The sequence below is a fragment of the Undibacterium sp. TJN19 genome (assembly GCF_049339485.1).
GTDB lineage: Bacteria > Pseudomonadota > Gammaproteobacteria > Burkholderiales > Burkholderiaceae_D > Undibacterium.
Window position 1 is genome coordinate 1 of the sequence record NZ_JBMPPL010000011.1, and the last position, 185,843, is coordinate 185,843.

At 49.4% G+C, this 185,843-nt stretch carries 176 protein-coding genes, 4 tRNA genes, 1 pseudogene and 1 riboswitch; of the genes and pseudogenes, 103 read left to right on the top strand and 78 right to left on the bottom strand.

The features are described 5' to 3' along the window. The 6 genes and pseudogenes from ACO0LH_RS23000 to ACO0LH_RS23025 form a co-directional block, all read left to right on the top strand. Positions 1-188 (top strand): annotated as a pseudogene (locus ACO0LH_RS23000) (DDE-type integrase/transposase/recombinase); the annotation flags it as partial. Positions 189-251: 63 nt separating this feature from the next. Further along, a complete protein-coding gene (locus tag ACO0LH_RS23005) occupies positions 252-713 on the top strand; it encodes a hypothetical protein (protein WP_422943479.1) in 462 nt (153 codons plus the stop codon). Between the two features lie 181 nt (positions 714-894). After that, positions 895-1,122 carry a hypothetical protein gene (locus ACO0LH_RS23010; RefSeq protein ID WP_422943480.1) on the top strand — a complete coding sequence of 76 codons (228 nt, stop codon included), beginning with the start codon at positions 895-897 and terminating at the stop codon, positions 1,120-1,122. 92 nt (positions 1,123-1,214) lie between these two features. Further along, complete coding sequence (locus tag ACO0LH_RS23015; protein ID WP_422943481.1) at positions 1,215-1,682, top strand: hypothetical protein; 468 nt, start codon at positions 1,215-1,217, stop codon at positions 1,680-1,682. A gap of 46 nt (positions 1,683-1,728) precedes the next feature. Beyond that, entirely contained in the window at positions 1,729-2,085 is a 357-nt protein-coding gene (locus ACO0LH_RS23020; RefSeq protein WP_422943482.1) for a hypothetical protein, read from the top strand. Between the two features lie 246 nt (positions 2,086-2,331). After that, positions 2,332-2,772 (top strand): hypothetical protein, encoded by a 441-nt coding sequence (locus ACO0LH_RS23025; RefSeq protein ID WP_422943483.1) that lies wholly within the window; start codon positions 2,332-2,334, stop codon positions 2,770-2,772. A 204-nt stretch (positions 2,773-2,976) separates the two neighbouring features. Here the strand turns inward: ACO0LH_RS23025 and ACO0LH_RS23030 are convergent, their stop codons facing one another. The 4 genes from ACO0LH_RS23030 to ACO0LH_RS23045 form a co-directional block, all read right to left on the bottom strand. Then, positions 2,977-3,594 carry a DUF1801 domain-containing protein gene (locus tag ACO0LH_RS23030; RefSeq protein ID WP_422943484.1) on the bottom strand — a complete coding sequence of 206 codons (618 nt, stop codon included), beginning with the start codon at positions 3,592-3,594 and terminating at the stop codon, positions 2,977-2,979. 18 nt (positions 3,595-3,612) lie between these two features. Then, the gene (locus ACO0LH_RS23035) at positions 3,613-4,113 is read right to left on the bottom strand and encodes an SRPBCC family protein (RefSeq protein WP_422943485.1); all 501 of its coding nucleotides are present in this window, start codon (positions 4,111-4,113) and stop codon (positions 3,613-3,615) included. Beyond that, complete coding sequence (locus ACO0LH_RS23040; RefSeq protein WP_422943486.1) at positions 4,103-4,447, bottom strand: ArsR/SmtB family transcription factor; 345 nt, start codon at positions 4,445-4,447, stop codon at positions 4,103-4,105. The genes ACO0LH_RS23035 and ACO0LH_RS23040 overlap by 11 nt, the downstream gene beginning before the upstream one ends. Before the next feature lie 266 nt (positions 4,448-4,713). Beyond that, the gene (locus tag ACO0LH_RS23045) at positions 4,714-5,859 is read right to left on the bottom strand and encodes an acyltransferase family protein (RefSeq protein WP_422943487.1); all 1,146 of its coding nucleotides are present in this window, start codon (positions 5,857-5,859) and stop codon (positions 4,714-4,716) included. A 459-nt stretch (positions 5,860-6,318) separates the two neighbouring features. Here ACO0LH_RS23045 and ACO0LH_RS23050 point away from each other — a divergent pair, with 459 nt between their 5' ends. From ACO0LH_RS23050 to ACO0LH_RS23075, 6 genes are all read left to right on the top strand, one after another. Continuing rightward, positions 6,319-6,660, top strand: a complete 342-nt coding sequence (locus ACO0LH_RS23050; protein ID WP_422943488.1) for a PadR family transcriptional regulator — start codon at positions 6,319-6,321, stop codon at positions 6,658-6,660. Further along, entirely contained in the window at positions 6,657-7,226 is a 570-nt protein-coding gene (locus tag ACO0LH_RS23055) for a DUF2812 domain-containing protein (RefSeq protein ID WP_422943489.1), read from the top strand. Before ACO0LH_RS23050 ends, ACO0LH_RS23055 begins: the two co-directional genes overlap by 4 nt. Before the next feature lie 174 nt (positions 7,227-7,400). Beyond that, positions 7,401-8,261 carry an SGNH/GDSL hydrolase family protein gene (locus ACO0LH_RS23060; RefSeq protein WP_422943490.1) on the top strand — a complete coding sequence of 287 codons (861 nt, stop codon included), beginning with the start codon at positions 7,401-7,403 and terminating at the stop codon, positions 8,259-8,261. 224 nt (positions 8,262-8,485) lie between these two features. Further along, positions 8,486-10,399, top strand: a complete 1,914-nt coding sequence (locus ACO0LH_RS23065; protein WP_422943491.1) for a CHASE2 domain-containing protein — start codon at positions 8,486-8,488, stop codon at positions 10,397-10,399. Further along, positions 10,396-10,899, top strand: a complete 504-nt coding sequence (locus ACO0LH_RS23070; RefSeq protein WP_422943492.1) for an SH3 domain-containing protein — start codon at positions 10,396-10,398, stop codon at positions 10,897-10,899. The genes ACO0LH_RS23065 and ACO0LH_RS23070 overlap by 4 nt, the downstream gene beginning before the upstream one ends. A 1-nt stretch (position 10,900) precedes the next feature. After that, positions 10,901-11,755, top strand: coding sequence for a M48 family metallopeptidase (locus ACO0LH_RS23075; RefSeq protein ID WP_422943493.1), 855 nt, complete (start codon positions 10,901-10,903; stop codon positions 11,753-11,755). A gap of 98 nt (positions 11,756-11,853) precedes the next feature. On the opposite strand, the gene ACO0LH_RS23080 is transcribed toward ACO0LH_RS23075, so the two are convergent. The 5 genes from ACO0LH_RS23080 to ACO0LH_RS23100 all read right to left on the bottom strand — a co-directional run bounded on the left by ACO0LH_RS23080 (position 11,854) and on the right by ACO0LH_RS23100 (position 16,054). Next, the gene (locus tag ACO0LH_RS23080; protein WP_422943494.1) at positions 11,854-12,669 is read right to left on the bottom strand and encodes a substrate-binding periplasmic protein; all 816 of its coding nucleotides are present in this window, start codon (positions 12,667-12,669) and stop codon (positions 11,854-11,856) included. Positions 12,670-13,024: 355 nt separating this feature from the next. After that, the gene (locus ACO0LH_RS23085) at positions 13,025-13,738 is read right to left on the bottom strand and encodes an MIP/aquaporin family protein (RefSeq protein WP_422943495.1); all 714 of its coding nucleotides are present in this window, start codon (positions 13,736-13,738) and stop codon (positions 13,025-13,027) included. Beyond that, the gene (locus tag ACO0LH_RS23090; protein ID WP_422943496.1) at positions 13,735-14,214 is read right to left on the bottom strand and encodes an arsenate reductase ArsC; all 480 of its coding nucleotides are present in this window, start codon (positions 14,212-14,214) and stop codon (positions 13,735-13,737) included. The genes ACO0LH_RS23085 and ACO0LH_RS23090 overlap by 4 nt, the downstream gene beginning before the upstream one ends. 40 nt (positions 14,215-14,254) lie before the next feature. Continuing rightward, entirely contained in the window at positions 14,255-14,584 is a 330-nt protein-coding gene (locus ACO0LH_RS23095; protein WP_422943497.1) for an ArsR/SmtB family transcription factor, read from the bottom strand. Between the two features lie 159 nt (positions 14,585-14,743). Continuing rightward, positions 14,744-16,054, bottom strand: a complete 1,311-nt coding sequence (locus ACO0LH_RS23100) for a voltage-gated chloride channel family protein (protein WP_422943649.1) — start codon at positions 16,052-16,054, stop codon at positions 14,744-14,746. A 79-nt stretch (positions 16,055-16,133) separates the two neighbouring features. Continuing rightward, a riboswitch (Fluoride riboswitch) is annotated at positions 16,134-16,219 on the bottom strand. A gap of 259 nt (positions 16,220-16,478) precedes the next feature. Between ACO0LH_RS23100 and ACO0LH_RS23105 the strand changes: the two genes are divergently transcribed. From ACO0LH_RS23105 to ACO0LH_RS23125, 5 genes are all read left to right on the top strand, one after another. Then, positions 16,479-16,793, top strand: coding sequence for an ArsR/SmtB family transcription factor (locus ACO0LH_RS23105; protein ID WP_422943498.1), 315 nt, complete (start codon positions 16,479-16,481; stop codon positions 16,791-16,793). A gap of 72 nt (positions 16,794-16,865) precedes the next feature. After that, positions 16,866-18,335 carry an FAD-dependent oxidoreductase gene (locus ACO0LH_RS23110; RefSeq protein ID WP_422943499.1) on the top strand — a complete coding sequence of 490 codons (1,470 nt, stop codon included), beginning with the start codon at positions 16,866-16,868 and terminating at the stop codon, positions 18,333-18,335. Between the two features lie 21 nt (positions 18,336-18,356). After that, entirely contained in the window at positions 18,357-19,571 is a 1,215-nt protein-coding gene (locus tag ACO0LH_RS23115) for an MFS transporter (RefSeq protein WP_422943500.1), read from the top strand. 25 nt (positions 19,572-19,596) lie between these two features. Beyond that, a complete protein-coding gene (locus tag ACO0LH_RS23120) occupies positions 19,597-20,082 on the top strand; it encodes an arsinothricin resistance N-acetyltransferase ArsN1 family B (protein ID WP_422943501.1) in 486 nt (161 codons plus the stop codon). A gap of 4 nt (positions 20,083-20,086) precedes the next feature. Next, positions 20,087-20,545: a GNAT family N-acetyltransferase gene (locus ACO0LH_RS23125; RefSeq protein ID WP_422943502.1), complete on the top strand. Its 459-nt coding sequence runs from the start codon at positions 20,087-20,089 to the stop codon at positions 20,543-20,545. Between the two features lie 156 nt (positions 20,546-20,701). On the opposite strand, the gene ACO0LH_RS23130 is transcribed toward ACO0LH_RS23125, so the two are convergent. Next, on the bottom strand, positions 20,702-29,407 hold the full coding sequence (locus ACO0LH_RS23130; protein ID WP_422943503.1) for a GH36-type glycosyl hydrolase domain-containing protein: 8,706 nt from the start codon (positions 29,405-29,407) through the stop codon (positions 20,702-20,704). Positions 29,408-29,558: 151 nt separating this feature from the next. Here ACO0LH_RS23130 and ACO0LH_RS23135 point away from each other — a divergent pair, with 151 nt between their 5' ends. The 4 genes from ACO0LH_RS23135 (at position 29,559) to ACO0LH_RS23150 (ending at position 32,158) form a co-directional block, all read left to right on the top strand. Continuing rightward, positions 29,559-30,200 (top strand): DUF4398 domain-containing protein, encoded by a 642-nt coding sequence (locus ACO0LH_RS23135; RefSeq protein WP_422943504.1) that lies wholly within the window; start codon positions 29,559-29,561, stop codon positions 30,198-30,200. Between the two features lie 91 nt (positions 30,201-30,291). Then, positions 30,292-31,224: an OmpA family protein gene (locus tag ACO0LH_RS23140; protein WP_422943505.1), complete on the top strand. Its 933-nt coding sequence runs from the start codon at positions 30,292-30,294 to the stop codon at positions 31,222-31,224. A gap of 47 nt (positions 31,225-31,271) precedes the next feature. Further along, positions 31,272-31,847, top strand: a complete 576-nt coding sequence (locus ACO0LH_RS23145) for a BON domain-containing protein (RefSeq protein ID WP_422943506.1) — start codon at positions 31,272-31,274, stop codon at positions 31,845-31,847. 146 nt (positions 31,848-31,993) lie between these two features. Then, positions 31,994-32,158, top strand: a complete 165-nt coding sequence (locus ACO0LH_RS23150) for a hypothetical protein (protein WP_422943507.1) — start codon at positions 31,994-31,996, stop codon at positions 32,156-32,158. 51 nt (positions 32,159-32,209) lie between these two features. Here the strand turns inward: ACO0LH_RS23150 and ACO0LH_RS23155 are convergent, their stop codons facing one another. From ACO0LH_RS23155 to ACO0LH_RS23175, 5 genes are all read right to left on the bottom strand, one after another. Continuing rightward, a complete protein-coding gene (locus ACO0LH_RS23155) occupies positions 32,210-32,587 on the bottom strand; it encodes a hypothetical protein (protein ID WP_422943508.1) in 378 nt (125 codons plus the stop codon). A gap of 24 nt (positions 32,588-32,611) precedes the next feature. Further along, a complete protein-coding gene (cls, locus tag ACO0LH_RS23160; protein ID WP_422943509.1) occupies positions 32,612-34,006 on the bottom strand; it encodes a cardiolipin synthase in 1,395 nt (464 codons plus the stop codon). A gap of 150 nt (positions 34,007-34,156) precedes the next feature. Then, positions 34,157-35,212 carry an NAD(P)-dependent alcohol dehydrogenase gene (locus tag ACO0LH_RS23165; protein ID WP_422943510.1) on the bottom strand — a complete coding sequence of 352 codons (1,056 nt, stop codon included), beginning with the start codon at positions 35,210-35,212 and terminating at the stop codon, positions 34,157-34,159. A 190-nt stretch (positions 35,213-35,402) separates the two neighbouring features. After that, complete coding sequence (locus tag ACO0LH_RS23170; protein ID WP_422943511.1) at positions 35,403-35,939, bottom strand: hypothetical protein; 537 nt, start codon at positions 35,937-35,939, stop codon at positions 35,403-35,405. Positions 35,940-36,002: 63 nt separating this feature from the next. Next, on the bottom strand, positions 36,003-36,188 hold the full coding sequence (locus ACO0LH_RS23175) for a CsbD family protein (RefSeq protein ID WP_422943512.1): 186 nt from the start codon (positions 36,186-36,188) through the stop codon (positions 36,003-36,005). 382 nt (positions 36,189-36,570) lie between these two features. Here ACO0LH_RS23175 and ACO0LH_RS23180 point away from each other — a divergent pair, with 382 nt between their 5' ends. Together ACO0LH_RS23180 and ACO0LH_RS23185 are read left to right on the top strand one after the other, a co-directional pair. Beyond that, a complete protein-coding gene (locus ACO0LH_RS23180) occupies positions 36,571-37,173 on the top strand; it encodes a hypothetical protein (protein WP_422943513.1) in 603 nt (200 codons plus the stop codon). A gap of 101 nt (positions 37,174-37,274) precedes the next feature. Further along, complete coding sequence (locus ACO0LH_RS23185) at positions 37,275-37,586, top strand: BON domain-containing protein (RefSeq protein ID WP_422943514.1); 312 nt, start codon at positions 37,275-37,277, stop codon at positions 37,584-37,586. A 674-nt stretch (positions 37,587-38,260) separates the two neighbouring features. Here ACO0LH_RS23185 and ACO0LH_RS23190 read toward each other — a convergent pair. Continuing rightward, on the bottom strand, positions 38,261-39,298 hold the full coding sequence (locus tag ACO0LH_RS23190; RefSeq protein WP_422943515.1) for an OmpA family protein: 1,038 nt from the start codon (positions 39,296-39,298) through the stop codon (positions 38,261-38,263). 511 nt (positions 39,299-39,809) lie between these two features. Between ACO0LH_RS23190 and ACO0LH_RS23195 the strand changes: the two genes are divergently transcribed. From ACO0LH_RS23195 to ACO0LH_RS23205, 3 genes are all read left to right on the top strand, one after another. Then, positions 39,810-40,544 carry a Crp/Fnr family transcriptional regulator gene (locus tag ACO0LH_RS23195; protein ID WP_422943516.1) on the top strand — a complete coding sequence of 245 codons (735 nt, stop codon included), beginning with the start codon at positions 39,810-39,812 and terminating at the stop codon, positions 40,542-40,544. 58 nt (positions 40,545-40,602) lie between these two features. Then, a complete protein-coding gene (locus tag ACO0LH_RS23200) occupies positions 40,603-41,151 on the top strand; it encodes a hypothetical protein (protein ID WP_422943517.1) in 549 nt (182 codons plus the stop codon). Between the two features lie 110 nt (positions 41,152-41,261). After that, positions 41,262-41,801 (top strand): BON domain-containing protein, encoded by a 540-nt coding sequence (locus ACO0LH_RS23205; RefSeq protein ID WP_422943518.1) that lies wholly within the window; start codon positions 41,262-41,264, stop codon positions 41,799-41,801. 139 nt (positions 41,802-41,940) lie between these two features. Here ACO0LH_RS23205 and ACO0LH_RS23210 read toward each other — a convergent pair whose 3' ends face one another. From ACO0LH_RS23210 to ACO0LH_RS23220, 3 genes are all read right to left on the bottom strand, one after another. Then, positions 41,941-42,270 (bottom strand): hypothetical protein, encoded by a 330-nt coding sequence (locus ACO0LH_RS23210; protein WP_422943519.1) that lies wholly within the window; start codon positions 42,268-42,270, stop codon positions 41,941-41,943. Between the two features lie 32 nt (positions 42,271-42,302). Next, a complete protein-coding gene (locus ACO0LH_RS23215) occupies positions 42,303-42,455 on the bottom strand; it encodes a DUF3309 domain-containing protein (protein WP_422943520.1) in 153 nt (50 codons plus the stop codon). A 152-nt stretch (positions 42,456-42,607) separates the two neighbouring features. Continuing rightward, complete coding sequence (locus tag ACO0LH_RS23220) at positions 42,608-42,904, bottom strand: hypothetical protein (protein ID WP_422943521.1); 297 nt, start codon at positions 42,902-42,904, stop codon at positions 42,608-42,610. Between the two features lie 327 nt (positions 42,905-43,231). Between ACO0LH_RS23220 and ACO0LH_RS23225 the strand changes: the two genes are divergently transcribed. The 8 genes from ACO0LH_RS23225 to motD all read left to right on the top strand — a co-directional run bounded on the left by ACO0LH_RS23225 (position 43,232) and on the right by motD (position 51,597). Beyond that, a complete protein-coding gene (locus ACO0LH_RS23225) occupies positions 43,232-43,543 on the top strand; it encodes a BON domain-containing protein (protein ID WP_422943522.1) in 312 nt (103 codons plus the stop codon). Between the two features lie 402 nt (positions 43,544-43,945). Next, on the top strand, positions 43,946-45,097 hold the full coding sequence (gene flhB, locus ACO0LH_RS23230) for a flagellar biosynthesis protein FlhB (RefSeq protein WP_422943523.1): 1,152 nt from the start codon (positions 43,946-43,948) through the stop codon (positions 45,095-45,097). After that, complete coding sequence (gene flhA / locus ACO0LH_RS23235; protein WP_422943524.1) at positions 45,094-47,184, top strand: flagellar biosynthesis protein FlhA; 2,091 nt, start codon at positions 45,094-45,096, stop codon at positions 47,182-47,184. Before flhB ends, flhA begins: the two co-directional genes overlap by 4 nt. Then, the gene (gene flhF, locus ACO0LH_RS23240) at positions 47,181-48,461 is read left to right on the top strand and encodes a flagellar biosynthesis protein FlhF (RefSeq protein ID WP_422943525.1); all 1,281 of its coding nucleotides are present in this window, start codon (positions 47,181-47,183) and stop codon (positions 48,459-48,461) included. The genes flhA and flhF overlap by 4 nt, the downstream gene beginning before the upstream one ends. Further along, on the top strand, positions 48,454-49,296 hold the full coding sequence (locus ACO0LH_RS23245) for a MinD/ParA family ATP-binding protein (RefSeq protein WP_422943526.1): 843 nt from the start codon (positions 48,454-48,456) through the stop codon (positions 49,294-49,296). The genes flhF and ACO0LH_RS23245 overlap by 8 nt, the downstream gene beginning before the upstream one ends. A gap of 7 nt (positions 49,297-49,303) precedes the next feature. Further along, on the top strand, positions 49,304-50,035 hold the full coding sequence (locus ACO0LH_RS23250) for an RNA polymerase sigma factor FliA (protein ID WP_422943527.1): 732 nt from the start codon (positions 49,304-49,306) through the stop codon (positions 50,033-50,035). Further along, positions 50,017-50,757, top strand: a complete 741-nt coding sequence (locus ACO0LH_RS23255; protein ID WP_422943528.1) for a flagellar motor protein — start codon at positions 50,017-50,019, stop codon at positions 50,755-50,757. The genes ACO0LH_RS23250 and ACO0LH_RS23255 overlap by 19 nt, the downstream gene beginning before the upstream one ends. Positions 50,758-50,781: 24 nt before the next feature. Further along, entirely contained in the window at positions 50,782-51,597 is an 816-nt protein-coding gene (gene motD, locus ACO0LH_RS23260) for a flagellar motor protein MotD (protein WP_422943529.1), read from the top strand. 36 nt (positions 51,598-51,633) lie between these two features. On the opposite strand, the gene ACO0LH_RS23265 is transcribed toward motD, so the two are convergent. The 4 genes from ACO0LH_RS23265 to ACO0LH_RS23280 all read right to left on the bottom strand — a co-directional run bounded on the left by ACO0LH_RS23265 (position 51,634) and on the right by ACO0LH_RS23280 (position 55,107). Next, complete coding sequence (locus ACO0LH_RS23265; RefSeq protein WP_422943530.1) at positions 51,634-52,122, bottom strand: flagella synthesis protein FlgN; 489 nt, start codon at positions 52,120-52,122, stop codon at positions 51,634-51,636. A 2-nt stretch (positions 52,123-52,124) separates the two neighbouring features. Further along, positions 52,125-52,436, bottom strand: a complete 312-nt coding sequence (flgM, locus tag ACO0LH_RS23270) for a flagellar biosynthesis anti-sigma factor FlgM (RefSeq protein WP_422943531.1) — start codon at positions 52,434-52,436, stop codon at positions 52,125-52,127. Positions 52,437-52,588: 152 nt separating this feature from the next. Next, on the bottom strand, positions 52,589-53,323 hold the full coding sequence (gene flgA, locus ACO0LH_RS23275; protein WP_422943532.1) for a flagellar basal body P-ring formation chaperone FlgA: 735 nt from the start codon (positions 53,321-53,323) through the stop codon (positions 52,589-52,591). Positions 53,324-53,625: 302 nt separating this feature from the next. Then, positions 53,626-55,107, bottom strand: coding sequence for an RCC1 domain-containing protein (locus tag ACO0LH_RS23280; RefSeq protein WP_422943533.1), 1,482 nt, complete (start codon positions 55,105-55,107; stop codon positions 53,626-53,628). Between the two features lie 333 nt (positions 55,108-55,440). Here ACO0LH_RS23280 and flgB point away from each other — a divergent pair, with 333 nt between their 5' ends. From flgB to flgL, 11 genes are all read left to right on the top strand, one after another. After that, a complete protein-coding gene (flgB, locus tag ACO0LH_RS23285) occupies positions 55,441-55,845 on the top strand; it encodes a flagellar basal body rod protein FlgB (protein ID WP_422943534.1) in 405 nt (134 codons plus the stop codon). Between the two features lie 5 nt (positions 55,846-55,850). Next, the gene (gene flgC / locus ACO0LH_RS23290) at positions 55,851-56,255 is read left to right on the top strand and encodes a flagellar basal body rod protein FlgC (protein WP_422943535.1); all 405 of its coding nucleotides are present in this window, start codon (positions 55,851-55,853) and stop codon (positions 56,253-56,255) included. 29 nt (positions 56,256-56,284) lie between these two features. Further along, the gene (locus tag ACO0LH_RS23295; RefSeq protein ID WP_422943536.1) at positions 56,285-56,953 is read left to right on the top strand and encodes a flagellar hook assembly protein FlgD; all 669 of its coding nucleotides are present in this window, start codon (positions 56,285-56,287) and stop codon (positions 56,951-56,953) included. Between the two features lie 61 nt (positions 56,954-57,014). Further along, positions 57,015-58,352, top strand: coding sequence for a flagellar hook protein FlgE (gene flgE / locus ACO0LH_RS23300; protein ID WP_422943537.1), 1,338 nt, complete (start codon positions 57,015-57,017; stop codon positions 58,350-58,352). Between the two features lie 61 nt (positions 58,353-58,413). Then, the gene (flgF, locus tag ACO0LH_RS23305; protein ID WP_422943538.1) at positions 58,414-59,154 is read left to right on the top strand and encodes a flagellar basal-body rod protein FlgF; all 741 of its coding nucleotides are present in this window, start codon (positions 58,414-58,416) and stop codon (positions 59,152-59,154) included. 86 nt (positions 59,155-59,240) lie between these two features. After that, on the top strand, positions 59,241-60,023 hold the full coding sequence (gene flgG / locus ACO0LH_RS23310; protein WP_422943539.1) for a flagellar basal-body rod protein FlgG: 783 nt from the start codon (positions 59,241-59,243) through the stop codon (positions 60,021-60,023). A 34-nt stretch (positions 60,024-60,057) separates the two neighbouring features. Next, entirely contained in the window at positions 60,058-60,732 is a 675-nt protein-coding gene (locus ACO0LH_RS23315; RefSeq protein ID WP_422943540.1) for a flagellar basal body L-ring protein FlgH, read from the top strand. An 86-nt stretch (positions 60,733-60,818) separates the two neighbouring features. Next, complete coding sequence (locus tag ACO0LH_RS23320; RefSeq protein ID WP_422943650.1) at positions 60,819-61,889, top strand: flagellar basal body P-ring protein FlgI; 1,071 nt, start codon at positions 60,819-60,821, stop codon at positions 61,887-61,889. A gap of 9 nt (positions 61,890-61,898) precedes the next feature. Then, positions 61,899-62,798, top strand: coding sequence for a flagellar assembly peptidoglycan hydrolase FlgJ (flgJ, locus tag ACO0LH_RS23325; RefSeq protein ID WP_422943541.1), 900 nt, complete (start codon positions 61,899-61,901; stop codon positions 62,796-62,798). A 104-nt stretch (positions 62,799-62,902) separates the two neighbouring features. Next, a complete protein-coding gene (gene flgK / locus ACO0LH_RS23330) occupies positions 62,903-65,158 on the top strand; it encodes a flagellar hook-associated protein FlgK (RefSeq protein ID WP_422943542.1) in 2,256 nt (751 codons plus the stop codon). Positions 65,159-65,166: 8 nt separating this feature from the next. Continuing rightward, positions 65,167-66,381 carry a flagellar hook-associated protein FlgL gene (gene flgL / locus ACO0LH_RS23335; protein ID WP_422943543.1) on the top strand — a complete coding sequence of 405 codons (1,215 nt, stop codon included), beginning with the start codon at positions 65,167-65,169 and terminating at the stop codon, positions 66,379-66,381. 53 nt (positions 66,382-66,434) lie between these two features. Here the strand turns inward: flgL and ACO0LH_RS23340 are convergent, their stop codons facing one another. The 3 genes from ACO0LH_RS23340 to ACO0LH_RS23350 all read right to left on the bottom strand — a co-directional run bounded on the left by ACO0LH_RS23340 (position 66,435) and on the right by ACO0LH_RS23350 (position 70,576). After that, the gene (locus ACO0LH_RS23340) at positions 66,435-66,704 is read right to left on the bottom strand and encodes a hypothetical protein (RefSeq protein ID WP_422943544.1); all 270 of its coding nucleotides are present in this window, start codon (positions 66,702-66,704) and stop codon (positions 66,435-66,437) included. Between the two features lie 160 nt (positions 66,705-66,864). Further along, complete coding sequence (locus tag ACO0LH_RS23345) at positions 66,865-69,129, bottom strand: OPT family oligopeptide transporter (protein WP_422943545.1); 2,265 nt, start codon at positions 69,127-69,129, stop codon at positions 66,865-66,867. 157 nt (positions 69,130-69,286) lie between these two features. After that, positions 69,287-70,576 carry an MFS transporter gene (locus ACO0LH_RS23350; RefSeq protein WP_422943546.1) on the bottom strand — a complete coding sequence of 430 codons (1,290 nt, stop codon included), beginning with the start codon at positions 70,574-70,576 and terminating at the stop codon, positions 69,287-69,289. A gap of 465 nt (positions 70,577-71,041) precedes the next feature. Between ACO0LH_RS23350 and ACO0LH_RS23355 the strand changes: the two genes are divergently transcribed. Then, positions 71,042-71,899: a DUF1653 domain-containing protein gene (locus ACO0LH_RS23355; protein ID WP_422943547.1), complete on the top strand. Its 858-nt coding sequence runs from the start codon at positions 71,042-71,044 to the stop codon at positions 71,897-71,899. Between the two features lie 62 nt (positions 71,900-71,961). Here ACO0LH_RS23355 and ACO0LH_RS23360 read toward each other — a convergent pair whose 3' ends face one another. Beyond that, a complete protein-coding gene (locus ACO0LH_RS23360) occupies positions 71,962-73,440 on the bottom strand; it encodes a peptide MFS transporter (RefSeq protein WP_422943548.1) in 1,479 nt (492 codons plus the stop codon). A 226-nt stretch (positions 73,441-73,666) separates the two neighbouring features. Here ACO0LH_RS23360 and ACO0LH_RS23365 point away from each other — a divergent pair, with 226 nt between their 5' ends. The 6 genes from ACO0LH_RS23365 (at position 73,667) to ACO0LH_RS23390 (ending at position 79,204) form a co-directional block, all read left to right on the top strand. Further along, the gene (locus tag ACO0LH_RS23365; protein ID WP_422943549.1) at positions 73,667-74,656 is read left to right on the top strand and encodes an XdhC family protein; all 990 of its coding nucleotides are present in this window, start codon (positions 73,667-73,669) and stop codon (positions 74,654-74,656) included. Further along, entirely contained in the window at positions 74,653-75,540 is an 888-nt protein-coding gene (locus ACO0LH_RS23370) for a PhzF family phenazine biosynthesis protein (protein WP_422943550.1), read from the top strand. Before ACO0LH_RS23365 ends, ACO0LH_RS23370 begins: the two co-directional genes overlap by 4 nt. Positions 75,541-75,710: 170 nt before the next feature. Further along, complete coding sequence (ribBA, locus tag ACO0LH_RS23375; RefSeq protein WP_422943551.1) at positions 75,711-76,832, top strand: bifunctional 3,4-dihydroxy-2-butanone-4-phosphate synthase/GTP cyclohydrolase II; 1,122 nt, start codon at positions 75,711-75,713, stop codon at positions 76,830-76,832. An 87-nt stretch (positions 76,833-76,919) separates the two neighbouring features. Continuing rightward, complete coding sequence (ribH, locus tag ACO0LH_RS23380; protein WP_422943552.1) at positions 76,920-77,417, top strand: 6,7-dimethyl-8-ribityllumazine synthase; 498 nt, start codon at positions 76,920-76,922, stop codon at positions 77,415-77,417. A 73-nt stretch (positions 77,418-77,490) separates the two neighbouring features. Next, positions 77,491-77,955: a transcription antitermination factor NusB gene (gene nusB, locus ACO0LH_RS23385; protein WP_422943553.1), complete on the top strand. Its 465-nt coding sequence runs from the start codon at positions 77,491-77,493 to the stop codon at positions 77,953-77,955. Positions 77,956-78,037: 82 nt separating this feature from the next. Then, positions 78,038-79,204 carry a pyridoxal phosphate-dependent aminotransferase gene (locus ACO0LH_RS23390; protein WP_422943554.1) on the top strand — a complete coding sequence of 389 codons (1,167 nt, stop codon included), beginning with the start codon at positions 78,038-78,040 and terminating at the stop codon, positions 79,202-79,204. Between the two features lie 64 nt (positions 79,205-79,268). Here the strand turns inward: ACO0LH_RS23390 and ACO0LH_RS23395 are convergent, their stop codons facing one another. Then, positions 79,269-80,189, bottom strand: coding sequence for a transglycosylase SLT domain-containing protein (locus ACO0LH_RS23395; protein WP_422943555.1), 921 nt, complete (start codon positions 80,187-80,189; stop codon positions 79,269-79,271). Between the two features lie 486 nt (positions 80,190-80,675). Here ACO0LH_RS23395 and ubiD point away from each other — a divergent pair, with 486 nt between their 5' ends. Continuing rightward, positions 80,676-82,160, top strand: a complete 1,485-nt coding sequence (gene ubiD / locus ACO0LH_RS23400) for a 4-hydroxy-3-polyprenylbenzoate decarboxylase (RefSeq protein WP_422943556.1) — start codon at positions 80,676-80,678, stop codon at positions 82,158-82,160. 61 nt (positions 82,161-82,221) lie between these two features. Further along, entirely contained in the window at positions 82,222-82,695 is a 474-nt protein-coding gene (locus tag ACO0LH_RS23405) for an acyl-CoA thioesterase (protein ID WP_422943557.1), read from the top strand. Here the strand turns inward: ACO0LH_RS23405 and ACO0LH_RS23410 are convergent. Then, positions 82,692-83,138: a GNAT family N-acetyltransferase gene (locus tag ACO0LH_RS23410; protein WP_422943558.1), complete on the bottom strand. Its 447-nt coding sequence runs from the start codon at positions 83,136-83,138 to the stop codon at positions 82,692-82,694. The genes ACO0LH_RS23405 and ACO0LH_RS23410 overlap by 4 nt on opposite strands. Before the next feature lie 236 nt (positions 83,139-83,374). On the opposite strand from ACO0LH_RS23410, the gene ACO0LH_RS23415 reads away from it, so the two are divergent. Next, complete coding sequence (locus ACO0LH_RS23415; protein ID WP_422943559.1) at positions 83,375-84,334, top strand: bile acid:sodium symporter family protein; 960 nt, start codon at positions 83,375-83,377, stop codon at positions 84,332-84,334. 10 nt (positions 84,335-84,344) lie between these two features. Then, positions 84,345-85,133: a 2-oxo-tetronate isomerase gene (gene otnI / locus ACO0LH_RS23420; protein WP_422943560.1), complete on the top strand. Its 789-nt coding sequence runs from the start codon at positions 84,345-84,347 to the stop codon at positions 85,131-85,133. Between the two features lie 80 nt (positions 85,134-85,213). On the opposite strand, the gene ACO0LH_RS23425 is transcribed toward otnI, so the two are convergent. Next, complete coding sequence (locus ACO0LH_RS23425) at positions 85,214-86,239, bottom strand: NADP-dependent oxidoreductase (protein WP_422943561.1); 1,026 nt, start codon at positions 86,237-86,239, stop codon at positions 85,214-85,216. Between the two features lie 254 nt (positions 86,240-86,493). Between ACO0LH_RS23425 and purU the strand changes: the two genes are divergently transcribed. From purU to ACO0LH_RS23440, 3 genes are read left to right on the top strand one after another with little or no spacing between them, the layout of a single operon-like run. After that, entirely contained in the window at positions 86,494-87,366 is an 873-nt protein-coding gene (gene purU / locus ACO0LH_RS23430; RefSeq protein WP_422943562.1) for a formyltetrahydrofolate deformylase, read from the top strand. Then, entirely contained in the window at positions 87,366-87,908 is a 543-nt protein-coding gene (locus ACO0LH_RS23435; RefSeq protein WP_422943563.1) for a YaeQ family protein, read from the top strand. The genes purU and ACO0LH_RS23435 overlap by 1 nt, the downstream gene beginning before the upstream one ends. Beyond that, the gene (locus tag ACO0LH_RS23440; protein ID WP_422943564.1) at positions 87,909-89,000 is read left to right on the top strand and encodes an acyltransferase family protein; all 1,092 of its coding nucleotides are present in this window, start codon (positions 87,909-87,911) and stop codon (positions 88,998-89,000) included. A gap of 8 nt (positions 89,001-89,008) precedes the next feature. Here the strand turns inward: ACO0LH_RS23440 and ACO0LH_RS23445 are convergent, their stop codons facing one another. Genes ACO0LH_RS23445 through yjgA form a run of 5 tightly spaced genes read right to left on the bottom strand, consistent with a single transcriptional unit; the run spans position 89,009 to position 92,258 of the window. After that, on the bottom strand, positions 89,009-89,719 hold the full coding sequence (locus ACO0LH_RS23445) for a phytanoyl-CoA dioxygenase family protein (RefSeq protein ID WP_422943565.1): 711 nt from the start codon (positions 89,717-89,719) through the stop codon (positions 89,009-89,011). A gap of 13 nt (positions 89,720-89,732) precedes the next feature. After that, on the bottom strand, positions 89,733-90,407 hold the full coding sequence (locus ACO0LH_RS23450) for an alpha/beta hydrolase (protein ID WP_422943566.1): 675 nt from the start codon (positions 90,405-90,407) through the stop codon (positions 89,733-89,735). Continuing rightward, positions 90,404-90,946: a metal-dependent hydrolase gene (locus tag ACO0LH_RS23455; RefSeq protein ID WP_422943567.1), complete on the bottom strand. Its 543-nt coding sequence runs from the start codon at positions 90,944-90,946 to the stop codon at positions 90,404-90,406. Before ACO0LH_RS23455 ends, ACO0LH_RS23450 begins: the two co-directional genes overlap by 4 nt. Positions 90,947-91,000: 54 nt before the next feature. Further along, entirely contained in the window at positions 91,001-91,615 is a 615-nt protein-coding gene (gene mog / locus ACO0LH_RS23460) for a molybdopterin adenylyltransferase (RefSeq protein ID WP_422943651.1), read from the bottom strand. A gap of 13 nt (positions 91,616-91,628) precedes the next feature. Next, complete coding sequence (gene yjgA / locus ACO0LH_RS23465) at positions 91,629-92,258, bottom strand: ribosome biogenesis factor YjgA (RefSeq protein ID WP_422943568.1); 630 nt, start codon at positions 92,256-92,258, stop codon at positions 91,629-91,631. Between the two features lie 179 nt (positions 92,259-92,437). On the opposite strand from yjgA, the gene pmbA reads away from it, so the two are divergent. After that, positions 92,438-93,790: a metalloprotease PmbA gene (pmbA, locus tag ACO0LH_RS23470; protein WP_422943569.1), complete on the top strand. Its 1,353-nt coding sequence runs from the start codon at positions 92,438-92,440 to the stop codon at positions 93,788-93,790. Between the two features lie 88 nt (positions 93,791-93,878). On the opposite strand, the gene ACO0LH_RS23475 is transcribed toward pmbA, so the two are convergent. From ACO0LH_RS23475 to argH, 6 genes are all read right to left on the bottom strand, one after another. Then, on the bottom strand, positions 93,879-94,592 hold the full coding sequence (locus ACO0LH_RS23475; protein WP_422943570.1) for an ABC transporter ATP-binding protein: 714 nt from the start codon (positions 94,590-94,592) through the stop codon (positions 93,879-93,881). Next, positions 94,589-95,350: an ABC transporter ATP-binding protein gene (locus ACO0LH_RS23480; protein WP_422943571.1), complete on the bottom strand. Its 762-nt coding sequence runs from the start codon at positions 95,348-95,350 to the stop codon at positions 94,589-94,591. The genes ACO0LH_RS23475 and ACO0LH_RS23480 overlap by 4 nt, the downstream gene beginning before the upstream one ends. Further along, positions 95,350-96,228, bottom strand: a complete 879-nt coding sequence (locus ACO0LH_RS23485) for a branched-chain amino acid ABC transporter permease (protein WP_422943572.1) — start codon at positions 96,226-96,228, stop codon at positions 95,350-95,352. The genes ACO0LH_RS23480 and ACO0LH_RS23485 overlap by 1 nt, the downstream gene beginning before the upstream one ends. A gap of 4 nt (positions 96,229-96,232) precedes the next feature. Beyond that, a complete protein-coding gene (locus ACO0LH_RS23490) occupies positions 96,233-97,114 on the bottom strand; it encodes a branched-chain amino acid ABC transporter permease (protein ID WP_422943573.1) in 882 nt (293 codons plus the stop codon). Positions 97,115-97,252: 138 nt separating this feature from the next. Next, positions 97,253-98,401 (bottom strand): ABC transporter substrate-binding protein, encoded by a 1,149-nt coding sequence (locus tag ACO0LH_RS23495; protein ID WP_422943574.1) that lies wholly within the window; start codon positions 98,399-98,401, stop codon positions 97,253-97,255. Between the two features lie 270 nt (positions 98,402-98,671). After that, the gene (gene argH / locus ACO0LH_RS23500; protein WP_422943575.1) at positions 98,672-100,066 is read right to left on the bottom strand and encodes an argininosuccinate lyase; all 1,395 of its coding nucleotides are present in this window, start codon (positions 100,064-100,066) and stop codon (positions 98,672-98,674) included. A 169-nt stretch (positions 100,067-100,235) separates the two neighbouring features. On the opposite strand from argH, the gene ACO0LH_RS23505 reads away from it, so the two are divergent. Next, positions 100,236-101,273 carry a sensor histidine kinase gene (locus ACO0LH_RS23505; protein WP_422943576.1) on the top strand — a complete coding sequence of 346 codons (1,038 nt, stop codon included), beginning with the start codon at positions 100,236-100,238 and terminating at the stop codon, positions 101,271-101,273. Further along, the gene (locus ACO0LH_RS23510; protein WP_422943577.1) at positions 101,270-102,070 is read left to right on the top strand and encodes a LytR/AlgR family response regulator transcription factor; all 801 of its coding nucleotides are present in this window, start codon (positions 101,270-101,272) and stop codon (positions 102,068-102,070) included. The genes ACO0LH_RS23505 and ACO0LH_RS23510 overlap by 4 nt, the downstream gene beginning before the upstream one ends. Positions 102,071-102,099: 29 nt before the next feature. Here ACO0LH_RS23510 and ACO0LH_RS23515 read toward each other — a convergent pair whose 3' ends face one another. Together ACO0LH_RS23515 and ACO0LH_RS23520 are read right to left on the bottom strand one after the other, a co-directional pair. Beyond that, positions 102,100-102,327: a hypothetical protein gene (locus ACO0LH_RS23515; protein WP_422943578.1), complete on the bottom strand. Its 228-nt coding sequence runs from the start codon at positions 102,325-102,327 to the stop codon at positions 102,100-102,102. A gap of 122 nt (positions 102,328-102,449) precedes the next feature. Then, positions 102,450-102,526: transfer RNA gene (locus ACO0LH_RS23520), tRNA-Met, on the bottom strand. A gap of 198 nt (positions 102,527-102,724) precedes the next feature. Between ACO0LH_RS23520 and ppnN the strand changes: the two genes are divergently transcribed. Beyond that, positions 102,725-104,095 carry a nucleotide 5'-monophosphate nucleosidase PpnN gene (gene ppnN / locus ACO0LH_RS23525; RefSeq protein WP_422943579.1) on the top strand — a complete coding sequence of 457 codons (1,371 nt, stop codon included), beginning with the start codon at positions 102,725-102,727 and terminating at the stop codon, positions 104,093-104,095. A gap of 63 nt (positions 104,096-104,158) precedes the next feature. After that, positions 104,159-105,112, top strand: coding sequence for a chemotaxis protein (locus ACO0LH_RS23530; protein WP_422943580.1), 954 nt, complete (start codon positions 104,159-104,161; stop codon positions 105,110-105,112). Positions 105,113-105,284: 172 nt separating this feature from the next. Here ACO0LH_RS23530 and ACO0LH_RS23535 read toward each other — a convergent pair whose 3' ends face one another. Next, entirely contained in the window at positions 105,285-105,743 is a 459-nt protein-coding gene (locus tag ACO0LH_RS23535) for a hypothetical protein (protein WP_422943581.1), read from the bottom strand. Positions 105,744-105,913: 170 nt separating this feature from the next. Between ACO0LH_RS23535 and ACO0LH_RS23540 the strand changes: the two genes are divergently transcribed. The 5 genes from ACO0LH_RS23540 to ACO0LH_RS23560 all read left to right on the top strand — a co-directional run bounded on the left by ACO0LH_RS23540 (position 105,914) and on the right by ACO0LH_RS23560 (position 112,558). Continuing rightward, a complete protein-coding gene (locus ACO0LH_RS23540) occupies positions 105,914-107,875 on the top strand; it encodes a CocE/NonD family hydrolase (RefSeq protein ID WP_422943582.1) in 1,962 nt (653 codons plus the stop codon). 48 nt (positions 107,876-107,923) lie between these two features. Continuing rightward, the gene (locus ACO0LH_RS23545; RefSeq protein ID WP_422943583.1) at positions 107,924-109,975 is read left to right on the top strand and encodes a M13 family metallopeptidase; all 2,052 of its coding nucleotides are present in this window, start codon (positions 107,924-107,926) and stop codon (positions 109,973-109,975) included. Positions 109,976-110,109: 134 nt separating this feature from the next. Continuing rightward, positions 110,110-111,240: a quinolinate synthase NadA gene (gene nadA, locus ACO0LH_RS23550; RefSeq protein ID WP_422943584.1), complete on the top strand. Its 1,131-nt coding sequence runs from the start codon at positions 110,110-110,112 to the stop codon at positions 111,238-111,240. 27 nt (positions 111,241-111,267) lie between these two features. Beyond that, positions 111,268-112,134: a carboxylating nicotinate-nucleotide diphosphorylase gene (gene nadC, locus ACO0LH_RS23555; protein WP_422943585.1), complete on the top strand. Its 867-nt coding sequence runs from the start codon at positions 111,268-111,270 to the stop codon at positions 112,132-112,134. 22 nt (positions 112,135-112,156) lie between these two features. Further along, the gene (locus tag ACO0LH_RS23560) at positions 112,157-112,558 is read left to right on the top strand and encodes a pentapeptide repeat-containing protein (protein WP_422943586.1); all 402 of its coding nucleotides are present in this window, start codon (positions 112,157-112,159) and stop codon (positions 112,556-112,558) included. A 19-nt stretch (positions 112,559-112,577) separates the two neighbouring features. Here ACO0LH_RS23560 and ACO0LH_RS23565 read toward each other — a convergent pair whose 3' ends face one another. The 5 genes from ACO0LH_RS23565 to nadB all read right to left on the bottom strand — a co-directional run bounded on the left by ACO0LH_RS23565 (position 112,578) and on the right by nadB (position 119,502). Continuing rightward, positions 112,578-113,813 (bottom strand): ABC transporter permease, encoded by a 1,236-nt coding sequence (locus tag ACO0LH_RS23565; protein ID WP_422943587.1) that lies wholly within the window; start codon positions 113,811-113,813, stop codon positions 112,578-112,580. Beyond that, on the bottom strand, positions 113,810-115,015 hold the full coding sequence (locus ACO0LH_RS23570; RefSeq protein ID WP_422943588.1) for an efflux RND transporter periplasmic adaptor subunit: 1,206 nt from the start codon (positions 115,013-115,015) through the stop codon (positions 113,810-113,812). The genes ACO0LH_RS23565 and ACO0LH_RS23570 overlap by 4 nt, the downstream gene beginning before the upstream one ends. Further along, positions 115,012-117,003, bottom strand: a complete 1,992-nt coding sequence (locus ACO0LH_RS23575; RefSeq protein WP_422943589.1) for an HlyD family secretion protein — start codon at positions 117,001-117,003, stop codon at positions 115,012-115,014. Before ACO0LH_RS23575 ends, ACO0LH_RS23570 begins: the two co-directional genes overlap by 4 nt. Then, positions 117,000-117,671, bottom strand: coding sequence for an ABC transporter ATP-binding protein (locus ACO0LH_RS23580; protein ID WP_422943590.1), 672 nt, complete (start codon positions 117,669-117,671; stop codon positions 117,000-117,002). Before ACO0LH_RS23580 ends, ACO0LH_RS23575 begins: the two co-directional genes overlap by 4 nt. Before the next feature lie 223 nt (positions 117,672-117,894). Then, positions 117,895-119,502 (bottom strand): L-aspartate oxidase, encoded by a 1,608-nt coding sequence (nadB, locus tag ACO0LH_RS23585; RefSeq protein ID WP_422943591.1) that lies wholly within the window; start codon positions 119,500-119,502, stop codon positions 117,895-117,897. Positions 119,503-120,008: 506 nt separating this feature from the next. Between nadB and ACO0LH_RS23590 the strand changes: the two genes are divergently transcribed. The 13 genes from ACO0LH_RS23590 to ACO0LH_RS23650 all read left to right on the top strand — a co-directional run bounded on the left by ACO0LH_RS23590 (position 120,009) and on the right by ACO0LH_RS23650 (position 130,492). Then, the gene (locus ACO0LH_RS23590; protein WP_162040973.1) at positions 120,009-120,281 is read left to right on the top strand and encodes an HU family DNA-binding protein; all 273 of its coding nucleotides are present in this window, start codon (positions 120,009-120,011) and stop codon (positions 120,279-120,281) included. Positions 120,282-120,331: 50 nt separating this feature from the next. Next, positions 120,332-120,407, top strand: a tRNA-Val gene (locus tag ACO0LH_RS23595). A gap of 26 nt (positions 120,408-120,433) precedes the next feature. After that, positions 120,434-120,510, top strand: a tRNA-Asp gene (locus ACO0LH_RS23600). Between the two features lie 86 nt (positions 120,511-120,596). After that, positions 120,597-122,516 carry a SurA N-terminal domain-containing protein gene (locus ACO0LH_RS23605; RefSeq protein WP_422943592.1) on the top strand — a complete coding sequence of 640 codons (1,920 nt, stop codon included), beginning with the start codon at positions 120,597-120,599 and terminating at the stop codon, positions 122,514-122,516. 160 nt (positions 122,517-122,676) lie between these two features. After that, entirely contained in the window at positions 122,677-124,116 is a 1,440-nt protein-coding gene (gene ccoN / locus ACO0LH_RS23610) for a cytochrome-c oxidase, cbb3-type subunit I (RefSeq protein ID WP_422943593.1), read from the top strand. Positions 124,117-124,145: 29 nt separating this feature from the next. Further along, positions 124,146-124,763 (top strand): cytochrome-c oxidase, cbb3-type subunit II, encoded by a 618-nt coding sequence (gene ccoO, locus ACO0LH_RS23615; RefSeq protein WP_422943594.1) that lies wholly within the window; start codon positions 124,146-124,148, stop codon positions 124,761-124,763. A gap of 67 nt (positions 124,764-124,830) precedes the next feature. Beyond that, on the top strand, positions 124,831-124,977 hold the full coding sequence (locus ACO0LH_RS23620) for a cbb3-type cytochrome oxidase subunit 3 (protein WP_422943595.1): 147 nt from the start codon (positions 124,831-124,833) through the stop codon (positions 124,975-124,977). A gap of 2 nt (positions 124,978-124,979) precedes the next feature. Then, positions 124,980-125,990 (top strand): cytochrome-c oxidase, cbb3-type subunit III, encoded by a 1,011-nt coding sequence (gene ccoP, locus ACO0LH_RS23625; RefSeq protein WP_422943596.1) that lies wholly within the window; start codon positions 124,980-124,982, stop codon positions 125,988-125,990. A 25-nt stretch (positions 125,991-126,015) separates the two neighbouring features. Beyond that, positions 126,016-127,428 (top strand): cytochrome c oxidase accessory protein CcoG, encoded by a 1,413-nt coding sequence (gene ccoG, locus ACO0LH_RS23630; RefSeq protein WP_422943597.1) that lies wholly within the window; start codon positions 126,016-126,018, stop codon positions 127,426-127,428. A 9-nt stretch (positions 127,429-127,437) separates the two neighbouring features. Continuing rightward, entirely contained in the window at positions 127,438-127,983 is a 546-nt protein-coding gene (locus tag ACO0LH_RS23635; protein WP_422943598.1) for a FixH family protein, read from the top strand. A gap of 107 nt (positions 127,984-128,090) precedes the next feature. Continuing rightward, positions 128,091-128,303 carry a hypothetical protein gene (locus ACO0LH_RS23640; protein ID WP_422943599.1) on the top strand — a complete coding sequence of 71 codons (213 nt, stop codon included), beginning with the start codon at positions 128,091-128,093 and terminating at the stop codon, positions 128,301-128,303. A 10-nt stretch (positions 128,304-128,313) separates the two neighbouring features. Then, positions 128,314-129,708, top strand: coding sequence for an oxygen-independent coproporphyrinogen III oxidase (gene hemN, locus ACO0LH_RS23645; RefSeq protein ID WP_422943600.1), 1,395 nt, complete (start codon positions 128,314-128,316; stop codon positions 129,706-129,708). A 1-nt stretch (position 129,709) separates the two neighbouring features. Beyond that, complete coding sequence (locus ACO0LH_RS23650; RefSeq protein ID WP_422943601.1) at positions 129,710-130,492, top strand: sulfite exporter TauE/SafE family protein; 783 nt, start codon at positions 129,710-129,712, stop codon at positions 130,490-130,492. Between the two features lie 17 nt (positions 130,493-130,509). Here ACO0LH_RS23650 and ACO0LH_RS23655 read toward each other — a convergent pair whose 3' ends face one another. From ACO0LH_RS23655 to trpS, 9 genes are all read right to left on the bottom strand, one after another. Then, positions 130,510-130,833: a flagellar basal body rod C-terminal domain-containing protein gene (locus ACO0LH_RS23655; protein ID WP_422943602.1), complete on the bottom strand. Its 324-nt coding sequence runs from the start codon at positions 130,831-130,833 to the stop codon at positions 130,510-130,512. A 76-nt stretch (positions 130,834-130,909) separates the two neighbouring features. Next, on the bottom strand, positions 130,910-132,844 hold the full coding sequence (locus ACO0LH_RS23660; protein ID WP_422943603.1) for an MASE3 domain-containing protein: 1,935 nt from the start codon (positions 132,842-132,844) through the stop codon (positions 130,910-130,912). Between the two features lie 181 nt (positions 132,845-133,025). After that, positions 133,026-133,865 carry a universal stress protein gene (locus ACO0LH_RS23665; protein ID WP_422943604.1) on the bottom strand — a complete coding sequence of 280 codons (840 nt, stop codon included), beginning with the start codon at positions 133,863-133,865 and terminating at the stop codon, positions 133,026-133,028. 120 nt (positions 133,866-133,985) lie between these two features. Next, positions 133,986-134,873, bottom strand: a complete 888-nt coding sequence (locus ACO0LH_RS23670) for a helix-turn-helix domain-containing protein (RefSeq protein ID WP_422943605.1) — start codon at positions 134,871-134,873, stop codon at positions 133,986-133,988. A 24-nt stretch (positions 134,874-134,897) separates the two neighbouring features. Continuing rightward, a complete protein-coding gene (locus ACO0LH_RS23675) occupies positions 134,898-135,281 on the bottom strand; it encodes a response regulator (RefSeq protein ID WP_422943606.1) in 384 nt (127 codons plus the stop codon). Between the two features lie 257 nt (positions 135,282-135,538). Beyond that, the gene (locus tag ACO0LH_RS23680; RefSeq protein ID WP_422943607.1) at positions 135,539-136,180 is read right to left on the bottom strand and encodes a response regulator; all 642 of its coding nucleotides are present in this window, start codon (positions 136,178-136,180) and stop codon (positions 135,539-135,541) included. Positions 136,181-136,354: 174 nt separating this feature from the next. Further along, positions 136,355-136,810, bottom strand: coding sequence for a universal stress protein (locus tag ACO0LH_RS23685; protein WP_422943608.1), 456 nt, complete (start codon positions 136,808-136,810; stop codon positions 136,355-136,357). A gap of 173 nt (positions 136,811-136,983) precedes the next feature. After that, a complete protein-coding gene (locus ACO0LH_RS23690) occupies positions 136,984-138,210 on the bottom strand; it encodes a winged helix-turn-helix domain-containing protein (RefSeq protein WP_422943609.1) in 1,227 nt (408 codons plus the stop codon). Positions 138,211-138,285: 75 nt separating this feature from the next. Next, entirely contained in the window at positions 138,286-139,308 is a 1,023-nt protein-coding gene (trpS, locus tag ACO0LH_RS23695; RefSeq protein WP_422943610.1) for a tryptophan--tRNA ligase, read from the bottom strand. 293 nt (positions 139,309-139,601) lie between these two features. Between trpS and hemC the strand changes: the two genes are divergently transcribed. The 5 genes from hemC to ppa all read left to right on the top strand — a co-directional run bounded on the left by hemC (position 139,602) and on the right by ppa (position 144,371). After that, positions 139,602-140,549, top strand: coding sequence for a hydroxymethylbilane synthase (hemC, locus tag ACO0LH_RS23700; protein WP_422943611.1), 948 nt, complete (start codon positions 139,602-139,604; stop codon positions 140,547-140,549). Between the two features lie 12 nt (positions 140,550-140,561). Further along, complete coding sequence (locus tag ACO0LH_RS23705; RefSeq protein WP_422943612.1) at positions 140,562-141,335, top strand: uroporphyrinogen-III synthase; 774 nt, start codon at positions 140,562-140,564, stop codon at positions 141,333-141,335. Next, positions 141,332-142,504 (top strand): uroporphyrinogen-III C-methyltransferase, encoded by a 1,173-nt coding sequence (locus ACO0LH_RS23710; protein ID WP_422943613.1) that lies wholly within the window; start codon positions 141,332-141,334, stop codon positions 142,502-142,504. The genes ACO0LH_RS23705 and ACO0LH_RS23710 overlap by 4 nt, the downstream gene beginning before the upstream one ends. 4 nt (positions 142,505-142,508) lie before the next feature. Continuing rightward, positions 142,509-143,705, top strand: coding sequence for a heme biosynthesis HemY N-terminal domain-containing protein (locus ACO0LH_RS23715; protein WP_422943614.1), 1,197 nt, complete (start codon positions 142,509-142,511; stop codon positions 143,703-143,705). Positions 143,706-143,834: 129 nt separating this feature from the next. Further along, complete coding sequence (gene ppa, locus ACO0LH_RS23720; RefSeq protein WP_422943615.1) at positions 143,835-144,371, top strand: inorganic diphosphatase; 537 nt, start codon at positions 143,835-143,837, stop codon at positions 144,369-144,371. Between the two features lie 83 nt (positions 144,372-144,454). Here ppa and ACO0LH_RS23725 read toward each other — a convergent pair whose 3' ends face one another. Continuing rightward, the gene (locus tag ACO0LH_RS23725) at positions 144,455-145,504 is read right to left on the bottom strand and encodes a serine/threonine protein kinase (protein ID WP_422943616.1); all 1,050 of its coding nucleotides are present in this window, start codon (positions 145,502-145,504) and stop codon (positions 144,455-144,457) included. Positions 145,505-145,566: 62 nt separating this feature from the next. Further along, complete coding sequence (locus tag ACO0LH_RS23730) at positions 145,567-146,718, bottom strand: GNAT family N-acetyltransferase (RefSeq protein WP_422943617.1); 1,152 nt, start codon at positions 146,716-146,718, stop codon at positions 145,567-145,569. 26 nt (positions 146,719-146,744) lie between these two features. Between ACO0LH_RS23730 and ACO0LH_RS23735 the strand changes: the two genes are divergently transcribed. Next, a complete protein-coding gene (locus ACO0LH_RS23735) occupies positions 146,745-148,358 on the top strand; it encodes an NAD+ synthase (protein WP_422943618.1) in 1,614 nt (537 codons plus the stop codon). Positions 148,359-148,386: 28 nt separating this feature from the next. Further along, positions 148,387-148,725 carry a P-II family nitrogen regulator gene (locus ACO0LH_RS23740; RefSeq protein ID WP_110253085.1) on the top strand — a complete coding sequence of 113 codons (339 nt, stop codon included), beginning with the start codon at positions 148,387-148,389 and terminating at the stop codon, positions 148,723-148,725. Positions 148,726-148,860: 135 nt separating this feature from the next. On the opposite strand, the gene ACO0LH_RS23745 is transcribed toward ACO0LH_RS23740, so the two are convergent. Next, entirely contained in the window at positions 148,861-149,496 is a 636-nt protein-coding gene (locus ACO0LH_RS23745; protein ID WP_422943619.1) for a Smr/MutS family protein, read from the bottom strand. 36 nt (positions 149,497-149,532) lie between these two features. Further along, the gene (gene trxB / locus ACO0LH_RS23750) at positions 149,533-150,477 is read right to left on the bottom strand and encodes a thioredoxin-disulfide reductase (protein WP_422943620.1); all 945 of its coding nucleotides are present in this window, start codon (positions 150,475-150,477) and stop codon (positions 149,533-149,535) included. Between the two features lie 272 nt (positions 150,478-150,749). Between trxB and ACO0LH_RS23755 the strand changes: the two genes are divergently transcribed. The 5 genes from ACO0LH_RS23755 (at position 150,750) to serS (ending at position 158,017) form a co-directional block, all read left to right on the top strand. After that, entirely contained in the window at positions 150,750-153,089 is a 2,340-nt protein-coding gene (locus tag ACO0LH_RS23755; RefSeq protein ID WP_422943621.1) for a DNA translocase FtsK, read from the top strand. Between the two features lie 40 nt (positions 153,090-153,129). After that, positions 153,130-153,777 (top strand): outer membrane lipoprotein chaperone LolA, encoded by a 648-nt coding sequence (lolA, locus tag ACO0LH_RS23760; protein ID WP_422943622.1) that lies wholly within the window; start codon positions 153,130-153,132, stop codon positions 153,775-153,777. A 5-nt stretch (positions 153,778-153,782) separates the two neighbouring features. Beyond that, positions 153,783-155,081, top strand: coding sequence for a replication-associated recombination protein A (locus tag ACO0LH_RS23765; protein WP_422943623.1), 1,299 nt, complete (start codon positions 153,783-153,785; stop codon positions 155,079-155,081). A 92-nt stretch (positions 155,082-155,173) separates the two neighbouring features. Beyond that, positions 155,174-156,616, top strand: a complete 1,443-nt coding sequence (locus tag ACO0LH_RS23770) for a DUF4139 domain-containing protein (RefSeq protein WP_422943624.1) — start codon at positions 155,174-155,176, stop codon at positions 156,614-156,616. Positions 156,617-156,721: 105 nt separating this feature from the next. Then, positions 156,722-158,017, top strand: a complete 1,296-nt coding sequence (gene serS / locus ACO0LH_RS23775) for a serine--tRNA ligase (RefSeq protein ID WP_422943625.1) — start codon at positions 156,722-156,724, stop codon at positions 158,015-158,017. 123 nt (positions 158,018-158,140) lie between these two features. Here serS and ACO0LH_RS23780 read toward each other — a convergent pair whose 3' ends face one another. Further along, positions 158,141-159,922 carry a GGDEF domain-containing protein gene (locus tag ACO0LH_RS23780; RefSeq protein WP_422943652.1) on the bottom strand — a complete coding sequence of 594 codons (1,782 nt, stop codon included), beginning with the start codon at positions 159,920-159,922 and terminating at the stop codon, positions 158,141-158,143. Positions 159,923-160,254: 332 nt separating this feature from the next. Here ACO0LH_RS23780 and ACO0LH_RS23785 point away from each other — a divergent pair. After that, a tRNA-Ser gene (locus ACO0LH_RS23785) sits at positions 160,255-160,344 on the top strand. A gap of 143 nt (positions 160,345-160,487) precedes the next feature. Here the strand turns inward: ACO0LH_RS23785 and ACO0LH_RS23790 are convergent. From ACO0LH_RS23790 to ACO0LH_RS23805, 4 genes are all read right to left on the bottom strand, one after another. Further along, the gene (locus ACO0LH_RS23790; protein WP_422943626.1) at positions 160,488-161,366 is read right to left on the bottom strand and encodes an ABC transporter permease subunit; all 879 of its coding nucleotides are present in this window, start codon (positions 161,364-161,366) and stop codon (positions 160,488-160,490) included. 11 nt (positions 161,367-161,377) lie between these two features. Beyond that, positions 161,378-162,202 (bottom strand): taurine ABC transporter ATP-binding protein, encoded by an 825-nt coding sequence (locus tag ACO0LH_RS23795; protein WP_422943627.1) that lies wholly within the window; start codon positions 162,200-162,202, stop codon positions 161,378-161,380. Next, positions 162,175-163,173 carry a taurine ABC transporter substrate-binding protein gene (gene tauA / locus ACO0LH_RS23800; RefSeq protein WP_422943628.1) on the bottom strand — a complete coding sequence of 333 codons (999 nt, stop codon included), beginning with the start codon at positions 163,171-163,173 and terminating at the stop codon, positions 162,175-162,177. The genes ACO0LH_RS23795 and tauA overlap by 28 nt, the downstream gene beginning before the upstream one ends. Positions 163,174-163,589: 416 nt before the next feature. After that, positions 163,590-164,531, bottom strand: coding sequence for an aspartyl protease family protein (locus ACO0LH_RS23805; RefSeq protein ID WP_422943629.1), 942 nt, complete (start codon positions 164,529-164,531; stop codon positions 163,590-163,592). Positions 164,532-164,980: 449 nt separating this feature from the next. On the opposite strand from ACO0LH_RS23805, the gene ACO0LH_RS23810 reads away from it, so the two are divergent. Further along, positions 164,981-166,267, top strand: a complete 1,287-nt coding sequence (locus ACO0LH_RS23810) for an MFS transporter (RefSeq protein ID WP_422943630.1) — start codon at positions 164,981-164,983, stop codon at positions 166,265-166,267. A 56-nt stretch (positions 166,268-166,323) separates the two neighbouring features. Further along, entirely contained in the window at positions 166,324-167,073 is a 750-nt protein-coding gene (locus ACO0LH_RS23815) for a siderophore-interacting protein (protein WP_422943631.1), read from the top strand. A 113-nt stretch (positions 167,074-167,186) separates the two neighbouring features. On the opposite strand, the gene ACO0LH_RS23820 is transcribed toward ACO0LH_RS23815, so the two are convergent. The 7 genes from ACO0LH_RS23820 to ACO0LH_RS23850 all read right to left on the bottom strand — a co-directional run bounded on the left by ACO0LH_RS23820 (position 167,187) and on the right by ACO0LH_RS23850 (position 174,707). Then, positions 167,187-168,413 carry an MFS transporter gene (locus tag ACO0LH_RS23820; protein ID WP_422943632.1) on the bottom strand — a complete coding sequence of 409 codons (1,227 nt, stop codon included), beginning with the start codon at positions 168,411-168,413 and terminating at the stop codon, positions 167,187-167,189. A gap of 151 nt (positions 168,414-168,564) precedes the next feature. Beyond that, a complete protein-coding gene (locus ACO0LH_RS23825) occupies positions 168,565-169,602 on the bottom strand; it encodes an acyltransferase family protein (protein WP_422943633.1) in 1,038 nt (345 codons plus the stop codon). A 360-nt stretch (positions 169,603-169,962) separates the two neighbouring features. Then, on the bottom strand, positions 169,963-170,460 hold the full coding sequence (locus ACO0LH_RS23830) for a Csu type fimbrial protein (RefSeq protein WP_422943634.1): 498 nt from the start codon (positions 170,458-170,460) through the stop codon (positions 169,963-169,965). Between the two features lie 231 nt (positions 170,461-170,691). Further along, the gene (locus ACO0LH_RS23835; RefSeq protein WP_422943635.1) at positions 170,692-171,162 is read right to left on the bottom strand and encodes a Csu type fimbrial protein; all 471 of its coding nucleotides are present in this window, start codon (positions 171,160-171,162) and stop codon (positions 170,692-170,694) included. A 3-nt stretch (positions 171,163-171,165) separates the two neighbouring features. Continuing rightward, entirely contained in the window at positions 171,166-173,466 is a 2,301-nt protein-coding gene (locus tag ACO0LH_RS23840; protein ID WP_422943636.1) for a fimbria/pilus outer membrane usher protein, read from the bottom strand. Then, on the bottom strand, positions 173,463-174,191 hold the full coding sequence (locus tag ACO0LH_RS23845; protein ID WP_422943637.1) for a fimbrial biogenesis chaperone: 729 nt from the start codon (positions 174,189-174,191) through the stop codon (positions 173,463-173,465). The genes ACO0LH_RS23840 and ACO0LH_RS23845 overlap by 4 nt, the downstream gene beginning before the upstream one ends. Before the next feature lie 27 nt (positions 174,192-174,218). After that, positions 174,219-174,707 (bottom strand): Csu type fimbrial protein, encoded by a 489-nt coding sequence (locus ACO0LH_RS23850; RefSeq protein WP_422943638.1) that lies wholly within the window; start codon positions 174,705-174,707, stop codon positions 174,219-174,221. Between the two features lie 281 nt (positions 174,708-174,988). Between ACO0LH_RS23850 and ACO0LH_RS23855 the strand changes: the two genes are divergently transcribed. After that, positions 174,989-176,458: a response regulator gene (locus ACO0LH_RS23855; protein WP_422943639.1), complete on the top strand. Its 1,470-nt coding sequence runs from the start codon at positions 174,989-174,991 to the stop codon at positions 176,456-176,458. Beyond that, positions 176,455-177,108, top strand: a complete 654-nt coding sequence (locus ACO0LH_RS23860) for a response regulator (RefSeq protein WP_422943640.1) — start codon at positions 176,455-176,457, stop codon at positions 177,106-177,108. The genes ACO0LH_RS23855 and ACO0LH_RS23860 overlap by 4 nt, the downstream gene beginning before the upstream one ends. 51 nt (positions 177,109-177,159) lie before the next feature. Here the strand turns inward: ACO0LH_RS23860 and ACO0LH_RS23865 are convergent, their stop codons facing one another. Together ACO0LH_RS23865 and ACO0LH_RS23870 are read right to left on the bottom strand one after the other, a co-directional pair. Then, on the bottom strand, positions 177,160-177,600 hold the full coding sequence (locus ACO0LH_RS23865) for a response regulator (protein WP_422943641.1): 441 nt from the start codon (positions 177,598-177,600) through the stop codon (positions 177,160-177,162). After that, positions 177,593-179,434: a sensor histidine kinase gene (locus ACO0LH_RS23870; RefSeq protein ID WP_422943642.1), complete on the bottom strand. Its 1,842-nt coding sequence runs from the start codon at positions 179,432-179,434 to the stop codon at positions 177,593-177,595. Before ACO0LH_RS23870 ends, ACO0LH_RS23865 begins: the two co-directional genes overlap by 8 nt. Before the next feature lie 822 nt (positions 179,435-180,256). Here ACO0LH_RS23870 and ACO0LH_RS23875 point away from each other — a divergent pair. Further along, on the top strand, positions 180,257-181,063 hold the full coding sequence (locus ACO0LH_RS23875) for a beta/gamma crystallin-related protein (RefSeq protein WP_422943643.1): 807 nt from the start codon (positions 180,257-180,259) through the stop codon (positions 181,061-181,063). 111 nt (positions 181,064-181,174) lie between these two features. Here the strand turns inward: ACO0LH_RS23875 and ACO0LH_RS23880 are convergent, their stop codons facing one another. Further along, positions 181,175-182,059: a LysR family transcriptional regulator gene (locus ACO0LH_RS23880; RefSeq protein ID WP_422943644.1), complete on the bottom strand. Its 885-nt coding sequence runs from the start codon at positions 182,057-182,059 to the stop codon at positions 181,175-181,177. 77 nt (positions 182,060-182,136) lie between these two features. Between ACO0LH_RS23880 and ACO0LH_RS23885 the strand changes: the two genes are divergently transcribed. From ACO0LH_RS23885 to ACO0LH_RS23895, 3 genes are all read left to right on the top strand, one after another. Further along, the gene (locus tag ACO0LH_RS23885; RefSeq protein WP_422943645.1) at positions 182,137-182,559 is read left to right on the top strand and encodes a DoxX family protein; all 423 of its coding nucleotides are present in this window, start codon (positions 182,137-182,139) and stop codon (positions 182,557-182,559) included. Further along, positions 182,552-183,241 carry a glutathione S-transferase family protein gene (locus ACO0LH_RS23890; protein ID WP_422943646.1) on the top strand — a complete coding sequence of 230 codons (690 nt, stop codon included), beginning with the start codon at positions 182,552-182,554 and terminating at the stop codon, positions 183,239-183,241. Before ACO0LH_RS23885 ends, ACO0LH_RS23890 begins: the two co-directional genes overlap by 8 nt. A gap of 119 nt (positions 183,242-183,360) precedes the next feature. Further along, positions 183,361-183,891, top strand: coding sequence for a glycine zipper 2TM domain-containing protein (locus ACO0LH_RS23895; protein ID WP_422943647.1), 531 nt, complete (start codon positions 183,361-183,363; stop codon positions 183,889-183,891). Between the two features lie 225 nt (positions 183,892-184,116). Here the strand turns inward: ACO0LH_RS23895 and ACO0LH_RS23900 are convergent. After that, positions 184,117-185,843 (bottom strand): beta strand repeat-containing protein (locus tag ACO0LH_RS23900; protein ID WP_422943648.1); only part of this gene is annotated, 1,727 nt, incomplete at its 5' end.

Below are 185,843 nucleotides of genomic sequence, written 5' to 3' on the forward strand. Positions count from 1 at the left end.
AAGCAATGAACCAGGCCTGGTCCATGGACTTTATGCATGACCAACTGGCTGATGGTCGTAGTATCCGTTTATTCAATGTGATAGACGACTACAACCGTGAAGGCTTGGGCATTGAGGTCGACTTCTCCCTACCGACGGTGCGTGTTATACGTGCTTTGGACAACATCATAGAATGGCGCGGAAAACCGATTAAACTCTATCTGTAGCGTTTGAACTGGTGTATTTGCTGGTGCGCTGCAAAGGGGTAAAAAATGGCAAATGGTGCGCTGGCTTTTTTAGCTGGACTTGGCTCGGGTTACTTAAACGAAAGTCGTCGTCAAGAAGACAAAGAACGTCAAGACAAGTTTGATCAAATCCGATTGGATGAAGCAGAACGCAATAAATCCGATTGGGACTTTAAAGAAAAGCCTCGCAGAGATATTGCCAAAGCGGCGCAGGATGGTGGCCCTGTCGTTGATGACGCTCAAGTGGTGTCCGGCTTAGCGACAAACCCCTCCAAGTATCAAGACAAAGATCTGGCGGCATCGGATGTGCGTGGGGGTAACCGCATTTACGTCAAGCGCCAATCCCAATGGCCGCAGCGCTGGGTGCTTCCGTATCGATGGGAGGCGTTGCGCCTTAATGCCCTGCTCGAATTTGTTCTGGATGGTAAGCGGCTGGGCGACATCAAGCTGGTAGATATGTCGTCTGATCTGATTGGCCGCTGGCAGTGACCTGCTTATTAAAGGCACGGATGAAACAAAGGGTGTTTTTGGATCGACAATTAATAGAATTCTAAATTTATGACCCCACGTCTTTAGCACAGCTGCAACTGAATGGAAGTGGATATCGCATAGCCCGACCAAGGACGTGCGTAGGCCAAAAGAGTCCCCGCATCGCGACAGTAGGCCAACATTGGACGAAATAGAAAGGATCAAGCTTTATTGTGGATTTAATGATGAGCCTATCGAAACCAAAACTCAAGCAGCTGCAGTTGCGTATCTGTTTGCAATCGAGACAGCCATGCGCCAAGGGGAAATCTACGGCCTGCTTGAATCGCACATCACTGGCAACGTAGCCCAATTGCCTAAAACTAAAAATGGAATGGAGCGTGATGTGCTTCTGTCAAAGCAAGCATTGTAATTGCAGAATTTATAGGGCAACATTCGTAAATCCAATTATGTATTAAGAGCCAAAGGAGAGCCTCGATGTCCTGCACGAATAGATTACTTTTTATGCTTGCCACCCTATCTCTAAGCGCTGTCGTCATGGCTCAGCAGTCACTTCCACCTCCATCACCTGATTTTGTGCGTGGACTTCAGGTAATGCGAGAAGATGGTAATCGAACTCAGACCATCGAATCCTTCGCGTTAAAGGCTAAGACGGGGGACGTAGATGCGGTATTAGCAATGTTTGTGCCAGAGGCTAGAGCTAGCGAAGGCGACGACGAAATACGAAAATACATTTCGAAAAACATCATTCCTTTTTTTAGTGCATACGAAAAACTCCATAATTACAGTTATATCGAACCAAGAACCATGCCTGATGGAAGGACGGGTTACCGGTATTACACCTATTTTGTAAACAGCCAATCAGGGAAAACGCCATTCGATATTATCATCATGGAAGTGAATGGAATGTACCTTATAGCCAACTTCAATGCTAGAGGTTGCATCAAAGGAAAACACCCAATATGTGATTAACTAATTTAGCTCGAGAACAAGTTAGGAATGATTGGAGTGGACATCAATGTTTAACGTCTCGATAAAGTCCAATTTTGAGCAAATCGTTTTAAAGATGTCGGGCTTCTCACGCAATCAATTACTTTATGTACTCGCAACAGCACTGACCAAAACCGCACAGGAGATTGCCAGGGCCGAGCGCAAAGAACTCCAGTATGTGTTTGATAGCCCGACACCCTATACGCTAGACTGCTTATACGTTAAGTCAGCATGCAAGGCTCAACTATCTGTCTATGTGCGCATCAAGGATTTCTCAGCCAAAGGCACGCCTGCTATTAAATTTCTGTCTGCTCAGATCAATGGCGGCAAAAGACATCAGAAGCGATTCGAACGGACATTGCAGGCAGTTGGCGCATTACCATAGGGCTATTATGTTGTGCCAGGGTCTGCGGCAAAGCTCGACTCATATGGCCAGATCGATAGGGGGCTGATCGGATGGTAAATGCAGGTATTTATACACTGATGTGTGTTGCTGTAATTGTTTTGGATTTACTAAGAATTTTTGTTGATTTCTAAGTGACCTGTTGGACGTTCGATTGGCTGAATATATTGCATATTTTGAGTACTAATTAGGTTTTTGAGTGATTGAATTTTAGGGGGGAATTTTCAAATGTTCGTCATTTCTCCAAAAATTTCAAAGTTAATGATTTCTGGTTTGACTAAAGAAATTGCACGACTGAATGCGATTAACGCAAACTGTGGTGATGATTGGCCCGACGATTACGACCCGAATGACGTAGCTGTATATGATAGTTTTCGTTGCTACCTGGAGGGGAATCTTGGAAAAAATACCATCGTACAATGGGAAACTTACTCAAAGGGAACGGCATTTTCGATGGCGCTACTTCCAAATTTTGTCCGCGAAAATTTGAATTGCCTGTCGCCTGAGGACATTGAGTCGGCCTGCCGGATTTTTGCACAATATGTGGCGCATCGGTGTACTGAAATGCTAGAAAATCAGGAAGAAAATACTTCTAAGCGCAAACAAGTCACCTACTTATTGTCTCAAGTGATTGAATTTCCAGGTATGTCCTGTCCAGTGTTCGATTGAGTGATTTAGCTATCTCACAGGTAGCAAAAGATGGAAGAGGCCGATTCAATATTAGCGATTGGCAGTGAATCGATTTATTATTGAATTTGGTGAGCGCATTCAAAAACGCGCCCACTGATTTTCCTTGGCATTTACACAGAAATTATGCCGGGGCTTCGAAAACTTCAATCCCGGACACCGCTAACACCTTGAAGCGTATAGTCTCTACTTCGCATACTTCCAAAACCGCCCCTTACTTTCCGCAATCCAGGCCATCGCCTCCTCAATACGCTTGTCTCTTGTTGCCTCGGTCTTTGCTTCGCCTATCCAGACCTTGTATTCCTTCTGGAATGAAGGCGGTTTGCTCTCAAAAATCTTTGCGATTTCGGGGGCGGCTTTCAGCTTGTCGGCGAATGTCGCAGGCATGTCGACTTCTTTTGGTGTCTTTGCTACGCGTTCCGGGAGTTTGATGCCTTGTTCATTGAGTGCCATGGCTTCTTTGATCCACGATGTCAATTCCCGGTCTGGTGGCAGGTCGGCAAGGCTGGTCAGCTTGCCCATAAAGCGCTTCGCGGCTGGAAGGCTATCATTGGCCTTAAGGCGTGCATCACCCATCAATGCGTCTTTATAGAAGGTGAAAGAGCAGTGCTTTTTGTAGGCGGCGAAAATACACATCATGTCGCCTTTGTAGTCGAAATGCGGGTTCCCCCATTTGACCTCCTCGACAACTTCCGGGCAGGCTGCGTGGATGAGGGCGCGCAGATGAGCGAAGATGGGTTTCGCAAAGTCTTCTGCCTTTTCGGCATAGGCATCAAGCCTGGGATTGTGTTTTGGCGTGGTCATGGATGGGGGCTGCAATTTTTAGTTGAGCGTTAAAAGAAGCTCGTCCAGGCGTTCCAGGGTCGAGGCCAGTCCTTCTTTCAGCCCCATGTTGATGACTTGCTGAAGCGCTTCTGCTGACGTATAGGAAACGACTGTCTCTACCAGCGTATGCCTGGCAACATCCGTGAAGCTGACATGCCATGTGGATCTGGGTAAAGCAGGGTTCAGTGCGCCGGTGTTATCGCAAAAGCCGTCAAGCGCGGTGTAATTATCGATGGCTTGTATGGTTTGATAATCTGTGCGACCCCAGTGCTCTTGCCCATTGGGTTCAACCATTGCGTAGAGCCAATGCCCGCCTTCACTGAAATCCATGAAGCTGGTTTTCGTGGTCAAGGGCTTGGGTGCAAACCACTGATCAAGCAGCTCACTTTTTGTATAGCAATCCCAAACCAGCTGTCGCTTGGCGGCAAACTCTCTTTTGACGGTGATGGTGTTTTTATCCTTGTCAACAAGGAAATCAAATTGCAGGTCAGCTTTCATCTTCTTCGCCTTTCAGGGTGGTTAATAAATTATCGAGATTTTTGTAGCGGCTTTCCCATGCCTTGCGTTGTTCGTCGAACCATTTTTGAGCCGTGGAGAGGTTTCCACGCTTTAGTTTGCAGGTGCGGACCCGGCCTACTTTTTCTGATGCAATAAGGCCGCTGCTTTCGAGCACCTTGATGTGCTTCAAGAACGTGGGCAAGCCCAAGCCAAATGGTTCAGCAAGCTCCTTGATTGATGCAGAGCCACGCCCAAGTTTTGCAATCACTGCTCGCCTGGTAGGGTCGGCCAATGCGTGGAATACGTTGTCGAGTGATGTTGAATAGTTTTTCATGTGGCGAACTATATCATGATAGTTTTCTATTTGGCGAACTATTTGTGAGAAACTATTTTAGAGGTGTGGTGGGATGTAATTTGCCGATAATGGCGCACGGAATGCCCACTGCGGGCAGGTAGTTCTGGCTGCCGATAAGCCTATAGTTGGGCATTTACCAGTCGTTGATAAATCATCTAACAATGGCAGCATGCGATAGGTTGATGCCGAGCCAACAGTTTCAGCATTCGCTAATGTTTAAACCCTGTCCTGCACTCTTGAAATTTTTAAACCCCAGTTTTAGCGTAAACCGGATTATTTTCTTCTATTGCATGCGCAGTGGTTTGCTGTCCTTCAATTGGAAACCACCGTGCCCGCATCTTCATAAATGGTGTCTCCACCAGGCGATATAGTAACCAGCCACCAGATACACCCGCTGCACCGATAGCACTAATGCTCAAAGGTGCGTTGAAATCAATCTGGGTGTTTACCAATTCGGCCCGCAGCACCATGAACACGGGCTTATGCACGAGGTAGATTGCATATGACCACAGCGCCAGCTGGGTGGCGCCTGGCAGGCGTATGCGGTTCAGCGGGCTATTGGGGCTAAGCGCTGACAGGGTCAAGATGGCAAAGCTGATGGCGAGTAGCGAAAAGCCAAATGTGGTGACGATGAAGGGATAGCTGTCTGGATTTTGCAGGCTGTATAAAACACCTGTCGTCGCCAGCAGGCCGGTTGCGAACAGGGTTTTGCCATGTTGCAGGAGTCTGGCATAAACGGCTGGATGAAAATTCTTCAGCATGGCAATCGCTACACCGGGCAGCAATTCATCGAAGCGGCCAAAGCTGGAATAATAAACCTGTGCCGAGAAGGAATCATAATTGTTGTGTAGCCATGCCCAGCCACGAAACGTCATCCCGGCGGCAATGCCTGCAACCAGCAGCAGCCATAATAATCTGCCTGGGTTTTTGTATTTGATTGCAAGCACAGTCAAGAGGGGCAAGATCAGGTAGAACTGTTCTTCTATGCATAAAGACCAGGAATGCGTAAACGTCTGGCCATATTCAAGACCGATATTTTGCGTAAATGTCAAAAAGCGCCACAGTGGCGCAACGGCACTGCCAGACAATGCCGCCGGAAAAATAAAGTAGGCTGCCAGCACCACGTAATAATTGGGCAGGGTGCGCAATAGCCGTCTGGCGAAAAAATTTCTGATAGACAAAGGCTGTCCCTTTGCCACGGCTGACATGGTCTGGTTACCGATCAGGTAACCGCTCAACACGAAGAACAAATCCACCCCAGCCCTGCCGATATTGCCGATGAAGCCAAAGGTTTCCTGCTTGCTGACGAAGGCACTGTAGTGAGACATCAGCACCAGCAAGATGGCAATGGCGCGCAGGGTGTCTAGCCCGTAAATACGTTTTTGGGTCATGAAGTGGGTAATTTATTTTTTTGAGATGCCGATTTTGCGATGCTTTTTTTTTCTTGTTTTTTTTACCAGCACTTCGCATCAAAATCGCTTCATCAAAATCACTTATTAATAGCTGAGAGGGTATTTGTGTGGCTTCAGACCATATCAGAAAAATCTGTTGCATCAGGATTATATAAGACCTTTAACTTGTTGCCAGTCATGCATTTAAAATTGTTCATAAATTATTTCAATACAGACCCAAATCTTTCCGCAATCTATTCAAAAATATTCTTAGCTGCTTGCTTAAATGCCGGTTGGTTTTTTTTGCATCTGATCACAGTAGTTTTCAGTGGAAAAGCACTGTTTGTTGTTTCACAAATTCATTGACACACCAATCTGTTCGTATATTATATCGAGTATCGATATATCATTTATCGATACAGCGAAAGCTGATATAGCTATTGCAAGATAAAGGCAGTCATGGATGACATCAATTATTCGAAATATCTACCCCTGTCAGAGGCGACTTTCTATGTCCTGATCGTGCTGAACGAGCCCATGCATGGGTACGCCATCATGCAAAAGGTGGAAACCATTAGCGAGGGCAATGTCATCATCGGGCCGGGCACGCTGTATGGCGCTTTTGCGACTTTGGAAAAACAGGGCCTGATCAACAAGGTGAAGGAAGAGGAAAGGCGCAAATACTACGCGCTGACCGATAAGGGCCGGTTAGTGCTGGTCGAGCATATCCGGCGGATGGAAATAATGTTCCGTCACGCTCAGTTCGTATTGCCGTCATTGCAGACAGGAGGGAAAAAGTGAGCGACATATTGATCAAAAAATTCAAATGGCATTGGGCCTGGCAAGATGAAGACGAGGAACAATGGTTGCAGCAAATGGCTGCCCAGGGCCTGCATCTGAAAGCCGCGAATGTGTTCGGTATCTACACCTTTATCAAAGGCGCACCTGCGGACATGGTTTACCGACTTGATTATGTGTCTGGGCTGTCGTTTGCCTATCTCAAGAGCTTTGCCCGTGACCCGCATTACCAACAGTTGATGAACGATGCCAGTTGGGAACACGTCATCGAAGTCAATGGCTGGCAATTCTGGCGAAAAGCGATTGTCAAAGGGCAAATACCGGAAATCTTTACCGATGCCGAGTCAAAAATCGCCAAATACAAACGTGTCATGGGCATCGCCCTGGTTTCGTCGCTGGGCTTGCTGCCGCTGGCCTTTCACCCGGAAACAGCCATACGGATGTGGGAAGAGGGCACGGTCAGTGGCCGGTTCTTCAGTGTCTTGCCGGTAGTGCTGGTGATGTTATTTGTATACGCCGTCATCAAGCTGGGCCTGCGCATACGTGCTTTGCGTAACAAGCCGCAATGAGGCTGGAAAACATGGTTGTTAATTGTTGATTTATTATTAAAAATAAGATAATTTTTATGGGCAGACATTCTCTTTTTGTATGCCCGTTTCAACCGGAAATTATCCAGGTGTTTGGGGTCAGATGATGTCTTGCACTTATCGATCCATGCATCTGAATCATTACGGGAGCTTAAAGTGGAACTTACTGAAAACGGTATCGTTATTTCGACTGGCAATATTGACAAGGGGGCGAATAAGGACAAATATCCGGGCGGCGTAGACGACAATACCTTCGCCAAACGCATTTTGTGTGAGGGTGATTCCTGGTTTTCTATCGGTGCCTTACCATCAAGTAACCTGTTGTTTCCTCTGCGGTTTGCGCAGACGACCTTGCTGTATAACCTGGCAACGCCAGGCGACACCATACGCAATATGTCTGACATCAGCAGTAACCCTGAACTGTCGAAGCTGATTAATAATCAGACTTTCTCAACCAAGTGGGATGCCATTTTCATCAGCGGTGGCGGCAATGACCTGATCGATAAAGTCAGCCAGATATTATGCCGGCCATCGGCAGGGGCGGGTGGTCATTTGCTTGACTATGTGAATGGCTTTGAGTTGGCCAAACTTAAAGTGGACCTGCAAAAAAACTATAAGAAAATTGCTGATCTGCGGGCCAACAGCAAAAACAGGGATACCCCTATCGTGACCCATGTTTACGATTACCCGACACCACGCGACGCCAAGGCTAAATTCCTGGGTTTTGGCTTCGTGGGGCCATGGCTCTACAATGCAATGAAAAGTGCTGATATACCTGAGCAAAACTGGATATCCCTGGCCGATTACATTTTTGAATGGCTGGGTTCTGTGCTGATTGATCTTTCCTCCAAGATCGATAATTTCCATGTGATTTCAAATACGCGCGAGACCCTGACCAGGGCACGTCTGGGCACGACAGGTGATGATGGCGACTGGCTCAATGAAATTCATCCGAATGCAACAGGATATAAAAAACTGGCAGACGTGATTTCTCCAGAATTGCAAGCCTTGCTGTAAGCAAGATGGTTTTTCAGCGTATTGGGCGACAACACAATTTCTCTATATTTGTGTTGTCGCTCATTTTTGCTACCTTTCAGCAAATTTGTGATTGAACTGTCCTTTCGACGCAACCACCTGATCGCCATGCCTTCGCAATCTTGTGCCAGGCAGGTTACACTCTTCCTGCATAAAAAACACTCAGCCAGGCTGAGATTTCATTCTGACCTGCCTGGGCGTGAAACTTGAAATCCCTGTTCAAATTCATCAATAGTTCAGTTACCCGCTGGTATATCGCATCGACCATGTTTTTTGTGGTGGTGCTGGCGATAGAATTGTTTGGCGTCAGGCTGCTGGCAACGACCGAGTACCGCCTGGGCGATATTTATCTGCGTCACCATGCACCTGACTATCAGGCTGACCCCGGCATCGTGGTGGTGGATATTGATGACCCCAGCATGGTGGCGATGGAAAAAATTGCTGGCCTGTTCCCATGGAAGCGGGAAATTCATGCAGACCTGGTGCAGGCCCTGGGTCAATTTGCTCCCAGGGCTATCGTATTCGATATGGGGTTTCATGAGCGTGATTTGCTCAAGCCTGCCAGCGATGCGCGCCTGTCTGAAGAGATCAAGGCCTTTCCCAAAGCCTATGTGCAGACTTTGCGCCTGGACAAAAACCTCGATAAAAGCAGTGGCACGCCCCTGAAAGAATTAGTGCAGGCCTATGGCATACGCAAAACAGGCAGGCCAGATGCTGCCGCTGCCATACAGTTGCCCTATGCGATTGAGCAGGGCGCATGGCGACTTGGCCTTGCCAATATCCCGGACGATGCCGATGGCGTGGTGAGACGCTGGCCTTTATACATGGATGTCAATGGCTGGCATTTGCCCTCCATGCCTGCGCGCGTCATGCATGACCTGGGCGTGCCTTTGCCACCAGGCCATGATTTCCAGATACTGTGGCCAGAACAAGGTCATCTGCGCTTAAGTTATAGCGAACTGTATAAAAAACTGACAGAAGAATTTCATACTCTCAGCCCCGCAGCGTTGACGCAGCTTGATGCTTTGTTCCGCAACAAAATCGTCGTTGTCGGTTCATCGGCCGGGTTTGCTTTTGATCACCATTTGACGCCTTTGGCCGCTGGCTACCCGGGGGTGGATATTTTGGCAGTCGGGCTGGATAACTTAAAAAATGGCCGCAGCCTGCTGATCACCACACCGGTCTGGTCTTTTGCCTATGGCGCGGCATTGATCGTGCTGTTATCACTGATGTTCAAGCAGCGGCTTAATCCCTTGCTGATAGGGAGTGGTCTGGGTTTGCTGAGCTTTGCCAGTATCTATTTTGCTGATGCCATGATCTTGCAGCAAATTATGCTGCCGCTGGCAACACCTTTGATTTTTGCCTGGGCCTGGTTTTTCTCTGCTGCTTTTGCCGGTTATCTGCGGGAAAAGCGGGCGCGTGACAAGACGGTATCCTTGTTTGGCCGCTTCCTGAACCCCGAGGTTGTGCGCAAGATGATCGATCATGGCGAGACGGTAGAAAGTCTGTCAGGGCAAACGCGCACGATTACGGTTCTGTTTTCTGATATACGCGGCTTTACCAGTCTGTCTGAAACCCGCTCCCCTGGTGAGATAGTGAAATTGCTGAACCGTTATTTTGAGCATCAGGTGGAAGTCGTCTGGCGTCATGGTGGCACGCTGGATAAATTTATTGGTGATTGCATCATGGCATTCTGGGGGGCGCCTGTGGATGACCCTGACCAGGCCAGGCATGCAGTGGCCGCCGCCATGGAAATGCAGGAAAACCTGCTGGCATTCAGAAAAGAACTGGAAGCCGACAGTTCTGACGTGCTGGACTTCGATGTGGGCATCGGTGTACACACAGGTTCTGCTGTGGTAGGCTTTATTGGTGCCAAACGCAAGCTTGACTACACGGCCATTGGCGACACCGTCAATCTGGCGAGCCGGGTAGAAGGGCTGACGAAAGGTGTAGCGCGCGTATTGGTCACGCACGAAACCATGCTTGCCTGTGGGCAATCTGAATCAAGTGTTGAATCTGAGTTTGAATCAAAATTTAAATTTGAGTCACGCGGCGCTTTTGCAGTCAAAGGGCGTAACGCTGAAGTTGAACTATATGAGCCCATGAGGAAGAGTGAATGAAAATCCCCTGTCTGATCTTTTGTTTATTGCTGAGCAGCGGCATTGCCTGTGCTGAGTCAGCATCCACCTCGCGCTCGACAGAGTTGCGTACGCAGGCCGGGTCGGATGCGCCCACGCTGACGATGCTGTCAAACCAGACCCGTGTTGAAGTGCTGCAACGCAGCGGTGCCTGGGTGCAGGTCAAGACATCTACCGGCCAGACAGGCTGGGTGCATATGTCAAGCTTGCGCCTGGATGCGACCGCAAGCAATACTGCCACGCCTTCATCTGGCGGCAATTTGCTGGGTTCACTGACAAGCTCGGGTCGTACTTCCAATACAGGTACGGTGGGTGCTGGCGTCAAGGGGCTGGACAAAGAAGACTTGCGCCGTGCATCACCGAATTATGCGGAGTACCAAAAAATGCAAAGAAATTCAGTAGATAAAAATAATGCCCAGACATTTGCGCAACGCTCTAACCTGGCAACAAAAAATGTCGCCTATCTTGGGGAGGGGAACTAAGATGCGCACTTATAAAAAAGTTCTGATTGCCAGCCTTGCCCTGGCACTTTGTGGCCCTGCTGCGGCACAGTTTGGTGGCTTCAAGTTACCTATAGACCCTGGCAAGGTACTTGATACCGCAAAAAACTTTACAGAAAAAACCAAGGAGATTGATGAATCCAAGGAAATCACCATCGGCCAGGAATTTGCCGCTTCTTTATTGGGTGCTAAGCCCCTGTTGAACGATCCCACTTTACAGCGTTACATTAATACGCTGGGACGCTGGCTGGCATCGCAATCTGAGCGCCCGGATTTGCCATGGTTATTTGGTGTGCTCGATGACGAAGGTTTCAATGCTTTCGCCACACCTGGCGGCAATATTTTTGTGACCAAGGGGCTGTTGGCACGCATGCATAACGAAGCCGAACTGGCTGGTGTCTTGTCACATGAAATTGGTCATGTACTGCGCAAGCATTACGTCAAGGCGATACAGAAAAATGCCGTTGCCGGATTCGGTGCCGATTTTGCTGCAAGCTACATCAATAAAGGTCCTGCAGAACTGAAAACATTTGCAGCAGGCATATTTAAGGATATCTATGCCAAGGGCCTTGATAAGGATGATGAATTTGAAGCAGACCGTGTTGGTGTAGTCATTGCCGCCAGGGCTGGTTTTGATGCTTATGGTTTGCCGGCAGTGTTGCAAACCTTGCAGGCGCAAAATTCCAGTGATCGTGGTTTTACCTTGCTGTTTGAGACTCACCCATCACCAACAGATCGCCTGGAAAAATTAGATAAACTCATGCGTTCGCGTTTTGAATCCAGCCCCGGTTCGCAAGGCCGCTCGTTTGAAGAGCGCTTTAAAGAATTCAGTCGCTGATTGATCGGATGTGCACAAAAAATGCTGCATTACTGAGAAAGTTATGCAGCATTTTTATTTTGCCAGTACACCCGCTGACCAACGGGTCATAACCCATCTTAGTAAAACCGCGCCAGCACTTTTGGCAATTTTCCGCTGGCGGTACCCTTGCGTATGGTTTTGTTCAGTGTTTCTATTTCTTCTTCATACTTGCCAATGGCCGCAGCGAAATGGATGGTGTCATAGAACACCGGTTTTTTAGAAACATAGAAAGTCTTGCCCGTTAATTCCGGGTCATTGAAGCTGGGGATGAGCTGATCGCGCAAATAGGCTTCGACTTGCTCAGAACGTTGTAACTGGCGTATGGGCCATAGCATGATATCGCTGCGCCTGCCCATGAGTTTTTTGAAGCGGGCAGCAGACGAGGCTGAATCTTCCTGGACTTTGAAGACCACATTTTTCGCTTTTTCGAAATCCATGCCATGACTGAAACCCCTGCCTATGCTGACAGTTTTTCCGCGCAGATCTTCCATCGATTGAAAGTCTGGCCGTGGGTCACCGTAAGTAATGGCCCAGATTTTTTCGCTGACGATGGGAATGGAAAAGTAAAAATTTTGCAAACGTTCTGGGGATTTTGAAAAACCGAAAATGATCCCTTCACCATTTTGCGCCATTAACTGGGCGCGGTTCCATGGCAATACCTGCTTGTCGAAATGGATGCCGGATTCGTGTTCGAAATATTGCAAAATACTGTCAAGGTCGCGCTCTATCGGCAATTGCCTGCCATGAATATCAAGACTTTCTTGCAAGAACAGGGTGACTTTGGGTTTGGCCAGATTTGATTTCTTGATACTGTTTGCGGTCACAGCAAAACCGGGAAGATGGATGAATGCCAAAAAGAAAATACTGGCAAACAAGGGGATACGGTGCAACATAAGTGTTCTCTACGACGAAAAGTAAAACCTTCAGAGTGAAACGTTTTAAAAACTGATTTTCAGGCGTAGTGATAAGACATTACGATTTGATAATCTGGATTTCTAAAGCATGCAAACCAGAGATTGAAAGGTGCATATGATGCCTTGATGCTGATCTGGGCAATGTCGAAAGCAGCACAGACAGTTGTCTTACTCTGTAGCTTGCGCATGTCGTCGGGTCTTGTACTTTATCTCAAGCAGAAATAAATGTTCGATATGAAAACCCTTTTTTATAACAAAATCGGAAGTGGCACCTCAATCAAATGGGGGGCTGAGATTAGTGCCCAATGGTAAAGGTTTTATATGCCTGTCGAACCTAATGATTTGCCTGCGCAGTCGCCCTGGCAACCTCTCCAGCCGCTGTGACATCTTTGAGTGGTGTCGGATAAAGCCAGCAAAACACCAGTGTGGCCGCAGCTGCTCCCAGCAATTGCGCAACGATAAAACCAGGCGCATCTGCCGGACGTATGCCAGCAAAGGTATTGGTTGCTGCCCTGGCCAGCGTTACAGCCGGATTCGCAAAAGATGTTGACGAAGTGAACCAGTAAGCGGCAGTGATATAGGCAGCTACAGCAAACGGTGTCACCGATGGGCGGCTGCGCGAACAAGCTATGATCACAGCAATCAGACCAAAGCTCGCAACAAACTCGCTCCACCACTGCGCCAAGCCAGTACGGATGTGTTCCGATGCAAAAAACACCGGATCTTCAAACATGCCATGCGCGGCTGCGACACCGGCAAAAGCCCCCAGCAATTGCACCAGGATATAGGGCAGTACTTCCTTAACCGGCATATTTTTCTGGAAAGCTTCTGACAACGTCACGACAGGGTTGAAATGCGCACCCGATATTGCGCCAAACATCAAAATCAGGGCGATCAGGCCAGTGCCAGTGGCAATCGCATTTGCCAGCAAAGCGATAGCGACATTGCCGCCAGCCAGGCGTTCAGCCATGATACCGGAGCCCACCACTACCGCTAGCAGAAATGCCGTGCCCAAGGCTTCAGAAACCAGGCGTCGTCCCATGCTCATACTTTGGTCGCTCCTATCTGGTCGAGTTCCGCCTTTAAGCTTTGCGGGTCTTGCGCCAAAACGTCCAGCGGTAGTGCCAGGAATGCCTCGATACGATCACGCAAGATGCGGTACGCTGTCATGAAAGCGGCATCGATTTCTTTATCCGTGCCTGTTGCATGTGCCGGGTCTTCCACACCCCAGTGCGTACGCAAGACGGGGCCCAGATAGGCTGGGCAGGTTTCGCCCGCAGCACTGGCGCAGACGGTGATGACGATATCCGGTGTTGCTGGCAGATTGTCCCAGGACTTGCTGACATAGCCTTCTGTCGAGATACCTTCGCGGGCCAGTAGAGCCAGTGAACGTGGATGAATCTGACCAGTCGGCCTGCTGCCTGCACTCATGGCTTTCCAGCCAGCCGGTGCCAGGTGATTGAAGGTCGCTTCGCCAAGAATGGAGCGGCAAGAGTTGCCGGTGCACAGAAATAAAACATTCATAAGTCGTCTCAAGAAAAAAAGTAAATGCAGAGCGTCTTGCTTATCCAGCAGTGGCACATTGCTGGACCTGTACGGGGGTGCATGGATTGCCGCCGCAGCAGTTCTCAGTCAAAAAGCCCAGCATCTGGTTCATCGTCGTGATATTCGCCGAGTAAATGACAAAGCGCCCGGCCTGACGTGACTCCACTAAGTCGGCATGCAACAGTTCTTTCAGATGAAAAGACAAAGATGATGGCGGTATCCCCAACTGTTCACCTATCTTTGTGGCGGCTACGCCTTCCGGGCCAGCTTGCACCAGCAAGCGAAATATGGCCAGACGAGATTCCTGCGCCAGGGCTGCCAATGCCAATAAGACTCTTTTTGTTTCCATGATTTCGTAATGTCAAAAGCTACTAATTAATTCTATATTTCGATAATAATGAAAATATGGAATTAATGCAAAATCGAATTAAAAAACTCCACATGCTGTCTCTAACTGATTCAATCCAGATATTCGCCAGCTTTTCCACCAGCGCATTGATTAACCAACTTATTCTCCGGGCTTTTGCCTGGTGTCTTTCAGCTTTTGCTTGCGATAGGATGTAAATTTACCAAGCTTTAGACTTTCCGGAACGTGACGGTACTTTGAATAAGCTGTACGTTGCGCCCAGTAAATTCCAGTGTGACCAGAAAACAGATAACTGATCACGCAGGCAAGCGCTGCATATGGCCCAATTTGTGGTCCAAATAATTCCAGCGCCATGACAGTCGATGCGATGGGCGTGTTTGCTGCTCCCGCAAATACCGCTACAAAACCCAGCGCCGCCAGCGTCGCGAATGGCATTTGCAGCAGTGGTGCCAGGGCATTGCCCAGAGTGGCACCTATATAAAACAAGGGAGTGACTTCACCACCTTTGAATCCAGTCCCGAGGGATGTCACGGTGAATAAGAGTTTTCCAACGGAATCAGTCCAGGCCAATGGATGCTGGAATGATTCTACAATCACAGGTATGCCAAGACCGGTGTAACGCTGCGTGCCAGCAAGCCAGATTGCCACAGCCACGACAATACCGCCCAGAAAGGGGCGCAAGGGGGCATAGGTGACGCGTTTTTTCATGAAGGCAGACAAGCCATGCGTGGCATGGGCAAACAGCATGCCGACCAGCCCGAACAGGATACCGGCGATCAGGGTGGCCAATAACGTCCATGCTGTTATCGCCGGAACCAGCCCGGCACTGTAATGCGTATGGTGTACGCCCCACAATAAACCGATTTGGTCAGCAACAACTGCCGCCACAAAGCAGGGCAGAATCGCCTCATAGCGCATGCGTCCAATCGCCAGCACTTCCAGTCCGAAAATCGCACCTGCCAAGGGGGTGCCAAACACCGAAGAAAAACCGGCGCTGATCCCCGCCATAATCAGCAGCCCGCGCTTGTGCGCGGGCATGCGAAAAATAGGGGTTAACTGATCTGCCAGGCCGCCGCCCATTTGCACCGCAGTACCCTCGCGCCCGACAGATGCACCAAACAGATGGGATATGACCGTACTGATCAGTACCAGTGGGGCCATGCGAAGCGGAATAACCTGTTTAGGACTGTGTATTTCGTCGATGAGAAGATTGTTCCCGGCTTCGACTTGCTTGCCAAAGTGCAGATATACCCAGCCAACAGCAAAGCCAGCCACCGGCAACAGGCAGATGATCCATGCATGGGATACTCGCCAGGAAGTGGCATAGTCGAGTGAAAACAAAAAGCAAGCCGAAGCAGTGCCAGAAAGAATGGCAACGATGACGGCAATCAATAACCACTTCCCCATATAGGGCAGCAGGTTTATCTGTTCAGGTTTGTTTGAATGTTTCATGGAACCAGGATTAAGTTGAAATACAACCTGGTCATTTTTTTGCCCTTGACGAACACCTACAGCTTCCCAATGACCAGGAATGTCTGTAGGCATCATCAGCTACCCCATATCTGCGGGCGGCGGTTTGTATGGAAGACCCGGAGGAATGCCATCTCCGTCTTGAGGTCAAATATTAACAAGTTTTTTACGTGAGAACAAATACCTTGGGCTTAGTAGAGATTTTGTACTTTTAACACTTGACGGGTGTACGCAGCCGCTCACAAAAATTTGGCCACTCGTGATTAAGACTTTATATTTGCTGTAGCTTTTCTTCGGTTTAGTTTTGCCGAGTCCTTTAAGATACGTTCGGTGAACGAAAATTTAATTGTTTGACAGTCCGTTTTCTTGTGTTATTCTTTATTCGTAATTTAACGAATAAGGCCTTATGTCGAATAATTGCTGCACCACTGAACCCAATGCTCTGGATACTGAATTTAAACCGGACGAAATTGCTTTGCTATGTAAGGCATTGGGGCATCCTGCCAGAGTAAAGCTGCTCAAGCATCTGTCGAACTATGGAGAATGTTTTTTTGGAAGTCTGACAGATATTCTGCCTTTGGCGGCATCCACGATATCGCAACACGTCACGATCCTGAAAGAAGCTGGCTTGATACTTGGCTCGTCCGATGAGCAGCGTGTTTGTTACTGTGTCAATGAAGTCCGGCTGGCGCAATTCAAGAAGTTAATCGCAGGTTTATAAACAGATATTTTTTGGCTTTATATTCGTTATTCGACGAATAACAAATTAATGCAATCATTATTGGAGGTCATGATGAATCTACTGACAAATGCATTACCAGTCGCCGTGATCGGCGCAGGTCCAGTTGGGCTGGCTGCCGCTGCACATTTACTTTTGCGCGGACGAAAGCCGCTGATATTGGAAAGTGGTTCATCTGTTGCCGCAAACCTGGCCAGCTATCGTCAGGTGCGCTTATTCTCGCCGTGGCGCTACAACCTTGATCATGCATCTGCTGCATTACTGGAGCCGACTGGCTGGATCAAGCCAGATCTGGAAGGATTACCGACTGCCGGAGAGATGATCGATTATTACTTGCAGCCGCTGGCTCAACTGCCGGCGATTGCTGAAGCCATTCACTTTAAACACCAGGTCATCGCGATTACCCGCCAGGGTTACGATAAGGTCAAAACCAAAGGGAGGGATGAAGCGCCATTTATTGTACGGGTGCAGACGCCTGATGGTGAGAAAGAATACCAGGCCAGCGCCGTCATCGATGCCAGCGGCACCTGGTCGCAAGCAAATCCACTGGGTGCCAATGGCGTCCCCGCACTTGGAGAGCAAAATAACGCTGCCCACATCACGTATGGCATGCCAGACATACTTGGTGCTGAACGCCAGCGCTTTGCTGGCAAGCGTGTCCTGGTCGTTGGTACGGGGCACTCAGCCGCAGGCAACTTGCTGGCGCTGGCGCAATTGGCAGAGCAAGTGCCGGCAACGACACTGTTATGGGCAATCCGGGGAAACCATGTTGCCAAAGTGTTTGGCGGTGGCAGTGCAGATGGCCTGCCTGCGCGAGGGCAACTTGGTTCCCGCCTGAAGGCATTGAAAGAATCGGGCCAGTTGAGCTTGTACCGGAATTTCCAAATCCGGGAATTGCAACGCAAGGGGCAGGGGATTGACCTGAGCGGTGAGATGCATCAAGCTGAGATACCAGTTATTTCCGGTGTCGATGAAATCATAGGCGCTACTGGTGCCAGGCCCGACCTTAGTCTCAGTCGGGAATTGCGTGTACGTTATGACCCGTGGTTGGAGAGTACCGATACATTGGCTCCTTTGATTGACCCCAATGTCCATAGTTGTGGCACGGTGCGCCCGCATGGTCACCGCGAGCTGGCACATTCAGAAACTGGTTATTATGCAGTGGGGGCTAAAAGCTATGGCCGCGCACCGAATTTCCTGATGGCGACCGGCTATGAACAAGTACGTTCTGTTGTCGCTGCACTGACTGGCGACCTGGCCGCTGCGGATGATGTGCAGTTGATCTTGCCAGAAACCGGGGTGTGCAGCACGCAGCCAGTGTACGAACTGCCTGAGGAAGATGCAAATGCCCAGTGCTGTGGTGGTGCCGCGCCGGCAGGCTCGAACGCTTGCTGTGTCCTCGATACGGAAGAAAAAGCCAAGGGTAACGCTGGCTGCGGATGCAGCGCTCAAGGGGAGACAAAAGCATCAACACCTACGACCGCAACAGAACCGGCCAAGACTAAATCCAGTTGCTGTAATTAATTCTTTTTGATTACGCCCTGTATGACCCAGCACTTTCACGCCAGAAAAACCATCGCTATTCTGGCATTTACACAAATCGCCTCTTGGGGATCACTGTACTACGCCATCGCTATTCTGGCACCTGAAATTCTCAGGGAAATGGGGTGGTCAGCCGAAATCGTGTTTGGCGCTTTCTCCTGGAGTCTGCTGGTAGCGGGACTGGTATCAACACCAATAGGTATCATGCTGGACCGCCATGGCGGGCGGCTGGTGATGGGCAGTGGCTCTCTGGTTTGTGCCGCGGGCATGATCACTCTCAGCCTGAATCATTCAATGGCAATCTATTTCCTGGCCTGGTCATTATTAGGCCTGGGGATGTCACTGACTTTGTATGAAGCAGCATTCGCGACGATTAACCGGGAGTTTTTGGCGAACAGCCGCCAGGCGATTTCTACCTTGACACTGTTCGGTGGCTTTGCAAGCACTGTTTTCTGGCCACTGACGCTAAAACTGAATAGCCTGATAGGCTGGCGCAATACCTATTTGTTGTATGGCATGGTGCAACTTGGAATATGTTTTCCGCTACACATGCTGTTGAGCGCACCGAAGAGTCAGCGAACGCTCGGGGCAGAAGAAAATGGTCCTTCGCAATCGAGGCGCAGCCACACATTGGCTGAAGCCCTGCAACATCCTGCTTTCTGGAAACTGGCATTGGCGTTTTCAGCAAATAGTTTTGTGTTTTCGACGCTGTCTGTTCATCTGATTCCCTTGCTTGGAAAATTCGGGCATGCCGCCACCTGGGTGGTCATGATGGCAGCCTTTATCGGCCCCATGCAAGTAGCTGGTCGCCTGGGGGAAATGACATTTGCCAGACATGCCTTACCCCAGACGGTCGGAAAGTGTATTTTTTCAGCCTTGCCGGTGGCACTGTTGATGTTGATTTTATTTGGTACCCAACAATGGGCCGTAGCAGTATTTTGCATGCTTTACGGCCTCAGCAACGGTATTTTGACTATTGTGCGCGGGACGATTCCGCAAGCCATGTTTGGGCGAGAAAACTATGGTGCCATTTCAGGGGCGCTGGCTGGCCCGGCTTTGATATCCAAGGCAGCGGGCCCGCTTGCCATGGCGGTTGTGGCGCAACATTACACAACACCTTCCCCATTTCTGCTGATACTCTTGCTTTTTACCATAGCCTCTCTGGGATTCTATCTGCTTGCTGTCAGGCGGGAACCCATGAGCGTGGAAGCCATTTAGCCATCATCAAAATAAACTCATAGCCATGATAAGAACCGTCACACCTGCCGATGCAGCCGCCATCATCGCCATTTACAACCACTACATTGCCACGACCACAATTAGCTTTGAAGAGAATCCAGTTTCAGAAGAAGAGATGGCACAGCGTATAAAAGATGTTAGCGCCAATATGCCCTGGTACGTAGAAGAGCAGGATGGTGAGGTCGTGGGCTATGCCTATGCCACACCGTGGCGAGTGCGTAGTGCTTATCGGTTTTCTGTTGAAAGTACCGTCTATGTGTCACCAGAACATCCACGTAAGGGAATAGGTGTCAGGCTGTACCAGGTACTGATAAATGATTTGCGCGATAGTGGTATTCACGTCGTACTGGGCGGTATCGCACAGCCCAATGCTGCCAGCGTGGCGCTGCATGAGCGGTTTGGATTTGAGAAAGTGGCGCACTTCAAGCATGTCGGCCGCAAGTTTGAGCAATGGGTGGATGTGGGGTATTGGGAACTGCTGCTGAACTGAGCTTATGACTACATTCTGGAAAATACGTCCGGTAACGGCGGATGATCTCTTCATCATTACCCACCATCGCTATCATCTCGAAATTGAGCAGCAAGAAGACTTCAATGCTTATGCTCGCTGGCTTGAAGATGTGCTCGTCGCGGGCAAATATGTTGGGCTTTTAGCAGAAGCAGACGGTGAAGTTATCGCGGGTGCTGGTATGACCATTCTGGAATGGGGACCAACGCGCGGTGACACTCACTCCCATCGGGGACGAATTGTCAATGTCTATACAGCACCGGGCTGGCGTATGCAGGGAATTGCGAAGGCACTGGTGTCAGGTCTGATACAACTTGGTGAAGCACGTGGACTGAAAACATTCAGCTTGAGTGCTTCTGATAAAGGTAAGTCGCTATATCAAGACCTGGGATTTGTGTCTTATTCGACCGAGATGTTGCGCAAGGTGAGAATACCCGATACGTAAAATTTTCAGCGAAGTAAATTTTTCCTTACGCATTCCCAAATTGCTTTAACCATCAGTCATTCCAATAAACGTACCCAGAGCTTTTTTCGTCAGCGCTAACAGATTTTAGTAAATGAACTGGCACCATCGTTGCTGAAAGCGATGGTGCCTGTTACATCAGACGTTACGGGCGTAGTGCAATTCCACCTGATGTGTTTGCTTGTCATCAAGCAGCTTGATGGTCAGATTGTCGACGGCCATGCCATCTACCACCAACACCGTTTTTGCCCCGGGTGTCTCGTCGAAGTTGACGGTAATCTGGTAACTGCTGTCCAGATAGTGATATTGCATGGTGAAAGTTGTCCAGTCAGCGGGCAGGCATGGATTGATCGTCAGGGTGTTAGCTTGCCGTTTCAGGCCCAGCAATGACTCCATGATGAAGGTGTACATCCAGCCGGCAGAGCCGGTGTACCAGGTCCAGCCACCACGGCCTATATGTGGTGCAACGGCATACACATCCGCTGCAACTACATAAGGTTCCACCTTGTAGCAGGCGATGGCAGTTGCTGAGTTACCATGATTGATAGGATTGATGATCTGGAATGCCTCCCATGCACGTGCCGCATCACCGAGTTTTGCAAATGCCATCGCAGTCCAGATGGCGGCATGGGTATATTGTCCACCGTTTTCGCGCACACCTGGCACATAGCCACTGATATAGCCCGGGTTGGGCCCGGCGTGATTAAATGCCGGATTCAATAGCTGGATAATCTTGTCGTCGCGACGCACAAGACGCTTGTCTACCGATTGCATGGCGTGTTTTGCTCGTTCAGGGTCAGTTGCACCCGACAAAATGGCCCAGCTTTGTGAAATCGAATCGATTTGACATTCGACATTTTGAGCAGAACCCAGACTGCTGCCATCGTCGAAATAAGCGCGGCGATACCAGTCACCATCCCACGCATTTTTATCGATATTCATCGACAGTTGCTGTGCCTGATGGCGGCACTCATTGGCAAACTCAGTATCGTTCTGCGTCAATGCGATATCGGTGAAACGTGTCAGTACCTGATGCAGGAAGAAAGCCAGCCACACGCTTTCGCCTTTGCCCAGATGGCCGACCTTGTCCATGCCGTCATTCCAGTCACAAGAACCGATTAGCGGCAAGCCATGGCTGCCGAATCTCAAACCATGCTGTATCGCCCTGACACAATGCTGGTACAGGCTGGCGGACTGATGTGAACGTTCGGGCAGGTCGTAATAGGAATCTTCTTCCGGGTTCACCGCACGCGCCTGGATAAAGCCGATCTCTTCATCGAGGACAGCGTGATCACCGGTGCTGATCACGTAGCGGGCAACGGCCAGCGGCAACCACAAATAATCATCTGAACAATGGGTGCGCACACCACGGTCAGTTGGTGGGTGCCACCAATGCTGCACATCACCTTCAACAAACTGATGCGCAGCGCAACGCAATAACTGTTCGCGTGCCAGTCTTTGTTCGCTATGCACCAGGGCCATCGTGTCCTGTAACTGATCACGGAAGCCAAATGCGCCACCCGATTGGTAATAGCCACTGCGCGCCCACAAGCGGCAAGCAATAGTCTGATACAGCAGCCAGCCATTTGCCAGCATGTTCAAACCTGCATCAGGTGTCTGTACCTGGACTGCACCCAGGGTATTGCGCCAGTAGGCGTGTATGGCAAGCAAGGCTTTTTCTGCGGCGGCACTGCTGCGCTGCTGTTGCAGCACTTGTGACACATTGCCCTGTCGTCTGTCCGCCAGCCCCAGGATAAAGACAATTTCTTTTTCCTGGCCAGGGTTTAGTTCGAACTGCACCTGTAAGGCCGCGCACGGGTCAAGACCGGCACCGGTCTTGCCGGACAAGCGTACCCGTTCCAGTGCTGCCGGGTTTCGCAAAGAGCCATTACGGCCTATGAATTCATTACGGTCACCAGTGCAGGTGTAGTTGTTGGCATCAACACCAAAGAACGCCGTACGCCCTGGAAACTCGGTATTGTAGGGGTTGCGTGCCAGCAGACAGCCGCTGGCTGCATCAGCTTCCGTCACGATATGCATGGCAGATTTGGGACGCAGATCGCCCAGCACCCATTCAACATAGCCGGTGGCAGACATTTTTCTCTGCTGGTCGCCATCGTTGCGGATACGCAGCACTGAATACTTGATGGCCGAGTCCAACGCGACATAAACAGACAGTTCTGACCTGATACCGGATTCCGTATGCGTGAATACGCTATACCCAAAGCCATGTCGTGTCTGGTAGTCACCATTGCCGCGGCGGGGCAGCGCAGTGGGCGACCAGAATTCACCACTTTCTTCATCGCGCAAATAAAAGGCTTCACCACTGGTGTCGCTGACGGGATCATTGTGCCAGGGCGTCAAGCGGAATTCGTGCGCATTTTCTGCCCAGGTATAGGCTTGCCCGCTTTCAGAAATAACACTGCCAAACTGCGGATTTGCCAATATGTTCACCCAAGGCGCAGGTGTCACCTGGCCAGGGCTGCTGGTAATCACATATTCTCGCCCGTCGGCTGAAAAGCCGCCAATGCCGTTGAAAGAATGCAGGGGTTCGATTTCTGTCTGCTGGTCAACGCTGGTTGTTAATGTACCAGATGGTTTCGCCAGCCTGACCGGTATCAATTTTTGCATGCGCAGCTCTTGCAGGTCGCGCCGGTTTAATTGCTCTACCAATGTGCCGAGCTGATCGCTCAATATGACCCGTGCTACGGATTGAAACAGGATTCTGTCTTCATTCGAAATCTGTTCAACCAGACGCACGAAAATACCACCAGGCCGTTCTATGGCATGGGTACCGATCACCGACGAGATCAGGCCCATAATCTGCTCTTGCAGTTCCTGGCGGTAATTTGCATGGTCTTCATTCCAGATCACCAAGTCTACCGCCAGACCTTTTGAGCGCCAGTAGGCGTGGGCCTGTACCAGTTGTCTCACCAGTTCTATATTGTCCAGGTGGTTGATTTGCACCAGGACGATAGGTAAATCACCCGAGATGGCATAACTCCATAAGCCAGACTGGCCGCGATGATTGCGCGACAACACATTATGATCGGCACGCAGCAGGGGATTAACGTAGATGACAGAATTCGCCAGACGGCCATATAGCTGGGCGTCTGTTTCAGTGGCATTCAATTGTCGCAAAACCACCTGACTATGGGTCCAGGACAGGCCGATGACGCGTTCTGCCAAATGCTGGTCCTGGTATTTTTCTATGAGGCCCAGACAAAGCGAGCGGTTTTCAGCAATACCAGTAACAACGTCAATGGTGACGCTCTGTTCCGCTTCCAGCGTGATCTGGCAGCGTATCGCGACGATAGGGTCAAGTACCGAGCCTTCGCTGCCAGATAGCCTGCGCACGCGCATGGCATCGGGCGCTTCTAGCGTATTGCAACGACCGATGAATTTCATGCGGTCAGTTTCATAAGACACCTTGTCGGTTTCGGCACCATGCACTGCCATCAGATGGAACATGCTGGGCACTTTTTCATTGGTTGAACGTGGCCGGCGTGTACACAAAATCGCATGTTGCTGTTGCAGTATTTCGGTTTCGACAAACAGTTTATTGAACGCCGGATGCATGGCATCAGCAGCGGCAGATGTCAGTACTACTTCGGCATAAGTGGTAAAGTCAATAGTCCGGCGATGGCGCGAACGGTTAATGATCTTGGTACGGCGCAACTCAATATCATCTTCAGGCGACACAACGATTTCAGTGTGCATGTCTAGGTTATAGTCACTGCGACGGAACTCTGCGCGGCCTTCCGAGAAAATTACTTCATAGTTATCAGAATTTACGAGGCATGGCTGATAGGCAGTTGACCAGAAACGGCCGTTATCAACATCGCGTACATAGCAGAAAGTACCCCAGTGATCACGCGTGCTGTCTTCATTCCAGCGGGTTACTGCCAGGTCATTCCAGCGGCTGTAACTACCTCCGACATTGGTAATCATCACGTGATAACGTCCATTCGACAGTAGCTGTACTTCTGGCGTGCGGGTGTTCACATGGTGCAGTACGCGTAATGGTAATTCCTGATCTGCATCGCTGCTGCGGATATCTGCCAGCTCTGTCGTATTAGAATAATTGGCAGTTGCCTTGGGCACGCGTTCATGCAACAAGGACATGGTTGCCTGGAACAAAGGGTCAGACTCAAAGCGTTTTTGCAAAGGGCGATCAAGCAGCAGGTAGGCCAATGACAAAAATCCCATGCCCTGATGATGAACCATGAACGAACGGATAATGGCATGCGTCTGTCCACGTGGCAGGCGTGACGAGGTGTAGTCTATGGCTTCAAAGAAACCGTAATTGCCTTCAAAGCCCTGTGCAGACAATTGTTCAAGGTTACTGCATGCTTCTTCCGGCTTGACCATCAGCGCCATCATGGACGCATACGGGGCAATCACCAGGTCATCACCCAGACCGCGTTTAAAGCCTAATCCAGGCACACCAAATGCACGGTATTGGTAGTTCAGATGGGCATCGAAAGTGTTATAGCCAGATTCGGAAATGCCCCAGGGTACGCCGCGTTGCTGCGCATAATCGATTTGTCTTTGTACTGCCGAATGATAGGTTTGCTCAAGCAGGGTATTTTGATAGGTTGGCATGACCAGCAAGGGCATCAGGTATTCAAACATCGAGCCGCTCCAGGACAGCAATATCGGCTCGCCACCTGCAATGGTTAACTGGCGACCCAATGCAAACCAGCTCTCCTGTGGTAATTGCCCCTGAGCAATGGCAACAAATGTCGCCAGCCTGGCTTCTGACGCGAGTAAATCGTAGCAACTGGCATCGCGCCGCCTGTCGTTGACGTTGTAACCGATGACCAGCAAATGCGTGCTCGGATCATAAAGGAAATCATATTCCATGCTGGCGAAATCACCCGATTGCTGCACCAATTGTCCGATTTGCAGAATCCTGTCATTGGCACGGGCACTCGCATTTACGAGGTGTGTGGAGAGCTCGCTACTTGTGCCGACGGCATCGGGACCTTGTCCTGCCAGACCATCTTCTGGCAAAAGGGAAAGCTGATTGCCCAGTCTTGTCAATTCCTGCAATGTTGGTATGCGGTCCAGCTCAGGATGGCTTTGTATCCAGTTTGCTGCTCTAATGTCATTTATCCAGGGCAGCAGGTGGGTGATTTCATCAAGCTGATCATGGCATTGCTTGCGCAGGCTGGTCGCCCATAAGTGCGCAGGCGTCTCTAGCGAGGTTGACAGACTGGAGAAAAAGTCGTCGGCCTGGCGCGTCAGGCTGATCAGGCCTTCATTGATTGCAATCAGTGAAGTGCATGTTGACTGGCATAGCAGATTGAGATCCGTTCCGAACTTGCTTAACTGACCGGCCTGGCTGTCAGAAACGGTCTCACGCAGAATCTGGTAAGTATCGCGCAAGCCGCAAAACAGGCGAGGGTGGCAGACAGGTGCATCAATCAGTTCATTCAAGCCGGGGCGCAGGGTCAGCAGATGACCGGCAAGATTGCCGCTATCTACAGTAGACACGTACAAGGGATAGAGCGGTTTCAGCGTCGTGGTGTCATACCAGTTATAGAAGTGACCTTGATAACGTTCCAGCATTGCCATGCTGGTAAAAGTGTTTTGCGTACGCAGTAGAAGTTGACCAGCCGTGATATAACCAAAATCATGGGCCGCCAGATTGGCGAGCAGGGACAGGCCGATGTTGGTCGGTGAGGTACGATGGGCAATCACTGCAACCGGTTGTTGCTGCACATTGTCAGGTGGCAGCCAATTGTCTTCGGCACCGACATAGGTCTCAAAGAACAGCCAGGTTTTTCGTGAAAGTGCATGCAAAAAACCGGTTTGCTGAATCGACAGTTTGGTGTCGCGATGCGTTTTGGCGCGACTGATCCAGTAAGCGATGATTGGCGATACAGTCCACAGCAATAAAATTGGCAGTGCAGCGTAAAGAGCTGGCAAATTGTAGACACTTATATAAACTGCGGTAGCCAGTGCAAAAACAGGTGCAATCCACATGCTGCGCAGGGTTGTAAACAGTCCGTTTTTTGACTGGGTGTTGCTGATGCTGGAGGGGTTCCATTCCAGCAGATGACGGTTGGAAATCGTGATGCGCCATTGCGTACGGACGATGGCATCCAAGTTTATCCATGCTTCAAATGGCAGGAAAATAAGTGTGAGCGAAGCATGGATGAAATGCTGGGTAGTCGCACCAAACAAAGAAGAGATGTGCTGGCGCAACAGCATATCTTCAGGCGGTTTGAGAAGATTGACAGCAAAAGCACTTAATGTCGGCAGCAACAAGAGCAGTAACGCGGCCAGTGTCCAAAGCCAGGCCGTGCCCATTGTTGCCCACCCAATGACCAGAAAAGCAGTGAAAGCCAGTGGCACAAGGCTGCGGCGAAGATTATCCAGCAATTTCCAGCGTGACAATGAAGACAGGCAGTTTGGCGGGCTTTGTACCACACCAGTCGCTTTATCTTTCGGGCCAGGCACATGCGGGAGCAGCCACGACGCAATTTGCCAGTCGCCACGTATCCAGCGATGGCGGCGGCGTATGTCTGCCAGATACGTCGATGGATATTCTTCATACAATTGGACATCACTCAGTAAACCTGACCTTGCATAGCACCCTTCCAGCAAGTCATGACTGAGTACGCGGTTCTCAGGCATGCGGTCTTTGAGTGCGTGTTCAAAGGCATCAATATCGTAGATGCCTTTGCCGATGAAAGAGCCTTCGCCAAACACATCCTGGTAAACATCTGAGACACTGCGTGTATAAGGATCAATGCCGGCTTCACCACCGCATAACAGTTCGTAATACGATGCATTACTGCCTGGAAGGCTGACAGCAACACGCGGTTGCAGGATGCCATAGCCTTCGGTAACCCGCTGTAATTTTTCATCATAAACAGCACGGTTGAGTGGATGTGCCATGGTGGCGACAAACTTGCGGGCAGCATCGCGTGGTAATTCGGTGTCTGTGTCGAGGGTGATGACGTATTTGACTCTTTCCAGGCCATTGGTATTGCCAATGATTAAGTTAAAGGCGTCAGCTCTTTCTCCACGCAAGAAGCTGTTCAGAGCACTGAGCTTGCCACGTTTGCGTTCATAGGCCATCCAGACCTGTTCTTGTTGGTTCCAGACGCGTGGTCTGTGCAAGGCAATAAAGTGATCACCATTGGAACGTAAATATTTTTTATTCAGTTCTTCGATGTTGCGGCTGAGGTGTGCCAACAGCTCAGCGTCGCTTGCCAGATTTTCTTCGCTGGCATCTGAAAAATCAGTCAGCAGACAAAATCGCAGATTGGCATCATTATTTGCGAGGAAGCGTACTTCCATTGCCTCGGTCAGGCTGTCAATATTCTGTTGCGTAAATATGATGGTTGGTACAACCACCAGGGCGCTTGAGTCTGTTGGAATGCCATTGGAAAAATCCATGCGTGGCAGTGGACGGGGCAGGGCGATCAAGGTCGCTACCCAGTTCACCATGGATAGCGCCAACTGGCTGCTGATGAGTGCACTGACAAGGGCAAATATAGCCAGCAAATAATAGTCACTTTGATTTTGACGCGCCTGGTTCAATAGCAAGGCACAGCACACCAGAGTCAAAATGGCGATGCTGCCGGTATAGACGCTGAAGACCGAGTTGCGCCCGGCTTGCCTGATCGTCTCTCGTAACGTCAATTTGATCGCAGCCTTGCGCTCCAGTTCACTTTGCCCCTTACCGACTAAAAAATAGCCGACATGGGCACTGCGGTCTGCATTACCCTTTTGGGCTGCATTTTCATTGGCAAACGAAATCGCCTGGTCTGCGACCTGGACTTCTGTCAGTGTGCTTTGCTTGGCAATTTTCTCTATCGCATGCCGATATAAGTCACGGGTGGCGAAATCCATCTGACCATAGATGTTTGCCGGGTCGTTTCGCAGACTGCGGTCAACTGCGCTCATGTTTTCGACAAATTCACGCCAGTCCATCGCCGTTAAAAAACGCAAGCTGCCAATGCTGTTGCTGATGGAAATCTGGTCTGCGGCCTGCTGCTGCGATTCCAGGTGAACCAGTTGTTCTATGGTTTGCCCAGTTTCTCCCAGGCGCTGGGAAAGCCAGTTCAAGGGCAATGCCAGTGCGGGCCCCTGCCCTTGCAGACGGCGTACCAGTTCGGCTACAAAAGAGCTATCCATCGGTGGATTGGAACGCGACATATCAGCCACCAGCAAGATCAGGTTGCTGGGGTCTTTCTCAGCGGTTTCAGCCATTCTTTCTGCCCACAAGGTGGCCAGATTGCGATGATTGTGTGTGACTGCCAGGCGTGCCGCGACGCGTCGCAAGTTCTCTATGAGTGCCAACCTCAGCATGATGGGAATCGCCCACAGCTCACCCAGTTTAAGTATGGAAACCAGCTGATAGGCATTGATAAAGCGGCTCAGGTTTTCCGGGTCCACCCGGCCATCTCCATGAGAGATGGTTTCCAGCGCAATGTCGTACACGCGCGGGTGTCCTGCTGAGTTGCCATGTAAGAGTCGTGGCAGTTCCTTGCTGTAATTCTTAGGTAAATGACGTTTCGCGGTGCGTATCTGTTCTTCGATGAGATAGAAGTTATCCAGTAACCAGGCGGCCGCCGGCGTGACCTGATGCCCCTGTTTGATGGCTTCAGTCAGCAGGCTACACGAATCCATGATCAGGGTTTCGTTCTCTGCGAGGCGTTTGAGCAACTGATCTGGTACTGATACCAGACTTAATTTATGGTTGCTGGCTAATATTCGTCCATGCTGCTCCATCTGCAAGGCACTGAACAGTTCCGCTCTCAACGGTGCCTCTGGAATAGTATTGTCACCAGATGAACCTGATTGAAAGGGATCGCTTTTCCACATATTTTTTATATGATGGAGTCCATCGGAAAATAGAGTTTTTACTTGTTTCAAGTTGTTCACTTCTTTCTGTCTGCGATCGCAGCGTTACATTCATTTTCAACTGGATTTTTGCAGGCAAGCTATCGCATGTCAGGGGATAAGCATTTGCAAGATGCGCGAAATTTCTGGTATCGATTCGGCTAAATATTCATGCAGCATATGGCTTGACATACTAGTGCGTAGTGATAAAAAAGTACGTTCGTTACCGCACATTGTCATCTGCATCGCTGTCCTTAATAAAAACAGCGCAAGAACTGCGCTTGTTGAACGAAATGTACGCCAGCGCACAGACCATTGTGTTAGTCAGGTCTATAACGTTCTCCAGCAAGCTGGAAAATTATGGATATTTTATGGATGTTTATCGGAGAGAAAAATGAACAAGAATCTACAACACTGTATCTATGGAATTTGCGGAGCTGCGATCGTCACTATGCTGGGTTGCAGCAGTATGAAAACACCTGCCACGGCAGAGGTGGCTGTTTCTAATGCGGCAGTTGATAACGCCGCTGTCGCCGGTGGAAGCGAATTTGCCCCAGCAGAAATGAATTCTGCGCGTGAAAAAATGGCACTCGCCAATAAGGCCATGGAAGCCAAAGATTATAAATTGGCTTCAGACCTGGCAACCCAGGCACAGGCAGACGCGAAGCTGGCGCAGGCAAAAGCCAATTCCGCAAAGGCACAAAAAGCAGCAAATGCCCTTCAAGACGATATCAGGGTTTTGCGTGACGAACTGGAACGCGCAAATAATAAATAACAAAGCAACGAAGCCCAACGTCATAGATGCTGTTTGCTGACACCAATATACAGCATCATTTCATTTAATTAAGAAATTCTAAGGAATGATCATGAATAAAAAAATATTTACTCCTGCTGCATTACTACTGGCTATGGTACTAACTGCCTGCAGCACCATGCCAAAATCGACCAGTTTGCTGGATCAGACGCGTATGGATTATCAATCAGCACAAAATAACCCTAATACGCTCAGTATGGCACCTTTGGAAATGCAGCAAGCTACCGCCGCAATGAATGATGCCAATAATGCTGCAAAAAATAATGAGAGCAGCGAGACTATCGACAAATTGGCCTATCTTGCGAAACAGAAGATTGGTGTAGCGCAAGAGCTCACAAAGCAAAAAATGGCAGAAGCCAGCGTAGCTAACGCAGCTAAGATACGTGATCAAATGCGACTTGAGCAACGTACTAACGAAGCTGATCAAGCCAAAGCCCAGGCAGAACAGGCAAAATTAGCTGCTCAAATAGCTCAGGCAGAAGCCAGCGATGCACAAAAGCGGGCGATGGAAGAACAAAGGAAAGCACAGGAAGAACAAGCCAGAAATCAGGAAGCACAAAGCCGTAACGCGGCATTGGAAGCGCAATTGGCGGACCTGAAAGCCCAGACTACCGAGCGTGGAATTATCATTACCCTGGGTGATGTGTTGTTTGGTGTAGATCAGGCAAAACTGACGCCAAATGGAATGCGCACAACGCAAAAGCTTGCAGATATCCTTAACGGAAATATGCAGAGAACGGTGCTGGTTGAAGGTTATACAGATAACACGGGATCTGCCCCGCACAATCAGGATTTATCTGAACGACGTGCGTCTGCTGTACGTAGTGCCTTGCAATTGATGGGAATCGCTCCAGAGCGTATTTCAATACGGGGCTATGGTGAAAAATATCCTGTAGCGCCAAATGACAATGCACAAAACCGTCAGTTGAATCGTCGCGTTGAAATCGTATTGTCTGACGCGAACGGCAAGATTAATCAACGTTAAGCCGAATCATCAATTTTGATTTCCACTTGTCAAATAAAGGAAAAATGATGAATCATCGTACCTATATAAAACGCGTGCTACCTGCCGTTTCGACAGCTTTGCTATTGAGCTTGGGTGCATGTAATAAGGCACCAGATACAAGTGCACCCAATGCATCAACTACCATAGGGGTAGAAATTGACGACGCAGTCATTACAACGAAGGTAAAAACTGCCTTGATGAATGACGAAACCATCAAGAGTATGGATGTGAAAATCGAAACCCGTAAAGGCGAAGTCATGCTAAGTGGGTTTGCTGACAACCAGACCCAGATTGACCGTAGCGTCTCTGTTGCCCAAACCATAGAAGGGGTGAAAAAGATCGACAACAAACTGGCTCTGAAAGAAGGCAAGCAGACCGTCGGCAACAAGATTGATGATAGCGTTATTACAGCTGGTGTAAAGGCTGCCATGCTGGCAGACACACAGGTCAAAAGTATGGACATATCCGTCGTCACCAGAAAAGGTGAAGTGCAATTAAGCGGCTTTGTTGATAACGACGCGCAATCTGCACGGGCAATCGAGATTGCCAAAGGTATTTCCGGCGTTGTTAATGTTATCAATAACTTGAGTATCAAAAAATAGTGCACCCAGGCTGAACACTAGTTTTGCCGATATGGGTATCGGTGTGGGGGAGGGTATCGATTATTTGATGCGCTTCCCCCAGTCTTTTAATCCTCTATCTTTTCAATAAGCTCCACAATAAGCTCCATACCCTGCCAGGAAGATCAATGAGTACCCCAGAAAAAAATAGTCATACTCCGCCTGAATCCACAGACGAGAAAATACAAAAAAAGGAAGACGCTCTGGATGAGGCACTGGAAGAAGGTTTTCCTGCCAGCGACCCGGTCGCCATATCAATCACGCCGAAAATCAAAAAGCCAGCGACAAACTGATTTATTGATGTTAATCGCCAGTTGCTTATGTTTACGATAATACGATGGCTTTTACCATGCGCAATTTGCGCCTGCGCCATCAATCACTTCGATGACTATCATTAACTTCCCTGCGTCTGACATCAACGACCAGGCAGCTATATATGGGGCATAGTATTGATTGATATCAGCAAGGTCCCCAAGAAGTTTTGGCGAAAAAGCCTGACTTCTCATTGTAATCGTGGATACGCTATAGTCCAAAGGGTAAGTGGTCAGCGCACCAGATGATAGTGATGCCCAGGCTACTTCTATTGTTATCCGTACTTTCAGGGTAGAACGTATGGCATCAATGAATAGCTGGATCCAGCTGGCGTGTTCTGTGATGGTGCCTTCATTGCCTGGCTGGAAATGTAGATTATACAGATTTGAGAATGAAGTATGTACTATCATACCAAACGCCATTCTTGCTCTAGATTACAGCCAATATTCCAGCCGCCTCGCCATCCATTCCTTAAACTTGTTGGTGAAGGGTCTTTGCTGCCACTCATTGATATTTATTTTTGTGGAGAGACGCAAATCTTCTTTAAAGGCATTTTCCATAGCCTGGGCGAATTCCGGATCGATAATGACGACATTGATTTCCTTATTGTGCAGAAAGCTTCTAGTGTCAATATTGGTCGATCCCACAGTGGACCAGACCTCATCGATGACGGCGGTTTTCGCGTGAAGAACGGCCACTTGTAACTGGTAAATTTGTATGCCACCTTCCAGCATTTCGCTATAAAAAGACTGCGCAGCATGAAATACCAGGCCGCTATCGGTCACACCAGGCAAGACCAGCTTTACCTCGACGCCCCGTTTGGCAGCTGCAATTAAGGCTTGTAAAATTTGTGCATCTGGAACAAAGTAAGCTGATGTTATATGAATGGATTTTTTTGCCTCCTGTATCGCCAGCATATACGCTTTATAGATTGCGTGATTGCTCTCGGAATCACTGGCGAGTATGCGCACCAGTTTGTTGCCTTTTTCCTTAAGAGGAGGGAAATACAGTTTGTCAGCTAGTTCTATGCTGCTTTCAGAAGACCAGGTATCAAGAAAAACCCATTGCAGCGCAGCTACCGCAGGCCCTTCAATTTTGATATGGGTATCGCGCCAGCCCACTTTACTATCTTTTTTATTCTTGGAGCGGAACAGCGAACTATTGGCGTAACTGGCGCTGATATTGACACCACCTGTGAACGCAACTTCACCATCAACGATAAGAATTTTCCTATGGTCGCGCTTGTTAGGTTCCCATGGGCCATTCAATTTCAAAGGATTGACAGGGTTAAATGCCAGCATCTGAATGCCGGCATCTTTCATCTTGTCGAAAAATGTCTGAGGTGTGCCTATTGTGCCAATACTGTCGTAAATAATATTAACCTGTATTCCATCTCGTTGCCGCGCGATGAGAAGGTCAGCAAACTGATTTCCAAGTTCATCCTGATCAAAGATATAGGTTTCCAGGTGAATATGATCTTTTGCTTGTCTGATCGCATCCATCATTGCTGCCATCGTCTGTGGGCCGTCGAATAGCAAGGTGACTTGATTGCCTGCAATTAATGGGCGTCCCGTCACTTCTTCTTCCAGCGCCGCCAGCGCGGCCAGGTCCGTGCTCGACTTTTTCCATCTCTGACGTAGCAAGGCAGTCGTTTTTTTTGTACTTAACGCGCCCTGGGCGTTGCTTACCGTAGGAGCGCTTGTGCGATCACCTGACTGGACTTCGGATTTATCCAGATAGTTGATTTCCGGCAAACCAGCACAGGCGTTCAACATCAGTACGAACGCTGTTATTGTGGCGTAATGGATGAATTTAATGCTGAATCCCATACTGCCTCCTGATGTGGGTGTCTGACAAAGGTCGAAGTACCAAGTAATTCGATCTGATATGTAATTTTTATGAAAAGTGGGCCGTTAAGAAATCTCTGGTCAGGGATACTAAGCGACCTTGGTTTGGGTTAAACGTGTAGCCGTAGGACGCTACATTGTGATGGCAACCTTCAGTACCCCATCGCGCTGATTAGCGAATAAGTCGTACGCTTCTTCGATCTGATCAAGCTTGAATCTATGCGTTACCATTGATTCTAGATTGACTCGCCCCGAGGCAACCACGTTCATCAGGCGACGCATACGTTCTTTTCCACCCGGGCAAAGTGTGGTGATAATTTTGTGATTACCCAGACCTGCCGCAAATGCATCCAGCGGCAAGCTAATTTTCCCGGAATAAACACCGAGGCTGGACAATCTTCCACCTGGCTTCAGGGCGCGCAAGCAGCTTTCAAATGTCAATTGTGTTCCCAGCGCTTCAATAGCGACATCAACACCTTGTCCCTTGGTCAGACGCATGATTTCAGTGAGCGGGTCCGTTTTGTTATAATCTATTGTGATATCCGCACCCAGTTGCTTCGCCATTTCCAGGCGACCTGGTATGCCATCGACAGCGATAATCAAGCTGGCACCGCGTAGTTTTGCACCTGCCGTGGCACATAAACCGATGGGGCCTTGGGCAAAAATGACGACACTATCGCCTATCTTGATCTCTCCACTTTCAGCGCCACCAAAACCGGTACTCATGATGTCGGGGCACATCAGCACCTGTTCATCGCTTAAACCGTCAGGTATGACTTCCAGATTAGACATGGCGAAAGGAACCAGCAGATATTCTGCCTGGCAGCCATCTATGGTATTTCCAAAACGCCATCCACCCGCAGCTTTTCCGCCACATTGCGAATGCTGGCCATCAAGACAGGAATAGCATTGTCCACATGGCGAGATGGCACCTACAACCACACGTTGCCCTAGCGTATAGCCAGTAACACCTTCCCCCAGCGCGGCAATAATACCAACTGGCTCATGGCCTATCGTCAAACCAGGTTTGACAGGATATTCACCTTTCAGAATGTGAATATCAGTTCCACAGATCGTGGTTGTCGTAATTTTGATCAATGCTTCGCCGGGGCCTACGATTGGAATAGATTTTTCTTCTATCGCAATCTTTCCCGGGCGAATATAAACAGCGGCTTTCATCTTGGTCATCGAAATCTCCTGGTAGCGTTATCAAACAGCTTGAATTGAATTTTCTGCGCTGGAAGATTTCGACAATAAGTGAACTAACATGAACTCAGTTTGCGTTGGCGCAAAACCAGCGCTGTATTTTGAGACTTAAGTTTCTGAAGTTAAGCTGCTTCCCGGTAAAGAAGTAGTTTTAAATATGTTCAATCTGCATTTAAATATTGGCGTATTCGCCATGCTGTCTTTTCCAGACATCTTCACGGCTTTTGTCTACCGTCTCTATGTCGCGGATTGGATCCGTACAATCAGAATGCGCAGTCAGACTGGATTCAAAATTTTGCAAGTGTTGACCAGAAACACCCCAGGCCAGCAAAAGCCCGATTGTGCTGCCAATCAATGTGCCGAGTATGGTACCCGTCGTGGCTGCATTCAAAGGATGTGTTACCAGCAAATCGAGACCAGGAACACGAAATGGTGAGATTAACACCGCGAGAGTGGCAACAATAGCTCCTATAGCTCCGCCAACCACCGCTCCGATGGTAAAGCCGGCAATCATATTGGAGCGCGTTTCTGTTTCCTGGTATTGACCCGGCTCGAGCCAGAATGAGAGTGTTGAGGCGCCATCGCATGAATCACGTTCGTATCGAAAATCGCTGCGTCTCGTCATGGGACGTTTGCTAACCATCATCGGTTTACGAAATTCTGATGACGCTGTTCCTGTCACCAGGTTTTTTGTCGTTGTCGTGTCCATGCGAATTCCTTAAAAGAGTATGCTCTTTTAAAACAAGCCCGAGCCGAGCCCGATTAAATTAAATCAGATTTTATCTATAGCGTCTTTGACTGTTTCTTTTGCATCACCAATAGATTTTTCTACTTTTCCTTCAGCTTGCTTTTGCAAACCTTTTGCTTCCTGCTCTTTGCTACCTACGAGTTTGCCGGCATTTTCCTGCACTTTGCCTGCGATGTCTTTTGCTACGCCTTTGACTTGATCTTTGTTCATGATGTTTTCCTTTAAAAAAATAAAGAGTTGAATTTTCTCAAACAGAGAGAGATACATTGCAAAAATTTAAAATGAATCAAATTGAAATAGTGAAAAATAAGTCCAACTCATTGTCGGGAAATTTTTCTTTATTTCCATATTTGTTCATTATCGAAGGTAATTGTTTGAAGAGAGTAAGTCTGTGCGATAGCGTACAAATGATATACGGATCAAGTACGCAGAAAACTGGCAGTTTCAGTAAGTTCCAAAAAATGCTGATTTGAATATTTTTATGTATGTTAAAAAAAATAATCATCAATGTTCGATACCGTACAGATAAGCATAGTGTTTTATAACAAACTTAGTCATCGGATTTCTCCGACGCTGTATTTAAAACTATTTTTTGACAATCCATTTGACACTTGCTTACGTCCGCTGGATATCTACTTCTAAGAGGAAAAAAATGAAAAAAACATTTGCGATGCTGTTGATGTGTTCCGCCACAATCTCTAGCGCAGCCTGGGCTGCTTCGAATGATGCATCAGCTACTTACAAGGCTGCAAAAGAATCAGCGACTAGCGATTACAAAACCGCACGTGCCAAATGTGATAGTTTGGCTGGCAATCCTAAAGATGTATGTGTCGCTGAAGCCAAGGCTGCACGCGTGCATACGGATGCCAATGCCAAGGCTGAATACAAAAACACATTAGCAGCGCGTACCAGTGCAGCCAAAGACATTGCTGACGCTGACTATGACGTTGCAAAAGCCAAATGCGGCAATTTGGCTGGCAATGATAAAGATGTATGTGTAAAAGAAGCGAAAGCTAATAAAGTAGTGGCTGTAGAAAATGCCAAAGCTGACAAAAAAGTGATCGATGCGCGTGTTGATGCCAATGATGAAAAACGCACCGCAGAATATAAAGTCGCCATAGAAAAATGTGATGCATTGGCAGGTGCGGCTAAAGATAATTGTGTCGCTGCAGCAAAAACGAAGTTCGGTAAATAAACCTGTTTCAACCTGGCCCTGAATGCTGTTCTACGTCGAAATAAGATGAAACGTAGACATATTCAAGGAAGTACAACTCCACTCACTTAATAAGGCTCATTATGAAAATCGCTCAACGTATAATCGTATTGTTATTTTCCGCATCCCTGCTGGCAATTGCTGGTTGCGCGGCAACGCCAACCCGTGAAGGCACTGGCGAATATGTTGATGACACCGTCATCACTACAAAGGTTAAAGCAGAAATCCTCAATGAACCTACTTTGAAATCGGCCGAAATTAATGTCGAAACGTTTAAAGGTGTTGTTCAGTTGAGCGGTTTCGTTTCCTCTGCTGCAAACATTGAAAAAGCAGCGTCAATTGCACGCAATGTCAAAGGTGTGCGTTCTGTAAAGAATGATATGCGATTGAAGTAGTCGCATCACTGGCAGTGACCTGGATAATCTGAAAGCACTGACGGATCACACAGGAAAGTAGTTTGTTTTAAAACGCACGATCTATATTTTATAGATCGTGCGTTTTTCATTATGCAGGCAGTCAAAAAACCGCTAAGAAGTTTTTTCGTGAGCTAATACTGTCTCAAGCCCAGATATCAATACCCAGTTGGTGGATTTACCTGGCAACCTGGCCACCCATACGGCCAATGATAAAGGCACGGCCTGGTTCGATGGCATGACTGTTCATGTAGATGACAGCACTCAAATCTTTAATGCCAGAAGGACATACCTGCGTAGTGTGACGTATGCCAGCTTTGTCAACCTGCTACCATAATACGTTCATCATCAATGTGACGAAGACAGTGGCGTGCAGAGAGCGACGCCGCAGTGTTTTGCGAGCTACAACACTTTGTTCAACTTCAGTAACGTCAAGAAAATGTTATTGGGTATGGCCTTGAATGTCGGTATCCTGGAGAAGGGGAAGGGGATTGGCGGCAATGGAAGTGGTTAATAATTCAAACGATCATATTTACATTGCTAATAAACGCTCTCCAGGCTTTCGAATAGTTTTCGTCAATGAAGTCGTATTTTGAATTTGTACAATAAAAAAACAGGAGCAAAAAGCTCCTGTTTTTTGTTGTATCAGTCAGTTTTTACTTTACACGCTGATCAAAAGAGAATTGTTCAATTTCTACGCGGCGATTTGGTTCCAGGCAAGCGATCAGATCAACACGTTTTTTATTGTTGCATTCGACGACTGGGTTGCTTTCACCCTTACCGACTGCATTCAAGCGTTCACCAGCAACGCCTTTATTCAATAAATAATTTTTTACAGAGTTAGCACGTTTTTCGGACAACTTCAAATTGTATTGATTGGAGCCAATGCGATCAGCATAACCTGTGATCAAAACGCGATTGATTTGCAGGTTGGCATTGAGAGCCGAGGCAATATCATCCAGTTTTGGTTGTGGTGTGCTGAGGTTAGCGCTATTAAACGCAAACAATTCTGTTGCTGACAGGGTTATTTTTTGATACTGAGGTACCGGTGGCGGTGGTGGTGGCGTAGGCACTGGGGGAGTGGCTTGGGCCATAACAACTGGTTCTGGTGGTGGTGTATAGGCCGCGGCACGGGCTGGAGCAGCGGGTTTGTCGAAGGCATAGTTGAAACCTACCGATAAAATTGAGTTGCTTGCCTGGCTGAAGCCAAAGTCATTACCACGCAGATAGCCATGCACTTTGCGCCATTCGGCTTGCGCTGACCATTGGTCGTTCAACGCAAATTGCACGCCGACCCCGGCACTGGCTGATGGTGAAGTACTGTCAGCGCCGCCGATACGGGCATTGCTGCGATCTCGTTCAATTGCAACACCCATCACCAGGTAGGGACGCACTGCTTCGCGTGAAAACATATACAACGCGTCTGCACCGAGGGTATTTTGCTGATAGCGCTTTCCGTTATTTTCTGCACGTGTGTAGCGTGCATTAATTTGCATGTCCCACATTTCAGACAAAGGTTTACCAACACGCACATCCAGACCATAGCCACGGTTTCCAGCGCCGAAAGTTTCATCCGTTTCCGCTGCATGAATATTGGAGCCTATGTACCAGGATGGGTTGTAATCAGCAGCAATGGCGCTGCTGGCGCAAAACAGGCAGGCAATCGCCGCGGGCATCATTCGTAAATTATTCATTAATAAGCTTTCATAAAGAGGTAATGCAAAAACAGGGTGACCAAAAAGGCGAACATTGGACAAGACACATCAATCTGATTTTGAAAACAGCATTTGTACTTGCCTTACGCTGGTATGCACAGTAAGCGCATTGCTTTGAATTGACCGTACGCTAACGCACAAAATCATCAATAAATGAATGATTTTCTTTTTTAAACGACAGCGCAGGGAAAAAGAGGAAAATTGAATTCCTTAATTGAATTCCTTTAAGTCGCGCTGCCCGCAATCTAACTAGGTGGGGCAGCGCACATACGGAAGTTGTATGCAGTGCTATATTTTTTGAAGCTACGTTGGCTTATGTTTTTCTAATGAATAATGTTCGTCATGTACAGACGAGAAAGACATGACGCCGCTTTGGAAAAGATAAAAGAGAGAGAACCTAAATCATGCTTTACTTGATCTGTAAATTTAATCACAGGATATGGAAAGCACACCAAATATTGCTCACCCTGTCCAGTAACGAAGCATGCCCATGAGCGCTATTCTTAATAATGCGCCTGCCAGGGCAGTATTGTACAACCGCTTTTTGGCAAACATGCCATTGGCGGAGCGGCAGGCATTGGCGGCGCATATGTGGACTGAAGAATTCGCCGTGGGCACAGTGTTATATCGTCCGGGTGAAACAATGCATACCATTTATTTTCCCAACGATTGCCTGGTCTCTTTGATGAAAGAAGTAGAAGGCCAACATGCGCTGGAAATTGCCCTGGTAGGTGGTGAAGGCATGCTTGGCTATTCTGGTACTGTCGGACAGACGCAATCGCCGGTGCGGGCGGTACTTCAGCAGGCGGGCAGCATTAATTGCGTCAGCGCTGAGCATTTTTGCATGGTCTGTGATACGCATCATCTTGTGCAGAATATGTGCCTTCTCTACAGCGAAACTTTGTTTGCGGAAGCAGTGCAAATCGCCGTTTGCAGTCATTTCCATCTGCTGGAGGCACGTCTGGCCAGATCATTGCTGACCATACGTGAGCGTCTGCAATCAGATAATTTTCACATCACGCACGAATTTCTTGCACATGCGCTTGGTGTCAGGCGGGTAGGGGTGACCAAGGCAGCCAGCTCACTTCAAAAACAGGAACTGATCGCTTATAGTCGCGGAAAAGTGACCGTACTTGATCCGCCCGGCCTGGCTTTGGTGTCATGTGCCTGTTTTCAGCAAATCGTCGGGCATGTCCCGTCAGAATTTACTCCATCCTTGAAATGAGGGTTTCAACATACCGGTCTCCATCAATTGCATCCATATTAAAACTGATGGGAGTTACATGGCGTTGTTTTCTTTAGAGTATAGTAAGTCAGCCTGTCTGATTGATTTTATTTCATATGGACTGGTCATATCTGGGCTGATTATTTACTTGATTTTTTCTGCGCCGTTTATTCATCGGTTCGAAATGCTGGTCTTGTTTGTGCTTGGCTTTTTTGCTTCAACACTGATTGAATATGGCATGCACCGCTTTATCTTGCACGGCGTGCAGCCTTTTCAGTGCTGGTACGAAATACACCATGCCCGTCCAACCGCATTGCTAGGTACTCCAATAATTCTGAGTATGGCATTGATCGCTTTCTTTGCATTTCTACCCGCTCTTTTATTAGGTGATTTATTGCTTGCTATCGCCCTGACTTTGGGCCTGAGCTGTGCCTATCTGTTCTTCACGCTTACCCATTATGCCGCGCATCACTGGCGTGCCTACCTGGTTGTTAAGCCGGAAAAAATGGCATGCCAGCCATCATCATTTTCAGAAAAATCCCTTGTGTTTTGGTGTTATTACCGGGTTCTGGGATGTAATTTTTCGTACGGCGACGACAAGAGATAAGGGCATTGAATAGTCTGTCTTTGTGCACAATCCTTAAACCGAAAGCAGATTTGCTTTGTCTGTTTGATTCAAAGAAAGAATCAAAAATGAGATCTTATAAAGAAATACAAATGGATATATGGGCTGAACTTGCATGGGAACCATCTGTCAATGCCATCCATAATAGTGTTGGTATCTTGCGTCTCGAAGCCGGCGAATGTACTGACGTTATCATCGCACGCGAAGTGGAAAGCGTGATTGAATCCACCTGTTATTTACCGGAAAACAGCATCAGGGTAATTGTTGAGAATGCCTGGGTGACTTTGCGCGGTGAAGTGGAATGGGAATTCCAGCGTAATGCATTGACGCAAAGCGTTTCCAGCCTTACGGGAATACTTGGCTTTAGCAATCAAATCCTGATTCGCCCTGAAGTGCGCTGTAATATCGCCAAGCTTGATATCGAGTCGACGATAAAACAACGGGCATCTCATGATGCACAGGACATAGTAGTAGAAGTCTCTGGAGGAAGGGTGACCTTGTCTGGTCAGGTAAGTACCCGTGCTGAACAGGATCTGGCAAGACAATCTGCCTGGGCATCGCCAGGTGTAGAGCAGGTGATAGATAATTTGACCGTCGTGAATGCAAATGAGGGGCACTCGCTAGATATGTAAGCTTGAAAGCGCTTGCAATAAATAGCATAAAAAATAGTACATCAATTATCTGTAAAAGAAAAAATTGAATCTGTAAGCGCAAAATTACAATGCAAACGTAATTGTAGTTATGGGCTCACAGATTTACCGGACAGCCAGTTTAACGCCCCTGATAACCTGATTTTTGTCTTGCTGCAGCCATATCCTGCTGCAGGGTATTTTTGGCAGCGCGCAGGCATTCATTTCTGCGGGCGCTATCCATTCTTTTGCAGTCCATAGCTGATTCCTGATATACCGCTTCTGCTTCTTTTTTTAAGGTTTTGAAATAGGCAAGGGGTGTCATTTCTTCCTGGAACCAGCGTGCCGGTTCACCTGCTGAAGTAAGTTCCCTGTTTTCCTGAGCGTTTGCATAGCTGAGACAACTAGCCATACCGACGAAGCCAGATAAAATCACCGTACGGAGAATATTCTTCTTTGTAGAATTTTTCATTTTAACTCCTTTGATTGAGAAACATCGTGTGCTTAGAGTCGTCCAGTAAGCAACAAGACGATGAGGACAATGACAATGACGCCGGTAAGGCCACTCGGTCCATATCCCCAGTTGCGGCTATGCGGCCAGGCAGGAAATGCGCCGATCAGTGCGAGGATGAGAATGACAAGAATGATAGTACCCATGGCTTTACTCCAGATTATTCAGAATTAATATAAACAAATTAGATACTTTGTTTTTTCGATCATTTAAAGATTCGAATTTATATCGTTCTGATGGTTAAGATGCTTAATTTTCGGACCTGATTCTAGTGATCATTAATGATCTTTAATGATCCTTAATGATTTTTTAATTGCGATTTGAAATATTTGAAAGAATTCACCAGCGCGTCGTGAACTTTTTCGGTGCTGGCAATCATATTTTCCCAAGTGCTTTCGCTGGCAGATTTGATTTCTTCCAGCTTCTCACGCACTTGCCCGGCTTGTTCGTGCAGCTTGGCAATTTCCGCAACATATTTTGCTTGTGCGGCTTCTTTGGATTTTTCTGCCCGCGCTTCCGCGTCGGTCAAGGCTATATTCAAATCGTCGAGCTGTGCCTTGATTCTTTTGATATATGCTTCTCGTTTCGCCATCATGATTTTTCGCTTTCTGTCAATTACGACTGATATTAATGAGGAGATGTCTTGCTTGCTTTAACTTGATTGGTAGCGCCTTCAATCCGAGCGCTTTCAGGTCACTTTTTATATTCGCGTACAGCAACGGTAAATTTAATTCAGCGGCCGGTCTGTACGTTGGCGCACAAAATCGTATGAATACAGCATGTCACAAAAATAAGTAGTCCTTTGTTCGCTAGCGTACAGAGCAACGTTTTCTATTGAGTCAAACTTGATCCATCGTTTGTTTTTACTGCGCTGCAAGTATTAATCTCTTGCTTTTGCCTAATCAACTTAGAAAGTTAAAAAATGAAAATCGCTCAACGTATAATGACGCTTGTGTTCTCTGCTTCTTTGCTGGCTATCGCCGGTTGTGCTTCAACAGCGACCACCGAAGGCACAGGGGAGTATGTTGATGATGCTGTTATTACGACCAAGGTAAAAGCCGAAATTTTTAATGAGCCTAGCTTGAAATCTGCAGAAATTAATGTGGAAACATTCAAAGGCGCAGTCCAGTTAAGCGGTTTTGTTACTTCTCCAGAGAATATTGATAAAGCCGTTATCATTACGCGCAATGTTAAAGGTGTCCGTTCTGTGAAGAACGATATGCGTCTGAAGTAAAAACGCTGCTAACTTGTTGTCTCTTAAATGTAAAGAGCAATGGGATTGCGTTCTCAATGAGACCCGGGTGTGTAAACATATTTTTTAGGCTCTTTGCCTGCGATTTTGTCGACACCCTGGTTTTCGTTTAGTAAAAAAAATATCGACTTTCCCTCATTTTTCTTCGCTCTTGCTTGCCCCGCAGTTCAGGCAAGCATCAAAAGAAGTTTTTTCACATCATCCCCAATCCCTGAAGTGCTTCTCAGCGCTTATTTAACTCCTCCGACCGGCCTTTACCGAGAGGAAAGGGGTATTTCTTCCTTTATTCCCCGCATCTTGTGTTGCCTGCATGGCTAATAATCACATCTGTAAATTTGCGTAAACGAAGTGCTGGTTGCTTTGTGGAAATAACAGGAGTCGGCAATGGCCGAAGATAGCGATCTCGAAAGAACCGAACCGGCCTCGCCCAAGCGCCTTGAACAAGCGCGGGAAGAGGGCGATGTTCCACGTTCGCGTGAATTGTCTACTTGTACCATTTTGCTGGCCGCAGGCGGGTCCTTGTGGGCCATGGGCGATGGTCTGGTGCATCAGTTGAATCATGCACTGATCATAGGTTTATCGCTGGAACGCGAAGTCATCTATGATCCGGCGCTGCTGTTTTCCAAGATAGGTGGCAGCCTGTGGGACGTATTGGTAGCTTTCGCCCCCATCGCTGTGATATTGCTGATTGTTGCCCTGGGTTCGCCAATTTTAATTGGTGGATGGCTGTTCAGTTCCAAGGCTCTGCAACCCAATTTCTCGCGCATGAACCCGATTTCGGGCCTTGGAAATATGATTTCTACCCGCGCAGGTGTGGAATTGTTAAAGGCGATCGTGAAAACCATCCTGGTCGGCAGTGTCGCCTGGGTAGTGATCATGAACCAGAAAAGCGCCATATTTGGCTTGCCCCTGGAAGCGATCAAGAACGGCCCGGCGCATGTCGGCCATATGATGGGTGTGTGTTTTCTCGCCATTGTTGCTTCACTGGTCGTGATTGCAGCGATCGATGCGCCATACCAGATGTGGCAGTACGCGCAAAAACTGAAGATGACCCATCAGGAAGTGGTTCAGGAATCCAAGGAATCCAACGGTAATCCGCAAATCAAGGCAAAAATCCGTGCACAGCAACGTGAAATGGCGCGCCGCCGCATGATGGCTGAAATTCCTACTGCAGATGTCATCGTCACCAATCCGACTCACTTTGCGGTAGCACTCAAATATACCGAAGGCGGCTCAGGTGCGCCGAAAGTGGTGGCCAAAGGTGCTGATGCTGTCGCCGCAAAAATTCGTGAGCTGGGTGTGCAGCACAAAATCCCGTTGCTGGAAGCACCACCGCTGGCACGTGCTTTATACAAACATACGGAGCTGGGGGATGAAATCCCTGAAACCCTCTATGCAGCGGTGGCAGAGGTTCTGGCCTATGTCTATCAGTTGCGTACTTATCGTACCCATGGCGGCAATAAGCCGGTAAAACCTGATGAATTGCCCGTGCCACCAGAGCTGGACCCGAATAATCAAGCAGGAGCAATTGCATGAATGGCCTCACCTTACCTGCCTGGATGAATGGCATGAACACCCGGGCGCTGGCTGCGCCTTTCCTCATCATTCTGATGCTGGCGATGATGATTTTGCCTTTGCCAGCGTTTATTCTCGATGTGTTTTTCAGCTTTAATATCGCGATTGCGATTATCGTTCTGCTGACCAGCCTGTACACCATCAAGCCGCTCGATTTCATGGTGTTTCCGACGGTACTGCTGGTCAGTACCATGCTGCGCCTGTCATTGAATGTGGCGTCAACACGTGTCGTGCTGACTGAGGGGCATACCGGGCCAGACGCAGCCGGCAAAGTAATTGAAGCCTTTGGCCATTTTCTGATCGGTGGTAATTACACAGTGGGTATCGTGGTGTTCGTCATCCTGACCATCATCAACTTTACCGTGGTCACCAAGGGTGCTGGCCGTATTGCTGAAGTGGGTGCACGTTTTGCCCTGGATGCGATGCCAGGCAAGCAAATGGCGATTGACGCAGACTTGAACGCCGGCCTGATTGCTGAGCAGGAGGCGCGTCGCCGCCGTACTGAAGTGGCGCAAGAGGCCGAATTTTATGGCGCGATGGATGGTGCCAGTAAATATGTGCGTGGTGATGCTGTCGCAGGCATCATGGTGACGGTTATTAATATCGTCGGCGGCCTTATCGTTGGCATGGTGCAGCATGACCTGGATTTTGCCGCCGCGCTGAAAAATTATACCTTGCTGGCGATTGGTGACGGCCTGGTGGCACAGATTCCATCGCTGATCATCTCCACTGCTGCCGGCGTCGTGGTATCACGGGTTGCCAGTGACCAGGACATCAGTGGCCAGTTGATAGGACAGCTGTTTGCCAAGCCGCAGGTGATGATCATCACCGGGGCGATTATCGGTGGCATGGGCTTGATACCAGGCATGCCGCATGTGGCCTTTATCTTGTTGGCGGCTATTCTGGGTGGTGGCGGCTATCTGATGAACAAGCGCAATAACGCACCACCGCCAGAAGAAGCATCGGCAACAAGCGCTCCCACTGTACCGACCCAGGAAATGGAAGAAGCCACCTGGCAGGATATCTTGCCGGTTGATACATTGGGCCTGGAAGTCGGTTATCGCCTGATACCGCTGGTAGACAAGACCCAGGGCGGGGAATTGCTGCGCCGTATCAAGGGCATACGCAAAAAGTTTGCTCAGGAGGTTGGCTTCCTGTCACCCCCGGTACATATCCGTGACAATCTGGAATTGAAGCCTTCTGCCTACCGCATCACACTTAAAGGCGTAGAGGTTGGCGCGGGCGAGGCCCTTAGTGGTCAGTATCTGGCGATCAACCCTGGCATGGTGACTGGCAACTTGCCAGGTACCGTGACCAATGACCCGGCTTTTGGCTTGCCTGCCGTATGGATAGATGGTGGCATGCGCGAACAGGCGCAGGCCATGGGCTATACCGTGGTGGATTCCGGTACGGTCATAGCTACACATTTGAATCATCTGATCACCAGCCATGCGGCCGAGCTATTGGGACGTCAGGAAGTACAGCTGCTGATGGACCACCTGGCCAAGGAAATGCCGAAGATGGTGGAAGAGCTGGTACCGAAAATCCTGCCTTTGTCTGTCTTGCAGAAGGTCTTGCAAAACCTGTTGATTGAAGGCGTGCATATCCGTGACATGCGCACCATCATAGAAACCTTGTCCGAGCAAGCCATGCATACCCAGGACGCCAATGAGTTGACGGCCCAGGTCAGGGTTGCTTTGGGCCGTGCCATCGTTCAGCAGATCTTCCCGACGGGTAATGAATTGACTGTGATGACACTCGACAATCGGCTTGAGCGCTTGCTGATGCAGGCCCTGCAAACCAGTGGCAGTGATGGCGCAGGCATAGAGCCTGGGCTGGCCGATACCTTGTCCAGCCAGACCGAAGCTGCGGCCCAGCATCAGGAACAACTGGGTTTAACCCCGGTCTTGCTGGTGCCAGCCCCGTTGCGCGCCCTGTTATCACGCTTCTTGCGCCGCACGCTGCCGCAATTGAAGGTTTTATCGCATGCAGAATTACCTGAAACAAAAACAATTAGAGTCACCAGTCTGGTCGGAGGTCAATCATGAACGTCAGAAAATTTACCGCTAATACTTCTCGCGAAGCTTTGCGCCAGTTGCGGGATGCACTGGGTGCAGACGCGGTCATCCTGTCCAACCGCAATGTCGATGGCAAGGTGGAGATACTGGCAATGGCCGATGAGGCCATCAGCGCGATAGCGCCGGCGTCAGGTGATCAGGCCCCCGTACCGGATGAACCAAGGTTTGCGCCACGTTTTCAGGCGGAACCTGTAATTGCCACGCATCGGCCCCTGAAAGTGACGGTACCTACTGAGGTAGAGGTGCCACCGGTGAGTGTCAGCGAATTAAATAACGTGATGTCTGAAATACGCTCCATGCGCAGCATGCTGGAGTCGCAACTGGCTGAAATATCATGGACGCAAACCCAGAAGCGCCAACCGCAAAAAGCAGAAATCCTGCGTGAAATGCTGGCAACGGGGTTTAGCGCAAGCCTGTCGCGCTATCTGGTAGAAAAATTGCCAGAGGCTGAAAAGATCGATAATGGCTTGGACTGGATCAAGAATGTGTTGATACGTAACCTGTCCACCATAGACAATGAAAACGAAATGCTGGAGAAGGGTGGGGTATATGCCCTGGTCGGCCCTACCGGCGTAGGCAAAACGACGACCACGGCCAAATTGGCCGCACGGTGTGTAATGCGTCACGGCCCTTCCAAGCTGGCGCTGATTACGACCGATGGATACCGTATCGGTGGTTTTGAACAGCTGCGCATCTACGGAAAAATCCTGGGGGTGATGGTGCATGCGGTCAAGGACGAGGCAGATTTGCGTATTGCCCTGGCTGAATTAAAAAACAAACATACGGTATTGATTGATACTGTCGGCGTCAGCCAGCGCGACAAAATGGTGACCGAACAAGTTGCCATGTTGTCAGGAACAGACACCCCGGTGAAGCGTCTGCTATGCCTCAATGCAACATCAACTGGTGAAACCCTGAGTGAAGTGGTGCGTGCTTACCAGGGAAATGGTCTGGCCGGTTGCATTTTAACCAAGCTCGATGAAGCTGCCACGATAGGCGGCGCACTTGATATTGCCATTCGCCAGAAGCTGATGGTGTATTACGTCGCCAGCGGCCAGCGGGTACCGGAAGATCTGCATATCGCCAACAAGCAATACCTGATTGACCGCGCCTTTAAATTGAAGCGCGAAACCGCTGCTTTCCGCTTTCTCGACGAGGAACTGCCTCTGCTAATGGCGGGTACAGCCACAGGCGGCCGTATTTCAGGAAGTGCAACTACGGCAAACCGGGAGGTGTCTCTTGGCTAGATTTGATCAGGCAGAAGGTTTGCGCCGCATGCTGGCGGGGCCCAAGCCCCGGGTATTTACGTTTTTGTCGGCATTGAAAGAAGACGAGAAGAGTGGCATGCTCGTCAACCTGGGGGTTACCCTGGCACGTCAGGGTAACCAGGTCACGATGGTTGACGCCCGGGCTTCGGAAGACAGTATTGGTGCCTGGCTCAACGCAAGCAATGATCAGACCTTATTGGATGTAGCGCAACAACAGCGTACAATGAAGGAGGCGATTAAAATCGTCGCTGCCGGCTTGTCGGTCACCATGTTGACGCGCAATGCAGATTGCATGGCAAAATTACCGCCAGAAGGTGCGCGGCAATTGTCCAGGGTTTTTGATGTGGTCGCGCATCGCTCGGATCTGGTTATCGTTGACAGTGAAATCAACCTCGAAGCTGGTTTTCCGCTCGCCTCTCTGGATGATAGCGAATTGGTGATACAGGTTTCTGCCGACCCTGACATGATCAAGGCTGCATATGGCCTGATCAAGCGGGTCAGCAACAGGTTGGGTCGACGTGGCTATGGTATTTTGGTTTCTGGCGCTTCGGAAAAAGAGGCAAGATTGATTTATACGAATATGGCTCAGGCGGCAGGCCGTTATCTGGCGGTGCCTTTGCACTATGTCGGCAATGTGCCGGACGATGAACATTTGAGAAAGGCGGCACATTTGGGACGCTCAGTGATTGATGCTTTTCCGAAGGCGCGTGCTTCGCTGGCTTTTTCCAGGCTGGCTGAGCAATTGGCGATGAGTGCACGCACCACCTTGGGCATAGAGGGAGTCCCTGAGTTGGGTGTTGGTCTCGGAATTTAATTAAAAAATGTACACCGCTAGCGGAAAGTCAGATAAAAATTTCCTCCTGAGGGAGCACGCCCCACTGGTCAAGCGCCTTGCTTACCAGTTGAAGGCGCGTTTGCCCCCCAGCGTGGAGGTGGATGATCTTGTGCAGGCCGGCATGATAGGCTTGCTGGACGCCGTTAACCGCTATGAAGATACCCACGGCGCGCAGTTTGAAACCTATGCGGTGCAACGCATACGCGGTGCCATGCTCGATGAATTGCGCAGCAGTGACTGGTTGCCGCGTGGTGTGCGCCAGAATATGCGCAAAATCGAAAATGCCATGAATAGTCTGCAACAAAAGCTGGGGCGACCACCACTGGAAACCGAGGTGGCAAAATCGCTCAAGCTCAGTCTCGAAGAATACCAGGATTTGCTGACCGACAGCGGTGGCCATCAACTGGTGTATTACGAAGACTTTCATGACGCCGATACCAAAGAGCATTTTCTTGATCATTACTGTTCTGACCTGTCTGGCGACCCCTTGCAGGATTTGCTGAACGATGATTTCCGTGATGCCGTGATCGGTGCGATTGACAGCCTGCCTGAACGCGAAAAACTATTGATGGGCCTGTACTACGAACAGGAATTGAATCTCAAGGAAATTGGCGCCGTGATGGGGGTCTCAGAATCGCGGATATCACAATTACATAGTCAGGCCGTGGCCAGGCTCAGGGCATACTTAAGGGAGAAAGCGTGGACTGGGCTAGCGTAGTCGGACTGATTCTGGTTGTCGGCGGCATCGTATCTGGCCAATTGCTGGAGGGTGGACGCTTGTCTTCCTTGGTGCAGCCAGCGGCATTTGTGATCGTGGTGGTCGGTACACTGGGCGCGGTCTTGATGCAAAGTCGTTTGAATTCATTCAGGCAAGGGCTGCGCATGCTGCGCTGGATCGTTTCCGAGCCGCCTGACACCAGCAAGAAGAATGTTGAAGATGCCCTGGTCTGGAGCGTGGTTGCCAGGCGTGAAGGCTTTTTAAGCCTTGAACGCTATATGAATGCCTCTACCGATCCTTTCATTGGCAAGGGTTTGCGTCTGGTGATTGACGGTATAGATCCAATACGCCTGAAGGATATCCTTGACGTTGATATTTCGCTGTATGAAATGGAGCAACGCCAGGCCGCAAAAATCTGGGAAGCAGCTGGCGGTTATTCGCCCACTATCGGGATTTTGGGCGCAGTGCTGGGCCTGATTCATGTGATGGAAAACCTGAGTGACCCATCCAAACTGGGTGGCGGCATTGCAGTTGCTTTTGTCGCCACGATTTATGGTGTAGGCATGGCGAATTTGTTGTTTTTGCCAGTCAGTCATAAATTAAAAGAGATCATCATGCGTGAGGTGACGAGACGTGAAATGCTGTCAGATATCTTCTACAGTATTGCCCTGGGCGACAGCCCGCGTGTGGTTGAGGAAAGACTGACCAATCATAAAAACTAAGCATGCCTCATTAAATCAACTCATATGGCCAGAAAAAAATACCACGAAGAACCAGAAAACCATGAGCGATGGCTGGTTTCTTACGCGGATTTTATTACGTTGCTATTTGCTTTCTTTGTGGTGATGTATGCCATTTCTTCGGTCAACGAAGGTAAATACCGGGTTTTATCGAATTCACTGACCGGTGCTTTTGGCAAAGTCATGGTGCTCCAGCCAAAACCGGTGGAGAGTAGCAGCGACCCGGCAGTCAGGCTCGATCCGCTGCCGCTGATAAAAAATCGCGCCAGCGAAGCATTGCGTAAAGAACGTGCGCAGATGACTACCATGGCCAAAGACATCATGACTGTACTGGAACCACTGGTGCGCGAAGGCAAGGTCAGGGTCAGCCAGACCAGCCGGGGTATTACCATAGAAATCAATGCCAGCCTGTTGTTTGCCCCTGGCGATGCTCGCTTAAACGTGGATTCCATACAGGCTTTGAAAGCGATTGCCGGTGTGCTCAAGATTGATACGCATGCAATCCAGGTCGAAGGGCATACTGATAACGTACCTATCAAAAATCCGATTTACCCTTCCAACTGGGAATTATCTGCGGTCAGGGCCAGTACGGTAGCACGCTTGCTGACCGAAAACGGCGTGGATGAGGCGCGGGTGACTGCGGTGGGGCAGGGCGCAAAATTGCCAGTCAGCGAAAACGAAACGCCAGAAGGGCGTGCCAGAAACCGGCGGGTGTCGGTCACTATTCTGGCTGTATTGCCCGAAGCAGCGGTCGATGTGCCGATTGCGCCAGTGAAACCAGTCAGCAGTTCCTTGCCACAAATTAAAACAGACCCTAATTAGGATCTGTTTGCTTGATACCCGCTTCTTTTTTGAGGTTCAGGTAGCTATATAGCCTTTGCCAGGTGTGTTTTTAATTGTTGACTGGCCGTTCGGGCCATACATTGAGCCAGCAGGGTTATTTTGCTGCAACACATTCAAGGTGGCCTGGTTTATTGACAACCTGCGGTTGATCAATGTGCCATTGGTGCGGTTAACTTCTTTTGCCTGTTGAGATATTTGTAATAATTTTTCCCAATAGCCTGCCAGCGTACTGACGTTGCCTGCATGTTCCAAATAGGCGCGCATGCCTTCAATATCTGCTTTATAGCCTAATTCAACCAGGCAAGTATTGCGCTTTCTTTCCAGTTCGGACATCTTGCTGACCAGTTGCCCTTTGCTTTGGATATATTCATTGAGCAAACTGACATCGCTTTCAACAAGTGCGGACTGTTCTTTCTTCAGCAATTCAGCCAAGGAAGACATGGTATTCACTTCTTCCTGTATACACTGTTCAATGACAGCGTGTCCGGAACTTGTTGCGTTCATGATCAGCGTTTTCTGGCGTTAAGTAAATCTTTGACAGTTTCCAATAGCCCATCAGCGACTTTCTCTGAATTGACCTGAAAACGGCCTTCAGAAATTGCCAGTTTGATGGCTTCCACCTTCTTCGTTTCGAAGACAGCGTTGCTTGCCTGCGTGCTTTGCAATGCCTGCAATTGCGTGGACAGGGTTGAAATCTGTACATTATGGGAAGGCGTTGGAACTGCATCCGCCTTGCTATCCGCCGGTTTTTCCGTGCGTGCCTGCTGCGGGCTTACTGGAAGTCCGGAGGTCTTATTTAGTGCGTCATCAATTTTCACAGCGATACCCTCAGTATGGGAATTACAAACATCTACATCCAGTTTATCGGCTGTGTAATTTTAAACTTTAACCTTACTTCAAAAAAATATTGCATTAATTTAATTGTATTGATTAACGGAAACATACTCAAAATATTTTGAAATATTTTCTTTTAATAAACTATTTCTATAATGCCACCGCTTTTAGCCAGACCACTGACAGTCTGACCTGAACTGGTTTTGGCTTTGGCAACCTGTCCGTCGGACGCGTTATTGAGAGCGATGGCATCTGTCATTACCTGAAAACCTGGCCCTGAGCTGATGACACGCACCGATTGTCCCTGTTGTATGACCGATGGATTCTTCATCGCATCGACACGCAGCACGCTGCCTGAAGGGATGGATACCTGCATGGCCTTGCCCACCGCCTGATCTGGATTGGTAACCACACCTGCCGGTAGTTTGGAAATATCCCCTTTTACCTTGGTCAGATCTGCCAGTGTCAATACCTGTCCCTGCACAACCGGGTTGGTCGCTACGTAATACTCGGCGGTAACCTGCACATTCGCCTGCAAATAGATTTGCCAGGCTGTGGGAGCTACGCACTTGATAACAATCGTAATTTTGCCCCAGGGCTTGCTGCCGGGTGGTAAATAGGGGGTAGGGCTGTCACAGGCGGCCAGATTAAGACGTTTATCAACTTCACCAACCGTGACCTGGACTTGCCCAGGTTGTGCCGCCGCTTGTTGTGTCAAAAAGTCAAGAGCAAGCTGGCGCAGCAGGGCTTGATCCTGCAATCCTGCTGGATTGCCGCCATTGATTGCCGGGTTGGCTGCCAATGCCATGTCAGCCGCAGCGAGCAAGCTGGCAGCAGCGAACAGTTGTATTAATGTTTTTAAGGGTTTCATCAGATTACCCGCAGGTCTTGGTTCCGAATTCCATTTTAGAACAAGCACGCTGTATTGAATGCATAAGCAAGCAGGGAATTCAGTGTCTGCTTGGAGGATTAAAATGAAATTCTAAAATCGGCATATTGGATACTTATGATTATCGAGATCTGCACTTTAAAGACCCATATAATCAGTGGTTTGAATGAAATGAATTATTTGAAAAACCTAAAGCTATGATGCTATTGACGTGCAGTTTTCATTGCTGCCTCAATATAAAAACGGATGCACTTATGTGCATCCGTCATACTGATTTTTTCGCGTTAAATTGCAAAATATGTGTCTGAACTCCAGGAGCTATCGCCATACACGTTATAGCCCTGAACTGACCAAATGTATGAGCCAGAAGGAAGTGGTGTACTCGTAATTGTGCAAAGTCCAACCCCGGATTCACATCCTGCTGCGGCAGCTGTGTAGACTGTAATTACGCCATTTACTTTCAGCCTATATGAAGTTGAGCCGGGTGCTGGTTTCCATGTATAAATCGGAGTGTTTGAAGTTACAGGACTAATTGTTTTTGGAGCACCTTGTGGTGGTCCGCCTGATAAGCCAATCACATCGACTGGGACTATTGGGTTGGCAGTAGAGTTGTTACCCAGTTGACCATAGATATTGGACCCCCAGCATTGCACGCCAAACTGCAATATTGCGCAACTAGAATTTGTTCCTGCAGAAACTAACGTTGCAATACCGTTTCCTGCCGTTAAATTCATGACATTTGTTGGGATTGATTTATTTACTTGATCACCAGTGCTTAGCTGTCTTGATCCGTTTAATCCCCAGCCCATTGCAACACCTGATGTTGTGATGGCTAGTACGTCACCACCGTTTGCACTAGGAATAGAAATACTTGCAATGCTCGGAATTCCATTTATTTGGGTTGGCAGATAAGGGACGTTATTATTAATCACGCCATTTCCTAGTTGCCCATAGATATCCCAACCCCAGCATTTCACTGCTGCTGATGTCGTTCTGGCGCACGTGTATCCGTTGCCACTTGATATATCTACTGCATCGCTTATTCCTGTTGCAGTAATAATGCCTGAACCACTTTGTGTCGTGCCGTCACCTAATTGCCCAGTCGCATTCTGGTCCCAACATTTTACTGTGCTAATGTTTGTAACTACACAATTATGAAAGACACCACTCGATAATTTCGCCACCCCGGATAAACCTACAACGGTTGTTGGGATGTTTCTCGCTACTTGGGAGCCATCACCTATTTGAAAGTATTGGTTGTTCCCCCAGCACACAACCTGCCCGTTGGAAATAAGGGCGCATGTATGGTTATAACCTGCGGAGAGAGAAATTACTCCAGCTAGCCCGACAACATCTACTGGAGTTGTTTTGCTAACGAATGTTCCGTCACCAAGCTGACCGTCCGTTCCTAAGCCCCAACACTTTACTGTGCCACTCGTTGTAAGGGCGCATGTGTGATTATAGCCAGAGCTTATTGCTTGAATATTTGCAGTAAGTCCAATGACATTCACGGGGATTAGTTTGTCTACTTTGGTGCCATCTCCTACTTGTCCATTTAAATTCATTCCCCAGCACTTTACTGCTCCAGCGCTAGTTAGTGCGCAATGAGACCCAAATCCACTTGATAGCGATATCACAGGTTCTGCATTCACCTTGAGTGAGACAAATAATAAATTTATTAGAATAAGAAAGGAAATTAGCGTGGAGAATGCCCAATTAGGTATGAGCCTTGATTTTTCAGATGATTGATTGACCGTTGACGACATTGCAATACCTCCTATTAATTTGAAAATTGCTTTTACACCTTGATTTATGTCGAACTCGATTGGATCTTTATTGCGATGTCCTTTCTGTGTGCACGTGGATAGTCGATCTAAGCCGATGCTTGGCTATGATCAAAACCATAATAAATTAAAGAATGAGTATTGCCAATAAAGAAATTATTTTTTTGCATTTAATTTTTATATGGAAATTTTTAAAGCTTAAAACAGGCGGGATTATGTCTACTTAATTGATGGATTGAATGGTGTTGGGTAAAGATATGATTCAAGGTAGAGTAAACCGTTATGCGTTGATGTCTTGCGGCAGAGGAGAGGAAGATGACCGGCAAGTTAGATGATTTTTTTCGTTTTCATGAGGCAGCACTGTCTGTCAGGGGGCAGCGTCAGCAATTGCTGGCCTCAAATATCGCCAATGCAGATACGCCGAATTACAAAGCCAGGGATATCGATTTCTCAACTGCGTTAAGCAATGCCCTGCATCAAAACCTGAATCAGTCGCCTACGGCACTGAATAAAACGGCAGATCAGCATATTGATACACCAGGGTCAATTGCCGGCAGTGCACCGCAATACCGACCCACCGTGCAAGGAAGTGTGGACGGCAATACGGTTGATATGGATGTCGAACGCAACCAGTTTACTGACAATGCCCTGCGCTATGAAGCCAGCCTGACCATGATCAACATGCAGATCAAGGGCATGTTGGCAGCGATACAAGGATAAACATCATGTCACTCTTCAATGTATTTAATGTTGCCGGTTCTGCCATGAGTGCCCAGGCACAACGGCTCAATGTGGTGACCAGCAATTTGGCCAATGCCGATAGCGTCACCAGTTCTGACGGTCAACCCTATAAGGCCAAACAGGTTGTGTTCACTGCTGTGCCGCTGGCAGGTACCGCTTCTACTGCGGTAAAGGTGAATGAGGTTGTAGAAGACAGCAATCCGCCTAAACTGATGTATGACCCCAGGCATCCTTTGGCAGATGAAAAGGGTTATGTGGCAACACCGAATGTGAACGTGGTTGAAGAGATGGTCAATATGATTTCTGCCTCGCGTTCTTACCAGAATAACGTAGAAGTAATGAATGCTGCAAAAACCATGTTGCTCAAGACGCTTACTTTGGGTCAATAAGCAAAAGCTTCGTCAGAGGGAATAGATAAATGACTACCGTACAAACCAATACCGTTGATCCATCCTTGCTTGCGACCATGAATGGTGGCAGTACAGCAAAAACATCAACACAGGATGCCCAGGACCGTTTCATGACTTTGCTGGTAACCCAGTTGAAGAATCAGGATCCTTTAAATCCCATGGACAATGCCCAGGTCACCAGTCAGATGGCGCAGCTTTCCACTGTCAGCGGCATTGACAAATTAAATGCGACAGTAACAGCCTTGAATGCCAGTTTCCAGACAGGGCAGAACCTGCAGGCAGCCAGCATGATTGGTCATGGCGTGATTGCACCAGGCAGCGCAATGACGGTGACAGATGGCAAGGGTATCTACGGCGTTGATTTGCCGCAGGCAGCCGACAAGGTCGATGTGGTTGTACATGACAGCACAGGCGCAGTCGTCAGGAAAATGAGTATCGGCGCATTGCCGCAGGGGACCAATACCCTGACCTGGGACGGTAAAACCGATGCGGGTGCTACTGCCGCCAATGGCGTGTACAAGTTTGAGATTGCTGCGAGTTCAAGTGGCAAGAGCCTGGACGCGACCAGCCTGGCTTTTGGTGTGGTGTCCAGCATTACCTCCGGTACACAAGGTATGAAGTTAAGCGTTGCCAATCTCGGTGATATCAGCATGACCGATGTCAAACAAATCTATTGATCCATGGCGCGATCCTGAATCAAACAGTATCAGTGAATTATTCAATTAAGGGAGAAAGATCATGGGTTTTCAACAAGGCTTGAGCGGACTGAATGCCGCTTCCAAATCGCTGGATGTGATTGGTAATAATATTGCCAATGCCAATACGGTAGGTTTTAAACAGGGTCAGACGCAATTTGCTGACGTATATGCAAACTCCCTCAATGGCTCATCTGCTGGTACGGTCGGTATTGGTACCAAGGTGTCAGGCGTGGTCCAGCAATTCACGCAAGGCAATATTTCGACGACCAATAATCCGCTTGATATCGCCATCAATGGCGGCGGTTTTTTCCGGATGACGACCAATGGCGCGGTGACCTATACGCGCAACGGCCAGTTCCAGCTCGATAAGCAGGGCAATATTGTGAATGCACAGGGCGCGAAATTGACTGGTTATGTTGCCAATGCCGCTGGCGTGCTTTCAACCGGTGCAGCTTCACCCATCAATATCAATACGGCTGATATCGCTCCAGCCCAGACCACGCTGATTAACGCGGTCATGAACCTGGATTCACGCAAACTGGTGCCAGGTACGCAATTGCCAGTAACCACGCCGCCTGTGATTGTGCCTGTGGCTTTCAGTCCGACTGACCCAACAACTTATGACAGTTCCACCTCTCTGGCTGTTTTTGACAGCCTGGGTAATTCCCATGTGGTGCAATCTTTTTTTGTCAAGGTAGATAATCTTGCGCCACCCGGACCTACTGCACCAGCCACGATAGAGTGGGATGTGTTTGCGACGGTTGACGGTAACCTGATACTTGGCCCTGGTGCGACCACCAATTCCATTACCCGTATTGGTTTTAACAACCTGGGGCAGTTGACAGTGGCGACACCGCCTTTCTCTGCCACCGAAACCAAAGCGACAACTTTGGTCGTGCCAGTGACTACAGGTGCGGTTACGCCTATCAATACCACCATTGATATCAAATATGATTTCACGGGTACTACGCAGTTTGGTTCTGATTTCAGTGTCAGTAAAAATACGCAGGATGGCTTCGCATCAGGCAAGCTGTCAAAATTCAATACTGCCAAAGACGGCACGATAGTCGGTAGCTATACGAATGGTAAAACCGCAGTGCTGGCGCAAGTGGTGCTGGCTAATTTCACCAATCCGAATGGTTTGCAATCAACTGGTGATAATCAGTGGATAGAAACTGCTGATTCCGGCAATGCGCTGATCGGGCCGCCCAATTCTGGCAGTCTGGGTACGCTGACTGCCTCAGCAACAGAAGATTCGAATACAGATCTGACTGGTGAGCTGGTGAATATGATTACTGCGCAACGTATCTACCAGGCGAATGCGCAAACCATTAAAACCCAGGATCAGGTATTGCAGACGCTGGTCAACCTGCGTTAATGCTCAGGGCTTGCATTCTTATGGTTTTATACAATGACATTGAGCGGAGAGGGGGACGCGCATGGACAGGTTAGTCTACACCGCTATGACTGGTGCCAAGCATATTCTTGAGCAGCAGGCAACGACCTCGCATAATCTGGCGAACGTCTCTACCACCGGCTTTCGTGCACAGCTTGATTCATTTCGCGCGGTTCCTGTCCTGGGAGATGGCTTGCCCACCCGTGCCTTTGTCGTTGATGCGACAGTGGGTACTGATTTTTCAACTGGCAGCATGCAGGTTACCGGGCGTGAGCTTGATGTGGCGGTGCAGGGCAAGGGCTGGCTGGTGGCTGAAAAGGCAGATGGTACGGAAGCTTTTACCAGAAGCGGTAGTTTGAAAGTCAGTGAAAACGGGATTTTGCAAACACAAAGCGGCCTCAATCTGGTTGGTGAGGCAGGCCCCATCACCATCCCGCCTGATGTGGCCATTTCGATTGCCAAAGATGGCACGGTCTCCACCGTACCCAGCGGCACCAAACCAAATGCGGTTGAAACCATAGGGCGGCTTAAGCTGGTCAATCCACCGGAAGATACTCTGGTTCGTGGTGATGACGGTCTGTTTAAAACCAAGGATGGTGCCGTGGTCGATGCTGATCCCACTGTTGGTGTTGCCGGGGGCATGCTTGAAAACAGCAATGTCAGCGTGGTCGAATCAATGGTGACCATGATCAATCTGGCGCGCAATTTTGAGATGCAAATGAAGGTCTTGCAGAATGCCGAGAATAACGCTACTAAAGCCAGTCAGATTCTGACTTTGAGTTGATGCTGTGTGTAGCACAATAGGGTGGTATGAAGGTTGGCAAATGAGTTTGCCGAGAGTTTGCCAATGAGGCAAAAAGGGGAAAAGAAATGATACGTTCATTATGGATAGCCAAAACTGGCCTGGATGCGCAACAGACGCAGATGGACGTGGTGAGCAATAATCTGGCCAATGTCAGCACAAACGGTTTCAAGCGTTCACGCGCCGTTTTTGAAGATTTGCTGTACCAGAACATCCGTCAACCCGGTGCGCAAAGTTCGCAACAAACCCAATTGCCATCCGGTTTGCAATTAGGCACAGGCGTGCGGCCTGTTGCCACAGAAAAGCTGTTCACCCAGGGTAATCTGCAACAGACCGGCAATAGCAAGGACGTTGCAATTTCAGGTGCCGGTTTTTTTCAGATCCTGATGCCGGATGGTACGACAGGTTATACCCGGGACGGTTCATTTCAAACGGATAGCCAGGGGCAATTAGTGACATCCAGCGGTTTTGTCATCCAGCCTGCCATCACCATTCCTGCGAATGCATTGAGCATTACTGTTGGTCGTGACGGTACGGTTTCGGTGACACAGCCAGGTTCTACTGCACCTGTGCAAGTGGGGTCCCTGCAACTGGCAACCTTTATCAATCCGGCTGGCTTGATGGCCATGGGTGAAAACCTGTATGTTGAAACAGCGGCGTCAGGTAATCCCGGGACAAATACGCCTGGCACCAATGGTGCGGGTTTGCTGGTGCAAAGTTCTGTTGAAACTTCTAACGTCAACGTCGCTGAAGAACTGGTCAATATGATACAGACCCAGCGTGCTTATGAAATCAATAGCAAGGCGATCACGACTTCCGATCAGATGTTGCAGCGCCTGTCGCAATTATAGAAACAGAATTTCGAAACAGAGTAATGAGCACATCATGAAAAAGATCAATCTATTGCTTGCTGTCAGCCTTGTTGGTATCAATTGCCTTACTGGTTGTGCAGTGACGCCAGCAGCTATCGTGCATCAGCCCATGGCTGTTCCAGCGCAATCGGCCAAGCCGCATAAAGAAGCCAATGGCGCGATTTTCCAGCAGGCGACTTATCGGCCTTTATATGAAGATGCCAAAGCACGCATGGTCGGTGATGTGCTGACAATTACCATCAGCGAAAAAACTTCAGCAGGCAAGGCGGCAGCAACATCGGGCAGTAAGAGTGGCAGTGCAGCCTTTGCTGCACCTACTGTCTTTGGCATACCGGCGACAACGACTGCGCAGGCGGCATTGTCAACGACCTCATCTACCAAATTTGATGAAAAAGGTGCAGAAACAGCGAGTAACAGCTTTACCGGCACCATTGCCGTAACGGTCATCGATGTTTTGCCAAATGGTAATTTGCTGGTGAGTGGCGAGAAACAATTGGCATTCGATAAGGGCGCAGAATTTGTGCGTTTCTCGGGCATCGTCAATCCACAAACTGTGGCCGCCGGAAATATTGTTGCCTCGACCCAGGTAGCTGATGCACGCTTTGAATACCGTTCAACTTCACGTCTGGACAAAGCCGAAATGAACTCCATGCTGACCCGGTTTTTCCTCAGTTTTCTTCCTTTGTAGCAATTTCAGTCAATCGCAAGGATAGTTTCATGAACTTCATCTCATCTTCCAGGTACTTTAAAGCGCTCGTGCTGGTGCTGGGAGTCATGAGCGCCGTATTTGCGCAGGACTGCCGTGCCGAACGCATCAAGGATCTGGCTGGCATACAGGGCGTGCGGCAGAATCAGTTGCTCGGTTATGGCCTGGTGGTTGGGCTTGATGGTAGCGGTGATCAGACGACGCAGACGCCCTTTACCGTACAAAGTATCATCAGCATGTTGCAGCAACTGGGTGTCAGTATCCCGGTCGGCACCAGTCTGCAATTGAAAAACGTGGCAGCAGTCATGGTCACGACTTCATTACCCCCATTTGCACAGCCTGGGCAGACGCTGGACATTACGGTTTCATCAATGGGTAATGCCAAGAGCCTGCGTGGCGGTACTTTATTGATGACGCCGTTAAAAGGTGCTGATAACCAGATTTATGCCATGGCGCAAGGTAATGTGCTGGTTGGTGGCGCAGGTGCAGCTGCCAATGGCAGCAAGGCACAGGTCAATCATCTGGGCGTTGGCAAGATTTCATCTGGTGCTACGGTTGAACGTGCAGTGCCAAACTCGGTTGCACAGGGTGCAACCATACAGCTGGAACTGAATACCTCGGATTTTTCCACGGCCAGCCGTGTGGTCGATGCCATTAACCGCCGTTTTGGTCCGGATACGGCAGCAGCCATGGATGGCCGCGTGATACAGGTGAAAGCACCAACCGTGACTGACCAGCGCGTCGCCTTTTTGGGTAACCTGGAAAATATTGATGTCACGCCTGCGCAAATGTCTGCCAAGGTGATTTTGAACGCAAGAACTGGTTCAATCGTGATGAACCAGGCGGTGACACTGGAAACCTGCGCAGTTGCGCATGGCAATCTGTCAGTTGTCATCAATACTGATAATTCTGTCAGCCAGCCCAATGCGCTGGCGGCAGGCCAGACAGCGGCAAACGCCAATTCGAATGTCACGATCACCAAAGACCCGGGACAAGTGGTGTTGTTGAAGGCGGGTGTTTCTTTGGCTGAAGTTGTCAAGGCGCTCAACGCGATTGGTGCAACACCGCAGGATCTGTTATCCATTTTGCAGGCAATCAAGGCTTCCGGTGCGCTGCGTGCGGATCTGGAAATTATCTAAGGAATCGAGATGATAGGGCGCACCGATTTCACTGACAAGACCGCTTTTGACAGCAAAAGCCTGGACGAGCTCAAGCAATCGGCCAAGAACAATTCGCCTGAAGCCATCAAAGGTGCAGCCAAGCAATTCGAAGCGCTGTTTATGAACATCATGCTGAAATCCATGCGCCAGGCCGGTGGCCAGGATGGTCCTTTTGACAGTGAGCAAAGCCGCATGTACACATCCATGCTGGATCAGCAATTGTCCCAGACCATGGCCAATAAAGGGGTGGGTCTGGCCGATGTACTGGTCAGGCAGATGTCGGGCAATGCCATGAATCAGGCGCTGGAATCTGATCCGTCTACCAATGTGGGAAGTCCTGCCAATCTTCGTGGCCTCAATTCATATCTTGATAACCTCAAATTTGAGCAGCAGCCTGCGGCCGCGCCTAAAACTGCCTTCACTGGACCCAATCATGTACGGGAATTCCAGGAAAAACTGACCGCCCATGCCGAGCAGGCCAGCCTGGAAACGGGTATACCTGCCAAGTTCATGCTGGGTCAGGCGGCTCTTGAAAGTGGCTGGGGTCGTCGCGAAATCAAAACTGCTGACGGCTCTACCAGCCATAACATCTTCGGCATGAAAGCAACTCGTGGCTGGAAAGGCAAGACTGTTGATGCCGTGACCACGGAATATGTCAATGGTGTTGCTCAGCGCAAAGTAGAAAAATTCAAGGCGTATGATACGTATGCGGATGCATTCAAAGATTATGCTAAATTGATTACGAAAAATCCGCGTTATGAAAATGTAATCGCCAACTCCAAGGATGCAAGCAGCTTCGCACAAGGCTTGCAAAAGGCCGGTTATGCGACTGATCCTGAGTATGCCAACAAGTTAACGAAGATCATCAAACAATCCCTCTCAACCTAAGTTGCCTTGGTGAAATTGCAATCAAATTAAAGTTTTGACGAATCGCACCGAAAACATGATTGATGGCACTAGGTAGCTAACTTAGCAAAAAAGCAGGTTCAATTATGGGTTCTAATATTTTCGGCATTGGTCAGTCAGCACTGTCAGCGGCGCAGTTGGGCATCGCCACGACAGGGCATAATATCGCCAATGCATCTACACCCGGTTATAACCGCCAATTAATCATCCAGGCGGCCAATGAGCCGCAAAATCTCGGTGGTTCATTTGTTGGTCAGGGCGTTTCGGTTACACAGATCCAGCGCCAATACAATTCTTTTCTGGCCGGACAGGTTAATTCATCTCAATCGACAAAAAATCAGGCTGATGTTTATTACACCCAGATAAGTCAGATTAATAACCTGGTAGCTGATCCGACGGCAGGCGTTACACCTGCATTGCAGGATTTTTTCAAGGCATTTCAAAATCTGGCAGCCACACCGAATGGCACTGCCGGCGCTGCTGCACGCCAGGCGGCTTTATCTTCGAGCCAGTCATTAGCGGGGCGACTGAATAGCCTGCAAACCAGGCTGGACCAGATCGGTTCAGATGTTAATGGGCAAATTACCAATGTAGTCGGTTCCATCAACAGCTACGCAACCGAACTGGCCAACCTCAATGATGTCATTGAAAAGGCGCAAGGGGGTTCTACTGGCAGCGGCCCGAATGACTTGCTTGATCAGCGCGATCAACTGGTTACAGAATTAAGCAAGCTGACCAAGGTCAGTGTGGTGCCACAAGGTGAAAAATACAATGTTTTCATCGGCAATGGTCAGCCACTGGTGCTTGGCAGTTCAGTCAATAAATTGCAGGTCAGTCAGTCATTAACTGATCCTACACGTGTAGAAGTCGGTTATGTATCGAATGGGGCCAATGTATTGATCCCGGAAAATAGTCTCACTGGCGGTCAATTGGGCGGGCTTTTTGATTTCCGCTCAGGTACGCTGGATGTCTCTCAGAATTCGATAGGCCGGATAGCGATAGGTCTGGCTACGGCAATCAATTCCCAGCAAGATCTTGGACAGGATTTGAACGGGCAAATCGGCAGCAATGTTTTCAGCATTGCCGGGCCAGTGGTTACGCCCAGTTCATTGAATACCTCAACCGCGTCAATTAACGCGTCAATTACCGACGCCAGCGCATTGACCACCAGTGACTATCGCCTGCAATTTGTAGGCGGCAACTATAAAATTACCCGTCTTTCAGATGGTGCCGTACAAACCTCACCAACCTTGCCGCTGAATTTCGATGGTGTCAAATTCCAGCTGGCGCCTCCACCTGCTGCGGCGATACCAGCTGCGGGCGATGAATTTCTGATCAGGCCTACTGCGGCTGGTGCATCAAGTATTGCTGTAGCGATTCAGGACCCGGCAAAGCTGGCGGCCGCTGCACCTTTGGCGACATCTTTCCCGACCACTAACACCGGCACGGGCAAGCTCAGCGTGGGTGTGGTTAATTCTCCAGCTGCATCGGCCAGTAATTCACTGACTGCAACCATCGGCGGCGTGACTGTTGATAATAGTTTTACCAGTTCCAGCCTGGCGACACCGGTAACACTTACTTTTGCTACACCAGGAAATACAATTTCAGGTTTTCCGGCGACTGCGACCGTGTCAGTCAAAGTTGGTGCGGTCACCACCAACTATCCACCGCCTGCAACTGTGCCTTATACCAGTGGTGCCACGATCAGCTTTAATGGTGTAAGTTTTGCGATCAGTAATGGCGCTGCGCCACCCTCGAATGGTGAAACCTTTACCATTGCACCTTCTTTACCCGTTGCAGCAACCAAACTCACTTTTAATTCAGCGAGCAATACGCTGACGGGTTTTCCTGCAACAGCGAATGTGACGGTGACTAACGGCAATACTTCAACTACCTATCCGGCTGGTACTGCCGTCCCTTACACGGCTGGTGCGACCATCAGTTATAGTGGTATCAGTTTTTCCTTGAGCGGTAATCCCGCCAATGGCGATGTGTTTAATGTCGGCCCCAATACCAACGGCTCGGGCGACAATCGTAATGCCGTATTGTTGAGCGGATTGCAAACGCAAAATACGGTGGCAGGCAAGACCACTACTTTCCAGGGCGCTTACGCACAATTTGTGAGCCAGGTAGGCAATAAATCTCATGAGCTGGAGATTACCAGCGCGTCAGAAACTGCATTGTTACAACAATCAGTCGCTGCGCAGCAATCAGAATCGGGCGTTAATCTTGATGAAGAGGCGGCCAATCTATTGCGTTATCAGCAGGCATATCAAGCTGCAGGCAAATTGATGCAAATTGCCAGCACTTTGTTTGATGCCTTGTTAGCAATAGGTCAATAGGGGTAATCATGCGTATCAGTACAGCAAGCATTTATGAAACCGGTGGCACCAGGATCAGTGATCTGCAAGTCAGCGTGAACAAAGTCCAGCAACAAATTGCTGCCGGACGTCGTGTATTAACACCTTCTGACGACCCGATTGCTTCTGCACGCGCACTCGTTCTTTCGCAGTCAGATTCTCTCAATACCCAGTTTGCAACGAACCGGCAAAATGCCAAAAATAATTTAAGTGTTTCTGAAAGCACGTTGAGCAATGTTACAGACACCCTGCACAATATCAAAACACTGATTGTACAGGCGGGTAATGGTACCTTGTCGGATACCGATCGCGGTTTTATCGCCCAGGAATTACAGGGTAACCTTGATCAGTTACTGGGCCAGGCAAATGCCACCGATGGTACAGGCAATTATTTATTTTCAGGTTTTTCTACTACCACGGCACCTTATACAAAAACCCAGAATGGCGCGACTTATAATGGCGATCAGGGTCAAAGATATTTGCAGGTGGACACATCCAGGCAATTGCCTTTAAGTACCCCTGGCACGGGAATTTTTGAAAATATCCGTACGTCGGCAAACCAGTTCAATATTGTTCCCAATCCGTCAAATAGTGGTCAACTGGTTGCCACTGCGGCTATCAATGCACCTACTTCCGGCAACCTGACAGGCAATAATTACGAGGTGGCATTTGATAATCTGGGTACGTCGTTTACGATAACCAATAAAACCACTGGCGCAGTAGTACAGCCATTGACGGCCTATACCAGCCCACAGACGGTGACGGTTGACGGTATTGATATCACGCTGACCAATACACCTAACCCGCCAGCTCCAGGCGACAAATTTGCCATCCAGCCAGGTAATCAGAACATCTTTGAAACGGTCACTGACATTATCAATGCGCTCAATACACCAGCTTCAAGCGCGTCGGCAAAGAAAGTGTTAACGGCGACCCTGAACCAGGGTAATAGCAATATCGATCTGTCTTTAAATAATGTATTGACTGTGCGTGCGCAGTTGGGTACCAGTTTAAAAGAACTGGATGATCTTGATAGTGAGGGCGACGCAAAGGGTATTGCGTATAAACAGGACATCTCTCAACTGATCGATCTTGACTATGCCAAGGCAATCACTGAACTGAGCCAGCAAACCACGACTTTGCAGGCTGCGCAGCAATCTTTCATCAAGACTTCAGATTTATCGCTGTTTAATTATATCCGCTGATAATTTCAGGTTTTATTCAAACTTGATTGATCAATTTGGGCAGCCTGGGCTGCTCAAATTTTTTCCATATCTTCAGCATCCAGCGCGATCACATGCGTCTGCATGATGCCGTGTTCGTCATGCCATTCGCGTACAACGCAGGGTTGGCCTTCTTCATCCATCGCTATCACTTTAAAGAATTGACCTATCATTGATTCAATCAGGATGCGTTCATCTTCAGGAAAGCTTTTGATGAATTTCTTGTTGAGTGTGACGATGCGGACGATGTCACCGAGGACAACGACTTGATTTTTGCAGTCAACTGCGGGTTGTTGTGTAGACATGGCAGATTTCCATACGATTATTTTGCAGGTATTGTACTTCTATTGCGTATATCTGCATGGTTTAAACAATGAAAAGGGCTTGTTGCATTCGCAATCAAGCCCTTTTCATTTACGCCCCAACCCGCATTAATATAGGTTTGGACGACTTGTATTACCTTAATTAAGCTGTTTTCTTTTCACGTCCCACCCAGTACAGCGCAATGGCGATCAACACATAAGGGATAAGAGACAGCGCATCTGAATTTGCACCTTCAAAGAAAGGGTTATTGGCAGTCGCCCAGTCACCGATCTTCTTGTCGAAATCTGTCAGGATACCGGCTGTAAAGGCAATGACGATACCTGCCAGTGCACCGCCTGCAATATAGCCCGACGACAGCAAGACACCAGAACTGCGGTCACCTGCGGCCTGTTTTTCATCTTCGCTCAGGTTCTTGTTGTGTTCAAGCTTGTTGTTCCTTCTGTCTACCAGCCAGCGTATCATGCCGCCCACGAATAAAGGTGCAGACGAAGACAGCGGTAAATACACGCCCACTGCAAACGCCAGGGAGGGGATACCAGCCATTTCCAGCACCACGGCAATCATCACGCCAAACAACACCAGTGTCCATGGCAACTGCCTGTCCAGTATGCCTTTGATGATGTAAGACATCAGCACGGCTTTGGGCGCATCGTATTTTTTGACTTCCGAACCATCAGGGCGTTTGTTATAGGCACCATTGATACCCGGATCAACCAAATAAACCACCTTGCCTGCATTGTCGACCAGGTATTTACCAGCAGGGCCACCAACGGTGTCATTTTTATGCCAGACCTTGTAGGTGCCTTTATCTTGCTCAGCTTGCGGGCCTTGCAGTTGTGCAGTATCTGTCAGCTTGGACGCATCAGTAGTCAGAGTTGGGGCAACTTGCGCTGCAGGTACATAGACCGTGCCGGAATCATTTAACTTCAACAGGATCGGGCCAAGTATCAGTGCCGATGACAAAGCACCTGCCAGGATGGCATATTGCTGCAAGCGCGGGGTAGAACCGACGATATAACCAGTTTTCAAATCCTGTGAAGTCGTACCGGCATTACTGGAGGCAATACAGACTATCGCACCAACCGACAGGGCGGTGACATAATACTGGCCGCCAGTCCAGCCCATGAGCAGGAAGATCAGACAGGTGAACAACAGGGTTGCCACGGTCATGCCAGAGATGGGGTTGGAAGAAGAACCGATTTCACCAGTCAGGCGCGAAGACACGGTGGCAAACAGAAAGCCAAATACCAGTATCAACAAGGCACCGAGGAAATTCATGTGCAAAGGTGTTGCGAAAGTGATGATGGCGATAATTGCCAGGGCACCAATGACGACCCACTTCATCGGGATATCCTGATCAGTACGTGCCGGCATTGCAGCACTGGCAGCACCTTTACCCATGCCTGCCAGACCAGCGGTCAGGCTGCGCCAGATGGTGGGCATGGCACGTACCAGGCTGATCAGGCCACCGGCAGCGACTGCACCAGCACCAATATAGAGAACATAGGCGCCACGCACATCATGCGTACTCATGGCACTGATGAGTTTGGTTCCAGGCGCCAGCGGCACACTCAATGCATCACCGAAAAACTTGATCATCGGTATCAGCAACAGGTAAGACATGACGCCACCAGCTGCCATGACGGAAGCAATGCGTGGGCCGATGATGTAGCCGACACCCAGCAACTCCGGCGATACTTCTGCGCCTATCGACCCACCTTTCAAAGGCGCGCCAAAGATGACTTCCGGCGTGTCTTTCCAGCCCTTCAGGGCGACGTTGGCAATTTTATATAGCAAGCCAATCCCAAAGCCCCCAAAGATAATGGCCGCGCGTTTGCTGGCGTCATCCAGTGCATTTGGATTGTTTTTTTCGCCGGCAGCCTCACGTGAAGAATCGGTGGCAGCTGCTTTCAATACCTCGGCGCAGGCCGTGCCTTCCGGGTATTTGAGTTCGTCGTGCTTCTCGACGATCATGGTTCTGCGCATCGGTATCATCAGCAGAATACCCAGCAAGCCGCCAAGGCAGCCTACCAGCATGACGCGGGAAATTTCGAGATCAAAGCCCAAAATCAAAATGGCTGGCATGGTGACACCCAGGCCAAATGCCAGTGACTCACCGGCAGAGCCAGCGGTTTGCGTAATACTGTTTTCCAGAATGGTGGCGTCTTTTGCGCCCAGTTTGTTCGTCAGCCGGAACAGGGTGATGGCAATAACGGCCACCGGTATCGAGGCGCTGACGGTCAGGCCAACTTTAAGCACCAGATAAAGGGACGATGCGCCGAAGACCATGCCCAGCAAGACGCCCATGATGAGGGCGCGTGCGGTCATTTCGGGGAGTTGCGCTGAATCGGGTATATACGGTTTAAAGCCGGGCTTGGACCCGGAGGCTGACATTTCTTTTGGCATTGGTGTACCTATTCTGTTGTCAAAGGATGGCTGAAAAGCGTGAAGATCTTTCACGCCAGCGACTGATCGCCCTTTCCCGTCTCGCAGAACGGGCGATGAAAAAACATAAATAATCGGGCATTATCCCGCTTTTTTCAGCCATTTTGCAATGCCAGCATCAAGCTTGTTGCATCTCCTCCTGTTTGCTCAGGCGTGGTAACGCGGTAATCGAGCGTATTATCGGATTTCTGGAGGCGATAAGCGCCAGTAACAGTGCCCCACAGCCAGCAAAACCCAGGGCATAGCGCAAGCCTATATGTTCACCCAGCCAGCCACCGATCAGCGCGCCAGGGCCAGCAGGTATCAAGATCAGCCAGCGCATGGTGCTGGTCATGCGGCCTAGCATGGGTTCGGGCGTAACCGCCTGGCGCAAGCCCAGGAAGTTAATGAAAATGAGTACCCCGCCAATGGAAAAACACATCAGCATGAAGCCGAAGGCAGCAATGCCCCAGTTATTGGTGGGGGCCAATGCCAGTAAGCCCCAACCCAGACCGCAGATGGCGACACCGACTACCATGCAGGGCCCGGGCCCGATATCGCGGCTGACGCGATTGCCAAACACGCTGGCAATAATGGTACCTATCCCCATGCCCATGTAACTTAAGCCTACCGCCTGTTCGGACAGGCCCAGTTCGCGGGTAGCAAACAAAATCTGCACCACCAGCGCAGCGTTATAACAAAGCTGCCAGCCACCCACCGTCATTGCCAGCGCAATAAGCAGGGGTTTGTTGGCGACAAATGACAGCCCGGCCTTCAAGTCTCGCCAGAAATGCGCATCTTCACGTGGCTTTCTGACTTCATCTATATGTATGCCGCGCAGTATCAATGCCGAACTTAATAATAGTATGGCATCTGCTAGCAAGGCTATTGGTGCGCCGAGCAGTTTGATCAAGGCGCCTGCGGTGGCAGGCCCGGCAACTTCAGCACCTGAGGTTGCCAGGGCATTTTTTGCATGGGCTTCAACCAGACGTTCACGTGGGACGATCTGGGTCAGCACAATTTGTGAAGCCGACCCCGCCGTGGTATTGACCATACCTATCATGAAGCCGACCACGTACAGCCAGCCCATGTTCAGATAGCCCAGCCACCAGGCCAGCGGCACGCTGGCAACCGAGATGGAAATCATCACTTCGCCAATCACGTATACCGGCAGCTTGCGCACCCTGTCCAGGATAACGCCGGAAGGCAGGGAGAGCAGTACAAACGGCAATACTTCCATGAAAGTCAGCATGCCCATCTGGGTCGCACTGGCATGCAGCAAAATAGCTGCTGTCAGGGGCAGGGCCAGCATGGTGACCTGGGCACCGAAAGAGCTGATGAGGATGGATGTCCATAAACGCCGGTAGACAAGATCACGTAATAAATCACTGTCTGGCAGTGAAAACAGGTTTTGAATTCTTTTTTTCATAATAGCAAACACAAAAATGTGTCCATGCCGTGCATATACAGACAATGTCGCATGGACTGGCGTAAAGACGCTGACAGAAGAAGTGCAGAACTTATGGATGACGCTTGATTCTCTGCGCGAGACTGACAAAATTTGCTCAGGTTTTGCAGCGATACTGGCGATTGCAATGATTACAGCGACTAGGCAGATTACAATGCGGTCATCGAGATGTAATTCAATTAATCAGGGTTTCGGCAAAACCGGCGGCTGCGCAAAGACAACGGTCGTACGGGGGTACGTCCTTCGTCGCCATAATGTGCAGTATTGGTTTTGCATAAATCCAGTGAAAGAGTCATGTAATGGATGTGATGCCCTGTCAAATATGCCCATGCAGACAGCGTAAAAAGCTGAAAACAGGCATTAAATGAACAAATGCATTAAGTAGATTGTATTTCTCTTCATAAGTTCCCGCTAGTGAAAAATATGATGTTTGAAAAACCAGTAGTCATGATCGACTTTGAAACCTCGGGCATGTCGCCAGAACAGGGTGGTCGCGTTACCGAAGTCGCGGCCTTGCGCATCGTCGGTGGGGAGGTCGTAGACCGCTATGTATCTTTAATCAATTGCAAGGTACGTATACCGTATTTCATCACTGAACTGACCGGCATCACGCAGTCGATGGTGGATAGGGCGCCGCCGGCTTCAGAAGTGATCCCCGAATTGAACGCCTTCATTGGCACTGACACCCTGGCTGCCCACAATTCCAGCTTCGATGAAAAATTCTTGCTGGCAGAAAGTGATCGTCTGGGAATCTGGCCAAGCTATGATGGCGTGATTTGTTCTGTCAAACTGGCCAGGCGGATATTTCCGGGCCTGGATAGCTATTCGCTTGGGCTGCTGGCTACCTCTTTGGGCATCCGCTTCAAAGGCGCCGCGCACAGGGCAGAGGCGGACGCTGAAGTAGCTGCTGCTGTCATGTTGCAGGCTGCCGCTGAACTGGGTCAGCGTTATGGCTTTGCCACGATAGACCCACGCTTGCTGCAAGACATCAATAAGCTCAGTGCGGCTAAGGTACCGGCTTATTTGAAAAAACTGACTTCGCCACCTGTTGCCGAATCAAAACCGGTGGCTTTAAAGAAACAGCCTGCGGTACAACGTTTCCGTCATTACAAAGGTGGCATTTATGAACTGGTTTGCGAAGCTACGCAGGAATCTGATCTCAGTTCGGTGATTGTGTATCGTGCACATAATGGCAGTATCTGGACGCGACCAAAATCAGTCTTCTTTGAAACGTTGACGGTTGATGGTGTGGCAGTGCAACGTTTTACACCAATTGCTGACTAAGCTGGTTTGCCTGAACACTGGGTGTCAGTGTTCAGGCATTTTTCAGGGGGGGAAGGGCGGTATCAGGCTGGCTTGCTTGCGGGTGAAGGGCCATCGGTAATCAGCTTGCGCAATACCGGTATCAAAATAATCATGACGATGCCCACGCCCACGCTACCCCAGCCCAGGCTGGAAAATATATAGCTATAGGTAGGATTGGTCAGCGACGGCAGGCCGGCAGTTGCTTCGGGGATCAGGCCGGAGAATTTGCTTGCCAGGATGGAAGCTGTACCCGTCACCAGCATCCAGGTACCCATCATCACACCCTGATACTGGCGTGGTGCCAGTTTGCCTATCATTGCATAGCCTATCGGCGAAATCAGCAGCTCGGCGATACTTTGCAGCACATAACTGATAAATATCCATTTGAAGGCAACCAGGCCGTTACTGGCAGCAGTGGCAATACCCATCGGCAGGACGAGGAAACCCAGGCCTATCAACACCAGGGCGGCAGAAAACTGGCGGGGGATATCGATATTCCAGCCTTTGGCGCGCAATTTATCAAATACCAGCGCCATCAGCGGGCCACCAAACATGATGACAAAACTATTGATGTTTTGTATCCATTGCGGTGCCACTTCCACACCCCACACGATGCGGTCTACATTATTATCGGCAAACAACTGCAAACCCATGGGTGCCATCTGATACAAAGTCCAGAACACCAGTGAACCACTGGTCAGCAATACATAAGCCCACATATTGCGGCGTTCGCGCCGGTCTTTATGAATAAAAGCCAAAAATATGAAGATCAGGGCAATGAGGACACTGACAACAGTAATCAGGTAACCCGTGATTTCAGCCCTGTGCAGCATGAATTCCACCACCGGCACCAGGGTAGCCATGACTGCCAGACCCACCAGGAAACGCAGGCGAAATTGCTTGGGCGTGGCATCGAGCAGCGTCGTGTTAAGATCAGACAAGACCCGCCAGTTAACCGCTGCCAGCACGATGGCCATGAAGTTGCCAATGGTCGCAAAGATGAACAGGCTGGGGTAGTCTTCCTGCAACTGGTAATAGCCCGCAGCAGTAAAGCCGATAAAGAAACCCAGGTTCATACCTGCATAATTCCACAGGAAGGCGCTTTCGCGGCGATTGTCTTCAGGCTTGAAGCGCTGCGTCAGCATCAGGTTCAGGCAAGTCACATTCAGGCCGCTGCCCGTCAAAAAGAAGGCCAGCCCCCAATACAGCGTGGATGAGCTGCCGATAGAAATAGTGGCGCAACCGATGACTTGCAGAATCATGCCCCCGACGAATAAATTACGGTTACTGATAAAACGTCCTGCCAGATAACCACCAAACAGATGCAAGCCATAATTGAACGCACCAAACACACCCATGATGGCAGTGGCATCCTTGCCCGTGAAATTCAATTTCTTGGTCGCATACAAGACCAGTGTCGAGTACAGGACAGCAAAACCCAGAGTGGCAAAAATTTGTATAAAAAATAATGCGCCTGCACCATTTGGTATTGCCGCTATTCTTTGTTTTAATGTGGACAAGTTAGTCTCCGGGTATTTTGTTTGGCTGGCATTGTAAAGCAAAGCCTATAGTCAATTCAGTCTAATTTTCAGCACCGCATTGCAATTATCGATTTGTAGTTCGATTTGCAAGTAAAGCATGAAATCACATGAAACAGTGCATCCGTATAAAAACTGAAGTGCAAAGACATTCGATTCGTCAAAATGTGTTTGAATAGCTGATCTTAACTGTGGCGTGATAAATGTAATGGATAGTATTGATCTTGAGGTACTGAAGACCTGTGATGCGTGGATCAGGGCAGGGCAGGCCTGTGAGCTGGTGACGGTGGTCAAGACCTGGGGTTCCAGCCCGAGGCCTGAGGGTGCTACGCTGGCGATTTGCAACAATGGCCAGGTGGTAGGTTCGGTTTCTGGCGGGTGCATAGAAGATGATTTGATAGAGCGCGTGCAACGGGAGGGTATACGGCGCACTGTGCCTGAACTCGTTACCTACGGCATCAGCGCCGATGAAGCCCATCGCTTTGGGCTGCCTTGCGGCGGTACCATCCAATTGGTGATTGAACCGTTGTCTGCGCTTAGCAAGATCACGGAATTACTGGAAAAACTGCGGCAGCATGAGCTGGTTGCCCGTTCCCTGCATTTGCAAACCGGGGAAGTTGTGCTGGGGCGAGCCGACCCTGGTCAGCAATTGCACGTGTCAGATGATTTGCTGACTACGGTGCATGGCCCGCGCTGGCGTTTGCTCATCATCGGCGCGGGTCAGCTTTCGCGTTTTCTGGCAAGTATTGCGCTAGGTATGGATTATCAGGTGACGGTATGCGATCCGCGTGAAGAATACAGGAATGGCTGGCAGTTGGAAGGCGTGCAGTTGGTACATGCCATGCCCGACGACCTGGTCATTGAAATGCAGCTTGACAGCCGCAGTGCCGTGGTGGCCTTGACACATGACCCCAAGCTTGATGACCTGGCACTGATGGAGGCCCTGAAGTCAGATGCATTTTACGTTGGCGCCATCGGTTCACGTATCAACAACGCCAGGCGCAGGGAAAGATTGAAAGAATTTGACCTCACAGATGCACACCTGGCCAGACTGCATGGTCCGATCGGTCTGTACATAGGCAGCAAGACCCCGGCGGAAATTGCAATTTCCATTCTGGCCGAATTGACAGCAGTGAAAAATAATGTGTTGTTGCCGGCAGAAGTCAATGTTGCTCATGCCAAGGCGGCCATCGCATGAGAAATTATACTTTTCGCCTTGTGAATGTCTTTGCTGAAAGTCAGTTTGGTGGCAATCCGCTTTGCGTCTTTGAACAGGCAGACGGTCTGACCGATACCGAGATGCAGTTACTGGCAAGGCAATTCAATTTATCGGAAACCAGCTTTATCATGCCGCCAGAACAGATCGGTGCCAGCGCCAGGATGCGTATTTTTACGCCAGACATGGAAATGGCATTCGCTGGGCATCCAAGCCTGGGCACGGCCCATGTCGTCCGGCAGTTGCAGGGTGGTGACACGCAGTTTGACCTGGAGTGCAAGGCGGGTCTCATCCCCATGATGCTGGATCAGCAAGGGATCTGGACCCTGGTTGCACCTCACCGTGGCGCGGTACAAACCCGGCCTTGTGAGTTGTCGCCTGCACAAGTGGCAGGCATGCTGGGTTTGCAGGAAGTTGATTTGCTGTCTGAGCCTGTATGGGTAAATACTGGCAGCGAGCAATTGCTGGTGCCTGTGAAATCAGCCGCAGCCGTCGCCAGAGCACGGCCAGACAGTGCGCAATTGGCGATATGGCCGCCTAGCCGTGTGGGCCGCAGGATGGCCTACGTATTTGCCTTCGATGAGCCAGCAGAGCTTAACCCGGAAACCAGGCAGGTAACGGCACGGTATGTTTTTGCCCGACAAGATGGTGGTTTTGGTGAAGACCCCGGCACCGGCTCTGCTTGTGCCAATCTCGGTGGGTGGTGGATAAAACAAGAGCAAGGTGTACCTGTCCGCATGGTGGTTAACCAGGGCGTGCTGATGGGGCGGCCTTGCCGCTTATATCTTGAAGTGACAAAAGATCAAGCGATACGGGTAGGCGGCAGAGTCAGGGAAATAGCGCAGGGGCAAGTACAAATCGAGTAAGCACTGCCAAATCCACATATATCGGCAAGAAATCCTCTATAAATCAATATAAAGCACGGGAAGAACGGGCGTAAATCCTTTAAAATAGCGGCTTCATTCATTTGCACTAATTTGCGCTAATACGGGCCCTGCAAATATTGCAACCGCGGCCCGGTTCAGGAAATCCCCCTATGAGCATGTCTACTACCCAGGAAATCGTTGCAGAGTTACGCGCAGGTCGCATGGTGATACTGGTTGACGAAGAAGATCGTGAAAATGAAGGCGACCTGATCATGGCCGCAGAATTTGTCACTGCCGAAGCGATTAATTTCATGGCCAAGTTTGGCCGTGGTCTGATTTGCCTGACATTGACGGAAGAACGCTGTGACCAGCTAAACCTGGCCATGATGACCAGTCGTAACGGTACCTCATTCGGCACCAACTTCACCGTATCAATCGAAGCCGCCGAGGGCGTGACCACTGGCATTTCTGCCGCTGACCGTGCGCGCACCGTACAGGTGGCGGTTGATAAAAAATCTACTGCTGCCGATATTGTGCAGCCTGGCCATATCTTCCCGTTGAAAGCGCAAAAAGGCGGCGTCCTGATGCGTGCTGGGCATACTGAAGCCGGTTGTGACCTGGCCGAACTGGCTGGCTTGACGCCTGCATCCGTGATCTGCGAAATCATGAAGGACGATGGCACCATGGCGCGCCTGCCTGACCTGATCGAATTTGCCAAAGAGCATGGCTTGAAGATTGGTACGATTGCAGACCTGATCCACTACCGCAGCCAGACTGAGAGTATTGTCGACCGCGTTGCTGAACGTGAAATGCAAACCGTGCATGGCACCTTCAAAGCCCTGGTGTATCGTGACAAGCCCAGTGGTTCTGCCCATCTGGCACTGGTACATGGGGACATCAGCCGTGAAAAACAGGCTTTGGTGCGTGTGCATCAGCCGGTGTCCATCCTCGATTTGCTGGAAAGCAAGGCCACCACGCATTCATGGAATGTGGCAGCAGCCATGGCGGCCATTCAGGCATCTGACTCTGGCGTCATTGTATTGCTCAATTGTGAAGAAACGGCTGAACAGATGTTCGACCAGTTCAAGGCACTTGATACACCGGAAGCCAAGCCCGTCAGCCGTGCTGCCCGCATGGATTTGCGCAATTACGGGATAGGCGCACAGATTTTGAAAGATGTCGGTGTTGGCAAAATGAAATTACTGGCCAATCCGCGCAAGATGCCGTCCATGACAGGCTTTAATCTTGAAGTGGTTGGTTATCTCGATAAACCTTGCTCAGACAAGCAATGATGGCGTTTTAAGGGCGATCAGCCTGAAGTGCATTCATAGACGACTTATATACTCTTTATTAAGCGCACTCGCGCAAGAAAGAACATCATGACAGTAGGACATTACGAAGCAAATCTGGATGGCGCTGGTGTACGCGTTGGTATCGTGCAAGCCCGTTTCAATGAAAATGTAGGCAAGGGCCTGTTGGACGCCTGCCTGGCTGAACTGGCATTGCTGGGCGTGCTGAACGAAGATGTATTGCACGTCACTGTGCCCGGCGCGCTGGAAGTGCCGCTGGCTTTGCAGAAACTGGCTGAAACCAATCAGTTCGACGCCCTGATTGCTCTGGGCGCGGTGATCCGTGGCGAGACTTACCATTTTGAGCTGGTGTCGAATGAGTCAGGCGCAGGCATTACCCGTGTTGGCCTGGATGCTGGTATCCCGATTGCCAATGCCATCCTGACCACGGAAAATGATGAGCAGGCCGAAGCCCGCATGCATGAAAAAGGCCGTGATGCTGCCCGTGTTGCCGTAGAAATGGCAAACCTGACGCTGGCACTGGAAGAATTGGCTGAAGCAACAGAAGATGTGCATTACGATGCCTGATTTGGCCCCTGGCCTGTCGCCTGGCAAGCAATGCAGTTGAGATGCCTTAAGAAATAGAAATGTAAGAGAAGATATGAATAATAAAACCCAACACGCCAACCCCAGCAAAAGCCGTTCACCACGCCACCGTGCACGTGAATTTGCCTTGCAGGGCCTGTACCAGTGGCTGCTCAATAATGAAGATTCGGGCTCGATTGATGCCCATATCCGTGAAGCGCACGGTTTTGACAAGGCCGACCGCGAGCATTTTGACTCCCTGTTGCATGGTGCAATCAAGCAATCAATCTCCTTGCGTGAAGAAATTGCTCCTTTGATCGACCGCAGCATTGCAGAATTGTCGCCAATAGAGCATGCTGCCTTGCTGATCGGTGCGTATGAATTGAAAAACCATGTCGAGATACCTTATCGCGTCGTCATCAATGAAGCGGTTGAACTTACTAAGTCTTTCGGTGGGCTGGATGGACATAAATATGTCAATGGCGTGCTCGACAAAGTGGCTGCCAAGCTGCGTGCCGCTGAGGTCGCTGCCGGAAAATAGTCATTACGAACAATAATGCACCGCCTTATTTTCGAAGAAGAAATAAGGCGGTTTTTTTTAAGCTTTGGCTTTGGGACTACATATGCATAAGAATCTCGCATCAAGACTGGATAATATTGCGCCGTTTCACGTGATGGAACTCATGAAAATGGCGGCAGAACTGGAAGCGGAAGGGCGTCACCTCATCCATATGGGCATAGGCGAGCCTGATTTTACCGCACCGCCAGCAGTTATTGCCGCTGCCACAGCCGCAATGACAGATGGACGACTGCAATATACGTCAGCACTGGGTTTGCCAGCCTTGCGCCAGGCAATTTCGGATTATTATCAGCGTGCATATGGCTTGAATGTGCCAGCCCACCGCATTATTGTGACAGCCGGTGCTTCGGCGGCATTGTTGCTGGCTTGTGCCAGCTTGGTTGAACCAGGCAAAGAAGTCCTGATGCCAGATCCCTGCTATCCATGCAACCGGCATTTTGTTGCCGCCTTTGAAGGCAAGGCCAAACTGATTGCCAGCGGGCCGGAGCATCGTTTTCAATTGACTGAATCTATCGTACGCCAGCAATGGGATGCCGCTACCTGTGGAGTCTTGCTGGCTTCGCCATCCAATCCCACTGGCACATCAATCGAAAGCGCCGAGCTTCGCAAAATCGTGGCAGCGGTCAAGGAACTGGGCGGCTTTACTATTGTGGACGAAATTTATCAGGGGCTGTCTTATGATGCGACCCCATTTTCTGCCTTGTCCATCGATGACGATGTGGTAGTCATCAACAGTTTCAGCAAATATTTCAATATGACAGGCTGGCGCCTGGGATGGCTGGTCGTGCCGGAACGCATCGTGCCGCAACTGGAAAAACTCGCGCAAAACCTGTTCATCTGTCCTTCATCGGTCGCCCAGTATGCAGCGCTGGCCTGCTTTGAGCCAGCCACCATTGCCATTTATGAAGAGCGCAAGGCAGAATTCAAACGTCGTCGTGATTACATCGTGCCAGCCTTGCGTGAATTGGGCTTCGGCATCCCGGTCATGCCGGATGGCGCATTCTATGTGTATGCGGATTGTTCCAGGTTCACCGATGATGCCGACAGTTTTGCCAGGCAAATCTTGAATGAGGCCGGCGTGGTCATCGTGCCTGGTCTCGATTTTGGCCCGGCGACGGCAACGTCATATATCCGCCTGTCCTATGCCAATTCTTTGGAAAATTTGCAGGAAGCTGTGGCGCGATTGAAGAAATTCCTTACGACAAAATAGAAAATGCCACCTGAAATCTATATCAGGTGGCATTTGATTTTGTCCCGGTCAGACGAGTATTTTATTACAGCGCTGCGACCTGATCCTTTTTCACTTCAGCACTAGCTTTTGCTTCAGTTGCTTCAGGTTTGCGTACGGGGGCAGGTGCTGGTGCCGTGAAGAAGGTGGGCACATTCTTGCCGGCGGAAACATCTTTCAGGCGCTTGTATTCATTCAGGACACGCGCACCATAGCCAGAGTCATTTTCTGCATCTGCTGCGCCTACATACATTTTCAGGCCGGCTTCAACTGAACCAGCACGAGAAACATAGTCCTTCAATATCAAGGCGCCTACCTTGATGTTTGCTACCGGGTTCAAGGCCGCTTTCACGCCACCCATTTCCTGAAATTTGTCATGGTGAACCTTGGACATGACTTGCATCAGTCCTTGTGCACCAACCGGGCTTTCGGCAAAAGGGTTCAAGCCCGATTCAATTGCCATGACCGACAAGATCAACAAAGGATCGAGTTTGATCTCCTTGGCAGTCAAGTAAGCTGCTGACACCAGCATATTGGTGGCATCGCTGGCGACACGATAGCGCTTTGCCAGCCAGGTGGTCACCCATTGTTGCTGACGTTGGCTACCCAGCATTTTTGATTCTTCTTCAGACAGGCCGACTTTTTGCATCATGCCATCTGCATTTGCCTGACCCGGTGCCTGCATCAGGGCAGCAAGATTGGGTGGTGCTGGTGCAGGTTCTACTGGTGCTTCTTCAGCTTCAGCTTCAGCGTAAGGGGAAAGGTCTTTGAACTTGTCTGTCAGTTCTGGTTTGATATACATCATTGCCAGAACCGTCATGGCGATAACGCCAGACATCATGAACAATTGACGAACGATAGTGACGAAGCCACTGGTGGTATCACGTGCAACCATGGTCAGCGCATGACGCTTGTCCGTGGCAGATAAACTACTTTGTTGTAAAGCTAAAATAAAACGTTGAATCATGTTACCTCCTGAATCTTCGCGAAGCGTCATTCACTTTTTAAAAAAGCTAAACGCCAACATGCTACTTCCGCGAATCAGAAACATCGTCCCCATCACAAGTGTGATCGCAAGACGCCGGAGCTGTTTGTCAATTCAGATCAGTGGGACCTGGTACTGGCGTGTCCAGCGACAAACAACTTTTTTCGGGATAAGGCAGACGCCTTTTGAAAACAATCCTTACAATGTTATGTGGGGCCCGATCCCCTTGAATGATGTTACCGTTTGGCGAAACTTTCTTTGCATTGAAAGTGCGGAAGTCATTAACCTCTTCATCAAGTTGGGCGAATTGTAGGGGCGGTTTTATATCAAGTCAACACTATCAAATCGAGTTTTAATTACTTTTATGTCTTATGAATTGTGCTGCAACGCAGCAAAATTCAATAAAATCAAGTACTTGGCGAAATTTGCTAGTGCTCCTAGTGCAGAGTTACGAAAAAGCGAAAAATGATGAAATATTCTGATTTGAGAGATTTTATTTCTCAATTGCAAGAACTGAATGAACTTAAAATGGTGGAGGTGCCAGTTTCACCTTATCTGGAAATGACAGAAATTTGTGACCGCACTTTGCGTGCTGAAGGTCCCGCATTATTGTTTGCGAAACCAACTGGACATACCATTCCAGTATTAGGCAATCTGTTCGGCACAACCCGCCGCGTGGCTCTGGGCATGGGGGCAGACAGCCTCACAGAATTGCGCCAGATCGGCCATGTTCTATCCGCGCTGAAAGAACCTGAGCCGCCGAAAGGTTTTAAAGAAATTCTTGGTCTTGGATCACTGGTGAAAGCCGTATGGGATATGTCGCCCAAAGAGCTACGCGGCGCGAAATGCCAGGAAATTGTATGGGAAGGTAATGACGTTGATCTGGCGCGCCTGCCTATCCAGCATTGCTGGCCAGGTGATATCGCTCCCTTGATTACCTGGGGTCTGGTCATTACCAAAGGCCCCAATAAAAAACGCCAGAACCTGGGTATTTACCGTCAGCAGGTCTTGGGACGCAACAAGGTCATCATGCGCTGGCTTGCCCATCGTGGTGGTGCGCTGGATTTCCGTGAACATGGCATTGTCAATAAAGGCCAGCCTTATCCCGTGGCGGTCGCGCTGGGCGCTGACCCCGCTACTATTTTGGGGGCGGTAACACCGGTGCCTGACAGTTTGTCGGAATACCAGTTTGCCGGGTTATTGCGTGGCAGCCGTACTGAACTGACAAAGGCTATCGGCAGTGAATTGCGGGTTCCCGCATCGGCAGAAATTGTGCTGGAAGGGCATATCTATCCGGATGAATCCCATCCTAGTGGTTACGAACATGCACTGGAAGGGCCCTATGGCGATCACACCGGTTACTATAATGAGCAGGACTGGTTCCCTGTATTTACCATAGACCGCATTACCATGCGGCGTGACCCCATTTATCACTCTACATATACAGGCAAGCCGCCCGATGAACCGGCGGTATTGGGTGTGGCATTGAATGAAGTTTTTATCCCCTTGCTGCAAAAACAATTCAGCGAAATTACCGACTTTTACCTGCCGCCCGAAGGTTGCAGTTACCGCATGGCGGTAGTGCAAATGAAGAAGGCATATGCAGGCCATGCCAAGCGTGTGATGTTCGGTGTCTGGAGCTTCTTGCGCCAGTTCATGTATACAAAATTCATCGTCGTGGTAGATGAAGATGTCAATATCCGCGACTGGAAAGAAGTGATCTGGGCCATTACTACCCGTGTCGACCCCTTGCGGGATACGACCCTGGTCGATAACACACCGATTGATTATCTTGACTTTGCTTCCCCTGTCAGTGGCCTGGGTAGCAAGATGGGTATCGATGCGACCAATAAATGGCCGGGTGAAACCAGTCGCGAGTGGGGCACCACCATAGAAATGACGCCTGCCGTGAAGGCGAAGGTGGATCAGATCTGGCAAGAACTGGGCTTGTGATCGCCAACAAATAAATAATTAAATAATTAACTGATTAGCTATATATATTAAGAGCATATTCATGGTTTGGGATTATCCGCAGCCGTTCACACGGCCAGTTTCACCGCAAGAAAATGATATCGATGGTTTGAATCACACCAATAATGCCGTGTATGTAGGCTGGTGCGAGCAAGTGGCATGGGCACATTCCGAGACGCTTGGTTTAAACCTGGCAGATTATCATCGCCTGGACAGGGCCATGGCGATACGGCGCGGTGAATATGATTATGTCTTGCCGACCTTGCTGGGTGAGCCATTGACGCTGGCAACCTGGTTGTTTGCCAGTGACGGAAAATTGACCATGGACAGGCGTTTTCAGTTGATACGTGACAGTGATGGGGCAACCGTGCTCAGGGGGCGCTGGGATCTGGTATGCATAGAATTGAGCAGTGGTCGTGCACGCCGTATGCCTGCTGAATTTTGCGATATCTATTTGCCAGCAATAGCGCCTGTTGCCGCGTTAACTGAAACGAAGGCTGATAGCGCCAGTTCCTAGCTGCCCGGCTTGTTCAATGTATAGCTGACCTCAACGGCATTTTTCATCTCACCGCGTTTCCAGCCCTGTGCCGCATAAAACCTGTCGGCGCGGGTGTTGGCAGCCGTACCCAGCTTGATTTCTTGATTTCCTGATGCGAAAAGGTAGTCCACAGCCAGTTTCAGCAGGCCCTGGCCTGCACCCAGGCCTTCGTGGCCAGGTGCGACAAACAACGCCCAGATACTGCTGTCTTCTTTGGCAGCATACGAGAAACCGATGATTTCGTCGTTGTTTTCACACACCCAGCCGCGGCCATCGGCATCAAGATAATCCATATACATCTGATGTGTTACCAGAGCAGGGTTGGACAAAGTGTTTTCTTTGACTTCGAGGCGTATTCTCGCCATGGTCACTACGTCGGCTTCTGTGGCGCGTCGAAATTGCAGGGCAGGGCGTATTTGCATAACCGTATTTTTGTGTTGGCGAAATTAAAATACCGCTGATTGTATTAACATTTTGGCTTGATGCGAAGCGCTATCAATCAGATTTACATAAATCTGGCATTTGCATGAAGGCATGTATTCTTGATATGAATTATTTTTAGGGCCAAGGCGACTGCAAGGGTAAATTGCCAGTTGGCTGTCGGGTTTGCCAGGCTTATTCAAGTACAATCAGGCTAAGCCCACTTTCAGATCATTCCATGAAGCGACCCAGGTTTTTACCCGATAACATGACCTTGCTCTTGCTTTCTGTGGTGGCTTTGGCCAGTCTGTTTCCGGCAAGTGGCGTTGTTGCCGTTGGTTTTGATCATATAGCGACCGGCATGATTGCCTTGCTGTTTTTCATGCATGGCGCAAAATTGTCGCGACAGGCTGTACTTGCAGGCATTACCCATTGGCGCTTGCATTTATTGGTGATGGCATTCACCTTTGTGTTTTTCCCCTTGATGGGCATGGCGCTAAAGCCTCTGTTATTGCCTTTGCTGACACCGGAACTGTATGTCGGTATTCTTTTTTTGTGTGTCCTGCCTTCTACCGTGCAATCATCTATTGCTTTTACAGCGGTAGCGCGTGGCAATGTGCCGGCGGCCGTATGCAGTGCTTCTGCCAGCAATATGCTGGGCATATTCATTACCCCTTTGCTGGTCAGTCTGGTCGTTGTCGCGCATGGTGAAAGCCATTTTTCCATCGATGCGATGCTGAAAATTGTTTATCAGTTATTGCTGCCATTCATAGCCGGTCAACTGGTACGCCCGTGGTTGCAGGCCTGGATGGAAAAATATGCAGAAGTGCTGAGAACGGTTGACCAAAGTTCCATTTTACTGGTCGTCTATGTTGCTTTCAGCGAAGCCGTCGTACAGGGTTTGTGGAAGCAGTTACCACCAGTGATGCTGTTCAGTCTGCTTTTTGTGAGTGCCATCATGCTGACCATCATCATGGGAGTGACGACCCTTGTCAGTCGCCGTCTGGGCTTTAGCAAGGAAGACGAAATCACAATTGTTTTCTGTGGTTCGAAGAAAAGTCTTGCCAGTGGCGTGCCCATGGCAAAAGTTTTATTTGCCAGCCATGCGATAGGTATGGTCTTATTACCACTGATGCTGTTTCATCAGCTACAGTTAATGGTATGTGCCGTCATGGCGCAACGTTACGCCAAAAGATAAGGAGTCAAGCATGCCACGTTTTGCTGCCAATCTCAGCATGATGTATACCGAATACGCTTTCACAGAGCGATTTGCCGCTGCCGCAAAAGACGGCTTCAAGGCGGTTGAATACCTGTTTCCCTATGACTACCCAGCCCAGACTTTACGTGAACTGCTGGATGCAAATGGGCTGGAGCAGGTGTTGTTCAATGCCTCGCCTGGTGACTGGGCCGCAGGTGAGCGCGGTATTGCTTGCCTGCCAGGGCGGGAAGAAGAATTCAAGCTGGCTTTCAATAGCGCGCTGGAATATGCAAAAGTGCTGGGCAACCGCACTTTGCATGTAATGGCCGGCTTGATCCAGCCTGAGCAGGACAGGGAAAGACACCGTGCCGTGTATTTGCGCAATCTCGCCTATGCCGCCTTATTGGCTGCCAGGGAAGGCATTACTATCGTCATCGAACCGATCAACACACGCGATATGCCTGGTTATTTCCTCAACCGTCAGGACGAAGCGCAAGAAATTTGCCTGGAAATTGGTGTCGAGAACATACGTGTCCAGTTTGATATCTATCATTGCCAGATCGTTGAAGGGGATGTGGCAGTCAAGCTCAGGCGCGATATGCTGCGTACCCATGCAGGCATAGGCCATATACAAATTGCCGGCGTGCCAGACAGAAATGAGCCCCACCTTGGTGAAATCAATTATTCCTACCTGTTTAAATTGATTGATGAACTCGGTTATACAGGCTGGATAGGCTGTGAATACCGCCCACGTGCAAGCACGTCGGAAGGACTGGCCTGGTTAAAACCCTGGTTATAAATCTCCAGTACACGTCAAATATGCGTCAAATGAAAAAAGCAGCCGCTAAGACTGCTTTTTTCATTCAATAGCCGGACAGATTATTCTTCGCTGACTTGCAAAATCAGTTTGCCAAAGTTTTTGCCATCAAACAGCATCATCAAGGCGTCGGGGAAGGTTTCTATGCCTTTGACTATATCTTCACGTGTCTGGAATTTGCCTTCTGCCATCCATTTACCCATTTCAGCCACTGCTTCACCATAGCGCGCAGCATAATCAAATACCACGATGCCTTCCATGCGTGCACGGTTCACCAGCAGTGACAAGTAATTGGCTGGCCCTTTGACGGGTGTCGTATTATTGTATTGGGAAATCGCACCGCAAATGATGATGCGGGCCTTCATATTGATGCGGGTCAGCACGGTATCGAGAATTTCGCCGCCGACATTGTCAAAATAAATGTCGACGCCATTCGGGCAATGTTCTTTCAGGCCATCTTTGACTGAGCCGGATTTGTAATCGATGCAGGCATCAAAGCCCAGTTCATTGACGACAAAATCACATTTTTCCTTGCCGCCAGCAATGCCAACGACGCGGCAACCCTTTTGCTTCGCGACCTGGCCGACTGTCTGGCCGACGGCGCCCGCCGCGCCTGAAACCACGACAGTTTCACCGGCTTTAGGCTGGCCGACATCAAGCAGGCCAAAATAAGCCGTCATGCCAGGCATGCCCAGGGCATTCATGAATTTTGGCAGCGGTGCGAGTTTTGGGTTGACCTTGTAAAAACCAGCAGTCTTGTCATCGGCAGCGCCGACCCAGTACAGTTGCACACCAGTGCCGCCGGAAACATAGTCACCAACCGCAAATTTAGATGATTTCGATGCAATGACTTTGCCTATGCCGCCAGCACGCATGACTTCATTGATGGCAACAGGGCGGATATAGGATTTGCCTTCATTCATCCAGCCACGCATGGCCGGGTCGAGTGACAGGTAGATAGACTGTACGACGATTTCACCCTCTTCGATATCGCGCACGGCTTCTGTCGTGAAGTTCCAGTCGCCCGGTTTTGGCGAGCCGACCGGACGGGCAGCGAGGCGGTATTGCTGATTGCTGAGTGTGCTCATCTTTTGTCTCCTTTGGAATAATGGGAATGTATTTGTTTGAACGACGAAGTAAAAACCATCAGAACAAGGACTATACACCAATAAGAACGATCGTGCTTTTTATTATGATTATTTAATCAGACTAGCCTCAGGTGAATTATGCTTCTGTTCGTGCGACAATACGCGGTTAAATTTTAAGCTTCATCGCAAAACGGACGAATTAAATTTGTTTTCGGACTGATTTTCACAAGAATCCGTATCACAATCAGACAATTATGAGCATACGACCAGAATATATCCTGACTTTATCCTGCCCTGACCAGCGCGGCATCGTGCATAGTGTTTCAGGCTTTCTTGCCAATCATGGCTGCAATATCATTGATTCTGCCCAGTTTGGTGATGCGCAATCTGCAACATTCTTTATGCGCGTACATTTTGCGGTTGAAGACTCCAGTATCAGCGATCATACGCTGCGTGAAGAATTTGCAGTCCTGGGTTCTGGCATGCAAATGAGCTGGCAACTGCATGATGCCCATCACAAACCACGTGTGATGCTGATGGTATCGAAAATTGGTCATTGTCTTAATGATCTGCTGTTCCGCTATAAAAGCGGTTTGCTGCCGGTGGAAATCAAGGCCATTGTCTCGAACCACACGGATTTCTATCAACTGGCAGCGAGCTACAATATTCCCTTTCACCACCTGCCTCTCGCTGCCGGCGCACCGGCAGAACCCAAACGACTACAAGAACAAAAAGTGCTTGATATCGTTGCAGCGAATGACATTGAACTGGTCGTGCTGGCGCGTTACATGCAAATCCTCTCGCCACAATTATGTGAGGCATTGAAGGGCAAGGCTATCAATATCCACCATTCCTTCCTGCCCAGCTTCAAGGGTGCCAAACCGTATTACCAGGCACACGAGCGTGGTGTGAAACTGATAGGCGCGACTGCGCATTTTGTGACTGGTGATCTGGACGAAGGCCCGATTATTGAACAGGATGTGGAACGCGTCGATCACGCGATGGACCCGGAAACCCTGACCGCCATAGGCCGCGATGTGGAATGCGTGGTGCTGGCACGTGCCGTTAAATGCTTTGTCGAACATCGCATTTTGTTGAATGGTCATAAGACTGTGGTGTTCAAATAATGGCACTGAAATCCATCATTTATAAAGCCGACCTGAATATTTCAGATATGGATCGCGGCTATTATGCCGATCACAGCCTGACTATTGCCCGCCATCCGTCTGAAACGGATGAGCGCATGATGATACGTGTGCTGGCATTTGCCATTCATGCAGCTGAACGCCTGGAATTTGGCAAGGGTATTTCTGATACTGAAGAGCCTGATATCTGGCTAAAAGACTATACCGATGCCATACAATTATGGATAGAAGTCGGCCAGCCCGATGATCGCCGTTTGCTGAAAGCATGCGGGCGTTCAGAAAAAGTCTTTGTCTATAGTTTTGCCAGTGCCAGTGATATCTGGTGGAAGGCGATGAACAGCCGGCTTGATCGCGCAAAAAACCTATGCGTGATGAATGTGCCAACAGAGCAAAGCCGGGAGCTGGAAAAACTCGCCCAACGCAATATGCAATTGCAGTGCACGATACAGGATGGACAAATCTGGATGTCTGCCGGTGATGCATCTGTGCAAATCGATCTGGAAGTGCTCAAAGAGTTCGCGTAAATGCTATTGTCCAGCTACCTGCATGGCAGGGACAATAATCTGAACCTGATACGTATCATTGCAGCACTGGCAGTATTGGCAGGACATGGTTTTGCCTTGCTCGGCCAGTCCGAGCCCTGGGGTGAATTAACGGGCATGACGCCGGGCAGTATCGCTGTCGACGTGTTTTTCATCCTGAGCGGCTTGTTGGTGACTGCCAGCCTGGTCAGCAGGAAAAATCCGCTGGAATATATCTGTGCCAGGGGTTTGCGCATTTTTCCGGCGCTGGTTGTCATGCTTGTGCTGACAGTATTTGTGCTTGGCATGTATTTCACCAGCCTGCCAGTCACTACTTATCTATCTGCCCCACAGACATCGACTTATTTTTTCAGGTGTGCCAGCCTGCTTGACGATGTCGCTTACACCTTGCCAGGTGTATTTGTTCACAACCCTTATCCCCATGCGGTCAATGGTTCTTTATGGACGCTGACGCATGAAGTCAAAATGTATATATTGCTGCTGGTTTTCTGGTGCGGCATTGATAGGCTATTTGCGCTTGAATCCCGGCGGGTACGGGCATTCAGGTTTCTGATCATGTCAGTTGCCGTGTTGGCAGGCATATTGTTTTTCACACGCCATTTTTTAGTGGGAGAAGTGAATCAGTTTGCGAAATTGCCTTTCCTGTTCTTTTCTGGTGCCAGTGCTTATCTGTTTAAAGAGAAGCTGTTTTTGTCATCGCGTTTTTTCTATGCGTTGCTGGGCTTGATGGTTGTCTCTGTCATCTTGGGCAAGCAGGTTTTTTTTATTGTTTATTTTCTTGGCATCGCCTATCTGGCGATTTACCTGGCATATGCCCCAGCTGGCGTTGTCCGCAAATACAATGGAGTTGGGGATTATTCTTACGGAGTTTATATCTACGCGTTTCCGGTCCAGCAATCCATCGCCGCACTTTTCCCGGGCATGGCGGTTTTCGCTATGATCATGTTGTCTGGTGTCTTCACATTGATGCTGGCGGTTTTGTCCTGGCATTTGATAGAAAAACCAGCGCTAGCCGTGAAAGAAGCGGCGGTAATCAGCATGCGTCATTTGACGGGACGTTTCAGTCTTGTATAAACTTTGATTTACAGCGAGTGAGTGGCGTTAATGTCTGCTTCCGCCCATTGCATTTGCGCAGGCAGGGATGCCACGCTGAATTCCATATGCAACACCCGACGCCCGGATGCATGCTGCGCCTTGTCAGACGCATGCAATAGCAAGGGCTTCATCAGCAGCAGGTCACCCGCCTGTAGTTCGCAACAGGTGACGGTGATGCTGGATGCATATTGCGCTATCTGCTGGCTGTCCAGTTTGCCGTGCAGATGGCTGGCGGTGAGTACCTTCAATGCGCCATTGTCTACGTTGGCGTCGTCAAGGGCGATGCGCAGGGTTGTCATTGCTTCCAGAATTGCCGCCGGTGCTTCTACATGATGAACGCCGTGCTTGAACGTCCATTTATGAAAGCCTGGTGCATCTGACTTGTGTTTAAGACAGATGCTCATATCCTGGTGCCAGGGCACGAGCCAGTTATGCGCTGCGTTTTTATTGAAAAACAGGCTGCGTACTTGCTGTGCATCCGGCATTGCCAGGGTTTGCAATAAACGCTGTAATTTGTGCGAGGGTAGGGCTTTGGCTATCGCGGGATAGTTGAGTAAAACCTGGCGCACACCATATTCATTTTCAATTGGCTGACAGGCTTGACGCAATTGCCGCAATTCAGCCTGATCAAGAAACTGGCGCACAATCACATAGCCTTGTTGCGCCAGCGTCTCTGCAATCGTGGGAACTGGATGCACAGTGGGTACTGGTTCAGGCTGCCAGTATCTTTTTCAGCCAGGTGCCGATATCGTCAATCTCTTCTTCGCAGACGGAATGCGGCATCATGTATTCATGCCATTCAACGTCATAGCCCAGTTCTTTCAGCAGGTCGCGTGATTGCTCAGCGCGCTGAATCTGTATCACCGGGTCGCCACGGCCATGTGCAAGGAAAATTGGCGTGGCCTGGTTGCTTGCGCTGCGTTCAGCAGCGATCAGATCACGTAAAGGTACATAACCAGACAGGCAAAGCAGCCCGGCCAGTTTTTCAGGGTAACGCAAGCCGGTCTGCAGGGTCATTGCACAGCCTTGCGAAAAGCCGGCAAGCAGGATGCGTTCGCTGGGGATGCCGCGGTCATTTTCACGGGCGATCAATTGTTCTATGCGTTTTTGTGAAACACGCAAGCCATTTTCATCTTCGCGCCTGGCGATATCCGTTCCCAATATGTCATACCATGAACGCATCACATACCCGCCATTGATCGTTACCGGCATGGTTGGTGCGTTGGGGAAGACAAAGCGTATGCCTGGGCAACCGCTCAAATCCAGTTCCTTGACGATAGGCACGAAGTCATTGGCGTCAGCACCCAGGCCATGCATCCAGATGATGGCAACACTCGGGTTCGTTGCGCTTTCGATTTCTATGGTTTCCAATATGTTTTGGGTCATGATGATTTTCTCGATGAAGAAAAATAAGTGAAGGATTTTACCGTCAGTAATAACAGGGCGCAGGGTAACCAGACGGTCAGCAGTTCTGAGCGCATGACTTGCCAGCCACGTTCAGTCAAAAAGCGATTCACGCCGATTGGTGAAACCTGGATGAATTGCCAGGGGAAGAAAAAGCGTTGTTCTGACATGGGCCAGAAAAATTCCACGCCCAGGCCGCCTGTAGTGAGCGCATCCAGTATCCCATGCGAAGCCGTGGCAAAGGCGACAAACAGCCAGGTCATCATGTGTGTACTGCGCAAGGCGGTATGGAAAAAACTTGCAACGGTCGCAATAGTGGCGGCAAAAAGCAGTGAGTGACTGAAGCCACGGTGCCCAAACGCTGATTCGTAAGCGATACCAAGTTTGAAGGCAATGACATCCATATCAGGCAAAATTGCACAACACATGCCAAGTACCAGCAAAGGCAGGGAGATGCGCCGGCTACCGAGCAACATACCGCAAGTCAGGGGAATGACAGGGTGGGTTAAGATGGTCGCCATGCGTAAACGGTATGTGTCTTCAATCTGGAATTGACTGGCAGGCTGGCAAGGATATCAGGCAGGATTTTTGACGCGTATTGCGCTTTTCGGACGAAATACTTTGCAAACCGTCTCGTGCGTCTCAATATAGGGGCCACCGATGAGGTCTATGCAATAGGGGACAGCCGCAAAAATGCCCGCCACCAGTTGCTTGCCTTCAGCGTCTTTCAAGCCTTCCAGGGTTTCCCTGATCGATTTCGGCTGACCTGGCAAATTCAGGATGAGAGCAGCATGATCAACAGTTTCACGAATGACAGCAACCTGGCGCGACAGGATGGCCGTTGGCACGAATTGCAGACTGATCTGGCGCATCTGTTCGCCAAAGCCCGGCATTTCCTTGGTAGCTACCGCCAGGGTTGCCTCGGGTGTGACATCGCGCCGTGAAGGACCTGTGCCGCCGGTGGTAATAACCAGGTGGCAACGTTCTTCATCCACCAGGGCGATCAGTGCCTGCTCAATTGCGGCACGCTCATCCGGTATCAGGCGCGTGGTCATCGACCAGGTCGTGCCAAGCGCTTTGCCAAACCATTCTTGCAGCGCAGGCAGGCCCTGATCTTCATAAACACCGGCGGAGGCACGATCAGAGACCGATACCAGGCCGATTTTCAATTGTTCTGCATCTGCTGTCATATTGCTCACGGACTTAATCGTGGTGTTGCTCTTGATCGTATTCATCTTCCTGGTCTTCATCCAGATCAGCATCTTCACTGTCATCTGCCTGGGCAGCGCGTTGTGCTTTTTGCAGTTCTTTCAGTATCTGGAAGATTTCACGATAGGCTTTTGGCGGCTTGTTCTCTGCCTGTTCCTTGCGTGCATTGCGTATCAGGGTGCGCAGTTGCTGCACATCCAGATGCGGATGTTCTGCCATCAGTTCGGTCAATGCCGTGTCGTCAGACAGTAATTTGTCGCGACGGCGTTCCAGCGCATGCATGGCGGCAGTTTCCGATTTGGATGCACCTTTCCAGCTGTCGATGGTTTTCTGGATCAGGGCGATTTCTGTTTCGTCCAGTGTGCGCATCTTCTTGCCCACATATTGCATCTGGCGACGGCGGCCTTCATGGTCCTTGATTTGCTGGCAAATCAGGATGGCTTCGCGCACATCTTCTGGCATGGGTACACGTTTGACGCGCTCACGCGCCTGCTCGACCAATTCCTGTCCCAATTTTTGCAGGGCGGTCATTTCGCGCTTTAACTGGGATTTTGATGGGCGGTCGTATTCTGGTTCGAACTCACTGGACTGATAGCCACATGAGCCGCGATTTGGATTTGGCATAATTCTGCGCCTTTACTATTAACTTAATGAAACGGCTGCTATGATACCCTTTTTAGGCAAGAATTACCTAAAAACCCTGTGGCTTACCTTGGCTAAGTCGTGGATTTTGCTGGTATTTTTACCTTTTGGCCCACATATTGCATAAGCCTTTTTATTTCTTCGTCCACAGAAACCCGTCTATGAGCAAACCAGTTTTTACCCATTCCCAAGATCAATTAAAACAAATTGCACAGGATATGTTGCGTTTTGCCCGTGAAAAAGGGGCAACCGACGCCGCAGTTGAAATCAGTGAAGGCGGTGGACTTTCCATCAGCGTACGCAAGGGTAAGGTAGAAACCATAGAGCAAAACCGTGATAAAGGCATAGGCATCACAGTCTATGTAGGGCAACGACGCGGTAACGCCAGTACCTCTGATTTTTCTTCGCAGGCACTGCGTGATTCAGTCGATGCTGCCTACAATATTGCCCGTTTTACAGCAGAAGATGATTGCGCAGGTTTGCCAGAAGCTGAATTGCTGGAAATGGCACCGCGTGACCTCAAGCTTTGCTACCCATGGCTGATCAGCGCTGAAGAGGCGATTGAACTGGCCAAGCGCACTGAAGCTGCCGCCGTTGCAGTAGACAAGCGCATCACCAATAGCGAGGGTGCCAGTGTCCATGCCCAGCAATCGCATTTCGTGGCGGCCAATTCACGGGGGTTTATGGGGGGGTATCCTATTTCCCGTCATACCATTTCGGTCGCGCCGATTGCTGGCAAAGGTGCAAAAATGCAGCGGGATGACTGGTATTCGTCACAGCGCAATGCCAAGAAACTGGCTGACCCTGAAGCCATAGGCCGCTATGCAGCAGAACGTGCGCTGGCGCGGCTGAACGCACGCAAGCTCAGCACGCGTAAATGCCCGGTTTTGTTCGAGGCACCACTGGCGGCAGGTTTGCTGGGTGCGCTGGTGCAGGCAACTTCGGGCGGCGCCTTATACCGCAAGTCTTCGTTCTTGCTGGATTCGCTGGGGACGCAGATTTTCCCTGAGCACATACAGGTGCTGGAAGACCCGCATACCATCGGTGCCGTGGGTTCATCGCCTTTTGATGATGAAGGCGTCAAAACACAAAAGCGTAATGTGGTCAGCAATGGTGTATTGCAAGGCTATTTCCTGTCCTGCTATTCTGCCCGCAAACTGGGTATGCAAACGACAGGCAATGCAGGTGGTTCACATAATCTGTCACTGACCTCGTCACTGACAAAACGTGGTGATAATTTTGCCGGCATGCTGAAAAAAATGGGAACGGGTTTACTGGTGACCGAACTGATGGGGCAAGGCGTCAATTATGTCACCGGCGATTACTCGCGTGGGGCATCTGGCTACTGGGTAGAAAATGGCGTGATTCAATATCCCGTGGAAGAGATTACCATCGCCGGCAATATGGCAGAAATGTTTAAACAAATCGTCGCGGTTGGCAGTGACACCCTGATCCGCGGCACCAAGCAGACTGGTTCGATTTTGATTGAGAACATGACTATCGCAGGTGAATAAAGCCAAAGCTGGTTTTTAAAAAAAAAGCGACCATCTGATGATGGTCGCTTTTTTTATGCTGTGACTGCTTTGTCGTGGCTATCAGTGCTCAGGCACCCAGATAAGCTTCGATCACCTTTGGATTGTGCAGCAATTGCTGGCCAGTGTCCTGCAAGACGATCTTGCCGTTTTCCAGCACATAGCCTTGCTGGGCAATTTTCAGTGCCTGTCTGACGTTTTGCTCTACCAGCAAAATGGTCAGTCCGGTCTGGTTGATTTCTTTCAGGACGCGGAATATCTCCTGCACCATCAAAGGGGCCAGCCCCATTGATGGCTCATCCAGCAACAGCACCTGCGGTTTGGCCATCAGGGCACGTGCAATTGCCAGCATCTGCTGTTCACCACCTGAGAGGTTGCCAGCCAGGCCGGATGCGCGGTTTTTCAATACCGGGAACAGCGAAAACAGCCAGTCCATATCCTGGTTGATACTGGCTTTGTCTTTGCGGGTGTAGGCACCCAGTTCAAGGTTTTCCCGTACCGTCAGTGTTGTCAGTATGGCGCGGCCTTCGGCAACCTGGACGACACCTTTCTGGACTATGTGATGAGGGGACAGTCGGCTGATATCTTCATCCTGAAACAGGATTTTTCCTGATTGTGCCTTGATGAGGCCAGAAACTGCCAATAGCGACGTGCTTTTGCCTGCGCCATTCGCGCCAACCAGGGCCGTGATTTCACCTTTGTTCAGTACCAGGCTGATCCCTTTGACCGCTTCGATATGACCGTAACAAACGACCAGGTCTTGAATTTGTAAGATGTGGCTCATGCGGCTTCGTCCTTGCCGAGATAGGCTTCGATCACTTCAGGATTGCTGCGGACTTCATCCGGTGTACCTTCAGCGATAATCTTGCCGAAATTTAGTACCGCGATGCGGTCGCACAGCTCCATCACAAAGCGCATGTCATGTTCGATCATGAAAATGGAGAATCCGCGATTACGGATATTGACGATTTCTGCCATCAGCTCGGTCTTTTCTGCCGGGTTCATGCCTGCTACCGGTTCATCCAGCAGCAGCAGGCGTGGTTCGGTTGCCAGCGCACGGGCGAATTCGAGCTTGCGTTGCTCACCATAAGATAAATTATCCGCCAGCATATGGGCCTTGTGATCGAGCCTGACCCAGGACAGCAGCTCATGCGCACGTATCCTGGCCTTGCTTTCAGCTTCCCTGAATGCGCTGAGGTTGAACAGCATGCTGGCGACGCCATAATTCAGATGATCATGCATGCCGATGACGACATTTTCCAGCAGGCTCATTTCCTTGAAAATGCGGATGTTCTGGAAAGTACGCGCAATGCCTAACTGCGTAATCTTGTGAGGTTCCACACTGGTCAGGTCTTGCTCATTGAAACGTATGTCTCCACTGGTCGGGCGCAACAAGCCAGTGATCAGGTTGACTATCGTGGTCTTGCCAGCACCATTCGGGCCGATCAGGCCAAAAATACTGCCTTGCGGCATGGTGAAGCTGACGTTTTGCAAGACATGCAGTCCGCCAAAGCTTTTGCTGATGGATTGTAGTTGCAGCATCAGTTTGCCTCCACCGGTTTTTTTTGTTTGAATTTATTGCGCAGGGCACGAATACGGCTAGGGTCCCAGATACCTTTGGGCAGGTACAGGATGACGATGATCAATATCAGGCCGTTTGCCGCCAGGCGGAAATCTTTTATCGTCCGCATCGCTTCAGGCAACAGGGTCAGTGTAGTACTGCCTATGACTGGGCCGATCAGGTTGCTGGTGCCGCCAAAGACTGCCATGGTCAGGATGTCTACGGCATTTTCAAACGCATAGTTGCCCGGCCCTATCGTAAAGGTGTAATGTGCGTTCAGACCACCGGCGACACCTGCAATCATCGCGCCCAGAACGAAAGCCAGCAATTTATAACCAGCCACGTTGACACCCATGAGGCGCGCCGCAATTTCATCTTCTTTGATCGCTTCAAATGCACGCCCGACCTTTGATCTGCGCAGGCGGGCCAGCACAAACAGGGTGACGGCTAATATCACAACGATATGCCACCATTCTGTTTTTAAGGGTATGCCGTTCAGGCCCATCGGGCCGCCGGTAATTTCCATATTGAGGACGATGACACGTACCACTTCGCCAAAGCCCAGTGTGGCCATTGCCAGGTAGACGCCAGACAAACGCAGGGTAGGTATGCCGATGATGACAGCCACAATTGCCGGCAATATTGCCGCAGCCAGCAGTGCCAGTGGGAAGGGCAGCGCCGTCTGCATGCTGATCATGGACGCGGCATAAGCGCCTATGCCCATGAAGGCAGCGTTTGCCAGTGACAGCAAGCCACAGGACAAAGTCAGGTAAATTGAAAGAGCCAGCATGGCATTGATGCCTATGCTGAAAATGAGTGTGCTGTATATAGCCCAGAAACCATCCCACCATTCAAGCATGATTTTATGCCTTTCTTTCTAAAATCTTGCCAAACAGGCCGGAAGGACGCACCAACAAGATTACAAATAACAAACCGAATGCCACGGCATCACGGAAATCGCTGGACAGGTAAGCGACGCTCATGACCTCGGCAAAGCCCAGGAACAGGCCACCTATCATGGCGCCACGTATATCGCCCATGCCCCCCAGGATAATCACGGCAATGCCTTTGTGCAGCATGGGCTGCCCCATGAAAGGTGAGATCGCATTGAACGACAAGCCAACCAGCACGCCAGCGGCACCACCAAGGGCCGCAGCGGCAAACGAGGTCAGGAAAAACAAGCCTTCAACATTAATGCCCAGCAGGTAGGCAGCTTTGGGTGATTCAGCAATGGCACGCAAGGCGCGACCAAGTTGCGTGCGACGCATGACGAGTAACAAGACAATCATCAATACAAATGAAATGATGACAATCGCAAGTTGAATTGCTGTCAGGTGCAGGTTGCCCAGGGTGAAACTGTCTTCCGGGATCGTGCCGAAAGGGAAGCGTTTGTTTTCGGCGCCAAAGATACCCTGAGAAATATTGGTGATCATGATTGCCACGCCTATGGTGGCAATCATCGGTGCAAGATGGGGGGCATTGCGTTTGCGCAGAGGGCGCAGGACCAGCATATCGACGATGACGCCAAGCAGGCCGCAGGCCAGCATGGCGACCAGCATGGCCAGCCACAGCGACATCTGGAAATGATTGACGAGCAGCAGGGCAATATAACTGCCCAACATGAAGATGGCACCGTGGGACAGGTTGATGACGCCAAGGACGCCAAACACCAAAGTAAAGCCCAATGCAAACAGTGCATATACGCTACCCAGGGAGAGCGCATTGATTAATTGTTGTTCAAGCATGATTGTGCAATGAAGGTGATATCGTTTTTCTTAACGTAAGCAGCAAACGAATGGGTTAAAAAAGACGATCTTACTTTGGGAAAACGCTGGAGTCATTTTGTCCGCAAACCAGCAGTCTGCGGACAAAATGCGCTGTAATTACTTCAGCAGGATGAACTTGCCACCCTTGGCAATATTGACGATGGCATCTTGCTGCGCATCAAAACCGGCTTCCTTGCCGTCTTTGCTGGCTGCGCGGCGGAAAGCAAATTTACCCGTTGCGCCTTCATGCTTGATCGCTGGCAATGCATCACGCAATGCAATACGGTCTTTGTCTATGCTGCCAGTCAGGGTGATTTTCTTGATCGCCTGGGCGCTGATGTGCATGGCGTCATACGCCTGCGCTGCGAATTGATCAGGATCAGTGCCGAATTTGGCCTTATAGTCAGCCATGAACTTTTTATTGGCTTCCGCCGTGTTTTCTGCCGACCATGGGCTGCCCATCAGGGTATTGTCTGCATTGTCCTTGGCGATTTCAAACAGTTTGGGTGAGTTAAAACCATTGCCGCCGACGAAAGGCTGTTTCATGCCCAGCGAACGGGTTTGCAAAATGATGTTTGCGGCTTCTTCCGCCAGACAGGAACAGACAATCGCATCAGGATTGGACGCCTTGATTTTTGTCAGTTGTGCCTTGAAATCCACATCGCCTTTGGCGTAGGTTTCTGTATCGGTCACGGCGATTTTTTGTTCTGCCAGAGTGGTCTTGAATACTTCATAGCCGCTCTTGGTGAAGGCGTCATCATTGCCATACAACACCGCGACTTTCTTGATGTTGAATTGCTTGATCGCTGCCTTTGTCGTTACAGGCAAAACGTCAGCTTCCATGACGGAATTACGGAAAGTGAACGGGCCGATATTGGTAATGCCGTCAGCCGTATTGCTGGTGCCAAACACCACGATTTTTGCTGCATTGGCAATAGGGTCGGCTGCAAAGGCGGAGTTGGACAGGGTAGGGCCAAATACCATCAGGACCTTGTCCTGGAAAATTAATTTTTTGAAGACGTTGATGGCTTCTTCTTTTTTTCCTTGCTCATCTTCAAACACCAAAACCAGCTTGTTGCCATTGACGCCGCCTTTGGCATTCAATTCATCTGCCGCCAGAGTAAAGCCATTTTTGATAGCAACTCCATATTTTGCCGCAGGACCAGACAGGGCTTCAGCAACACCAATCTTGATATCGGCGGCGTTACTGAGTGCGGAACAGCCTAATACGGTTGTTGCAAATATCAATTTGAGCTTACGTGACATGCATCTCTCCTAAGTATAGATTATTGAATAATTATTTGTTTTAACCAAAGATTGTATTGGTTGCAGCGTTCAGCAGCAATCAAACACCGTGCTGCGATGCAATATAGAATACTTAAGTAGTAATACTGAGAAAATACTGAGGCTGAGAAAATACTGAGGATACAGCGAATGCTGAATAAAGACGATGCACTGTATGGGCTGAGCGTCTTTGGGAGTGTGACCTGTGCTGTCCGTTGTAAAACACGGACAGCACAGAAAAACAATAAGGGATCAAGCCAGTTTCTGGCGCAGGCGGGCAATTGCCGCCTTGACCTGGTTCGGGGCAGTACCGCCTACATGGTCACGGGCGGCAACAGAGCCTTCCAATGTCAATACGCCAAAGACGTCTTCGTTGATCAAGCTGGAAAATGCGCGCAATTCATCCAAAGACATATCACTCAGATCGCAGGCCTTGTCTACACAGGTGCGCACTGCCAGCGCTACCGCTTCATGGGCATCACGGAAGGGCAGGCCTTTTTTCACCAGGTAGTCAGCCAGATCGGTGGCGGTTGCGTAGCCTTGCAGGGCGGCTGCGCGCATGGCTTCCGGTTTGACTGTGATGCCACCGGCCATGTCGGCAAAAATACGCAAGGTGTCGATGACGGTATCTACGGTATCAAACAACGGTTCTTTGTCTTCCTGATTATCTTTGTTGTAGGCCAGCGGCTGGCCTTTCATCAGCGTCAGCAGGGCAATCAGATGACCATTGACGCGGCCAGTCTTGCCACGGGCAAGTTCTGGCACATCAGGGTTTTTCTTTTGCGGCATGATGGAAGAGCCGGTGCAAAAGCGGTCGGCAATATCGATGAAGCCTACGCGCGGACTCATCCAGATCACCAGTTCTTCTGACATGCGTGAGATATGCGTCATGATCAGTGCCGCTGCTGCGCAAAATTCGATGGCAAAGTCGCGATCAGAAACGGCGTCCAGCGAGTTATAGCAAACCTCATCAAAGCCCAGCGTCCTGGCGACACGTTCGCGGTCTATCGGGAAGGTGGTGCCAGCCAGCGCGGCAGCACCCAAGGGCAGGCGATTCACACGTTTTCTGCAATCAAGCATGCGTTCGGCATCGCGGCCAAACATTTCTACATAGGCCAGCACGTGGTGACCAAAAGTGATGGGCTGGGCGACTTGCATGTGTGTAAAGCCGGGCAGAATGGTATCTGTATTTTTCTCTGCCAGATCCAGCAGGGCCAGACGGAAATCAGCCAGCAATTGCACGATATTGTCGATGGCAGCGCGCATATACAGGCGAATATCCGTGGCGACCTGGTCATTGCGCGAACGGCCGGTATGCAGACGCTTGCCGGCATCGCCAACCAGTTCGGTAAGGCGTTTTTCTATGTTCAGATGCACGTCTTCGAGGTCAAGCAGCCATTCAAACTTGCCGCCATCAATTTCTGATTGAATTTGTGCCATGCCACGCTGGATATCGGCATAGTCCTGCGCAGTGATGATATTTTGCGCCTGTAACATCTCTGCATGGGCGAGTGAGCCCTGAATATCCACGGCAGCCATGCGATTATCAAAAAAGACGGAAGCGGTGTAGCGCTTGACCAGATCAGAAACAGGTTCAGAGAAACGGGCAGACCATGCCTCGCTTTTTTTATTGAATTGTGATGTCATAGTAGATAGATGGCCGTTTTGGCTGGATTTGCAGAAGAATTGCATCGATTATCCCAGATTTTCACCCAAATTACCCTTGCGCTTGGCTGTAATTGCGCTTTGGCCGGTATTGAGTACCAATGACTGTGAATGAACGCGTGAAAAATTTTGATTTTGTAGAAAAATAAAAATGACGACAAAACCCCTTATGTCGCAAGATGAGCCGTTGATCCCTGACTGTTGCAACGTCGGAGTAATTTCCCGCATCCTGGTCAGTGTCAATTTTCTGGGTTGGCTGGTATTGTGGTCGCGTGGGGATGAGTTGCATATTGTGTTGCAAAATTTTCTTGAAAGTGCAGTCTTTATCGAAACCATCAGCCTGATCTCCTTGCTGCTGTTATGTAACGCACGCAGGCTGGTCATGCGCTTCCCACTTCATGCGTGGTTGCAACGCCTGTTATGTGGTCTGTTGCCAGCGGCCGTTGCCAGCCTCATATTGAGCTATTTCAAAAGTATGGAATGGTTTGAATTTGGCTTTCCGCGTCTTGATGCCTATTTCACGATTACCATCAGTTTTCTGGCCGGTTTACTGTTTCAGCAATATTTTGAATTACGTACCAGGGCATTTTCACCGGCCTTGGGTGAGGCAAAACTACAGGCTTTGCAGGCGAGAATACGTCCCCACTTCTTATTCAACAGCCTCAATACGGCACTTTCCCTGATACGCTCAGAGCCTCGCCTGGCCGAGCAGGTTTTGGAAGACCTGGCTGATCTGTTCAGGGTTCTGATGCGTGACACCCGCAATATGACCAGCTTGCAGGAAGAGATACGTTTATGCGAGCAATACCTGGCGATAGAAAAAATTCGACTGGGTGAGCGTTTGCAGATTAACTGGATTATCGAAAAAATCAGCCCTCTGGAGCTCAGTGAGATAGAAATTCCATCCCTGTTATTGCAACCTCTGCTTGAAAACGCAGTGCATTACGGTGCTGAGCCTTCGGTCAATGCTGCACTGATCAGTGTTGAGTTGAGGCGTGTACTGGACAAGATAGAAATCAGTATTATCAATCCTTATCACGCTGACGCAAATTTGCCATCAGGTAATCAGATGGCGCTGGAAAACATTCGTCAGCGATTAAGTTTGCTTTATGATATCGAAGCGCAAATTCAATATGGTGTTATTGAAGCGTTTTTTGAAGTCAAATTGGTTTTTCCAGCAAAAAGATGAATATTCCCAAAATCCTGATTGTCGATGATGAAGCTCCGGCCCGGCAAAGATTGACAAGCTTGCTGTCTGACATACAGACAGATTGTCCAAATACCGTCGTGGGCGAAGCGGCAAATGCCATGCTTGCAATGGAGCAGATCAGCGATCTACAGCCTGACATCCTGTTGCTTGACGTGCAAATGCCAGGCATGAACGGCATAGAACTGGCTCAGCATCTGGCGCAACACCAGGCAAATGTGCCAACACCATCGATTATTTTTGTGACTGCCTATGATGAATTTGCCGTCAAGGCATTTGAAGTACATGCGCTCGATTATTTGATGAAGCCTGTCAGGGCGAGCCGTCTGGTCGATGCGATTACGAGGGCTTCAGGAAAAATCAAGGACCGGCATACTCTTCCTGCGACGTTGGCCGGGGATGCAGCTTGCCCCAGACGCAAGCATTTTTCTGTGCTGGAAAGAGGGCGCATTTTGCTGGTCCCGGTATCTGAGGTCTTGTTTTTGAAAGCGGAACAAAAATATGTCACCTTGCACACCAGTCAGCGTGAATACCTGGTCGAGGAATCACTTACCTCGATTGAACTTGAGCTGGGCGACGTGTTGGTGAGGGTGCATAGAAATGCGCTGGTGGCACGCGCCGCAATCAATGGCGTAGAGCGCGCGGTTCAGATGGTAGATGCAGAGGGCAGCAATGAGAAAGCTTCTGAATCCTGGCAGGTCATCGTCGCAGGTTGCGCCGAACGTTTGCCGGTATCACGCCGTCAATGGCCAGTGATCAAGAGTCTGGTGCGCCTCTGACATATCAATTTAAAACACGGCTGACTGTATTAGCGCCAGACTGGCAAGCCGGTCAGATCTGTATTCTCATCGTGCACCCAGGCTGGCAAGCCACTGCGATCAGTGGGGCCCAGCACTTCCAGAAGATTCAATTGCTCCTGCTTTTTGCCTTTATCGCGCTGAGCAAGCAAAGGTAGTTTTCTTGGCTCCGGCGCTATAAATGCCGGATGACCGAAGCCTGGCAATTCCAGGGTAGCGTTATCTTTATTGTCTTTCATCTGGAAATTGATAATGGTGACGTTTGCACAAATGGCGAAAATGAAAAATAACCTGACAGATTCTTGTCAGGAAATTGAATTGCGTGTGCTAAGTTTGTGCGAATGCACTAGAAACAGAAGACTGGTTGCGGGGGCAGGATTTGAACCTACGACCTTCGGGTTATGAGCCCGACGAGCTGCCAGACTGCTCCACCCCGCGTCTGAAGGAGGCGAATTGTACATCGCATTACTGCCAGATACAATCAATTCACGAAAATTATTTTGACCGCGATTGCACGGTAACAAAAATTCGCAATTCAATTATCGAAAAAAACATCGCCGATCAGGATTTTTCCTGAATTGGATGCATAATGTAATTATAGTATTCACGCCCTTATTCAGGAGAGAAAACGCAGTGATGGAATTCGAAGTAATTGACACCCAAATTTCCCCGGAAGGCCGGATGGAGGTTTTATCCAAGGCCGAAGTTGCGCATTTGCTTGACAATAGTCATGGCGGTTTGTACCAGGTGTTTCGCAGTTGTGCACTGGCGGTATTAAATTGCGGCAGTGGCCTTGATGATGGCAAAGAACTGCTGGAGCGTTACAAGAGCTTTGATATCAGTATTATCCAGCGCGAGCGTGGTATCAAACTCAATGTCATCGGTGCGCCTGCCAGTGCCTTTGTAGACGGTGTTTTGATCAAGGGCATACAAGAGCATTTATTTGCCGTGTTGCGCGATATCTTGTTCATCAACTCAGAAATCGGCGACCCCGGCAAGTTTGATCTGGAATCGACAGAAGGTATCAGTGATGCCGTATTCCATGTGCTGCGTAACGCCAACCTGTTGCGGCCGCAAGTCAATCCCAATCTGGTCGTTTGCTGGGGCGGACATTCGATTTCCGGGCCAGAATATGACTACACCAAGCAAGTGGGATACCAGCTGGGTTTGCGCGGCATGGATATCTGTACCGGATGCGGGCCCGGCGCCATGAAGGGGCCCATGAAAGGCGCCACCATAGGCCATGCCAAGCAAAGGGTGCAGAATGGTCGTTATCTGGGTATCACGGAGCCTGGCATCATCGCAGCAGAAGCGCCTAACCCCATCGTCAATGATCTGGTGATTCTGCCAGACATAGAAAAGCGTCTGGAGGCATTTGTGCGTCTTGGGCACGCGGTTATTGTGTTCCCGGGTGGGGCTGGCACTGCCGAAGAAATCCTGTATTTGCTGGGCATTCTGTTACACCCTGATAACGCAGAATTGCCTTTCCCCCTGATTTTCACCGGGCCGGAAAGTGCAGCGGATTATTTCCGTCAGATTGATCAGTTTATCGGTGCAACTTTGGGTGAGGCTGCGCAAAAGAGTTATCAGATTATTGTCAATGATCCGGTACGTGTTGCACAAGAGGTACATGCAGGTATCAAGAAAGTACGCGAATACCGCAAGGCCAAGGGCGATGCGTATTATTTCAACTGGTTACTGAAGATAGATGCCGAATTTCAAAAACCCTTTGAGCCTACGCATGAAAACATGCGTAATCTTGCATTGCACAAGAATCAGGAACGTCATTTGCTGGCGGCCAATCTGCGACGTGCTTTTTCTGGCGTAGTCGCCGGAAATGTCAAAAACCAGGGGATCCGTGCGATAGAAAAGTACGGGCATTTCGAGATTCGTGGCGATAGTGAAATAATGGCATCAATGGATACGCTGCTGGCTTCATTTGTTGCACAAAATCGCATGAAATTGCCAGGTAAGGCTTATACACCCTGCTATCGTGTTATAAAGTAATTGTGGGGCTGAAATCCGTAGGATAATAATTGCTCAATTCCATCACTTTTGAGGAAAACAGACATGAGTTCCGTACAGCAAGAAGTGGACGAACGTACCAATCTCACCGCATCCAACAAGTTTGAGTTGTTGCTGTTCCGTTTAGGTTCAGATGGCAATAGCGACAGATCAGAGTTGTTTGGCATCAATGTGTTCAAGGTGCGTGAGATTGTTGCCATGCCCACTATTACCGGCATGGCAGGGGCGATGCCGCACATGCTGGGGGTGGTCAACTTGCGTGGCCAGATTATTCCGGTAATTGACTTGCCTTCCGTAGTGGGACTGAAGCCAAAGACTGGCCTGAACATCATGCTGGTGACTGAATATGCACGTACTACGCAGGGTTTTGCTGTGGAATCGGTAGAAGAGATCGTTCGTCTGGACTGGAACCAGGTCTTGTCGGCTGAAAACAGCGCGGCCGGTATGGTGACCAGTATTGCCCGTCTTGACGGCGATACCGAAGATACCCGTCTGGCCCAGGTGTTGGATGTTGAGCAAATCTTACGTCAGATTACCCCATCAGATACCAAGGATGTCGATCCCGAAACCATCGGTGCCAAACTCAAGATGCAGGCTGGTGCGTCTATCCTGGCTGCTGATGATTCAGCTGTTGCACGTGGCTTGATCGAGCAGGCTTTGACTGCCATGGGTGCACAATACATCATGACCAAGACCGGGAAAGAAGCTTGGGAAAAGCTGCTTTCGCTGGCTGCTGCTGCGCAGGCAGAGGGTAAAGGCGTGCGTGACAAAGTGGCGATGGTCTTGACGGATCTGGAGATGCCGGAAATGGATGGCTTTACTCTGACCCGTAAAATCAAACAAGATGACAGGTTTAAATTTCTGCCGGTAGTCATTCATTCTTCGCTGTCAGGTGCAACCAATGAAGATCATATCAAGACCGTTGGCGCAGATGCCTATGTAGCAAAATTTGTGGCGGAAGAGCTGGCCGAGACGATACGCAACGTATTGGCAAAATAAATTTCAACCGGTTTTTAACGGTTTGAAGTAAAAAGGGTGCAATTAATGAAATAATTGCACCCTTTTTGTATCTGGCTCTTCAAACGATTCGTAATTGCAGCTTATAAACCTGGTTGTTGAACTGTTTTTTTGAATTGTTTTTGATCTTTTTTTTGATCTTTTACCTGCGTCCTTACTTTACGCCCGGTGTTGCAGGTACACGTTGCCAGCCACCTGGGCAGGATTTGATTGCAGGATAAAAACCATCCGGTTGATGACAATATAACCAGTCAGTCGCTGATGCTGATGTTCCTGGACGAACCACGCCAGGCTGGCTGACCGTGGTTTCATTGACATATCTTGTTTCAGGGTAGTCGCTGTAAATAGTCGTTGTGGGCGGACTTACACTCGAAACATAAGTGACTGCTGGCGCAACGATCAATTCTGGATAATAACCAACCGAGTAGGCATACGGATAGTAATAACGCGGCCCGTAAGAATAATGGCGGCCATATCCATAATGTAACGGGTAAGGATTGATGGAAATACCGACACTGACGCGCGGATGGCTAAGATGGACAGGACCCGCCGAGGCAGTATAACTGACTGCCAGCAGCAAGGATGTCAGAAGGAAAGTGTTGACGATTTTCATTTTGATTCGCAATTTGGCTATATATAACTAGCTTAGGTCGAAAACAGGAAACTTATTCGGAGAATTACACTCAGTTACTAAATCATACACTTCGCAGTGTCAGGCATGTTTTTGCCATACTGCAAGTGATTTAGGTATTCTGAAACTCTGCCAGGAATATAAAGGAAATTATGCAATTCTCGTTAAAGAAATGTGCACTTGCTTGCACTTTGGTCATGTTGACTGGCTTGCCTGTCATGGCAGCTGAAAACCAGATGGCAGATACACCGGAAGCCGCCAAGCCAGGTATCCGTGAGCTTTATACCAAATATGAGTATCAAATTCCCATGCGCGATGGTACGCATTTATTCACTGTGGTTTATTTGCCAAAAGATACGACCAAGTCTTATCCCTTTCTGATGAGCCGCTCTCCGTATGGTTCTGGGGTGTATGACAATGGGCAATCACATTATGGTGTCGATTTCTATCCACAATCTTTAGGACCCTCCAAGGAATTTGATAGCAGTGGCTATATCTTCGTCAAGCAGGATGTGCGGGGCCGTTATATGTCGGAAGGTGTATGGCAGGAAATGACGCCGCATGGCAAGACGGGTCGCCAGGCAGGCGAGGGTGTGGAAAGCCAGGATATGTATGACACGGTGGAATGGTTATTGAAAAATGTTCCGGGCAATAATGGCAAGGTGGGCATCTGGGGTATTTCTTACCCTGGTTTCTATACCTCGGCCAGCGTGATTGATTCGCACCCGGCCATCAAGGCGGCTTCACCACAGGCACCGGTCACTGATTTATACATGGGAGATGATTCCTATCATGGTGGCGCTTTCATGCTGGCGGCAAATTTCGGTTTTTATTCCAGCTTCACACTACAAAAAAATCCGGGCAACTTCCCCAAGCGCTGGGAAGAATTTGATTTTGGTACACAAGACGGCTACGAATATTTTCTCAAGTATATGAGCCTGAAAAACATCACTGCGCAACTCAGTGACAAACAGCGTGAATTGCTGATGCCTACTATCGAACATACGAGTTATGACGATTTCTGGAAATCCCGGAATATCGCCCCTCACCTGAAAAATATCAAAGCCGCTGTGCTGACCGTGGGCGGCTGGTATGACGCAGAAGATCCCCAAGGCCCGTTGACTACTTATCACAGCATCAAAAGCCAGAACAAGGATGGTAAAGGGGTCTTTAACGGCCTGGTCATGGGCCCGTGGTCGCATGGCGCCTGGGGCGGGGCTGAGGGCAAATCCCTGGGTAACGTCAGTTTCGACACCAAGACGGCCGAATACTATAGAAAAAATATCGTCTTTCCCTTCTTTGAGCAGCACTTGAAAGATGTGAAAAGCAAGCCGCTGGCAGAAGTGACCGTGTTTGAAACTGGTACCAATGTCTGGCACGAACTGCCAAGCTGGCCACCGCAGCAGGCAAAAAATCAGACATTGTATTTTGGTGGCAATGGCAGTCTGGGCTGGAAAGAACCTCAGACTGAATTTAATACCTTTGATGAATATGTCAGTGATCCGAAGAAACCTGTCCCCTTTATTTCTTATGTGGCGAACGGTGCGCCGCGTGAGTATGTCGTGTCCGACCAGCGTTTTGCTGCCACCCGGCCCGACGTGCTGGTTTATCAAACCGAACCACTTGAGCAGGACGTGACTATCGTCGGTCCCGTCAAGCCACGTTTATTTGTGTCTACCTCCGGTACCGACGCGGATTGGGTGGTAAAACTGATTGATGTTTATCCATCAGATTATCCGGAAAAACAAAACGCGCGTGAGCGTGGTACTGACGTACCACCACCATCATCCACGATGGCGGGTTATCAGCAACTGGTACGGGGCGAACCCTTGCGTGGGAAATTCCGCAACAGCTTTGAAACCCCCGAGCCTTTTGTGCCGGGCAAGGTGGCCGCAGTTAACTATGCCATGCCGGATGTTTACCATACCTTCCGCCGCGGACATCGCATCATGGTACAGGTGCAAAGCTCATGGTTCCCGCTGGTTGATCTGAATCCGCAAAAATTCATGGACATCCCCAAAGCCAATCCCGAAGATTTCCAGAAAGCGACACAAAGGGTGTATCGCTCACCGGGGCAATATTCGGGCATAGCAGTACAGGTTTTGCCCAAGTGATGCAGCACCAATATAAAAATACAAAAACATTAAAAAGAGATTGAGATAATGAAAACCAACAACGCTTTCAAACGCAGTATTACCGCTACCATGGTCAGCCTGGCTTGCCTGGGCGGTTCCGCAATGGCTCAGACAGCGACATCGAACCAGCTGGTGCTGGAATCAATGACCATGGATAAAAAAGCGGATCCCTGCACAGATTTCTTCCAATATTCGAATGGTGAATGGTTAAAAGCCAATCCCATTCCTTCAGACCGCGCACGCTACAGTGCCTATGATGAAGTCACTGAACGCAATTTGGCGGCATTGAAGCAAATTGCCGAGGCGGCGGCAAAAGGGGAGGGCAAGTCCAAAGCGGCACAACTGGTTGGTGCTTTTTATGCGAGTGGGATGAACGAAGCGCAAATTGAAAAAGAAGGGGCAAAACCCCTGGAGCCGCAATTTGCCCAGATCAATACCATCGCGAATATGCAACAGTTGCTGAGCGCCATAGCGTCTCTGCATAAGCAAGGAGTGTCCCCTTTGTTTGGTTTCAGCGTCGACCAGGATGCAAAAAATACGACGCGCTATATTCCGCAACTGACGCAGGGTGGGCTGGGTTTGCCCGACCGCGACTATTACCTCAAGACCGATACCAAAACCAAAGAAATACGTGAAAAATATCGCCTCTATGTGACGCAGATTTTTACGCTATTGGGTGATGCGCCGGAAGTTGCAAAACAAAATGCGGCGACCGTGCTGGCATTGGAAACCCGTTTGGCCAAGGCATCACTGACCAAGGTTGAATTGCGCGATCCGCAAGCCAGCTACCACTTGTCTGACCTGAGTGGATTGCAGAAAATTGACAAGCAAACCCCTTGGCCTGCATATTTCCAGGAACTTGGTCTGGCGCAGCCTGGCCAGTTTAACCTCGCGCATCCCAAATTCATGACTGAGGCTGGTCGCATGGTCAATACCGTGGCGCTTGATCAATGGAAGACTTATCTGCGCTGGCAACTGGCAAATGCCCGGGCCAGGGATTTAAGCTCTGCATTCGTGAATGCGAGTTTTGATTTCTATGGCAAGACCCTGGCGGGTACCAAGGAATTGCAACCACGCTGGAAGCGTGTGTTGAACACGATTGATGTCATGGCAGGGGAAGCCATGGGTGAATTGTATGTAGCCAAATTTTTTGGCCCGGATGCCAAGGCAGGCGTGCTGGAAATGACCAGCAACATCAAGCTCGCCATGCGCGACAGTATCAGCAAGCTCGAATGGATGTCTGATACCACCAAGCAGCAAGCCTATAAAAAGCTTGATACCTTGCTGGTGAAAATTGGTTACCCCAATGTATGGCGTGATTACAGCAGCCTGCAGATCGATACCGGCCCCTATGCGGCTAACACGGCACGTGCCGCAGAATTTGAATTCAAACGCAATCTGGCCAAGCTCGGCAAACCTATCGACCGCAATGAATGGGGCATGACGCCGCAGACAGTAAATGCTTATTACAACCCGACCATGAATGAAATGGTGTTCCCGGCGGGTATCTTGCAGCCACCGCTGTATCACGTCAATGCGGATCCTGCTGCCAACTATGGCAATACCGGTGCTACCATAGGTCATGAGCTGACTCATGCGTTCGATGATGAAGGCCGCCAGTATGATGCGCAGGGGAATTTGAAAAGCTGGTGGACCAAGCAGGATGAGAAAAAATTCCTCACCCGCGTCAAGGCGATAGAGCAGCAATTCAATGAATTCAATCCCATCGACAAATTGCATATCAATGGCAAATTGACCGCCGGTGAAAATATCGCAGATTTGGGCGGCATGAAAATTGCGCTGCAAGCCTTGCATAAATACCTCGAAAGCAAGCCACAAGCCAGGGAAATTGATGGGTTGACGCCAGATCAGCGCTTCTTTATCGCCAATGCACAAAGCTTCCGCAGCCTCATACGTGATGAAATGCTGCGCATGAAACTGGCGACTGATCCGCATGCGCCGGATAAATACCGCGTCATTGCGCCATTGGCAAATATGCAGGAATTTTCTGATGCATTTCAATGCAAGGGAGAGCATTCTCCCCTGCGCCCAATGGCTACCCGGGTAAATATCTGGTAACAGCGTATACTATGGCCTGGAATGCAGTTCAGGGGCTGCCGCCGGACGCAAGTCCGGTCTTGCCGCTAAGCTGCCAGATATTTCTTGTCATCAGAGTGCTGCGTCATGGCTGCACTCCAGATATGTAGGGCTATATGGAAACCAAAGTTGTCGAATTTGAACGTCCACAAATGGATGTGGGCAGTAGTTGTACCGCCAATGCCTGGGCGCGGATACCTGATGCGCCTTCAGCGATAGAAAAGCTGGAGCTGAAAGCCAGAGTGCGGCAGCTGTTAAAAGAAAAGCAGGCTGTCCTGGTTGCGCATTATTATGTTGATGCAGAATTGCAGGACCTCGCAGAAGAAACCGGTGGTTGTGTATCTGATTCGCTGGAAATGGCGCGTTTTGGTCGTGATCACCCGGCCAAAACACTGGTGGTTGCCGGGGTCAAATTCATGGGTGAAACAGCGAAGATACTGAGCCCGGAAAAAACCATACTCATGCCCGATCTGGATGCGACCTGTTCGCTGGACCTGGGTTGTCCGGCTGATGAGTTTGCCGCATTTTGCGATGCCCACCCTGACCGCACGGTGGTTGTGTATGCCAATACCAGTGCTGCCGTCAAGGCACGTGCTGACTGGATGGTGACATCGAGTATAGGCCTTGATATTGTTGCCCATCTACATGCGCAAGGCAAAAAGATACTTTGGGCCCCCGATAAACATCTGGGCAGTTATATCCAGAAACAGACAGGGGCGGATATGCTGCTGTGGCAGGGCTCCTGCCTGGTACATGATGAATTCAAGGGCATAGAGCTTGATGTGCTCAAGGCAGAACATCCAGGTGCCAAAATTCTGGTGCATCCAGAGTCCCCAGCCGCCGTTGTCGCTCTGGCTGATATGGTCGGCTCCACCTCACAAATGATCCATGCGGCGCAAACCATGGATGCGGAAGAATTCATCGTCGCTACTGATAATGGCATTCTGCACAAGATGCAAATGGCCGCACCGACCAAGCGTTTCATCGTCGCGCCTACCGCAGGCAATAGTGCAACCTGTAAAAGCTGCGCCCATTGCCCGTGGATGGCCATGAATGGTTTGCGCAATCTGGTACAGGTGCTGGAAAACGGCAACAATGAAATACAGGTTGACCCAGCCATTGGGCAAAAAGCCAAAGTGTGCATCGATCGCATGCTGGATTTTGCCGCGGCAAAAAAAGCCAGTGTCCGTCCTTCTGGCGATTTGTCGAAAGAAACAAAACTGTTTGCCGGCATTGGTCCGGCCTGAATATCATCAAGCCAAGGTGAAGCAAGTATGACTAGCAATTTAAAAAATTCTCATTTCCCTTTTGATACAGATTTGCAAAGCGCCTTTGAACGCAATATTCGTGATGCGCTTGCTGAAGACGTAGGCGCGACTGATTTAACCGGCTTGCTGGTGCCTGCTGATGAAATGGTGCAGGCGCAAGTGATCGTTCGTGAAGAAGCCATCCTGTGCGGTGCGCCCTGGTTTGATGCTGTCATGGCAGAATTGGATGCGCGTATAACCGTTGACTGGCAATACGCGGAAGGTGCATTGATGCAAGCCAATACGGTCGTCTGCAAGATCAAAGCGCCGGCACGAGCTTTGCTGACGGCTGAGCGTTCAGCGCTCAACTTCCTGCAATTGCTGTCTGCCGTGGCAAGCGCCACCAGCAAGTATGTAGCCATCATCGCCGGTACCAAAGCAGCAATCCTGGATACGCGTAAGACCTTGCCTGGCATGCGGCTGGCACAAAAATATGCGGTCAGGGTTGGCGGTGGTAAGAACCAGCGCCTGGCCTTGTATGACGGCATCCTGATAAAAGAAAACCATATCGCCGCCGCCGGCGGTGTGGCCGCAGCCATGCAACAGGCTTTGAGTCTGAATGCAGGTGTCGGCATACAGATAGAAGTGGAAAATCTGGAGCAATTGCAAGCCGCATTGCAGGCGGGTGCTACGTCTATCTTGCTGGATAATTTTGATACCGGCCTGATGCGTGAAGCCGTCGCCATCAATGCAGGCCGCGCCTTGCTCGAAGCATCTGGCGGCATTGATTACGCAAGCGTCAGGGCTATTGCAGAAACTGGCGTCGATAGAATTTCTATCGGTAGCCTGACCAAGGATATCAAGGCGACGGATTATTCCTTAAGGATTATTTGAGCGCCATTCGAACTCCTTGCATATGCTGCTTGAAAATCAAAGTTTTGCATTCAAACTAAAGAACTCAGTTAGCCTGAATGAGCATGTTTTTCGTTATTGTGAATTTGCAGATATTCAGTTTGAAGGAGAGAGCGTAACATCTGCCTTCCTGGGGTCTAGCTTTATAGGTTGTGGATGGTATTGGGGGGTATTCAATACCACTATTCTTATCGATGTAAAATTTTTGAATTGCACATTTTGTGGTACTGCATTTTCCGGTGCCAGATTTATTAACTGTAAATTTGAAAACTGTAAATTCTTAAAAGATAATCTGGACGCAGAATGCAGGTTCGACGAAGTAGGCTGGTTTGCTTGTTCGCAGGAAAATTGCACAGGATTAGCAGACCTTCGTGATCGAGATTCAGCGCGAAGCCATATTCCCTGATCCTGCTCAATTCTTTCAATCAGCCATCACTACGCAAAGCTGCAATCGGATCAAGTGCGGCTGCCTGGCGTGCTGGAAATACGCCAAAACCCAGACCAACTGCGACACACAGGGCGACCGCGATGAACAGGCTTAGCGGTGACCAGGCAACCGACCAACCTGCCAGGGCGGCAATGCTGTAGGCGGCAATGGCACCCAGTAGCACGCCTAGCAGCGCGCCACTGATGGCGATGACCAGCGCCTCGGCCAGAAATTGTTCTATCACATCACGGCGACGTGCGCCCAGTGCGCGCTTCAGGCCGATTTCACGTTTTCGTTCCAGTACATTGGCCAGCATGATATTCATGATGCCTATACCGCCAACCAGCAAAGAGACCGCCGCAATGGAGCTCATGACGATGGTGAAGATGCGTTGTGTCTGCTGGTTTTGCCTGTACAAACCCATGGGCACGATCAGATTGGTATCGTCACTGCCAGCATGGCGTTGCTCTATCAGATTTTGTAATACGCGGGCAGCGACGTCGGGCGGGGTCTTGCCGTCAAGTCGCAGGCTGATACCATCGACCTCGTCTTCCAGCATGGTGAAATGAAAGCGCGCACGGCCGGTTTGCCAGGGGATGAACAGGCGTTCGTCGTCCAGGCCCAGTTTGACGCCTTCAAATTCAGTCTTGCTCAAAGCCCGGTCAGCCAGCACGCCGACTACTTCCAGCCACGCATGATTGAGTTTGATACGCTCACCGACAGGGTTACTGTCTCCAAACAGCTTCTGTGCCAAGCGCGGGCCCAGGACGCAAACCGGTGCCAGACTGGCATCGTCATCTGCATGCAGCCAGCGTCCCTGGCCAATTTGCAGGCCACCCAATTCAGCATAAGTGTTCGATACCGCAAAGGCACGGGCCGTGACGACATTGCTGCCGCTGGTAAGCTGGTCAACCTTGACTTCTTTTTTTAATGCGACCGATTTGGCCCCGGGTACGACTGATAATGCCGCATCCGCATCGGCAGCGGACAAACCCAGAGAGCGGGTGCGGATTTCCTTTAAACGTTTTTCGTCAATGACCTTGCTTTCGATAAGTACATTGTCGAGGCCTAGTTCAGCGACCAGGCGTAAGGCTTCGCGCCGGCTGCCTTCACCGACGGCCAGCATGGCAACGATGGCAGCGACGCCGAAGATCATGCCCAGCAAGGTCAATCCTGTACGCAATTTGCGTCTTTGCAGTTCCGTGATGGCTTCCAGTATCAGGGCACGGTTCATGATTTTTTCTCTTTATTCTTTACTTCAGGCAGCAACATGACCTGCGCACCGGCAGTTAAACCCGATTTGATTTCACTACGGGCCGGGCCGCGCAAGCCCAGCACCAAAGGATGGCGTATAACCTGACTACCTTCTTTCGTGAAAGCAGCAAATTCTGCGCCTTCCTGTACCAAGGCGATATTGGGCAGGGTCATGGCTTTGGGCTGATTGATCAGTGAAACTGTACCTATCAGTGCTTGCCCTGGTTTGAGGCCCAGTTTTTGCGCCAGTTCCTTTTTAAAGGCTGCTTCAAAACTGATAAATTTAACGGGTGAATCACGAGAAACCACGCTGGCACTGCTGCCAACCTTGGTAATCACCAGGCTGATTTCTTTGCCGCTGCCAGCCAGCCTTACCTTGACTGGCAAGCCGACTTTCAAGCCAAAGGTACGGCCTTCTTCAATGCTGAAACTGGCGACCAGTTGATCGAGGTCAGGCAAAGAGCCAAATTCACTTCTTGGTCGGCTGGTTGTACCTATTTGTGGTTTGCTGCCATCCCAATTGGCCTGTAATAAAAACACCCCGTCATGTGGCGCGATCAAATCCAGCGCATCCAGATTCTTGCGATGCTGGCTTGCAGTCAGTGTCACGCTCTCTTTTTGCGACCCCAGTACTGCTTGATCAGCAGCACTGCGCGCCTGAACCTGACCGGTCTTCCAGTTCAGGTAAGACCGTTTTGATGTCAGAAAGCCGCTGTCCTGCAATTCATCCAATATCTTGTTACGAGAGAATACAGACAGGTCGGCGTTAGCATAGCGCTCGCTAAGACGCAGGTCGGACGTGACCTTGGCACTGTCAGCAGCAAGGCTGGAACGACTGCTGGCGTCGCTCGCCTGTATGGCTTCTTCTGCGAGCGCCTTGCGCAATAATTCCAGTTCTGCCTGAGATAATTCCATGCGTGATTTTGGCGCATCAAAGCGGGCGATGACATCCCCCTTTTTGACCAGGCTACCCTCTGGCACCATTTCTACCAGCGTGCGACTGTCCCAGCCGTCACCCGGTATGGTCAGCGGGGTTTTGTTGGCGGCAATGATTTCGCCGTCAACGACCAGGCTTTCCTGCCAGTTTTTTTCACTGAAGGTTTCTGTCGCCAGATGCGACGATTCTGTATTTTCTGCGCAAGCCGCAAGGGCAAGGACGATGAGTACTATGCCTGATCTCATTTCTTTTTATCCTTGTTGTCGCGGGATGCACTGCTTGATGAGGATGGCACGGCAGTACTGGAAAATATGGCCTGTATCGCCGCACCAGGTTTCAAGCCTTTGGGCGGCTGGTCAAATTCCAGTTCTATATCGCGCACGATGATGGGCTGGGTAGTGGATTTGCTGTGAAAAACCGCGCCCAGTGCGGTGACCCTGGCAGGCAGGGTCATATTGGCACCGGGAATATTGATGCGGGCAGTTTGTCCTACTTTAATGGCGATCGCCTGTGCTTCCGGGACTTTGGCAGACACAAATAGCTTGTCCGGGTCGGCCAGACTGGCAACTGACAAGCCCATCCAGACCTGACTGCCCGTTGTGAATTTATCGCCGCTGAAATTGCTTTTGTAAATCAGCATGCCAGGCCGGGTTGCCAAGACGGTCAGTGCTTTTTGTCCTTTGAACAGGCTATCGATTTTGCCCTGTAACTGGGCGATTTCAGATTCCAGTCCAGTGCGTTCAGCTTTGCGGGCCCGCAGCTGGGTCGCACGCAGGCGTATGGACAGTGCCGCCAAATCTGCGTTCAAGGTTTTTTCGATGACTAGCTTGTCGTAGTCGACACGGCGTATCAATTCCTTGGGCATGGTGGCTTTTCGGGCTGATTTTTCTGCATTGCTTTGTGCTTCGGCAACGCTCAGGTCACTGTTTTTTTCTGCTTCGATTTGTTCGAGCTTCAGTTTTTCCAGAGCCCTTTGCTTTTCGTTCAGAGAGCTCTTCTGGCTGGCGAGCTGGGTAGGTACTTCCGCTGCCTGAAAACTGACCAGCATGTCACCAGCCTTGACTTTACTGCCCTCGGGTGCCATCGCCCCCAGCGTATATTGCCAGATATAGGGAATCGCCGGTGGTGAGATGGGGGTGACGACGCGCGACTGAATTTCACCTTCTATCGTCAGTTCTGCCTCTGTTGATATTGTTTTTGCCAGCGATTTTCGGGCAGTCTGCACAGGCTCTGCCAGTACGCTCATGCCTGGCACCAGAGGGATGCCGTGTTGTGCTGGTAATTTTATATCGATGCGAAAATAGCGGCCATAACCCCATGAGCTATGTTCTTCGGGGGCATTCGAAATGGTGGCGATGGTGCTCCTGATTTCTGCACCGGGCAGTGCATCGAATTTCAATAAGACCGGATCGCCTTCTTTCAAGTAAATTCTGTCTGCCTCAAGAGCCCATGCCTTGACTTCCATCTGACCCGACCCCATGACCTGGCCCGCGACGTTGCCTGGGAACGCGCTTGAACCTTCTTCCAGCCGTTCACCACGCCAGCTACTATAGCCATGTACGACAATGCCATCCTGTTTTGCATGTACCTCTGATTGCGCCAATTGTGCCTTGGAATAGACGAGGTTGATCTGCTGCTTTTGCAGTTCCAGGTCGCCATCTGATTTGCGTCTGGTGACGGCAGCGTTGGCATCGGAATAGGCAAGCTGTTTCACTTCCAGGTCGCGCTCTGATCGATCTTTCTCGGACTGATATTTATCAAAGTCCAGTGCGGAAATTTGCGACTTTGGCAAAGCTGCATCGACCAGGGCCTTGGCTAATGCGGCCTTGGCGTTGAGCAGATTTTTATCTGCTTCCAACGCAGCCACTTCCAGCTTTGCTAGGTCTGATTCGGTCTTTGCACGGGTTTGGTCAATGCCTATGATTAGCTGGTCAATATTTGCGCTATTCGATGTCTCTATGCGTAAAACCAGATCACCAGTCTTGACTTTGCTACCTTCAGCCACGAAATTACGCAAAACGACCGGCATGGAATTTGACGGCGGCACAAAAATCGCCTGGGAATCTTTGGTAATGACTTCGCCAGTCAGCAAAACCGGACGATTTTTAGTCGCAATCAATGCCGCGGTGCCTGGTGCCGATGCTTGGGCAGAGGTCTGCGCTGACGCGGCAGGCAGATAAAACAGGCTGGTCAGGAGCAATGGCAATACACGCAGGGATGGAAGTGTTTTCATGCCTGCACCTCGACGATGCGGCCATCAGCAAGATGTATGGTGCGTTGTGCTTTTGCCGCAATAACCGGGTCATGTGTAACCAGCACCAGAGTCTGGCCTGCGGCGTTTAATTCTGCCAATAAACTCAAGACGTCGGCGGCACTTTTTGAATCCAGGTTGCCGGTCGGTTCATCTGCCAGCAGCAGGGCAGGCTGGTTTAACAGGGCACGGGCAATCGCCGCACGCTGTAATTGTCCACCGGATAATTCACCGGGTAGATGATCCATGCGTTTAGCCAGGCCTATGCGTTCCAGCAATTGACGCGCACGTTGTTCTGCGCTGGCGTCGTGGGATTTGCTATAACGCTGTGGCAGCAAAACATTCTCAAGCACAGTCAGGCGTGGCAGTAAATGAAAAGACTGGAATACAAAACCGATGCGACGGTTGCGTATATCAGATGCAGCATCATCACCCATTGCACTGATTTCATCCTTGTCAAGCAGGTAGCGTCCCTGGTCGGGACGATCAAGCGCACCCAGCACATTGAGCAAAGTCGATTTTCCTGATCCTGAGGGCCCCATGATGGCGACAAATTCACCGCTGCCAACATGCAGATCAATGCCATCCAGTGCCCGGATTTCATTGCCGCCTTGGCGATATGTTTTACGTACCTGGTTGAGTTCTATCATTAATAGCTATCTGTGAACATGACGGGCGCATTGCTGATTTTGGACGGTCTGTTTCGGTGTCCGGCGACTAGTCGGCAAGTATCACTGTGGCAATATTATTTGTCAAATAGCAATTGACGAAGAATGAAGAATTTTTTGAAATTTTCTACGAAAACGAAGAGGGACGATAGAGTGCAGCCACGCTGACATTGAAAGAAAGCGTGGCTATAGAGGGAAGGGGGATTTATTTCTTGCGTTTAGGTGAGAGGACTGTTGGCAAGGCTTTGGGCAGCGTGTCAGGGTAGTCGCGGCTGAAATGCAAGCCACGACTTTCGCGTCGTGACAGGGCACTGTTGACGATCAGTGAGGCGACTTCCACCAGGTTACGCAGCTCCAGCAAATTATTGGAGATGCGGAAATTGGCATAGTATTCGTCTATCTCTTCCTTCAACAAACGTATGCGGTGTTTGGCACGTTCCAGGCGCTTGGTGGTGCGCACGATACCGACATAATTCCACATGAAGCGACGCAGCTCATCCCAGTTATTGGCGATGACCACTTCTTCATCCGCGTCCGAAACCCGGCTCTCATCCCAGTCAGGCAAGACGATGACGTTGGCACGTTCCTGGACTTCGATATGCTTTGCGGTAGCGCGCCCGACCACCAGGCATTCAAGCAGGGAATTGCTGGCCAGGCGGTTGGCACCATGCAGACCGGTGTAAGCCGTTTCACCAACTGCATACAAACCGGGTAGATCGGTTCTGCCATCGGTGTCGGTAACGATGCCGCCGCAAGTAAAATGCACAGCGGGTACCACCGGGATCGCTTGTGTCGTGATGTCTATACCCAGCTCCAGGCAGCGTGCATAAATGGTAGGGAAGTGTTCTTTCAAAAACTCTGGTGGCTGATGGCTGATATCAAGTTCAACAAAATCGAGACCACGTTTTTTCATTTCAAAATCAATCGCGCGCGCCACGACGTCGCGCGGCGCCAGTTCGGCGCGTTCATCATGACCAGGCATGAAGCGCAGCCCCGCCGCAGATCCTGCTTCTTGCGGCAGTTTTAAAATGCCGCCTTCACCCCGCACTGCTTCTGTAATCAAAAAGGATTTGGCGTAGGGGTGGTACAGGCAGGTGGGGTGGAACTGTATGAATTCCATATTGCTGATGCGGCAGCCAGCCCGCCAGGCCATGGCAATGCCATCACCTGTGGCAGTGTCAGGGTTGGTGGTGTAAAGATAAACTTTACCTGCGCCACCAGTGGCCATCACCGTATGTTGTGCAGCGAAAGTATGTACTGTGCCGGTTTTGACATCTTGCACATACAGGCCCAGGCAATGCGGTGTCGGTGAGGTATCGCCCAGTTTTGCTGAAGTGATGACATCAATTGCATAGTGATGTTCAAACAGGCTGATGTTGGGATGATTGCGTACTTTTTGCTCCAGCGTGAGTTGAACTGCGTTGCCGGTGGCATCGGCAGCATGAATGATGCGGCGCTGGCTGTGGCCACCTTCCCTGGTCAGATGGAAACCTAATTCCGCCTCTTCATCGCGGGTGAATGGCACACCTTGTTCAATCAGCCAGTCTATGGCTTCGCGGCCATGCTCAATGATGTAGCGGGTCGCACCTTCATCACATAAGCCGCCTCCTGCGATCAAGGTGTCAGAGATATGCTGTTCGTGACTGTCGTGCGAATCAAGTACCGCTGCGATGCCGCCTTGTGCCCAGTTGCTGGCACCATCAAGCAGCTCGCGTTTGGAAATAATGGCGACTTTGCGCGTTTGCGCCAGATGCAAGGCGACAGACAAACCGGCCAGGCCGCTACCTACTATTGCTACGTCAAAATTCTTCATTATCTTTTTTTTGAGTTTGTTTATGGATTTACTAATCCAGGAAAATCGGGTGCTGCAACGTCATCAGCACATCTGGAACTATGGGTAAGGCTTTGCCATAACCTGAAGCCATACTATATGCCAAAAAAGGAATGCCTTTTATGGGGTAGGCTACGGTGAGGCAGGATCTTTTAAAGACGTCTCCAGATTCATTTATTTGAGCCTAGATGTATTGCGTAAGTACATTCTAATTCAGGATGAAGAATCAGGTATTCATTCTGCATCGCAATAAGATATGGCTAACTGATCTTTTGCACAGTGGCTTTATTGCTGCACGATAGAAAAACCGAATAAGCAAATCACAATTTGGCAAACTTGCTTAGAAAGCGCGCAAACCGCTTGACATAAGGCTTTGCGGCTTGCTCTAATACCGGATGCAGATTTCCTGCTTGCCGTGATAGATGCACGACCAATAAAATAATCGAATACATCATCGCGAAATTCAAATTTTTGTGAGGGGGCTATAAGTGAATAAGACTGAGTTGATCGATCATATTGCGAAAACAGCGGATATTTCTAAAGCGGCTTCGTCGCGTGCGCTTGATGCTGTGATCGGTGCAGTAAAAACGACTTTGAAAAAGAACGGCACAGTGACATTGGTTGGTTTTGGTACTTTTTCTGTCGCGAAACGTGCTGCCAGGGCAGGCCGTAATCCTAAAACGGGCGAGCCTATCAAAATCAAATCTGCCAAGGTCCCTAAATTTAAACCTGGCAAAGCATTGAAAGATGCTGTAAACTAATGCTCTTTCGTGGCGCGGTGACTAGCGCCCCGAAGTTTGCAGTATGTGTGGGGCGCTTAGCTCAGTTGGTAGAGCGGAGCCCTTACAAGGCTTAGGTCGGGAGTTCGAGCCTCTCAGCGCCCACCAAAATGCAAACGTAAGGTAATAAAAAAGGAGTGGTAGTTCAGTTGGTTAGAATACCGGCCTGTCACGCCGGGGGTCGCGGGTTCGAGCCCCGTCCGCTCCGCCAGAAAATCGAAAAGGCGAACGAAAGTTCGCCTTTTTTTGTATTCGTCAAATTGTTTTTGTCATAATTAGCCATGTGATCGGTTGAACATGTTTGAATATATTCGTACCCATCAGCGATTGATGCAATTTCTTTTGCTGTTGATCATTTTCCCTTCCTTTGCGTTTTTTGGCATAGAAAGCTATACCCGCTCGCGTGGGGGCGATACTGCTGTAGCGACCGTCGCAGGTTCACCCATCAGTCAGCAAGACTTTGATGCGGCGTTGCGCGATCAGCTGGACCGCTTCCGTCAGATGTACGGTCCGCAATTTGATGCCAAAATGCTCAATACACCAGAAGCAAAGCAAAATATTCTGGATGAGCTGATTGCACGTAAGGCGATGGCCGCTGAAATTGCACGTAAAAAACTGACAATTTCTGATGCGACCTTACAGCAAAGCATTCTGTCCACGCCGGGTTTGGTCAAGCCTGATGGTAGTTTTGATACCGAACGATATAAGAGCTTGCTCGCAGCACAAGGCATGACACCTGCCATGTATGAACAGCGCTTGCGTCAGGATATGAGCTTGCAACAATTGCTGAGTGCCGTACAGGGTAGTGCTTTTGTACCGAAAACGGTCGCAGAGCGTTTTTCTGCAATTAATGAACAAGAACGTGAAGTGCAGGCCCTGACGCTGAAAACCGACGATTTTGCAGCGCGCGTCAAAGTGACGGATGAGATGTTGAAATCGTATTACGAAAAAAACGCAGCACAATTCGAAATACCTGAACAAATCAACGCTGAGTACGTCATTCTGAACAGCGACGCACTGGCTGCACAAACTACTGTGTCAGACGCAGATGTTCAGTCTTACTATGAACAAAACAAAAAATTGTACAGCGTAGACGAAACACGTCGCGCCAGCCATATTTTGATCACTGCAGCAAAAGACGCCAGCGATGCTGACAAAGCAAAAGCAAAGGCGAAAGCTGAATCCATACTGGCGCAATTGCGTAAGAAGCCAGAGGACTTTGCCAAGCTGGCCAAAGAGAATTCACAAGACCCTGGTTCTGCCGAAAAAGGTGGTGATCTGGATTTCTTTGGCAAGGGTGCCATGGTGCCTCCATTTGATGCCGCAGCTTTCAAGTTGAAACAGGGTGAAATCAGTGACCTGGTATTGTCCGATTTCGGTTACCACATCATTACTGTTACCGGCATCAAGCCAGCTGCTGTGAAGACGCTGGACGAGGTCAAAGCACAGATTACCGCTGAAATCAAAAAGCAAAAAGCTGGCAAGGCGTATACTGAAGCTGCCGAGGTTTTCCGTGATCTGGTGTATGAACAGTCAGACAGCCTGAAACCTGTAGCAGAAAAACTCAAACTGAAGATAGAGACCATCAATGCCCTGACACGTCAGAGCAAGCCTGGCATGCCTGCGACAGTTGAAACCAATAGCCCTAAATTTTTGAAGGCAATTTTTGCGGACGATGTGGTCAAGAAAAAACACAATACCGAAGCAGTCGAGGTTGCCCCAAATACGCTGATGGCTGGCCGTATCGTGGAATACAAACCTGCTTCCAAGCGTCCGTTTGAAGAAGTCAAGGCAGCGATCCTGGCGCAAGTTACGCACAAGGAAGCAGCAGCACTGGCTGAAAAAGAAGGCATTGCCAAACTGGCAGCGTTGAAAGCGGCCGATTCAACAGCAGGTTTTACCGAAAGCAAAGTGGTGTCCCGCCTGAAAAACCAGGATATTCCAGATGTTGCATTTGTTGACCTGATGCGTGCTGACACAAGCAAGTTGCCAGCCTTTGTGGGAACACACCTGGGTGATGCCGGCTATATCATTTTCCGCATCTCCAAAGTCAGCCAGGGTACACCTGATGCGGCACGCCGTGCTTCAGAAGTGCAACAACTGGCCAACGTGATTGCCCAGCAAAACCTGTATTCCTATATTGACGTGCTGAAGCAGAAAGCCAAAGTCACCTTGAATAAGGCTGCTGTTTCTGCTCCGGTAACAGCCGCGCAGTAAGCTGCTAACGCTCTTAAAAAAAAGCACCTTCGGGTGCTTTTTTTTAACCCATTCTTTTGTGCACATTTAACTCTGATGCTGGCTACATTTGATATGTATCAATGTAGCTGAACAGCACGATTGTTATTCTTGCCCTGTATCTTTATAACAGAGTGAGATCATGACAATAAGCATAGAAAATACCTACAACTACCGGGTTGTACGCCAATTTTCTGTCATGGCAGTGATTTGGGGTGTAGTCGGCATGCTGGTTGGCGTGGTGATTGCAACTCAGCTTGCCTGGCCCGAATTTCTTGGTGGCATACCCTGGCTCAGCTACGGACGTCTGCGGCCCCTGCACACCAATGCAGTGATATTTGCCTTTGGTGGTTGCGCCCTGATGGCGACTTCCTATTACGTGGTGCAGCGCACTTCGAATGTACGCCTGTTCTCTGATGGCCTGGCTGAATTTACATTCTGGGGCTGGCAACTGGTGATTGTTGCCGCCGCCATCACGCTCCCTATGGGCTACACCCAGGGCAAGGAATATGCAGAACTCGAATGGCCCATTGATTTGCTGATCGCTGTCGTCTGGGTGGCTTATGCCGTCGTCTTTTTTGGCACGCTCATGAAGCGCAAGGTGGAACACATTTATGTTGCCAACTGGTTTTATGGTGCCTTCATCATTGCTGTTGCGATATTGCATATCGTTAATAGTGCTGCGATACCTGTATCGTTCATGAAATCTTATTCAGCCTACTCAGGTGTGCAGGATGCGATGGTGCAGTGGTGGTACGGGCATAACGCCGTTGGTTTTTTTCTGACGGCAGGCTTCCTGGGCATGATGTATTACTTCATACCCAAACAGATAGAGCGTCCGATTTATTCCTATCGCCTGTCTATCGTCCACTTCTGGGCGCTGATATTTACCTATATGTGGGCGGGTCCCCATCACTTGCATTACACGGCCTTGCCTGACTGGGCGCAATCCATCGGTATGGTGTTCTCATTGATTTTGCTGGCACCTTCATGGGGTGGCATGGTCAATGGCATCATGACCTTGTCGGGTGCCTGGAGCAAGCTGCGCTCTGACCCTATCCTGCGCTTTCTTATCGTTTCCCTGTCTTTCTACGGCATGGCGACCTTTGAGGGGCCGATGATGGCCATCAAAACAGTGAACGCCTTGTCACACTATACCGACTGGACGATTGGTCACGTGCATTCAGGTGCGTTGGGCTGGGTGGGATTTATTTCCATCGGTAGTTTGTACTACCTGATTCCACGTTTGTTTGGACAGACACAAATGTATAGCAAGCGTTTGATCGAAGTGCATTTCTGGGTGGCGACTATTGGTGTGGTTTTGTATATTTCGTCGATGTGGATTGCCGGCGTTATGCAAGGCCTGATGTGGCGCGCCGTGAACCAGGACGGAACCTTGACTTATTCTTTTGTTGAGACCGTAAAAGCGACCTATCCCTACTATGTGATACGTCTGGGTGGCGGTATTTTATACCTGAGCGGCATGCTGGTGATGGTTTATAACGTTGCCAAAACCATGGGTGCATCGCGGCCTGTGAACAACGCTATCCCTGCCTTGTCAGCAACCACTGCACATGCCTGAATCTGGCAATCATATAGAGGAGAAACTTGATGCGTAATTTTACTCATGACCTGATTGAGCGAAATGTGGGTTTGTTGCTGGCGCTGGTTATTTTGACCATCAGTTTTGGTGGCCTGGTTGAAATTGTCCCGCTGTTCTTTCAAAAATCCACCACCCAGCCAGTACAGGGCTTGCTGCCTTACAGCGCCTTGCAACTGGTGGGACGTGATATCTATTTGCGCGAGGGTTGTTATGGTTGCCACTCACAAATGATACGTCCGTTCCGTGCTGAAACTGAACGCTATGGTCACTATTCTGTAGCAGGCGAATCTGTCTATGACCACCCGTTTCAATGGGGTAGCAAACGGACAGGCCCTGACCTGGCACGTGTTGGCGGACGTTACAGCGATACATGGCATAGGGACCATCTGACCGACCCGCGTTCAGTCGTAGTGGAATCGAATATGCCTGCCTATCCGTGGCTGGCTAAAACCGCACTGGAGCCAGACAGTGTCGTGCCAAAACTAAAGGCAATGAAAACCCTGGGCGTGCCCTACACCGAAGAACAAATCAAGGCAGGCCCTGCCGAGCTGGCAAATAAAACAGAACTGGATGCATTGATTGCTTATTTGCAGGTGCTGGGTACGGCAATCAAGAATAAAAATTAAGGCGAGTTTAAGACAAGTTTAAGACGCGTAATAGCTGATCAGATCAGCTTTATCGGGAGAGAAGAAAATGAACTTCACAATAATAAGCAGCGTCGTGACGGTGGTCAGCCTGTTGGTTTTTCTTGGCATCATTTATTGGGCATTTAGTGCCGGTAATAAGGAAAAATTTGAAAAGCTGGCACGTCTGCCTATCGATAATGAGAATGGGAACTAGTCATGGCAGATTTTTTTAACGAATGGTGGAGTATCGGCATAGCCATAGTCACTGCCTTGTCCATGGCGGCATGCGCCTTGCTGTTATGGTCGCAATCCAAAGTCAAAGTCAAAATTGGCAGTGATGGCAAGCCACTGCCTGCCGAGACCACCGGGCATGTATGGGATGGGAATCTGATGGAGCAAAACAATCCCTTGCCCAAGTGGTGGATGTGGTTGTTTTATCTGACGATCGCTTACAGCGTCGGCTATCTTGTTGTGTACCCTGGTTTTGGTAACTATCAGGGAATGTTTGGCTGGAGCCAGGCAAGTGCTTACGAAAAAGAGATGAAGGATGGTGAGGCGCAGTATGGACCGGTATTCAATAAATACCTGGCAATGGATATCAAAGACGTCGCTAAAGATCCGCAGGCACGCGAGATCGGTCAGCGCTTATTTCTGAATACCTGTGCGCAATGCCATGGTTCTGACGCGCAGGGCGGCAAGGGTTATCCCAACCTGGCAGATAACGACTGGCTGTATGGAGGCGACCCGCAAACCATCGTCACCACCATACGCGAAGGCCGTCATGGGCAGATGCCACCTATGGGGGGCGCCCTGGGAAGCGATGAAGATGTGCGGAATGTCGCCAATTATGTGCTGAGCCTGTCTGGCTCTACCCATGACCCTATCAAGGCGGCGATCGGTAAATCAAAATTTGCCGCCTGCGCTGCCTGTCATGGTGTGGACGGCAAGGGTAACCAGGCTTTGGGCTCCCCCAACCTGACCGACAAGATCTGGTTGTATGGTGGTGGCATAGAAACCATCATGGAAACAATCAATAAAGGCCGCAACAATCAAATGCCTGCGCACAAGGGAATTTTGACAGAAGGGAAATTGCATTTGCTGGCAGCCTATGTGTGGGGGCTTTCCAATAACTCAGCTTTTTCGCAGGTGAATAACGCGGAAGCAGGGGCCATACAGCAAATTGCCACCACCCCAACAGCTTTTTCTGCTGCCGCATCCACGAAGTAAATTGTCTGATTTAAAAAGAAACACAATGAAGCACATACCAATTATCCAGGTGCCAATAGAAGAAGCAGAATTGGCTTTATTTGAAGAGCGCAGGAAAATCTACCCGAGGGCGCAAAGCGGTTGGTTCTCTTCCCGGCGCTGGATATTGGTATTGTTCACCCAGATCTTGTTTTATGGAACAGCCTGGTTGAACTGGAATGGCAGGCAGGCTGTTTTATTTGATCTGGTAGCACGTAAGTTCTATATTTTTGGTTTGGTACTATGGCCGCAAGACTTCATTTACCTTGCTGTCTTGCTGGTCATATCGGCATTGAGCCTGTTTTTGTTTACCGCAATTGCAGGCAGAGTATTTTGCGGGTATGCCTGTCCACAAACTGTCTATACAGAGATTTTTTTGTGGATAGAACGTCTCGTTGAAGGCGAGCGCAATGCACGCGTGAAACTGGATGCTGCGCCACTTTCCGTACGGAAATTTTCACTGAAATTCGTCAAGCATTTTCTCTGGATCATTCTGGCGCTGTGGACGGGTTTTACCTTTGTCGGCTATTTCACTCCCATTCACGAACTGGCTATTGAAGTGGGCAATTTCACGCTTGGTCCTTGGGAGACATTCTGGTTCTTGTTTTACGCCTTTGCTACCTATGGCAATGCAGGCTGGATGCGTGAACAGGTATGCAAATATATGTGTCCCTATGCGCGCTTTCAGAGCGCCATGTTTGATAAGGATACCCTGATCGTCACCTACGATAGCGAACGTGGTGATCCGCGCGGCTCCAGGAACAAGAAAGTTGATTTTAAGGCGCAGGGTTTGGGTTCTTGCGTAGATTGCGGCATTTGTGTGCAGGTTTGCCCGACCGGCATTGATATACGAAATGGTCTGCAATATGAATGTATAGCCTGTGGGGCCTGCATCGACGGTTGTGATCAAGTTATGGACAAGATGGGTTATGACCGTGGCCTGATTCGCTATACGACAGAGCATGCCTTGGTCAAAAAACTGGATGACAAGGCGATGTGGAAGCGGGTTTTTCGCGCACGTACTTTAATTTACGGCAGCTTGCTTGGTTTGATTATTTTGCTGGCAGCCGCATCACTGGCCATGCATTTGCCGCTTAAAGTCGACGTGATGCGTGACCGCGGCATGCCGAAAATTACCGAGATGGGCGCCATTGAAAATGTCTATCGTCTGCAAGTCATGAATACCCGGGAATTGCCACGTCGCTATAGCATCGAAGTGGCAGGTGTGCCAGGCGCTGTCATTCTGAATAATACGGCCATTGATTTGAGTGCGGCGACCACGAAAGCCTTTCCCATACGCGTGCGTGTACCCGCAAATGTGTTGCCAGCAGGATCAAATCGCTTGCGATTTGTTATAAAAGATATTGATGCCCCAGAAGTCAACGTGACAGAAAAAGCAGTATTTCTTGTTCCAAGATAGGAGAGTTAAATGGATGCCGCTTTATTTCCCAAAAAAACCAGAGTGGATGCCTGGTATAAAGAACCCTGGTTGCTATTGGTAGCAGGTGGGCCTCTATTTGTCGTGTGCGCCAGTTTGTATACGGGTTATATCGCCTTGCATGGTGCTGACAAGGTGGTTGCTGAAGATTATTACCGGCAAGGCCTGATGATCAATAAAGATATACAAAGAGATGCCAGGGCCAAAGAGTTGCAGCTAAGCGCCGTCATTGTTATTGATACGCTTAATAACAAGTTGAAAATGCAGATCAGTAGCAAGACCAGCCTGCCTGATACGGTCCAACTGAGTCTCGCCAATGCGGCGGCCGGTGGCAACACGGTGAATGAAGTGATACATCGTTTGTCCATGAAGCAAGTCAGCATGGGAAATTATGAGGGCGACATGAAGTTGCTGCCAAACCTGTCTGCCAACTCCGTCAAATTATTTCATCTTAAGCTGGAAGGCAGCGACTGGCGTTTAACTGGTGACTGGTTTGATCCAGAACAAAAATCGATACGCTTAAGTGCGTCAAAATAGTGCATATCCCTCGATTTTGCAGGCAATGCATTCGATGATTACTGGACTGGAAGGGGCGGGATTTGGAACAGCATAAAGTAACACATGGAAAACCTTACTTACGCCCGATGCTGATGATCGTGCTGTGGCCTGCGTTTCTGATGGCCTGTGCGGCAACAGGCTTGTTTTTCAGCCTGGTTGATCCTATGGAATTGATCATCCTTGATCAGCGTTTGCAAATGCATGCTACCGGTGTGTATACCATCGGTTTTTTTGCATTCTGGCTGCTAGGGATACTGTCCAGTGGTTTGACCGCTTTGCTTGTGCAGAAAGCACATTAGGAAACCTATCATGAATACAGCGCTGACATTTCCAGCGATAGAAATACCGGAGGAACTGATACGGCGTTTTGACTCGCTGGGCCCAAGATATACTTCCTATCCAACTGCTGACAGATTCAACGCAGAATTTACCGCCGATTCGTATATCCAGTATCTGCAAGAGCGCAGTCGGGCAGCGCAAAAGCCGCTGTCGCTATATATTCATATCCCATTTTGTGCATCGCTTTGCTATTACTGCGCGTGCAATAAGGTCATTACCAAAGATCATGGTCGTTCAGCCAAGTACCTGGAATACTTGGAAAAAGAACTCAAGCTGGTCGTGGCACACTTGCACAGTAGGGAAGTCCTCAGCCAGCTGCACTTGGGGGGCGGCACGCCAACTTTTCTTAGTCATGACGAAATGCGTCATTTGATGGCAATGCTGCGCAGACATTTTGATTTTTCTGAAGATGCTGAAATTTCCATAGAAATTGATCCGCGAACCGTAAGCAGGGAAACACTGCAAGTTTTAGCTGAACTGGGATTTAACCGCACCAGCCTGGGTGTCCAGGATTTTGACACTGAAGTACAGCGAGCGATACACAGGATGCAGCCATTTGAAATGGTTGAACAAACCGTTGCCGATAGTCGTGCATCAGGCTTCCAGTCAATCAATTTTGACTTGATCTATGGTTTGCCCAAGCAAAACCTGGAAAGTTTTTCCCGTACGCTGGACCAGGTCATTGCCTTGTCACCGGATCGTATTGCTTTGTACAACTATGCACATCTGCCAACGCGCTTCAAGCCGCAAAGGCGTATTGCTGAAGCAGACCTGCCGTCGGCTGAACAACGCCTGCAAATTTTTCTGATGTCTTTGCGTCGTTTACTGGCAGAAGGCTATGTGTATATCGGCCTTGATCACTTTGCCAGACCTGACGATAGTCTGGCAAAAGCCACGCTGGACGCCAGTTTGCATAGAAATTTCCAGGGGTATACAACCCGTTCGGATTGCGATTTGATAGGCCTGGGTTTGTCATCGATCGGTAAAATTGGTGCATCCTATGTCCAGAATACCAAAACACTGGATGAATATTATGGCGCCTTGGATAAGGGTGTGTTACCGGTAGAAAAAGGCTTTCACTTAAGCCAGGATGACATTTTGCGCCGTCAAATCATCATGCATCTGATGTGTAGCAGCAAAGTGGACTTTTCAGCCATCGAAGCGCAATACGGAATTTCTTTTATCCGCTATTTTTCAGCGGAACTGGCGAAAATTCAGCAATATGCTGAAGAGGGCTTGATTGAACTCAGCGACAAATCCATCAGCATACTGGCCAAGGGACGTCTGTTTGTACGCGCGGTAGGGATGGCGTTTGACCATTATTTGTCGCGTCAGACGACAGCCAATTACTCTAAATTGATTTGATATGTTGACTTTGCCCCTGGCAATTGCTGCGTTAACGGCTGGTGCTGCTGGTGGCATCCACTGTGTCGGCATGTGTGGCGGCATCTCCAGTTTGCTGAGCAAGGCAGGGCAAAAACAGAGGCTCACCCGTGGCAACATATTCCCTGTCACCTTTGTAAATCAAGGACGGGGAATTACAGCGGCAAATGCTGCCAATATGCGATCGGAATTGACATACCAAGCTTTGTTGCAGGGCGGTCGTATCACAAGCTACATGCTGATCGGCGCTGTGCTGGGGGGCATGGGGGCTGCCGGCCTGGCATTTAAATCGTCTCTGCCAGTGCAGCAAATCATGTTTTTCATCGGCAATCTGGCGCTGATTGTACTGGGCTTGCGCCTGCTTGGGGTTTTACCTCAAAGTCAATTTATCAAACAAAGCTTGGGGCAACTGTATGGTTTATTCAGCAGGGTTCTGCCCAGCATGCAGCAAGTCTCAAGGCATCCGTTTTTTCTCGGCATGAGTTGGGGTTGCCTGCCTTGTGGCTTGCTTTACAGCGTAGTCCCATTTTCATTGCTGGCCGGCGATGCCTGGTCTGGCGCTATTCTGATGTTGTTGTTTGGCTTAAGCGCCTTGCCTCATTTGTTGCTGGCGCAAAAGCTGGTTCTGGCCGCAAATAACAAACATTTATCAATAGTGATCAAGTCAGCAGGTGGTGGTGTGCTGATGATGTTTGGCGTATTGGGATTGTGGTATTTTGATATGAAAAGCATGCCAGCTTTTTTATGCCTGTTGCCAGCAAGCTGAGACAACTTGAACGCGAACTAAGCTTTTATATCGATCAGCGTACCCAGAAGCTCATCCGATGTTTTAACGATTTTGGCTGAAAGCTCAAAGCCTGCCTTGTATTGTATCGATTGCACCACCTCAGAGTTAAGGTCAGTGCCGCTGGCATCGGACGCAGATAAGCTGCTGCCGGCCTTACTGATATTGGCAATTACACCGCCTGCAGGCTGTTCCTGGAAACTGACTTGCTGGGGTACAAATCCATTTGTGTTTGCATTGGCAACATTATGGCCAGAACTGTCGAGCGCGCGTGAATACGCTTGCAATCCAGACAAGCCGCTACTAAGTGCTGAAACAGACATAAAATTCTCCAAATACACACTACCACGCTACAAGCTTATACCTGAATCAAAATCTTTGCAGGAAAAATGCTTTTCATTAACTTATTGGCAAATTTAATGGCAAACTGATTTCCAGTCGCGTACCTTCGCCCACCTGGCTATCAATCAAAAATTCACCGTGCATGGCCTTGACACGTTCGCGCATGCCCACCAGGCCGAAAGAACGCGATTTACGCATATCTTCGACGTCTATGCCTGTCCCATTATCGCTGATGGTAAAGTGCAGTTTGTCTGCGCTTCTTTCAAAAATAATCTGCACTTCTGTCGCACTGGCATGACGTACGACGTTGGTCAGTGATTCCTGGACAATACGAAAAATGGCGGTGCTGCGCGCATCATCCAAAGTCAGTTGCACTTCGTTGGCTTGCAGTTCACAGCTTATGCCATGTCGGCTGGAAAAATCCTTTTGCAATGTCTGCAGGGCAAAATACAAGCCTCCTTCATCCAGGGCTCTTGGCCTGAGGTCGCTGGCAATGCGACGCAGTGTGGTGATGGCTGTCAGTATCAACTGATCCATGCTGTTGACGGTTTTCTGGTTTTTTTCAGTCAGAACATGATCTCTTTGCAGTAACGATAAATCCATGCGCAGCGCAGCCAGCAATTGGCCCAGGTCGTCATGCAATTCGCGTGCTATATGTTTGCGTTCCTCTTCCCTTATGCTTTGCAAGGCGGCAGATAATTGGCTTAGTTCTTCGTGATACAAGGCCGTTTTTTCTCTTGCCACTTTACGTTCTGTAATATCGCGGAAAATCACGGTGTAATAGCGCTGACCGTTTTCCATCTGACTCGATATCGATGCTTCAATGGGAAACTCCTCACCATTGGCCTTAACGCCCGTGACATAAAAATCTTCAAAACTGCCCCCCATTTTTCTGCGGGTGTCACCAGTTTCGCCAAAGTGCCTGACGTGAGAGCCGTGTACTTTGCGATGCCGTTCTGGGATGACAGCATTGAGCGAAGCGCCAAGCAGGTCATCGACCTTGTAACCGAACAAGCTTGCGGCCGCCGGATTGACCAGGATAATGGTCTGAGTTTCATCAATGGTGATGATGCCATCTATGGCAGTGTCTATCATGCGACTCAGGCGCTCCCGCTCCAGACTGAGTTCTTGTGTTGAACGGGCGAGGTTCACCGATGATTCTGCGAGATTGGAATAGGGCGTATATATATTGACTGCAACCATGCCACGGTAGATGGCGATGGCGGCCAGGAGCTGCAACAGGTGGCCTATTGCCACAAACAGGTCGTCACTTTGCACATACAGTGCAAAATAGACTTCAGAGATAGCCAGCAACATGGCAGCAAGGAACAAAGGTGCGCGTTCTATGTGCAAGCGGGCGACATTGACATCCTGTTTCTGATAGACGCGTTTGTTGAATAGAAATGCGGTGAACAGATTGATTGCTACCAGTGCTGCTTCGCAGGCGATCTTGAATGAAGTCTGACCAGTACCTGCCACGTAAGTCAGGGGTAACAGGTGAGGGAGAGCGAATACGATACAGATCCATATGGCAGTCATCGCCAGCCCGGCGATTAATACCAGTGCTGCCTGCCTTTGACTGACTTCTGAATCCTCTGGTGCCAGTGCCAGCCCCAATAAGGTAGTGGCGATGAAGGAGCGCGAAAGCAACCAGAACGATAGCGATTTGTGCATGTCTTGTGCATCTGGAAAACCCGGCATGCCCTGGAAACTGATGGCATGCATGAAACCCAGAATGGCGGTGCACAGAAATGCTACTGCCAAAATTACGCTGCTTTTCTTTCTGTAGCCACCAAAGGCGTTCCAGCAAACGATGAAGACAGAAGTGAAGATAATAATGGTGACAGTTTCGAGTATGGTATGAACTGGCAGTGGGGCGGGAATTTTCAGGGTATTCAACTGCGTGTGATTCATCCATAAAAATACGGAGATCATTAAAAGCAGGGCTGACAGCCAACGCACACGGATCAGTCTTGGGTATTCAGTTGGCATGAGATGAATGCTGGAGATAGTTGAGGTCGATAAACATATTTTACGACCGAATCAGGTGCGCACGATTAATACGGCACCAGAATGCTGCTGGAAGAATGTAAAAAATGGCACTCTGAGCGAGTGCCATTTGAAGTGTCCATGCTATGCCAGAAATGATATTTTATCTTGCATCAATGCTACGTCAATGCGACATCAATACAGGCACGGTCATACTTTCCAATATGGTGCGGGTAACGCCACCCATGATCATTTCCCGGAAGCGGGAGTGGCCGTAACCACCCATTACCAGCATGTCACTATCGAGGTCATGTGCCAGTGATAGCAGGGCATTGCCAATATCTGTTGAAGTCTTGTGCACGGAAACTTCAACTTTAATGCCATGTCTTGCCAGGTATTGCGCGATATCAGCACCCGGCTGTTCGCCATGGGCGTCAAGTACGGCCTTGGGATTGAAAATCGCTACTTGTACCAGGTCGGCACGTTTCAATAACGGGATGGCATCGGTAACCGCACGCGTGGCTTCGCGGCTGGTATCCCAGGCAATCATCGGGCGTTTGGCGACAGTGGTGAAATCACCCGCGTAGGGAATGATCAATACCGGCCTGCCGGAATTCATGATCAGATATTGGGGGAAATCTGATAAGACTGATGGCGAAGGTTCATCATGATTAGTCTGGCCTATGACCAGCAGATCACTGTAGCGTGCCTGCAGGCCTATGCCACCACCGGCTTCGTCATTGGCAATCATGCTTTCATATGACAATACGCCCAGCTCCTGTGCAATTTTATTGAAACTGGCGACTGCCTTTTCCGCACGTTCGCGCAGGAAATTCAGGTGTATCGTCAGATTCGGGTCGCTTGCGCTGATATTGCCGTCCTGATAGATGAAACGGGATACACCCGTTACCGCTGTACCAAGCAAATGTGCTTCATCTGCCATGGCAATTTCTGCCGCTATGCGGACACGGAAATTCGATCGTTCAGACTCATCGACGTGTACTAATACAGTTTTGTATGTCATGTCTTTGCTCCTTCATTGATGTGCTACCGAAATCCCCGAATTTGGTGATTTTTATAGTCAGAATGGACAATAGTGCTTAAGTCGTGTTTAAAATTGCAATACCTGCTATAGCAGCTTACTCTAGTTTAGGGCAACCGCAACTTCTTTGCTCCATTGTGGCAGCAAGTTTTTCCCTACAAGTGCCGAAACTTTTTCACTCACTTTGTTGCGTGTTTTAGCTGGTGGCAGACGGCGCAGGGTCTTCAGGGCCGGTATATCAAGCAGGGCGATCTGACGCTGATCAACGCTGATCATCCCCAGTTCGTTAAAGGCAGATAAAGTACGGCTGACCGTTTCCAGTGTCAGGCCCAGGTAGCTGCCAATTTCATGGCGTGTCATGCGCAGGTTAAAAGATTTTCCAGAGTAACCAAGCTGACTGAAACGTTCACCAAGATTCGTGAGAAAGCGTGCTACCTTGGCTTCAGCACTCAAGGCGCTGAGCATGCCTATCATGATTTGTTCGCGTACCAGTTCGCGGCTCATGACACTTAACATGGCCTGTTCCAGCTCAACATAGCTGCGGCCCAATGTTGAAAACGTTTTGTAGGGCAGAATGATGATGTCGCAATCAGACAGCGCCACAGCTTCTGAGGCATGGTGCTGATTATGAATACCATCTATGCCCAGCAAATCACCTTTCATGGGGAAGCTGAGTACTTGCTCGTTGCCATATTCGTCCAGCAGCACTGTTTTCAGGAAACCGGAATTGACGATGTACAGACTTTCAAAATGCTGACCTATGGTATGAACTCGCTGGCCAGCTTTGAAGCGTACGTGCTGAAAGAGTACTTCTTCATTGGCACAGGCAACTGGCGCTGGAATTTGTAAAAGATCACAGACTTCACCCAGTTTGGACCACAGATTGCCATGGCAACGCCAGCCAGCCTCGTTGGGAATTGACGGGAACTGAACAGGCAAGGGCAGACTGGTGCTGCTGGTATTGCTAGTAGTAAGTGCGGCTGACATCATGATAATCCCCTGAAGGTAACAACATTAATTGATTTGAATTCTTGAATCCGTGTGCTGCCAGCGCAGCAAATAATCTTGTAGCAAACCAAAGTCTGTCGATTTGTCCAGAAAACCATCTGCACCTGAACGCGCGGCATGCAGGCGGTTGGCTTCGCTGGCATGATTGGTCAGAATCACGACCTTGATCGCAGGTTTGCTCTGCTTGATACTTTTCAGTAATTCAAGACCATTGCCATCGGCCAGTTGAATATCCAGAATCATGGCGTCAGTATTGCTGTTCAAAACTGCCTGATAGGCACTGTTGATATCTGCAGCTACACCAATCACGTGCATATCATTCAACTCTTCTACAAATTGAATCAGACGCTGCTGAATCAAGAGAGAGTCTTCGACGATGTACAGGTTCATGATGTTTTCTGTGTGAATGCTAAATAAGGAACTGCTGGTTTGCTTGGTTTCTATTATCGCCAGTGCTGGCATTTATTTAAATCAGCAGATCCTGATTTGAAGCGTCAGATTTACAGCCGCACTTGTAGGAATATTCCTATAGAGCACAGAAATTGAGAGAATGGAAATGTTCAGGACGGGCGCATCACGCTGATGCTGCTGACAGCGTTTGCCGGGGACTGTTTTTAAAATGTGGGGGCGAGGCTTTTTGAGCCCGCTCAGGCTTGCGGTACCAGCAAATGATGGGCAACAGCGTATTGCACCATGTCAGATAGATTACTCATGTTCATTTTCTGCATGATTCTGGTTTTGTGAGTGCTGACGGTTTTTACACTCAAATGCAAAAGCTCCGCAATTTCGGTAATCGACTTCCCTTTGACCAGGTGCGTGAATACTTCGAATTCACGATCAGACAGGCTGGTATGCGGCATGCTGTCATCGGCTGGCATTGCATTCATTGCCAGCTGTTCTGCCACTTCTATGCTGATGTATGGCCGTCCTGAAGCGACTTTGCGTAAGGCTGTTACCAGTTGCGTGCCTGCGCTTTCCTTGGTCAGATAACCGCGGGCACCGGCACGTATGGCACGCACGGCATATTGCTCTTCCTCATGCATGGTCAGTATGAGAATAGGCAACTTGGGAAATTCATCCTTGATCTGGCGTATCAGGTCCACACCGCTACGACCTGGCATGGACAGGTCCATCAACAGGACATCAAATTCCACGCTACGAACTTTTTCCAGCGTGTCAAAGCCATCAACGGCTTCTGCAACAACCTGTATGTCTTCAATGCCTTCCAGTATGCGTTTCAGGCCTTCGCGCATGATGGTATGGTCGTCTGCAATCAGGATGCGTGTCATTAGTATGGCTAGAGTACGTGAATGAGGTTTGCTTTTCTGCGCACATTGTTGTGTTCAGGCAAGGAAGAACCCTATTGTACTGTACATCAACCCGAAAACTGCGTGCGATGGCAGACACTGCCAGTGTTTCTGTTCAATATGATCCGACTGTTTTAGTGGTGTTTTAGTGGTGTTTTAGTGGTGTTTTATACGGTGTACCAGAACCGGAATCTGGCACAGCGATAACACCTTGGTCGTGACACTGCCGAGCAAGAACTGGCCCAGGCCGCTCCGGCCGTGTGAGCCCATGAAGATCAGATCGCATGCATATTCCTGTGCGGTATGCACGATTTCTTTTGCAGTTGAATCATTGAACTGTATAACTTCCTGGTATGCCAAGCCTGCCATAGCAGCGGCATCCCTAACCGGTCTGAAATAGTTTTCAGCCATCGTCTGCATGGCAATCTTATATTCATCTTCGGTGGGGCCGTTTGCCGGAACTATATCGACATACAGAGGATATTGATAGTTGCCAGCAACGAATACTGCAACCACACCGGCCTGTAGCTGCTGAGCGAATTCAAGCCCCGCACTGACGCATGCCTGGAATAGTTCTGATCCATCGGTGGGCAGCAATATGGTGTTATACATGGTTGGCCTTTCAACTGAATTCAATGTGCCAGCTTGCACCTGAATTGTTGCACCGACTTTGATTTCCAACAAGGGCGTGCCTGATTTGTTTTGCCCTTGTGCTTGACCGTAACGTGCCTATTTCCTTGTAGGGTATAGCGTACGCAGATCAAGGTAAAATTGTTTAACTGATATCAAATTTGAGCTTGCAACAGTCCAGACAATTCACTTGAATTTGTATAACTTAATTTGATGTCTGTACATTCATGCCAGTTGGCGAACTCACGCAGGGTTTTTGCCAGGTCGCTAGCCATGGCTTGGCTGATACGTTGCCCTGGTTCCAGGTGCAGAGCCTTGATTTCGAATAGCTTGTCCTTGCGATGCGCCTTGGCATCCATGCGGCCAATTAAGGCCCCTTTGCGCAAAATGGGCAGTGTGAAATAGCCGTAGCGTCTCTTGGCCTCTGGTGTATAGCACTCAAGTTTGTAGTCGAAATCGAATAACTCTATTGCCCGCTTTCTGTCCCAGACAATAGGGTCGAACGGTGACAAAATGCGGGTGGCGGTGGCTTTCAACTGATTGTCGTTTGCCTGTTGCAACAAATCCAGTCGATCTGGATGTACGTAGAAAACCTGTTCATGGTTTTGCACAGATACCGGTATCAGCAAGCCTTCTTTTGCCAGATGCGTCGCCTGGTAGCTGGTATCGGGTTTGCCCATGCGAAAATAATCGGCTATCCAGCTTGCTTTTGTGACGCCCAGTGCTCTTACCGATTGCAGGATTTGCGTGCGCTGGCAAGCCAACGGGTTTTGTAAATGTTTTTTGTCATCCCATTTGGGATGAACGCGTTCGCGCAAATCATAGATGCGCTGAAAATTATGGCGACGTGCCACCATCAGTTCACCCGTGGTGAACAAGACTTCCAGCGAGCGTTTTTCCGGTTTCCATTCCCACCAGCCACTGCTCTTGCCATCTGTACGTTCAAAATCGGCCGAACGGCTGGCACCATTTTCATGGATGTGCTGGCGTACTTTGTCTACTTGCGCTGCGTTTTCCTTGAGCCACTTATGATTGTATTTCCAGCCCAGACCCTGTGGTGACACCATCTGATGACGGTACAGACCGTAATCTTCTATAGGCAGAAAACAGGCTTCGTGTGACCAGTATTCAAATAGCTGACCTTCTGCCAGCAGCTCATTGAGCCATGCCTGCGGATAATGGCCCAGCCTGCTCCAAAGCACCAGGTAGGGGCTGCGTGCCACCACGCTGATGGTATCGATCTGCAGGGCAGACATATTCTTGATGCAGTCCAGCACATCTTGTTTGCTGGTCTTGCGCTGTGGTGCGTTCAGCAAACCTTGCGCCGCCAGATGCAGAGCGCGAGCGGAATTCAGGGAAAGATGAAATTCAGGTTCGCTCATGGGATATCACCGATAGCAGGAAGGGGTGTGGCAGATGTATTTGTTTGCACATCTGCCACCGGGTGACGACAACGCTTAAAAATACTTGAGACCGATCGCTGCCTTCACTTCATCCGTGGTTTGTGCCGCAATGGCGCGGGCTTTTTGCGTGCCTTCTTTCAGCATCTGTAAAATCTGTCCACGGTCTTTGGCAAATTCTTCACGACGCTCGCGTATAGGTTGCAACAATTCCTGCAGAACTTTTTCGAGGCGAACTTTGACTACGCTGTCACCCAGACCACCGCGTACATAATGGTCTTTCATTTCTTGCAGTGCGACTTTGTCTTCGTCAAAGGCATCCAGGTAGATGAAGGCGACATTGCCTTCCAGGTGGCCGGGGTCACTGACCTTCAGGTGCAAGGGGTCGGTATAGACATTTTTCACGGCTGCCTTGATTTCCGCAGGGCTGGAACCCAGGTTAATCGCGTTACCCAGCGATTTACTCATTTTTGCCTTGCCGTCAATGCCGGGCAAGCGACCAATTTCCGGTACCAGTGCCTGGCATTCAACAAGGATATCTTTATTGGCCAGACGGTTGAAGCGACGGACGATTTCATTGGTTTGTTCTATCATCGGTATCTGGTCATCACCAACCGGTACCAGGCTGGCCTTGAATGCCGTAATGTCAGCTGCCTGGCTGACTGGATAAGTCAAAAAGCCGGCTGGGATATCACGTTCAAAGTTGCGCAAAACGATTTCTTGCTTGATAGTGGGATTGCGTTCCAGGCGTGCTACGGTGACCAGGTTCAGATAATAAAAGCTAAGCTCGGTCAGTTCCGGTATCTGGGACTGGATGAAAATAGTGGATTTGGCAGGGTCTATGCCTACTGCCAGATAATCCAGCGCCACTTCAATGACGTTATCATGCACCTTGGCCGGGTTATCCATGTTGTCGGTCAGGGCCTGGGCATCGGCCAGCATGATGTATTGTTCATATTGATGCTGGTATTTGACGCGATTTCGCAAGCTGCCGACGAAATGGCCCAGATGCAAGGGGCCGGTCGGGCGGTCGCCCGTCAATATCAAATGGTTTTTATTTTCTGTAATGCTTGCTGACATAGCTAATCCGTTGTGGTCTTGCAGTGAAGTAGTCGCAAAAAATGCCGCTGAATCATGAGCGGCATTCTGGGCGTCAAGGTGTATTCTTTGGCTATGATGCCGTTTTCAAGCCGAATGTGTCAAGTTTGCCCATGGTTTGGTGCCTATTGCCTCGTGTCGATTGATGATCTTTTACGCAATTCAGTCTTTCTTTCGATTTTGCAGCTTTAAATCTGCCACTTTCCTTAGATTGTCATTTCTTACAATGATAAAATCACGGCCTGTGTTTATATTCAGCTGAAAGAAGCCTTATTTTGACATCTTTGACTTCAAAAAAATTGGTTATTGCCTCGCGAGAAAGTCGTCTCGCCATGTGGCAGGCAGAGCATGTGCGTGACCGCCTGGTGGCACTTTATCCTGATTGGCAAATAGATATTCTTGGCATGACGACCCGTGGCGACCAGATTCTTGACCGCGCCCTGTCGAAAGTCGGTGGCAAAGGCTTATTCGTCAAAGAGCTTGAAGTTGCCATGGCCGAAGGCCGTGCCGACCTGGCCGTGCACTCCTTGAAAGATGTACCGATGGATTTGCCGGAAGGCTTCGTACTGGCTGCTATGCTGGAACGAGAAGATCCGCGTGATGCTTTTGTCTCCAATGATTTTACAAGCCTGGACAGCTTGCCCGCTGGTGCCGTAGTAGGTACCAGCAGTCTGAGGCGCCAGGCATTGATAGCAGCGCGTTTCCCGCATCTGATCATACGTCCCTTGCGCGGCAATCTCGATACCCGCCTGCGTAAGCTTGATAGCGGTGAATATGCCGCCATTATCCTCGCTGCGGCTGGCTTGAAGCGACTGGGTTTGCCTGAACGTATTCGTGCCTGTCTCGAACCTGAACAAAGCTTGCCAGCAGCAGGGCAAGGAGCTATGGCCATAGAAATACCAGACGACAGACCTGATTTGCTGGCCATGCTGGCACCTTTGAATCATGCGGAAACTGCGCAGGCAGTGATTGCCGAGCGCACAGTATCCAAAGCCTTTGGTGGCAGTTGCCAGATTCCACTGGCCGCTTTTGCTACAGTCACAGATGGTCATATGGTGTTGCTCGGCATGGTGGCGACGCCAGATGGCAGCCGCATTGCGCGTGCCGAGGTGGAGGGGGATGCCACGCAGGCGCTGGCACTAGGGCAAAAACTGGCGCAGGCACTTTCTGCGCAAGATGCCGAAGGCATACTGGCGGCATGCAAAGCACAGATCGTTGAATAGCGTTGTCAAGGCATGTATAAACCCCTGGTCATTATTACCCGCCCATCGGCGCAGGCTGAGAACTTTGCACGCAAAGTCGCGGCGATCGGGCGTGACTATGTGCTTTTTCCTTTGCTGGAAATTCAGGCATTGGAAGACGATACTCAGTTGATCGCGCAGGTAAAACAGCTTTCACAATACGCATTGCTGGCCTTTGTCAGTCCGAATGCAATTGATGCTTTTTTTCGCTATGTCGACGCCTATCCCAAAAACATTCCGATTGCCGTCATGGGTGAGGGCAGTCGTGCCCGCCTGGCTGATTATGGTGTGAATGATCAGACGGCGACGATTATTCGTCCGCGAAACCGGCTGAAGACGGATTCCGAGACCTTGCTTGATGAGCTTGATTGTGAAGCTCTGCGCGGGAAAAAAGTATTGATCGCCCGCGGCGAAAGCGGTCGCGAGCTATTGGCTGATGCGCTGCGTGAACGTGGTGTCGACGTAGTACAAGTCACTGCTTACCGCCGTATTGCACCGATTTTTGATGAAAACCGGCAAAGGCAGTTACGTACTTTGCTGGAACAGGAAAATGACTGGGTCGTTACCAGTTCTGAAGCCTTGCGTAACCTGATGGATAGCGTCGCGGCTTTGCAGTTGCACGATGGCGTGGCAAAAATGCAACGGCAGCATTTGTTGCTTCCACACAGCCGCATCAAGGAAACAGCACAGTCATTGGGATTTCAATCCATAACCTTAACAGCTTCTGGCGACGAACAACTGCTTGTCGCGTTACAATCTCGTCTATGAGTGAACAGCAATCAAATCCTGAAGCCGCATTGACGGCAAATCCTGTCGAATCAACAGTACGACAGCCTGCAACGCCATTGCCGCCATTATCACCATTGAGCGACAAAGAGTCGTCATGGGCGAATCCCGCCTATTTCGTTTCTGGTGTGTTGGCCGTGCTATTGGCGGTTAACTGGTGGTCTTCGCAAAATCAGATTACCAGCCTGCGTGAAGAGGTCGCCAAACGTCTGCTTAGCGCCGACACGAACAGCAGTGAAACCAAGGTATTGGCACGCAACGTGCAGGAAAATGCCAAGGAAATTCAATCCAAGGTCATTTTGCTGGAAGGCAAGCAATCTGAAGCGCAAAGCCAGCAACTGGCTCTCGAACAGTTGTATCAGGATTTGTCAAAAAATCGTGATGACTGGGCTTTGGCAGAAATTGAGCAAGTACTGTCCACAGCCAGCCAGCAATTACAACTGGCGGGCAATGTACAGGGCGCTTTAATTGCGTTGCAAAATGCTGACGGGCGTCTGGCCAAATCAGAGAAGCCGCAATTTATTTCTATTCGCCGCGCTATCGCCAAAGATATAGAAAGATTGAAATCGCTACCCGCGCTGGATTTGCCAGGTGTTGCCTTGCGACTGGATAGTGTCATCACCCAAATTGATCATATTCCCTTGTGGGCAGATGAAAAATCGGTCGTATCGGCTACGCCGCCCAAAGCACCTTTGCGTGTTTTACCTAAATCAGCTTTGAACGCGAAAGCCGATAAGAAGCCGGTAGTGGAAGAAATCGAAGAAAACACCTGGAGCATGCGTGTGCAGGATGCCTGGCAGAGTTTTTCCAGCGAGATGTGGAACGAGGTCAAGCAATTGATACGCGTGCGCAATGTTGAAACGCCTGATGTATTATTGCTGACACCATCGCAATCGTACTTTGCCCGTGAAAATCTGAAATTACGTTTGCTCAATGCCAGGCTGGCATTATTGTCGAGGAATGAAAGCATATTCAGGAGCGACATGATCGCGGCGCAAGACGCGATAGGCAAGTATTTCGATACCCGTGCCAAGCAGACGCAGACTGTGCAAGCCTTGCTGCGACAAGTTCAGGGTAGTAACCTGTCGATAGAAATGCCAACGCTGGCTGAGAGTTTGAATGCCGTACGTAACTACAAAGTGAAGCCTTAATAGCATGCGAATTTTTATCCGGCTTCTGATACTGTTCGCGCTTGCTGTCGGTCTTGCAGTAGGTGCGCGTTACAATCCAGGCAATGTTGTTCTGTTCTATCCACCTTACCGGATAGATTTGTCGCTGAATTTCTTCCTGTTCCTGCTACTGGTGCTTTTTGTCCTGATTTATCTGGTCATTCGTGCCGTCGTCACCACCAGGAAAATGCCAAGAAAGGTTGCTCTTTACCGTCAGAACAAGCGCGAAAAAGACAGCAACAAGGCCTTGCGTGAAGCTTTAAAAGCCTTGTTTGAGGGCCGTTTCGGGCATGCTGAAAAAGCGGCGATGCGCGCCACCGAGTTACCGGAAAATGCCAGTATTGCCGCTTTGGTCGGTGCTCGCGCAGCGCATCACATGAGCCAGTTTGAGCGCCGTGATTCCTGGCTTGCCGGCATGGAGCAAGACAACAGCTTTAAAGTAGCCCGACTTGTCAGTGTTACCGAATTGCTGGTCGACCAGCATCAGCCTGCGAAGGCGCTGGAAGCCGTGCGTGAATTGAATGCCAGTGGCACCCGTCACATTCAAGTCTTGCGCTGGGCCCTGAAAGCCAATCAGCAGGCGCAAAAATGGCAGGAAGTCTTAAAGCTTGTGCGTACCCTCGACAAGCACCGTGCCCTGCATCCGGCACTGTCGCAGCGTTTGCGTGAGCTGGCCTATGAAGATTTATTGAAGAACCAGGGGCATGATGCCGAATCGATACGCCGGGTATGGTTCGAAATCCCGCAGGCAGACCGTAAGTCAGCTTTCGTGGCATTTGTTGCCGCCAGTGCATTCAATTCGCATGGTTTGTTTGATGATGCCCGTGGCATTGTAGAAAAGGCATTGGTAGAAGAGTGGGATGAGCGCCTGATGCGTGCCTATCGTGATGCTGCTGCATCAGAAGGCTCGGCCGCACTGCTGTCGCAAATTGAACATTGTGAAAAATGGTCAGAAAGCCATCCTACCGACCCTGAACTGGCACTGACACTTGGTACACTTTGTTTACGTCAAAAACTTTGGGGCAAGGCGCAAAGACATATGGAGCAGGCTTTGTCAGATGCGGTCGACCCTCGTACCGTACGTGAAGCCAATCTGAAGCTTGCGCAGTTGCATGAGGCGCTTGGCCAGGCAGAGGAGGCGGCAAGTCATTATCGTCAATGTGCAATCGCTACCATGCTTTAATATAAAGGAAATGGTAGTGAGCGAAGTTAAGTCGCAGCTAAGCTGCTGCGACGCACAATTTTGTATGGAAAGCCGATATAATCTCGCCCAACCCATTCCTTCTATTGATACTTATACAGAAAGTGCAAGATGAGCTTGAATAAAGTAGCTGCAGGTCGTGATCTGCCAAATGATTTCAACGTCATTATCGAAATCCCAATGAATGCGGATCCGATCAAATATGAAGTCGATAAAGAAAGCGGCGCCATTTTTGTTGACCGCTTCATGGGTACGGCCATGCATTATCCATGCAATTATGGCTATGTTCCACAAACTATCGCTGGTGACGGTGACCCTGTAGACGTGCTGGTCATTACACCTTTCCCGCTGATCCCTGGTGTGGTGGTGCGTTGCCGCCCAGTTGGTATTCTGAAAATGACGGATGAAGCTGGTAATGATGCCAAGATTCTGGCAGTGCCTGTAGATAAGATTTTGCCAATTTATCTTCACTGGCAAAAACCGGAAGATTTGAATGATCTGCGTTTGCGTCAAATCCAGCATTTCTTTGAGCACTACAAAGATCTGGAACCAGGCAAATGGGTCAAGATTGAAGGTTGGGGCGGCCCAGACGAAGCGCGCGCAGAAATTCTGGCGGGCGTTGAAGCTTTCAAGAACGCTGAAAAATAATCTGGCCATGTAGTTCTGGCCGTGAAGTAAAAAGGGTGCGATTTGAAAATCGCACCCTTTTTACTTCAGAATATGCATCCTTCTTATGCCACAGTCTGAGACTTATGAAAAACATAAGCGGCTACTGCCAGAACAGCGAGAATGACGGCTAACCAGCTTAGCCATGACGAAGGGGATCGGTCTTCATCTGTTTGCGTGTCATTTGTGCTGCCTTGTTTTTGACGCTTGCGCTTAAGTTTTTTGTCGCGCTCCAGAAATTTTTCCAATGCCAGCGACATATCAGCCGCGCTTTCATAACGCGCTGAGGGGTCTTTTTGCATGGCTTTCATGACGATTTTAGACAATGAATCCGGGATATTGGCGCAAACTTCTGAGGGGTATTTCGGCGGTTTGCTTACAATCTGTTGTAACAATTTGTCTACGTCCTGTGCTTGAAAAGGTTTTTGCCCCGTCAGCATCTCGTACATCACCGCACCCAGGGAATACACGTCAGTCAAGGCATTGACCTGCTTGCCATTCGCCTGTTCGGGGGACATATAGTTAGGCGTCCCCATAATGTTATTGTTGAACAAGGTATGTGCCTGTTCCCGGGTTTCATCAAGCACACGATTGGGCGCACGGGCGATACCGAAATCTACGACCTTGGGTTGTTGACTGGGCAACACAAAAATATTGGCAGGTTTGATATCACGATGAATGACGCCGTTTGCATGCGCATAAGAAAGTGCTTCAGCAATTTTCTGCACGATGGTTGCAGTCTCAATGATGTCAAACTGCTTATTTTCAGCGAGTAAATGCCTTAGATCCTTGCCTTGTAGAAATTCCATCGCAATAAAAGTGGTGCCACCTTCACTGGACGCATCAAAAATGGTCACGATATTAGGGTGTGACAACCTGCCGGCAGCGCGCGCTTCGTTGATGAACTGCTGTTCGCGCTGTTTTTTGTCAGCAGCATTATTACCAGCACTAAATATCTTTATCGCGACATCGCGGTCAATGACAGGGTCATGCCCCCGATAAACTGCCCCATTCGATCCCATACCTATGCGTTCGCTCAGATAGAAGCGGCCAACACGCTTGGTCAGTAATGCGGCAGCAGGCGAATTTGGTGTGGAAATGAAATTATTTTGCATGGCAAACAGGATGCCCTGAACTAGGCAAAATTTCAAGTAGCGCCAACGCTAATATCTTGTAGCTATTTGTAAGGTGTGCGCTCGTTGAGTTCATTCATGTATAACTCAACGCCGCCGGTTTCACGTTCCAAAAATTGCGCTACAGCATCAGAAAAGCTGGGATGGCTTAAATGATGCGCCGACCAGGTTTTCGTCGGCAGGAAACCACGCGCCATTTTATGCTCTCCCTGGGCGCCGCCTTCAAACACCTGGATTTTCTCGCGTATGCAAAATTCTATGGCCTGATAATAGGCTGTTTCAAAATGCAGGCAGGGAATATGTTTTATGCAACCCCAATATCTGCCATAGACTGTCTGTTTGTCATGGATCAATAATGATGCTGCAATTTTCTCGCCATCGCTTACGGCGACAATAAGATGGATGTTTTCAGGCATGGCTTGGCTTATGCGCATGAAAAAATCCAGGTTCAGATAAGGCGTGGAATGGTGGTCTGCATACGTCTGGTCATAGCATCGTTTAAAGAACCGCCAGTCATCTTCTGTCATGTCAGTTGCGCTCAAATGCAGGAAGGTGATCCCTGCCTCGCTGACTTTTTTTCGTTCAGCGCGAATATTCTTGCGTTTTTTCTTGTCCAGGCTGTTCAGAAAATCTTCAAAACATAGATAGTCACGGTTTTCCCAATGAAACTGTATGCCCTGACGTAAGAGATAACCCGCGTCTGCCATCAGTTTTGCCTGATCTTCTGGCATGAAAAGCAAATGGCTGGATGAAAAATCAGCCGTGCTTTGAAGCTCCAGCAGGGCGTTGATTAATGCGATTTGCGCGCCCTGGTCGAGTGCCAGCAAGCGACTGCCTGTGACAGGCGTAAAAGGGATGGCAGACAGCAGTTTGGGATAGTAAGCATGACCATAGCGCTGGTAGGCTTCTGCCCACGCCCAGTCGAAGACATATTCACCGTAGGAATGCGATTTTTCGTACAACGGCAAGGCAGCCGCCAGATTTTCCCCATCCCATAGCGTGATAAAGCAGGGTTGCCAGCCGCTTTTGGCTGCGGCTGAACCAGATTCATGCAGGGCATGCAGAAAGGCATGCGATAAAAACGGATTGGCGTGAGCCTGTGCTGCAATCAGTGCATCCCATTGAAATGCCTCAATCTCGGACAGTGAAGTGATGATGCGCATGCGATAATGCAGGTCAGTAGAAGCCAATTTCATTTTCGATTTAAAACAGATTTACGACCATGACAGTAAAAGTTGCCATTGCCCAGATGAATAGTGTAGTCGGTGATCTTACCGGCAATACCGCACAGATTGTAGAGTATGCGCGTCGCGCAGCGGCGCAGGGCGCCAATATTCTCGTTACGCCTGAATTATCGCTGGTTGGTTATCCCCCCGAAGATTTATTGCTGCGCCGGGCGTTTTACCTTGAAACAGCCACGGCACTTGATGCGCTTGGTCAACAGCTTACGCTATTTCCTGATCTGGCGGTATTGGTAGGGCATCCCGCTGAAGTGGCCGGTTTGCGTTATAACGCGGTATCGGTTTTGCAAAATGGTGTTGTGATTGCCGTGTATTACAAGCATGACCTGCCCAATGATATGGTATTTGATGAAAAGCGTTATTTTTCTTCTTCAGATCAGTCCTGTGTATTTATCATCAACGGTGTACGGTTTGGCATCAATATCTGTGAAGATACCTGGCGGCAGGATGCACCAAGACAGGCAAAAGAAGCCGGGGCCCAGGTCTTGCTGGTACCAAATGGTTCACCCTATCACATGGGTAAGCAGCACCAGCGTCACGATGTCATGCGCAATAATGTAACGTCCCAGGGCTTGTCGCTGGTCTATGCCAATTTGGTCGGTGGACAGGATGAACTGATTTTTGACGGCAATTCTTTCGTCATGGATGCCCAGGGTCAGGTATGCGCGCAGTTAAAACATTGTGAAGCCGATTTGCAACTGGTTGAATTTGATGGCTCACGGCCTGTGCCAGGTAAGATTGAAACCAGCTTGAGTCTGGAGGCGCAGGTCTATCAGGCTCTGGTACTGGGTGTGAAGGATTATGTAGGAAAGAATGGCTTCCCCAGCGTATTGATCGGCCTGTCTGGTGGCGTTGATTCTGCGCTGACGCTGGCCATTGCCGTAGATGCCCTGGGTGCAGACAAGGTCAGGGCGATCATGATGCCTTCGCCTTATACGGCAGATATCTCCTGGATAGACTCGCGCGACATGGTGGCGCGCATTGGTGTGCGTTATGATGAAATTGCCATCAGCGCTTGCTTTGATGCATTCCGTTCTACCTTGAGCCAGGAATTTCATGGCTTGAAAGAAGACACGACAGAAGAAAATATCCAGGCGCGCATACGCGGCACCATATTGATGGCTCTGTCGAATAAATATGGCTCTATCGTCCTGACCACCGGTAACAAGAGCGAAATGGCCGTGGGTTATTGCACACTTTATGGTGATATGGCTGGTGGTTTTGCGGTCATCAAGGACATTGCCAAGACCCTTGTGTATCGCATCTGCGCTTACCGCAATACCCTGTCGGCAGTGATACCTGAGCGTATCCTGACACGCGCCCCTTCTGCTGAATTGCGGCCTGATCAAAAAGACCAGGATTCCCTTCCGCCTTACGAAATACTTGACGGTATCATGTCTATGTATATGGAAGAAAATAAAGCCCGTGCAGAAATCGTTGCCGCAGGTTATAAAGAAGAAGATGTGGAGCGCATTACCCGCCTGATTAAAATCAATGAATACAAGCGCCGTCAGGCACCGATAGGGATAAGAATTACACATCGCGCTTTTGGCCGCGACTGGCGTTATCCGATCACGTCAAAATTCAGGGATTGAAGTTCCAGCAAATATCAAGGAGAAAAACATGAAACAAATTACAGCGATTATCAAACCATTCAAACTCGATGAGGTACGGGAAGCTCTGGCCGATGTCGGTGTGACAGGCTTGACCGTGGTGGAAGTAAAAGGCTTTGGCCGTCAGAAAGGACATACCGAGTTATATCGTGGTGCCGAGTATGTCGTGGACTTCTTACCCAAGATCAAGGTGGAAGTGGTCGTCGATGACAAGATCGCCGACAACGTCGTTGATGCCATCATCAAGGCAGCACACACAGGAAAAATCGGCGACGGCAAGATTTTTGTGCAGAATGTGGAGCAGGTTATTCGTATAAGAACGGGCGAGACCGGCCCCGATGCCGTTTAAAGATGTAAAGCAGTGACCAAGCTACTGCGCGATCTTGCTTTTAGCGGGCAGTTTTTTGAGAATTCTTCACTTCTTATCTGAACTAAGATCGCTCGCTACGCTTACCCTCTACTTTAAATATGGATTGCCAGGCTATCAGGCTTTCAGCAATACGATCAATGCGCCAGAGCCGCCGTCTGCGGCGGTGGCCTGGCTAAAGGCCAGCACTTCATCTTTTTGTATCAGCCAGTTCCGTACTTTTTGTTTGAGTACTGGCTCCTTGTTGACTGATCCCAGACCCTTGCCGTGGATGATGCGTACGCAACGTGTGCCGTTGCGCATGCACTTGCGCAGAAATTCTCCCAGGCTATCCCTGGCCTGGTCGCGGCGCAAGCCGTGCAGATCCAGCTGTGCCTGTATGACCCAATGGCCCTTACGCAATTTCCTGACGACATCCTGACCAACGCCTGAGCGTGTGTAGCTGAGGTTTTCATCGGTTTCCAGCAGAGAATCGGCATCAAACTCATCTGATAAAGACTCTTGCAATGCGGCCTGTTCGTCTGCCAGATGCTGAAAGGGCAGGGGGTCTATACGTGCCGGTGCCGGATGGTGTTTGACTGCGGCTTTCAAAGGCTCAACCGTACCCACACTGGAACGGAAAATATTCGCCTCTGCTTTGGCTTTCTTTTCACGTTCCAGGCGTTCTGCTTCAGCACGCTGCCTGATTTCTTGTTGTTGTTTTAATTGCTGACCTACGGATTTCAGGTCAGCCAGACTTTTGAAGGACGACATGCCGGCTTTCTTTGTTGTTTTTGCTTATTTACCTGCTTATTCTTCCAGGAAGCGCTGCGCATCCAGCGCTGCCATACAGCCAGTGCCTGCACTCGTGATCGCCTGACGATAAACATGGTCCTGCACATCACCAGCGGCAAACACGCCCGGTACATTAGTGGCAGTTGCCATGCCTTCGGTGCCAGTGCGGGTTTTGATATAGCCATTGTGCATTTCCAACTGGCCTTCAAAAATACTGGTATTGGGCTTATGGCCAATTGCAATGAAAACGCCATGCAGGGTGATTGGCGTGATCGCTCCGTCGGCAGATTTGACATGGATGCCAGTGACACCAGATTCGTCACCAATGACTTCGTCAAGCGTATGATTCCATTTCACCTCTATCTTGCCTTCGGCGACTTTGGCCATCAGGCGGTCAATCAGTATGGCTTCTGCGCGGAATTTGTCGCGTCTGTGAATCACAGTCACCTTGCTGGCGATATTTGACAGGTACAGTGCTTCTTCCACTGCTGTATTGCCACCACCCACGACCGCTACTTCCTTGCCGCGATAAAAGAAGCCATCACAAGTCGCGCAGGCGGACACGCCTTTGCCCATGAAAGCCTGTTCAGAAGGCAAGCCCAGATATTGGGCAGAGGCACCTGTTGCAATGATCAGGGAATCACAGGTGTATTCAGCCTGGTCGCCGATCAGGCGAATTGGCTTTTCATTGAGTTTGGCGGTATGGATGTAGTCAAAAATGATTTCGGTATTGAAGCGTTCTGCATGTTGCAGAAAGCGTTGCATCAGTTCCGGGCCTTGCACGCCCATAGGGTCGGCAGGCCAGTTTTCCACGTCTGTAGTCGTCATCAATTGTCCGCCTTGCTCCACACCAGTGATCAGCACCGGTTTCAGATTGGCGCGTGCGGCATACACGGCGGCTGAATAGCCTGCCGGGCCAGAGCCAAGTATCAATACGTGAGCGTGTTTGGGAGTAGACATGAGTAGACCTGATAAAAAGTTGATCGAGAAGCTAGCTGGACAGCATAAAGATGGCGTTTTTCATGCAAATTTCAAGTTTTTTGACTATTTTGCATCGCTATCCAGAGTCAGGCATAAATTATAGACTATCCTCTGATCAGCCGTGAGGCCGCCGACTGGCATTTCAGTTGCAATTGTTACAGTGCACTTGTTTGGCGCACACACGCTATCATGCTATCTTGTCAGTTTTTAATGGCTGTAATGGCTGTCCGAATGAGAGTTTCTCCAGTTTTATGACTACTAGTAACGAAGCCTACACACGAAGCAATAAAACTGCGCCGCCCCCCGCGCCGCCAAACCGGTTTGTGGTCTTGCTCATGGAAGCGCGATGGATAGTGCTGGCGGCATTTTGCGTCTGCCTTGTCATGATACTGGCAAGTTATTCAAAACTTGATCCTGCCTGGTCGCGTGCAGGCGAAGTGCCCAAAATACACAATGTGGCCGGCAAGCTGGGTGCCTGGCTGGCCGATGTGCTGTTTTATGTCTTTGGCATTTCAGCATGGTGGTGGTGTATTGCCGCCAGCCGCAAGGTCTGGCAGTCTTACCGCAAACTTTCGCAAAAGACCCAGCTCAACCCAGAACCGGAAGTAGAGGAAGGTTTTCCCGATATCCTGATTCAATCGGTGGGTTTTGGCTTGTTACTGGCAGGCAGCATGGGTCTTGAATATCTGCGCATGCATAGTCTGAAGGTGGCGTTGCCGCTCCAGCCTGGTGGTGTATTGGGTGATTTGATTGGCAATCTGGCTTTTTCTTCGCTCGGTTCCACTGGTTCAACATTATTGTTGCTGCTGATGATGGCATTGGGTATCAGCCTTTACTTCCACGTATCATGGTTGACCATTGCCGAACGCATAGGCAGCGGTATTGAATTCGCATTTGTTTTCGTTCGCAGCAAACAGGCAGACGCAGCCGACAGGCGTGTAGGCCAGACTGCTGCCGTGAAGCGCGAAGAAGTGGTTGTGCAGGAACGCGCCAAAATCGTTGAGGCGACGCCGATACGCATAGAGCCGCAGGTGGTTGCGGTACAGCGTTCCGAACGCGTGGAAAAAGAAAAGCAGGTGTCGCTGTTTAATGAATTGCCAGATACCAATTTACCACCGCTTTCTTTACTCGATGAACCACCGCCGGTGCAAGAAACTGTCAGTGTGCAAACCCTGGAATTCACCAGCCGCCTGATAGAGAAAAAACTATCTGATTTTGGTGTCGATGCCAAAGTAGTTGCAGCTTACCCTGGTCCCGTCATTACACGCTACGAAATTGAGCCAGCGACTGGTGTGAAGGGCAGCCAGATCGTCAATCTCGCCCGTGATCTGGCAAGGTCGTTGTCGCTGACGTCCATACGTGTGGTAGAAACCATACCAGGCAAGAATTTCATGGGCCTGGAATTACCCAACCCAAAACGCCAGATCGTACGTTTGACAGAAATTCTTGGTTCCAAGGTGTATAACGACAGTTCATCGAGCTTGACGGTCGCGTTGGGCAAGGATATTGCCGGTCACCCTATCTGTGCTGATCTGGCAAAAATGCCACATTTGCTGGTGGCAGGTACGACCGGCTCTGGTAAGTCTGTCGGTATCAACGCGACGATTTTGTCATTGCTGTACAAGTCTGACCCGAATGATGTACGCATGATCTTGATTGACCCAAAAATGCTGGAAATGTCGGTGTATGAAGGTATCCCGCATTTGCTGGCACCTGTGGTGACCGATATGCGTCAGGCAGGTCATGCATTGAATTGGGCTGTAGGTGAGATGGAAAGGCGCTATAAGCTGATGTCCAAGCTGGGTGTGCGCAATCTGGCCGGTTATAACACCAAGATTGCCGAAGCCACGCGCAAGGAAATACATATCCCCAATCCCTTCAGTTTGACACCTGATGCACCTGAGCCCCTTGAAAAACTGCCAACCATCGTCATTATTATTGATGAGCTGGCAGATTTGATGATGGTAGTTGGCAAGAAGGTAGAAGAACTGATTGCACGTATTGCCCAAAAAGCACGGGCTGCAGGCATACATTTGATACTGGCAACACAAAGACCATCGGTCGATGTCATTACCGGCTTGATCAAGGCCAATATACCGACGCGTATTGCCTTCCAGGTCAGCAGCAAGATTGATTCACGCACCATCCTTGATCAGATGGGTGCAGAAGCCTTGCTCGGCATGGGTGATATGCTGTATATGCCCCCTGGTACAGGTTTGCCCATACGCGTTCATGGCGCTTTTGTATCGGATGAAGAAGTGCATCGCGTGGTTGAACATTTGAAAGCGCAGGGCGAACCAAATTATATTGAAGGCATACTCGAAGGCGGTACGCTGGAAGAGGGCGGTGAAGCAGGCGCTGACGGTGCTGCCGCAAGTGGTAGTGGTGAAGCTGACGCGTTGTACGACCAGGCTGTTGCCATCGTGCTTAAAAACCGCCGTGCATCGATTTCACTGGTGCAAAGGCATCTGCGCATAGGCTACAATCGCGCCGCCCGCTTGCTGGAACAAATGGAACAGAGTGGTGTCGTATCTACCATGCAATCTAACGGCAATCGGGAAATACTGGTACCAGCAGGAAATACAGAATAGGAAGTTCTCAGTGAATAAGCAAAACCATAAGCCACAACCTATGCAAAACTATTTAGCCACTAAAGTAGCTGCCTGCATCATCGCCCTGGCCTTAACGCCTGCGCTTGCTGCTGCCTCTGCTGTGGAGCAATTCAAATCTTTTGTCACCAATAATAAAAGCGCCAAAGGTGAATTCATTCAGCAGCAAGTCAAGATGGTGGATGGCAGCGCCAAGATCAGCAAAACAGCCAATGGCAATTTTATTTTTGCCCGCCCTGGTAAATTTATCTGGGCCTATACCAAGCCTTATGAACAGATATTGCAGGCAGATGGCGACAAGTTGTATATCTATGATAAGGACTTGAATCAGGTGACCATACGTGAGTTGGGCAATGCCCTGGGTTCCAGTCCGGCAGCGATCCTGTTTGGCAGCGCCGGTGCGGCAGATCTGGACAAGAACTTCAGTTTCAAGGAAGTTGGCAACAAGCAGGGCCTGGAATGGCTGGAGGCAGTTGCCAAGGCCAAGGACAGCCAATTCGAACATATAGGCATAGGCATGAAAGATGGGGTGCCCGTAGCCCTGGAGTTGCGCGATAATTTTGGCCAGGTTTCGCTGCTGACGCTGAAAAACCTGGAAAAAAATCCTGCCTTAAAGCCTGACCAGTTCAAGTTTGTCGTGCCTGCCGGGGCAGATGTGTTCCGTCAATAATGACGATGCTCAATACATCGCGCAAGAAACCTGCTCCACTGGCAGAACGCATGCGTCCTGCCACACTGGATGATGTCATCGGTCAACAGCACATACTGGGTGAAGGCAAGCCGCTGCGGGTGGCGTTTCAGTCAGGTCAGCCGCATTCCATGATCTTGTGGGGGCCACCCGGCGTGGGCAAGACCACGCTGGCAAGGCTCATGGCAGATGCCTTCCTTTGTGAATTTATTGCCCTGTCAGCAGTGTTATCCGGGATCAAGGACATACGCGAAGCGGTGGAGCGTGCGCAGATACTGCAGGCGACTTCACAAAGACGCACGATATTATTCGTCGATGAAGTGCATCGTTTCAACAAGAGCCAGCAAGATGCATTTTTGCCGCATGTGGAAAGCGGCTTGTTCACCTTTATCGGCGCCACCACTGAAAACCCTTCATTTGAAGTGAACAGCGCTTTGCTGTCGCGCGCTTCTGTGTATGTACTTAAATCGCTGACAGATGAAGACCTTGCGCTGATGGTGGAGCGTGCCTGTGAGCGTGAACTTGATGGCCTGAAGCTCACTTCAGAAGCCATGTCCAGCCTGGTATCGAGTGCTGATGGTGATGGCCGCAAGCTGCTGAATAACCTGGACATTGTTGCTCATGCAGCAGTTGCCAAGCATCTAGATACCGTAGACCAGGGTTTGCTGGGCGAATGTCTGGGAGATGCCCTACGTCGTTTTGACAAGGGTGGTGACGCCTTTTATGACCAGATTTCTGCCTTGCATAAATCGGTACGTGGCTCCAACCCTGATGCGGCCTTATATTGGTTGGTGCGCATGCTTGATGGTGGTGCTGACCCGCGCTACATGGCCAGACGCATCGTACGCATGGCATCCGAAGATATTGGTCTGGCTGACCCGCGTGCCTTGCGCATTACGCTGGATGCGGCAGAAGTCTATGAAAGACTGGGTTCGCCAGAAGGTGAGCTGGCATTGGCTGAGGCCGTTATTTACCTGGCTTGTGCAGCTAAATCGAATGCTGTTTATAAAGCCTATAACGCCGTCAGGGCCGTGATCGCCAAAGACAAATCGCGTATCGTGCCCGAACATTTGCGCAATGCCCCCACCAAGCTCATGAAAGAACTTGGCTATGGCAAATTGTACCGCTACGCGCATGATGAGCCAGATGCCTATGCCGCAGGCGAAACTTATCTGCCTGAAGGCCTCGAAGGTGAATCCTGGTATAAGCCGGTGCCGCGTGGGCTGGAAATCAAGATCGCAGAAAAGCTAGCATATTTACGTAGTCTGGACGACGAAGCATCGTAACACCAGCAAGGTATGCCGGGCATATTTGCCTTATAGAGCAGGGTACATCGGGTATCGAACCTTATTTCAACATTTCTTTATCAAGGAAAATCATGCAAAAGACCTTTGCCGTCAGTGGTTTGCTGTTGTCCCTGGTGGGCAGTGCATACGCACAAACTGAAGAACAGCGCAGCACTTTGTCAGACCAGAAAGAAGTGGCAGTGACCATTTATAACGAAAACCTGGCATTGATTAAAGACCAGCGCAAACTGCAATTGAAACGTGGTGTCTTTGATCTGGCATTTCGTGATGTCAGTGGAAAAATGCGGCCAGAGACTGCATTGCTGCGCAGTTTGTCAGCACCCGGTAGCTTGTCGGTGCTTGAGCAAAATTTTAATTTTGATTTGCTGACGCCACAGAAATTGCTGGAGAAATATGTAGGCCGCAATATCAATGTCATCCGTACCAATCCGGCTACCGGTGCTGAAACGACAGAGACTGCACAAGTCTTGTCAGCCAACAACGGCGTGGTATTGAAAATAGGGGATCGCATAGAAACCGGCATGCCAGGTCGACTGGTGTATCCAGATGTGCCAGTCAATTTGCGCGACAGGCCCACTTTGGTCATGGCACTGGATAATAACGGCGCGCAACAGCAAGATGTAGAGCTCAGCTACCTGACTGGCGGCCTGTCATGGAAGGCAGATTATGTGGTTGAACTCAATGCCGGCGATGATAAACTTGATATTTCTGGCTGGGTGACTTTAGGTAATACCAGTGGCACCACTTACCGCAATGCAAAGCTGCAACTGGTGGCGGGCGATGTTAACCAGGTCAAGCAAAGAATCCAGATAACGGGTAGCAACATACAGTATTCTCCGGCTCCCAAAGCACTGATGAAAAAAGAGGCAATGGCAGAAGAGTCCTTGTTTGAATATCACTTGTACACACTGGACCGCCCAACCACCATCGCTGAAAACCAGACCAAGCAAGTCGCCTTGCTGACTGCAACAGGCGTACCAGCTCGCAAGGAACTGTTATTGGCAGGCAGTGATTATTATTACCAGAGCAGCTATGGTGATCTCGGCCAAAAAATGAAAATCGCCGTCTTTGTTGAGTTTGAAAACAAGGAAAGCGCACATCTGGGCATGCCTCTGCCAAAAGGTGTGATCCGTGTCTACAAAAAAGATGGCGCTGGCAATGCCCAGTTCATCGGTGAAGACAGCGTTGATCACACACCCAAAAATGAAAAAGTCCGCCTCAAGCTGGGTGAAGCATTTGACGTGACTGCCGATAAAAAACAGACTGATTTCAAAAAATTGGCTGCTGGTGGCAAATACAATTATGCATTTGAAAGCGCTTATGAGGTCGTGTTGAAGAATGCCAAGAAAGAAGCCGTGGTAGTGACCGTGCAAGAACCCATGCCGGGCGATTGGGAAGTGTTAAGCACCAGCCACCCTTATGTCAAGGGCGCGAGCAATACCGCCGTCTGGAAAATCACGGTACCCGCAGAAGGTAGCACCAAACTAGTTTATCGCAGCCAGGTGCGTTATTAATTTTATATTTTTCTCTGCTTGCATCTTCCCTGTTTGCTAAAAATAGGGGAAATGCCGCTCCCTTGATACAATACGTGATTCGTTTATAAGACCTGCAATAACATCATGATAGATATTCAACTACTGCGTAAAGACATCGCCAGCGCGGCAGCGCGTCTGGAAACCCGTAAATTTCAGCTGGACGTTGCGAGCTTCAATGCGCTTGAGGCTGAACGCAAGCAAATCCAGTCCCGTACCGAAGAATTGCAAGGCAAGCGTAATACCCTGTCCAAGCAAATCGGTATATTGAAAGGCAAAGGCGAAGATGCATCCGCAATAATGGCTGAAGTGGGTGGCATTGGTGATGAACTGAAGGCATCTGAAGTGCATCTGTCGGACGTGCAAACAAGAATGACAGCTTTCTTGCAAACCATACCAAATGTACCGCATGAATCTGTCGCAGTTGGTGTTGATGAAAGCGGTAACGTGGAAGTGCGCAAAGTCGGCACACCACGCAGTTTTGATTTTGCAATCAAGGACCATGTTGATATCGGCTCTGCACTTGGCCTGGATTTTGAAACCGCAGTAAAGCTGACAGGTTCACGTTTTTCTGTGATGAAGGGCGGCATGGCGCGCCTGCATCGTGCACTGGCGCAGTTCATGCTGGATATGCAGACGCTGGAACATGGTTACACTGAATTTTATACACCCTATATGGTGAATGCCGATTCCATGCGTGGTACCGGCCAGTTGCCAAAATTTGAAGAAGACTTGTTTGCCGTTAAAAAGGGTGGGCAAGATGGTACGGGCGAAATGATGTACCTGATACCGACATCTGAGGTGTCCCTGACCAATACCGTACGCGATGAAATTTTATCCGCCGATGTATTGCCCTTGAAAATGACAGCTCATACGCCTTGCTTCCGCTCAGAAGCGGGTAGTGCAGGGCGCGATACACGCGGCATGATACGTCAGCATCAGTTCGATAAAGTAGAGATGGTTCAGATCGTTCATCCGGAAAAATCCATGGATGCGCTGGATGAAATGGTGGGCCATGCAGAAGCCGTATTGAAGAAACTGGGCTTGCCTTACCGTGTGCTGAGCCTGTGTACAGGCGACATGGGTTTTGGTGCAACCAAAACTTTCGATCTGGAAGTGTGGCTGCCAGCTCAAAACACTTACCGCGAAATTTCCTCCATATCGAATATGTCTGATTTCCAGGCGCGTCGGATGCAGGCGCGTTTCCGTAATGCCCAGGGCAAGCCAGAACTCGTGCACACACTCAATGGTTCAGCGCTGGCAGTTGGCCGCACGCTGGTCGCTGTGCTGGAAAACTATCAGCAGGCAGATGGCTCCGTTGATATCCCTGAAGCCTTGCGTCCTTACATGGGTGGCATAGAGAAATTGCAGCCAAACGCATAATTTCCCTGATTTCAAGATGATAGTTACAAGCCGCATCAGCAATCGCTATGCGGCTTGTTTTATTTGAAGACGGGCTTCATCACTTGATTAAACAAGACACTGAAGGCAAACTCTAAGCCAGCATCACGCAGTCAATTGCTTGACTGTTAAATCCATCTCAGAACGACGGTCAACAAACAGGCTGTTGCCATGAATTTTCTTGGCCTGTTTTTTTGCGTCTGACGCAGCTATGGAAATCTGGTGATGCGAATAATATTTGTTGACGCGTGACCTCACTACCCCCAAAGACAAGCTCACCAGAGGGTAAAACACTTTCTTGCCTTGACGGTCTTCACTCAGGTAACCACCGCGCTCGCGGTCTTCGTTGCTATAGAAATCATAGATGGCTATAGCAAAGCTGTGCAAGATATCCTGACAGCGTATCTCCCAGTCTTCACTGCGAAACAGGATGATGAAATCATCACCGCCGATGTGTCCGATGAAATCCAGTTGCGGGTCACAATGCTTTTTCAGCACTTCACTGGTCATTTGTATGATGTCGTCACCGCGGCGGTAGCCATACACATCATTGAAAGGCTTGAAGTGATCAAGGTCGCAATAACAGGCGCAGAATGCCAGCTCTTTTTGAAGTAACTGATCAATGTGTTCATTGATAGGGACGTTGCCTGGCAATTGCGTCAGCGGATTGGCATAACGTGCTGCATTGATCTGCATCTGCGTAATTTCACGCATCAGATCCGGCCCGCTACCCATGCCTATATAGCGCCCATTATCCGTAATGATGATGCCATTGATCAGGTGATCGGGATCGGCTTCAACAATGATATGGCTGACATCCTGCATGCTGGTATTTTTGTCGACGATGACGGGGTGCGCATCCATAAAGACGGTGCATGGTTTCTTGCCATACAGTTCGCGCTGATAAGGCCGGGCAAAACGGTCGATCATATGGTAGCGATTGATCAGGCCAACCGGTACACCATCATCAATCACTGGGATAATTTGTAGTTTGGGGTTTTGCAGGAAGATATCATCGACCTGGTTATTCAGCATGCGTGAAGAAATCGTTGGTGGTGTCTTCAATATCTTTTCGACCGATGCAGCCTGCTCGAAAGTTGTGGGTGAGCGGCGTGCTGCCTGATACGGGTTGGGTGTCAATGTGCGCGCCACCTCGGCTGATACTGCACGGGCCGGTGTCGGGTGAGGGCGGGCAATATGATAGCCTTGCCCGCAGGCCACACCCAGGTCACGTACCGCCAGTAGTTCTGCCTGCGTCTCTATGCCTTCGGCAATCACGCGTGTACCAGATTTTTCAGCAATGCTTTGTATCGACCGCACGAATTGCGCCTTGACCGGGTCATGGTCGATGCCCTGGATGAAGTGCATGTCTATCTTGACGTAATCAGGTTTTAGCTCCGACCACAGACGCAAACTGGAAAAACCTTCACCCAGATCATCAATCGCAATTTCAAAACCCATTTCACGGTAATGAATGACTGCCTCGCACAGCAGGGCATAATCATGTGTGGGCTGGTATTCTGTCAGCTCAATGATCACCCTTTGCGGGTTGATGCCTAATTCATGGATGTAATCCAGTGTTTCACCATGCACGACATCACGTTGGAGCAGGCACTCAGGGCTGACGTTCAAAAACAGTTTGCCCGGCAGTTTTTGCGCTGCAAATTGTTCCAGCACGACACGACGGCACAAATGCTCTACTTTCACCGTCAGGTTATTATCCCAGGCCGCTTTGAACAGGTTGACAGGAGAGTGCAGAGGGCTGTCAGATGGCCCGCGTATCAAGCCTTCATAACCCAGGATATCGCCGTTGTGCATTTGCACGATGGGCTGGAAACGCGCTGTCAGCAAACGCTGCTCTATGATGCGTTGCAATTGTGAGCGCATCAGCACATCTGCGTGCGTGGCCAGATTGTTGATGCCATATTCTGCTGCCAGGTTTTGCTGAGACAGGTGTTCCACAATATCCCCCGCTAAACTACTTTCCATTATTGCGTATCCCGAAAACTTTAATAACCGTCGCACATCACAGCCGCAATGACCCACGATGCCTCATGACAGATCAATATAATCTTGCTTTATGACATCTTCATGTCTTTATACGAAGGAGAAAGATGAGTGTTAGCTTGCTGCCAATCGTGCAAAAAACTTCAATTTTGATTTGGGCAAGTTTTTTGCTATAATCGTGGGCTTCGTTGTAAAGACGAACGATCAAAGCCGGAGAGGTGGCAGAGTGGTTGAATGTACCTGACTCGAAATCAGGCGTAGTAGCAATACTATCGGGGGTTCGAATCCCCCCCTCTCCGCCAGAACGTGAAAAAGCCCTTGATGATCAAGGGCTTTTTCTTTATCTGTCGCTCCCAGCATGCCATTCACACTGAAATTTGATCCGCATTTCTGGATCATTGGTATCGATTGCGACGCACGTCTGGGACATAGCTCTTCTGTTGCTTTAACTATGTGCTTTCCAGGGTACCAGTTTGTGCTCAAGGCGACGCATGAGCAGATCGAACAGGTAGGCCACAATACCGATGAGGATGATGCCCATGATCACGATATCGGTACGCAGGAAACTGGAGGCGTTCAAGACCAGTTGCCCCACGCCTGCCGTGGCGGCCACCATTTCAGCAGCGACCAGGGTAGTCCAGCCGAAACCGATGGCTATCCTCAAGCCTGTCAGAATATCAGGCAGCGCTGCCGGCAAGATCACATGGCGTAATAGTTGCCACTGACTTGCACCCATCGACAGCGCTGCATGCAATTGTTCTGACGCCACCTTGATGACACCGGCGCGGGTAGCGACGGCGATAGGTGCAAAACAGGCCAGATAGATGAGCAATATCTTGGCAGTCTCATCTATACCGAACCAGATCACGATCAATGGTAAATAGGCCAGTGGTGGCAGTGGACGATAGAATTCCAGCAATGGATCAAAAATGCCGCGCACGATGCGGTTGGTGCCCATCAGCAAGCCTAACGGTACGGCGCTAATGGCAGCAAGCAAAAATGCGCCAAACACGCGTACCAGGCTCCAGGCCAGATGCTGAAGTAAGGGCAGCCCGCCCTGTATGTTGCCGTTCCAGGCCTGTTGAGCGGCAAGCCATACCGCCGCAGGCGACGGAAGGAACAAGGGTTCTATCCAGGCGCGTGCGGTAATGGCCCACCAACCTAGCAGCAGAATAACGATGGTGGCGATAGTCACGCCCAGGGTTTTGCCACTCCCTGGGCGCGGGTAGACTTTCGCTAATGGCAATAATGGTTCTGCATCGCGCTTGGCAGGTTTCTTATAAGCGTTATCAGGGTTTACAACGGATGTGGATGATGGCGGCATAGGAAGATAGTTCAGGCAGTGTGATGCACAAGTTGCAGCAAACGCTCGCGCCAGGCAATGAACTCAGGCGATGATTTGACAGCGCGGGCATCACCTGAGGCCAGATAGTCGCCTGAAAATGGCAACTCGAATTGATGGGCGATGCGGCCTGGACGCGGCGACATGACTATCACGCGTGTGCCCAGAAAAAGCGCTTCTTCCACACTGTGGGTAATGAAGAAAATGGTTTTCCCACTGCGTTGCCAGACCGTGAGCAGTAGTTCCTGAATCGCCTCTCGTGTCAAGGCATCAAGCGCACCCATGGGTTCATCCATCAGCAGTACACGGGGATTATTGGCCAGCGCACGGGCAATCCCGACACGTTGTTGCATGCCACCAGAAAGCTGATAGACGGGTGCTGAAGCAAATTGTTCCAGTCCGACCAGGCGCAGCTTGTCCAGGGCAAGGGCATTGCGCTGGTCAAGTGCCATGCCGCGAAAGCGCAATCCCAGCGCGACATTGTCAAGTACGTTCAGCCAGGGCATTAAGGCATGTTTTTGAAACACCACGCCTACATCGGGGCCAGGCCCCGTAATCGCCACATCATCGAGCATGACTTTGCCCTCCGAGGCTTGTACAAAGCCGGCCAGGCAATTGAGCAGGGTAGTCTTGCCGCATCCCGACGGGCCAAGTGCGACGACGAATTCGCCAGGTGCGATGGACAGGCTGACATCAGACAAGGCCAGCGCCTCATCGGTGCCAGCCCCGGCAAAGCGTACCGAGAGCCGGCGTATGTCAAGCCGGCCACCGCTATGACTGGCCGGCAGGTTTATTGAGCTGCCGCTTTGCGTACCCATGTGGCATTGACTCCTGTGCTGTAGTCCGGCAAGACTGTCTGAATAGTGCCCTGGGTTTTCAGGAAAGCCGCTGTCGCAGCCAGAGATTTGGCAGCACCGCCACCCAGCCACTGGGCTGATGCCTGTTGCTGCAAAGTCGGAAATTCATACAGCGCCAGGCTGGCGGGGACTTCAGCAGCATCAGCACCGGACCATTTGGCCACGGCTTTGATCTGTGCTGTATCCACTTTCCAGTTCGCTTTGTTGTTGCGATAATCGGCATCTGTGGCTGCCAGCAGCTTCACCAGTTCGGTCAGGAAGGTATCGTTTTGCTTGGCGAAATCTTTGTTGACCACTATGCCATCGAAGGTTGCAGTACCGGTCTGTTTGGCGATCTCACCAGAGGAGATCAAGGTCTTTCCGGTTTTCTTCACTTTGGCCAGCACCGGGTCCCAGATAAAGGTGGCGTCAATATCGCCACGTTCCCATGCAGCGGCAATTTCTGGTGGGCGCAAGTTGAGGATTTTGACGCCACGTGGATCAACTTTGGCATGTTCCAGTGCCAGCAGGGTATGGAAATGTGAGGTTGACACAAAAGGCACTGCGATGCGTTTGCCATTCAGATCAGCCAGCGATTTGACATTGCTGCCATTGCGCACCACCAATGCTTCGGCGTCATTGATGTTATCCAAAATCCAGAACAACTGAATGTTCAAGCCTTGCGACAAGCCCGAGGCAATTGGTGCTGAGCCTGCTTCGCCGATCTGTACAGAGCCGGAAGCCAGGGCCCGGATGACGTCAGCGCCACTGGCCAGTTTGCGAAAGGTAACTTTGTAGCCGGTCTTTTGTTCCAGGTTTTGCGTTTCCTGGGCGTAGCGCCAAGGCACGACCATGTCCTGGTAAGCGATGACAACTTCCTTGTTTTCGGCGACGGCGTTACCCATCAGGAAAACGCTGGCGGCGAGGGCGAGTGCATGCAGATTTTTTTTCATATATGTTGACGGGCAAGTGGAAAGTTGACCCAGTATATGGGGCAGTTTTGTGCGACAAAACGAATCTTTCCAACTAAGAATATGCAGGTGTTGAATGCGTGGAAATACGATTCAATGACGGGACAACCGGTGCAGACCAGTTGCTGCAGATTGTCTGCGTGGTCTTTCGTGCAAATGAAGTGTTGCTACATGCAGCACTGTTCAAAGAACTTAAAGCCTTTCACCTCTTTGAAAGAGCCGGAATTTTCAGGGAAATAATATGAAGAGAACTTCCTGAAGAATTGGAATACGGGCAGATCAAGCTGACAAACGCAATCCGTCAAACAAACGAAATTTCCTGATTATCAAAGAATTCCCGCATGAAGTGTTTTTGCTGATACCGATGCAATATGTATTTGCCCGTTGCCAAAGCAAGATCAGCGACGTTCCAGGCTTAAAAATTCCACTCCCTGCGTTTTTGACGACACCATATTAAATTGCGATAAGGATGCTTGTCCTAGTAATGGCAGGCAAGTCTCGCATACAACTGCTGTCACCTTGTGCATTTCGAAGGCGCCGATCTTGAGTGTGTCCAGTGTCACCATGCGGCCTTTGACTTTTCGTCCATCGGCAAGCTGCAAATTGACATTGGCTTGTGTAACCTTATACGTCGCTTTTGAATCACTCAGCATCTTTTCGTTTAAGGTTGTTTTCGATGCGCCGGTATCCACCATGAAAGCTTCTACTCTGGCATCTCCCAGTTTGACAGGCGCATAAAAGTGATCGCGCGTTTTTGGCAAACGCAAACTTTTTTGAGGTGTTGCGCTGGATTGTCCCTGACGTTCAAGCAAAGCTTCAATTGCAATACGCTGGCCTTCGAAATAATGATTGTGTCCCTGCGCTTCCAGGGTTGCATCAAAAGACGCCAGCAATGCCAGCGCTTCAAATTCCCGTTTGCGTTGCACTAATAATTTGGCCAGCGCACCACGCACGTTGACCAGAGTGGGCACGACAGCCAGGGATTTATATGCCCAGTCTATTGCGTCATCGGTACGACCAACTTTTGCCAGACTTTCAGAATAAGCGGCAAAAAGATCGTAAGTACCTTCACCCATGTCTATGGCTTTTTCAGCATTAATAATGCTTGCTTCAGGTTTGTCATCCCAGTTGTAGACAATGGCAAGCGTACCAAAGGCGTGACTGTCAGTCGGGCGCATTTTGAGGTATTGATTCCAGTTTTTCTCTGCGCAATCGTAGCTGCGTGCCTGCATGCATTTAATTGCGCCTTCCTTGTAAGCTGAAGGAGGATAAGCATTTTCAGCGACTGCAGATCCTGCAATGAAGCAGGTGACTGCCAGTAAGATAAGATTGTTGAACATGAATTTTCAATAGGGAATATTAGGTATCAATTGTGGATGCATCCTGCGATGAAAGCCGTTCAAATTGCGGCGAGCGACAAACTTGTGAATACAATTTTAATCTGGATATACAGATTTTTTGAATATGTTAATTTGTTAGAGCAGCCCAAAAATGAGCGCGCAGAATACGACGGGTAAGGGGAATTGTCAAAGAAATCCCATTGCGGCCTAAATCAAAGATATTCGATCAGTGTTATTAAATACATGCTCAAAACATGACTTTAACTGGGTGACGCACTTGACCCGATCGCAATTATTGTGGCGGTTTTGCTTCTCAATAAGGCCATTGGAAATTTTTTGCAAGTTACGAAAGCTTCGTTGACACCGAATTTTTTCTTCGTTATGATGCAGCCATCGCTAAATCAGCGACCGTAAGCGTTTACGTCAGCCAACGCGCAATAGAGTTTGTTATGCATTTGCATTACAAGTTCATCGCGTTCGGGCTATTTATGCGTTTACTTTCAAAAATTTCAAGTTTCTACAGCATTTTTACAAATGCGCCTCTTGCCACTTCTGTAGCACTTTCCCTTTTCTTTTTGGTTGGTTTTGCCGATGGTGTTTTAATGCCTTTTTTCGCCATGTGGGCGGAAAAAGATGCAGGTGTTACAGCAGAGTATATCGGTTTGTTACTGGCTTGTTATTCTGCTGGTGAGCTATTGGCGACCCCCTTTGTTGGTGGCATTGCCGACCGGCTTGGACGTCGACCGGTTTTACTTATATCCACCCTCGGGGTGGGACTTGGCTTTGCCTTGCTGTATTTCGTGCACGGTGTTTTTGCCTCTGCCATCGTGCTGATAAGCATCGGTGTATTCGAGAGTGTATTGCATCCGACTATTTCTGCCGTGATTGCCGATTCCATTCCTGCTGATCAAAACCGTTACTACTTTTCTGTTGCGCGCGTGATGTCCAATGCTGGCCATGTTGCAGGGCCAGCTGTGGGCAGCCTGCTGGCGCTTTATTCGCTTGGTGCAGTTTTCCTTGGTTCTGCTGTTGCCACATTACTTGGCGCATTGATTATCTTTTTCTGCTTGCCGGAAACGCTCATTAAAAAAGATATCAATGGTGATGAGGAGGAAGACGAAAGCCTGTCCGGGATTTTGCCAGCCTTCCGCGATGCCAGATTGTCTGGCTTGCTGATGTGGTCGATGTGTTTGCAGATTTCTTCAGGGTGGCTGACATCGGTGTTGCCACTATATGCGGTGGATGCAGGTACGCTGACACCGTCGCAGGTTGGTTTGTTGTTTACCTATGCCGCGACGCTCACTGTGTTGTTTCAGCTTTGGGTCAGCAGGGTGCTGGCAAGTGTTGCTAATTTGTGGATGGTGATTGGCAGTGGGGCGGTATTGATCGCTGCGTTTGCTGCGCTCTTGTTTTCATCCGGTATCGTTGGGCTGGTGTTGGGGGTGAGTTTGCTTTCTCTATCACAAATGTTGTTCGGCCCTTTGTTGCCAACGCTGATCATGTCTCTGGCTCCTTCTCATGCCAGGGCAACTTATCTGGCGGCGGCCTCGGTAACTGCCGACTTGAAAGATACGCTTGGTCCCGCCGCTGGCACGTTTTTATATGGCATATCTGCGCGGCTGCCCTGGTTTGTAGGGATGCCTGTTGCTCTTTGTGCGACGCTCGCTTTGGCGTTCACGATCCGACGACATGAGCGCCGTGCCGCTTCTGCCATCTCTTCTGCCTTGCCTGAATAAGTTCGGGCTGCACATCTGTCTCTCGGGGCTTTTAAGGTCTTTGAAAAGGAAATATCATGAATACCGCACTCCAGAATCACACTCACTTTATCAATCGCATCTATAGAGAAAAACGCAAAAGAAGCCTGACAGTGATTGAGGTCATACGCCTTACGCCGCATATGCAGCGCATAACATTTCACTCGCCAGATCTTTGTGATTTTGAAAGCGCTGCGCATGATGATCACATCAAGATATTATTGCCTGTGCTGGGAGAGCCTGGTGCTTTTTGCCGACGCGAGTATACGCCGCGCAGTTTCGATGTACAGTCCCAGACGTTGACGATTGATTTTGCGCTTCACCAAACTGGCCCGGCGAATGATTGGGCGCGTCATGCCCGCATTGGCGACAGGCTCGATATCGTCGGGCCGGGAAAATCCATCATCGTTACAGATGATTTTGACTGGTATTTACTGATCGGAGATGAGACTGCTTTACCCGCCATAGGTCGTCGGGTGGAGCAACTGCGCCATGATGTGCATGTAACGACGATCATTACTGTCGCAGAAAATGCGGATCGTCAAACTTTTAACACCGTGGCAAACTGGACACCTGTTTGGATACAGCGTGATCAATCCACTTCAGATGAGCGCTTGCTGCTTGACGCGGCTCATGCGTACGAGTTTCCATCCGGAGATGGCTATATCTGGATTGCCGCTGAAAGGCAGGTGACAACATTATTGCGCACTTACATGACTGAAGAGCGGGGTCATTCAAGCGAGTGGCTTAAGGCATCGGCTTACTGGACCCGCCATTCGCATCTCTAAACGAATATGACATGCTGCCATTTTTGATAAGGCAGCATGTCAAAACGGATCTTTCATTGCTGATATCATCAAAGCCACAGGCATATGGCAATACCGGGCAATACCAGCCAATGCTAAGCCGTTAATTGTTGCTGTTTACGGCGCAGGCATCGTGAAAAATTGATACCAACGACGGCTACGCCACATGCGCCTATCAGCATGATCTGGCGGGTGCCAAACTGGTCGATCAATCTGCCCGCAAGGCCCACACCTACGGATTGCCCGAGGAAGAAGCATGATGCAAAAGCAGCCACGGCAGCACCGCGCCGTTCTGGCGCCATTTGTGTAGCATTGATCTGCAAGGTATTGTGCAGCATATAGAACCCCAGCCCCGCAGCGAAGCAACCAGGGATAGCCCACCACCAGAAAGCAGAAGCACCAACCGTCAACAGGGCACCTGCCAGTATGAATCCACCCCATAAACTCAATCCCGTTTCACCAAGATAACGGACCAGTTTGGAAGAGCCTAATGCAAACACGAAACCGCCTGCACCAAAAAGCATGATGACCGCACCAGCGGTGGTCAGTGATATGCCGTGCACATGATGCAAATGCGAGGCAATAAATGCAAACGGGCCGTACAGGAAGGCGCCTTCCAGAAATACCGTACCCAACACAAGTCGCGCCCATGGCAGGGCAGCAATCTCGCGGAATTCTGCGAGCATGTGCAAGATGGCCGAGCCTTCAACGGCGCGGGTCAATTTTGCATGGGCTGGCAATTTCCTGTTCAGTATCAATAGTCCGATACCAACAATCAAAAAAATTGCGGCAACAAGAATGAAAGGCAAACGCCATTGTTGTGCATCGGCTGCCAGGCCGCCGACAAATACGCCCGTTGCCAAGCCAAGAATTTGCCCGATCAGAAAACGCGCCAGTACAGGCTGCCTGCGTTCATAAGGAATCACATCACCTATCCAGGCCATGGACAAGGGTATCAGTGCTGCGGCGGTGCAGCCGGCAAAAAACCGTGCTATCAACAAAGTGGGCAAGCTGTTTGCCAAAGCACAAGACGCCGCAGTGATCGCGCAGGCAATCGCTGCGCAGGCGATGACAAAATACTTGCCATGGCGGTCACCCAGGGGGCCAAACAGCAATTGCGACAAACCATAGGCAATCGAAAATACAGTGACAACCAGTGATGCATCGCCTAACGACACACTGAAATCCCTTGTGAGCAAGGGCAGTAGAGGATCCATGACGCGCAATGAAATGCCACTGCCAAATGCGGCTAGGGATAAAAGCGGTAGCGCAATTGTTGGTATGGCGATCGTCGGTAATGCTGGCGTGTCTTGAGAAGTCATGTTTTGAAATGGAAATCATGGTCGCCGGGCGGAATGGTCGCGACCTGAAAATGCAATCCATTTTAATGGCAATCGAATTTAAGCGTATGGTGACCAGCGATATCGTCTGGTCTACATTTCCCGCAGGATGCCTGTCGCGCAGGGGTTGGGATTAACGCTCGAATCGTGACTTCCACCTCAAAAACCAGGATTCGTAATAGTTGAAGCTGATTGTCGCCACGGCGATGGCAAGCAAAGTAGTCAGTACGAACAGTCCCAGCCCGGCATCGCTGATTCCCATTGAGTGGCAAATTTTAACGACAAAATTTTTACACAGCATGTGCAGCATATACATACCGTAACTGATAGAGCCGATATAAGCGACAGGTTTTAGCGAGAGCAGTGCGGTCAGCGGATGCCTGTCGCGAATGACACATGCACCCACCAGCAAGGTAAAAAAGAGGGAGCAGATAAATGCTGGTACGCCGGGTGTCACGAGCGAAATCACCAGGCATAGTGCAGCAATGAAAACCGACCATTGCTGGCCCATAAAAAGAAACAGTCGTTGATAGCTCTGTTCATGATTCAATGCAATGGCAAGCAGGGCCCCCATCACAATCGGCAAGGGGACGGCGCTTAAAAATTTATTATCCGATAATTGCCCGCCAATACAGACCAGCAATGTGAAAGCCAAAATGATCGCAGCTCTTTTGCCTGAGGCGGCAAGTAAAAGCAAAGGGGGCCAGATCAGGTAAAACTGTTCTTCTGCCGCCAGGGACCAGGCAAAATAAAAAATGACACGGCCATCAAGTGGCACGAACAGATTGGATGTATAGGTGGCGAAGTAGGGTAGATTGGAAAAGAAAGCCTGTCCGGTTGGAGTATGTCGTTCCAGCACTGCGACAACAACGATGTAGAGTATCAGGGTTCCGTAATAAAGCGGGAAAATGCGCAAAGACCTGCGCAGGTAAAATGCCTTGAGATCGAGTTTGCCGTTACGTGCTTTTTCCCTGAGCAGTAGTGTCGTAATAAGAAAACCGCTGATTGCAAAGAATAATTGCACACCCTGTGCGCCAATGCTAGTCAGCACGGCATTAACACTGGCAGGTGCAGTATGGTGCCATATGACAGCCAGTATGCTGATGGCACGCAAGCCATCCAGTGAGTTAAAACGATTGCAATGTAAATAGTCTGTGTGCTGTGTACTCATTCGCATCTTATACACAAGGGCATTTTTTTGTTATTTTCATCTGTCTCATGTCAAATGTCTTATGGCGTAGCGTGACGTTCTTGCTTGTTATTTTAACGATGCCAAACAATGTCACGAGATGATAATCAAGCGGAAGATAAATTCGACTCCATGACAAAACCCGCAACCTGGTTCAGGATCAAGACTATACACATATTATTTGCAGATGATTCAGTTTTTGCAAAGAGCGGATTCGCCTGATAAATCAAATCCTGGTCTCCCTTGTTTTCACACTTGCCTGCGCTGAGCCGGCGATGGCGGTTTGTTTTATTCTGATTGATAAGCAAAAACTTGTCCATTTTTAAACACTCCTCGCGCAACTCAGTAAGTCAATGTGACGGTCACAGAATCGCTATACACACCAACTCCAGGATTTTGACCGGCAGGTACGCGGCCATATACGGTCATTGATTGTGAAAGACCATTACCTGTGCCCGTTGCAGTATCTGTGCCTACGGTGTTACCCCAAACAGTGCTACGACCAGAATCTTTGTACAGCGAATAATTCAGTGTGCCACTGACCGAGCCAGTCATTTTTCTGACCGCCAATGTTGCGCCAGAGCCCGAACCAACATCCAGGCCTACGTTGTAAGGGGTGCTGTTGGTGCAAATAACGGTCAGTGAGGCAGAATTGTCAATTTGCGCAGAGGTGTAAGCGCCAAATGCGAGGGTTGAGCCTGTTACCGAGCAGGCAGAGGCGACCGTGGCTGAAACCGCCAGTGTGCCGCTGGTAGTGACCGCAAAAACAGAGCTTGAGGCGCACAACAACAAGGCTGGCAAGACTTTGGCGGCGAGGCGGGCGATTTTTGTGATGGACATGATATTTTCCTTAAGTTCGGTTAATTTTTATCTTGGAGATAATTTCTTACGTAACGCTACTGTGAGGAAATTTTATTGTTTTCAGAGAAGATGCGATATCAGGGTATCCCTTAGTTTTGGTTTTTATGACTCAGGGTTTTCCTGATAGAAAGCAAATTGATAATTTTTTTGTACGCTTGAATTCAATATCGATTTAATACTAAGTTGATATTAATTGAATATTAATGGATGTTAATAGGTTAATAAAATGGTTACCGTGTCCACATACGAACCCGCATTCACGTTTTGTCTGGCGCTTATTCTTCCATAGACGGAATAATTGCGAATTACCGGGGCAATGACGCTGATCAGATAGCCATCATTGACGATACTGGAACCTGATGTGCCGTCACCCCACACGGTGGTTCGCCCTGAATTGCTGTAAAGCTGGTACGACAATAAGGAGCTGCCATTCGTCATTTTTCGCGCTGACATGGTACCGTTCAAGCCTTCGTTGAGCTTGACGGTGTAGCTCACCAAGAGCGATACCAGTGCATTGCAGGTCACAGTTACCGTACCTGAAATATCTGAGGCAGTACTTGAAAACGGGTCATAACTACCAAAGGTAACTGGCAAGGAAGAGACGGTGCAGGTTTGTGCATGGGCAGAAAAACTCAGGACCAGGGCAATGCCCATACCGATTTTTTTGAGTAGATTTCGCATTTTTTATACGCAGGTAAGTGGCCCGATAAGGGGGATGGATTCTTTCTGTGCGATGAAGCCAGCTCCTGGTTTGCAACTCGCTCCTGTGGGTGTGATGATTTCCAGCTTATCCAGATCCTGAAGTTCGGGGAAATAGGTTTCACCGTCGTAGCCCACGATCGCTTTCGCGCCAGTATCTTTCAGACTGACGACAGTGCCCACTGGCAGAAACCTGCCATCGCGGTCACGCAGGATAATGCGCGCACCCAAAGTCCTGGCCAATTTAAAATGGACGATGACGCCGCTGCGATCTTGCGGTTTGACATTTTTCTCTGATACGTCGACTTGTACGTCCATCGGCAAATCACTCATGTCGATGGAAATTTTGTTGATTTCATAAGCACGCAGGTCAGGTATCAATAACTGACCATTGTTATCGGTGCGGCCAACCATGCGGTTTTCTGCATAGATGCCAACATCTTTGATGCCATTTGTATTGACGATGGCGAAGCTGTCATCTATCCAGTTGCTGAGAAAAACAGAATTATCTGCCCACGTGATGGCGCCGCGCAGGCTGACGCGTTCACTGGACACGTTGCCACTTTGTGATACGGCAAAGCTGGCGCGGGCAGCATTGCCTTTATAGTTGATTTCTGCCAGCCGCTGGCTGAAGCCACCCTCAGCATCTTGAAGCTGCCAGCCAAAATCGCCGGGTAGAACAGAAGGGTGCGAAGCTTGCAAGGAGAGGTTTCGCAGACCTCCTCCCGAAGACAGCATGCTGCTGAAACTGTCTTTCAAACCAAAAGGCATAACCAGACCCACGGTAACGCCATAATTCTGATCAGCCCGGTTTTTATACGCCGTCAGAAACAGGTTAGCGCGGTTAAATATGGATTTGAAATAGGTTAAAGAAATAATTTCTGCATCGACTCCGCTCATATTGGGAATAAGTGTGGTCGATGACTGTGGTGTTTTTATCGCCGTGTAAGTCAGGTTGAGTGAGCCATATTGCTGCAAAAATAAACCGGCGCCTGCGGTCAATATTGAGCGTGGCACTGGGGAGCCGCTCATTGCACCGATGTCGCGATAATTTTTGTCAGCCTGCATTTTTGAAAATGAAAAACTGGCGGTTGCGGCACGTCGTTCAAAGCTGATTGCATATTGCCTGCCACTACCAGCGTCGGAATTGCTGGCACTGGCGGCGGCTGCGAGTACGCCCCAGTCGTGAATGGTGGTTGCCATGCCCAAACCAGCCAGTTGCAAGCCTTGCCTGGTCTCCAGGTGGCCTTCCAGGGTCAGTACTGGTGAATATCCATACCGTACTGAGGTCGAGGCGACAAATGGGCCGTAGTCATTGCTTTGCAAGCCGTAGTTTTTGCGCAGTGAGCCTGCTTCGACGGAATAGGATATCAAGCCTTCGCGCAATAATTTTTCACTGGCGTAGAACGGAATGGTTTTGTATGCCTGTCTGCCTAATGCATCAGTGACTGCAATCGCCATGGAGCCAGCGCCGGTTGCAATGGGTGCCTGGCGTATTTCGAATGGCCCTGGCGGCACGGATTCAGATAATTGCCGGATGCCATTCAGAAATAAATCCACGTTTGATGCAACCACCGCTTCGCCACGCAAACTAGGTGTGGGAAATAGCACCAGATCTGGTCGCAAACTGAAATCGGTTGAGACCTGAGCACCGCCCATGCGGACCGGGCGTGTCCAGGTCAGTCCATTGCTGACAAAGTCACCAACCAGGTAGCGCCGCATGTTATCAGGGTTGGCATAGGAATAGCTGGTATCGAGCCGCACAGAACCGGGCATGGCTTCGCCAGCATACGCTAATCCGGTACTGCTAAAGACATGGGGGCCATTGAATATCCTGGTCTCGGCCATGCCGCTGAATGCCCGCCTGCCATTGGTCTGGGTAGCCAGCACGTCATAATTGAACACTGCACCCAAACTTTTATCGGCCAGGGAAACCTGTTCCGCCGATTGTGATGCCAGTGACAATTCAGTAGTACTGAGCAAATCGGGCTTCACTGTGATATTAATTTTCTGTGTCGCTAAATCGACCTGGATATCATTGGAAAAACTGGCAACCGCAAGCAGCTTTTCAGCAGCCGCTGGTAGCCTGACGCCAATATTTTTCAGTTCTTCGGCAGGGATATAAAGTTTACCGTTGCGTTTTATGAATTGCGAGACGGCTTGTGTGGGATGGCCATTCACGCTGACCTCCAAAAACAGGATTTCATCTGTGGAAAGTGCCTGTGCCCATATCGGACCTGAGGCAATGACGCACATCAGTATCAGATATGAAACGACACGCTTCATGGCATGATGGTGGTTTCTACTTCTATCGGCCCTGATTCTGCCTGTGCGTATATTTTGACTGGCAAACCAGGCTTTAATTCTGCATCGTAATCAAATTCGTAGCGTCGTTTTGCGCCCGCAAGCGCGTACGGGTTGGCGGCAGCTTTTGGTGACAGGCGCCGTCCACTTGGCAAGCCTATGCTGATATTCAATAATTTTGCGCGCCGCGTACCGAGGTTTTCGACTGAAATAGTCTGCTTGTTGCCAGCATCGATTTGCCAGTTAATTTTTGGTGAGGTTGCCTTGTCTGGCTGTAAAAAAACCGGCATCGATATGCGAAATTTGAAATTGACTGCATTCTGATCGGCTTCGGGTATCTCATCGATGAGCAAGCGGTAAGCCAGTTCTGCATTGATGATTGCAGGCTTTCGCGATATCACACGAATCACCTGGGCTGCGCCTGGGTCGATCTTGAACATGGGAGGGCTGATGACTAAAGCCTCAGTACTGTTTAACTGATCTTCATTATCCTGCTGCGCCCATTCAAACGCGCGAACTTGCAGTGATACCGGGTGATCGTCTTTATTGACGATACGAATGACGCCAGCGGTTCTGCTGACGCTTAGCTCCAGCAAAACCGGAGTAATTTCGAAATTGGATGCGAGGGCAGGGCTGCCGTAAAAGAAAAGACTGTATGTGCTGAAAAAACTGACCAGGAGTGCAAATACGCGTGGGCAAGGAAACATGAGTCTCCTCCATAGCGAAGTTTTACATCAATAAGTCAGGGTAATGCCCACCACATCGTTATAAACACCAGGTGCTGTTACCTGACCAGCCGGAACACGACCATACACTGGCAGGCTCTGCAGATTGCCATTGCCTGTACCAGCGACGGTATTGCTACCTGCTGTGTTGCCCCATACCCGGCTGTAGGCGGCATCTTGAAACAAGGAATAGTTCAGCGTGCCATTTGCCGGACCTGTCATCTGGCGCGTCGCAACGTTGGCATTCGCACCCGAGCCGGTATCCAGTGCCATGACGTAACTGGTTCCTTGTGAACAATTCACTCCTACATTGCTGGTCTGTTCCAATTGATGGGTATTGTAATTTCCAAATGAAATTGCATTTCCCTGAATTGTGCAAGACGGGACAACCACCGCAGAAACTACCAGGTTGGCGCTTTGATTTTCTGCCAACGCAGATGATAGTATAGCAAGTAAAAGTGAGGATATTGCAAATTTACTTATAAATTTTGTCAACATTCTATAACTTGATGAAAAGTGATACCAAAGTATACGGCATACATTTAGAGAGTAAAGCCTAATAGGGGCGAGCCAGCTCGCTTATTCATAGTCTTTTACATTTACTCAAATTTCTTAAAAATGGAGTGTGAAAATTCTATAAATTTAGTTGTGTTTAAATTATTAATATTGCTATTTTTTCATATTAAGTTACACTTAATTCTACTTGAATTGATAATATGTTTTCTTATTGATATGAATTCATGGCGTTATCTCCCATTAGTCAACAGTGAGAAAGAGTTATGAGCATCCCATTGCGTGTGCTTTTTGTTGAGGACGTTAGCGAGGATGCTGAGTTGATTGTCCGCGAACTTAAACGCGGGGGATTCAATCCAGACTGGTTACGGGTCGATAATGCCGAAGCAATGCAGCAAGCTTTGAAGGATGCCAGGTGGGACATCATTATTTCAGATTATTCCATGCCCACATTCAGTGGTATTAATGCACTGGAAGTATTAAAACGTTTGAAGATGCAGATACCTTTCATTATTACGTCTGGCACGATAGGTGAGCAGACTGCGGTGGATGTAATGCGCGCCGGTGCCGATGATTTCTTCCTGAAGCAAAACATAGCGCGCCTGCCTCTGGCCATTGAGAGAGAGTTACGTGATGCAGTCCTGCGCCGTAAAAAGCTGGCCAGTGATATTGCCTTGCGTGAAATGCAGTCCCGCTTTCATGCGTTCATGAACAATGCACCTATGCCTGCCTGGATTAAGGACAGGGATTTGCGCTACGTTTATGTGAATACGGCACAAGCTAAATTTTTCGGTATTGCACCGTCAGAAATGATAGGGCGCAACGATTTTGATCTGATGTCTATCGGCGCGGCACAGCATTCACAATCCTGTGATGAGCAAGTGTTCGAAACAAACCATTCCCTGAGTACACAAGAAACGATTGCAGATGAAAGCTTGACGGCGAAAATACTGGACATCATCCGTTTTCCACTTGGTGTTGACAGTGCACATCCGCTGGTTGCAGGGTTGGCGATTGATGTCACCAATAAGGTCCATTCACAAAAAGAATTGAAGGCTGCCAATCAGCGTTTGCAAATCTTATCGAGCAGAATTATTGAAGTTCAGGAGCGCGAACGCCAGCATTTGGCGCGCGGCCTGCATGACGATGTAGGGCAATCGCTTACAGCTTTGAAAATCAGCCTGCAAGCAATGCAAAAGGCTGACGCGGCAGACAAATTCATGACACTGGAAGCGAGTATCGAACTTGTATCCTCGATTTTAAGCCAGGTCAGAACGCTGTCGCTGGAATTGCGTCCACCCCAACTGGATAATCTGGGTCTGATTTCTGCGCTGCGATGGTATGTCGAAAGCAAAACGTCTGTGGCTGGTTTGCAGGGATGGTTTGAGGAGGATGCAGTTACCGATAAAGCCCATGCCGATATTGAAAATACCTGCTTTCGCATTGTGCAGGAAGCGATCACCAATATTTTACGGCATGCGCATGCCCGTAATGTCTGGGTCAGGCTGGAGCAGAATGAAAGCAATTTGATATTGCGCATCAGAGATGATGGTGTTGGCTTTGATGTTGATATTGCTCGTGACAATGCCGTGCTGGGTAGTAGTTTTGGTTTGCTGAATATGGAAGAACGCGCTCTGCTGGTTGGCGGTACGATGGATATTTCTTCTTCTCCTGGCAATGGGGTGGCGATTGATGTGATGCTGCCTTTTGCTCCTTCCGTCAAGGGTTTGACATGATAGATATCCGCGTGTTGCTGGCTGATGATCATGTGCTTGTGCGCAGTGGCATACATTCATTGTTGCGAAGTATGACTGGAATACAAGTGGTGGCAGAAGCGGCCGATGGCGAAGAAGCATTGCGGCTGGCAGAAACGCATCAGCCTGATCTGGCCATCCTCGATATTGCCATGAAGGGTATGAATGGCGTGGAGGCGGTGCGACGTATAAAAGTAAAATGCCCAAACATCAAGTTACTGATGTTGTCGATGTACAGCAGTGAAGAATACGTCATGCAGGCACTCAATGCCGGTGCACATGGCTATCTTTTAAAGGATTCTGCGGCCTATGAATTAGAGCGCGCCATACGACAGGTGATGCAGGGTATTCGCTATCTGGATTCATTCCTGTCACCAGATGCTTTGGATTTGTATATGCGTCGTGTCGCGGAAAAAGGAGCATCTGCTGAAGTGCTGACACCAAGGCAAAGACAAATTTTGCAGCTCATTGCAGAAGGACATAATACGAAGGAAATTGCCTATCACCTTAATTTAAGTGGGAAAACGGTAGAAACCCACAGGGCTCAGTTGATGGAGCGTCTGGATATTCATGACGTGCCAGGGCTTGTTTTATATGCTGTACGCAGTGGTTTGATTACGATAGAAAAATAGTTTTTCAAATCGAATCAGTTGTCATTTATCCGCCGTCATTTATTGTTACGTTCAATTTGGTGATTTATTCATTACCGTCCAATATAAGCCAGTTTGTGCGACCACCGTCATAAAGGCATCAAAGCCGACGGGTTTAACCAGGTAACTGTTGACGCCTAATTTATAGCTTTCCTGTACGTCGGTACATTCAGCAGATGAAGTTAGCATGACGACGGGTATCGTTTTTGTTTTATCATCCTCCTTCAGACATCTCAACACTTCTATGCCGTCCATCTTGGGCATTTTTATATCGAGTAATACCAACTTGGGATTTCCATTGCCACGCTTGGCATAAACACCTCGGCAGTAAATAAAATCCAGCGCCTCCACACCGTCCCTGACCCACGTCAGTTTGTTGCCCAGCTTGTGTTTGTTCAGTGCCCTGATGGTCATTTCTGCGTCGGCATCACTGTCTTCGATCAACAAAATCTCAACTACTTCCAGTTCATCCATTTTGTTCTCCTGTTGGTAAGGCGAAAAAGAAGCTCGCGCCTTCATTCAGCTTTGATTCTGCCCATATGCGGCCACCATGCCGCATCAGGATGCGTTGGCTGATAGCGAGGCCAACTCCTGTACCGCTAAATTCACTGACATGATGCAGTCGCTGAAATACGCCAAATAATTTATTGTAATATTCCATATTAAAGCCGACGCCATTATCTTTCACCAGGTAGATGGCCTCGTTGCCATCCATTTCCCCGCTGATGTGAACAATAGCCTGTTCGCTCTTGCTGCTGTACTTGATGGCATTTGAAATCAGATTTATCCATACCTGTTTTAAAAGTGCCCGGTCAGCCTGGGCTACAGGCAAAGTATCGAGCCTTATTTCGGGTGGATTTTCAGTATCTTGCAATGATTCTTCTATCACTTCTTTTACCAGTGCGGTCATATCCAGACTGAATTTATTGACGCTTTGACGACCAAGCCTGGAGAACGCCAGCAAATCATCAATCAGATTTCCCATGCGCTGGCTGTTACCCCGAATGACAGAGAGATAGCGCCGGCCATTTGCGTCTAGCGTGTCAGCACAATCTTCTTCCAGCATGAGACCAAAGCCATCAATAGCGCGCAGTGGAGCGCGCAGGTCGTGTGAGATGGAATAGCTAAAACTTTCCAGTTCGGTAGTGCGCTCGATGATACGCTGCTCAAGGGTAATATTTAATCCGGTCAGGTCATCATTGACTTGCGCCAGTTCCTGGGTTCTTTCTGCTACTTTCATTTCCAGTTCATTGTTGGATTTTTGCAAGGCACTTTCCAGCCTTGAACGTTGTTCATTCTGGCGCTTTAACAACCAGAAGGTGAGTAACAGCATTGCAAAACCCAGCATGTTGCCTGCAACAATAATCAATACAGTGCTGTTGGTGCTTTCTTCAGATTCTTTTTTCCTTTGCGAGAGTAGTTGGTTTTCAGTTTCTTTGAACTCTTGCATTAACCGGGTCAGCACCTGCAATTCATTATCAATAGCCGCTGTTTTTGTAATTTCCATATTGGTGGGCAAGGACTGCCTGACAGAGCTAAATTGCTGGTCTAGCAGGCGTATTATTTGGGCTAATCTATTTTTTTGGGTGGGATTATCCTTCGTCAAGTTTTTTAATTCATCCAGGTATTTTTGTATGGCAGACGTAATCTCGTCAAATTCCTGATGATTCAAAGCTCGTTGTGCCTGTAGCCGTAACGATGTTATCTCACTAAACGCGAGCTTGACTTCATAGGTGTGTTCAACCCAGTTGTTGCGTGCATCGAGTGCTCTGATGCTGCCATATGAAACGAACATGGTCGTGATCAATACCGTCACTGCAATACCCAGAAATGCGTAGATGTCGGATTCACTTTTTATACGTGAATTTAATTCTGGTCGCTCAATGAGCAAAGCCCAGGCAAACAGGCTCACACCTATTCCAGTCGTAAATGCCATTCTTGGAAATCCATACCAGGTATAGGCCAGATCAAGCAAAAACAGATAGCCCAGCATGCCCAGGATGCTGATGGTCAGCATGATGGCTGCAAATGCGCGTGGCCTTATATAGAAATTGTTTCCAGTTCGTAGCAAGGCGATGCCACCAACCAGAAAAGCTAATGCTGTGTTGGGAGCCATGCGACCTGGGTAAGGGTTGGCATCACCAAACCAACCGTGGATAGATGGCAGGTCTATTCCCAAATTAGTCGAGGAGATGTTTTCTATCAGCATCAGACCTGCGATGATGACGATGATGCTACCGACGATATTGCGGACGGCTACGGTGTGCGGTAAAGAAAAGCTCGTTACAATAAAAGCGATCCCCGCCATGCTGAGGCAGAGCGCCGTCGAAAATACCATTGCCGTACTACCGGAAAAAATATATACCCAAATTGCTTGTTTAGTCAGCCAGCCAAACATAGTCAGGATCCCGCCAAGAAACAGCATCCAAGCAATGAAGCCTACGCATAGCTGTCGTGTCATTATCCGACTCCGGTCAGTGATCAAAACCTGATGTACTGAAAACGAATCAAATCTTATGTATTTATAGCGGCTTGAGCCGCCAGTTCGGGATCAGCCTATTTAAGCTGTAATTTGTAGCGGCTGATGGTCAATGGTCAATGATCAATGGTCATTTAGACAATTGGTGAATTAAGAATAACAGGCGATTGTTTATTTGCCAAGCTATTTGTAAGTATGTCGAACTGTTGCGATAAGGTTTTTTGTACCTCTCCTACAGTACATACCTATTTCCATCATCTATTTTTAAGTTGATTGCCTGGCTTTTCCACCGTTTGCATGACTATGAGAGTCATTTTTGGCGTAAAACGAATCCGTCACGATAGCTTGCGCGACAGGCATCAGGTTCCCGCCTTACTATTTGAGCCGGCTTACTTAATATTTCTTTTTATAGATAAATAAGCATTAAAATGAACTTATCTTTTATTGTTTGTATGTGTGTCAGCGTACAGAACAATATGGGGAATTGAATGACTATGAGCGCATAGGTTTTAAACAGGTTTTGGTATGTCGCAAGTATTCAGGCAAGTTATCCAGACTAAAAATGATTTACTTGAAGCTTGGTGTATTAAAAAAAACAGGATGTGTATTCCCGGAAGTTTGATTGAAAAGATTTGCAAACAGGAGAAATAAATGAACCAGAAGCTGAAAATTATATTTGGCGTGTCGACCTTGATCTTGGCCACGCAGGCATCGGCCCAGATTAGCTTTTACGAAGCGGAAGGCTTTCGTGGTCGTATCTTTACTGTCAATGGCGAGCAGAGCAATTTCCGTAACGCCGGTTTCAATGATCTTGCGTCTTCAGTTGTGGTAACCAGTGGCCGCTGGGAAGTATGTGACGACGCTAATTTTGGTGGTCGTTGCATGATCCTGAACAAAGGCAGTTACGACACTTTGTCCGGTATGGGAATGAATAACCGCATTTCTTCAGTTCGCCCTATCCGTAATAATCGACGCTATGAAAATGAAGCGCCTGTTTCACTGGTCGCACCGAATTATGAATATCGCCGTCGTCCAAATGAAAATATGTTCGAGGCACCAGTGACATCCGTCCATGCAGTTGTCGGCCCTCCAAATGAGCGTTGCTGGGTAGAGCGCCAGCAAGTCAACGAACCTGGTCGCAGTGAACCCAATGTAGGCGGCGCTATTGCAGGCGCGCTGATTGGCGGCATACTTGGTCATCAGGTTGGTGGCGGAACCGGACGCGATATTGCTACGGCTGGCGGTGCTGTTGCCGGTGGCGCAATTGGTGCGAATGCTGGACGTAATAACGGTAATACCTATGAACGCGATGTGCGCCGTTGCCAGACTACTGCTAATACCACGCCTGAATACTGGGATGTAACTTATAACTATCGTGGCGTTGATCACCATGTGCAAATGAGTTCGCCTCCAGGATCGACCATTGCAGTTAATCGTAATGGTGAACCAAGGCAATAAACTGATTAAAGATGATCAGTTCATCGCAACCTGACTCAGCTTGCGAAAATTGACCAACATTGCATGATAGACTAATTGGCCTCTGCCGTAATTTTTACGGCAGAGGCCAAGTTACATCAAGCGTATCTCTTGTCTCAGATGTTTGAATACAGTGTCGACCCGACGTAAATGCCTGGCTTCAGGGTGCATCAATATCCATAAGTCTGTCGTGCAATCTTCAATTGCCCCGGTAATGGCGACCAAGTTTGTTTGCTCGTGCGCCAGAAACAGTGGAACCACACCTACTCCCAATCCCAGGGAAATCATTTCCATGACGCTCAGTATGCTGTTCACGCGATAAGCTGGCAGCACTTTAGGGAAATTCTTTTTCCGCCATAGTACCGAAGGATGATCAGGCAAAGCTTCATCCGGGGCTATCCAGGCTGGTTTAGCTAGTTTTACATCTTCCAGGCTGCGTATCGCGGATGATGCCGGTGCAAACAAGGCCACACGTATGGCGCCTAAATTTTTACCCAATAAATGTTGTGGCGGATGTTTGGTGGCACGCACAGCGATATCGGTGTCATGGCGGGTCAGGCTTGCCAATTCGTTGCCCGTGTGAAGATCGAAACTGAGGTGAGGGTGCAATTGCGCGAGTTTGATTAAAGACGGGGCGATAAGCCCATGCAAAATCGTGTCAGTCGTACTGATCTTTACTTTGCCAGCCACCATATCTGGTTGCTGCTGTGTAATCTGGCGCGCTGCTTCAAGTTCACTTTCTATCTTTTCTGCATGCTGGGCGATCTGCAAGGCAGTTTCTGATGCAGCATAGCCTGAACGTGAACGCTCAAACAAACGCTGCGCCAATCCTCTCTCCATTTTTTGAATTGTCCTGAAGATTGTAGATGCGTCCAGGCCCAATCTCTCTCCCGCCTCTGCCAGAGTGCCAGTTCGCACCAGAGCCAATACGACATCAAGATCTGTGGCAGTTAGCTTGTATTGCGTTCTTGCAATCATAGTTTGCAATTGGGCCAATTTACATTGTAATGCTGCAATCATAGACTAGCCTCCATGTCATTTCAATGGAGAAAACCATGTCACAAATTAATTTTAATTCTCAAAACCATATCGGCCTGGCGATTCCCCGGATCAGTTTAGGGATCATGTGGATCGCTCACGCCATGCTTAAATACTTCGTATTTGGTCTGGCAGGTACGGCATCCTATTTTGCCAGCGTAGGCTTGCCCGGTATGTTGGCTTATCCGGTGTTTATCATTGAGCTGTCCGGGGGCTTTGCTTTACTTGTCGGATTTTATGGCCGTCAGTTTGCCTTGGCCTTGTCCCCCATATTATTGGGTGCAGCATGGGTACATTTCCCGAATGGCTGGGTACATACCAGTGCAGGTGGGGGCTGGGAATATCCTATCTTCCTGAGCGTGATCAGCTTGGCGGTCTGGTTGCTTGGCGATAGTGTTTATGCACTGCGCCGCAGCACTATCTTTACTCTGGATGCTTGAGGTCAGCGAAATGCACAATAAAATCAGACTGATCAGTCATCAACTGTGCCCTTATGTTCAGCGTGTGGCCATAGTCCTGGCTGAAAAGGCAATTCCCTTCGAGCGTATAGACATCGATTTGTCGAATAAACCTGCGTGGTTTCTGGAAATCTCCCCTTTAGGGAAAACCCCTGTTTTACTGGTAGGTGAGCAGGCAATATTTGAATCTTCAGTGATTTGTGAATATCTTGAAGATGTCTACAGGCCTCGCTTGCATCCCCATGATGCCTTTATTAAAGCCAGACACAGGGCCTGGATGGAATTTGCTTCTGGCGTCCTGAGTCATATCGCGGTGCTTTATAACGCCGTCGATCATCAGGCATTGGAAAATCAACTGACGGAGTTGCGACAAAAATTTCAACAGCTGGAAGTGCAGTTAGGCAAAGTAACAGGTCCATATTTTTCAGGAGAGCATTTTTCTATGGTAGATGCCGCCTTTGGTCCCGTTTTTCGTTATTTTGAAACGATTAATATGTTCGCACTTTTTGATGAAACACCAAAGTTGCTGGCCTGGAGCAAGGCACTCGCTTTGCGCGCTTCTGTAAAGACCGCTGTCAGTACCGATTACAGTATAAAGCTCAGGGATTTTTTGATCAGACGTAAATCTGTTTTATCCACTCTGCTGGAAGCACAGGTGAGGTAATGACCTGAAATAATATTGAATGCAAGGGATTGTTACTTATACCTGTTTGACAGATTGATCCGTCAACAATCCCTTAGCTGCCGCGTTAATTGAGTACATTACCTTTTTCGGAGTACATCATGCGCAAGCTTACTATCCTGTCTTCAGTTGTAATTCTTACCTTGATGACAGGGTGTGCGGTTCAACGTTATCCCGTGAATACGCAAAATCAATACCCTGCTCAATATCCTGCCCAATACCAAACCCAGTACCCTGTATATACGCAAAGTCAGACACCTTATCCCGCGCAATATCAAAATTCCTATGTTGATACTGCCATCATCGTTGGACTCCGTGAAGTGAGTGTTGGCAGTGGTGGCTCTTCTGGCGCAGGCGCTTTTGTAGGGGCGCTATTAGGCGGTGTGATCGGCCATCAGGTAGGTAAGGGTAGTGGCCGCGACCTCGCTACCATAGGCGGTGCTATTGCTGGTGGTGTGGTCGGCAATGAAATGGAGCGCTCATCATCAACACCTAAAAATAAACTTGAGCTGACTCTGCGCCTGCAAAATGGTGAACAGCACGTTATGCTGGTGGAGCCAAATAATTACTATCGCATGGGTGACAGGGTCAGGGTAAGTTTCCAGAATGGACAACTTTCCTTGCTTCCATGAGTTTGCCTATGTGATTACTTATTGGTGAAGTTCAGACCACAACACTTCAACTTATTAAATTGCGTCGGAGTTTGAGCCGAGATTTTTTGAATATGGCTTGAACAGCTTTGAAAGCAAAAAAACCACCGCTTTACAGAGGTGGTTTTTTATTTTGCACAACAGGGAGAATGTTCTCTCCTGCTGCATGGGTAGCAAGCTACCCATTTTCTCGCATAGCTTGCTGAATTAAGCGATGAAGTCGCCGGCAACGATAGAACCTGCGCCAACCAATTTAACGATAAAGTCAGTTGCATCAACAGTACCTACAGTGCCGCCGATGTTTTGGAAGGCATAAGTACCAGCTGCTGTACCTGCGGCTACAGTGATCACGTAAGCCTGAGTATTCGCTGCCAGAGACGCGCCAGCTGCAGTTGCCGCTGTAGCAATTGCAGCTGCCAGAGTGGAGACATCAGCGGTAGCAATGGACAACAAGTTCAATGTTGTTGCTGCTGTGCCAGTTTTGAACACGTCAGCGCCTGCAACTTTGAAATTAGCTACTGTATCGATCGCGCCGATGTTAGAGCGGATACCTGTTGTAGATGCATCAATTGTTTCAACACCAGTTGCAGTTGTAGACAGGTTGATAGTATCAACACCAGCAGCAGTACTTTGTACCTTTACGGCAGTTGCAGCTGTACCCAACAGATTAACTGTTTGGCCGCCTGCACCCAGAACAACTGTGTCGCCTGCCGCAAATGCACCTTTAGCGTAGTTCAATGTTATACCAGCACCGTCTTCGTTAGTGAAAGTATAGCCAGTTGCCGCAGAGCCATTCACGTTCACAGTTTCTACGCCTGTAACCAGGGAATGGATGTCCAAGTTAGCACCGATAGCACCGATGTTCAGTGTATCTGCACCCAAGCCGCCGTCCAGCGTTGTTGCACCGGCGATTTGTGTCGCTGTGTAGTTGAATGTATCGTTGCCTGTGCCACCAATAACGCTCACAGTGTTAGTGCCAGCAGTGAATGTGTTAGTACCAGCAGCCAGTATGAAGCGCTCGATCGCTGCGTTAGCAACGATAGTGCCGGCTGTCGTCAGAGCGATAGTTTCTGTATTGGTTGCAGATACAGTGCCTGTGAAGGAATTGTATTGCGCTGCAGTCATCGTGTATGTGCCAGTGGCTGCCAAGTTCAAGTTCTCGAAACCAGAAACTGCAGCAGCAGCGATACTATCTCCAGCACCCATGGTCAGAGTATCGGTGCCTGAACCTGCAGTATATGTGCCGGAATAAGACTTGGCGGCTTCCAATATCAATGTATTGTTACCTGCGCCGAGATTGATATTGCCAGCGAGGAACGTCGAACCTGTATTTGCAAGATTGACGAATTCAGTACCATTGCCGCCAGTAATTGTAGTAATACCGGAAGTCGCATTAGCGAAGTTGATATTAGAACCCAGATTATCGACTGCCAATATTTTGATGTTGGATATGATGCCGCCGACAGCTCCGTCATTAACGCTAATTGTTCCGCCGCCAGTCAAAGTTAATGTGTCGTTATCACCAGCATTGCCATTGACTGTTGTACCAGTTATGGTTCCTGCCACGCCAACCAATCCTACGAAGTTGTCGTTCACACCGGCTGTGCTATTGAATACGCCACCAGCTGTCAAATTTATTGACGCCAAAGCTGAACCACCGCCATTGACCGGAGATGTACCGACAACACCAGTTGTTACTGTTGCGCCACCAGATACAGTCACTGCATTGGATGTCGTTGTGTTGTTCACGCCGCCACCAGTTGCATTGGAAGAAGACGCTGTGTCAATCACCAAAGTACCGCTTGTGACAGAGATCAAAGACAGATCGATGTTGTTTGCACCAGCGATGTCATCAACGATCGTCAGTTGATGTGGGACATTGCCAGAGAACACCAGAACTGGTGTGCTCAGGGACAGAGCAGCACGGGCAGCAA

Coding starts and splice junctions, on each gene's coding strand:
- ACO0LH_RS23005 (WP_422943479.1), top strand. CDS start 252: ATGGCAAATGGTGCGCTGGCTTTTTTAGCTGGACTTGGCTCGGGTTAC.
- ACO0LH_RS23015 (WP_422943481.1), top strand. CDS start 1,215: ATGCTTGCCACCCTATCTCTAAGCGCTGTCGTCATGGCTCAGCAGTCA.
- ACO0LH_RS23020 (WP_422943482.1), top strand. CDS start 1,729: ATGTTTAACGTCTCGATAAAGTCCAATTTTGAGCAAATCGTTTTAAAG.
- ACO0LH_RS23025 (WP_422943483.1), top strand. CDS start 2,332: ATGTTCGTCATTTCTCCAAAAATTTCAAAGTTAATGATTTCTGGTTTG.
- ACO0LH_RS23030 (WP_422943484.1), bottom strand. CDS start 3,594: ATGACCACGCCAAAACACAATCCCAGGCTTGATGCCTATGCCGAAAAG.
- ACO0LH_RS23035 (WP_422943485.1), bottom strand. CDS start 4,113: ATGAAAGCTGACCTGCAATTTGATTTCCTTGTTGACAAGGATAAAAAC.
- ACO0LH_RS23040 (WP_422943486.1), bottom strand. CDS start 4,447: ATGAAAAACTATTCAACATCACTCGACAACGTATTCCACGCATTGGCC.
- ACO0LH_RS23045 (WP_422943487.1), bottom strand. CDS start 5,859: ATGACCCAAAAACGTATTTACGGGCTAGACACCCTGCGCGCCATTGCC.
- ACO0LH_RS23050 (WP_422943488.1), top strand. CDS start 6,319: ATGGATGACATCAATTATTCGAAATATCTACCCCTGTCAGAGGCGACT.
- ACO0LH_RS23070 (WP_422943492.1), top strand. CDS start 10,396: ATGAAAATCCCCTGTCTGATCTTTTGTTTATTGCTGAGCAGCGGCATT.
- ACO0LH_RS23075 (WP_422943493.1), top strand. CDS start 10,901: ATGCGCACTTATAAAAAAGTTCTGATTGCCAGCCTTGCCCTGGCACTT.
- ACO0LH_RS23080 (WP_422943494.1), bottom strand. CDS start 12,669: ATGTTGCACCGTATCCCCTTGTTTGCCAGTATTTTCTTTTTGGCATTC.
- ACO0LH_RS23085 (WP_422943495.1), bottom strand. CDS start 13,738: ATGAGCATGGGACGACGCCTGGTTTCTGAAGCCTTGGGCACGGCATTT.
- ACO0LH_RS23090 (WP_422943496.1), bottom strand. CDS start 14,214: ATGAATGTTTTATTTCTGTGCACCGGCAACTCTTGCCGCTCCATTCTT.
- ACO0LH_RS23095 (WP_422943497.1), bottom strand. CDS start 14,584: ATGGAAACAAAAAGAGTCTTATTGGCATTGGCAGCCCTGGCGCAGGAA.
- ACO0LH_RS23100 (WP_422943649.1), bottom strand. CDS start 16,054: ATGAAACATTCAAACAAACCTGAACAGATAAACCTGCTGCCCTATATG.
- ACO0LH_RS23105 (WP_422943498.1), top strand. CDS start 16,479: ATGTCGAATAATTGCTGCACCACTGAACCCAATGCTCTGGATACTGAA.
- ACO0LH_RS23110 (WP_422943499.1), top strand. CDS start 16,866: ATGAATCTACTGACAAATGCATTACCAGTCGCCGTGATCGGCGCAGGT.
- ACO0LH_RS23115 (WP_422943500.1), top strand. CDS start 18,357: ATGACCCAGCACTTTCACGCCAGAAAAACCATCGCTATTCTGGCATTT.
- ACO0LH_RS23120 (WP_422943501.1), top strand. CDS start 19,597: ATGATAAGAACCGTCACACCTGCCGATGCAGCCGCCATCATCGCCATT.
- ACO0LH_RS23125 (WP_422943502.1), top strand. CDS start 20,087: ATGACTACATTCTGGAAAATACGTCCGGTAACGGCGGATGATCTCTTC.
- ACO0LH_RS23130 (WP_422943503.1), bottom strand. CDS start 29,407: ATGTGGAAAAGCGATCCCTTTCAATCAGGTTCATCTGGTGACAATACT.
- ACO0LH_RS23135 (WP_422943504.1), top strand. CDS start 29,559: ATGCGCGAAATTTCTGGTATCGATTCGGCTAAATATTCATGCAGCATA.
- ACO0LH_RS23140 (WP_422943505.1), top strand. CDS start 30,292: ATGAATAAAAAAATATTTACTCCTGCTGCATTACTACTGGCTATGGTA.
- ACO0LH_RS23145 (WP_422943506.1), top strand. CDS start 31,272: ATGAATCATCGTACCTATATAAAACGCGTGCTACCTGCCGTTTCGACA.
- ACO0LH_RS23150 (WP_422943507.1), top strand. CDS start 31,994: ATGAGTACCCCAGAAAAAAATAGTCATACTCCGCCTGAATCCACAGAC.
- ACO0LH_RS23155 (WP_422943508.1), bottom strand. CDS start 32,587: ATGATAGTACATACTTCATTCTCAAATCTGTATAATCTACATTTCCAG.
- cls (WP_422943509.1), bottom strand. CDS start 34,006: ATGGGATTCAGCATTAAATTCATCCATTACGCCACAATAACAGCGTTC.
- ACO0LH_RS23165 (WP_422943510.1), bottom strand. CDS start 35,212: ATGACCAAGATGAAAGCCGCTGTTTATATTCGCCCGGGAAAGATTGCG.
- ACO0LH_RS23170 (WP_422943511.1), bottom strand. CDS start 35,939: ATGGACACGACAACGACAAAAAACCTGGTGACAGGAACAGCGTCATCA.
- ACO0LH_RS23175 (WP_422943512.1), bottom strand. CDS start 36,188: ATGAACAAAGATCAAGTCAAAGGCGTAGCAAAAGACATCGCAGGCAAA.
- ACO0LH_RS23185 (WP_422943514.1), top strand. CDS start 37,275: ATGAAAATCGCTCAACGTATAATCGTATTGTTATTTTCCGCATCCCTG.
- ACO0LH_RS23190 (WP_422943515.1), bottom strand. CDS start 39,298: ATGAATAATTTACGAATGATGCCCGCGGCGATTGCCTGCCTGTTTTGC.
- ACO0LH_RS23195 (WP_422943516.1), top strand. CDS start 39,810: ATGAGCGCTATTCTTAATAATGCGCCTGCCAGGGCAGTATTGTACAAC.
- ACO0LH_RS23200 (WP_422943517.1), top strand. CDS start 40,603: ATGGCGTTGTTTTCTTTAGAGTATAGTAAGTCAGCCTGTCTGATTGAT.
- ACO0LH_RS23205 (WP_422943518.1), top strand. CDS start 41,262: ATGGATATATGGGCTGAACTTGCATGGGAACCATCTGTCAATGCCATC.
- ACO0LH_RS23210 (WP_422943519.1), bottom strand. CDS start 42,270: ATGAAAAATTCTACAAAGAAGAATATTCTCCGTACGGTGATTTTATCT.
- ACO0LH_RS23215 (WP_422943520.1), bottom strand. CDS start 42,455: ATGGGTACTATCATTCTTGTCATTCTCATCCTCGCACTGATCGGCGCA.
- ACO0LH_RS23220 (WP_422943521.1), bottom strand. CDS start 42,904: ATGATGGCGAAACGAGAAGCATATATCAAAAGAATCAAGGCACAGCTC.
- ACO0LH_RS23225 (WP_422943522.1), top strand. CDS start 43,232: ATGAAAATCGCTCAACGTATAATGACGCTTGTGTTCTCTGCTTCTTTG.
- flhB (WP_422943523.1), top strand. CDS start 43,946: ATGGCCGAAGATAGCGATCTCGAAAGAACCGAACCGGCCTCGCCCAAG.
- flhA (WP_422943524.1), top strand. CDS start 45,094: ATGAATGGCCTCACCTTACCTGCCTGGATGAATGGCATGAACACCCGG.
- flhF (WP_422943525.1), top strand. CDS start 47,181: ATGAACGTCAGAAAATTTACCGCTAATACTTCTCGCGAAGCTTTGCGC.
- ACO0LH_RS23250 (WP_422943527.1), top strand. CDS start 49,304: ATGTACACCGCTAGCGGAAAGTCAGATAAAAATTTCCTCCTGAGGGAG.
- motD (WP_422943529.1), top strand. CDS start 50,782: ATGGCCAGAAAAAAATACCACGAAGAACCAGAAAACCATGAGCGATGG.
- ACO0LH_RS23265 (WP_422943530.1), bottom strand. CDS start 52,122: ATGAACGCAACAAGTTCCGGACACGCTGTCATTGAACAGTGTATACAG.
- flgA (WP_422943532.1), bottom strand. CDS start 53,323: ATGAAACCCTTAAAAACATTAATACAACTGTTCGCTGCTGCCAGCTTG.
- ACO0LH_RS23280 (WP_422943533.1), bottom strand. CDS start 55,107: ATGTCGTCAACGGTCAATCAATCATCTGAAAAATCAAGGCTCATACCT.
- flgB (WP_422943534.1), top strand. CDS start 55,441: ATGACCGGCAAGTTAGATGATTTTTTTCGTTTTCATGAGGCAGCACTG.
- flgC (WP_422943535.1), top strand. CDS start 55,851: ATGTCACTCTTCAATGTATTTAATGTTGCCGGTTCTGCCATGAGTGCC.
- ACO0LH_RS23295 (WP_422943536.1), top strand. CDS start 56,285: ATGACTACCGTACAAACCAATACCGTTGATCCATCCTTGCTTGCGACC.
- flgE (WP_422943537.1), top strand. CDS start 57,015: ATGGGTTTTCAACAAGGCTTGAGCGGACTGAATGCCGCTTCCAAATCG.
- flgF (WP_422943538.1), top strand. CDS start 58,414: ATGGACAGGTTAGTCTACACCGCTATGACTGGTGCCAAGCATATTCTT.
- flgG (WP_422943539.1), top strand. CDS start 59,241: ATGATACGTTCATTATGGATAGCCAAAACTGGCCTGGATGCGCAACAG.
- ACO0LH_RS23315 (WP_422943540.1), top strand. CDS start 60,058: ATGAAAAAGATCAATCTATTGCTTGCTGTCAGCCTTGTTGGTATCAAT.
- ACO0LH_RS23320 (WP_422943650.1), top strand. CDS start 60,819: ATGAGCGCCGTATTTGCGCAGGACTGCCGTGCCGAACGCATCAAGGAT.
- flgJ (WP_422943541.1), top strand. CDS start 61,899: ATGATAGGGCGCACCGATTTCACTGACAAGACCGCTTTTGACAGCAAA.
- flgK (WP_422943542.1), top strand. CDS start 62,903: ATGGGTTCTAATATTTTCGGCATTGGTCAGTCAGCACTGTCAGCGGCG.
- flgL (WP_422943543.1), top strand. CDS start 65,167: ATGCGTATCAGTACAGCAAGCATTTATGAAACCGGTGGCACCAGGATC.
- ACO0LH_RS23340 (WP_422943544.1), bottom strand. CDS start 66,704: ATGTCTACACAACAACCCGCAGTTGACTGCAAAAATCAAGTCGTTGTC.
- ACO0LH_RS23345 (WP_422943545.1), bottom strand. CDS start 69,129: ATGCCAAAAGAAATGTCAGCCTCCGGGTCCAAGCCCGGCTTTAAACCG.
- ACO0LH_RS23350 (WP_422943546.1), bottom strand. CDS start 70,576: ATGAAAAAAAGAATTCAAAACCTGTTTTCACTGCCAGACAGTGATTTA.
- ACO0LH_RS23355 (WP_422943547.1), top strand. CDS start 71,042: ATGTTTGAAAAACCAGTAGTCATGATCGACTTTGAAACCTCGGGCATG.
- ACO0LH_RS23365 (WP_422943549.1), top strand. CDS start 73,667: ATGGATAGTATTGATCTTGAGGTACTGAAGACCTGTGATGCGTGGATC.
- ACO0LH_RS23370 (WP_422943550.1), top strand. CDS start 74,653: ATGAGAAATTATACTTTTCGCCTTGTGAATGTCTTTGCTGAAAGTCAG.
- ribBA (WP_422943551.1), top strand. CDS start 75,711: ATGAGCATGTCTACTACCCAGGAAATCGTTGCAGAGTTACGCGCAGGT.
- ribH (WP_422943552.1), top strand. CDS start 76,920: ATGACAGTAGGACATTACGAAGCAAATCTGGATGGCGCTGGTGTACGC.
- nusB (WP_422943553.1), top strand. CDS start 77,491: ATGAATAATAAAACCCAACACGCCAACCCCAGCAAAAGCCGTTCACCA.
- ACO0LH_RS23390 (WP_422943554.1), top strand. CDS start 78,038: ATGCATAAGAATCTCGCATCAAGACTGGATAATATTGCGCCGTTTCAC.
- ACO0LH_RS23395 (WP_422943555.1), bottom strand. CDS start 80,189: ATGATTCAACGTTTTATTTTAGCTTTACAACAAAGTAGTTTATCTGCC.
- ubiD (WP_422943556.1), top strand. CDS start 80,676: ATGAAATATTCTGATTTGAGAGATTTTATTTCTCAATTGCAAGAACTG.
- ACO0LH_RS23405 (WP_422943557.1), top strand. CDS start 82,222: ATGGTTTGGGATTATCCGCAGCCGTTCACACGGCCAGTTTCACCGCAA.
- ACO0LH_RS23410 (WP_422943558.1), bottom strand. CDS start 83,138: ATGCAAATACGCCCTGCCCTGCAATTTCGACGCGCCACAGAAGCCGAC.
- ACO0LH_RS23415 (WP_422943559.1), top strand. CDS start 83,375: ATGAAGCGACCCAGGTTTTTACCCGATAACATGACCTTGCTCTTGCTT.
- otnI (WP_422943560.1), top strand. CDS start 84,345: ATGCCACGTTTTGCTGCCAATCTCAGCATGATGTATACCGAATACGCT.
- ACO0LH_RS23425 (WP_422943561.1), bottom strand. CDS start 86,239: ATGAGCACACTCAGCAATCAGCAATACCGCCTCGCTGCCCGTCCGGTC.
- purU (WP_422943562.1), top strand. CDS start 86,494: ATGAGCATACGACCAGAATATATCCTGACTTTATCCTGCCCTGACCAG.
- ACO0LH_RS23435 (WP_422943563.1), top strand. CDS start 87,366: ATGGCACTGAAATCCATCATTTATAAAGCCGACCTGAATATTTCAGAT.
- ACO0LH_RS23440 (WP_422943564.1), top strand. CDS start 87,909: ATGCTATTGTCCAGCTACCTGCATGGCAGGGACAATAATCTGAACCTG.
- ACO0LH_RS23450 (WP_422943566.1), bottom strand. CDS start 90,407: ATGACCCAAAACATATTGGAAACCATAGAAATCGAAAGCGCAACGAAC.
- ACO0LH_RS23455 (WP_422943567.1), bottom strand. CDS start 90,946: ATGGCGACCATCTTAACCCACCCTGTCATTCCCCTGACTTGCGGTATG.
- mog (WP_422943651.1), bottom strand. CDS start 91,615: ATGACAGCAGATGCAGAACAATTGAAAATCGGCCTGGTATCGGTCTCT.
- yjgA (WP_422943568.1), bottom strand. CDS start 92,258: ATGCCAAATCCAAATCGCGGCTCATGTGGCTATCAGTCCAGTGAGTTC.
- pmbA (WP_422943569.1), top strand. CDS start 92,438: ATGAGCAAACCAGTTTTTACCCATTCCCAAGATCAATTAAAACAAATT.
- ACO0LH_RS23475 (WP_422943570.1), bottom strand. CDS start 94,592: ATGAGCCACATCTTACAAATTCAAGACCTGGTCGTTTGTTACGGTCAT.
- ACO0LH_RS23480 (WP_422943571.1), bottom strand. CDS start 95,350: ATGCTGCAACTACAATCCATCAGCAAAAGCTTTGGCGGACTGCATGTC.
- ACO0LH_RS23485 (WP_422943572.1), bottom strand. CDS start 96,228: ATGCTTGAATGGTGGGATGGTTTCTGGGCTATATACAGCACACTCATT.
- ACO0LH_RS23490 (WP_422943573.1), bottom strand. CDS start 97,114: ATGCTTGAACAACAATTAATCAATGCGCTCTCCCTGGGTAGCGTATAT.
- ACO0LH_RS23495 (WP_422943574.1), bottom strand. CDS start 98,401: ATGTCACGTAAGCTCAAATTGATATTTGCAACAACCGTATTAGGCTGT.
- argH (WP_422943575.1), bottom strand. CDS start 100,066: ATGACATCACAATTCAATAAAAAAAGCGAGGCATGGTCTGCCCGTTTC.
- ACO0LH_RS23505 (WP_422943576.1), top strand. CDS start 100,236: ATGACGACAAAACCCCTTATGTCGCAAGATGAGCCGTTGATCCCTGAC.
- ACO0LH_RS23510 (WP_422943577.1), top strand. CDS start 101,270: ATGAATATTCCCAAAATCCTGATTGTCGATGATGAAGCTCCGGCCCGG.
- ACO0LH_RS23515 (WP_422943578.1), bottom strand. CDS start 102,327: ATGAAAGACAATAAAGATAACGCTACCCTGGAATTGCCAGGCTTCGGT.
- ppnN (WP_422943579.1), top strand. CDS start 102,725: ATGGAATTCGAAGTAATTGACACCCAAATTTCCCCGGAAGGCCGGATG.
- ACO0LH_RS23530 (WP_422943580.1), top strand. CDS start 104,159: ATGAGTTCCGTACAGCAAGAAGTGGACGAACGTACCAATCTCACCGCA.
- ACO0LH_RS23535 (WP_422943581.1), bottom strand. CDS start 105,743: ATGAAAATCGTCAACACTTTCCTTCTGACATCCTTGCTGCTGGCAGTC.
- ACO0LH_RS23540 (WP_422943582.1), top strand. CDS start 105,914: ATGCAATTCTCGTTAAAGAAATGTGCACTTGCTTGCACTTTGGTCATG.
- ACO0LH_RS23545 (WP_422943583.1), top strand. CDS start 107,924: ATGAAAACCAACAACGCTTTCAAACGCAGTATTACCGCTACCATGGTC.
- nadA (WP_422943584.1), top strand. CDS start 110,110: ATGGAAACCAAAGTTGTCGAATTTGAACGTCCACAAATGGATGTGGGC.
- nadC (WP_422943585.1), top strand. CDS start 111,268: ATGACTAGCAATTTAAAAAATTCTCATTTCCCTTTTGATACAGATTTG.
- ACO0LH_RS23560 (WP_422943586.1), top strand. CDS start 112,157: ATGCTGCTTGAAAATCAAAGTTTTGCATTCAAACTAAAGAACTCAGTT.
- ACO0LH_RS23565 (WP_422943587.1), bottom strand. CDS start 113,813: ATGAACCGTGCCCTGATACTGGAAGCCATCACGGAACTGCAAAGACGC.
- ACO0LH_RS23570 (WP_422943588.1), bottom strand. CDS start 115,015: ATGAGATCAGGCATAGTACTCATCGTCCTTGCCCTTGCGGCTTGCGCA.
- ACO0LH_RS23575 (WP_422943589.1), bottom strand. CDS start 117,003: ATGAAAACACTTCCATCCCTGCGTGTATTGCCATTGCTCCTGACCAGC.
- ACO0LH_RS23580 (WP_422943590.1), bottom strand. CDS start 117,671: ATGATAGAACTCAACCAGGTACGTAAAACATATCGCCAAGGCGGCAAT.
- nadB (WP_422943591.1), bottom strand. CDS start 119,502: ATGAAGAATTTTGACGTAGCAATAGTAGGTAGCGGCCTGGCCGGTTTG.
- ACO0LH_RS23605 (WP_422943592.1), top strand. CDS start 120,597: ATGTTTGAATATATTCGTACCCATCAGCGATTGATGCAATTTCTTTTG.
- ccoN (WP_422943593.1), top strand. CDS start 122,677: ATGACAATAAGCATAGAAAATACCTACAACTACCGGGTTGTACGCCAA.
- ccoO (WP_422943594.1), top strand. CDS start 124,146: ATGCGTAATTTTACTCATGACCTGATTGAGCGAAATGTGGGTTTGTTG.
- ACO0LH_RS23620 (WP_422943595.1), top strand. CDS start 124,831: ATGAACTTCACAATAATAAGCAGCGTCGTGACGGTGGTCAGCCTGTTG.
- ccoP (WP_422943596.1), top strand. CDS start 124,980: ATGGCAGATTTTTTTAACGAATGGTGGAGTATCGGCATAGCCATAGTC.
- ccoG (WP_422943597.1), top strand. CDS start 126,016: ATGAAGCACATACCAATTATCCAGGTGCCAATAGAAGAAGCAGAATTG.
- ACO0LH_RS23635 (WP_422943598.1), top strand. CDS start 127,438: ATGGATGCCGCTTTATTTCCCAAAAAAACCAGAGTGGATGCCTGGTAT.
- ACO0LH_RS23640 (WP_422943599.1), top strand. CDS start 128,091: ATGCTGATGATCGTGCTGTGGCCTGCGTTTCTGATGGCCTGTGCGGCA.
- hemN (WP_422943600.1), top strand. CDS start 128,314: ATGAATACAGCGCTGACATTTCCAGCGATAGAAATACCGGAGGAACTG.
- ACO0LH_RS23650 (WP_422943601.1), top strand. CDS start 129,710: ATGTTGACTTTGCCCCTGGCAATTGCTGCGTTAACGGCTGGTGCTGCT.
- ACO0LH_RS23655 (WP_422943602.1), bottom strand. CDS start 130,833: ATGTCTGTTTCAGCACTTAGTAGCGGCTTGTCTGGATTGCAAGCGTAT.
- ACO0LH_RS23660 (WP_422943603.1), bottom strand. CDS start 132,844: ATGCCAACTGAATACCCAAGACTGATCCGTGTGCGTTGGCTGTCAGCC.
- ACO0LH_RS23665 (WP_422943604.1), bottom strand. CDS start 133,865: ATGACATACAAAACTGTATTAGTACACGTCGATGAGTCTGAACGATCG.
- ACO0LH_RS23670 (WP_422943605.1), bottom strand. CDS start 134,873: ATGATGTCAGCCGCACTTACTACTAGCAATACCAGCAGCACCAGTCTG.
- ACO0LH_RS23675 (WP_422943606.1), bottom strand. CDS start 135,281: ATGAACCTGTACATCGTCGAAGACTCTCTCTTGATTCAGCAGCGTCTG.
- ACO0LH_RS23680 (WP_422943607.1), bottom strand. CDS start 136,180: ATGACACGCATCCTGATTGCAGACGACCATACCATCATGCGCGAAGGC.
- ACO0LH_RS23685 (WP_422943608.1), bottom strand. CDS start 136,810: ATGTATAACACCATATTGCTGCCCACCGATGGATCAGAACTATTCCAG.
- ACO0LH_RS23690 (WP_422943609.1), bottom strand. CDS start 138,210: ATGAGCGAACCTGAATTTCATCTTTCCCTGAATTCCGCTCGCGCTCTG.
- trpS (WP_422943610.1), bottom strand. CDS start 139,308: ATGTCAGCAAGCATTACAGAAAATAAAAACCATTTGATATTGACGGGC.
- ACO0LH_RS23705 (WP_422943612.1), top strand. CDS start 140,562: ATGTATAAACCCCTGGTCATTATTACCCGCCCATCGGCGCAGGCTGAG.
- ACO0LH_RS23710 (WP_422943613.1), top strand. CDS start 141,332: ATGAGTGAACAGCAATCAAATCCTGAAGCCGCATTGACGGCAAATCCT.
- ACO0LH_RS23715 (WP_422943614.1), top strand. CDS start 142,509: ATGCGAATTTTTATCCGGCTTCTGATACTGTTCGCGCTTGCTGTCGGT.
- ppa (WP_422943615.1), top strand. CDS start 143,835: ATGAGCTTGAATAAAGTAGCTGCAGGTCGTGATCTGCCAAATGATTTC.
- ACO0LH_RS23725 (WP_422943616.1), bottom strand. CDS start 145,504: ATGCAAAATAATTTCATTTCCACACCAAATTCGCCTGCTGCCGCATTA.
- ACO0LH_RS23730 (WP_422943617.1), bottom strand. CDS start 146,718: ATGAAATTGGCTTCTACTGACCTGCATTATCGCATGCGCATCATCACT.
- ACO0LH_RS23735 (WP_422943618.1), top strand. CDS start 146,745: ATGACAGTAAAAGTTGCCATTGCCCAGATGAATAGTGTAGTCGGTGAT.
- ACO0LH_RS23740 (WP_110253085.1), top strand. CDS start 148,387: ATGAAACAAATTACAGCGATTATCAAACCATTCAAACTCGATGAGGTA.
- ACO0LH_RS23745 (WP_422943619.1), bottom strand. CDS start 149,496: ATGTCGTCCTTCAAAAGTCTGGCTGACCTGAAATCCGTAGGTCAGCAA.
- trxB (WP_422943620.1), bottom strand. CDS start 150,477: ATGTCTACTCCCAAACACGCTCACGTATTGATACTTGGCTCTGGCCCG.
- ACO0LH_RS23755 (WP_422943621.1), top strand. CDS start 150,750: ATGACTACTAGTAACGAAGCCTACACACGAAGCAATAAAACTGCGCCG.
- lolA (WP_422943622.1), top strand. CDS start 153,130: ATGCAAAACTATTTAGCCACTAAAGTAGCTGCCTGCATCATCGCCCTG.
- ACO0LH_RS23765 (WP_422943623.1), top strand. CDS start 153,783: ATGCTCAATACATCGCGCAAGAAACCTGCTCCACTGGCAGAACGCATG.
- ACO0LH_RS23770 (WP_422943624.1), top strand. CDS start 155,174: ATGCAAAAGACCTTTGCCGTCAGTGGTTTGCTGTTGTCCCTGGTGGGC.
- serS (WP_422943625.1), top strand. CDS start 156,722: ATGATAGATATTCAACTACTGCGTAAAGACATCGCCAGCGCGGCAGCG.
- ACO0LH_RS23780 (WP_422943652.1), bottom strand. CDS start 159,922: ATGCGCTCACAATTGCAACGCATCATAGAGCAGCGTTTGCTGACAGCG.
- ACO0LH_RS23790 (WP_422943626.1), bottom strand. CDS start 161,366: ATGCCGCCATCATCCACATCCGTTGTAAACCCTGATAACGCTTATAAG.
- ACO0LH_RS23795 (WP_422943627.1), bottom strand. CDS start 162,202: ATGGGTACGCAAAGCGGCAGCTCAATAAACCTGCCGGCCAGTCATAGC.
- tauA (WP_422943628.1), bottom strand. CDS start 163,173: ATGAAAAAAAATCTGCATGCACTCGCCCTCGCCGCCAGCGTTTTCCTG.
- ACO0LH_RS23805 (WP_422943629.1), bottom strand. CDS start 164,531: ATGTTCAACAATCTTATCTTACTGGCAGTCACCTGCTTCATTGCAGGA.
- ACO0LH_RS23810 (WP_422943630.1), top strand. CDS start 164,981: ATGCATTTGCATTACAAGTTCATCGCGTTCGGGCTATTTATGCGTTTA.
- ACO0LH_RS23815 (WP_422943631.1), top strand. CDS start 166,324: ATGAATACCGCACTCCAGAATCACACTCACTTTATCAATCGCATCTAT.
- ACO0LH_RS23820 (WP_422943632.1), bottom strand. CDS start 168,413: ATGACTTCTCAAGACACGCCAGCATTACCGACGATCGCCATACCAACA.
- ACO0LH_RS23825 (WP_422943633.1), bottom strand. CDS start 169,602: ATGAGTACACAGCACACAGACTATTTACATTGCAATCGTTTTAACTCA.
- ACO0LH_RS23830 (WP_422943634.1), bottom strand. CDS start 170,460: ATGTCCATCACAAAAATCGCCCGCCTCGCCGCCAAAGTCTTGCCAGCC.
- ACO0LH_RS23835 (WP_422943635.1), bottom strand. CDS start 171,162: ATGCGAAATCTACTCAAAAAAATCGGTATGGGCATTGCCCTGGTCCTG.
- ACO0LH_RS23840 (WP_422943636.1), bottom strand. CDS start 173,466: ATGAAGCGTGTCGTTTCATATCTGATACTGATGTGCGTCATTGCCTCA.
- ACO0LH_RS23845 (WP_422943637.1), bottom strand. CDS start 174,191: ATGTTTCCTTGCCCACGCGTATTTGCACTCCTGGTCAGTTTTTTCAGC.
- ACO0LH_RS23850 (WP_422943638.1), bottom strand. CDS start 174,707: ATGTTGACAAAATTTATAAGTAAATTTGCAATATCCTCACTTTTACTT.
- ACO0LH_RS23855 (WP_422943639.1), top strand. CDS start 174,989: ATGAGCATCCCATTGCGTGTGCTTTTTGTTGAGGACGTTAGCGAGGAT.
- ACO0LH_RS23860 (WP_422943640.1), top strand. CDS start 176,455: ATGATAGATATCCGCGTGTTGCTGGCTGATGATCATGTGCTTGTGCGC.
- ACO0LH_RS23865 (WP_422943641.1), bottom strand. CDS start 177,600: ATGGATGAACTGGAAGTAGTTGAGATTTTGTTGATCGAAGACAGTGAT.
- ACO0LH_RS23870 (WP_422943642.1), bottom strand. CDS start 179,434: ATGGCGGGGATCGCTTTTATTGTAACGAGCTTTTCTTTACCGCACACC.
- ACO0LH_RS23875 (WP_422943643.1), top strand. CDS start 180,257: ATGAACCAGAAGCTGAAAATTATATTTGGCGTGTCGACCTTGATCTTG.
- ACO0LH_RS23880 (WP_422943644.1), bottom strand. CDS start 182,059: ATGATTGCAAGAACGCAATACAAGCTAACTGCCACAGATCTTGATGTC.
- ACO0LH_RS23885 (WP_422943645.1), top strand. CDS start 182,137: ATGTCACAAATTAATTTTAATTCTCAAAACCATATCGGCCTGGCGATT.
- ACO0LH_RS23890 (WP_422943646.1), top strand. CDS start 182,552: ATGCTTGAGGTCAGCGAAATGCACAATAAAATCAGACTGATCAGTCAT.
- ACO0LH_RS23895 (WP_422943647.1), top strand. CDS start 183,361: ATGCGCAAGCTTACTATCCTGTCTTCAGTTGTAATTCTTACCTTGATG.